Below are 230,686 nucleotides of genomic sequence, written 5' to 3' on the forward strand. Positions count from 1 at the left end.
TGAACCAACTGGTCAACAGCAGTTTCCTTTACCAATTCCCGCGTCATAACTATTTCCTATTTGTGTTCGTCAATGGCGGTCTGGAACATTTTCTTCTCATTCTCCGGCACATTCGCACCAAATTTCTCCAGGTAAGTGGTCGCTGCCGGAACATAGTTTTTCCAGTCCTGTGAATTGTAAAAACCAACCGTCTTGGCACGAAGCAGGATCTCCTCGCCAGGAGCACCGTATGGTTTTACCGCAGCCTCAACTGCTGCCCAATCGACCGGATCAGCATTCATCAATGGTTCCATTTCCCCTTTTAAGATCATGTTCATCATGGCCACCGTATACTTACGTTCCCCCATTACCTTTTTGAATATCTCCGCATCCTTGTTCATCAAAGCAAAACCAGCATCCTTAGTACTTTTGGTAAAAGAAACCACCGCATCAATGTCCTCTTCAGAAAGTGGCTTTTTTAGCCCAAAAATGAAATCATGCCCCGCTAGCCCTGCGCCCAGCTTATCGCCAACCTGCCCAGCAGTCATGGACATTTTTTTTAAAAAGGCCTCATCTCGCTTACCATCTATGTACTGCTGCAGCATTCCACTGTACAAAAGACCTGGCTCCGTCAGGTCTGCACCCTGTGCAGTAACAACGGGGACATTCTTTTCAGCATCCGGGTTCAGCTGACTGTGAATCTTTCTCAGCTCCGCAAAAGGAATTTTGACCACTTCCCGGTCATAAGTCATCAGCCCGTTCTGTTCCCCTTCCACATCAAAAGGCTGGGTATAAATTGAACCGGAAAGTCCCTGTTTTTCCATCAGCTTTAAATGCTGGTTCATGATGGTATATTTTGCACGCAATCCTGAAGGTTTCTCGGTAATGTATCCCCAGGCAGAGCTCGTGTTCCACTGGTGATCTGGTATAAAGACCCCGATCCCTCCAAACTCCCCGCAAACCTGCGCCTTACCCGGCAACTTAATACTCATCATCGGATCAGGATAACTGTGCACATCGGTCACATCAGCCGATACGTAGGCATTGGGAGAAGGTGATCGCAGTACTTCATTCACATAAAGAATCTCCCCGGAGTGCCCGTTCAATATCCTGGAAGGATCTGTCTTTTTAATCCATTCACTCAGTCTTTGCTGGTCATATTGCCCCCATTTCTCATTGAACAGCACCCAGCAAACTATAGAGGGATAATTGTGCAATTGGGCAAGTGTTTCTGAACATTGTGCTTCAAAAGCAGCTTTGCTTCCTTCAGGTAGTCCCTGGTTCGGATTCACCATATCCTGCCATACCAGCATCCCCAGTTTATCTGCATGGTAATACCAGCGGGCCGGTTCTACTTTAATGTGTTTACGGATGGCATTGAATCCCATCGCTTTAATGGCCTTTATGTCATAAGCAAGGGCTTCGTCTGTTGGGGCCGTATACAGCCCATCCGGCCAGAAGCCCTGGTCAAGCGTTCCCAAATTAAAATAAGGCTTGTTGTTTAAAAAGATCCGGTCCACACCCGCAACATCCCTGGCAATACCAATCTTGCGCATCCCGAAGTAAGAAGTTACTTTATCTACCACCTTCCCGTCTTTCAGTAATTTCACTTCCAAGTCATAGAGGAAAGGTGAAGCGGGTGACCAGAGTTTCGCATTCTTAACAAGAAGCTGAAGATCAGTTCCTGCCTCTCCGAATACGGCGTTTACTTTGGCTTTTCCGTCAAATGCTGTGGCTTCGATTTTATAGCCTGCAGGTGCTTTTATGGTAAGGATCAAAACGCCTTTATCAATATCCGGTGTCATTTGCAGTTCACTGATATAGGCTGCAGGAACAACCTCCATCCATACCGTTTGCCAGATTCCCGATGTTGGTGTATAATAGATATTGGCAGGATTCAACACTTGTTTACCATGAGGACCAACACCTTCACCAGTCGGGTCATATACTTTTACCATCAGCTCATTTGAGCCTGAAGCAAGTGCCTCAGTTATATCCATATCGAACGCGGTATAGCCTCCGGTATGTGATCCAACTTCTTTCTCGTTGATGTACACCCAGCACTGGTAATCCACTGCTCCAAAATGCAACAACACACGTTCACCGGCTTTCAGCGCCGGTCTAACAATACTTCTTTTATAGACCAGGTGCTGGTCGGGAAGTAATGCCTTTTTCACGCCGGATAAAGCAGATTCAATCGGGTAAGGCACCAATATCTTTCCTTCATTCAGCACTTTCATGTTGTTGGTTTTAGCTGTTATGGTATAGTCCCATAGCCCGTTCAGGTTTATCCAGTTTGGACGTACCATTTGAGGCCTGGGGTATTCTTTCAAGGCGTTTTCCGGGGAAACCAGTTTAGCCCATCGGCTTTGAACAGGCACTTCCCGCATTTGATATTTTTGTTGCGCCTGTACTGCGATATTCATAAAATTGAACAAGGCAGTGGCCAGGAACAAGCATTTTTTTGCTTGATTTAACATCTTTTGATATGTTTTTTAGTTATTTCTTTTTTTAGAAGTTTAGTTTGTATTTGTATAAGTAATGATCATACAAGGCATACAATGACTGTCCGTAGACCTTAAAATCCGTTAATTTTTTCTTATTAAAATCTGGTAAATAAAAGCTAAACTGATATTTGCTGTCGTTCACGGAATAAACATCGATTATTGAAACATTTTTTAAAGATTCAGGAACCTCGTTATCTGCAATCAACCCCGACTGAATGAATAGGAAATGTTCATTAATTGCAACCCTTTTATTTACTTCAACAGGTGGAATAGCAAGCGTCGTCTGATTTTGCGATTTTATTGAAGCAATTTTTAGTTTAGCAGTTGAATTTGTATCAATGGTTTTTCCTTGATATAATAAATTAAGATTACTGTCCGCACAAATAAATTGATTCCGATAATAATAGACATAAAACACATTCCCAGATTTTGGCGCTACTGCTAGATTCCCATCGGTACTAAAAACACCGTCTATTTGCTTATGAAGAAGATTAGCGGAAGATCTAAAACCATCAGAATCTGGCCTATATCTTACCAATCTATTTTGCCCATTTTGAACGACTCTTAAAATAAATGATTTTCCTAAGGAATGAGCTGCTTGAGTAAAAAATGGAGGTTTTGTTGCTGGTTTTAATATTTTGGAACTAAGTTTTCCTAAAAAAAGAGCAGGTTGGTTGCCATCAAGTGTATATATGGATCCATGCTGAACTAAGTTAAAATATCCCCTGGTCAACTTAGCTCCTTCGGGAAGACTAAAATGACATCCAACAGTGTCTTTTACGGAGGAATCTACTCGCAATAATTTTTGGGGAGTGTATAGGTTACCAATGTAAATAGAATCATTACCTATCCCAGCTAAGTACCACCGACCCTCCCCTAAATCAATAATATTATCAGGAACAAGTCTGTGTGTTGGGAGGGCACGTATAAAGTTATTTTTATTCTGTTTCGCTTTAGCCGATACAAAATACAGAATAACAACCAGCACCACGCTAAAAATTAAGCAAATTGTAATTAACAAAATACGTTTGAAAATCATAAGGATAAAGTTAAGTAAGCCTGGGTTAATATAACCCAGGCTAAATTCATCTACAAGCGCCTTAGCGGGACACTACAAGTCGGAGGAACTGGACCACCGAGAACATCATATTTATAAATCGGAATACCTGAAAAAGTACATTGAGCTCCGGTATAATAATCTTGACAATATTGTTGGTCAGTGCTACCAGCTTGAACGTAACATGTTCCATCTAGAATCCATGAGAAATACATAAACCCTTTGGTTTGAGGTTTAAAGGCAAACGTTGAAGCTACAGCTAATAGGAATGCCCCCGTCATTAATAATTTTCTAAATTTCATTTTTTTACTTTTTAATTGATTGGCCCGAAATTTCAAGGGTACGGACGTCCCTTCTTATCGCGAATAAGATCTTAACCATCTTTTGGATATATTAAAATTGAAAGTGCTCCCAGAATTACAAAGCCTATATTAAAAAACAGATGCTGGCTCCAAGTCAAGTTTTGCAATATTCCTCCACAAGAGCAAGGAATGTAGGTTCCGAATTTTAAGATGACAATAATGTAAACAGAGAATACAACCATTAAACTAAAGGATAGGTATAATGCATAATATTGCATTTTTTTGAGTGCTAATAATGCGGCAATTACAAGCTCAATTAACGGAATTCCAACAGCGACATACTTAGCAAAAAGACTGAGTATCGGTGATTTACCTAATTCAATTCTGAATTTTTCAAAATCTTCAATTTTAGTCAAAGCAGCATATGCAAAAAGTATAATAAAAAGAGCGCTTATTATCTCTACTAGTGTTTCCCTTACTTTACTTTTCATAAAATCAATAGGTTTAGTTTAGCTTGTAAAACCCCTCTCTTTTCAAAAATTTTAATATCGGCTCCATCCATTCATTAACTGGCAAACGCTGGGTAAATCCGTGATTACCTTTAGGAAACAAATGCAGTTCCGCATCTACTCCATTCTTTTGCAGAGCCTGGTAAAACACAATACTATTGTTCACGTCAACTATACTATCATCGCCAGCGTGTGTCAAATATGTAGGCGGAGTTCCTTTACTAACCTGAAGGTCATTCGAGAACAATTGTACTTTATCATTAGTTGGTTCCATACCCAACAATGAAATCTTAGATCCAATATGTGTTAGTGTATCATTCATACTGATTACCGGATAGAGCAAGATCATAAAGTCCGGTCGCAGATTGATGTTCATTTGATTTGGAACATAGCTTTTAGAAAAATGCGTCCCTAAAGTGGAAGCCAGATGCCCTCCCGCACTGTATCCAACGACCCCAATCTTCCCCGGATCAATGCCCCAGGAAATAGCTTCTGATCTGATCACTTTAACGGCCTGCTGTGCATCCATCAATGGCCCAAAACTTTTGTCTTTCATAGTGTCACTCTTAGGCAAACGATATTTGACCACAAAAGCAGTGATTCCCTTTTCAGCAAAAGCCTGTGCAATCAGTATGCCTTCTTCCTTGTAAGCCAGAAAAGTATAAGCGCCACCAGGAAAAATAACAACCGCAGTACCGCTTGCTTTTTCTTTTACAGGAAGATAAACTTCCACTGAAGGTAGTTCCCGAGCGGGGATCTTTTTTAAGCTGTTTGGAATACTATCTGTATAAAGTTCAAAGACTTTTTGTGCTTTACCCGTAGGCCCAATAAAAAATAACAGCAGCATTAATATCGTTTTATTTAACATCGGTTTTTATTATATATATCTGAATTAGTTACTTGTAGTATTCCAGGTGGGAATATTCTTCCTCATTTTCTCCAATGTTTCGACGAAAACATTCTCATTATTGGATGCTCTAACTGCTTTTTGCTCCCAGTGAATCGCTGCATCTCTTTTGCCTATTTTATAGAGTAGATTTGCGTAAGTATCCCATGCTGCAAAATCAACTTGATACCATTGTTCAATTGCATATTTCATAACAATGTCACATGCAAACTCTAAAATATTTGGATCATTTACATTTTCAAAAAGCGGCCAGGAAACAGCGTTAATGTTGAATTGAGGTCTTTTTAGTGCTTTCTCAAAGTATAACTTATAATATTTACCGTACGCTGGCCAATCCTTTTGTTCGTAAGCTTGGAGCATACGCTTACCATAAAACTCCTCTAGCCCAATTGGTCCAAATTTATTCGCGAGTTTGGCTTCTAAGGCATCCCATTCTGAATTAGAGATCGCTGATGGGTTTTTAAAATAAGCGTTTGAAATGGCACTCCTTAGTGAATATTGCGCTTTATCGGCGCCCAGAATAGAATTTACTCTGTTTGTTTCACTAATAAACAGCTTAAACGCTGCTCCATCTACGTCCTTCAAATGTTCGTTAATGAATGTTAAATTTCTTTCTGTAAAAAGCTCATTCTCATCTAATTTGAGCAAATAATCTTTAATGTAAACTTGCGCAAGGCTATCTGCAATCTTATTGTTTCCCTTTTTCTTTTCTTGTTGCACAAGCGCGGGCATCTCAGAATAATTTTTAAATTTCTGCGCATAAGAGTTTCCGCATAAAAAAATCAGCAAGGCAGTGGCCATTAACAAGTAACTTCTTGTCTTCAATTGTTTCATAATATGTTTTTGTTTATTCTTATTTGTGATTCTTAAAAAATTTTGTGTAAAGGTTATTCGAAACCCATTAGGATATTAACCTTATCACTTGTTAAGCCAGTACCAGGAGTCCTACCTGTACTATCAAGTTCAAACCCCTCATCAGTCCATCGTCTGGTCGTGGGAACTCCTTCTAACATCCACATGGGAGCTGATTTTCCTCTTAGATAATGATCAAAAAACTGAGCCATCCTTACACTGTAATCTGCTGCATTGACCTTGTTAAATAGCCCGTGATTTTCATCTGGATAAACGATCATCCATGATTTCTTTCCCATCCGCCGAAGTCCCATAAAGAATTCAAGAGCATTCGCATATAAATATACCCCATCATTTTTTGTGTGCATCATCAACAGTGGCGTTGATACTTTATCAATTTGAAAAACAGGTGAATTCTTAATATAGGCTTGAGGATTTTGCCAAAGTGTTCCGCCAATTCTGCCTTGGGATCCTTGATCCTCAAAATAGCCTTGCATGCTTCCCTGATTACTGAATAACCCTCCATACGAGCTTATTATATTTGAAAGACTACTGGAACTAACAGCTGCAGCAAACAATTTTGTATGAGTTACAAGATAATTCGTTTGCAACCCCCCAAAACTGCATCCCTGAAGTCCCATTTTTGTCTCGTCTACAAAAGGCAAGCCCGCAACATATTTAGCCGCAGAAACCACAGCATCATAGGTGCCCTGCATAGGGTCTCCAACTTTATAAAAGATATCAGGGCAAAAAACCAAATAACCATTACTCACATAGGTTGGTATGTTAATTTCACATCCCGAACATAACGCCATAGGAGTTAAGAAAGCATTCAATCCATTGGATTTTCTTTCATAATATTGGAATACAACAGGATATCGCTTATTTGGATCAAAATTCTCTGGCTTATATAAAATTCCTTGTAAAATCCTTCCATCTAAAGATGTCCATCTATGCAACTCTGACGTATACCAATTATAGTTCTTTTGTGGCTGAATATTACTTAAGCGATTAAGTGTTTTAAAATCTCTAGTACTAAAATAATTAGGCGCATCAGTAGCACTCATACGTCTTATAATATACATTTCAGAATTTTTAGCTTTAATCGGCAAAAAATCTGCCCCCTCAGGTACATACCCACTATTAGTGCAGAAGATGTAGGGGCCCATTATTAACCGTTCAGGATCCCCTAACCTGTCTAATCGTTTTCTAAAGAAACCATTGTCTTTATTTGTCTCGTTAAAGGCGCTTAGATATACATTGGGATAGTCGATGTTTTTTTTATTTGAATATGTTTGAGTAACAAGGTCGAAGACAACGTGATGTTTTCTGCCATAGCCATTTGTCATTTGATTTGGTTTTTTGTTATTAAGAGGATCCAGCTTCCATATGTCATACGTGTCATAAACTAGAACAGATTGATCTTCATTTAACCATAGCAAATTGTTATAGTTTCTTGGATAAACATCTGAATCAGATCTATATAAATCGTCACGAAAGGAATCCTTCCAAGAAATGAAGATATCTTTCGTTAAATTTCGCGTTATACCGCTGATTAATTCATAACTGAAATAAGCTCGGTCTTTAAAATCATAGTAGATTAAATATTTGCCAGTTGGCGAGATTGTAACCGTTTTATTTCCATCTAAAAACTCCAAAGCTATTCTTTTCCCACTTTTGACTGAGATAATAGACCACTTAAGACGACTTGCTGGACTCCATGGAATTCCCGGGAATTCAATACTCCGTACAAGGGCTATTTTTTCTTGAGAAGTGGAGGACGTTGGGAAGCTGAAAGACTCGCCTGCCTTTATTTGTAAACGAGTAAGGTTATACTTGTTCAGATCGAGTATCGATAAATATGTTTTAAGTTCAGGGTCTGTCGCTTTCTCCGTTTGCAAAATTGTATCCTGGTAGCTCCACACTTCTACGTTTATTAACCTTTCTTTTTTCTGCTTTTTTTCTGCTAACGTTAAAAAAACGCCTTCTCCATTTTCGTTAAAACGATCCAGACTAAAAAGAGTAAATCGCTTTTCTATTGGACTAGTTTTGGTATCAAATATGCACATTGCTTTTTTGAAGCCAGTTTTATAATACCAAATATTTCCACCCCTGCGAAATACTAACTGTTGATGTTTAGAATCTATAAGTAGGTTTTCCGGATTGATGCCATGCCATATTTCACGGTCTTTACCACTTTCAAGATAAATCCAATGTAGAGATCGAAAATCATTCTGGTCTTCATCATTCTTCCAGAGCAGTAATATACTTCCATCTTCACTAAACTGATAGCTGTCTACACCCAAATACCTCAACTCCCGACCCGTGTCAATGTTTTTTAAAAAAAGATTTTTAGATTCACCAGCCTTGGAATAACATAACCATTCATTACCATTACACGTCTGAAGTTCAAATGAAGAAATGCCATAGTAATGTTTCGTTTTATCAGTACCTAGCGTCAATCGTGTCAAAACATCTTTTCCAGTAGCAAAGAACAAATATTTACTATCACCAGTTATAGTGTATCTTCGAACATCATTGAATTGCCTCTTCCACAATCTATCTGTGGATTGCACAACTAATTGGCCATCTTTATTCAGTGCATTGTTAATGCCGTATATTGCATACTTACCGTCATTACTTAGAATTGGGGTAGATAAAGATGGCCATCGACTATAAGTGTTAGAGTCCACAACTATTTTCTGTCCAAATAGCGAGTCAAAATGGAACAATAGTAGCATTATTAAAATAAGTTTCATAATTTGGTAGTTAATATCCCGGAACCTGCACCAGATTCGGGTCTGCTTTGAGCTCATTTAATGAAATCGGATAATATTGCTGGAAGGTTTTCCATGAAGAACCATTGCTTTTTTTGGGAGTGACAATATTCATGATTTCACCGACTTTTTCAGTTCGCTTTAAATCCAACCATCTATGTCCCCATTCTGCAAAAAATTCGACTCTCCTTTCGTTTAGGATAATAGTTGCAAGGTCTTCTACGGTAACATTTGAATTTGTCGTTTTTATGGAGGATAATCCTGCCCTTTCCCTTATGATATCTACATCAGCAATTGCCCCATCTTTATTCCCAATATGCGTTCTAGCCTCTGCCCTGATTAACAGTTGTTCAGCTAAACGAAATACCACGCTGAATTCGATAACAGGATAGTTGACTTCAGTTGAATAAGCAACCTTATATTTATAGGGGTAGTTATATAATATACCATTAGTATTTACATGGCCTGTCCACTCAGTTTTTCTTCTGTCGTTTAAAGCAAAAGCGTCCATCACTCTTTCACTAAGGTAAACAGGGTTTAAAAACGACGGTCCTGATGGCGGGAGTACAAAAGTAATAGCCTCCGCAGTATTGGCTCCCCTTGTAACTGGCTGTAGTTGCCATATAGCTTCTTTGTTATTCTTTAAAAACACCTCATCAATAGAAACAATATGAAATTGCTCGGTATTTAATAAAATTTTCGAGGATTCGATCTCTGCATTTGACCAGTCTTTAAGGTACAAATATGTTCTTGCTAGTAAAGCCGTGGCAGCCCATTTAGTAGGCCGTACCCTTTCCTCCAAGCCATTGGGATATGGTGTCATCCCATCACCTCTTAAATATTGAGAACTTAGCAGATTTTGGGCATCCTTGAGATCGGAAAGAACCTGTTGGTAAACTTGAAGCTTGGCAGTTTTTTTAGCAACTGAATTTACGGTATAATCAGTGGTTAAAATAAGGGGTACATCTCCGTAGAGATTGACCAAATAAAAATAATAAAACCCACGCATAAACTTTACCTCACCAAGTAGTTGCTTCTTTAAGGATTCACTCGTTTCCGTTGAAGCAGTAAGTCCTTCTATGGCAGCATTTATAACAAAAAGCCGTTGGTAAGAAATGTTCCAGTAGTCGATTCCTACATTTTTATCGTTTAATTGATTTTGATAATAAGCATTCAATGTTGGACTTCCTGCAAGTGAAAAATAGTCTAATTCATCTGATGACAAACCGGCAATATTGGATAAACTTGTTAATTCGCCGGGCCCTCCCAGTTGCCCCTGGCTTAATTTAGCATACAATGATGTTACTGCTCCTAATGCAGTTTCATCATTATTATAAATATCTCTTGAGGTAAGGCTGGTTTCAGGACCATCCACATCAATCAGTTTTTTACAGCTAGCGTTGATGAGGCTTAGTGATAACAAAAGCAGCATTAAACAGTCTTTACTTTTCATATTTAAAAAAATTAAGCCCATCGTCATAAACCACATTTAAAGCCAAACGTGATCACTCTTAAAGGCGGTAATGTATTCGAACTTTTAGTTTCTGGATCTAATCCCGTATATCCAGTGATAGTCCATAGATTTTGGCCTTGGATAAATAAACTGAGACTTTGTAAATGCATTTTCTTTGACCAATTTTCAGGTAGAACATAAGAAAATGATACATTTTTCAGGCGTACATAAGATGCGTCTTTCCAAGAAGCATCACTTTGATAAACATCGTTTAGGGATTGATCAAGTTCATAGCCGGTCGTAAACCTCTGTACAGAGGTCACATCACCTGGCTTTTGCCATCGGCTCAAAACTGAGACTGGCTGATTTCCAAGCCCAGAATAAAAGGTGCCCGGAACAGGAGGTCCGAGTCTGCCAAAAGAATAACTTTGAGCAATTTGTTTAACGAAAGAGAATAAGATATCAATCTGAAAGTTTTTGTAACTTAAAGTATTTTGAAATCCTCCGTAATATTTGGGAGCTAGATCCATAATCTTGGTGTTATCAATTCCGGAGGTTGGAGTGCTTGTAGGATTTCCGTTTTTGTCCGCAAATTGATAAACTCCAGTTGCCGGATTTACACCTAAAAAGCGATAAACATATATCGATGTTAAAGGTTGGCCGATAATTGCTGTAAAAGCCGCAGAGGATTTCATTATATCCGGATAATCTACAAGTAGTGTTTTTGGCACAGTTATGTTGATATTACCCGACCACTTAAAGCTACCTGATAACATATTGGTACTCGACAACATTAATTCCCATCCGGAATTTCTGATTTTGTATGCTTGGTTTTTCGTTATAAAACTAAACCCAGTAATTAACGGAAGGGAATACGTACTTAATTGATTTGATGAATGATTTCTGTAATAATTTGCATTAACCAACACTCTATCTTTAAAAAAACCTAAGTCCACTCCAATCTGAAGTTTTTTAGTTTCCTCCCATTGCAAATTTGGATTAGTTAAGCCGTTGGGTAAGTAAGCTGGGATTCCTTGATAAGGGATCTCCTGCGGCAATGGATTATACAAGCTTAAAAACTGATAATCTGCAATCTGATCACTACCTGTTGTGCCGTAGCTTCCTCTCAGTTTCCCGAAACTGAGAGGACCGGCATTGTTACGAATGAAATCCTCGTTTGAAAAAACCCATGCTGCTCCTACAGCGCCAAAATTATGAAATTGACTCTCTGGCCCAAAACGCGAACTGCCATCTCTCCGTGCTGTTAGATTCAAGATATATATGTCCCGCCAATTGTAATTAACTCTGCTAAACAATGCATTGTACCTGTATTTGGAATCTAATGAAGCTAATGGTCGCACTAAAGGTGCAGAAAGTAAATCATCCATGACCAGGTCATTGCTGAAATTACCTCCAAGTAGCTGAGTCGCTTTTGACTTGTTTTGCATCAAGGTAGTACCTAATAGTATTTCCAATTTCCCCTGACCTACTTCCCTATTATAAATTAACTGTGGCTCAACGGTCCAGGAATTGTTACTTGTATTTCCAAAAACTGTTGAACGTGAACTGTATTGGACAAATTCAGGAGCAGATGATTCTAAAAAATACTTATTCGTGGAAACAGAAGAAAGGTTAGTATACCCCAAGCTTCCTTTAAACTCCAAGCCCCGCAATAATTTATAGCTCAAGATCATATTGGTTGTCAGATTGGTTGTTTTGTCCAGAAATTTGTTAATTGCATATCCGATAGGATTTGAAAAAAAAGTACTGTTCCCCGAAGCATCAGGCTCCCAATTAATACTGCCAGTCTTGTTATATAGGGTTGGAGCTATGGGAGCGAGTTTTAGCGCATCACCAGTCAGATCATAGTTTGGCATTTGATTATGATCAAACAAATAACTTCCAGAAAACTGAATTTTAAATTTTTGATTTGGTGTAGCATTCCCAAGATTAAAATGGAGAGAACCTTTCTGATCAGCAAACTCACCTGGGAAAACATTTGTTTCTCTGTGATAACCAGCGCCGATCAAGAATGTTGTCAAGTTACTACCCCCTGAAACTGAGGCATTCATATCCTGATATCCGGCAGTACCCCCAAGGAGCTCTTTTTGCCAATCAGTATAACGAGTACTATTCCAGTTTCCATTTAGATCATTGTCACCAAAATTTCCTAGCGCGGGATCAGTAATTCCGTCATTTTTAAAAGCCTCTTTTCTCATTTCCAAATATTGAAAAGAATTCATTAACTCCACTCGACGCGAAACCTTACCCGCTCCAAACTGGAAGTTTAGATTTACTTTTGTGTCACCAACTGTACCTTTTTTTGTTGTTATAAGTATGGCACCATTTGCAGCCCTAGATCCATAAATTGCCGTCGCATCCGCATCTTTTAAAACATCAATACTTTCAATATCAGAAGGATTAATAAAATTTAATGGGTTTCCAGTCAGAACTGGTCCCGAAGAGTTTCCAACCGGCCCACCGGAGTTCCCTAAAATTAGATTTGCTCCTGGCAATAATTGAGAACTGTAAGGCACCCCATCAATTACGTAAAACGGGTCGCTACCGTTTAAATAGCTATTCTGCCCCTGTATCCTCACCTTCACACCCGTTCCAGCAAACCCAGTCGCCTGCTCAATAAACAATCCCGGAACCCTCCCCTGCAAAGCAAGCAAAGGATTATTTACCGGCTGCTTCTCGATCACATCTGCCTTTATCGTCGTCACATTACCAGTCGACAACCTTTGCGTAGTCGTACCATAAGCAATCACCTGAACCTCATCCAGCTTAGAAGTACTCAATTCCAACACCACATCCCCCAGCTCCTTCGCAGCCTTAATTTCTTTGGTAACGTACCCGATAAAAGAAACCACTAAAACCGCATCTTCCTCCACACCTTTTAAATAAAAGCTCCCGTTAGCACCAGTACTTACCGCCTTGCCCCCTTTATCCTTAACCGAGACAGAAGCACCAGGCAGACCACGCCCATCAGCATCCACCACCCGTCCTGAGACATTAATCTCTGCAAGGGTGGCAGCCACCCTTTCCAGAAAAGAAGGCTTCTCTTTCGCCTTAATCGTTACAATCTTGCCATCAATTTTATAGACAAGATCAAGCCCTTTCAATACATCTGAAAGCGTCTCTTCTATTGTTGCATTAGACACAGCTATGCTGACCTTCTGGTTTTGAGGAATAGTTGCAGGATCGTAATAAAAACCATAACCGGTCTGCTTCCTGATGTCCTTTAGCACAGAGAACAAGGAAGCATTGGCTTTATTTAAGGTCACACGCTGCCCGAAGGTTGCCGCACTAACCTGCATTAGGGATGCTATCAATATCACGGTGGTTAGTCGCATCATTAGCATAATTTTTTGGTACAGCCGAAGCCTTCCAAATGGTGATATAATATCGTACATTTGCTTAGTTTGGTTCTGTGCAGCTACCTCCTGTCGTCGAAAACTATAGGTAGTCTGCAGTTAACATTTGTTTCTTAATAAATTGTTCCAAACGCAAACCAGGGGTAAATACTTCTGGTTTGCTTTTTTGTCAATCCTGCTGTCGTAAAAATCGATTCATCTTTTCTGTTCTGTGGTTCATAATTCAGTTAGTTATACGCTAGGGATGAATATTTTATTTAGTTACATATATTTTCTTTCCTTCAATTTTAAAATGCACCTGGCCTGAATTCTCTATAGATTTCAGCACAGCCGATAATTTATTGTTTCGGGGAATGACACCATTGGAAGTGATCGTTTCCGGCACGGAAGGATCATATATAATTTCTACATCATACCATCTGCTGATTTTTCTCATTACCGAGCGGAAATCGGCATTCTCAAAATAAAAGTCGCCCTCCTTCCAATCAACAGCGGTCTCCACATCGGCCTCTTTAATTTTAATGGACCCCTTGTTATTGATTGCCTGGAAACCAGGTTTCAAAATTTGCTTGTTTTCACCAGCTGTCACCTGAACCGAACCTTCCAGCAGCGTGGTTGCAACCGCCGGCTCATCATCATAAGCATTTACGTTGAAATGCGTTCCTAACACCTCAATTTCCTGCCCCTTACTGATGACCACAAAAGGACGCGTCTTGTCTTTAGCCACCTCAAAATAGGCCTCCCCCTCCAGCGAGACCACCCGCTCCTCGCTGATGTTCATGTTGGTGTTGTAGATCAGGCTTGATGCGGCGTTAAGCCAGACTTTCGATTTATCCGGCAAGACTACCATATACGTTTCCCCTCTTGCCGTACTCAGCACATTCCGGATCTTATGTACATTTTCACCACTGGTTGCCGGATCAACAGCAGCATCGTCCTGTACCGTATAAACCAATTGCCCATCGGCGGATTTGGTCACCACTACACCAGCCTCTTTGGCCAGCTCCCCATTGGTCGCCTCACTTAAACGGATCTTTTTACCACCAGCAAGCGTAAGCGTTGCACCTGCAGTACCTGGCGCCACATCTTTAGCATAAGTTGCCGTCTGAACAGCATCCTTTTTAAGCTGATTGGTATACAAGAAAATACCCGCACCAATCGCAAGTACAATAGAAGCAGCCGCAGCGATCCGCGGCCACAGGCGAACACGTTTCACCTGGATCTGATCCTGTATCGCATTCCATATTTTTAGCTGATGCTCATCCTCAGAGGCGGCAACAGCTTCAGGCACCTTTAAAGGTTCATCCTGATGCTCACGGTACCAGTTATCCAGTTCAAGCTGTTCGGCCTGGGAAATCGTTCCGGCCTCCCATTTGGCTGCAAGCTTAACAATATGTTCATTTTTAATAGTCATTCTTTTTACACTGCTTTCTTATAGGTTCCTTTTTCTTGACACAGGACCTAGTCGGGTTGTAAAAAAAATTATTTTTTTTGCTTATATTTTTGGTGGTGGCTTTTTATATCGTTAATAGCGGACCTCCCGGGTGAATTCAGGCGTGTGCAATGCATGGGCTTTAATCGCCAGTAAGCCTTAATGAACACTTAATTCATTGATTTTACATTACGCACTTCATTTTGAAAAACCACCAAAACTGGGGAAGAACCGCTATCTGCTAAATACACTTTCACTTATGAAGCCAGAAAATCTATTAAAAATAAAACTTCAAAATGTTAATAAAGTAATGAGTTTAATCAAAGAAGCTGTTGTTGAAATGGAGCGCCAACATATTTATTAGTGGGACAGGTTTTATCCCGATTTTAATACAACAATCAGCAGAGGTCATTATTAACATCCGGTAAGGTGAGTTCCCAGCCCGGATGTTAATTCTATAATGCAAACTTTTTGAACTACTTACCGTATATGCCTCTTAAAAAATCTGTTAAAGAAACAGGACTTCTGCCTAGTAATTGTCTGACATCACTTCTATTGGTGTCGAACTCTCCTCCAGCTATTGCTCCAGCGAACCTTGACAGATACGCTGCATCATCATCAGGAACCCCTTGCTGTACAAGCTGCGCAATATATGACGGTATGTCTGTCTGGTTATAAGCTACCGTTATCGCTGTGATTTCTGATATCAGGTCAGCAATCTCCGCAAAGGAGACGGCAGTCTCTGCAGCAATGACATATTCTTTGGCTTCATGCCCAGTAGTAGTCAGTACCACTGCTATTGCTTCAGCCATTTCTGTTATCGGTAAAAAAGGTGTTTTACCCTTTCCGGCAGGAATGGAAATACCTTCAGTCAATATATTATTTCCGGAAATAATGGGAATCAGGTCAGCATACAGCGTGTTATCCATTAAAGTATAAGGTAAAGCTATCTGTTTTAGGTAATCACTTGTATCTGCATGGTACTGAACATCTCCGGCCATTATACTTCGACGCAGATCTTTCATATCAAAACTGGTATAAATGAGATGATTGACACCAGATTCCCTGGCAGCATCAATTACGTTTTTATGTTGCCCGAACCTTTGAGCTATTTCCGCTGAAGAAGATATCAACAGCAGCTTGTCCACATCTTCGAACGCACGCTTTAAAGACTCAAAATTCTGATAGTCGCCAATCCTCACCTGGATGCCTTTTGATTTAAATTCTGCCGATTTGGATTCATCTCTTACCAATGCTGCAATATTGTTTGCAGATATGCCTTTATTCAATAAAGAATTAATGGTGGCCTTGCCTAAATTACCGGTCGCACCTGTTACTAAAATCATCGTTTTTGTTTTAAGATAAATAATCAATTACTTTTGTTTTGTTAGGCAAAGGAACTGAAATCGATGCCATAAAATACCCTATCTCGTTGTTTACAAAATAAAAAGTGGTAACCTTAAAGTAACAAATGAAAAATAACTTAAATCATGCCTACTGTCCTGCTATAGAAACGATGGCGCTGATCGGAGGACGTTGGAAAGTGATTATTTTGCATGTGCTTTCCAAGCAGGCCAGGCGTTTTGGGGAAATTAATGTTCGGGTACCTTCTATATCAAGAAAAGTATTAACCGAACAACTAAGAGAACTTGAAGCCGATGGCTTAATTAGCAGGAAACAGTACAAAGAGCTTCCACCCAGGGTAGAGTATGCACTCACAGAATATGGACAAAGTCTTTGCCCATTGTTAGCGTATATGGCAGCATGGCACAAAGAAAAAGTTTAGTTGATCACTCAACCTACTATCACAAAGCGATATAGTTAACAGGTATATGGACTTACCTCGCTTATGGTAGGGTTCTTAAATTTGCAGTCCTGGTAAATATATGGAGATTTCGCCGACACTAATCAAGCGATTACCTCGCGGGTTGGCCATTCAAAAAACTGGACTTCGCAGTCAATCTATTATTTGGTCAGTTTGAACGAAGCACATGGGCTCCTAATTTGGATGATTAACACGTTGCGAAATCTCCGGTTTATTTACCATTCTTATTTTAGTTAGCATCTTTCAACAGATTTACCATTCCCTTACCGTAGCAAAGCTTTAGTGGCCGCATGAGGCGCAATAGTCACTTTCAGTTTCCTTTAACGATTCATTTGTCAAGGTTTCTTTTCTATGACAAAAGCTTTCAATTCTGCAATTTTTCCATTTTCGAAGCGCCAGACATCGCAATAATCATAGTGGTTATTGGTTCCATTTGCAGCCTTCAACGTAATTTCACCTGTCACGGTTACATAGCTACCATCCTCAATGGTATTTTCGACGGTAAATACAGGCGGTTCTAAATAGAATTCTTTCATATAGTCTCGTACTTTATCTCTACCATCAAGGATACGTTCGCCTACAAAAACCCATTTGGTATCCTGTGTACAATAGGCTAGAAAACTTTCATAGTCTCCCTTTTTAACGAATTCGTTGGCTTTGTGTAATATTGTTGCGTTTTTCATTTTTGTTTGTTTTTGGATGTGAATCGATTTATTAATGCCTGGATCCGGCATGCTTTCATCTAATTTTATTGCTAAGCCCTCTCCGTAATAAATTACCTTCCCGGCATTGGAATTATAAAGATCAATGGTCCGTATTTCCTCATCCCAGTTCCTCATCTTTTGGGGGTTTCTAACAGACTGAAATGTGTCTTGATTAGGAAGGGAATTTACCGGTTGCGCTATCGTTTCGATACCGGCTGACAGTAAGATGGATATTGTTAATGTTAGTTTATTCACGTTATTATTTTAATTATATGCCAATTAATGATTACTTCTTTTCTTTCCATCTAACTCTGAATGTCTAATCTTTATACTCTTTTTATATGACCATTAGTCCTCTTGATAGTCATGCTGAATTTTGTGACTTTGTTAAAGTGTGCTCAGCATATCCGGATTAGGTGCTACAAACTTTCCAAAGTTTCTTCAACTATTTCGATTCCAAATTCTTTTAACCGGTTGCTGATAGGATGAGTGGAGATAATCGTTTCCGGAAGATACAAACCCCCGATCTTTTGTTCAGATTCTCCATTCAGGCCTAATATCTTTTCTGTGATTAAATATACGCCCACAGCTGTGAGATGGGAATTTCCTTTTGGCCCGGATACGATCGTACTGAGTTTTCTTTTTTCGCCGGATACCAGGGTTCCATCAATCGTAATGTATAATTCATGGGAAGCTTCCAGGCCTTTACTAGTCCCTATGGATTCCCCTATAATAAAGTCGAACCGAATATTTTTCGCGCCCGTAAAAGCGGCTATACTCGGAACATCCAGCGTACTGAGTGGGTAACCTGTTGCTGATGAATGATTGTGCAGATCAATAGTTCTCGGGTTTTCTTTTGCTTGTAATGATAGCCAATTTCCCCCCTTGCGAATCAGCGCCTCACCAACAAAACCACTAACTTCGTTTGCAACCAGCGGCCCTACGCGGTCCTTTGGATCATATAATCCTGCAAGTTCGATAGTTTCTATTTGACTAAATTTATTGGCGTGTTGCCTGACCATAAGGGTTAATAATCCCGCCTGCCAATGACCTGCGTATACAACAGGCGCAACAATTGTTTTGTGAATGCCCAAAAATGCTGTGGGAGAAATTTGATCCGCTAATTCGCTTACAGCAATGCATGCAATGCCATTTAAGATAGCAGTTTCTCTTAATATATTACTGTGATCATCCACCACTGATATAATCAGGTCAATTTTCTTAAATTCACTTAAATCGAAGCCTTCTTCCAGATTGATATAGGCTGTTTCTGAATGATTTAATTCCTTCGCTAAAGACATTCCGTTTTGCGGATTTCTACCTGCAAGAATAAGTTCGATACGCTGATCAGCTTGTCTGATTAGTCTTGCGATGTTACTTCCAACCATTCCATAACCACCTACAATTAAGATTCGTCTTTTCTGTGATTCCATATTAAATTTTTTAAATTATATAACTTTACATTGCGCAATTCATTTTAAGTGTGAACCCGGTCACAACTCATCCAGAAATGCCAAATATGATCCTACACCAAGAGCGATATTCGTGTATTCAAGACAAAGTTAAGGTTGCACATAAACTTTTGTATATTGCCCGCTAATTGTTAGGTACTATAAATAATGTAAGTAATGAGCGAGATCAAGCAAACCTCAACTAACTACTCAAATAAGCTTGCGCTGAGTGATGAATGTTCGGAAGCATATGCCTCAAATATCATCGGCGGACAATGGACATTGGTAATATGTTCGTGGTTATTAAGTGGTAAACTTAGATTTGGAGAACTAAAGAAGAAATTACCCGGTATTACTGAAAGGATGCTGACCTTGCAACTGCGTAAGCTTGAAGAGCATAAAATAATCAGCCGGACTGTTTATGCAGAAGTACCGCCACGTGTAGAATATGAGCTGACAGAAATTGGATACGCACTGAAGTCAGTTATCACGGAATTAGAAGTTTGGGGCACAAGCCATAAAAAATTGATCGGTGAGTAACCTTGCATTCCTGTCTGAAACTTTCCGCTATACTTAAAATCATTCAATTATTGCTATTGTTTGTTCGTTCGGTCAATCCTAAAATCAAATGAAGTTAAGCGCTTAAAATGACTGGCTAAAGGAAGCCTTCGTCTCCAAATAAGCAATATGCTATCCGCTGGCGAGTTTAGTTTGAATCCAAAACAGCCTGACCGGAATGTAACAAACTGGCTTTTACAGACTCAAACTATATATACGGGATGAGAACCTTAGAAATATGTATGCTTAAATCCACGGTCTTCAGGCTTAGTCTTTGCCTCACTTTGTTCAGCTTTAGTTTCGCCTCTGCCCAGCAGAGCCAGGCATCCTACGACCACATCGTCGCGCAAATACAGTCCAGCTTCAACCACCACCAACCGGAAAAAATTTACGCCTTAACCTCAGCCATATTTCAGAAAAAAATGACGGAAGAACAATTTGCCTCCGGCATGAGCAAATTCCATGCAAAAGTGGGAGACTGGAAAAGCAGCATCTTTAAAGAAAAAAATGAAAAAGGACTGGATTACCTTGCCGAGTTCGAAAACTCCCGGCAAGTATTTTCCATCCGGATCGACAGCCTGGATAAAATCGACAGACTCAATTTCGCAGCTGTCCCGGTAGTCATCCCCGCAAAAACAGCGCAGGTATCTGACAACAATCCCCTGAAGGATTCAATTGACCTTCTGGTGGAACAGCTGGTAAGACCCTACATTCAAAAGGGAAATACCTGTGGCCTGGTCCTGGCAGTCATCAATAAAGGCCAGGTGCGTAAATACGCTTACGGTTCAGTGAATAAAAAAACAACGCAATTGCCGGATACGGAACACACCATTTTTGAAATCGGATCGGTAACCAAAACTTTCAATTCGTTATTACTAGCTGAAGAAGTGGTAGCCGGCAGGATGAAACTCAACGATCCGATAAACCTTTACCTGCCCGATTCCATACCCCCACTCCGTTTCCAGGCTAAAGCCATTACCCTGCAGGATCTGGCCAATCATACCTCGGGCTTTCCAAGACTACCTGCCAATATTTTCAACGCCAAAGTAGACCCCAAAGATCCTTACAAACATTACCTGGCAGATTCCCTTTACTGTTTTCTGAAGTCCTATCATCCCACTGTGATGCCGGGAACGGTATTCTCCTACTCCAATTTTGGTGCGGGTGTACTGGGCACAATACTGGAACGTAAACTGGATAGCGGTTTTGAACAGCTGATCATCAGCAGGATCTGCAAGCCTTTAGCGATGAACCACACCAGCGTTACGCTGAATCATTTAGCCCAAAAGAACTTTGCACAAGGTTACAATGAAACCGGTGAAGCAACTGCTCCCTGGGACCTTGCATCCCTAAAAGGCTCGGGAGCGATCCGCTCGACCCTGAACGACATGGTTAAATATGCCCTAGCTCAGCTGGCAAACAGCGGCCCTTTACATCAAGCGATCACCCTTAGCCATCAGCCAACATTTACCGGCAAAGACCAGGCGATGGGCCTGGGCTGGAGAATCAACCAAAGCGGTCAGCATACCTACCTGCACCATTCAGGCGGAACAGGCGGCTTCAGGTCTTTCATCGGATTTGATCCGGAAAGACAGACTGCGGTCGTCATTCTCTCCAATGCAGCAGAGGATGTGACCAATATAGGTGAGAAGTTCCTAAAATAACATCGCTCCAAACAGGTCGGCTACCGGTTCTGCCATAAACCGGTGAGGATTTTTAGTTATTGTTTCAATAACTAAAAATCAAAAAGATCTCCCAAGAAAGAACCTTTTTTCTTTTGATAAGGTTTCGAGTGATATTCCTGATTACGCTGATCATAGCGCAGCTGGTCTTTTTCGTAATTGTCTTTATTTGAATAATGTGTTGTCGATCTTTCAATGATTTTATCAAGTTCACCACGATCTAACCATATCCCACGGCAATTGGGGCAGTAATCAATTTCAATTCCATTTTTATCGGTCATTAGCAGGATTTCGTTGCAACTTGGGCATTTCATATTATATGTGTTTAGTGTCAATTGTCTCCATATAACGTTTCCCAAGTGCTTATGTTTTTGACCTAATTGTAACTTTCCTGAAGCGTTCAAAATATGAATTAAAATATAGCCCTTTTAGCGGCGAGTCCGATGCCACACTAGATTTTTAACGACTTTTCCACAACGTTTAAGCTTGAAGTATTGATCTATCGGTCCAAACCTAGATTGACTTAGATTGTTTTCACCACTTCCTATCACCTCAAAATATACAGCAACGACAGTAAATGGACTTATTTATAATAACCTCGGGGAGAATTATATTCAGGTTTACCATCTACATATTCAATGACGATATATTCCCCCGGCAAATACTTCTCATCATGAGTATTTCCTTCATATTTTTTCCCATCCACATAGAATTCATAACCATAAGTAAAGGGAAAGGTCACCTTACTATTTGGCAGAATATGCTCTTTAGAAGTTACAATGGCTTTAACTGTCTTTGTTCTGCTATTACTTAACGAATCACGTCGATTACATTCTTTTAAAAGCATGTAGAAACAACCAATGAATAACGTAAAGCCCAAAATGGACTTTATTTTTTTAAAACTGGCAACCATGAAAAATTTCTAATTTGTTAAAGATATAAGGATTAGGCTTGTTCCCGGTATCCTATTTTGTGGCACCTTGCATTTTCTCTCCAAAACACTGAGGACCAACGGCACCACCTCCATATTCCAAAGCCAGTTTCGGTCCGACATACATATAGGCACAACTTTCGTCGTAGTAACGTTTCAAACTATCCGGCATGGGATTATCAAAGACATTGAATAGATACATCCCCATTCCACTTCTTTTGAAGCCGATTTTAGTCGGTTCACCACTCTCAATCTTAATACAGTCGGCATTGTCCAGTTTTTCTTTTAGTTCAGCCAGAGTTGCTCTGCTCCAGCCCATAGGGCGTATTAAACTATCCATTTTTGCCGTCTCAGTTGATAAGTTCCATTCCAAAAACATGGGCCCGGTAACATCTCCTGCCGTAGAGTCAAGCGCCTTAATGCCAAAACGACCTAGCTCATGATCACTGGAAAATTCAATTTCTACAAAGCGATTCTTAGGGACAATTCTATTAAAATAGCGCTTTAATTCATAAATTTCGATCTTCTTATCTTCGAAGCTGGCTTTCAGATCATCAGTTGAATATACTTTATCAAAAACTCCGAAGGCCGACATAAGCGATACAAACCACGCGATACCAATAACGATAAAGATGCCAAAAACAATTAATATAGATTTGAGTATTTTGTTCATTATTGAGATGCAGGTATTTAATAGTACTAAACTGCAAAAAAATCTTAGTTAAAGCATAGAGAAAGTAAACGAATTTTCAGCATCCACCGAACTAACTTTTCAAATGAACTGATAGATAATCAAACCGATTAGAATAACAAAAATGAATCTCATTTAAATTTTCCTAAATATCCACCCAGAGGTATCGCCACTATTAAACTCAAAACCTTTGATCCTGCCTTTTGCATCCCGCTTAATAAGCACATGATTCAACAGACCACCTTCCATAAACAAGTGATCTGGTCCGGCCGGTGTGATCCTGACGGGATCATTGCCCTTATTACTCATCCAAAGGCTATTTTCTTTTTCTTCAATCTTAAAAGCACATTCCAGTTCATCTGATAAATAAGTCCCCACATACCCCTGCAGCATAGCTTTGGAAAGCAAAGCATCCGGAATGCGCAACATGCCGATATTTTTCGCCAGTACCGGACTGCTAAGACTGGCCTGTGCCTGACTTGTTTTAGGATCAATACTGAACTTATACTTTACAGATGAACGAGCCCTCATGTGAAATAAGCCGGCTGCTTCAGGAGCAAGTTCTGAATTGTTATTGGCATATAACTTTCCTGACTTATAGGAAATGCTCACCTTATAGCCATTGACTGCAATATAATTGCCCACCCACTTTTTCATCTCCATGGAGTCCTTTAAGACAATTACCGGATCATTCAGGATCGCACTCTGGTTGTCCTTAATTGATTTATCCGGGATGAAAAGTTCAGCAAGCTGGTTGATTTTATTATAAACCTCTCCATCACCGGCATTTCCAAAAACCAGAAAACCGGTTTTTAGTTCAGGATAAATTGCAATGACCGTACGGTAACCTGCAAGACCACCATTGTGAATAAATCGTTTATGCCCACGGTGCACATTCACGTCAATCCCCATCGCATAAGTGATGGATTTACCGTCACTTAATTTACCCGGCGTGGTCATTAGCGTGATATCATTGGCGGTCCCGGCTTTCGGCTGATAAAAGTTACTAACCCATTTTGCCATGTCTTCAATATTGGTAAACAGGCCGCCGTCGCCAAGCGTGTATACATTTTGGACTGCATTGCGGTAAACATCCTGATCCATCTGGTAAGAAGCAGCCCTGTTTTTGATGACTTCGCTATGGTCGTCGATAAAAGCACTCGCAGTCATGCCCAAAGGCTTAAAAATGGCAGAATCGACAAATGACCGAAAACTTTTCCCGCTCACCTTTTTCACGATCTCTGCAAGCAGCACATAATTTGAGTTGGAGTAAGAAAACTTCTCTCCCGGACTAAAATTTAGGGTACGCTGTTTTTTAAGGATCCTGAGTGCCAAATCCTGCGTGAGCATACCGTCTGTACCAAGGCCAAAGAATGGAGAAAGTCCGATGTCATCCCGGATTCCGCTGGTATGGTTTAATAAATTTCTAACCGTAATTTTCTTTCCGGAAAAATCGGACATCCAGGGTAAGTAAGTGCGCATGTCCTCATCCAGATTCATCTTCCCCTGATTTGCCAGCAGTGCAATCGCATAGCCTGCAAACTGCTTCGAAACCGAACACATATAATAAATACTGGACGGGCTATTGATGGTGCTGTCTTCCAGATTCGCCAGTCCAAATCCCCTGGCATATACCAGCTGATCACCCTGAATAACTCCGGCCACGCAGCCCGGTGTAGTTTTATTGTTCCACTTTGAAAACAGCTGATCTACTTTTGCCGCAGTACTGTCCGGCAGCGCCTGTGCTTTGACTGTAATTGCTGTGCAAATCAATAGCAAGAATAAAAGTTTGGAGACTAATGATAATTTAACTTTAATTTTCATCGTAATAAGATTGCTGACGCTAACCTACGATAAAAATCCTAGGTTTCAAATATCTGCCCTCAAAAAGTCACCAAAAGGTATCAATCACAACCTAGTAAAATACTCCCGGTCTTGTTTTCAGCATTTTATAAGCGGATTAATGTGCTTTTTAGTCGCCTTCCAAGCCATCCGGTTCTTCAGCAACCTGCTTTTGGGTAATCCTCTTCACGATTGATAAATCAAAGCGCCTTCCCAAAGCACCCATGACTCATGAAACCCAATCCCGGAATTTTCAACCGAATAGTTCAACCTCAATGCAAACTGATTACCCGTGCGATCTGCCAATGACCATCTTTGAGCCGCCACAGCGTAACAAACTTACTGGGATGGCTTTCCCCTGGCTCATTGACATTGCGGAAACTATGATAGCCAAACTGCACTGCACCATAACCCGGTATTTCATAAACTTCTATGCTGCCCGGGGTAAGGATGCGGGTCACCTTACCGCAGATATTTTTCTGTATGGACGCCAACAGGTCCTTTTTTGAATGTGAAAAGCCACCACGGTCATGATAAAATTCAATATCATCTGCAGTAAGTGAATCCATTTTAGCAATGTTACAGCGGTTATAGGTATCAAAATAAATACTATCCATTTTAACGATAGTACGATACAATTCCGCTGATGCGGGCACATAAGCACCAGGCAGATACCGTTTACCGGCATCGGCACCAGGCTGATTGTTGACCAGGTAGTCGGTTTCATCGGCCATTTTCCAAATCCCCTGCTCTTTGCGCCAGTGACGTGTAAATTTCGATTCTTCGACCGGTTTGTCATCTACATAAAAACGCTGCAGTCCGGTTTGAATGGCTACAGCATCATTTAAGCGAAAACTTTGCAGGTCAGCTACCTCACGGCGCAGCTTTACTTTCCCGCAGGTAGCAGCTATTCGTTTAAAAAAATCTGCTCCCGACTGCGCAAAAGTTTCCTTATGCAGTCCCTGATCATGCAGGAAAACGAAATCAGCGGTAAACAGATCAGGCAGGAGCTGTACTTTGCAGCTGTTCAATGCAATATCGAAAAAAAGGCTGTCCTTACTTGCCAGTTCGCGGTTCAAAGACAGGTCTCCTGTACTTGCAATGTTTTGCGCAAAGGCACCGGTAATAAAGATGACCAGCAATGTAGCTGTTGTTAATATTTTTCTCATCTGAAGTCACATATCTATTGTGACGCCAGATTGCTGACTATGTTACAGATGTAACGCATTCTTAGCACTTTCAAATACCCCTCCGGGGCGATTGCCCTATCCGTTTGATCCCTTCGATTTTAATCTGCCTTAATTCAGCACAATGTCACAGGGAAATGAAAAAGCTTCTCAAACCTGTTTTAAGCGTCTTGTATGCCCGGTTCATGTGGTTCTTCACCGTCTTCTCAGAAATATCCAGTTCCTCAGCCACCTGTTTCTGACTCAAGCCCTGCTCCCGGCTCAGCTGATAAACCAAGCGGCATTTTTCCGGCAGACTGTCCACCAGCATGCTCAGTCTCTGCTTCACCTCATTGAATTCCAGCCATTGCTGGGTGGAGTCATCCAGTACATCCAGCGCAGCTTCATTTGCCTGATCATCCCCATAGTGCATGGTTTTACTAATCCTGGCCAGCGCCTTATATACCCGGTATTTCACCGCGACCGCCAGATAAGAACTTAACGTACTGAGCACTTCCAGCTCCTCCTTCCTTTCCCAAATGGTGATGAACAGCTGCTGTACGATGTCCTCCGCCTCAGAGAAGTCGTCCAGTTTATTGGCAGCAAGGGTATATAATTTTTTCCAGTAACGGTTATAAATCTCCGCAAAAGCCGCATGCTTCCCCTCCCTTAACAGGGCTAACAATTCCACATCCGAAAGCGCACTATAGGTTTGCATGGCTTTAAAGAAGCAACATTACCTCGGGGTAATGTCCCAGTTTTTAAATGATATAAGTTTTGAGTTGATTAAACCAAATTTAATCAATATCCGCCTCAATATTAACTATTTATTTTAAAAAGTAGTTCACATTTTTGTAAGCTGTATGAAAGCAAAACTTATGGATCCATGCCGGTTTATGGATTTAGCAGGTGTTTAAAAAGGCTTCTTCAGCCTAAAAATTAATCTCTGCAAATTATTTATTTACCCAAATCAGTACCGGTCCGACCAGCATACTGATCCGCTATCATTTCCAGAACTCCCCGACAAGCTGCTCTAACTGGATTTCATCAAGGATTTGGAGCGTTTAGCCAACATTGCGGGTGATTCTGTTTCAGATCCCATTCGTATAACCAGGTCATTCTCGCTCATTGTTTCATAGAGATCAGTTTAGCATTACGGTTTAATTATCTGGCCCGTGTTTGCCCCAAATACACTTTTTCGGAAACCGTATTCGAGTGCTTTCATCGTTACCGGGATTTCTCCGGGGAAATAAGGAAAATACTGAGGGGAATCTTCAATAACAGTTGGACTGACAGCGTTGATGCGGATACCATTTTCCAATTCAATTGCTGCAGCCCGAACAAAGCCTTCAACTGCGCCATTTGCCGCAGACGCATTCGCAAAGTTTAGCTGAGGTTCATACGTTAAACCGCCGGTAATTAAAGTAAATGAACCTTTTGGATTGATATAGTGCTGCCCAATGAGCACCAAATTGATTTGTCCCATCATTTTACCCTCCACACCCTTCCTGAACTCCTTGTCGGACATCTTTTTCCATGGCCCGACATGCGTTGGTCCGGCAGTTGATATCAGTGCATCAAATGAACCTGTCTGCCTGAATAGATTTTCAATTGACTCAACAGCGGTAATATCGACTTGAAAGTCGCCGCTGCCTGACCCAACCCTTATGATCTCGTGTTCTTTTTCAAATGCAGTTGACAAGTATTTTCCCATAGTGCCTGTTGCACCTACGATGATAATTTTCATTTTTTTTATGTTTAAAGGTTAATAATATCTTATGGCGTTAGGAATTGATCAGCCTCAGCGCTTTCGTAATCATTTTAAAATTCTTCAAAAATCAGTCTCTTACTTACTGTCATCCCTGTTGCGGTACCCATGGCAACCGCATTTGCAATTGTTCGCATGCGAGATACATTGTCCCCGCAGGCATACACGCCATGAATATTTGTTTCCTGAAAAACATCAACTTTAACATAGCCCTCTTCGCTTATTTCGCAACCCAGGAGTTCCAAAAGCTGACAATGTTGTACAAACAGGCTTCGTGTATATATTGCCTTTAAAGGGCATTTTGTACCGTCTTTAAAAACGATATTTTGAATATATCCATCGAGATGTTCCATCTTCCTGACTTCTTCTTCTACTATTTTAACGCCATGTTTCCTGAGTTTCTGCGCCTGTTCGCTTGTCAATGTTGAAGCTCCATTGGTAAATAGGGTCAGCTCACCGGTCCAGTTTGAAATGAGCCTGGTTAATTCATAACCATGCTCCCCGTTGCCCAGAATACCTGTTTTCTGGTTCCTTACCTCATAACCATGGCAATACGGACAATGAAGAACCGAAATGCCCCAACAGGACGCAAGTCCTTCAATTCCCTCCGGGATATCCCTGATTCCTGTTGCGAAAATCAATTTCTTTGCTTTCAGCGTTTCACCTGATGCCACCTGAACTTCAAACCCGATTTCTGTCTTTCGCGCATCAGTTGCCAGGCCCTTAAAAAAGGTTACGCTATCGTACTTTTCCAGTTGCAGCTTTCCAACAGCGGCAATTTCCGCCGGAGGTCTTCCATCCTGGGTCAGGAAGTTACCTGAAACAGGAGTTTGTGCATTACAAGGCTTTCCGTTATCAATAATTAAAACTTCTTTTAACGCCCTGCCCAAAGCCATAGCTGCTGCAAGTCCTGAATAGCTTCCACCGATAATGATTGCATCAAATTGTTTATTCTTTATCATTCTATTATGTTTTGAGATTATTGTTGAGCAAAATGGTAAAGCCAGTGCTGTGAAAGCAAAGCTACTGTGCTTAATGAAGCTGCGTCTTGTCTTCAAACGGCTCTTCACAGCTGGTTACTTATTCTCTTTTGTGCTAACCCGACGGATAATAAAATCTACAAAAGGGATCCCTGCAAAAATTATCCATGGAACCAGGGTAAAAGAAAGCAGTAATGTTTTCAGGTACAAAGGCAATACCAGGGAGCTTTCCCCCAATAAATATAGAAGCAACGTGATAGACGGATAGACCACAACCCATGTCTTTAACGCTGCAATTAGTTTCATTTTTGTTTTCATACAAATTACTTTTTTGAATACTTATCAAAGGTAATTTCGATTGTAGCCTGCGGGATAGGACAAAAATGAAGTTGAACAGGACTTATTTAAAATTTTTTCTGAATGCCTCGGGCGAAGCGCCGGTATGCTTTTTGAAAAATCTGATAAAATAGGAAATATCTTCATAACCCAGGTAATAGGCGATCTGGCTGACCTGACTAGATGTGGCAAGCAGTTGTCTTTTAGCTTCCAGGATAATGTATTCGTTAATGAGCTCAGAAGGCGTTTTATTCAGCAGATTCTTAGTGATGGCCGCCAATTGATAAGTAGAAAGATTCATTAACCCTGCATATTGGTCAACCCGTTTATCAGTAGTAAATTTGCGCTCTAAAAGTTCCACAAATTGTTCAAGTTTTTCTTGTGTATATAGGCTAGCCCCCTTGATAGGCCTTTGTTTATTCTGGCGGTGCCTTAGCAGTTCAATAAAGAAAACATGCATACCCGCTTTGATCACCTCCAGGTAGCCTTCTTGCCGGTCAGTGAACTCCTTAAAGATATAGGTCAGAATCTTGTCAAGCTTATCAAATTGATTGGCGTCGGTCTTACAAAAATTCTGACGGCTCGCCTGACGTAAAAGTTGTACTGCCGAATGGTCTTGCACATCAAAAAGATCCGGTTTAAACTGAAGCAGATAGCCTGTACTCCCTGGCTTTAAGTTTAGCTGATGTACCTGTCCGGGGCGCATAAAGAACAACATGCTATCTCCCACTTCATACCTGGTAAAATCTATTTCATGTTTCCCTATACCCTTTTTTAAAACCAATAGATAAAAGAAATCGTGCCCATGTAGTTCCTGTACCATTTCGCCTCCATTTAGCAAGGCTTCAATGGCTTTGATGTTAAAATGATCAGCTAAACTGGGTTCCTGAATTTGCCTGACTGGAATTTTTCTCACTTTAAGTAGATAATGTTATTTATGCTAAAGTTAGAATACTTATTTCGTGTTATCTAAATATCCGTCTATTTACTGCCGGTTGTATCGTCCGGTTATCTGTGATTGTGTTAACAAGGCATAAACCGGACCCGGTGAGCTATGTTTCCGGCATTAAAAAACATTTCCGGATTCTAACTGACAGTGAAGTGCAGATGACCGGAGACATCTGCTTTGAACTGTTGTTTGTAAAAAAATTGCGGCATAAAATCCTGCCGGGCTTCCCGTTGCTAGGGTGCCGCTGAGGCCTGAAAAATGCTGAACCCCGATTATGCCCTCACTTCAGTGAAGGACTTCGGCAGGGTATTCAGCCAGTAATTAAATCTCAGATTGGCCTTGCAGCGATCATTACTTTTCCATCCCAAGCTTTTTCTTTTGTCAAACGCCTCGATCTAAGTTTAGAATATACTTCTACTCCATCTGGAGTATTAAGGTCGTTCACGTTTTGACAACTCTGTTTCATAGCTGTCGTCAAAACTTTCTATTCTCCACCTTACAAATCTTCCATCAGAATTTAATAAGGTTGTATATAGTCATCTTTTTTCTTTTCTAATTTCAGATATGCATCTTCCTGAGATTTAGCTCTAATAACGATAAATCGATCCTCAATTTGTTGAAGACCATCTTCGAAACCTTCAATTTCAATGACAATGGTCATCTTTACACAATAGAAAGCCAGTTCTTTTTTTTCTTCTTTTTCTGGCACCATCAATTTTATTTATAAAAATACTTGCCACAAAATCTAGGGTTTCAATATCACTTAAAGTTGAGAAGGCAATCCGAGTTCTAATTCCCCTGGGATTTTTAGAAGTTCCAATAATTTCATAATTATCGAATTACATCTAATAGTTCATGTTAAACCCTTCATCTTCTTTCTTGTTCAGTATCCTCTCCAGTCTTTCTTTATTCACTGGCCATATATCCCTGGTAATTTGATAGTTGCCTTCAGATCCCCCAAATCGTACTTCAAGATATTTTCTCTTTCAAAGCAACTTTGGAAACACAAAAAAAGTGACGAAATCAGTAAGCATTTCTAATATTTTATAGTCAAAGATTTCAATTCCCAAGAAAGCGAAAGCCTGCAAAAAGCCCATATATGAGCAACACGATTACCAGCGGAAGCCATACACTTCTAACCTTAAAGTCCAAATCTCCAAAATGATGTTTCCAGAAAAGAATGGAGAGTACCAGGCCACCTAATATGTTTGGAACAATAAATGTGAGAACGAAATTGTCAGTAAACCTATGAGCTAATTTGAAAAGTATTATATTCCAGATTATACAGAAGACTAATACAGGGGCTATTTGTTTTCGATTATCTATTTCCGAAAGGTTTTGGGAATAAATAATGCCACCAAAAAAAGTTGACAGTAAAATGGAAAAAATTACAATAGTCGCCTTGTTATAAAGTTTTGGCCTTTCTTCGTCATTGTCTTCAGTCATGATAAGCGCATTAATAAATGTAATTAAAATACCTTGTGCAACTTACAAAATTTTCTGACTGTCCAAAAATGTTACCTTAGGCAGTTTCTAAAAGTTTAAGCTGACATTGCCATTCTCAAAGTAAATCTGTGATGGTTCAAACCACTAAGCGTACATTTCGGCAAAAGTGGTTCTTCCCTAATTTTACCGAAAGATACAAATGGCAAATTTTTGAGTTAGAATATCTTGGGTATTTCACTAAAACTTGTTCTTCCCCCACTTGGCTTGTAAAGTTTTTGAACTGGCAATTCTCTTTCAAAAAGACATATGAATAGAGGTTAGACTCTTGTCTTTGTTTGCGGAACGAGCGGCCACTTTCACTGAAATACTCAACATAGAGGCCGGATATTATAATCACACTGAAGAAACGATCACCATGCTACAAGAATGGCTTTAAACTCTTCTAGAGGGATAGTTTGTAACAGCGTCTCCGTACTGCCAGTGCTTAGATAAATGTCAGCTGTCTTATTGTCTAACCACGCGGTAAAGATGGGTGTGGAAATGGTGTTATGGTTATAGTCGGAAATACCACCATCTATAGTATAATTTGTAAAACTTCCTTCTCATAGGCGATCTCGTCATTTCGAGTTCAGATTAGTTCGAGGAGATTAACCAGTATGCTTAATTTTAAAGGAACTCAGCGTCGTCATAATTAAAATTGCATAGGACAGGAATACCATGATATTTCGAGAGAATCCATGCTGACTCAATAGAATATTCGCTTGTAAGGAATATAAAAGCATCGTTGAAAGGCAGCATAACAAAGCGATGATGATCAACAGTGTTCTGATTGCCTTATCAGGCAGGTTACTTGCGATCATGTTATGATAACAAACTGCCAGTAAAAAGTAGGCAGGTAGGGATAACACGCTGCCGAAAAGTATTCCAAAGCCAATGAAGAAAAGATAAAGTCTGTAATCTTCCTGACCTCGGAAATAAATTGCGAAAAGAAGCGCTGTTAACACTGGTCCTGCGAGTACAACCACAAACCAGGAATTGACCAGATACTTATATTTCTTGAACATGAAACTAAGATACTTATTCCATGGCAAACTTGAATATCCAACTCACCTATTTAGCGTTCAAAAGAAAACAGGAAAGTCAACCCCCAGACGCTTATCTTGATCATAAGTAAAATTCTATAACATTTATTAGATAAGCCTGATTATCCACTGAAATAACCTTAAATACATTACCAGAAGATAAAACTAGATCTGCGAGGTTCTTTAATCTCTAACGACAGCAGAAGATTATATCATGCTGACCGCAAAAGTGAGGAAGAACCTAAAATTGGCCAGTCCATTTCGGAGCAAAGTGGCCGGAAAATAGGCTGACGAGTAAGTCACGAAACTACTAAATGATTATAGCCACATATAAATTGCTGTAATATCCAAACTACTCATAGTCGAATTTAAAAACTAAGAACTATTCAATTTCTACCGTTTAGAATCTGCTAATAAATTAAACCGGTTTGTATATTTAAAACAAAATTTGAAATTCAAACGAAACGCAAAAAACCATGTCACTAATTAACGATCTATCCAATGCAGGAATTATTGACCAGCAAGAAGCTATCGAATTGAATAAGAAAATCGAAAAAAGCCAGTCAGCATCAAAAGATATTTTAGAAATCCTGTACCGCTTTTTTATGCAAAAAATAACCGGGAGTTCTGAAGCTGGAAGTTTTTTTGTGTCGGTAGGGTCACCAGAAACCCAAGACGATGCGAACCATCACAATGAGAAAGAACAATCAAAATTTCTTGAGATCCTGTATAAGGAAGGCATAGTCCCACAGAGCATATACCAAAAGATAAAAACGATTCCACATACAGCAGATGAGTCTGGTTATTTCGCCATGCTCCATTTATCTAGAGAGTTGATGTCATTTTACAGGTCCTTCACAATTGAAAATCAACTAGCATTCGCCTCTTTACTTGAAGGGAAAAGTCCTCATGGCTCTGATTCCTTGCTCGAGGATCAAAAGAAAAACAAACTTATTCAGGATATAAAGGCCGAAAAACTGGAGACTTATCTCGATTTTTTCAGGTATTGCCATGAATGCAGATTTGTTAATGTTGTGAGCTGTCGGGGCAAAGAACATATTCTTTTAAAAGAGGTGGTTAAAATATTGAATCAATTATGCTATAATGCATTTACCATCACTGAAATTACCAGTTACGATGAGGATTTTATTGGAGAACCTTCCTATGACAATAAGCAAACTACAATTGTGATTAGTACAGGTGCCAGAGAACATCGTTATACATATACATTTCGGCAAAACGAGACTGAAAACCAAGGCGAATATAAACTCAAGTCATTGTTGGAAAATCTTTTGCTCATGGCAAATCAGCTATTAGGCGATTTTAACGCCACTTATAGATTAACTGGAATTACCAATCATTTAAGTGAAGCTTTATTCCCAGGCAATAGAGCGCAATATGCCATTTGCCGTTTTCAACAGGAAAACCGCAATATCCTGGATTTTTATGATATGCAAAAAAGATTTTTGTTTAATAGTCCTTCTCCCTTGTTCATTAGATTTCCACTTTCATATCTGCATATAGAATATGGTATTTACCACATTAAAAAATGTGGGCTACTAGCGCACATAAATAATGAGCAATATGATGATATTCTAACCAGCGTTTACAAAAGCACGTATGGTCACGTGGCGGATTTACTCGCTATCTTTCCAGATACGGTTGCCGCTATTAATCGAACAGTGAGTTCCGGGCACAAACCGTATTATGAGTTCTTTTTGGCATTAAATCAAATTTCGCATGGCGTCCTCAATTTTACTGAAATTTATGACGGGATTCCGGAAGATTTCACATTTGAAAGTGAATTGACTTTTAAGGTTTCCTTCAAATGTAATGGCGAATATCATGAGGTAGATTGCAACCTAATAGGCCAACAATTTAGTGATAACATAGTTTATTATATCATAAACGAAATCATCCGGAAGAAATATACTGAATACCGACTCACACAACTAATTAATAGTACACATACACACGACAACTATCTTTTTGTTACAAATCAACAAAGTGAATACTTGCAAAGCATGAAGCTTTGGGAATCAATAGATCGTTTTTAGTTCTTTTTTGGATAAACTAAATCTAAATAAAACTATAATTAAATCAACTATGATTTCCCAGGCATTAACGTTGGTCGCTATTTTAAAAAATGCTCTTGAATTTGTGAGCAAAAATGTTAATTTTAAGTGCGCTTATCCATTGGGATCGGGTTAAAAATTAATTGATGATGAGACGAATAATCGTTTTTGTGTTATTGATGCATTTCTTTTGCCGGGCTCAGGTTTCGGCTCAAAAAGATGTCCAGCCTAAAAAACCTTCAATCCTGGCTAAGAATGAATTTGTCATCACAGGAAAAATTATAGGAAGGGACACGGGAAACCTGGTTCTGCTCTACTACGATAAAACCGGGAAATTTGTTAAAGATACCACCGTTTTAAATCAGGGCGCTTTTATCTTTAAAGGACTCATCTCAGAACCGACCCGCGCGCAGCTCATCGGAGATTTAAAAGCAACGCGTATGAATGATCCCAACAAGACCGACGTATTTCTGGAGCCAGCTAGCATGCAACTGGAACTGATTGAAGGCTCCTTTCTTAAGGCAAAGTTAAGTGGGTCTAAAACACAGACCGAATTTGATGCGTTTCATCAAACGGAAGAACGGTGCCGGTTCATCAGTGATTCGCTGAAAGTGGAACGGGCAGAAATTTTAGAGACGATTAAGAACCAGGGAAAATCAGCTGAAACAGATAAAAGATTCAGCAATCTGAATGCTAAATATGCAGCACTCAATAATAAAAAAAATAAGGTCGCCATTGACTTTTTTACTACTCACCCAGACTCCTATGTAAGCCCGCTTTTGATGTGGGATGCTGATGACAAAGATCAGCTCACTTATGAACTTATAAAATCATCCTACAACAAGCTGTCTGATGGTCCGAAAAACAGCCTATACGGTAAATTAATTGATAAGAAGATTAAAGCAAAAGAAGGAGTTGTCGTTGGGAATGCCTTGCCAGGCCTGGTGGCTAGAGACATGAATGGGAAAGTTTTTAGTCTGGAACAATTTAAAGATAAAAATTACGTCCTGCTGGATTTTTGGCATGAGGCCTGTGGCCCTTGCCGGGTGCAGTCAAAACAGTTGAAAAAACTTTACGGGTTATATCAGGCCAAAGGGCTGGAGATAATCAGTATTTCCTGGGATAGTGATGAGACCATTTGGAAGAAAGCCGTAAAAGAAGATGGAATTGGTGCCTGGTACAACATGATGATGAAGGACGCCGAGGTTAGTAACGGTGAAACAAGTGTTACCACCCGATTCAACATACAGGCGTTTCCAACAATAATTCTCGTTGATAAGAAGGGCATAATTTTATATAGAAACGATGGGATTGACGAAAAGGGTTTGGATGCTGCCTTGGCATCTTTAAGACTATAATCACTATGCTATTCTTTGAATCTGCTACAAAGAGAGGCTCTTTTTTTCTCCATTAACTTTCTTTCTCCGGCTAGATTTTGCTTTCAGCGTTTTTTCCTGAGGCCGGTTTCCTACAGCTAGCTTTTCTACATTATCCTCCTCCGTTGGCATTAGCTTTGCCATTTCTGTACTGATCAGCTCCTGTATATCCGCCCTGATCTGTTTATAATTTTCCCGGATCTCCTCATCGCTTACCTTCCTGATTTCAGGCAATGGCCGATAAGCTTTCTCTTCTAATCTAATCGCCTCATGATCGTTTACAATCTCCGCATGAAACATCTTCAGTTCAATCTTCTGATCAGGGTTATCTGCCACCATCCCCACAAATTCACCGGATGACAGCGAAGCAATTTTACTGGCCGGAATGGCAGCATCCAGCTGCACAGACCGGCTGACCGAAGTATCGGAACTGTTAATACTTATGCTTTCCCTTTGCTGCATGATCTTTCCAAAAGTTTCAGACAGCTTTTTGGCACTGTCACCCGTTACCTGCCCACTAATGATATTGCCCGAGATCCCGGCAATAATATTGGCCTGCTCTGAACCGTATTCCTTTTTAACCTGCTCTATCGACTGAATCCCAATCGTACAGCTCACCAGATTGCTTCTGGCGGTGGTAATCGTAGGTACCAAATCTGCTACTAAAGTTGGGTACTCATCAAAAATAAGACTGCATTTTAGTTTGTCCTTTTGATTCACCAGCTTTAAAATCCGGTTGACATAAAGTGACAATACCGCGCCATAAGTCTGTAGTTTTTGCGGATTATTCCCCAGGCACACAATCTTAGGGGCCTGAGGGTTATTAATGTCCAGCGTAAAATCATTCCCGCTCAGCACATAATAAAGCTTGGGAGAAACCAGCCTAGCCATACTGATCTTGGCACTTCCGATCTGGCCTTCCAGCTGACCCCATTCTTCTTTTTCCCAGGCCGAAACAAAGGGATTGATCAGCGCTTCAATTTCCCCCTGCTGAGTAAGGACGGCAAACAAACGCCTGTAATCAACCATCATCAGCTCAATCGTATGGGGCAGTGTACAATATTTGCCATTTTCGTATCTCCGCAAATACCAGATCAGCGCAGTCACAAAACTGATGGCCGATTCCACGAAAAAATCACCCTGCTTTTTGATCCACTCCCGGTTTAACCCCAGCATAATCGTCCGTGAGGCTTCTGTCGCATCGGTAATATCGGTCATCCCTTGTGGCTCCAGCGGGTTACAGCGGTGCATGATCTCATCAAAGCTGATCACATACAGGCATGGTTTAACTTTATAGTTTTTCGCATATTTCAGCAACTTATTATAAGCCATGGTACTCAAATCGCTGTATTTAAAATCATAGACCAGCATCGAAAAACCTTTCTTCAGGTGCTGATCGATCACATGGCGAATGTAAAAATAAGTCTTGCCCGCGCCAGCGCTGCCCGAAAGCAGGGTACTTCTGAACGGATTGATAATGTTTAACCAGCCGTTTCTGGTCTTTCCATTCAAAATATACCTGGTTGGCAGGTTGATGCTGTACTGATTCTCCAGCAGCCTTTCTTCCTGGGGAAAGGTTTCATTATCCTTGTTGAATATATCCTTGATCATCTTAATCTGCAGCAATCTGGACAGCAGGTTCCCTCCCGCAAGCATTAACAGAAAACCCAAACCAGTACTGCTCATATAAAGCAAAGAACTGGTTTGGATGTCTGCCTGGACCATTAAAAAGAAATGACTTATGGTATACAGGATCAGGCCGGTAATCAGATAGGTAATGATCGTTTGCTTTCTGATCTTTTCATCCTTTTTACCTTTGGCACCAATCAGCGAAAGGACCAGCAACAACAATGCAGCTCCTTTAGCCCCTAATTCAGTCTGAAAAACCAGATGACCGCTAAAAGTCTCAAGTAATCTGTCTGTAATTTCAGCCGTCAATTGCCAATACCGGAAAGCGGGATAACACATGATGTAAAAGTGTATCGCAAGTATGGCAAGGCTTAATAGTCTGGTAAAATCCATGATCTTGCGTAAGGCTTGTATATTTTCTCCTGTTTGCATGTGTTAAATCTTTAGGGTTCTTTTTTTCTTTCTTTTCTTCCTTGGCATCCAACCAGCATATTCCTGTGTACCTTTCAGCAAGGTTTCAAGTACTTTCGGATGCGTTTCGGAATGCAAATCATCGTGTTGCTTTGACATCCTTTCCTCCTTTGTCCCCGCTAGAAGTGGTTTGTTTTGGATGGACATTTGTAACGGATTGAGCGCTTTTTGTGTAGACACCCCTTTACCTAATTGACTCAAGACTGCTTTGGCCGTATAGGCTTTCCCAAGGCTGCTCCCATTAAATACTGTTTTATGAATATGGTCGATGAAGGTGATTCCATAGGTTTCATTTTGTTCATTGTTCCTGAAAAGTACGGCCACACCCTGCGCTTTCAGGGCATTCACAAATTCAGATTTATTACCAGGATTCGCTGCTATGACCTTATCAATGGTTGCTTTCAGGGCAGGGTTGTGCGCTATTTTATTTACCTGATGTTTCGGGAACTGTTCCTCCAGCCATTGCAACGTTGGCTTGGTGTATAAGGAGCTGGATTTAATGGGTACACCGACCTTGTTCCCTTTTTCGTCCAATAAACAATAAACCAGTCCCCTTTTCCGGAACATTTGAGCATCCTCCGGCCCCCTGTCCGCAATCACATTAAACTGTTTTAAAATGGCGTTTAATTCCGGCAAGGAGCCAAACTGATAAGCATTAATTACGGCATTAACCGTATTGCTGATTGCTCTCTTCGTAGGTAAACGTCCATATAGTACTTTTGACAAATCAACCGGCTTAATGGCGGGTTCCGCTTTGTACTGCTTGCTTTGTGCCTTAACCAGTTTAAATTCTGATTCAATTTCTTTTCTTGCATTTTCTGACCTGATGCAGCCTATATTATGCAGATCAATCGGCTTGCCATCCCTTTGCATATTGGTCGTGACCAAATGCAGATGATCATGGGCCGCATCATAGTGACGATAGGCAATAAAAGGCTGATCCCCAAAACCTATTTTATCCATGTAGGCGATGGCTATTTGTTGCAGGGTCTGATCACTCAGTTTTTCAGCTGCATCGAAATTCAGGGAAATGTGCAGCGTATTGGTCTTTACTTTAGGATTCAGCATCAGCAGGTTTTCAAATCGCTGCAATTTCTGATTGAAATTCATCTGCTCAATATTCCCGGCAAAGCCACTGGCAAGAATCAGCTCTGCAGTTCCTTCCAGGACTTTATTCTCGTTGTAATGCAGTGCCCCTCTCAATTTCTTTCCCGTTACGATCTTGGCAACCATTTTTCTGCTAACTGATTGATCATGGACAACAGGACAGCTGTTTTAGCCTCAACAGTCTTGTACAATTCCGCTAATTTTTTAACATGGATTATTTGATAGGACGCTCTTTTGTCACTATGAAAGGCTTTGGTGACCTGGTTGATATTGATACCTATTGATCTCAGTTCTTTACGGATTAGTGCCAGCTCCTCCATTGCAGCATTCAAGGTCATGTCCTTATAAAAGACGGTGATTTTTTCTTTGCTTAATAACTTTCTTGCCACTTCCCCCACAGTATGACAATCACCGCTTTTCTGAATTTTTTCCAGCCTGCAATAAACCGCATGGGTTACCCTGGTTCTTACGAAATGGGTTAATAGCTCTTGGGGATTTGCAGATTTTTTCCTGGGCATCTCTGATATCTTTTATGGATTCTTAAAGGGCAAGTTCCGCAGCCCTTTGTTTATTGGTGGTAACCAGCAAAGCGATTTTCGTGGACGAAAATACATCTTTGCTGGGCTCACGAGAGACCGAATTGACCAGGGAAATTCCTGGGGGAACTTCGTTAGTACTATTTAGCTGCTTCGAATTTGTAGTAGTTTTTTCGCTGCTTTATTTCAGCAGGTTTCGCTATTCTTCCTTTTCTCTATTCTCCGCTCCCACTGGCAGCATCGCACGTAACAGCCTTTTGATTTTCTTCCTTGGAGACACGGATTTCCTAATTGGAAGTTGCAGTTTATAGGTGGAAACTCCAGCAATGCTTTCTCTTCGATTGGTTAATGTTCTTTTCATGTTGATTTCTTCTTCTTAACCAAAGTTTCCATGAAAAAATCCAAGTCCTTCCCAAGAAGGTGAAATCTGGGGAATGGAACTTCGGTTAGACAGCCTGTTCAATTATCTCGATAATGCTACCCAGTTTAAGATCCTAGGAAGAAGAATGGTCAATAGCTGTCAACCACTAAGGTAGAAAAACTGATATTCAAACTATAATAGACTAGATAGTGAAGTTAAAGACAGATCTAAAAATTCAACTCGATTAATCAACCGCTAAACTACCACGATTATTATCCATCCAGTATCTTCAATGAGAGATCTTCTTTTTACCGGCCCACCTGATTTTATTAAGATCGTATGAGTTTTTTAAGTCTTCGCTCAAATCGCTCAAACTTTTTAAATTGGAACTCCAAGCTTTTTAATTTTTCGCGCATTTCCTTATTGCCTACCGCTAGGGATTTGTCTAATTTTGGGACTAAAAGCTCTTCTTCCGATTCTCCCAAATCGAACCTGAATTTTTTATACTCTGCGCTAACTTCTGATGGATTGAATGGAACTTGAGAATTCAATACGTTCAACAATGGAAAAAGATATAGTAAAAAGCGGATCTTATAATAATCCAAATATTTATAATCAAATGAGATAAGGATTATATCTTTGAAGCTCTCCAGTGAAGCTTTTCCAAAACCCATCTTACCGAATCCTTTTTTTCGGCTGAAAAAATCGAATTCAAAAGATGGATGTTTTTCGAGGAATTCTGGAAGGTAATTTTTATAGATCATTTCCCGAAGAAAAAGGCGAACATTATCCATGCCGTCAAAATTGAATTCTCTTAGGAACGAAAAACTAACCAGAGCGTGCCTTGCTAAAAAATATTCGTGAATCGAACGATGAGAAAATTTCCATTTCGCCTCAGAATTTCGGTTTAGAAGGGATCTGCTCTTTAATTCCAAAAGACTCAATTCAAACTTGTTAGCAGAAGAAAATACTTGGATTGATTCTGAATCTATAAAATATCCTCTCCTTTCTTCACGGTTTTCATACATGTTTACGGCAATCTCTTGAGAGAATCGATATAGTTCCTTTGCAAAGCTCTGCCTGTGGTTTCTGGAAGATTCTCTATTTATCCACTTTTCTATAAGCAAGCCATAAATTTCGTGGGTAAACTTAAAACTACCCTCAGCGTCCACGGATGCGGTATTAAGTTTAAAAGAATCAGGATTTGTTCTCCCATAAAACAATGAGTCATCCATAATATCCTCGATATAATTTAGTAACATCGGTCTTACCATAAGACTAGGAGATTTCTCAACAACCCTTTTTGCTGCCTTTCGTCTGCTAATTCTATAAAATGGATATCTCTTTTTTAAGTAAATATTAATGTCTCTTGTATCAAAAGGTGAAACATACAGCTTTACGAACTCGAATTGCCCTTTTTGTCCCCCATGCTTAAATAATCGAATTTTGTTAGGCTCATCTTCCTCTGTAGCAAAAAATTGCGTTCTGCATGTAATTAGAACTGCGTGAAAACGTTTGGTCAGATTAATAATTTTATCTAATTGGGTCTCGTGATTAATCACAGCTTCACTGTCTTCATCAAAAGCGTCCAAGAGCAAAATCGTATTCTCGGGGTCCTTAACTTTTTGAATTTCTAGGATAGCGTCCGGTTCTCCCAATGGCAGTAAAAGCTGAAGAAATTTTTTTTTTAAAAAAACTTTCTTTTTGGAGTAGCTGTAAAAAAGATTGATAATAAAAGTTGTTTTGCCCATACCGCTATCCGCAAGAACAAGATAGTGTTTCTGTTCAAGGTATTGGGTTGAATACACCTTGTTCAAAAGAAAAGGTATGAGAGGATTTCTTGACACCCACGCATCGGTATTACCAGGTTCATAAGAAACTGCAGGTGATATATTTTGGAACTTGGTTGGAACATAATTTTTTAAGCTATCACGAATATCCTTTTTTGAAAAAAAAATAGCGTTGTGTTCTGCCCTATTTATCTCAATTTTGGTAAAGATATATGAGCCTGCCTTATAAAAAAAGGTAACACCCGTTACAAACAGAGTAAACGCAGCCAAATAAAAACTGATAGTTGGTTCAAAAACACCCAGATCATTCCTTTCCAACCAGTGTTTTATAATTGTCTTAAGATCTTCCATATTTTATCCCTTTAGCAAGGTAGAGAATAATAATCAAACAGCAGAATTCTAAAAGAGTGCATAACTATAAAAAATGATAGAAAATTGGACATATTTAGATAAATAAAAATCCATCTTTCTTATTTTGTGAAGGCTGAAAATGAGAGAAACTCAATAATCTTAGAAGATCATTGTGAAAGAATATCTGAGAAAATGGGCTATACTATACTTCCTTCAATGACAGATATTAGTGGCTTGGCATGGCTAAGCAGGGTTTTGGATAAAAGTTTCAAACGTGCTAAAATATTTCTGGAAATGTACATTCGCTTATACCCCAACGATGCGAACGGCTATATTGAAATGGCAAGATATTATGAAGAGTTAAACGATGAGAAAAATGCAACTAAGTACCTGGAACTTGCAAAGAAGAGAACTTAGTCGTCCCCAGTTTTCTGATGCTTAGGTTTTGGTGCGAGGGCCTATACTACAGGCTAACTGAAAAAGACAATTGCTATAATACTGAGTAGAAAGAAAATATACCAAATTGTGCGTAAGTCTTACTTTTAAAAAAGTTGTACCACTTCATTTTTTCCATAACCCTAAGTTATCAAAAATATCGATAATTAGCAAAGTGCCTGCGTGTTAGACAAAGCCGTTTGAGCGCATTTTATTTAGCTTTTATCTGCAATAGATTTTTAAATACAAATTCTAGAACTGCATCCCTGTTTTCCAACATGTCCTGGACAGAATTTGACACGTCATAATCAGGAATAGCCCCTCTTTTCTGTATTGCCGGATTTATTGCATATATAGCATGTAAAAGCGGTATAGTTAGAGCAGTTTCAGTATAGTCGCCCTTTACAGATATCTTTTGCACCCCATTGCTAATGCCGGCATATCCTGACGTCTCACTTCCAACCAAAATAGCGTTCGTATATTCTTTCAGAAGTCCTGCAGCTGTACCTGCTGCCGAAAACATACCGCCGTTAATCAGCACCACCAGTTTCCCTTTAAAGGGATATTCTTCAATCGGATTGAAGGGTGCCAATTCACGCAGGATATCAAATTTTGTCACCTTAAAAGTTCGATTATCTTTCATGACCAAGCCGTATTTCTCATCTAATTCCAGCTGATCACCGGTTGTTTTAAAAAAGTATTCATTATTACCCAATGTTGTTATTTCTTTAGCAAAGGTACCAGGTCTGTCTATGAAATATTGAAGTAGATAACCGGCATTTTTGGCATCACCACCACCATTGTCCCTTAAGTCAATGATCAGGTTTTTAATTTTGTTAGCAGAAATTTCTTTGAAACATTTTTTATAGTAATCGGGATAAGTGTTTTCAGGGTCCTGAAAACTATCCTTAAAAAAACGATTGATCTTTAAAATAGCATAGTTTTCGGCCTTATTCAGTTCAAAATTAAACGCATCTTCTGTAGGTCTTTTTTCATCTGGATATTTTTTAGCTCTGTTAGCTATATTTATTTCATTTGAAACTGGTTCTACCTGAACAGTTACAATTTGTTTTGACTTATAATCCCGATAAGAAACGCTATATGACGGCTTTTCTCCAATTATCTGTGAATAGAAATGACTAAACCTTCCAGGTAGCCCTAGCATATACTGCAAACCAGCATGACTTTTTCCATCGGTGGAATAATATTTAAAGATTTCGAGTATAATATCATTGCTTAAGCGACTGTCTATCGCCAGGATCTCAGATCCATCGGGAATTGGAAGGTTGCTCATGTTTTTCACAATAAAGATGCGCTCATCTTTGATGTATACGTCGAACGGAAGCAATTTTTTATTTGACAGGATACTAGCGAGCTCGTTAAGAGGATAAAAACCTGCGTGATCGTCATAAATATGCATTTTTTGTAGCACTTTGTAAAAAGCCGTTGCTTCCATGGGTTTGGAAATTTCTAACATCAGATTGTCCGTCATTTTCTCAAATTCTTCAGGAGATTGATTGGTGTAAAGTCCTGGAAATGTTTTGATGAGTGCATTTTTAAATTTTTTGAAATCTGCCTGCATTGCTTCAGGTTGATAAATTATAGGTTGTTGTGCAATACCCGAATTATCTTTGGTAAACCAAAACGTTTCACCGCCCTGGTTCAGCGTCATTTTGTTTCTGGAAGTATCAAATAGCAACTCAATACCGGACTGATGGCGCACAAACCGATCTTTGGTACGGATTTCTAGCGGAAATGCGTCCTGCCCCGTTGCCTGAGCCATCAGTGTCGTGTTATTTTTGCTGATGGTTATTTTAAGGGGTAGTTGTGTACTGCTGTAAATGCCCAGATATTTATTCAGGTCTTCACTTTTTACACCATCAGCAGGCTTACCCGAGCTTGGTTTGTTGACCGTTTGCGCCGGCAAGTTGCATGCAAATGCTGCAAAGATTGATAATAGGATTAGCTTAATTTTCATATTGGGAGCTTTGTTATAGACGAAATATACAGAAATCTTTACACCAAATTCTTATTTTGACTAGAGATCGCGCGTAGAACTAAGTTTGTAATTTGATGAAGGAAATTGACAGACCATTACATTTAAACCTTCGTTTTTGTGTAATGGCAAACGGATGTTAGGTGTTGGCATGTGAACTTTAATAATAAATTGCAGGAAGTCTTAAACGGTATACTGCGGCATACCATTGTATTCTCGAAAAACCACCGTTTTTTGATAATTATCCGTTTATAATAGAGATACACTTTAATCCAACCTCAAATCATTTTGGCGCACTTGGGAAACAGTTGCTTCAGTTAAATTTATAGGATTATTTAAGATTTCATTTACTGAAAGGATCTAAGCTTATCAGACCTATACAAGTTGGCCGTCACAACAGCATGGTTTTTCTGTATATTTAAGTCGACTATCGACTAAAATTCGAAGCTGTTTTATTCGAAGGAATTTGTTTCGGCTATTTGCTTAAAGTGCTATAGGTTAGTAGATTAAAAAAAATATCCGAAAGTAAAAAACTGAATATAGTTTAGCATATTTGAGACTTATAGGCAAGCGTGTGACAATGTATAAACCGACTTTATGCAATATATCTACTTTTAATGAATATTAGACATGAGTATTTTTAAGAATCTATTTAGACGCTCAACAAATGCAGGCCCTAAATACTCAGAAGGGCCTAGACCTAGGCATGAACTAAATGTACAAGGCGACTTTTATGTTGAAAAGGATTCTTGTACCTTATGTGGTGCACCTGAATTAGAGGCAGTGGGCTTAATGGCACATTCTGGCGGAGGTTGTTATTTTATTAGACAGCCTGAGACTGAAGAAGAAATTGAACAAGCAATAAATGCTATTGCTGTCTCCTGTGTCTCCGCCGTTAGGTATGGCGGGACAGACCAAAAAATAATTAAAAGACTTTATTCCCTAAATTTAGAATCGGAATGTGATTACAAATTGAAAGTATAATTCAAAGTGCATAATACGCTAACCTATAACACAACTTTAAGTTATGCCCTATCGAAGTGCTTTCACTTCCATTTCTGCAAATTAATTATGTTTGTACTTGGGCGGAAAGAAATGTAATAATTCGGTCACAGCTTAAAGTTGCAAAATGTTAGTCTCACATCAATAAAAAATTCTCACTATTCCCTCGTTTATTGATTACAAGGAGAGCTAATAAAATTGAGGAATGCTCATATTTATTTACGAATTTTCGTTTTTTTAAAATGCTAGTTTTTCATATGAAAAGAATCAATATGCTATCTTTAATATTGTCTACAGGCATTATCGCTTGTAGCTATATCCATATATATTATTCACATAAGCTTTCAAAGCTCCATGGACTTGACCAGTTAGCTATTGCATTATCTATTTATTTTTTAATTCAACTATGGTTTTCTGGGAACTACCTAGTCAAAGGCTTATCTTTCGTCTTTTTAGCAGGATCTACACTTTTATTGCTCAATATTCTTCACAATAACTATGCTGATAATCAGCTTAAGATGTATGGTACAAAAACTAATGCCATAGTTACATCAGTTAAATACATGAGCGGTAACAAAAGTTACCCAGGAATAATAATTAAGTTTACTTATACTTCAAGGGGCAAGATATATAATCATTCCATTATGGATGATGTTGAAGTTGAGAGGCGATTTTTTGTTGGAGATACATTACCCATAAAATATTCATCCATGGACCCGGACTTATTCGAAGAAGTAGAGAATTGAATATTATGTGTTGTATGAGTACACGTAAAATAGTAAGGGATACCTTTATTTTTCGAGAAGCAGAAAGATAGCGGCAAAATACTGTTGAAGAATTCTTCCAATTTATTATTAAAGTTCACAATAAATAGCATAAGTATTTTTGAAACGGCAAAATAGCGATAAAGAATAGTGGCAGTTTATCAGTGAAGTTCACACTCTTGCGTAGCCTATTTTCATGTTATTTTTATTATCAAAAACTCATTATCAAAAATAGGAAAAACAGTTTGATTAATGGAATGGGTTTATGATAATCGGCAAAAAGAAAAAAGATATTTCAGGTTTAAATGCGATAGGTTTGATTTGTTTAAGATTCGGGGTTTATGTTAGGATAAATTATCAATAAACGAGGGAATAATAATTTGTAAGCTGGCGCTTCGGAGATTTCTTTAATTTACCTATAGAATGCATTATTAAAAAGAGTATCAGAACCACTATAATAATTAGTGATATCGGTTTAATTCATCGGCTAGGTCCCTAGTAAATTCATTTACGTCAACTACGAAGCCTGTTTTAATGCCTACGGGGAAAACATTTAGTAGTAGGTTTTCCTTCTCAATAAAGTCTATTAATACTTCTTGAAAGGTTTCTAAAGTAATTTCTTTATACTCAAACCCGGCCCAAGCATCCAAGGCACAGAGATTTGCAAATACATTTGCAGACCAGATAGGAAATAGTTTGTTATCCTCCAGCTCCGATATTGCCCAACTTCCTTTTTGGTTTATTAATGAATAAAGCACTTCGTTATCAGCTATCCTTTTTATTACATATTGGTAGCGATTTAAAGGCTCCAAAGCTGATACGGCCTCAATTTCTTGATCTGTAATTTTGATCATATTTTATTTTTCCTCTTATTTGGCTTCATAGACCTATTATTAATTTGGTACCTAGATCTAAGTTAATACAAACTGCCTTTATTATTAATAAGCGGTCATTTTTAATGTAGATTTATACAGATGAACAAAGGAGGAAGATACGAAGATTATCGAGCAACGAATGGTTGATCTTATTAAGTTAATTATAATCAATATCTTGTACGCGATAATTAACGATCTACAAAAAAACGCTAGAATACTAATAATGGGAATTGGCTTCAACCTATTAATCATTTTAATTCTTCTTCCCCTTACAATAATTCTCTTAACTGGATGGTTGATAACAAGAAAAGTTATCTATGGTAAAACGCTCGGACTAATTTGGTTAGCCATTTTTGGACTATATATTCTTACGTTGGTAATGCATACTTTAACAAAAAAAAAGTTGCTCAAAAAAGATGACTTTTATGGGCATTATATTATAAATAAAAGCTTTTTTCCTGGAAAAGATGCCGACTGGCAATACGATAGCTTCCAATTCGAAATCAAGGAAAATGATTCGCTCTATTTCTATATTATGGATGCCGGAAAAATTGTAAATACAATTAGCGGCACTATAAAGACAGTCAAGCCATACCAATCTCAAAGACTTATCTTAAATGTACGCCAACCTAGATCCCATCTAATCGACAGCATTCCAACAATCTATAGGGATAGTTGGAATTTTTACCTTGTCTTTCATTCTCCTAAATTTGGTAATATGTACTATAAAAAAGGGAAATGGAAGCCAAGATGACCCAATTTTCTGTAGTAGATCTTTAATATCTGTTTTAACCAACGATCATCTGTGCGATGCCGTCAATGGACTGGTTATGGTAAGTGGCAATAAGGTACTAATCTCCTTTGTTTGTTCTGAGCATTGCCCGAAAAGCCAACAACCAAGAATAGGAGCGTTGAACAGAAGCCTGTCAATCGGCATTAATCATTTTCAGGATTAAATTTCCCAACAAGGTACATAGATTGTGTAATATAAAACAAGGCTGTAGTTAGATCGCTCAATTCCTTATTGTTTTCAACGATACGTGTGACGAAAGAAGTACCACTTGAGTGGAATACAAGATTAGATCAATTTTTCATTTTTTGCAATCTTCCCAATAAATACCGCTCTTGGGATGTTGCGCATATACTTCCAAGAACTTTGCCCATTAGCATAAGTTAGCTCACATATGGACGACGAGAATTTGAATCATTTGATAGCTAAAATTGAGGAGGGCAAATTCCCCTTCATTTACTTTTAAGCCGAATATCTGCGTTGGTAATAGCACTGAACAACAAAATAGATCAATTAGATAAAAAATTAGAACCATTTTCCCAACTTGCACGTCTAAGTATTCAATCCCGTCTGAGAAACATTGGCTAGTGATAGTTTACGAATATCAGAACGAATCACCCGGAGCTTCTGCGGAAACCCTGAGTTTCCTCAGTGAGTTCTGCTTTTAGGTCTCATCCAGGATGATCGTCATCGTACTCGCCTTGATCGGATCAAATGAAGGCTGATAAGTAACATAGCCATAACCTACCAGTTCACGGAGGCACTTGTGATAGGTGCCTTTGGATTTAATCCGTGAATACAACATTAGCTTTCGACGCGTGATCCTGAAAGGTCTTGAAGAAAAACCCCCATTACTATGATATAAGATCGCCATAAACAGACTCATGTGCGTTGGTAACAAGCGATCGTCCTTGCCCGCCCGGGCTAAAAACAAATCTAAAGGTTCGGCAAGTTTCATCATGCTTTGCTTAAACCTTGCAGAAGCATTTTTTCAATATCTTCCCTTTTGTAATACATACTTGTCCCAACCCTGCTGAATCGCAGCTGCCCGTTAATTCTAAGGTTCTGCAAGGTACCAGGAGATATACCCAACATCTTGCGTACATCGGCACTTTTCAGCCATTGTTTATGTTGGACAGTTTGGGCGTTGCCCAATTGCATACTTTTGAGTTCGGTTAACAGCTCTTGTTTGAACTGCTGAAAGTCTTCGCGTGTCATGAGATCGATTGTCACAGGCATAGTCTTCTTAAATTGATTATTCAAAGATTGCCATTCATTTGGTCTGCAGTTCCCATGAGGGTTGCGTATGGGGAACGGATTGGGCAGAAGAAATTCACAACCAAGAACCAGAGGAGGTTACTTTTCCTCACTGCTTTTCAATTTCCAGATAAAACCATCGAGCACGTAATGTGTGCTTTGCGGCAATGCCAGTAAAGGGACTAGTAAAGTCAGCATACTCACGTCAATTACTTTTGGTAAAGAAGAGAAAATGGAAAATACATCAGCATGCTCCTTCCATATAAAACCATCCCACAAACCTTCCTCAATATAAGCCAATAAAACAAGTATCAGGATAAATAGCAAAACACCATACTTACCAAAAGTAGCCCGTATCAGCATACTTTTTCGGGGAGCGTTTTGGGCATAACTTTTTCTTTCAAAAAACCAGATCAATGCCATATACGGAATTCCATGAGAGATCACATTTAAGGTCGTAAAAGCCATGTCACCATTAAAATAAACGATACCAAAGTACCAGGATAAAAAAGTTCCCAGAATTAACATGTTCCTTGGAATATTAAAACCCTGTCTCTTGATCAACAGCCAGATTTCCTTTGCGACATAAACCAATATCACCACAAAATATAAAGCGCCGCAAAGTGCAGCTAAATTTTTAGAAGGAAAATAGAGGAAATCATCGGCAACAAACCAATTAAAATTTCTGGACTCACCAAAATGCCAGTATAGCATCGGAAATAATGTTGCCGCATAAATAGAAACAACATCAATAAATCTGGCAATCTTAGTGACATTTTCCGTCCTTGAATATAAACGCATGAAACCATATTGCTGTCTGATAAAATGAAATACAGCCAGATAGGCCAATACCCTCCAAAACAAGAGCCCATCCACATGGTATAACATGACACCGGAAACATAACACAGCAATGGAACTACTGTCAATAAAGTATGCTGTTTCCTTAACCTACCTGCATTAAAATAAGTTCTGTATAGCGTTGAATAGACATGCGCAACATCGATAAATACCACCAACAAAACCCAATACTCAACAGGCATTGTCGTAGTTACCTTAAATTGTTCTGGAAAAATGAATACCAGTAACAATGATAAAAAAGGTGGTGATAAAATGAATACACTGTCTGATAAGGCCGTATTTATCCAGGGCTGTTTCAATTTAATTTCCGCTCTGCTCATCTGTTCACCTCCAACAAAGATTTAGCTGCATTAATTCCCTGATGAAACCCTTCTTCAAACAAAGAAATGCCGCTCAAATCTGTATGTGCAAAGAAAATCTGACCAGCAACAGAAGACCGGGCCTTTTTTCTATCCTCGCCCCAAATGTAGTTCACCGACGGGCTGATCATTCCATGCCCCCATACCCAAACATCTACCGACTCAATCAGCGGGGTGATTTCCGGATGCATATACTCCAATTCAGGAATAATCATATCCAGCCATTGATCATAACTCCTGGAATAAGCAGCTAACCTGGAAACCCTGGGTTCACGATCACATAAGGGCAAATAAAAGGTAATCACTTTAGCCTGCTTACCATGATCAACTTGCTGATGGCCCGAATAGACATAGCCTACCGATGGTGCTCCATAAGGAACATTATCCCAGGATAAAGTTTGCAGACCTGAAGCAGGAAAATCAGTTAATGTTATGTTTGCAACCATCCAGGGCGCATAATTTAGCTGATCATAATCGAACAGATTCCTATCTGTATTTTTCAAAATCCGTTTATTGACAAATTGCGGACAAGCTATAATTACCTGCTCAGCCAGGATTGTATAGGTCTGGTTTTTAAGCATGTCAAAAACATCAACCTCAACATGATCTTTATTACTTACCACCGAAGTGGCCATTACAGAAGTTCTGATATGCGGTTTTAAATAGCTTTTCAATTTATTCACCAAAAAGCCATTCCCTTCCGGCCAGGTAAGTACCGCTCCAGATTCCGCATTTGCAGCTGTACCCTTGTGTCCGGCAAAATAATTCAAACCAGCCCACGCCGAAACATCTTTAATCTGCTGTCCATAATCATCTTTACAGCAATAATTTAAATACCATAACAGGTAAGCAGAATTATAACCTGCTTTTACCAGATAATCCTTAAAAGACATTTGATCAAGATCCCTGTAGCGCTTATCTTCAGACGAAGCATCAAGGGGAATATTAAATGCATATTTGCCATCTTCTCCCTTAGCATACTTTAACTGATTACACAAGGCGAAGAATTTATCTATTTGTTCCTGATCCTGTTGTGAGATACCAAATTTAGGAATCAATCCTTCCTGCCATTGCCCTTTGATAAGCAAACGCTCTTCAGGATCAAAACACAGGTAAAATTCATTGTAAAATGGCAATCCGTTTTCAAAATGGGTAATGACCCCATTTTCTTTAAGAAAATCGATTAGTAACTCATCATCGTTGTTTGCAATAGTAATATAGTGTGCCCCCCAGGGATAGGACGACACCGTATTTCCCTCACTATGCGCATTTCCACCTGCATGATCTTCAAGTTCTAGTATTTCAAAATCTGCCATACCTTGTTTTTTTAACCATCTGCCTGCAGAAAGTCCCGAAATCCCAGCGCCTATAATCAGCGTTTTCACTTTTTTGGAATAGCTGGGCTCCGCAATAACAATTTTATCTCTCAACATATGTCCGGCCTTTTCATCAGGTCCTTTAAGATGACCTTTGATGTGCCTGTACTTTTCATTTCTGCCACTTAGTTTTCGAACACATCCATTTAAAAAGATCCCACCCATAACCAGTGCAGAACGCAGTAAAAAGCCTTTCCTGTTAAACCCCATATTATTGATAGGAAACCGATCCCCACTCCTGTTCGAAATACTTAACCAATACCTGATTATTCAGTTTATTAACTTCTGCATCCTGCTTCTGCATATCCTTAGGAAAATACAGCATCTGAGCTATTCCTTCTTTAGTAAGAAACTTTACCTCTTCAGGAAAATGTTCAGGAACTTTATATCCAGGCTTGGTTGCCGCCATAATGTAGCCCCAGTCACCAAAAGAAGGCACATAATTGTGATATGGTGTGGTAAAGAAACCAACAGACTCCAGTGTTTTATTCACGCTCCAAAAGGATTTAGGTGCCACAAAAGGTGATGTCGACTGCACCACGATCATACCGTCCTCTGAAAGAATGGATCTAACCAGGCGGTAAAAAGAGTTGCTGTATAACTTCCCAACAGAGTAATTAGAAGGATCCGGAAAATCTATAATTATAAAATCATACTTTTCATTTTGAGACCTGATCCAGGAAAAAGCATCTGCATTGATGACTTTAACTTTGGGCGACAGCAACGAAGATTTATTCAATTCGGTCAACATTGGGTTAGACTTAAACAAATTTGTCATACCCGGATCAAGGTCAACTAGCGAGATTTGGTTAACTCCCGGATACTTAAGAATTTCTCTTACTGCCAAGCCATCACCTCCTCCCATAACCAATACTTTTTTAGCACCTGGTATTGCCGAAAGACCAGGATGTACCAGTGCTTCATGATACCTGTACTCATCATCGGAGCTGAACTGCAAATTGCTGTTTAAATATAGGCGCAACACCTTACCTTTTTTAGTCAACACAATACGCTGGTAATTAGTACTTTTAGAATAGATGACCGTATCGTTATATCCCAAACTTTCTGAGTACTTAGTTATAACATCAGCCAACACAAATCCGGCGAGTAATACCAGTAAAGAAACTATAGAAGCTATTTTAAGATAACTTGCCCGTTTAATCTCCTTATGAAAATTTAAACATACGATTAAGGCAACAGCGACATTAAGAATACCAAAAAGGTAAGAAGTCTTTATCAGTCCGAGATAGGGAATTAGCAATAAAGGAAAAACAATAGAAGCCAGTAGCGCTCCTATATAATCGAAGGTAAATACTTTTGAAACCAAATCCTTAAACTCATAACGATCTTTCAAAATACGCATGAGTAAGGGAATTTCCAATCCAACGAGGATTCCAGTAATACCGACCAGACTATATAAAATAATGCGAAAAGAAGCAGCGCTTTCAAAAACCAGGTACAAAATGCTGGAGCTGGTTCCTCCAACAAGACCAACCAGAATTTCAATCTGGATAAACCAGAATAAAATGTCCTTTTCGAAGTACTTCGATATCCAGGAGCCAATCCCCATGGAGAAAAGATACAAGCCAATGATCGTTGAAAACTGGGTAACAGAGTCTCCAAGTAAATAACTGGCAAGTGTCCCCGCGATCAGTTCATAGATTAAGCCGCAGGTAGCAACAACAAAAACAGAAGTTAGTAATAAAACAGGCAGCTTTTTATGCATTGCTATCCATGGATTGAAGAGCTTATAATAATTGCAATGGCAATAATAAAGGCCGCAAAAACAATAGCTAATGCCATATTCTGTTTCTCCAAGATCTCTTTCCAAAGATTTTCAGGAGTAATCTTTTCAACAATCCAGAAGGCTAAAAATAAGATTAGAATGCCCAATACAGAGAAAACCACCGAGGCCACTATGTATTTGTAATTAATAAGTTCGCTTAGGTTCATATCGTTTTAATTATTTATGATTTAATCTGTTTCCGTAACCGCCATAGAATCTTCTACCCGTATACTCTGTATTCTTCTGCACTGTACTGCTTTCCCAGAAAGCTTTGCCATAATACAAGGAATAGCCAAAATAACCCGTGATACCAAGGGTTAAGGCAAGATAAATAGTTCTAAAAGCTTTATTCATAATATCATTCTTCAAAAGGTGAATAATTAGAGTTCGACCAACGTCTTTTTTCAAAATTGCGCATTCTTAAATACGTATAGGCGGGAAGAAGACACAATACAAGGAGACAAACCAGTAAATTTCTCCATAAAGTCACATTACTCACCACCTTGACGGCTAAAGCATTCCTGGCCGGATCACCCGAGGCAGGATAAATATTAAGATGATACTTTCCTTTGGGAATCTCAGAAAGCAGGACTTTAGCATTGGTCTCTCCCTCAGTCCATCTTTCACCTTGTTCCACGCCTTCATAATATTCAAATCCTTTGGTGACCTCCCAGGTTTGATTACTTGCTTCATTAACCAGTACTATAGTTGTTTCCAGCCAATTGTTATTTACGCCCGAACTAATCTCTATTTCCAGCGGCGATGAGTTGTCGTTAACATTAAATACAGACGTTACAAATGGTTTAAACTCATTAATTCCTTTCTCAGGATCGTAAGTAAGATTATACACACTATCTACCAAAACCTGCTCGGGTTTTGCCCAAACCACAAATAATTCAATTAGTAATAGGGCAAGAATAAGATAAAGCGTGGTGTACAATGACCATTTCCAATCGCTATAAGCTTTTGAAGGTTGATTTGATATGAGGTCGACTTTAGCCGGAAATGAAGCAAAGTCCAGGTTAAATGCATTGGCTATTACCGCTGGCTCGAGGTATTCTCCACGATAATAATTGATATTCTTGGCTTTTACTCCAAAGCCAGCTTCACGGGCAATAACATAAGGTGGGGCAATATATTCAGCAGTATTCACCCTTTCTTTAAGCACGTCCCAATCAAACTCACCGGCTAAAGAAAGTACTCTTGGCTTATACTTATGGAACAATTTATACTCAACATCATCATACAACACATAATCATTCCCATACAATATCTTTTCTAGTTTTGGTAAAAATGCTTTATCAAAAATGATATTCCAATGCCCGTTATATTCCGAGAGTATGACATACCCTTTCTCATAATTGTATAACACATATTCTCTCCACCCCGGGTAAGCACTGTTTCCCTCATCTTTTTCCATATACCCGATTACCTTAAATGAAAGGTCCTGCAGTATACCCTCAGTTCCCAATGGAATAGCCGGCTTCAATTGTGGCGGGCCTAAAGTTTTTACTTCTTTCGGAGCCTCATCTACGAACTGAATATAAGTATGGCAAAATCCGCAAACGCAAAATTCACTTCCTTCAGGATCATACAAAGTGAATGCTGAATTACAATTTGGGCAGCTAATTTTTTCTGATTCGGGAAAGGAAGTTATAGAAATTGTGGCCATACCCTTATCTGATCAATTCTGTTTTCTGACGCTCCACCCCCTCAAAAAAGCCCAATACCTCAGCATAGAGCCCTTTTACCTTTTCCTGATTATTTTTCTGATAATTAGACAAAAAGATATCAAATGTGGCTAAACCGAATTCAGGCCATGTATGAATAGATAAATGAGATTCTGTAAGACATATCACCGCGGTAAAGCCCCCGTTTTCAAAATCATGATACACCTCGCCCACCTTGGTGAGTTCGTATTTATCTATCAGATCATTAAATAAAACTTCACAGGCCGCGTATGAAAAAAGATAATCCCTCTGAACTGAATTAAATTCAGAAAGGATGTGAAGACCAGGCTTATAGTGCATTAATAAGAAGCGTTAAATAACATTGTTTCATCAAAAATAACAAAGTATTTCAACTTTTCAAGAAGAATGCTATACCATCGTCATACGCTATTTTTTGAAGTTAGGTATTCGGCTGGGTATTTCATCGAAAATGGCCGCTCGTTCCGCGTTTAAACTGACACCTCATTTCGCTGCAAACTGGTTCTTCCCCACTTTTACCGAAATATACATATTATTTCATTTCTGCGCGCCTCAAATAGAATTTTCAAGTTGAGTGAGTCACAGCAAAACACAAACCAGCAAAAACCTCACAATCAAGCAGTTAAAAACAAAGACGCAATCCTTTTGACTCCCGAACCCAAAAAGAGGCTCCCGAACCTAAAAAAAATGACCTCAACTATTTGATATACTGATAATTATGATTAATTTTACAGAATAGCATTTGCAGTTATAAAAAACAGAGATTGCGGTGAGTAATTCGGTGAGTCGAATTTTCAAAGTCCGCTCAGACACGAAATAAGACGGTTTTTGGCTAGGGTACAAATCCCTCGCTCTCCGCCTGTTGTCGCTGTAGCGACCTTCGCCCGCCGAGATCCAAGTGGATTTTTCTAAAGCGAATAAGACTGAAAGCCAGATAGATTTTATATTTATCTGGCTTTTCTTATTTTGTAAACAAATCGACTTTTACTGATGTGGTACTATGTTTACATCCTATTTTAACATGACATCTATTGGATCATAAATTTCACAATCAAGCTCCCTGTCTTGCCCATACTTGACGGCTCATACATACGGCGACCATAGTTGACGGCGGCGCTGATGTACATATTTCCGGATGGGTCGAAAGTTATGCCGGTATAGCTCATAGTGAGAAATGAAAACGTACCTGTAAGATCGTAAAACTCTGAGGAATTTAATGCTTTGTTTACCATGAATACCGGGCCAAATGTACAGCAGCCGCCTGATGCGACCGTGCCGTTATTATAGGACGATCCGGGTAAAAATAAATTGCCGGCTACATCTACCGCAAGCATAGATGTAAATCGTAAAGTTACAGACCCTTTGCCCCCCGTCCAACTAGCCATTTGCTTTGGTATCGGCCCAATAGTGCTTACAATGCCGGCGGGTGTTATTTTACGAATGTAATAAGCGCTACTCTCGACACCCCTGATATCATAATCACCATCGCTTACATAAACATTACCAGAGGCATCAGTGGCAATATGATTCAGGTTGCCATAGCTTCCAAAAGCGGCTGAGGTACCCTGGCCATCCACTTTTCCGGGAGTTGCCTTACCCGCAAAGGTACTTACCTGCCCTGCCGGGGTAATTTTACGAACGCGATAAACATCCGTAACAAACAAATTTCCAGAAACGTCAATAGTCATACCTGCCGGAGCGGTAAACTGGGCTGCAGTACCAAGCGCATCAGCATACCCTGAAACGCCGCTGCCCGCAAAAACGCTTACTGCTCCAGCAGATGTAACTTTATATATTTTAAAATCATTAGTTCCCACCGCATAAACGTTGCCTGCTCCGTCTACAGCTATGCCACCCAACTTAGTGCTGCTGTTGCCCACTTTGGTCAGCATACTTTTAACTCCCGCCGGGGATATTTTAAAAACGGTGTCCGTATTGGTATTCACATAGACATTTCCGGTGACGTCGGCAGCCATGTTTACAATAGAGGCACCATCAAACGCATTATCGGCCGGAATTTTAGTGATAACAAAGGATCTAACCGTAAAATTTGCAGGAAATAGGATGACCGTATCCTTATTAGTTACCGTAATCTGACCGGTGGTAGCTTCTTCAGGTACTACAACGATCATTTGGGTAGCTGTTATTGACTTTATGGTGGCAGATTTACTATTAAATTTTACACTGGTCGTACGCAGAACGGTGTCAAAGCCAGCACCTGTAATCGTTACAATCGTTCCCTTCATCCCCTGTAAAGGACTAATATTAGTAATAACAGTCTTTATCGGAGTGGTATTTATGGGCGCGTTTTTTTTGCATTGCACTGTAAAAATGGCCGTAACAATTATACCGATTATAGCCAGGTAATTTTGTGATTTTTTCTTCATAGTTTTCAAAGTTTATTCTCATTGAGTCACGAGTACAAGTAAACTATCAGCCCAGCTTTTGATCCTCCTTCTTGCATTTATAACATCATTTAAAGCAGTATGTTCGCATCACAATAAGAGGGGGATAAAATTGCTTTATCGAGATTGATCTTATACGAAACTACGACTTTAGTAAATAGGCTACAATACCCATATTTGGGTATTGTAATCATAGCAGCGACTCAGATAGTGCTGCTTCCTGATCACAATAGGTTGTTCCATTGAAATACTTTTCTTTTGTAGTACTACTCACACAAGTCGTTAAAGGCTTCGTTTATTACTTTCAATAGCTATGAATTCCGGCAAATAATTTGGAGTACATCCATCTTTTATAAAGGACGATGAATCCAGCGTTGGTAAGTCGTTTCAAATTTAGTTTCGCCATTGGTGAAATAGCTGCAGCAAGATGACCCGTATCCTCACAACAGACGGCATGGAAATTTAACCTCGCTTTTCCCAGCAACCTTTTTCGTCAAGAATTTTTAAATACCTGTTATATTCCTCCTTAGCATGATAAAGTAGATATAGATGATTGGTTAGCGCTGTGAGAAAATTAAAGAAAATTGAAAACTCTTCTTTCGAATTATAAAGCCCACCCCACTCATTTAATATCCATTTTAATGTTTTTCCATTCCGAGTGGTGACCGAAAATTCCAGGTAAGGCATATCAGCTTCAGTTTTTTTGTAATAGTCGAGCTGTAGCCCCCCCAATAGTCCTATTTCCCTTACAGGAACCCGAATGGAGTGTATTTCTAAAAACAAAACAGAGCCGAAACAGGAGCTGGTAAAGCCTTCTTCACTTAGTGAAACGATGTCTGTCGACTTCCTTTCAGATACCACTTTAAACAGTCTGTAAATAGCTATTAACATTAACGGCAAGGAGATCAGTAATAGCCAGGTCGGGAAAAGTGGGTTCGGATGCGACGGTAAAACGATGGTTAGGACTGTTAGTGAAACGGTCAGCAACGTGGAAAAAAACCAAAACAGAATAGTTGAACTTTTTTGGCTATTATTAAAATGGAAGCGATAGGTTTTCATAAATGACTATTTTGAAGTAAACTTGTCCGCTATAAGCTCGGATCAAATTCCACGATCCATTCAATACCATATTTGTCTCTAAACATTCCGGCGTATGTATTCCAAGGGCTGTCACCCATAGGCCCTTCAACCTCGCCCCCTACAGATAGGCCGCTAAATATCTGGTCTGCCTCTTCTCTACTTTCAGCACTGACCACTATTTTAGATCTGTTTTCGTTCTCGTTTACCTGTCCCATAAATTCGGGAACGTCATTGGCTATTAATACATTCTTTTTGCCAATAGGCAAAGCAATATGCATGATTTTGTTAGCCTCATGTTCTGCTATCGAAAATTCAGCACTTGCTAAATCTTTAAAACGAATGATCTTTGCGAACTCTCCGCCAAAAACTGATTTGTAAAAAGTGAATGCTTCTTCGGCATTGCCATTGAAGTTTATCCACGGATTAATTGCTCTCATAGTTATTCTATTTAAATGGTTAAATTTTATACTAGTATTCTCCGGTTTTAAGCATTCACGTTGCGAATGTGCCCCACCATTTTCTCCCTATATCTATTTCGATAAGGAGACCAGCAGTTCTTCGAGGTTTTTCAAAGTCATAATGAAGCCTATTTTGAAGCCCTCTAATAATTTCTCCAGTCGTTCAAACGATTCATTAAAGATGGTAATATTCACTTTAGTGATGCCGTTTTTTTCGCTGAAACTGTAATCCCATTCAGAACCCGGCAATTCACGGTTTTCGTCTTTATCAGCAAACGTGTTGTACATCTTAAAATTGATTTTCGGGGTAATAGAAGTAAATTCCTGCACCGCCCAACGCTCCTGCCCATCGGGGCTGATCATGGCATAAAACCGGCGTCCACCTTCTTTAAAATCCATGTACTTGGTTTTGGCACGCATCGGCGCAGGCGCCCCCCATTGGTCCAGCAGCTCAGCCTTAGTAAAGGCATCCCATACTAAAGACTGTGCGGCATTAAATTCTCTGGTGATGTATACTGTTTTCGCCGTTTTATCAACGTTAAAATCAAATAGCAAATCGTTGTTCATTATTCCTTTGTTTTAATTATTGTTAATAATTGGTCCAATTGGTTAAATTGAGTTTCCCAGTTTTGTCTGAATTGGGCTAACCAATTATCAAATTCCTGCATTTTTTTCGCGTTAAAGTGATAGTAAATTTCCCGGCCAGTCTGCTCAGGTTTTATCAATTCACATTCGTATAACACTTTAATATGTTTTGATACCGCCTGCCGGGTCATATCAAATTTTTCTGCCATTACATTCGGCGTCAAAGCCTGAATGGCAAGTAAAGTCAAAATAGCCCTGCGTGTAGGGTCGGCTATAGCTTGGAATATGTCTTGTTTCATTTTGCAAATATTTAATCAGCAACCTTCAGGTTGCAAATATATGCGCAACTTTTGGGTTGCGCAAATTTATTTAAGTTTTTTTGGAAGAGGAATCGAAGTTTTAAAAGAGCATGTTGAGAAAGACCAAATGAGTTTTATAATAGTTTGCTTCCGTTCCTTCATATTCGTTTAAGCCATCTGCTGTTCAAAACTGAACAACGCATGTCCACTATCGGACAAAGATTCACAAGAAAGACCCAAATATTGTATTTACACCCCATATTATACGTTGTGGCATAAAAATGGAAACCACAATCACGAAATCAAACCATGCAACGATGTTTCTACTTAATTTCAAACTATCCCTGCGCGGCCTTTTGGAAAACCAATATTCCTCGCTCATCAACATCATCGGTCTCCATGTAGAGTTGGCGGGCCGTCTGCTACCAATCACCATCCAACCCAAAACTATTAAAGCAATTAAAATATGAACAAGTTTACCTGCTATCTCTTTGCCTTGACCCTCAACTGCCTATGTACTAAGGTAGTGGCGCAAAATAAGCCAGTATTTGACGGCCCTTCCTGGAAGCCACCCTATCAGCTTGAGCTGGACGGCTGGGGAATCGAACGTTTTCCCATCCCAATAGACTTCGCACCATCCATTACATACACTGGTGTGGAAGATATCCGGTTTACCAAAGGCTGGAGCAACCAGAAAAGCCCTGAATATTGGTCGTATGCGTTCCTATGGCTGCTGGACAATGCTCCTGTTCAAACTACAGTGATCCTCCAAAAAAACCTGAATGCCTATTATGACGGCCTTGTAGACAGGAACATCACCAAGCGAAACATTCCCAAAGCCCTAATCATCAAGACTGAGACCAAACTCCGGGCGATAAAAACAGAAAAAGGAGACATGCATACTTTCCAGGGAACTATCCGTATGCTCGATTATATGGCACAGAAACCAATACTACTTAATGCAAAAATCCATATCAAAAAATGCCCGGGAAGCATGCAAATAATTGTTTTTTACCAGCTATCTCCCAAACCGCTTACTAAACCGATATGGACGAAGCTAAATGCGCTATGGAGCCGTTTTAAATGCGGAGGATAAAAACGCGGTTGATCTCATACCTTTTACAAAAAATTAATAAAATATTGAAATCTCTGCTCCAATTCGGCCACCTTGCATCCCATAGGCAAAACACTACCCCTTGAAGAGGTCAATTCTATGGTAAATTCCTACGGGGCCTTTATACCGATCTCGATGCCGAATACACAACCTTATTTGATGGTGTAATAACTCTATTGTCGAGCCTTAAAGAGCAAGACAAAATTGTGATCGTGCTGAGCAACAAAGACTTAAGATTTCAGCAAGGTATTCGGTTCATAGTTCGCTAAAAGACACATAATTTATCGTTCGTTTGGATACACAGGACTTCATGAAACAGCACAAGACCAAATCTTTGGAATTGTGTGTGAATAAAGCCAGCATGTATATAATTTGTCTCCTAGCTTACTTTCACCATTGGGTGCTGGAGGTAAATAATAACTAAGGACAGCAGGAAGAAAGGTACTTCAATCATCACCCCTTTAAGATCTCTGCCCAGTAAATGAAAACAGATAATTAACAGGATACCTGCTGCCATCAGGAAATTCCCCCAGACGAAAGTTTTAGGAATGAGCATCAGGACAACACTCAACAGCGTAAAGAAACCTAAAGCCATCACCCCCTGCTTGCCGATGCTCCATTTGCCAAACAGTTCCAGCATTTCGGTTTTACCCGAAAACATCGCCCAGCCTTGTTTGGTTCCCATGTAAGCAGCAAAAAGCATGAGTATGGTGTTTATAATTTTGATTATCATGATTTTAAGTTATGGATTTATCCAGGCAAATAAAAATGCAAGAGCAAAAATCCTATATCACTTAGGACTTTTGCTTGAAACCTCTATCTTGTAGTGTACCCTCCGTTCGCAAAAATGGTCTGCCCTGTAATCCACCAGCCATCTGTTACTAAAAATTCCACCAGCGGGGCAATGTCCTCAATCCGGGTAAGCCCCCCTAAAGCTGATGCCGATTTATGATAGGCAACAGCATCCTCCGACTCCTGTCCATAAAAAAATGGCGTATCCATTGGACCAGGAGCAACCGCAGTAACTGAAATCCCCCTATCTCCAAACTCTTTTGCTGCCGCACGGGTAAAATCCTCAACAGGTGCCTTTGCACCAGCATATGTCGAGTAATAACCCGTAAATGCAGCCAGTAATGAAGTCACTATAGTACAGATCTTACCATTATTGTTCAATTGTTTTCCAGCTTCCTGTAAAAAGAAATAAGCCTGTTTTGAATTGATGTCGAACATGCTATCGTACTCTGCTTCGGTTGTGTCTAAAAATGGTTTTTTCAGCACTTTACCCACCGTATTGATCGCAATATCAATACCACTAAATTTGGCTTTTGCTTCCGCAAACAGCTTTACCACATTTTCCACCCTGGTTAAATCGGCCTGGGTAAGGTAAGCCTCGCCACCAGCTGAGATAATATCGGCCAAGGTCTTCTCTGCATCAACTCTTGTTGACTCACTATTGTAATGGATCACTACCTTCGCTCCTTTTGCCGCTACATTTCTGCTAATTAAGCCACCCAGGTTTTTTGCACCTCCTGCGATCAGCACTACTTTACCTTTTAAATCGTTCCTGCTCATAATAAATTTTTTAAGATTATTGATAGTATAAAATTCAGCTATCGCCCTTTAAATAACATGGTGAACTTTTCGGAGCTTTCAGGTATTCGCTATTTTTTATGCAGTTTTCTAAACGCCCCAGGTGTTTGTCCGGTAAATTTTCTGAAGAATTTTGAAAAATTGGAGGGATCATACGTCAATCTCTTCGCAATGTCTGCAATAGAACGGTCCGTATGGAGCATCATTTCTTTTGCCTGTTCTACGATTTTCAAATCATAGAAATAACAGGGATGGTGACCCATTGTTTGCTGAATGGTATCGGTCAGGTGGGTATGAGAAACACATAAGGCGCTTGCGATTTCGTTCAAGGTCAACATTTCAGTGGCCTCACCGCTGACAATTTCAGCTAGATGAAGGTCTAAAAAATCAAAATAGGTCCTGGTAATTTCATCCCCACGTTTCATTGGCTTATTTGCGTTTAACATAAATAGGAAATTGCAAAGATTATCATAATTTAAGGTTTTCGCATGGTGAACTTTTCGGTATCGCTTTTTACTCAATTTACAAATCAGGTGGCATTAAAAAAGACAGCTATCTAAATTGGGATGTTCAACAGTCTTAATTTCCCCCTTGTCGTTTCTGCATTAATTTCCTGTAGAAATTTCAGGAGGCTACCTTAGGGTTGTCAGTGGGCATGGTTTATTTTGAATAAAAAAAATCATGAAAAAACTTGACCTGGCAAAAAAATACAAGCCCTACTATACAGCAAAGTTATCCAATCGGTATTTTAAGCAGTATACTTCAAGGTATACTGTTTTACCGGAGAGAACTATCAAAAACCGGCCAAAGTATGCCCGAAGTATACTTCCATCCCCCGTTTGCAATGCAATAAGAGGGGTTCAACCAGACCTTGTAAACAAAATGGGTTCTGCTTATTGGTTTATCCATGCCTTTCTCAACGAAAGTTGACTACTGGAGGGGTTATTCATTTCAAAAACAGTTTTTGCGGCTTCATCATAATCGAGTCCTACCTTCATCAAAATCTCTTTTAAAGAAATTGTTTGTCCCTCTTCGACATAATCTTTAAAAAACTGACGAATCTCGGGGAATGTAAATGCAGTAATTACATTAAACAAGTCTTCGTCTTTAAAAGCTTTTTCAGGACCATATTTTTTAACCAGCTTTTGCATTAATTCCTGTGTACCAAGCTTTCCATTGGAAAGTTCTCTTAAGCGAATGTCAAGGCATAAACCTATCAAGGCACCTTTTTGGTAAAAATTCATATACTGATCCTGCCTTTTGATCGCATTAGTGCTCATCACAGTCATAGACAAGTTATTATCGAATCCTTCCATACCCTTGATTTTGGCTTCGATCTTTTTAGCAAACTGCTGAAGGCTGATCATCCGTTGTTTTATGGGCATATGCATGGTCGCATATTCAGTCATACCTTCATAAAGCCAGAGGTGCCTTGACAATACAGGGTTAAGAAAATTAAAATCCTGTACTTCCTTAGAATGGATATTGAGTGGCGTCAGAATATGAAAAAACTCATGAGAAGCAACATCAATTAATGCCTCGGGAAGCTGGTCTAAAGTTCCCGAACCGTACAGGCATACAGTAGAATTGCTGTGTTCAAGGCCATCAGCCATCAGTCCCCTTGGGATTTTTTCATGATAGATCAGAAATGCATACTCATTAACAGGCAATCTCCCGCCAAGGTATGCCTGCTGACTCCTTAAAATCGTGTCCAATCTGGAGGCTAAGGTTTTTGAATAAGATTGATGCGACTGCGAATAAAAGGAAACCAGGACTTTCGCATTCCCCACTGTGATCCAGGTGGTGTCTGGTACGCAATACATGACAGGTGCATCGACCAGATGACGGTAATCTTTTGCTGAAACCACATCTATAGTATCGTTCTGATGGGTGTATTCCAAGGCAGATGAGGGATAGAATTCCCGGTTTTTCTTTACCGTCACCTTGTAGCCTTTATTTCTAACTTTTTCAAAGTAACCGACGAGCGCATTATAGTTTAGGATAAAAAGTTTGTCTTTTTTAAAGGTACTTTCGGCAGATTTTGCTCCCGGAGTATTTTGCGGCAGATCCTCCCAACCGCTGGATACTTCATAGGTTATTCTAGCAGTATTCTTCAAGTCAGGCACGATCCAGGTATTCGTATCTAATCTTTTAACGGTGATTGGCTCTCCCTTCTTATTAAATGCCTTAAATGCGGAAACGTATTGACCAAAGTTCATCGCGTCATAGTAGCCAGGAATTAGCTTAGGCATTACAAATTTAGCTTCTCGCTGATTGGTTTTGGGTGGTACAAGGGAAACCTGCACCCTATTATCTCGCATATTCAACAAATCGATTTTATATTGATACTTATTGGTTTGAGACTGCGCCGATAATCTTGTTGAACAGATGAGTATTGCTACTATCAATAGAAACTTATTCATAGACATAATTTCTATAATATTTGACAATATATTCACTTTCTGTGTTATCCAATTAAAATTAATTACTATAAAGGCCATAAATACGAAATAAAGCTGCATTTAGAGCTGGGTTCGAAACCTCCACTCTTTGCCAAAGTGGTATCATAACCAAGAAAAAGCCTGCAAAATCATACGATCTTTGCAGGCTTTTTTTGTTTCTCTTCGAATGAGGGAACTATACGCCCCATACAAAATCTTATATAATTAACACCCCAGACAATTAGCGGGGAAACAACTGGACAAGATCATAGAACTCCAGAAAGAATTTTTTTTCTGTACCACTCGGTATCTTGTTCAGATATAGACTCTGCACCTTACCCGGAGAAACCCCGTCGTAAGGAATTTCCATATTAATTGTACTTTGGTCCCTATTCTTATTGACATAATAGTCTTTGGTCTTTGCATCCCTGACCACTACAATCGGGTAAAGTTCAGTGCCACTTTGTTGCGGGGTGGCTATTGGTACTTGAACTTTCAGGTAGGGCGTCCATGCTCCTGCCTTAACATTTTCTGCAATGGGAATGGTCGTGGTATTTACCACGATAATAGGATCTGGCTTGGTACCGTCAAAATAGTACTCAAGTACCTCAATATTAATATCTACCGGGGGAAAACCGCCAGCGGGATCCACATAAAAATTCGCTGTATATTCATCTCCCTGCGGATCCGGGTAAGTATATCCCTTGTTGAATTTCAAGCCGTCGAAATAAAAACGAGGAACAACATTTTGCTTGTCATTGATGTTAAATGTTTGACGATAAATGGTCTCTCCGTTACTTTTTCTTCTCAATTCCATGTTAATCTCGTCCTTTTCAAAGGCAAGCTGGTTCTGAAAAGAGACAGTCCTAACCTGTCCGTAATAATCCCGCATTTTAACACCGTCAAAATATTGTTCAACAGTATCGCCTACAACAAAACCGCTTATGCTAAATTCTTTGTTGATGGCTTTTATCTTGGGCATCATATGGATACCATCTTTTTCACAGGCACTGAACAGCAATATAGGCAAAATAGCTGCCAGGTAAATTATTCTAAATGTTTTGATCATGATCATTTAAATTAAAAATTATAAGAAATAGAGAGACTGAAAGTACGGCCAGTATAATGGGTAGAAGTTTGTCTGTCACCGACCAGCCTGTTTGTAGCCGGATCCATATATCCCTCTTCAAATTTCTCCGAGAAACCAAATTTATATTTGTATTTGTCGCTCCATTCCAGGTCTAACTTGCCCTCATTTCCGGGTTTTAATTCATAGGTCGTTGGATCATTAATAAAATAACGAAAAGGTGCGTCAAGCAGGTTGCTCATGTTTAATTTGGTTTCTAGTTTTCCTTGAAGAAATCTATAGCTGATCTGTGCATCCATTTGTGTTCGCGGCCTTTCATATTCAACATAAGAGGGCTCTATCCCCGTGATAAAAGTCTTATAACCGGAATGGTTCAAGCTAATGTTTAAACCTAGTTTTTTACCAGCGTATTGTACTCCTGCATTATACAATACTGGAACTTGCCCATATAAGGCACGGGGATATTTCATGTATTTATAATACATCGTATCGATTCCAGCAGCCGTTTTTTCATATTGCACCTCCCGTGCCCTTACTTTTGATTTTTGAAGCGTAAGGTTGCCGCTAACGTATACGCTCTTTAGAAAAGCAAGTCCATCGTACACAAAACCTAAACTTTTACGAAGTTCAAATTCCCATCCGCTTACCTTTGCCCAGTCAGAGTTTGAAATGGTAATGTAACCCCTGCCATTGTTTTCATTGTCTATCCTATAATATTCTGCAGGCTTATCAAAATATTTATAAAAATAGGCTGCCGACAAGAGTTCTCCTGCGCCGGGAAACAGTTCGATCTTGGCATCGTAATTATCGATAAGCGTACTGCTAACCCCATTGCTCCTCACAACCGATCCATAATTGGGGTTATAACGAGAGAACCTTGAATTTTCCATCAATCCTGGACGAACAGCTGACTTTGCATAGGAGGCACGTAGGTTCAGATCTTTTAAAGGGGAATAAGTAATGTTCGCCGAAGGCAGAAAATACCAGTCTTTCTTTTCTTCAAAGAAGATCTTACTATTTTTGTCCCTGAGCAAACTGGCAGAGTTTGTTATGGTATCCAACTTAAAATATTCAGCCCTGCCTCCCCAAACCACCCTAAGGCCTGGTAACAATTTGTGATCTAACATTACAAAGCCGCCCTTATTTATGCTTTTAGCTTCAAATTTATTTGAAGTGTAATCTTGCTTGAAATAGAACAAACTGTTTCCCGCGTTTTCCATGCTCATATAATTGCCCCAGTCCTGAATGGGAATCAGTTCTACTGGAACAGTTGAATTTGTCCCTTTTACGATAGGAAGCACCTCCCAATCGTAAAACGCATGCTTTTTTAAATAATTCACTCCAGTTTTAAAGACATGTCTGGTTTTGCCAAGCCTAAAATCGTATGCAGCACTAATCACACCATCAAAATTATTTTCTTTGTAGATATATTCATCACGGTGCAGTGGGCCTGAACCAGGATCGCTTACGGTGCCTGGCTGATAAATGTAAAGTACCCTATTTCCAATTTCCCTGGGGCTCTGCGAGGCGGATATCGCATCCTGCTCAAGCGATTTTAAAGATGTCCTCGCTAAACTCCAGTCAATTGTGAGCGATTTAAAGTGATGCGTGCCACTTACTTTGTTTTGCAACAAATCTGTAAATTTAGGTCGGTCATCTTCTAAAATACCGCCATATTTCGTGTCCGTATCATTTTTCGGAGTTTCAAAACTCCAGCCGGTATAGCGGCTAAACCTATTGTCAAATATCCTTGTATATAAATTGTAGGTATTGATCTGGTGATTTTCTGTTTTCAAGCCCCCGTTTAGCAGTAATCCCAAGGTTGTATTAAAACCATATATATTCCCGGTATTTACATCAGTAGGGTCATCTTGGCGAGCAGGTTCATGGGCCCAGTCTCCGCGGCGCATGGTAGAAACATAATCATTGGTTTGCGTGTTCCGGTAACTTACCGAACCCACAAAACCGAGTTTGCGTACTTTAGCTTCACTAAGCGAATATGCCCTACCCAAACTCAGCTGGTAATTTTGGGAGGGCATAGACTGAAAACTGCGTGTACCTAAACGCCCTGTCCCTCCTATACGCTTGTTCTGCTCACCAACCTGTGGAGCTTTGATTTCGTTCTGACTCTCATCCTTTGTTGGATCAAATTTACCCACAAGGTTCAGCAGCTCAGCCGGAAAATGATCTCTGTTTCCATCATCAAAACCCAGGTAATCATATTTGCCACGACCATAACCCAGAAAATCTTTTCCAATGGTGCGGGTGTTAAAAGAGGTTCCGGCACTTATAGAAAGAAAATTGCTTTCCGGTACAGATTTAGTAGTGATCTGAACCAACCCCCCGGCGAATCCATAAGGCATATCTGCAGTGATCGACTTGGACACCACAATGTTTTCGACCAGGTTGGTGGGGATCAGGTTGAACTCAAAATCGCGTTCCTGAACATCTGTACTTGGTAAAGTGCTCCCGTTGAGCAGAGATACATTGTAACGCTCTGCAATACCACGGATTACTACTTTTTTATTTTCATTGGTGGATACCCCGGTAATGCGTTTCAGCGTTTCACCTACATGTTTATCCGGTGTTGCAGCAATTTGCTCTGCAGAAATCCCATCTGAAAGATTGGACAGATTTTTCTGCTGCGCATATAGCCCCGCTACCGATGCTTTTTTATAGCTTGAAGTTATCATTACCTCTGTTAAGCCTTTCGAATCAGGTTTCATGGATATATCCAGTGCGGTGTTGCTCCCTGCTTTAACCACTACATCTGTAATACGCTGCTTTTGATAGGAAATGTAGCTGATTTCCAGGGTATACGTTCCCGGCTTAAGACTAATGCTATACTTCCCATCTACTGAAGTTTGTACCGTCTGATCGGTTTCTACAATTTTAATCGTTGTGCTGGGCATCGCTTCACCCCTGTCGTCAGTGATTTTACCAGTAATACGCCCAGGCTGTTGCGGAACAGGTTTAGCATCAATAACAATGTAATTTTTAAAAAGTCGATACGTAAGATTGGTTTTCTCCAGGATGCTTCGTAAAACAGCTCCTGCCGTAATTTCATTACGGTTTAACGTGATCTTTTTACTTTCTTTCCGGAGCATATCATCAGCATAGGAAATCCTTATGCCACTTTTTTTAGAAAGCGCAATGAGGCCTTCTTCTATAGAAGCATTGTTAAGTTTAATCTCGATCTTTAGCTTGTCGAGATTTTGACCCCATACATCACTGGCAAGCAGGACTCCTACAAAGGTGAGCTGGAAGACGGCAATAATCAGGGATAATTTCATTATAAATCGAATTGTTGGACGTAGTTTTACTACATTATGCATATTTTTGAATGTTAATGTTGTTTGATAAAAGCACTTTAATTTAATCCAGGCCTGGCCTGGAACATTTCACCTGCAGTACAGCGTCTTGGTAAACATGTTACTGCGTGTGATCACATTTTCCGTTTCCGGTTTACCGGGAACGGATTTTTTGTTTAGTAAAGATTAACCCTTCATTTTTCTCCTTTCCATTTTATTCGTTGCCGGATATAATAATTTCCTGTCTTCCGTTAAAGCGGTATTTCAGGTCAGCTGTATTGCAGATGATATCCAGCGCATCCGAAAGTGAGGCTTTCCCGTCAACACTCAAGGAGAGGCGCTTACGAACCGACGCAGACCCTGCAAATCTGATTTCAATATTGTACCAGTTTTCCAGTTCATCCGCAATTTGTGCCAGAGAACGATTTTTAAAGGTAATTTCCCCTGATGACCATCCTTGAATTGCCGAGACGTCAACAGGTATTATTGATGCCTTTCCTAGCTGATGATCCCATGATATTCCTTCTCCTGGGACAAGCACCGCAAGTTCTGCCACTTTTGTATTTTCCTTCCTGGATACCCTTACTTTACCGGTTGCCACTTCAACAAACAACGGATCATCTTTAAAGGCCGTGATTTTAAAGGAGGTGCCCAGCACAGTGGTCTGTATCTCGCCAGTATGGATCACGAAGGGCCGCTTGGGATTTTTTGAGATTTCAAAAAAAGCTTCCCCTGTAAGTGTTAAGTTTCGTTCGTTCGCGGCAAATTGCTGAGGATACCTGATACTACTTCCCGCGCCCAGGTAAACCACAGAGCTGTCCGGTAGCGTCACCTTGGAGCGGATACCCCTTGGATTGGTTTTCTCTATCATCACCTTAGCTGTTGTAAAGGCCGGTTTGGTCTTTACCAAATGTTCGCCCAGCAAATATCCTCCAATACCCAGAACAAGGAGGCAAGCGGCAGCATAACCTATCCATTTTGTGTACCACAATTTCATCGGCATTTTTTTGAAATACTTATCTCGAAACTCCTGGTTCCACTCTTCCAAAGTCGTCTCATCAGCCTGCGGCGCAGGCTCAATTGTAGAAAAGTCGGCTTCCAGTATTGCTTTTAGTGCATGCTGCCATCCGGGATCCTGAAGAAAATGCTTTACATGAAGTAGTTCATCAGCAGTACACTTGCCATTGATATATCGGACTAAAAGTTCTCTGTCTATTTCTGTTTTCATGCCTTCGGTATTAGAGCAAGTGCGCTATCTATACATACCGTAAGAAACAGAACTTATACCCAATGCAAAATGCGGGTATTCGTCAAAAACAACATAAATCACTGATAATGAGAAGGAAATATTTAACAAAAAATAAAGATTGCGATGGCAGGCAAAAACAAAAGAGTGATATCCCCCTTTTTCCGCACTAAACTTCTAACCGTATGCACTGCATCTGTAAGGTGTCGGTTTACCGTTTTAGGAGAAATGTCAAGTTCATCCGCTATTTCCTTGTAACTCATTCCCTGTTGCTGGCGCATTTCCAGTACCAGCCTTCTTTGGGGACTGAGACAGTTCAGGCTTTCCTGATACAATGAACTAAGTTGGCTGTAATTGATTGGATCATCAGCCCTTTCTCTGGACTCCGGCTCGGCAAGCATCTGATCAACTGGTAAGAAGAGAATACTTTTCCTACGGAATTGATCCACCATAGCTCCTTTAAGCAGGTGAAAAAGAAATGGCTCCAAACTCTGGCTTATGAGTTCTTCTTTCTTTTGCCATGCTTTGAACATGACGTCCATTGTTATTTCCTTTGCCAGCTCACTATCGTGAATATACCGGGAAGCAAATCTGAGTAATTTATGGAAATGAAGTTTAAATAATTTGTCGAATGCGCCTTCATCCCCGTTTTTCCAAAGATTGATTAGTTCATGTTCGTTCAGACTTGGGGACATTTGACCAATATTTATTTGCTCTCAAAAGTACATTAGAGAGATACAATAGCGCATTAAATGTATGTTAACTATTTGTTATATCTAATCTTACCAGCATGTACCTCGACTACTTGGAGAAGAATTACAAATGAGTTTTAATTTTGAAGAGTGATTTGGTTTTTGCTAACAAATGGCATAAAATTGGCTCTAGGCTCAGCATCATTTGTAAGCCATTTAATATAGACTGAATGTCACACCGCGCCTATTTATACAATATCAATACCCCATCAGTTGCCGAAAATACCGATAAGATGATGATGGAATGGGGTTACGAAATGCCACTTATGCTTCATCCATTATTAGTAGAGGGAGGTTTCATTTCAGGTAATAATTATAACAATCATGTGGAATCTAATGATTCCGGATTATATTTTGATTCCGAACCTGGAATTGAAAATCTGAAGCGGTTTTATAAATTTCTAGAAGACCAACCTGGTCTGATCACAGATATAGAAAAGTTTAATGAAGCCCGCGACAAGCTGTTCAATTACCTGGATAAGCTTACAGGGCGCTATTTTCACCTGGACATCTGGGACATATTGAATATGGAGGATACGCCTCATGCGGAACAGGCCCAGCTTTGGCTGGCTAACATTGCCCATAACAATCAGATAATTACCAGAGCGATGGACGCTGGGGATATCAGCCTGCTGAATTATAAAGATCTTAATGATGTCAGTCCTGGTTTTAACGCTTTCCCTGAACTGTTAAATTATGAAGGCTACGATTACGGCTGGTCCTGTATCTGGGTGGCTGATGAAGAGAACCTTCCCTATGAAATATTTGAAGAAAATAACCTTTGGGGACTAAAGGATAGCGATGGCCGGGTTTTACTAAACGCTCAATTTGATGAATTTTACAGCTTTGGATCGCAGGGCTTGGCAGTAGTGTCAAAAAATGGCAAATACGGATATGTAAATACCGCCGGAAGAATTGCAATTCCGCTAATCTGGGATGATGCCTTTGATTTCGAATATTCAGGTGTTGCAGTAGCTACACTCCAAAAAAAATCAGGATTGATTAACACAAAAGGCAATCAGATCACTCAGTTTGTTTATGATGAAATAGAAACGATTGGAAATGGGAATTGTTTTAGTGCAAAAAAAGAAACTTTCTGGGGTGTCATTGATGCTTCAGGACGTATTGTAATTGATTTTGAACACACAGAGGTAATTGATTCCGGATATGGTTTTTATTACACCAAGATTAGTGGACAGAAAAACCAAAAGATTTACAATGAGTTTTTTAAATACCTTGGCGAATTTCCAATCGATTCTATAGAAAACCTGGATAAGGGACTGTTATTGATTAAGCCTCATAAAGGTCTTAATTCTAGTTTATTGTACAAAAAAGACGGAAACCTGCTGGATAGCGGATTTGAAAAAATAAACAGACAAACAAATTTCAACGACTTGCTGGTAATCCGAAAAGATAAGAAACACGGCCTCATCAGCAGGAAAAATGAAAGCTATGTGCTGCCCTGCCTGTATGATGCAATTTTGGATATCCGTGCCAGAGTTAATGATGGGATAAGTGACATCGCACTAATCCATCAGGCAGAGAAAAAAGGCATTTATGACGGCAATCCGAAGCAACCATCCTGGTTAATCCCACTTGATGACTATCAACAAATTCTTTGGCTTCATGAAACCGTTTTCACGTTGCAAAAAAAACAGATGTGGAGCATCGCTAATACGGCAACCAGTGAGTTTAGCGATTTTGAATTTGACCTGGTTGTTCAGAAACCTAATGAAGATGGTTTTGCTTACGCATTTAAAGCAGACAACGTTTATTCCGTTAGCGAGACTGGCATCACTCCTACCCCCAAATCAGTTGCGCTGGAACATGCCGGCGAGGATTACGCTTACTATTTTGAGTTTGAAAGCAGGAAAAGACTTTTAGCCTACGCAAAAGGGCTGAGCCGAAATGATGAACAGACAACCGATGAACTGACCTCTGTTCATGATCTGTGCGTAAAGGCCATAGCGGCTTACAACGCCAGGGATTATGCAAAATCAATATACTACGACACCATTGCATCCGAAAAAGGATATGCACTTTCCATGAATAATCTTGCGCACCTTTACTATAATATTGAAGGATTCCTTGACGACGATAAAGCTTTCTATTGGTACCATAAAAGTGCCCTGTCTGGCAATGAAAATGCGATGAATGGACTGGGAATGTGCTATAAGCATGGAGTGGGTACCCCTGTAGATATAGAGAAGGCGCTGTTCTGGCTAAATAAAGCCGCTGAAATGTCACTGGCAATAGCAAATAACAATCTTGGTGATTTGTATTCCGAAGATTTGCTGCTTCCCTCCGATAACGATAAGGCCCTTCAATACTACCAGGCTGCTGCAGATCTGGGTGAACCCATGAATAACTGGTTAGGTTATCTTTATGATTTAAAAGGCGATTATGAAAAGGCGCTGCATTATTATCAGCTTGGCGCTGATGAGGGGATTGATGTTTCTGCCTACAATCTGGGTATTTTTTATTTAAATGGGTTAGGAACCGACAAAAACGTGATCATGGCAATCGATAGCTTTAAAAGCGCATTAGACCGTGGGTATCCGCAGGCACATATCGATCTTGCCTTAATTTATCAGAATGAAACAGGCTTTAAGGATAAAAACAAAGTACAGCAGCATATCGATGCGGCCAAAGCAGCAGGTTTGGAAATACCAGAAGACCTTGTGGCCAAAAAGAAAGGCTGGTTTGGTTTTTAGGACCATAGATTTTTCCTGTTTCTCAGTAAGAATCAATGATTTTAAGGGCCTTTTTGCTAAATTTCAGATAAGTAACAACAACTTTAGATCCTGCTTTGTAACGATTGTAATCCTCTTGCTTAACCTCAATCCTTATTTTTTCATTTTTAAATGGTCCGGCAAAGGTTAGGTATTCTGCATGTTCTGTTTTATCACGGTTAATCACTACACTCGTTAATTTATTTTTTCCGTTTAGTTTATCCTTCTTCCAATTGTACTTGTTATACCTATCGGCCAGCATGGCAATAAAATAGCAAAAACTAAAAAATAATAATGCTATGCAGGAGAAAGCGATATAATCATAATACTTCAGGTTGTCTAAGGTTTCCTTTTCTACAGATAAAACAGCAATTATCCCCAAAAACAATATGCCAACAATGATCGTAATTGTAACAATTCTCATGGTTGCTTTTTGTCCTATCTCCATTTCTTTTATTTCCTCCTCAGTCAGTGGAATATTTTCTTGCAATCGTATTTGCGAATTTTCAATTTGACGACTCTCCATTTACTCCTTAAAAATTGTTAAACAATCACTCTCAACTTACGACATTATTTTATGGAGCTGTAGCCACACTGACAATACAACTCATTCGACTTTTAAACTTATCCTTATCAGCTGGTGGTATTTCGACTTTAATGGTAACAGGAAATTTTTCAACCATTTTCACATAATTCCCACTCTGGTTGCTAGGTGAACTAAAAGGAGATTCATTTTTTAGTTTGCCGATCTCTGATACTTTTCCCGAAAGACGAATTTCAGGTAAATCATCCATAATAATTTTCGCAGCTTGCCCCTTAAGCAAATGCTGCATCTGGTTTAATTTGAAATTGGCTGTAATATAAAACTCATCAATCCCATTAATTTCCTGAACATCAAGATAGGCATCATCAGTGAGTTCAAAATTTCCATCTTTTGATGGGATGATCCGGCTACTTAACAAAATTTCAGACCATTGAGTTAAAAAATCGGCTGGAAATTTGTCTGTTTTCATTGAAACAAGAACCGTATGCCTGCAGGTTTTGCCATCTATAATGTAAATAAGCGTAGAAATGGGAGTTTGCTCAGATTTAATCGTTCGGTTTTCCAGACTGATCAGCCGATATGGAAGAGGGTTATTTTTATTTTCCGCCAGGAGCGTAAAACGAATGCCTTTGTCTTCTGATAAGTCATGTGATATATTAATACTATCCAGTGGCTTAGTATTTTTTGTGATATCATCATTTAATATCATCAGCATTTTTTGCCAGCTTTCCTTCTTGTCGTCTTTAACATCCCACTTCTCATGACGACGAGAAAAATCAGTTTGGATAGATAATTTCTTGTCAAGTTCCCATCGCTCGGCTTTTGGCCAGCGGATCTCTATATCTTCCCGATTAGACTGCGCTTTTGCCAGCCCGAACATTAACACCAGAGCGCTTAAAGCAACTATGTTTTTCATTTGTATTTTTCAGTCATGCAGATGCATTAAAGTTAGCACATTATTTTAAATCAACGTCCAGATAAACCGAATGTCTCCCATAGGTATCATAAAATGGTTTAAAAACAACATCGTCAATTCTGAATTCTAAACGGTTAGGATCACCTTTAATCGTCTTGCTAATATCGACAGCGTTCAAGGTAATTTTGCGCCAATCCTTTCTTGCTTCCGGTTCCTGTGCGGCGAGCAAAATAGGCCCATAAAACAGACTGGCTATGTTCTGCTGATCCATTACCGGATCAAGATGAAACTGAAAAGGCATTCGAAGCTCAATGATATCCCCGTCCTTCCAGCTCCGGCTCAACCTGAGATAAGTTCCGGGATGCGCCTCCAATTTTTGAGCCTGCCCATTAATCACGACAAAGAATCCCCTGGTAGCCCAACCAGGAACTCGAACATTGATATCAAATTTCCCACTTCCTTTAACTGTCAGTTTGGTATGATCTGCTCTGGGAAAATTTGTAGATTGTATAATGCTTACCTTACGTTCTGTCCATCTCAATATTGAAGGTATATAGAGATTCACGTACAAGGATTGATCATCAGTGCTTTTAAAATAAATTGAATTCTGCAACTTAGTGCTGCTTTCTATTGCGGTACCATTACAGCAAGTAAAGCCGGTCATCTTCGCATTCCCAAATTGCTTTACGGATCCAGGTCTGAGTGGCACATGATAAGTATTTGCAGGAGAGTGTTCATCAACAGACGCCAGAATATGGTTATACAATCCGCGCTCATAATAATCCATAAACGCTGTACTTTGATCAAAAAGAAAAAGTTCAGTGCTTAATTTTAGCATATTGTAGGTTGCACACGTTTCATTCTGACCGCCCTCCGAGAAACCATTCTCATAAAGCGTTCCGGGTTGAGCAATGAAACATTCGGCATTGGCAGGATTCCGTGCACCAGCAACTCCGCCTATGCTATACATATAACCATTAACCACGTTATACCAAAAGTTGTCAGCAATTCTATAATAGTCTGGATTATTCGACACCCTGTACATTTCGATACTTCCAACAACCTGAGGAATATGCTGATTGGCATGCAATCCACGAAATACATCCACATTATTTACCAATCCGCCAGTGTGATTTTTATCCCCGTAAAACACTCTGATGTTATCAAACTTTATCGCGGTTTGAAGATAATCTTGATTACCTGTGATCCTGTACAATCTTGCCATGGCCTCATTCATGCCTCCAAACTCGCCGGCAATATAAGTGTTCCACATCTTGATAAGGGTATCTGTAGGCAATACATTTAAGCGCTTATGAACCCAGTCGCCCATTCCCTTGGCTAAATTCAAAGCCTTTTTATTGCCGCTAACCTCATAAACATCCATCAGACCTGCTAAAATCTTATGTAATGTGTAATAAGGTGCCCAAACCTGATTGTTTTGCCCACCATATTTAGCGCCTTTCTCCAACATAATAAACTGATCTGGCGGATAAGCACTGATGAATCCTGTACCCCAGTTCCAATAATCTTTGCGAATTCCCAGATCACTAAGATCAGAATCAAAACCTGTTTTACCAGGGCCAAAGGGTATTGCAGCAGGATCCGATACAAATGCACCTCCAGCTACCTTAGGTCTGCCCGAAAGTTGTGACAATTCATATAAGGTATTAACCATATACTTCATTTTATTGGAAAAATTTTCATGAAGTGTCTTATCATAGCTGGTGCTGGCATAAGCCTGGGCAATTGCGGTAAGATAGTGTCCTGTAGCATGTCCTCTGAGTTTGGTGTCCTGGGAATCCCATACGCCAAGTGGCACAGCCCCAACTGGTTGTTTCTGGTCGAAGACATGTCGGAACATGTAGAGAAAGGAATTCGGATCAGTTTTGGCCAGGGTAGAGATGAACTTGTCTCTGTTTTCGGTAAATTTAGTTTGGTGACCCAAAAGATCATTTCCTAAAGACACCCGATCGAGACCAAAAGTCTCCAGTTTTAAAACCGGAGCTGTTGATTTTTTTTCTGCACCTACCGTAACAATCGCTTTGGCTCGAATTTGGGTACCAGGAATTTGCCCGTAAACAATATACTGCCTTTGGCTAAGCACCGAACTGTTGTCATTAGGCAAAGGCCATAAAACCCTCACACCTGGCCCATTTTTTAATTGTCTGTATGTCCCCTGAATATAACTGGGAAAGCGGGGTAAAACTCCCACCTCGGTGGCAACTTCTATATCAGCTACCTTTTCCAGATAGGTATTATATAGCTGTGCTTCTGTTTTGGGAAACTGCTGAATATCCTCTTTAAAATTACTTACATTTACCCCATTGTCGTTCGCAATTCCCGCAGGATTCACTGAATTCTTGTAAATAGTCAATACCTGTGTTTTACTTAAGGCAACCCGATAAATACGAAAATCATGAAGCAATGCATTCAGATTAGACTTTCCGGACTTCAAAGATTTTCCGATAAAAAGCGTATTCCGGTCATCCGGAAGTTGATTAAAAACCATCTTCAACTCAGAGGGAATCTCCTTGCTATTTCCCACGAGTTTACCATCAATATAGGTCATGATAGATTTAGATGAAACATCAATAATTATTGCAACATGAAGCCACTTATTGAGCTCTGGAGAGGGGCTAACACCCCCATTTCCCCCACTCTTCTCTGAACGTATCATGGTCTGAAAACCTTTTTCATCATCTATGCCAAACGGAGCAGCGAAAAAATGGTTTGTTACACTCTTTCCAAAATCAAACAAATATTGCCCAGGTTGATCGGAACGCAGTTTTACCCACGTGGATAAACTAAGTGACTCTATATCCGCCAAAGACGCAGCAGGCAAACTAATAAAGTCATCACTATCACCAGACAATGATAAAACCTTACCAAATTGTATATCATTTGCAAAATGAGACTGCACACCTTCAGCTTTGGCATGAAGGTTATTTCGAGACCAGTCTTTAAGATCACCGTTAAAAATATAACGCGCAATCATACCGGTTTCGCCTATACCATCCAGTATCTGATCACCACTTTGTGCTTTAACGTTGTAGATGGACTGGCTAAAAAAAGTGATGCATAGCGCAGCGTAAAAAAGTAGAGAATGGACTTTCCTTCTTAAATTATATTTTTTAACAATACACTTATCAATATAACAGTAGCAATTCATGACGTAAAACTATCAAGAATTAATCGTCGATAGTTAGTGGATTTTAACTTATGAAACCATAATATTAACACCCTACCAATTTTTAAAGTGCAATCATCTCTTTAGCCCGGCTTTAATACTGGAAATATTTGGTTTTCAAATAATGGGGAAATACACGTGACTGGCTTGTTCTTGCTATTGAATAAATGATACAATTAGACAAATTTTTGATCAGAATTGAATGTATGGAAGCAGTAAATTAGATTAAACCAATTATAAAAATCGTATGAAAATCATCTCAACGGGCCGTTTGCGAATAGCAAACAATTTATTCACCTATGCAATAATTATTGCTTCAATTTTTTCAGGATGTGCAAAAAAAGATCCTGAGTCTGTTTCCAAAGCCACGCTCAAAAGTAATGAGGCAACACAGAAATTACTATCTGTGGATTTAATGAGTGGTAATCCTATTTTACCTGTCGCGACGGCAGATCCCGATATCATTTATGCAAATGGAAAATATTACATTTACCCAACTGCTACCGGACCAAATGCCAGCCAATTTCATGCTTATTCATCAACAGATTTACTAAACTGGACCGACGAGGGCATTGTATTAGATTTAGTAAACGTTAGCTGGGCGCATACAGATGGTTGGGCACCATCTGTAGTTGCACGAAATGGGAACTACTATTTTTATTATACTGCTGCAAAAAAAATCGGTGTGGCTGTGAGCAGCAGCCCAACAGGTCCATTTGTTGATAAAGGGAGTGCTCTTGCAACTGGTGATGGAACTGACCCAATAGATCCGATGGTGTTTGTAGACACCGATGGGCAAGCCTATATGTACTGGGGAAATACCACGATAAACATTCAGCAGCTTAATAATGATATGATATCGCTAACAGGCACGAGAGGACATAATAAGCCGTCCAATTATTTTGAAGCACCGTATATCATTAAAAGAAATAGTATTTATTATCTGATGTACTCCATTAATGATTTCAGCAGTGATGATTATCATGTAGAATATGCGACTTCATCTAACCCAATGGGTCCATGGACAACTAAAGGGCGTATCACATCACCACTTGGAGCGATAAAAGGACCAGGACATAATGCCGTATTAAGAAAACCGGGCTGCAGTGATGAGTATTTCTTTGTTTACCACAGGCGTACGAGTACGAATATACATGAGCGTCAAGTGGCTATTGACAGGATGTTTTTTGATGGGGCAGGTAATATTATGCCAATAAACATTACCGTTTCAGGTGTAACACAATCATTGGGTTCAACACCTTGCCTGATACCTAACCCAATACCTAATGGGCAGTATGCAATCAGGTCAAAGGTTAATACAGTTTCTGGTGCTGGCTTATATCTGGATATTGCAGGGTGTGCTGTTGGCAATGCCGATGTAAGGACCTGGACTCGTACTACCTGTAATGGACAGAAATGGAACCTTACTTATTTGAACAATGGGTTTTATAAGATTATCTCAGAACTTCCTAATCATAAATCATTAGATCTGGATGCTTGTGCAATTGAACGCGGGGCAAATGTTCAGGTTTGGGACGTTTTTCCTAATGATTGCCAGCAGTGGCGCATTGAATCTGTGGGAGGAGGCTGGTACCGTATTATGGCAAAGGCGGGAAATAATGTGCTTGATATTGTAAATGGAGACCCGGCACCGGGGGCAGATGTAAGGTCATGGACCTGGAATGGGGCAGATCCTCAGCTTTGGAAGTTTGAAAATCCTTAATATCTTACCTTTTATAGTTAGAAAAGCAGTAGCTGTTTTTCTAACTATCGAATTCAAATAATGATTCGTCATCAATATGTGAGCTTTTGGCCTTGCCAACCCGTAGTCCGTAGAAACTCTTCCCAACTAAGGGTATCGAGGTCTATTTGACGGCTCCATAGCAAATCGCGATCTTTGCCGAAATAGCCATATTCAACTGCATACTCAGCCATTCCCAAAATCTCACGTACCAAAAGCTCGTTTGACCGAAATTCCGGGAATTGATGAAGGAAATCCTCCCGTGTGAATGCTGAGCCATACCTGGCTTTCTTACCTGTGACCCGAACAAAAGTATCTACCATTTCCTGTGGTGAAATAATATCGCCAATTACTGGCAGGGACTTACCGGCATATCGACTGGGGTTCGAAAGAATTTCCAAAACGGCGGGGCCAGTAGCTGTAAGGGGATCAACAAATGGTGCGCGAAAATCTTTTGGTAAATAAATCGGAAATACAAGTGTATCACCCACTAAAACAGGAGTATAAAACTCCATAAAATTAGTGTAAAAAAAAGCCATGTAGATAAACGAGCTTGTGATGGGAAGTGTGCGGATATATGCTTCAATCATAGCCTTGTCTGTAAAATGTGGAGCAAACTTTTTCCCTCCTGTAATTTTATCTACATTTTCCAAACTGCTAAAGATAATATGCTGAACCCCTGCTTCAACTGCTGCGTCCGCTAACTCCTTACCCAACTCCAGCTCGTGGGTTTGCGGAGGGGCAATACTTGGCGTCATCATGAAAATACCACTCGAGCCCCGAAACGCTTCCACGAAATCTTTTTTATAACCCAGACAAAGTGGTAAACTCACAAGTTCAGCTCCTTGCTCGACCAAATCAAGGGCTTCTGGTGAATCTGTACGTCGAGTAATTCCACGTACACGATAACGCCCGCTCTGTAACAATGTACGTGCAGTACTGCGCCCCTGCTTGCCCAAAATACCAACTATTGTGATAAGCGGTTTGTCCTGTTGTTTCATTGCTTCATTTACTTTTAAATTCGATACCATTCTTTTATTATTTAAGTGAAATGTTATACTATAAAAATTATAGTTGCAAAATTATTTTTAGCATACTACATTTACAATAACTATCCAAACAGATAGGTTAAAACAAAATGCCGGATGAAAACAGAATGTATAGGTGATTACGTAAAACTAAAGGGAAGAGTTTATCCCTGCACAATAAGTCTAGCGATGGATTTAATAGGTGGTAAATGGAAAGCGGTAATTCTGTATCATTTAAAAGATGCTGAAAAACGCTACAACGAGCTTCGGAAAGAAGTACCGAATATTACCGAAATGACATTGAGTTTACAGTTGAAACAATTAGAAAAGGACGGCTTAATATTAAGGAAAGTATATGGTAAAAAACCGCCTATTAAGGTTATATACAGCCTAACGGATTTTGGAAAAACATTTATACCAGTTTTAGAAACAATTACGAACTGGGGAAATCAGATCGTTTCAGAAAAGGGTGAATTTGTTAACAACACCATTTAAAATATAAATGCGGCAATAAAAATCTCTTTTCACCAGCTATTGGTGACTATTATTGATCAATTCAATCAGTCTGTTTAACCTCCATCGCACCGGTTCTTTAACCCGCTCGTTATTACCGAATTTTAATATAGCCAATTCTTTAGCCACAAATAAAGGAACATCCGTAACTATTGCCCCCTGCCCTATTTCAATTGGCCCTTCCGGAAGCGCAATCCCATGGAATGCCGCTTCGTAATCTTCTGCTGTCATGGCGCGAAGATATCACATTGACTGGAAAAAGCGTTACGTTTATTTTAAGCCTACAGGAAATCAACTGACAGTCAACCTTAAGAAAAGCAAAAGATGCTTGAGGAAACCAAAAGTTATACAGAAATTACACTACCTGGACCGAAGGATACCTAAGGTCTGATACTGGTTTTTCGGTGAAATGTAGGGTAATCAGTATTAGTACAATTAATATGCACCAATTGTTTTTGTTTTTTAAATTTTAAAAACTACCCTGCTGTGGAACATCAATTCTAGGGGGATCTGCGGACATCTTTCGTCTTATCAAAAGTTGCCAGACAGCTATCCAGTGGTTGACCTTGCTTATAAATGCAGTCGCAGAAAATTTCGCAAGCCGCGGGGTTTTTGCTGGAAGCGCATTGATTTCTGCATTCAGCTTCAGAATTGCCCGGTATGATCTCATATAAATAGAAAGTACCTACAATAATAAAGGCCACAACTGCGAAAGAACCACCAAAAAATATGACCCGAAGACGTACACCCAGGGGCTTTTTTAACACATAAGGATCTGTGTTGGGCTGCTTAAATGGCAAAATGTATTTTAAACGGTCATAGTCCCAAATTAGTAAAAACAAACTTGCCAATAGCATGATAGTAACGATCCGGGTACCGTCAAAGCGGGTAGCATAAGTGAGTACACAAATGTTCACGATGAGGGAAAAATACATCAGGGCACCAAGAAGGGATGTTCTCGGGATCAATAATAATATTGCTGTTACGATTTGAGCAACTCCAATAAAGGTGTAGTAATACCCTGTGAGATGTAATGCATCGAAATAATGTCCTAAAGGATTATTTGATGGCAGGCCCGCAGCGAATCGTTCACCTATGATTTTAATATAACCTGCGGGAATAAAACTGGCTGCCAGAGCGAGACGGCAAAAAATAGCAAACCGCTGAAACCAATTGTCAGACTTTGCTTCATAGTATATTTCTTCAAATCTATTCATGTTTCTTGCGAGAGATAATTTTACTTAGGATAAAATGAAGAACGATAGCTATAACAGTCCAATATAGCGCACAAGCAAGTGCCCGAACTGGTGGTGCAGGATCCGGATCGTTGAGTATAGGGGCCAAGGGCCCTACTAAAACAACTTTGACAGGATATATGATTGTGGCTACGGTGCGTTTCCATGCTATTGGTGACCCAGTTCCAGGGAACCAATCTCCGTTTACAGGCTGCAACAGTAAATTAAAGATAATCTGAAAGGCAAACGCCGAAACAAGAAAGATGATAACAAATTTTGTTCTTGAGATCTTCATACTATTGAGTTTTCACAAATAAAAAAGTACTTTGCAATACAAAGTTAACTAACTCACTTTGTATTGCAAAGTATTTTAAGAAAATTATTACCTGCTCCTACCATTCAAGTTACCTTGTTTATCTGTTGGTCGTTCAATTGCCCCTAAGAAAAGCGGGTTTTGCGTTTTTGTAATTAAGTGCAGCTGTTGTTCCTGCGGTAACATCTATAGTAACACCAGTTATTTTCCCTGCCAAATCTGATCCTAAAAAAACGGCGGTATTTGCAATATCCTCCATCAATGGCAACTGATTGAGCATTGTATCATCCACAATTTTTTGCAAGAAAGATTCAGCCTCATCACTTCCAGTAGCAATAAATTCTTTAAATGGACGTGAATCTGGTGAACCCGCCGACCTGATATTAACAACTCTTACCCCATATGGGCCAAGTTCTGCTGCCAGATCCCTGGAAAGACTCTCTATTGCGCAGCATACCGGACCAAAACCACCAACCATTGCATATCCAATACCGCCTGGAGTTGCTGTTAAAGAAAGTATTACTCCCGATTTTTGATTTTTCATAATTCTACCAGCCGCTGTCATTGTCAGAAATTGAGTATGCATTGCATCATGAACAGGTGAAATAAAATCTTTGAGTGACATCTCGATTAGTGGAATATTCTGAACATTTTTAATTCCTATTAAATTGAAAGATATATCAACACTACCAGCCATATTATGAACGAATTCAATATGTGTTCTGATGGAATCCTCCTGCATTGCGTCAACCATACCGGCATAGGCTTTACCACCGGCCGCAATAATTTTATCAGCAACCTGCTGCGCAACCAATAAGTTTTTATTGGTTACAAAAACATTGGCACCAGCTGTGGCCAGTGATTGAGCAACAGTTCCTCCCAGGGAGGAACTTGCTCCATAAACAATCGCATTTTTATTTTGAAGTATCATAATTCCAGTTTATACATATTGTTCAATACAAAGCTATTGTTTGGCTCATTCTAATTACGGGTGTAAAACGGACAATATTAGGTGGAGAATGCGACAAAATCGGTGATACAATCCTTTATGGCTAAATCTTACTGTTTTGTTCCCCTGAAATTGTAGGTAACATCACTTGAGGAACTGGAAAGTGTAACAATAGATATGTTTTTTACCGAGTGTTGATATACCAGTGTACCTTCAGGTGTTCCAATAGCCTCAGCATCATCAGAATTCTGTATTGCTTTTACGGTGATAATTTTTGGCGTTACATTGGAATATGGTTCGCCTTGTTTTGGTGTAATCTTTACTTTGTTACCATTTTCTTTGGTAATAACAATAATTGCGTTAAAATATTCCTGGGTAGCATCAAGTGTTCCCTTATATGTTCCCACAACTCTTTTTGCAGCTTCCTCATCTGAATTTACAGGTGAACCTCCTTCTTTTTTCTTACAGGAAAACAATACAGTTAACGCTAATACTGATAATACTAATGATAAGTTTTTACTTGCTGATTTCATAGATTGATTTTTTAATACCTTATTAAATAATGTCGATTTAAACTGATCAAAATTACCCGGTCGGTTTTACTAAACATGTGCAAGAATGCTCAATTCCAGAAATGCGCTTTTCAAACAGTAATAGTTATTGTATTTTTAAAGAAGACCATTTTTTTGCATCCAATTCAGACAACTCGGAAACCAGTTATTTTTGTTTTCCGAATCAGAAATCCCAAATCCATGTCCACCTGATTGCAGGATATGCAACTCACCCGGAACACCAGCTTTAAGCATTGCTTCATAGAAACTCAGACTATTTTTTACTGGAATAACGTCATCATCAGCAGCATGAACCAAATATGTAGGCGGTGTTTTGGCACTTAGGTGCCTATTGGTACTGTATAAATTTAATGCCTGTCGGGAAGGTGTCTTTCCGATTAAATTTTCCCTGGTCCTGAATATATAGGGGTCATAAATAATGACCGGATAGAGCAAGATCATAAAATCTGGCCTAAGCGATATGTTTTCATTGTTTTCAATCACTACCCTATTTAACTGAGTACCGGCTGTAGAAACCAGATGCCCCCCTGCCGATAATCCCATCATGCCGATTTTGAGTGGATTTATGTTCCATTCGCCAGCTCTTTTGCGTACGATCTTAATAGCGGTTTGCGCGTCTTGCAGGGGACCTATTGTTTTATCTTTCATGATTTTGTCACTGGGCAAACGATATTTCACAACAAAGGCCGCAACTCCAAGTGCATTAAATGCATTTGCAAGCTCAACGCATTTTTTTGGCGCCAGAACAAAATAGCCGCCACCTGCAAAAATAATTACAGCAGTGCCATTGGCCTTATCTTTCTCCGGAAAGTAGGCCTGCATAGTCGGAACACTAACGTTGCTAATCAGGCCAGAACTATCAGTCTGCTCTATATAATCTGGAGGTACTTTTTTTGAATTTGGGATACCATACGGATAAAGTGGTATCACCTGATCCTGAGCTTGGCAAAGGGATATCAATAAAATACAAAAGATTAAGGTTATTGCTCGTTTCAATGTTACTGGAGTTAGCGTGATCAGATTTAAAAATTGATCTAAATTATTCCGTCATTTGTACTAAACGTATGCAAGAATGCTCAATTTAAGCGTAAGCTTTTCTAAATATTAAAGGCTGGGTGCCGTAAGCAGATTTAAAGGCCCTACAAAAAGCACTGACATTTTCAAAACCACATTGCCAGGTGATCTCATGTACAGGTTTATTGCTGTTTTTAAGGAGTTCAACAGCCCGATCAAGCCTGATCTGGATCAGGTACTGATACGGAGTGGTTTTAAAAACAGACTTGAATTGCCTTACGAGCTGAGGAACAGATAAACAGGCGTTACTGCTAAGTGTATCTAAATCATGCTTTTCCATAAACGTGGAATGAAGGAAATCTTTGGCAATACACAGACGTCTGTATATCTCCATTTTGGAGCTTAGCTTTACCGCGGAAACCTCGGCCGCCTGTCGTGATTCTGATTTGAGCGTGCTTATAAGATAATGAAGAAAAAAAACAAGATGTTCTTCGGCACCTCCATTATAACCATGGGTTTCAAGATCTGAAATCAGCCTTGCAAGTTGAAACTGTACTTCAGGTTCAATAGCATTAAGCGTCTGGAAAAACTCAGGTTGTGCATTGTGAATGAGAAAAGGATTGTCTAATAACTCATTATCTTTTTTTAATGTGTCGTTGAAGACTGAAGATGCAAATTCCTTTTTAAAGAAAACCGATATCCCTCTAACCCTTTCATGGGTATCAATATTGCACGAATAATTCTGTTCATTGTTAAGGATCAGGAATTGTCCGGGCCTTATTGCCAGCCGGCGATTATTAATGCCATACCACTCTTCACCTTCCAATATCGTCTTGAAAGACAAACATCCTACATGGTCATCACAAAAACTAAAACTGCTTGTAGTATTGAAAATAACATTGTGTTCTTTAAACCTGCTAAAGTGTAGCTCTTCGTTAAAATCTGGGCTGGAGTGATCAGGAAGCGAAGTTAAATACATAGGTATGATGATTATCTTAATCTGTAAAGACGTACACAATATAGCAATTGCCCCATAAAAACAAGGGAATTGTTAATAAGATAATATTGTGGAAATCTTGTGAATAATTTATTGAATACCAATCCGATTTACCTCGTAAATTAGTATAGTATTTAACAATTGTCAGTCATGAAAACGGTCTTCTTTCTTTTGTTAAGCTTAGGGATTTCTGCCAGCGCATTATACACTGCAGCCAATATGTCCAATCCCTTTCCTGTATATGGTTTAGTTCTGAGTATCTGGGTTTTGTTTTACTGGAGTTATACCCGCAGATCACGCCGTATAGCCAACAGACGATTCCGGGAAAACATGTTTCAGGAATACATGCGCAGCACCATGCACAACCAACGTCCATAGCCAAGCCATAAAATCTGTTATTTTTGCCAAAAAGAAACCGGCTATATTCATGGATGAAACACAATCTTTTACCTTTAATCTGATTAATTCACTGAAGATTTCGGAAGTTAAAAAGACCTTTTCCAAAGGAGAATTTATTTTAAAGAAAGGAGAAATAGAAAGGAACATATACTTTGTTGAATCAGGTGCAGTTCGGGTTTTTCTTTTATCAGAATATGAAGAACAAAGCATCCGCTTTGGTTTTGAGGGTTCCATAATCAATTCTTTAGCCTCCTATTTTAGCGAAAGTCCATCAGAATTTTATATTGAAGCCATCAGGAAAACAACTTTGCGAGTGCTCCCTAAAGAAAAGGTATCAGCCTTAGTAAATGGAGATCTTGATAGTTTAGCCGGCTATAAATCTTTATTAGAAACAGTAATTATCGAACAAATCGAGAGGGAAGTTGATCTGCTCACAGTTTCTCCCACAGAACGTTTAAAACGGGTCTTACAAAGAAGTCCCCACCTATTTCAGCATGTTCCATTAAAATATATAGCATCCTATCTTAGGATGACTCCTGAAACTTTGAGTCGCATTCGAAATTCTTGATTTCAATCAACAGCCAATAAATTGTTTCTTTTCATTTTTGTATAAATTAATAGCAACGATGAAGATAATAAGTAGTCAACTGATAGAGAATCTTTTAATTATAACCGCAAATTCTACCGAAAAAGTTAAGCAGCTCAGAGAATTGAATATTGATGAGTTGAATAAAAAATCTGCACCAAATAAATGGAGTATTTTAGAATGCATCGAACATTTAAACCTGTATGGCGACTTCTATCTTCCGGTCATTGAAAGCGCGATTCGTTCCCAAAAGGTGACACGCAATTCAGGGATTTTTAAGAGCGGTATCATTGGAGATTATTTTGTGAACCTGGTAAAGATAAAACCAGACGGGATCAAAAAAATGTCTACAACAAAGGAAATGAACCCCTTTGGAAGGCGCCTGACAGTGACAACTATTGATCGTTTTTTAATGCAGCAAGCACATTTAAAGTCATTATTAACTCAGGCAGAACAGGTGAACATGACCAAAACTAAAACACCGATCTCGCTAACCAAACTCATCAAATTAAGGCTTGGAGATACCCTAAGGTTTACAGTACACCATATTGAAAGACATGTTGCTCAGGCAGATAACAATAGATATTAGATGAACATCTCCCCCGGATGATTTATTTTATTTTGCCCGATGATAGGCTACCAGCTCCTCAATTAAAGAGGGAATAATTAGCCCGGGCTTCATATTGAATTCAGTTAAAACCTCCAGCAGTGCATTCTTGAAATGATAGGCAATTGAGCCTACGCAATTGAATGAATAAGCTGTATATCCGGGATAACAGCTAACCAGATTTTCGAAGAATTGCTGAAAAGATGTTTTTACTATCCGATAACTGTAATCTGCATCCACTTCCGGATGATTAAGGAATTTAGCAAATTGGGCACAAAACCGATTTGGCATTGGTTCGATATACACTTGATGGATAATCTCTTCAGCTGAAAAACGGTATAGCTTTTCGAATTGGATACGAACAGACGATGGCATTTTATTCCTTAAGTAATCACTAAGAATCCTTTTTCCAATAGCACCTCCACTTCCTTCATCCCCCAGTATAAACCCCAGTGAATCAATATTTTTAACAATATTTACTCCATCATAAATGCAGGTATTTGTTCCTGTTCCGAGTATCGCCGCAAAACCGGATTTCTGTCCGAGCAGCCCCCTTGCAGCTGCAAGCAAATCGACATCTGCATATAACTGTTTGCAATTACTAAAAACTGAACTCAATACCTCAATCATCAACCCGGTTTTGTCGGCCTCACAGCCTGCACCATAGAAATAAAGCGTAGCAACTTCCATTGGATCAATATGCACAGAAATGCTACTGCGAATGGATTCAATCATAGCTGATTTGGCAAAGAAATAAGGATTATACCCTTCGCTTTTAAAGTAAAGGCTCTTGCCCGAGTTCTTGATCAGGCACCAGTCTGTTTTAGTTGAGCCACTGTCGGCTATTAAAATCATGCTTCCGTTGTTTAAATAAATCAGCTATTCTTCTTTCCCACTTTATGACCGGCGATTGCATAGTAACCCACTGCCAGATAGCATGGGATCACCATCAAATAGGCCTGCTGGGGGTTCATATGGTCTGCTAAGTACCCATACAAAAGTGGCAGTACTGCCGCGCCGGAAATTGCCATCACCAACAGTGAAGACCCCGCTTTGGTAAATTTACCCAGGCCTGAAATGGCTAATGGCCATATGGACGGCCACATCAATGAATTTGCCAGCCCTAGCAGGGCCACAAAAACGACTGAGGTTAAACCCGTGCTGAACATAGCCAGTACTGTGAATACAATACCTAATACTGCAGAACTCTTAAGTGCTGTTTCCTGACTAAAATACCTGGGAATGCATATAATCCCTATCAGGTATCCGGCAAGCATGCTAATCAGTGTAAAAGAAGTAAAAAATTTAGCCATTGTCAGTGGAATACCCTGATAGGCCCCATAGCCAATAATGCTATTCCCTGCGATTACTTCTACACCAGTATACCCAAACAACACTAAAACCCCAATGATCAGGTGCGGAAATTGAAAAACGGAAGTCTTTGTACTTTTTTCCAGATCATTCTCAGCTGCATCCAGTTCTTCCTCGTCAATTTCGGGTAAAGTAGAAAAGTAGATCACCGCCGACAATACGATAAGCACCAATGTAATAATTGCATATGGCAGAATTACCTTAGCCGCCAGCCCATTTAATTCGACAAGCTTTTGGGCACCATTTAAGGAACCCAGTTTACTTTTCAATGCGTCTGCATCATTTAGGATTACTGCACCCAGGATTACAGGGGCCATTGCTCCGGCAATACCATTACATATCCCCATAAAACTGATCCTTCTTGCTGCGCTCTCCCTGGGACCCAGAATGGTCACATACGGATTTGAAGCCGTTTGCAATACAGTAAGTCCCGCACCTTGTACAAAAAGCCCGAGCAAAAAAATAGCGTACTGCCTGTTCAAAGCAGCGGGGATGAAAAGCAAGGAGCCTGCTGCCACAAGCAGCAATCCGAGCGACATTCCTTTTTTAAATCCGGTAGCTTTTAAAAGCCATCCGGATGGAACACCCATCACAAAATAGGAAATGTAAAAAGCAAAAGCTACCAGGTAGGATTGGAAATTATTGAGCTCACAAGCAATCTGCAAGTAAGGGATCAGTACTGCACTTAGCCAGGTCACAAAACCAAAAATAAAGAACAATACACCAATGATGATCAATGGGTTAAGCAGGTTATTTTCTACCTTGATGGCAGGAATTTCTTTAGTCATGACGTCCATACCCTAACGATTTTCATTCTTTACTTTATCGATTACAGTTTCATAAACTGATTCCGGAAATATAGCGGGTTGAGCATACCAGAAAAATGAGCCGAAACCTTCATAAGTACCGGCTTTGATATGCCGGGAGGTAGGCAAATAGCTAGACACGTCATTACAATAACCAGCTACACTTACCAGTTTGCCTGGCCAAAGGTTCTTAATACCCAGGCTGTAATCAGTAACTACCTCACGTGACAATCCAATCAATTTCCAGCTACCGATATTGAACGTCTGAATATAGACAGGCATGGACGCCGGTATTTTCCCAGCCTTATTCAGATCAAGCATGCGGTCGGCCCATCGAACATTCTTTTCTTCTTCTACATTTTCGTTATGCTTATCATTCTCTTCCCTGAAAGCCAACATTTCCTGCTCTGTCCATTTTTTTACAGGAAAATTGATAGAGTCCATGTAAAAGCTAATCTCACCATCCAGTTTTTGCAGTGGGCGATTTAAGACAGATAGTACATCAGCGGCGAGTGATGCTCCTGTTCTCTGATGATTTTCATCAACCGGGTTAATGTCGCCCCCACAACCCTGAATAAACATGGCATTGGAAATACTGTTCTTATCGGTAAGTAACTTTCTGGTCACCCCCGGAAAATTAGGACTAATGGTAAACATCTCGGCGCCCTCGTTCTTGAAAACCGCATGACAGCCCGTTAAAAATAACAGCGTTCTCTGTTGGTTCTTTTTATTAACCACACTCAATACATCTACATCATTATCATAAGGCACCTGTGCTCCGGTAAGTGCTCTATTTGCACCTATCGCAGTTTTTCCCCTGCCAAAATATAGGTCGGCCGGTTGCATAGCTTTGATTGCTGCTCCTATCGCTTTCACAATGGCAGGTCTCAATGTTCCATTCATGTATAAACTATCTGGTTGCTGAACAAACTCAGGCCAAGCTGGCCAGTGCTGTGCTACGGGGCCAAAATGTGTGTGCGAGGAATTTACCATGACTGCTGCTGCCGGGATGCGGTATTTTCTATAAACCTCCTGCTTAACTGAAGTTACAAAGTCATAACCAAGGCCACAGAGATCTGCGCCCACCACAACCACCGTTTGCTTGCCTGATGATACTGCCAGTGCAGTAACTGAAAGATCACCTGTTGTTAGGTGTTTACCGGCAAACACAGAATTATCCTTAGTTAGGCCATACAAAGTATGGTTCGCTACTGCTATGGATTTTAGGTGTACATCGTAAGATACACCGTTGTATCTCGCAATTTTCGTCCAGGCTGCATTTCTATGTTTAAGATCCAATTTCATCAGATCGTCGCTTGCAGTTAATCCATACAAAGCCCCATCATAAGAAACCATGCTGACAAGGCTACTTAAACTGCTCAGCTTTGTCCAGTTTAGTGTTTTACTTTTTAAATTCGAAAAGCTGATTACCCCATTTTGATCAGCCACATAGAGAATGTCATTAAAAACCGTAATACTTACTACCCCCTGGAGGGCAGCTAACTTTTTCCAGCTTAACACACCGGAAAAACCGGACTGTAAAATCTCTCCCTTATCATTTACCGCATAAAGTAGTTTTTTTCCGGCAGCAAGCGCGGTTATGCCATCGCTCTTCCCAATGCCTTTCCAATTCAGGGTCTCTGCCGCCTTTGTCATCAGCAACTGGTTATTGCTTATTACAAATAACGCCTCATTATTTCCGGTAAAAGCCGTGCAGTTCTGCAATGCTGTTTTTTTTATCCAGTCGAGGCTAAAACGTCCTTCCCTGGGGTAGCCGTAACCAGCCAAAGTCAGGGAAAACGGATACGTTGAGGGCTCAATGCTGGTTTTGGCAAAGCCCGATTTGTACAGCACCTGGGCATTGCCAGTAAAACTGATGCAACACAAGCTGCAAATGAGCAGACGGGTTATTTTATTTAGGATTTTCAAATACATTGGAAGAATATGGCTAAGGGTTTTTGAAAATAGTTGTCGTATTTACACTTCGTTTCCCAGATGGGGTGATCACAATAGACTTTAAAGCCCTGCGCTCGCCCTTATTTAGTATAATCCGTATTGGTTTTTCATATACAAAATCAGTTTCCCTGGCATCCTGACCTTCAAAATTATAATAGATTCTGGCGCCCTCAACAGGGACCTTAAGTTCCAGGTTAAAATCCGCTCCAATCAGAGTGGTATCCGAAAGGCCTATTGGACCCGGCACCCGGTATATTTTATCTGTTTTATCCAGAACGGCAAGGTGCTTCGGGAGCCTTTTCTCAAAAAAACTAACCGAATCCTTCTTTTCAAGAGGTGTCCAGGCAATCTCAGCCAACGCCATTAAGCGAGGATAGAGCATGTATTCTACCTTGCGGTGTGTATCCATGTGTTCTGTCCATATGGCTGCCTCAACCCCGATGATGTGTTCTTTCTCTTTATCAGAGAGCACTGCAGGTGTAGGATCATAGTTATAAACCCGCGGCAAAGAATTGTAGCCCCAACCGATGGCCAGGGGTTCCAGCTCCCGTCTGCCCTGTATAAAATCGAAATAAACATGTGAAAGGGGTGACATTACAACATCATGTCCCTGTTTTGCAGCTTTGATCCCTTCTTCTATGTTACGCCAGCTCATTACTGTTGCATTTGGTGCAAGACCACCCTCGAGGATCTCATCCCAGCCAATAATCTTTCTCCCCCTGGAGTTCACAAATTTCTCGATCCTTTTTACAAAATAACTCTGCAGCTCAAATTCATTTTTCAGGTGATTGTCTTTAATCCGTTTCTGGCAAAATTTACAGACCTTCCAGCGTTCTTTAGGGCATTCATCACCTCCGATATGAATATAAGGAGAAGGGAATAACGCCATAACCTCTGTGAGCACGTCTTCCAGGAATTTAAAGGTATTTTCTTTGCCTGCACAATACACATCTTCAAATATGCCCCAGTGCTCAGCGACTTTAAATGGCCCGGGATTGTCACCACAAGCCAATTCCGGGTAAGCCGCCAGCGCTGCCAGGGAGTGTCCTGGCAGTTCAATTTCTGGGATAACTGTGACATGTCTTTCTGCTGCATAGGCAACCACCTCCCTGATCTCGTCCTGTGTATAAAAACCACCATAAGGCAGGTGGTCATTACCATTAAGCGAATCTGTGTAATTACTGATTTGCGTACCGGCACGGAAAGCACCTACAGAGGTAAGTTTGGGATATTTTTTAATCTCAATTCGCCAGCCGTGGTCTTCGGTAAGGTGCCAGTGATATACATTCATCTTGTATTTTGCCAGCATCTCAATCTGGCTTTTAATAAAGGAAACCGGATAGATATGGTAGCCTACATCCTGCATTATTCCTCTGTAAGCATAGCGAGGGCTATCGCTAATCTCCAAACAGGGAACTTCAGGTTTCTGGTCCTTTACGCTGATCAACTGAAATAGCGTCTGTAAGCCATAGAACATACCTGCATCGTCGCCCGTAATTTCAATTACTGCCGCACCTACCCTAAGTGTATACGACTCCTTGACCCTTGCCTTTGCAGATACAAAAGAAATTACCTGGTTCGATTTTTCAGGCTTTCCGGAAAGAAGGCTCAGGTTAATGCCATAGTTTTCGTACAAGTATTCATGAAGCTGAACGGCGCTCTTCTTTGAGGTAGCATCTGAATAATGAATTACAGTATTACTACCGACAATAAAGCTCCCGCTTTTCAGGTTCAACTGTGCAGGCGCTGGAATCAACTGCACTTTAGGCGCACCAGACTGCGCATAACCAGATATGACCAGGAGCGCCCACAAACAACAAATAAAAATGTATTTCAAAGTTTTATATTTAGCGTTCTAAAATAATCAGTCGTGATTTTTAACCAGTTTTTCCATCGCATTTTTTACAGTACCATACTGTAAAAGCAATGACTTAGCCTCATTATAGTTGTCAATTTCGGCTTTTTTCATCAGCATTTTAACGCCCCTGTCCATGATCTTATCGTTAATGAGCTTTACATTGATCATGTTATTGCCTTCTATCCTTCCCAGTTGAATCATCACTGTGGTTGATATCATATCCAGCAACATCTTCTGTGCAGTACCGCACTTCATTCGGGTACTTCCTGTCACAAATTCGGGACCGGTAAGTACTTCAACAGGATAATCAGCCTGTTCTGCAATAATCGAGTCCGGATTGCTCACAATGCAGCCTGTTGCAATGTGATGTGCACGACACTGTTTTAGGCCCTCCAGAACGAAAGGCGTACTTCCACTTGCGGAAATACCCACCACAATATCTTTTTCTGAGATGTTTGCTGCATTGAGCCTGTCCCAGGCTTCATTCAGGTCATCCTCCATTTCTTCCAGTGCATCTATGAGCCGGTCCTCTCCTCCGGCAAGCACAGCATTGTAAATTCCTTTGGGTAGGCCGTAGGTGGTAGGTAGCTCGATCACATCGAGTACAGAGAGTCTGCCGCCGCTGCCGGCTCCGATGTAGAACATCCGGCCGCCGTTCTTTAGTTTATTCACGATAGCGGTAATCAGGCAGTTTACCTGCGGTAAAACCTCCTGAATTGCTTTTGCCACTTTATGGTCTTCTTGATTAATAGCACTGGTCAATTCCTCAACTGATTTGGTTTCCAGGTTATCATAAAGGGATGATTGTTCTGTAATAGGTATCATATGTTATTCGTAATTTATTTTTTGTTCTTCGTTAATTTAAGTTTCTTGTATGCGGCAGTGATCTGCTTGCCATATTTAGCATACATTTTTTTTGATATTTCTGTAGGATCTCCTGTTGGTTGATCCGGATATTGCTCTGTACCATTTACCCAGTTCCATTCCCAGGTTTTTACTTTTTCAGTAAAGCCCTTTTGGTCAAATACTTTTTTCGTTTTTAAAGCATCACTGGCCTCGGAGATAAACATCTTCCATCTTTTTCCGTAAAAGCCATTAAACAGACCCGACCATTGCTTGTTTGCATATTCGTGAAGTACAGCATCTTTCCCTCCCCAAAGGGTGATCAGATCTCTTGCGTTTTTTTCATATAATCGAGACTCAGCGGTATTGGTACCCCATTTTTTTGCATCGTTGAGCCACTTCCCAAGCAACAATTCTCTTCGGGTACCCATCAGCTGGTCCATATCGGCAATCAGTTCCATGAATTCTGCAGTATGTTGTTTAAAGCCGGTAATGTTTTTTTGTTTGAAGTCTCTGGCAAACTGTTGTTGAACAACTGAGGCATAATTGGCCAGCACCTGCGTGCCAATGCTTACCAGATCAAACTGGTAGCAATCATTACGCTTAAATTGCTGAGCCGCAGCCAGCATATTCTCCCATGCCGGCACCAACGCAAGTGGATCATACGGCAAATCTGTAGCGGCCCAATCATTGTCTTTTTCAAAGGTTGGTCTTGCTACCACAATGGTCTCATAGCTGCCTTCTTTAGCATACACTGTTTTATGTAAAATATCCCAGGCTTTTTCTGTGTACGGGTTCTTTTTTCCGTAACGACTGTGGGCATATCCTTTTAACCACTCGTTCACGTTTACGGGCTGATCGCTCCATACGTGATTGAGCATAAGCGAATAGACAACTGGATTTTGCTCTATCCCTTCAGGCACCAATCCGATTCCAGACAGGTTACCTTTATTAGGATCATGAACCATTTCTGCAGGCTCTTTAGCGATATAATCAAGGTTGCCGAACAGTGGATTCCTGCCGCCAAAATTGTGAAGCATGCACCATATCCATGGTTTCCCGAAAAAGGATTTGGTTTTGGTCCATATAGGCTGTTCATCGGCAAAAAGATCCAGGATGATTAATTTATCATCCGGTACTCCGCTCAAATAATTGTTGATGCGCTCAGGCTGCCAGAAATCCCTTCGGTCCCAGAACAACCATCCCTGCATCACCCATATTGCTTTTGGGTCGGTTTTGGCCATACCATCATATACTGCCTTGCCGATTTTACGTACGTAGGCAGAATCCTGGTGTGGAAGATCCATTTCATTGAAGGTATCGGCCCCGTATAAATGATTTTCCAATCCAAAGGTCTTTTGTTGTTCCTGCATAAACCTGTCGGCTATCTGCTGAAACATAGGATCTTCCGGGTCAAGTACATAAGCATCTGCAAAACGGCCTTCCCAGTTCACCTTGTCAACTTTAGCGTTAGGGAATCTTTTTTTGAATGTTGGGGGCACATGACCGCTAAAGGCAGGAAGGATTGGTTTCATACCCAACTCCCGTTCGCGAAGCAGGATCTTTTTCTGTAGTTCCTCGTGACTTTTCATCCAGCTTTTTGGCAAAGGACCATTCAACCCATCAATATTACCTGCCCAGAACCACATGAAATATGCCGGCCCGGTAAAAAAAGCATCCATGTCTGCGTCATCAAAACCAAAGCTTCTGTAAACCCGGTCCCACAGCGCATTCTGTCCAGTCATAGCAAGCGGCATATTGATCCCATTCAATGCCATAAAATCAATTTCCCATTGCCAGCGCTCCCAGTCCCACCAGGACGCAGTATAATTGAAGGTACAGTAATTGAAATAATGACGGTAATCATGCGGTGTAACCTTATGAATTTTTTCCTTCACCATAGGAAATGGTGTTGGAATCTCCAGATTGGTACCATTCCAGCTGATATCGCAATGCGCGTAATTTTTAAGCCAGTAGTTAAAGGCACTGGCAACCGATATCCCATTATTGCCTTTTAAAAGAATCTGTTCCCCACTGGCTTCCAGTTCAAAAACATCTTTGTTGTCTTCCATGGGAATATAGGCCACCTTAAAACGACTGGCATATTTTGGCAGAACCCGTTTAATCAGTGCATAGGCTGCCTGTTCATTCAATGAAGAGGTATCTTTGTCTTTAGCCCAGACCATTTGAATGGCAAAGGTTAAACAAAACAAGAGTATAGCAGTTTTTCGGCACATTAGCGGTATTTTATTCATTATTATATCTTTTTGAATCAGTTATTATTTTCTACTTTTTTAAAGGCCACAGGCCTTCCGGATTGAATTTATATCGCCACAAATCTCCATTGGCATCCAAAGCCAACAGATCATTGCCGGCAGTAATTACCTTAATATACATATCCCAGCCTGTACCTATCTTCTTCCGTGTACCAAAAACTCCATCCTCTGTTAGTGGATACTGCCACATATCTCCACTGTTTTCAATGGTAATCAGTGAGTTTTGGTAAGCAAAGATTTGTGCCAAACCAGCCCATCCGCTACCAATTTGTTTGATGTTTCCATAATCAAAGTCGCCATCCCCGTTTAAAGGAAATTTAGTCATGTCACCATTTGCTGCAATACCTAATAGCAACCCTTTGAATGGAACAATTGCAGAGAGTGCGCCCCAGCCCTGACCAACCCCTCTCTGGGCCCCGAATGCCCCGTCCTGGCTAAGAAAATACTGGTTAAGATCGCCTGCCCCACTTCCAAATCTTGCGATCAAGCGGTTACCGCCAAAGGAGATAATTTTATCCATTACATTCCAGCCGAAACCGATCGTTTTAGGTGGGAGAGTAAACTGTCCGGTAGCTACATCAGCCTTGTACAACAGAAGATCTCCGGTTACCGGCGCTTTACGTATAAAATCGCCGTTAAAATCTATTAAAAAAGCACCTGCATCAGCACCCATAGACAGCACTTTCTCACGCGGAACTTCACCTGGGGCATATGAGCCTGTAATCAGGAAATAAGTGGTACTGAGTTCCTTATTTAAAGTCACATTTCCAGGTGCAGAAATGCTTATCGGAAGCAGATAAGACTCAAATGCGTTTAGAAAGCCTTTGGTTTTGATGACCAGATTCTGAACTGCAGTTCCCTGTGCACCTTTGGGAATTATTGCTGTTGCCTGCTGAAGGGCATAACTTCCTTCGGGCAGCAACTGATAGGTGGTATTATTTTTCTGATTATAGTCGGCAACCCTTTCGGCCGAAACCTTAAAATTTACTGGTATATCGGTTTGGGCCGCTAACGGGCCACCCAGATGGGCCGCATAAGGCACTTGATAGTCCTGATCGGTTATACTAATCCCCATTGCAATTGGATTACTTACTGCCTGTGGCATGTACAGGCGTGCATAGGTATCGGCCTGCGGAATATCCAAATCCACTAAAACATCCTTATTGCAAGCAGTCAGGAATATAAAAGCACTTAAAAGTATTGAGGTTAAATTTATCTTATTCATGGTTTTAAGTTTATGGATCATTACCAGCCTGGGTTTTGAATAATATTAGGGGTCTTGTCAATTTCGCTTTGCGGAATTGGGAATAAATAATGCTTAGGCCCCTGAAACACCCTTCTTTCTACCACTGTTCTCTTATAGTAAGCATCATCCTGCAAATTGGTTCCGGCACTGATGTTCATTCCGTAAATAGGCCCATTATCGGTCTGTGCAGCGATCTTCCAACGGTGACAATCGAAGTAGCGATGGGTTTCGTAACTCAACTCCACACGACGTTCGTTCCTGATCCTTTCTCTCATTTGCTGAGCATTAAGACCTGTTGGAAGTGCTGGCATTCCGGCACGTTCCCTGATCAGGTTCATGTATTTATACACATCGGCAACTGGCCCGTCTGATTCATTTAGTGCTTCTGCATAGTCCAGATAAAATTCACCAAGCCTGAAAAATATCCATGTTTTAAGTGAAAACCTGCCCTGGGCAATATTCGCCGTAGGATCTACAGATTTTTTAAGCAAATATCCTGTCGTATTATAATCTCTTCCGGCATTTCCTCTACCATCTGCTCCACTGGACCAGAACTGCAAGCGGCGGTCAATGAAGTAGGCTCCGTTAAAGTTAATAGAAGCATAAAATCTGGGATCCCGGTGCACATACATATTGCTTACCCCTTCCATCCAGCGTCCGGTCATGGCTGTAGCTGTATAACCTGCTTCAGTATATCCGGAGGATTGATTGACCACTGGTGACCCATCACTATTATAACCTAGTATTGGTGCTTTTCCATTGTCCATTTCATAAGCATCTACTTGCTGCTGAGTTGGGTTATACCCATTCCACCCGCCCAGGCTTCCAGGGAAAGCACATTTCTCGGTCATTCCCGGATAATAACCGCCAATATCAGGTGTAGTACAATTACGTGCAAGGATCACTTCAACGTTGTTGTTTTCCAGAAACAATTGCTGGTAATTCTGCACAGGATCTGGATATTTTCTATAAAGCTGATAACCGGCAGCCTCACATTTATCGATACACTCTTTGGCGGCAAGAGCTGCAGCTTTCCATTTTTCGGCCTGATACTGACCAGGGAAAAGTTTTATACCTTCTTTATCTGTGAAGCCTGCATAGTCAGGATTGCCGTTCCATAAAGGGCTTGCCACATACAATAACATTCTTGCCTTTAGCGCCATCGCAGCCGCAGCAGTAACCCGTCCAATATTCCTATCGGAAGTAACTCTCATTGGCAACAAACTGATCGCCCTGTCACATTCTTTAGAAACAAAATCAACACCCTGATCAAGTGGTTGGCGTTTTATTTTAGTGAAATCATCGGCTACTCCTGCATCATAATCCATAATGGGAATCGGGCCATAGATTCGCATTAGCCAAAAGTGGTAAAAAGCACGCAGGTATACGGCTTCACCTATCCAACGGTCTTTATCCTGCTGGGTAAAGTCTTTGCCAAGGGGAGTTCTGTCGATGTATTTCAGAAAAATATTCGCTTTGCGAATACCCTCATACATGTTACGCCACTGCTGACTTGCCACATTATAGGCGTTCCAGGAACCCTTGTTCATCAGTTTTGCAAATTTCTCCGGCCAGGGTACATTCATCTCATCAGAGGCAACTACAAACGGATTAGGATCGACCATGTCGGTAAACCAGTTCTCAAGTGGGAGATCGGCATAAACATCCGATAAAAATGCTTCAGCATACCTGCGTTGAAGAAAAGCTTCTTCAATGGTAATGTCTTCTTCAGGGCTTTTATCCAGAAAATCTTTTTTACAAGAGGAGAACATCAAAAGCTGCACGAACAATAATCCACAGATTAAATATTTCATATCAAATTCTTTTATAATGGTTATTGGTTATATTATTTAAAATCAATCTGCAAACCTGCATTGAATGACCGCTGCAAAGGATACCCACCGGTTCCGTCATTAGATTCCGGATCGATGATCTTAATATGATCCCAGGTATACAAGTTCATACCGTTGACAAAAAACCTGAGGGAGCTTACCCCTATCCTGCCAGACACGCGCTGAGGTAAAGTGTACCCCACTTCAAGGTTACGCAACCTGAGGTAATTCCCATTTTTCATCCAGGTGGTAGAATTCAGGAAATTATTTGGATTGTTACCGACATCTATTGCAGGATACTTCGCACCCCGGTTCTCTGGTGTCCAACGATTGTTGTAATATTCGGTGAGTACATTATTTACCCCCAGACCATCGTAGAAAGGCCACATTGAAGTTCCACTCAAGAAAATACTCGATTTGGCTGCCCCTGTAAAATACAGGCTAAAATCAAAGCTTTTATAAGATATGGTGCCGCCAAAACCAAATGTCATTTGAGGAAGACGCGGATAACCTACGGGGATCTGGTCATAAGAATCAATTATACCATCACCGTTAATATCCTTGTATTTAACATCTCCCGGTCTTGGGATAGAAAAGCTTTGTTTTGGACTGGTAGCAATATCTTCCTCGCTTTGGAATAAACCTTCAGAAATGAATGCAAAACTCTGATTTAACGGCAATCCTTTACCGGATAAATAGGAATATCGGCGTGTGGGCTCATCGTTTTCTACAATTGTATTCTTAGCAAAGGTGAAATTACCACGCAAGGAATAGAAAAATCCGCCAGATGTAGTATTTCGCATTTCTATTAATCCATCTATCCCCTTGTTTTTGATTGCACCAATATTTCCATAAGGAATAGACCAGGGATAGAATCCGGTTACAAAGGGCACCGTTTGGCGCTGCAAGAGAATGCCCGTACGATCTTCATCAAAAGCATCCACCTGCAAGGTTATTTTATCATCCAGGAAGCCAAGGTCCAGACCGATGTTTCTTTTTGTTGCACGTTCCCAGGTGACGTTTTGATTACCGATCTGGTTCTCCTCCATCCCATAGAAAAGCTGCTGATCCGGGCCAAACGGATAAGATTGTCCAACTGTTTTTACAGTGCTTAGAAACAAGAAGCGCTGGTTGATCTGATCATTTCCCACCTTTCCATAAGAGGCTCTTATTTTCAGGTTGCTGATTGCGGATGCATTCCAGAATTTTTCATTTGAAATTACCCACCCGGCTGAGAAGGCTGGAAAGAAACCAAATCTTTTTCCTTTCGGAAAATTTTCAGATCCATTGTAACCAAAGTTAACCTCTGCAAGATATCGGTTATCGTAGTTGTAGGTGACCCTACCGGCTAAGCCCATTCGGCGAAAAGGGAGATTCGACACGGAGCTGCCCGCAGAAAGATCCACATAATCACGCTGATTATATAATAGCATGGAAGTCAGTCCGTGTTTATCAAATGAGCGCTCATAATTCAATTGGGTTTCCATATAAATAGCCCTGTTGCTCCCATTTTCGATGTAATATCCGAGTGGCTTTTCTTCTCTAAACGGTTCACTATACAAATCTTCTCCGGTTTCAGGATCTGTTCCCAGATACCGCTTCACTTCAAATTCCTTGGCCCTTACATTATTGGTCTGACCGTAACGATCATACGAAAACAAACCCCTTAATGATAAACCTTTGGTCACCAGTTCAGACATGTCCCATCTGGCTGCGAAAGTACCCTGCAAGGTACTACGATCTTGTGTACTATAGCCCGATTGCGAGACCCTTCCCCAAGGATTCCATCCCACAAAGGTTTGGGCACCTCCAGGTGTTCCATCTGGATTCTTAACTGGAAATGCAATTGGCGATATTGTTTTTAAAGATTGAAAGATATCTGGTGCTGAGAATCCGGGATAGTTCCCATTCTGAATAATTCCACCTAGGCCAAGTTGCATGGTCAGACTTTTTGATAAGTTCAGATCAATATTGCTCCTGAAATTGTATCGTTTGATATTGGCATTCGTATTGAATTTATTGGACATATCCTGTTTATAAATTCCATTCTGAAGGGTATAACCAACATTGGTATAATACTTAATGATTTCATTACCACCGGTAACACTTAAATTATTGATGGTTTGCCAGGTATCACGCTTCAATACCGCATCTGTCCAGTTCGAGTTGGGATACAGGTAGGGATCTGAGCCATTACCAAATTTTTCGAGTTCTTCAGCTGACCACCTAGGCTGTTCACCAGAAAACATCCTTGCCTCATTCATCAGGGAGGCATATTGTTGTCCGTTAATATATTCCGGCAGCCTTAAGGCATGTAAAGCCGCCGCTTCTGTACGGAATGTTACAGCTGGCTTGCCGCTAACTCCGCGCTTCGTTGTAATGAGAATAACTCCATTGGCACCTCGTACGCCATAAACAGCGGTAGCAGATGCATCTTTTAGTATCGTAAAGCTCTCTATCTCCTGAGCATTAATGTTATTCATATCACGCTCCACTCCGTCTATCAATATTAGCGGTGCGTTGTTTCCAAAAGTTGAAAGTCCTCGTATATACACCTGCGCAGCATCATATCCGGGCTCGCCGCTCGCCTGACGGGTAATGATGCCAGGCAGTTTACCTGCAATTGCATTGGATAATGCCGGGGTGGAAACCCGTTGAATCTCTTTGACAGAAATGGTAGACAATGAACCGGTAACGGAAATTTTCTTTTGCGTACCATAACCAACGACGGTTACTTCATTTAATTTATTCTCCTCATCGGGTTCAAGCTTAATTTTGAACTCTTGTGATGAACCAACTCTGATGGTTTTATTCTTATAACCGATAAAAGAAAATTGCAGGGAATCATTGTCTGAATTAACCGACAAAGAGAACTTACCCTTCTGGTCAGTCACCGTTCCCTGCGCGCTTCCTTTTAGTCTTACAGAAACCCCGGGTATGGCTTCATCTTTTTCATCAACCACTTCGCCGCGGATAACTCGGTCGGCGACTTGAAAAGGCCAGCTTTTGGCTTTTACTTCTGTTACCAGGAACAGAATGATCAGAAATGCTAAAATTTTATTCATATAAGTTGTTTGGTTTAGTGGTTCAAAACCGCAAAAAAGTAGCACGAAAAACAATAAACTTCATCAAAAATCCCTCACAGATAGACAAAATTATTCTTTTTGCGTTTTTTATGCGTTTTATAATACAAGTATAACCGCAAAATTCATAACTTCCAAATGTTTTAACAGAAAAAAATTTTACTTTTGTTAAATCTGTTATAAACTGCTTATGCGTAAAGAAGAAAGACACAAACTGATTATGAGGGAAATCAACCTCCACAATAAGGTCCTATCAGCCGATCTGAGTACTTTATTAAACATTTCTGACGATACAGTCAGGCGTGATCTGAAGGAGCTGGCCGAATCAGGTAAAGTCCTGAAAGTTCATGGAGGTGCTGCGAGCAAATCTTTTATTGCCCCCTTTAATTTGCAAAATGAAGTATATGCGCTTGCAGAAAAGAAAAAAATTGCAGAAAAAGCCCTCAAACTGATTAAAAATGACATGGTTATTCTTACAGAGGGTGGAACTACCATTCTGGAACTGGCCAAAATGATTCCCAAAAACCTAAAGGCAACATTCTTTACTGTTAGCCCGCAGGCAGCCATTACCCTATCAGAACACAGCAATTTGGAGGTGATTACTATAGGGGGAAAGCTAAGCAAAAACGCAAACCTGCATACCGGAACAAGTGTAATTAACGAGCTATCCGACCTTAAAGTAGACCTTTGCTTACTTGGCGCCAACGCATTTTCTGTAGAAGAAGGCCTTACTGATATGGACTGGGAGATTGTACAGGTAAACAAAGCCATTGTGAATGCTTCCAGAAAAGTTGCGGTTTTGGCGATCGCAGAAAAGTTAAATACATCGCAAAGAATCAGAATATGCCCAATCAATAAAATAAACTACCTGATCACAGAATTACCACCAGAAAGCCCCTACCTGGCCAACTTCAGAAATGATGATTTGAAACTTCTTTAGCATAGAACACGCTCCGCCAAGCTATCAAAATAATTCTTTGAATGGATCTACCTCCATTCCAGCGGAGCGAGAAACAAACCTTTTTTATCCCAGCCTGTATTGGAGATAAACCATCCTTCTTTTTTATCATAAATAATTTCAGCAGCATGGATAGGAAGCGAACAAACCAGGTTCTTTTCAGGAAAATTTTCGGGGTCCTTAGACCAGTATACATCTGTTTGATTGTATTGGGTCATTGCCCTGCATATAAAAAGGTAGAAAATTCCATTTCTATGCACAACAAAAGGACTCTCAGCATCCCCTCCCCAATCTACCACATAAGGTTGGATATGCACAATTTTCGGACCGCCCCAGTGCAACAGATCGGGCCCTGTTCTTACTGCAACTACTGATCGATGGTCGACCTCATTGTAGGTTCTGGTATAGTAATAATAATATTTACTTTTATATTTCATGATATACGAATCACGTGCATGGCCAGGGTCGCTAAAGAGCGGATTAAGTTGATAACGCTCCCAATCTACCAGATTATCGCTTTTTGCCATGCATAACTGACCCCATGAGGCGTAGTTAGGGGCATCTTTTTGCATATTGCCAATATTATAAAACATATAAAAGGCATTCTTATCTTTTATAACGTGAGGTGCCCACAATACGCGCTCCTTACCTTCCTTCACGGACATGGCATCCCCTTTATCCTTCCATTTCCGCTGCATCAGAGAACCAGAAGTAATGTGGAAGAATCTAGTTTCTCCACCCCATGGCCTGATTGGATGGTGCCCAATGATGCCATACGCATGCCAGGTACCATCAACACCTCTTACGAAGGAATGATCATTTGTATACCAGGTAGTGTCTTCTTTTGACCGGGTATCATTTGGATTAAAAATGTGAACAAAGCTCCCTTTTATATACGGGGTTTCAAAAGACTTTTCCTGCTGCGCCATGGCATGCTGACAAAATGTAAAAGCGATTGTCAGCATCGTAATGCTCATTTTTTTCATATCCGTATTAAAACAGACCAATGATTATTTTATAGGTTTTACTTGTGGCAGCACATAACTATACACCTGATATCTCAGTTCACTCCAAACACTCTGCTCCGGAAAATCCTTTCCCGGATAAAGCTGCTGAATTGTAGGAATAAATTTAATCCTTACTCTTAGTTTAGATAAACCTCTTGTTAATTTAGCCGGAATCAGGAATTCATCATCTCTGAAACGTCTGTTTGATGTTTCGATCTGATACACTCTTTTCGCCAATTCACCGGCTGGTCTTGAAAACATACAAGTACTAGATCCTGCCAAATACCATATACCCGCTTTTTTCCAATCTTTTTCTTTAATTTTTCTTCCTGATACGTTCCCGGCAATATAAACTTCCGCAGTTTGATTCGGATAGCGATAATCCAGCGTCCGTCGTAATAGCGCACCCAGGTTATCAGGACTCATACTCACCGTAAACTCAGAAATACCTGATGTATGTCGACCATCTTCTTCATGGGCAGGATAAATCTCTTTGCCGATCAATTCTTTATACCCAGGAATCCTTTTAGGTAAATCCAAGCCCCATGCCCCGGCGGGAAACTTATCCGGCCCCCATTCATATCTCGATAGAATGGTTTCCACTTTGGAAGCCTCAGGTGAATAATAAGCGTGGCGCAGTTCATCATCTTGCTTACCAATATCAATCGAATCTGTTTTAATCAGTGACGCTGATGGCATCCCATACCAATAAGATACAGCTTCATAATGCTCTTGAGAAACGTTTTCGCTATGCTCAAAATTTATAACAGCCCGGTTCCCAAAGGGCATCAGATCAGCAATAAGAAACCGATATGCTGACTGAATAAGATCCTTATCATTTACTGCTGTTTTTTTCTCAGTAGACCCGCAGGGATGACCTGCAAGTGGAAGTGTCATGTTTTCCCCGCCCCAATAATCACCTCCTCCTGCCCACTCCTCTGTTCCTGTACCATAGGCCTGGGGGCTCTTGCTGTCATCGAAAAAGAATCTTGGATCACCTTCCAGCGTATTAAGATTGGCATTGTGAGAAAATATAAATGATGTTCCAAGGAAACTTCCTGACCACTGCTGATGTCCTTCTATACCCCGAGTATCTAACCAGGTCATATCCTGACCCAAATCCGGTTTAGGTATATCCTTATAGGTAGCATGAAAATACGCATTTCTGTTGCTGGCTGTTTTCAGCTTTTCGTAACGTATTTCATAATTTATCTCTGCGTTGTCAGGTGCTATGCCGGTAAGTTCAAATTTTGCTGTTTTAAAGAATGGCATAGGATAATAGCAAGCAAGCTCAACTTTGTTGTTTATATAATCATAGCGAATATTTATGGGAAGCCCCTTGACCAAAAACTCCTTTTTCTCGCGATTAAAGAAGGTACCCGCTCCAAAAAAAAGACATAGCGGTGCATCTACAGATGGATATGCTGCATCGTCCCATGTTATTTTTAAGTGAATACGCTCCAAATCCATCGCTTTACTAAGCGGAAAACTTAGCTTAACGGCCCGAACCAGAGATAAGGGATTTTTAAGTGTGGCCAAAGTAATAGTCTTCTGATTCAATTTTAACTGACCTTGCTGTGCATTGATATTTTTGGGGGCAATATCCTTACCTGAAAGGTTAACCAGATCAACAATATCCTGATCTGGCGTTTTATTTACATTCCATGATCTGATGGGCTGAGAAAGGTTTTGCTCATTAGCATAAAGATGATAAATATAATAACCGGTACCATAAAAGGTACGGGAATAAGCAATACTCATCGAATCCTGAAAAGCCATTGGCACCCAGATCAGATCTGCACCTTTTGTAGCGCCCCATGTCCACCCCAATGGCTTAGGAAATGCCGCATTCGGAATAAAGGCGGTTTCTTTCAGCGTTTTAATTGCGTTGACAGGATCGGATGTTGCCGTTTCTTTTACAACATTGTCAATGCCGTCTATCTTAAAATGCCATGGACTGCCATGCCAGTGATTAGTGCGAAAGAAATAGAGGATGCCTTTCCCTTTTACGCTGAGGGTTACGTTCTCATCTTCTTTATTCATAAACAAAAAATGCGAGGCATCACTACCTCCGCCGGTGCGATCATAGGTACTTCGCATATAGGCCCTTACGCCTATGCGTTGAAGCGGAAGCTGGTCCCATTTGCGATAGGCATCAAATCCTACTGGTACTGAAAGTACGTTTTGTGCATTTGCGCTTATGGACATTACAGCTAAACTTGCAAGAAGGCATTTTGAGATGATTTTTTTCATATGAGCATCAGTTTTATGGTGTGACTATAGGCCAGTTATCGGTTCTGAATGGAATCAATGGCAATCCATCTTTATTAAAAACATTGCCAATCGAAGTGTCATGAAAAGCATAACGCAGTGCTACAGGATGTTTAACAGAATCACTCCAGGCGATTATTTTATTATCCTTTAAAGTTGCCATGGCTGCGTAAAATATGCTGTCTTTACCTGCAATTTCTATATCGTTAACTTTCTCTCCTTTAATAACCATTCCTGCTGATGCATTGGCAATGGTTATTAAAGCCTTGTTCTTTTCAAAACTGACGTGCGTATAAACGGGACTTTTATATGCATGTATTTTGTGTCCGTAGGTTTCGGCCAATGCCCAATTGGCAAGTCTCCAACCTACATCATGCTTATTTTCAGGATGCACGTTATTGACATCTGTAACCAGATCAGTTGTAGCTACCATACCAGTATTGGGATGAGACATACTTTGCAATTGTGCTTCACGCAAAAGTGCGCCACTATTTACCTTTTTGTAGCTGAAAGGAGCGATCTGAACATAATAAAATGGGAAGTCCTTTTGCCATGCCTTCCGCCAAGCATCTATCAGCGTAATAAATAACTTGCTGTAGGTATTGGCAGTTTCCGTATTATTTTCTCCCTGATACCAAATTGCACCGGCAATTGAATAATTCGTTATCGGTGCAATCATCGCGTTATAAGCATAACCCGGATGATATGGAACCATCCCACTTGGCTGTATCCGGGAGGCAGCTGACTTTAAAGCAGTATCTGCATTTACTAGGCTATCCGGCGTCCATACTTCCGCAGCAGATCCTCCCCAGCTTGCCCCGATCAACCCAATTGGGGTACCAAGCTTTTCATTTAATTTTTTACCAAAGAAATATCCAACAGCACTAAATGTCTTCAAAGCGCTACTGTCGCATACTTCCCAGCTTCCTTCTACATCATCCTGAGGATATCTTGCCGATTTTTTAGGTATACAAAAGAACCGTATATTCTTATTATAGGCCTGTGGTAGTTCTTCTTTGATATCTTTTAATCCCCAGTTGCCACACATTTCCATATTGCTCTGACCGGAACAAACCCATACCTCACCTATTAGTATGTTAGTAAGTGTAATCAGGTTCTTTCCTTTAAAAACAATCGTGTAAGGCCCCCCAGCACCTGAACCAGGCACAGTAATTTGCCACTTTGCGTCCCTGTCCCCAACAACCTGATAAGATTTTTGATTCCATGATGTGGTGATCGAAATTTTTTCATTAGGATCTGCCCAGCCCCACAGTTTAACATCCATTTTTTGCTGCAACAACATATTATTACCTATAATTGCCGGCAAACGGATATTACCAAAAGAGGAAAAACCAGAGAAGATCATTACACAGGCTAATAATGACAGGATCTTTGTTCGTTTTGAGGTAAATTTATTTTTCATTGAGAATCTTATGATAACGATTAACCCTAAGTTCAGCCTGGGCTTTATGTCCGGCAAACCCCTCCAGTTCGCATAATCTCATGGCATACTCACCTATTAACACACTTGCCTGTGGCGTACATCGTTGATAGGTGCAGTTTTTTAAGAACTTACCAACCCATAATCCTCCGGTATATCTGGCTGCCCTTCCGGTGGGGAGTGTATGATTTGTTCCAATCACCTTGTCGCCATAAGCAACATTGGTTTCCGGCCCTAGAAATAGTGCTCCGTAATTGGTCATATGATCAAGAAAATATTGTGGATTATGGGTAAGTACCTCCACGTGTTCATAGGCCAAAGCATCCGCTTCAAGAACAGCCTCTTGCTCATCCGAAACCAAAATAATAGTTCCATAGTCTTTCCATGCGGCACCTGCAATATCTGCAGTAGGTAGAATAGTGAGCTGGCGTTCTATTTCAACTAATGTTTCTTTAGCCAGTTTTTCGGAAGTTGTAATTAATGCCGCTGGCGAGGTCGGGCCATGCTCTGCCTGCCCCAAGAGATCACAAGCCACCATTTCTGCATCCGCTGTTTCATCAGCAATCACTAGTATTTCGGTAGGACCAGCAAACAAGTCTATTCCTACACGACCAAACAGTTGTTTTTTAGCTTCGGCAACATAAGCATTTCCAGGCCCCACAATAAGATCAACTGGCTTTATAGAATTTGTTCCAATTGCCATCGCGCATAAGGCCTGTACACCACCCAGAATATAAATTTCATCCGCACCCGCTAAATGCATGGCACATACTGTGGCTTCGGGTATTTTGTTATTAATCGGTGGCGTAAAAGCAATGATACGTTGCACCCCTGCAACCTTGGCCGTAATAATGCTCATATGCGCTGAAGCTACCATTGGATACCGCCCTCCCGGAATATAGCAGCCAACGCTATTTACAGGAATATTCTTATGCCCTAAAAAAACACCCGGCAATGTCTCCACTTCGATATCCGTAATTGACGCCCTTTGTTGTTCTGCAAAAAACCTTATTTGTTTTTGTGCAAAAAGAATATCCTCAATAACATGATCAGGAGTATGATCAAGAATTTCCTGAATTTGATTGGTGGTAAGCCTAAAAGATTCAGGCACCCAGTTGTCAAATGACGCAGAATATTCCCTAACAGCCTTATCTCCATTTAGCAAAACGTCCTTAATTATTCTTTCTACTGTTTTTCTAACTCGTGAATCTGCTTCATTAATTTCATCTTCACTCTTTCCCTTTTTTATGTACCTGGCCATTTATTATGATTATAATTTTTTATTGATTTCTAATTTCCCCAAAGCTTGGGGTCGTTTCCCTTGTTTTTACGCCATTCGTTGCGCCACTTGTGAATTTCTGCCGGTCCTATCATTGGCATAGGTTTTCTGGCCGCTGCATCAGGTATTTCTGGAACTGCAACTGCCTTATCCTGGTACCAATAAGCCACACTAGCAAGATCAAGGGTAAGCACATTCATGCTACCGTGTTCTATGGTGAACTTCATTGATTTATCAAAGTAGATCGGATCAACAATGTTAAATCGGTATATATGAGTTTTTCCAAGAAAACCGATATCATCATTAACCTTTGGATAACCAAAATAAGGAGTTGAATAAGGCACCTTTGGAGCACCCCAGGAAGTATTGAAGTAATCTTCCGTACCGGTGCCAATTAAAGAAGGATGTTCATCGCCATCAATAAATATCATATCATCACCCTCTCCGTACCAATATGGCGTAGGTGAGTGAACATAGTAGTTCACACCCACAAAATGCCCTTTACCTTTTATATCGGCAATAACGTAATTATCCTTACCGGTTTTATTTGGAATTCCCGGTCCGAACATCCAGTGTTCATTTTCTACGCTATCGGCAGGACCAGTGAGTTCAGTATTGTAGCAGGCATGAAATCTTCCGGCATTAGAGGGAAGGCTTTTCATTTCCACATAGTCTACATAGAAGTACAGCGATCTGATGTCTTTCCCCGACTGATTCTCGATCTCAATTCTTGCACCTTTTGAAAAAGGCATGGCAAAATAACTAACCAAACCATTCCCATTTGTTGGCGTTGCTGCCAATACTGCGGAGGTGAAAAGGTAAGATTCATTCCATCCCTGCCCGAAAAAAGGGCCTATCGGAGATTCGACAGAGGGACGATCATTTCCATCCCAATACATTTTTATAATCACATCATTACGGCTTAACACGTTCGGTTCAGGGCCCATAGTGATCCAGATATGGTTGATCATTCCAGTTCCTTTAACATCAAAAATAATACGCTTTTCCCCGCTTTTTATGTTTTGCAGATTATCGTGATTGTCGCCACTCGAGTCATAACTACTCACCCGTTTGGTTTTTATACCCTGCTGAATAAGCGATAATGCAGACAAGTCATTATTGAAAGTCTGCGCCATGGTGTTGGCAGAAAACAGAAGAAATACTTGCAGGAAATACATTTTAAATTTCATCTCAGAATAGCTTTAAGTATTATTTATCTGCTTCTTTCATCATTTTTTGTATGGTTGGTTTTGCAACGTCATTGATTTTCGAAGTTGCAGTTACCTCCCAGAAACTTTCCTTTTGCTCAATCTGGGCTTGAGTGGTAACAATCCAACTTTGGATCCAGCCGGTTAAAGTGCACCAGGCTCCCCAGCCCGCGTCCGAATTAGATGCCCAATAATCCCAGCGCCCATAGTCAAAACCTCTTAGCCAAGCACCATCCAGGTCAGGATGTACTTTACTTTGTACCTGAATACGGGTTAAAAAGTCTGAAAGCTTTTCGGTAGCAGCCTTATATTTGGTATTGCCAGTAGCAGCCGCAGCCTCATTAAGGCTAAAAAGCGCAAAATTACAGGTATACAACATACAAGATACCTTTTCACCATTCCTGAATATGAGTGAGCCTTCATCAGTCCCATAATCTTCATTTTTATTTAAGGCCTTAAACATCCCTTTTCCCTTTCCAAGTTCTTCGCTGATCGCCCCGCTTTCATCCTGATATTTCAGAATTTCGTTTATCATTTTATCCAGCCATTGCCTGTGCTCCTCTGTATTTTCTATTCTTACAAGCCAGGCAAGCGGAAGTATCATTCTGGCTCTCTGAGTTTGCATACTACTCCCCCAAAGCCATTTTTCAGGATAGGCATCCATCGTAATTTTGATGGCTTTTTTAGTCCGCTCAAGTAATGGTGCGTAAGCAGTTTTGTTATATAACCATAAGTAACAGGCCCACATCCATGATTCAAAATGTGGCGATATGTTGACCACATCCCTATTCCAGTAATATGGCCATCCATTTTTGATAATATCAGCTTCCTCAAGGCGATCAACTCTAAACCCCTTTATACCTGTAGTTCTGAAATTACCCATAATGGCCTCCGTCAACTCTTTATCCCATTTATCTGTTTTTAAGTAAGATGAGGCAGCAATCATTCCCAGAATTGCACGGGAATTGTCGTCACCATAAAAAGTACCGGCATTGGTAGTCGCCCAGCCAATCAATCCATAGGCAGCGCTTGCAGGATCATTTTTTGGTCCCTGACGCAGGTTTGAATTTTTAAAAACATATTCCATCAGATTTGCCGACTTATCCTTGTAATCCTGATTATTGAAAAGCTTCCCTGCAGCAGCTAAAGTCATCGCGACCTCTCCCTGTACATCTGCCCGCATCCAATAACGATATCCCTGATCCCCCTTATAAGAAATCGTCGAGATGTGTCCCTCCAAAACACCCAATTTCCCATCACCATTAATTCTCGACTGACTTATGGGAGGACCTGTAGGCTTTGTACCGTCACTTCCATATTTTGACACATCTGACGACCAACTTTTATCCGGAAAAAATCTTCCCTTGTAGAACCAGTCTGCACCTTTTTTAACGCTGTTTAACCGTGCCCCCGCAGATAAAATCTCCCTTCTTTCAAACATTGGTTTAACATCCTGATGCCAATATTTTATAGTGACGTCCGAATGGGAAGTTAAATGTGAAATAATGAATTTCAACACACTCTGTATTGCATCCGTGGGACCATAGCGCCCCCTTTCAAAATTACTCAGCCCAGTCATACTTATCATGATATTGTTATTATGTTTAAAAAGCAGTGGATATGCTTTTGTATTTTCCAGACCATATTCAGCTTTATCAAAACCAACCACCTTTGCCAATACAATTAAGGGATCCTTAGCCTGCACTGGTAATACGTGGCAATTATGAATACCCACTAAACTCATATTTTTTAGAGGAGCAGCAAACACATCTTTGGTAATAACGCCCCTTTCCAGGTTAGTTTCCAATGCTTCAGAAGGAATATTTAGTCCGGGGAAAGAGGTCGGATACTCTACATAGAGTTTTAGTCCTTTTTGCATTGCTTCACTTAAAATTTTAGCGGTAATGCGGTTGGCGGGATCTATCTGCGGGTAGTTATCTGCGACAATAAGCACCCCTGACCCTCTGGAAGCCGCTTTGACAGCAGCACCAGGTGTACTAAATCTTTTAAGGATATACCCCTCTCTTTTCAGCAGCAGATATAGATCGTTCTTTATATTCCCGTAAAAGAAGAGGTTGCTGCTTTTCGTTAAGCCTTTACTTTGGAAATTGATGATCAGCATCACTGTCAGAAATAAACAGGCGGGTTTAAAAATTTTCTTTAGTTTCATTTGAGTGGTTTTTTATTTTGGGATGAAAGAAAATGCATGCTCAATTAGTATAAAGTTCTTTTAGCAGCTGCAGCGCTTCTGCTATTAATATATTCTCTGCACCGGGTTCTAAAAATGACCATTTACCTGGCCCAACTTCATATCCACCTTGCTGTAAGGCCAACGCAGTAGGAATATAGCCTATGTTATTTTCTGCGTACGCCACTATTATAGTCTGGTTAAAAGGTGAATTTTGTTCGATTTCGTAGGCGATTTGGGTAAAAGGCTCTCCTGGCAAGAATAAAATGGCCACTAAGCCGAGCCTTATAGCGCTTAATCTTGCCATTGCATCATTTCCGTTGGTCATGTTACTTCCGGGTCTAATAGAGAATTTCCTGGCACGATTAAAAAAAGCGAAAGGCAGGCTAGCTATCATTTCGGGATCACTATTTTCTACAACTTTAGCAATTGCTCTTCCATGTTTCACAGCATAATCCGGACCACAGGAAACTGTAGGCGGATTGATATCTCCGGCAGCGCCATTTAAAAATAGCGCAATACCATTCTCCTCTGATTCTTCCAAGGCAAAGCATAATTCTCCTGGAAACTCGGCTGATAGATGTGGCATACACATTTCATGGACAGGATGACAAACCGCATGTACTAGTGTGGCAATTACATTGTTCAATTCATCTTTGAAACGGATACTGTGAATTCTTCTGTCTACGGGTTCTCTTTCTAATAATTCAGGAGCAATAGGCTGGATAGAATCTGACATGATAACGCCACCCGGGGTAGGAATGCGTCGCTGCATACTATATCCAGCCAGGGTATCTAAGCCAATAAATACCCTGCATGGCTTTAGCAATGATATAGCCTTATCTATTGCTCCTTTAATTTTGTGTTGTACATTCCTTAACCAATCCTTGTAAATATCCGTTAGGTACAAATCAGACAAGGCAACAGATTCCGGCGCATTATGGGTGTGGGTACAAGTCAGGATCACCCTGTCCGCAGAAATAGCACTGGCTATTTCACTTTTAAAATTATCCCATCCGCCAACGGAAGTATCATTTAGCGCAAGAAGATCAAGGCAAACTACAGCAATCATTTCTCCGCTATTTTTCACGACCAGTACTCTTGCATATAAAGGTGTTCTTATTGATGCAAAAGGCTCGTAAGTTCCATTTACGGAAGAAGTAAGTAATCCTACCTCAAGTGGTGGAGTAATATCAGCAACGGTAGCGCCCGCAAATAACAGCTCTTTACTCATCATACTTATTTTTGCTTTTTTACCCAGTTCAAAGCCTGCTGCCAGAAGGCATCGTAACCTTCCCATAATTCGAAATTAATGCCCCAGTGAGGAGCTGGATCTGACATATAAGTAAATAGGCGGCCTTTTCCATATTCTCCTGCCACTACCAGAGGGTGACCGGTTTCCTTAACCCTTACCAATATCTCTGCATCTGGTTTGGCAGACACCTCATTGTATCCAAAAATCGGAGGAAATTTATCCCACGGCAAACCTTTTACGGCGGGATGCTCAGGATTAACAACTTCAGCGGTAAACCCGGCAGAGGATTCTACCAGATCTTCAACCAACAGACAGTCGACTGGCAAAACACTATTAAGTAAGCTCCTTCCCCATCCTGATTTGGCCTGTACACCGCTAAAGGATAGCCATCCTCCCAGCATCATCAAGCCACCGCCATTATACACCCATTCTTTGATGATGTTTAAGCGATCGGGAAAGGTTACAATTTTATTTTCACGGCGGGAACGATCAAAAAAGCTCGGATAAAGGTGAAAACATTTGGCTTCCACATCACTGATAACCAGACATTCAGAGTGTTTTAAATATTCCTCTAATTTTCCGGGTTCTAAACGATATAATTCCCAATTGGCTAAACTTGTAACTTCTGTTATATGTTCAAGTGCCTCTACCATACGTTCACCATAGAAATGCAGGTCGGCATCTTTTGTTTCGGTACCAAAAGGTGTTTCAATAAACATCGGTCCGACGTGAAAAACCCAGTCACCAAGGTATAATACGTGTTTCCCGTCTGCGGGAAATGCTGTCTTTACTTTCATAGCATTATTTTATTTATGTGTTTTGATTAATATGTTGAGGATCATCTTCCAAACGTGCCGAAAGAAAATCCAGGTAAGCCGATGATGTTTTTTTGAAGGCAATAAATAGAATAACAGCGCCGATCAGCTCAGCCATTGCCCAGTTATAGCGACCAAACCAAGCTTCGGTAAGACCTGAAATCAGCAGGCAGGTTGCTGCAAATCCAATAACAGCGATACCTATCCCTCTGAATATTGGCTGTAATTCCGGCTTCTTCAATAATACATTTTTGTTCAGTTTCCGGAAAGGCTTCCAAAAACCAAGCGGTTTAGCTCTTTGGTAAAAATTATTTAGTAATTGATCCGGATCAGGTTTAGTTAACAGTGCAACGGTGATCCATAATAGGATTGTTAGCCCCATCACCAATATGGTTTGCCAGTACCATGGCAGGATCAATTTCTGTGCTGAAGAAAAGCCTGACCACAACAATAATTTTGGCCCAAGCACAACAATGCAAAAGATACCTGCTCCGCCAAAAGATGCAGCAACGCGCGCAGGACCATTAAACCGCCACCACCACCATTGCGCCCAGTTTGCCGGTAGTTCAGCGGCACTCAACTGCAGCATAACTATAGCCACATCGGTAATAATGGTAACATTAAATACAACTGCCATTGCGAGAGAAAGGATGATCAACATACCAATTTTACCAATTAACAGGTAGTGCTTTTCGCTGGCCGAACGCACAAACCACCGTCTATAGATATCACTCACTAATACCTGACTACCGAAATTCAAATTATCGCCAACTGTAGACATTGTTGCAGCCATCATAGCTGCAACCAACAAACCCATGGCGCCTACAGGTAACATATCCTTCATTAACCGACCATACACAAGTTCTCTGTCTGCCCCCGATGCTCTTAACTCAGGATACAGAACCGCTGCTGAAATACTTGGTAAGGTAACGAGCAGCAACAGTACAAACATGCTAATTGCAGTGACCACATACATTGTTAGGGCTTCTGCTGGAGTTCTCGTTGAAAGAATACGCTGTCCTTCCATTGCTCCACCCATTGGTGCAGCATCCCCGCCATAGCCAATGCTCTGACCAAATAACCAGGCCATGCCTGCAGCAATTGGAAACACATCATGATTTAATGGGGGCACCATCTGTAATATTTCGGGATGTGTGGTACCAAAAGCTTGGTTCAATGTAGCCGTCATTGCCTGAGGGCCACCAAAATGGTTTAAAGTAAGCCACGCAAGCGTAATTGTACCGACAAAGAAGATCACCATTTGAATCAGATTGGACATGACTACCCCTTTGTACCCTGAAAAGAAAACAAAAAGAAAGGAGATCGGTACAACCAGATACATGGTTTCCTCTTTGGTTATACCGAATGCTGGCCCCATGATCTTATAAGCGGCCAACAAGGTGATGCCGGTCCACGCCGGCATAGCAATTAACGAGGTTCTTATTGCGATCCACAAACGCATAGCAGCGGCAGGTTTTGCAGGAAACCGCAGGTCATAAAACTCTAATGAAGTAAAGAGGTTTAATCTTCTCCAGAATACGGCAAAAAGCACCCCCCCAAGGAACAAGGCTAAACCAAAACGGCTCAAATACCACCAGGAAATAAACGAACCAGTTACAATTGCCAATCCACCATATCCAGTGGCTGCATCAGGGCTGACTAATGCGGCAGTATAAGATATTCCATTTAACCATCCTGGTATTTTGCGACCGCCAAGGAAAAAATTCTCCAGATTAGCAGAGGAAAACCGTCTGTGCCAAAGAGAAAGCGCAAACATTAAAATTAAGTAACTAATAACGATCCAGATATCCGGTTGGTTCCAATTCATACTATTTATTGTTTTTAATTCCTTTCAATCGTTGTTCAAGGGGTGCAAGCGCAGGTAAATTGCTCTGAGGGCTATCAAGATAAAAATACGCAGTGGCGGAGTAATTATCTACCCTATAAAAATTAACCCATTCATCGGCAGGAAACTTATCATCATTGATATCTGGAAATCCCGCTTCTTCCATCAGTTTGACCATTCCTTTCTGGGTCATTACCGATATTGGTTTTACTTTACCGCCTGCTTTTGCAATACCCCTGATGAGGTCCCGGCCACCCCCGCCCATTTGCTGAATGGTAACCTTGCAATCAGCATTGAAATAAACAGGATCAGGAATGTGATATCGATAAAATGCATATTGTTGTTTTTCCTTATCCACTATGGGTGCACCTTGATACAGCTGTGAAAAAGGACCAAGGTTCCAGGCAGACCCTATGTAATCTTCTGTGCCGGTACCAACAAGAGTAGGATGCTGATTGTCTCCGTCCAGATATGCTTTTACCTCTCCTTCTCCAAACCAGGTAGTTCCGTAAACATTATCGGTAATCACACTGATATTGGTTCCCAAAAAACGTCCCTCACCTTTGACACGTGGTAATATTTCAAAATCTTCAGCCAATCCTGCCGCAGCGCTGTTGCTCCAGTAAGCATGGAAATAAGCAATTTTTTTAGCGTGCTTTTTAAGTTTGGTAAAATTCACATCATAAAACAAAAGTTGCTTTTGTCTGCCCTCATTAACCAGTACGATTCGGGCATGTTTGGTAAACGGCATTGGCACATAACTGTTAAAAGACCTACCTTCCGGGCTGCTGAATAAAGCGCTTTGAAAAGTAGTCATCCTTCCTAAACCAATACCAAAGAAGTCTCCCAGGGGTACAGAAACGGCAGGCTTATCGGCATTATCCCAATACATTTCAAGTTTTATCGACCTGAGGGCTTCCGGATTTCTATCTATAATGGTCATCCAGATCCGGTTTATGATACCACATCCGTTATAATCCATTAGCATGATCTTTTCACCCGGGCCTACCCAGACACTGGCACGCCCTTTTGCACCTTTATTTTCCAAAGCGCCTCTACCCTTTTCGGCAGATGGATTTTCCAGGCTAACCCAACGGGTTTCTTTACCCTCAGGTAAATCGTACAATTCCTGAGCACCTAAATCTGCTGAAACAAAGCAGCATCCGATAAGTATAAGTCCTTTGAAAATTAATCTGTTCATAAACAATTTTTAAGAAAATTAACTGGGTTTTACCAACCCGGATTTTGAGTCAGTTTTATATTTTTTTGAATTTCGTATTGAGGTATTGGCCACAAATAATGTCTATCTGTAAACACCCTAGCTTCGACAACAGTTCTTTTATAAAATGCATCGCTTGACATGTTATAATCCAATCCATTCACATCTATGCCGTATACATTTTTGCTATCGATGGCTTCAGCAGTCTTCCATCTATGGGTATCAAAATATCGATTTGTTTCAAAAGCCAGCTCTATACGCCGTTCGTGCCATATTTTTTCCCTCATTTCATCCTTTGATAATCCTGATGGTAAATTTGGGAGACCAGAACGGTTTCTAATCAGATTAACATATTTGTATACATCAGCTATCGGGCCATCAGATTCATTAAGTGCTTCGGCATAATTTAAATATTGCTCTCCTAACCGAAATAATATCCAGGTTTTTCTAGGACCGGTATTCCCGTTCCTTTTGTAGCTCGGATGACCAAACTTTTTCATCAGGTATCCAGTTTCACTGTAATTACCTGCATTATTAGTAGCCCTTCCGTCCGGAGCACCTTTCCAAAACTTTAACGGATCGTTTAGTGGACTCCTTTGATCCGGTTTATATTTTTGGCCGGTAAACATGATACTGGCGTAAAACCGGGGCTCCCTGTTTACATACATATTGCGGGTACCTACAACATAATTTGGATTATCGGTAGCTGTATTACCTGTTTCTACATAACCTGATGCAGGATTGATTATCGGGGTCATATCAGCATTGTATCCCAGGATAGGACGCTCACCATTGGCCATCTCATAATCGTCAACAATATTTTGTGTTGGCGCGTTCAATGTAAAACCTGTTCCCGGCATTCCTCTGGGCTCACTATAAACATCCAGATCCAGGTATCCCCCCATCGTTCTTACCCAAATGACCTCGTCATTCCAATTGACATAAAACAACTCCTGATAATTAAGAATAGGATCGTTTGTAGCAGATTTGTACAGTTTATGACCTGCAGCTTCTGCCTGATCTATGCAGGCCTTAGCTGCAGTCGCAGCAGTTTTCCATCTCTCAGCAGCGAAATCCGGAAACAATCTGACACCATCTTGTTTCAAATCAGCATAATCTGCGTTCCCATTCCATAATGGACTAGCCATGAATAGTAAAGCACGTGCTTTTAATGCCAATGCAGTAATTTTAGTGGGTCTGCCAAACTGACTATCGTCACTTGCTGGGACACGAACATTTAACATTTCTGCTGCCTTATTACACTCGTTTACAATAAAATCAACACATTTATATATAGGTTGTCTTGTTTCCGCTAAAAAGTCGCCATTTATAGGAATTGATTTATCAATAATAGGTATAGGTCCATACATCCTGATCAATAGAAAATGATAATAGGCCCTTAAAAAGATAGCTTCCCCTTTCCATTTGTTGATTTTATCTTGGGTCACCAGTTCTGTTAATGGAAGCTTATCGATATTTTCAATAAAGATATTTGCCTTTCTGATGCCTTGATAACTGTTTGACCAACCATCCTGAACATTGGTAGCATTGTCTATGCTCCATGTCCCATCATTCATTCTGTTACAATAAGAAGGCTCGTGCCCTTGCTCCATCTCATCGGCAGCACCGGTAAAGGTGTTGGTCATCGAAACTCCATTTCCATTATCAGGAAATACAAATTCTCTTGGTAAATGGGAATATGTATTTGTTAAAAATTGTTCAGCGAAAACAGGATTGGAAAAAACCTGGTCAATATTGATGTCCCCATCCGGAGTCTTATTCAAAAAGTCTTTCTTACATGAAGGAGCTGTAAGAAGCAGGACGGTGATAAAAAATAATATTATAGTTGCTTTCATGATATCTAACTTTAGTTTAATAAAAATTAAAAAGTAACCTCTAAGCCGAAATTGTAGGTCTTATTTATGGGATGTCTGCCAGAACCAAAATCAGATTCAGGATCAATAACTTTCAGGTTATCCCAGGTAGCCAGATTGGTTCCGTTTATAAATATTCGAGCGTTACTTAGGGAGATTTTCTTTGTAAACTTGCTTGATAGTGTATAACCAATTTCTGCATTTTTGATCCGCAGGTAGTTACCACTCTCTTTCCATAAAGTAGAACCGATATAGTTGTTTGTACTATTTGCTCTGATACCGGGATATTTTGCATTTGTATTATCACCTCCCGGAATCCAGCGCTGATCAAAATAGTTTTGCTGTACATTATACAGCCCTTCTGCACCTTGAAATGCCCAGGTAGTATATCCCTGACCGTAAAAGAAATCCCTGTTGGCGGCTCCGGTAAAAAAGATACTGATATCAAAGCCTTTGTAGCCCAGCGTGCTGCCAAAACCGTACATGATCTGAGGAAACGATCCGCTAAATTCACCAATAACAGTTCTGTCGGCAATATCTATTATTCCGTCGTTGTTTAAATCTTTATATTTAATATCACCGGGTCCATAATTGGTAACACCTCCGGCCAAATTTGCCTGACTTGGGCTGTTTGCAACATCTGCCGCGTCTTTAAACAATCCAAGCGCAACATAACCCAAATTAGCACCTATTGAATGTCCTCTTAGCTCTTGCCACGGATACAACTGCTGAGGCTGGTCATTTTCAATTATCTTACTTTTCGCAAAAGAGAAATTAGCTAAAAAAGAATAGTAGAACCCTCCCTTAGTCGTATTTCTTAACTGTAAATTACCTTCCACTCCTTTATTTGTGGAAACCCCTAAATTTGCATAAGGAACCGTACCACCCGGATAACCAGTGTAAGTAGGTATTGTTGCCCTTAACAATAACTGATCTTCTCTTCGTTCATGAAATACATCGGCAGTTAAGGTGAATTTCCCATTAAATAGCTCCAGGTCAAATCCTGCATTTGTTTTATAAGCATTTTCCCAGGTCACATCCTCATTCCCTATACGCAGCTCACTGAGACCACCAGGGTTGTAAGTCTGCCCATTACCAAATTCGTATCCTGTTGCCCCTTTGTTAAATGTAGATAGAAAAATAAAGCGCTGCAGCGGGTTTCCAATTCGATCATTTCCGACCTTTCCATAACTACCCCTTATTTTAAGACTGTTGATTACATCTTTATTCCAGAACTTCTCGTTAGAGACAATCCATCCTGCTCCTACAGACGGGAACAAGCCAAATTGCTTTCCTTTCTTAAAGTTTTCCGAACCGGTATAACCGGCATTGAGTTCAATTAAATAGCGGGTATCATAATTATAAGTTACCCGACTGATAAGCCCTAACCGTCGTTCAGGTAAATTGTCGATGGAATTTGAAGTAGCGACGTTTTGTGCATCCTTCTTATTTCCTAACAGCAATCCGGAGATGCTGTGTTTTCCAAACGTGCGGTCATAGTTTAAAGAAACTTCCCCATACATTGTCCTATAGGTTTCGTATCGGTTACTAAGTGCCAAAGCACTTTCGGTACTGGTACGGGTATATTTTTCAAGACCATTTATAATCTCGTAGCGAAATGCATCAGGGCTTTGGGTCCGCACATTCTGCGTAATATCAACTACATCGAATGAAGCCAATCCCCTTACAGAGAGACCGGGAGTTATTGATGATAAGTCCCACTTAAGTCCAAGATTGCTAATTGTTGTATTGTAACTCTGCCGGGTGTATCCTGATTTGGTAATCCTTGTCCATGGATTGATGATCAAATCACCCGTTGCCCCGGAATTAGAGCCGTCAGGATTTTTAAAAGGCATGATCATTGGATTGGTGAGCTTCAGATAAAACAGGACGCCGTCGGCGTCATATGCAGGATAATTTGTACCTGAAATAATTGCCGACAGACCCAAACTCATATCAATATTCTTTGCAACTTTAATATCAACATTGGATCTGAAGCTATATCTGTTCAGTGCCGCATTTGTTTTATAAACATTTCCTGCCTCTTCATTATAACTTCCCTGCTGAGAGGTATATCCTAAATTAACATAGTATTTAACTGCTTCACTTCCACCGGAAACACCCAAATTATTAATGGTTTGGCTGGTGTGCTTTCTAAATATTACATCATACCAGTCTACATTAGGGTAAAGGTAAGGATCAGAGCCGTCCTTAAATTTTTGCAGCTGCACATCAGAATAAGCAAGTGCCTGCCCTGTTCGTATCCTATTTTCATTTATTAATGTGGCGTAGTCAAAACTATTTATATTGTCCTCCACCCGCAAAGGAGTTACAATTGCGGATTCTGATCTAAAGTTCACTCTTGGTTTACTTACAGTTCCCTTTTTAGTATTGATCAGAATGACACCGTTTGCTCCCCTGCTACCATAAACAGCAGTGGCAGACGCATCCTTTAAAACTGAAAAACTCTCTATCTCCTGAACGTTCAATGTGGTCCAGTAATCCTGCAGATCCCGTTCTATACCATCTATAACCACAAGCGGTTTGTTCGATCCACTCTGCGAGATCTGACCACGAATAAATATACTGGCGGCATCATATCCGGGCTGTCCAGACGACTGACGGGTCATCACTCCGGCCAACTTGCCACCAATTGCATTGGTTAAAGATGGAGTGGCAAACTTCTGGATATCCTTAACTGAAACGGTAGATATGGAACCAACCAGATTGACTTTCTTTTGGGATCCATATCCCACAACTTGCACCTCATCCAATTTTTGTCGGCTCTCATCCGGTTCCAATTTAACAGTAATCGTTCTGTTACTGCCCACCCGCAGGGTCTTGCTCTTGTATCCAACAAAGCTCACAATTATAGAGTCTTGTTCACTCCCTATCTCGAGCAGGAATTTTCCATTTATATCTGTGACTACACCGCTGGCCGTCCCTTTAACACGAACTGTGGCTCCGGGCAAAGTCTCTTCATTTTCATCAACAACTATCCCTTTAAGCACAAAAGAGTCTTCAGGTAATGGCAATCTGGGGCCACTGGCTTTAGCGATCAGTGAAAATGAAATAATAAATAGAAACAACAACAATGTGAATCCCTGTCGCAATACAACAAGGTCATCTGTTGATTTTACAAGCACACAGCAAGCGCTGCATGGCGGTAATTTTGGTTTGGTAAAAAGTTGCATGGTTTAGTGGGTTTGGTTGAAAAGTTGATATTTATTTAGGTTTTTTTCATCGGTCTATTTGTGTATTTATTTTTTGAATACGTATTCATAATATATCAAAAAAATAGCCAGGCTATTTCTTTTTAACTGAATTTCTAACCACCATATGTCCTTTAAACATCAATGTTTTAGGTTTAGCGGTATTGTCTTTTATCTCGTTTAACAAAATCTCTATTGTGCCGTCTATCATCTCTTCTACAGGCTGCTCCCAGGTCGTCAACGAATATGAAGGCCAGGCGCCCATCCTGATGTTATCAAATCCAAATACCGAAACATCTTCCGGTATCCTCAACCCTATTACCCTAATGGCATCCATTGCCCCCAGGGCAATAATATCATTGCCACAAAAGACACAATCGATGTGTTTATTCTTTGTCATTAGTTCCTGTGCAGATTTGAAGCCACTCTCATAGGTGTAATTACCAGACTCAATCATAAACTCATCAATGTTTCTTTCCTTCAATACTTCCTCAAAACCTTTAAGCCTATCTAAAGTCGTAGAGGTATCAGAAGGACCAGATATAAAAGCAAAAGACTTATGTCCCAACTCTACCAAATAGGCAGCTATCTGCTTAGTAGCCAAGTAATTGTCGCAAAATACAGAACTACTTCCAGCTTGCTCCGTATAACGGTTAAACAAAACAACAGCTATTTCACTTCGCTTAAATTTTAAGGCAGCCGATGATGACAGCAACGCATCTGTTATAATTACACCTTCAACATTATATTCAAGCAGTTGGCTGATCTCTTTTTCCTGGATCTCTTCATTTGTTGAATTGATAAATATGAGATGATATCCTAAGGCCGACAAGCGGTTATGAAATATTTCAAGCACTGCGGAATAAAAAGGATTTCGGATATTACGCATCACCACCCCTATCATGCGGGTCCTTTTGGTAATCAGACTTCTCGCATGGGCATTAGGTTGATAGCCCAGCGCTTCAGCAGCTTCCAGTATCTTCTTTTTCTTTTTCTCCGAAACAATTGCTCCGCCCGCAAAAACCCTTGATACTGTCGCTTGTGAAACTCCCGCCAATTCGGCTACGTCTTGTGATGTACTATGCTTTTTACTCAATTCAATCTGTCTATGTAAATGTATAAATTTATGAATACGTATTCATATAATATCAAATATAATTAGATATTCTTAAAATGCAAATAAAATAGCATAAAATTTAACACCCGGTTTTTACCGTAACTATCTGTAACAGTGTCTCTCAAATTAATAATGAAAAAAGCGTACTGCTGTCAGGTTACAATTTCAGAAAGAAATTAATTAGCATTACTGTTAAAATGCTCAACCGATTGTTACCAGTCGATTTTGCTTAAACTTACTGTTCCACTCATATTAACATTTGTTAAATAAGTGTAAGAACAGTCTAACAACTTAAGCTTTCTCAGGCCGGAAACATAAAGAGAAACTAAGGGATTATCTCTCAAAGACAACTCCTCAAGTTCTTTAAACTGACTAAAGTCTAGTTTCGATAACTGATTCTCGCTCAGTCTGATTAATTTCACAGCAGCACATCCAGACACTTTAAACTCATTTAATGTATTTTTCTGAAACTCGATGTGCACCAGCTTTGGAAGGTTAGGAATATCGACTTTATACAGTGCATTGTCGTGCATTTTTATCTCTTCAAGCTTCAGCAGTCCGGTTAAGTCTAGTGTACTGATTTTGTTCTGATGAACATATAAAGTCCTTAGGTTGGTTAATCCTCTCAGGTTCATGTTCTGGATCTGATTGTTATAACCAAAGATCTCTTCCAGATTTTTCATACCTTCAAGATCCAACACTTTTACCTGATTATTCCAAAAGCTAAGCTCTTTTAAATTTGCGAAACTTTTAATACCTATCAATGAACTTATACCAGCCTGATCTACATTTAGCTTTGTTACTTTTTGTGCTTCAGACAGCTGAATTTCTCCATCTCCATTAAGATCTACCCCAAGAATAACAAGTTGCTTTTTAAAATTCGGATCGGGTATTTTTATAGTTTGAGCAATAGCACTGAATGATACCATGCCCCACAAAAGCATTATGCATAAAAATAAATGTTCTTTTTTCATCGGTTTTCCTCCTGATTTAATTATGAACAACCACATTCATTACTGCACCTGCATCCTTTACGTCCACAAACCCACTGATTTCGTTTTCAATAAAGACATCATACTGGTAGTCCTCATAAATTGGTGATGAGCCTAAAACATATCCATAAACATTATATGAGGTACTGGTACCGGTTTGAACAGCAACTGTTTTTTGTCTCGCAAAGGCAATCCAGCTGATAATGTAATATTTTCCCGGTTTCAGGTCAGTAAACCGAAAGGTCCCCTTGTCATCGACAAATCTACCCTCCACCCGGTAAGTAAATGCAACACTACTCATGGTAGCCTGCTTTTTGCGGCTATTAAATTTTTTCTTCAGCTCCAGAAACTCCATAAAATATGGCGTTACCGGAAACAACAGGATCTGACTTCCTTTAACACCAAAATTATCCTTGCCTTTTTTCTTCAATGTAGCAGTTCCCTGTATGGTAGCTGTTCCCTTTTCCATCAACCTTGCAGTTTCAGCTTCATTAAAAGGAGTAGCAGGAAGAACCCATTCCGGCGCCTTCTGTGCGTAAGCCATATGGCTGAACAACAAGAGCAGTAATTTTACCGATAGTACTTTTAGTATTCTTTTATTCATGACTTGGTTGTTGAAAACCATCGGATGTATCCAGGCAGTCGAAATTACGGTCAGAAAATGTTTACTGCAATAGCTGTAAAAAGTCATTTGCAACTAGCTGTTTTCAGCTAGTTGCAAGATAAGAATTCTACTACGAGAACATTACTTTAGAATGTTATGTCATCCGCTACATTTCCACCCTGGGCTGATGCAAACATTTGTCTGTACTTTGCATTATAAGCATCCTGTTTCTGGGTATATTCCTGAAAATCTGCCTGGATCTCAGCATGGATCTGCGTGTTCCATTTGGAAGCAGCTATCTGGAAATCTCCAAGAGTAATACCGTATTTATCAGCAATCCACTGGGCACCGTCCAGTCCATACTCATATGCCACATTTCGGGCTACTTCCAGTTCCTGGTAGAAATCTTTATCTGCTTTTATTTGTGCTGTATATCCTGCATCTTCAGCACCGCCGTTTACTGCGTTGCTAAACTTCGGATGTTGCCCTGCTTGAGCAAAATACTGGCCAAACAGCGTCATGATCTCATAAGTCTGATCCTGCTTCATTCTTTCTGGCCAGAGCAGGTTGGCTTCCTGCCATACCGGTAATTCTACCCCGAGCACTTTTGCGATTGCTTCTTCGCTCAAACCGCTTCCCAGTTTGGCGCATGCGGCACTGTAATCTTCGAGGCTAATCCCATGAATGGGTTCTAATAATGGATTGTTCGACATAATAATATTTATAAATGATTAATGCTATTATCTTTTAGCAGGCGGAGATAGAACTTTTCATTTTCTTCTTCCATATCTGGGGTAATTTGGTTCCATTGGTCAAACATTGCACGAAGATATTGCTGGTATAATGCAGGATCTTTAGGCTGCCGTTCCTCATAGATTTTTAACAAATGTGCAGTACGCTGTTCGGCAAGGCTGCGTGCATTATGCAAAACCATCTGCGCACCGCTGGACGGCATAAAGGTATTCTGTGTCTGGCAATACAAGCAAGTCACATACGTTGCGATGAAGAACATTTTGGAGATCGCTATTTTTCCTCCGCATTGCTTACAGGTGAACTGGTCTTTTATTAACGCAAATGAAGCTAGTTGCTCCTGGTAAAATGCCTCCAGATCCTGTTGACCGGCAGCTTCGCGTAACAATGAAGTATAATCGTGACATCGCTTTTCAAAAGCATAATGGCGGTTGAAACAGGCCTCTCTGAAATCGTTCGATGTAAACACCCCTGATGAATATATCAGACCAAGAATCTTATCCTCTTTTACTTCATTTGCTTGGTCCTGCATCCGGCGTAACTGGCCCAGCAACCCTGCCAGCATGCGGCCGTGTGCTCTTTTATACGGGTCCTGATCCTCTTTGAAAATCGCTTTCAGCTCCGGAATGGCAGCGTTACACATCTCTCCCATCCTTACTTCCAGCTTTTCCAGAAAAACAAACCATCGTTCTTGTGTTTGCCTTAACAGTTCTTCCATTATGAATTATTGTCTTTCTTTATATGAATACCGTCTGTCAATTTACTATCCATGAAGCGGAACCCACAATACGCACAATTCGTCAAACCATCGCGGTAGGCCCTGCCGGCACTGCAATTAGGGCAATCACGTATTTCCATCCGCGCTGCTTTGTCCGGTATCTCTCCTCCATAATTCGTTTGGGAAAGGGCTTGTTGCTTCAGCTTTTCCACGTAGGTCAGCGTCTTTTTCTTTTCTTCCTCTGCCATATCTACAGGAGTTTTAGCAGCTCTTCTTTCTTAGTAGCATATTCTGCTTCATCAATCAGTTTTTCATCAAAAAGCAGCTTCAGCTTCTTCAAGCGGGTAGTGATATCATCCGTAGGCTGGGGCTGGCTAGCAGGCTGCTGCTGGTGATTCAAAATCATTGAAAGTGCAGCTGCCTGTTTAGCTGCGTCGTTCAAAGCAGTATGGTCTTTTCCGATAGCATTAGCCGTGTTGAATTGAGAGAATTTGTTCATATCATCTACCATATTCATGCCGGTAACAGTATCATAATGTTTTAGCACCTCCTCTGGCAGCGTAGCACTGGCGATCAGAAAGTTGGTTACCTCCAGTCCGAGTTGGCTAAAATAAGGCTGAATAAGCGGCTGCACCTTTTCGTTCAAAGCGGAGAGATTTCCCGCCACATCTATCACTGCAATGCCTGCCTGTGCCAGCACTTCCGCAAATTTTGCTGCAATGAAGTCCCGAATTCCCCATTCCAGTTCGGCAATGGTTAGCCGAGGATAGGTACCTGCGTATTCTTTAAAGAATTTTCCTACTTCTTTTATACGGAGATTGAACGAGCCGAAAGCACGGACACGCACTTGTCCAAATTGTTTATCTCTCATTAGCACTGGCGCTGGTGTTCCCCATTTGAGGTTGATGAACTGGTGCGTATTAAAAAAATAAACATCAGCCTTGAAAGGACTTTGGAAACCGTATTTCCAACCTTTCAAACGTGTCAGCACCGGAATGTTTTCTGTTTCCAGTTTATATTTTCCAGCGGAAAATACATCTGCCAGCTGGCCTTCATTCAGAAATAATGCAGACTGGCTTTCCCGAACGGTTAATATTGCACCATTCTTTATTTCTTTGTCCCCATCTGCAAACTTCCACATCAACATGTTCGGATCGGGGGTTACAGATTCTATGATCTCAATAAACGGTAATTGCATACTCGGATTAGCTAATAATAGAAGAATGAATAGAATTTGATAAGTACAAAATTCTGAACATTGGAATTGATTTCCAAGGTTTAGCTGTCTACAAAACACCTACACAAATCACTAAAAGCATCTACATACCGTCTACGCCCCATAGAAATCTGTAATACATAAAAGCGAAAGTTAGGGTTCCCTTACCTCTGTTAAATCTGCATAACCCCTCATTATAGAAACATCTTCTGAGTGTACCAGAAATTGACGTCTTTGAGCAGAAAATGTATATGTTATGTGAAAAATCCCTCTCACTTGCAATTCGCTATTGCCGTTATATCGAAAATAAGTAGGTTTTTGATCTGTTGTAGTGAGGTTATTTTCTGTTTCTGATTTATAAGCAGAAGTATCAATGGCAGAATTAAATTGTAGACCTTGTCTTTTTTGTCCGCAGCAGTTCATAGTTTTAGTTTTTAAGGGTAATTAGATTTTTTCATAATTATTTGTTCTAAAAATATTGCCGCTGCCGAAAACGACAGGACCAACAATATGCTCTCGATCCAATTGTTACCGAAATAAATTCCTATTGGTAGTGCTACCCAAATAGACAAACAGAAGAAACAGTCCATTAATGAGCCAAAAAAGCTTTTACCTGCAAGTTTTCTTAGTTTATAAATTACATCAAAAGGGCCATCTTCGGCTTGTATTAAATGGGTAACACGCCAAACGGAAAGGACAGAAATTAGAAACAAATAAGCTGTCATTGCTTTGTGTTTATGGTAAACGTTCTATGGCTACCCCAGCACTTACAATGTAGTTGCCGGCATTTGCACCTGCCCCATAACCATTGGTTGTTCTTTTTGACGCCGTTAAACCAATAGAAACGGTTGCATAACTTTCAGTAGGTTCAAGCCATTTTCCTGTTGGAACAGGTAAGGGAACAAAAGTAATTTGGTGCGAATTTGAGTCTCCAAACTTGCTTGCATCTGCCGTACCGCGATAGCCCGGACAATTATGAGCCTCGTTGTTAGTAGGGTTATCACCATGTAAAATACTTGGTTCGGGCAATGAACTTCCTAATCGTTTTACTTCAAAACCCGCAGAGGTTCCGCATTTTCCGATAGATAGATCATAATGATCCTGAAATACAGAATTGGGATGGGTTTCACAAGCTTTAAATGTAACGTTTAGCGGGGTGTTTAAGTAGGCCTCTTTAATGCGATACAAATTACATTCTGCTTTTACAATGTTTACACCATCGGCATCAAACCAAACATTGTCCAGGCTAAAGCCAAGAGAATTATTATCAATATACATGGCAATCATATCTGTAGCGCCAGATATATGGTTTCCTGCAGCATCATAACCGTCCATACGGAAATAAACCGTTCCGGGTGCAGTACTCTGATAAATTGCCGTATTTAATTGGATTAAACGGTTTTTATCATAGGGTATCCAGGGTATACCTGCTTCAATTTGAGCTTCTACGTTTAAGTAATAAGGCACTTTAATTGCCGGTCCGCCATCAACTTTTAGCGGTATAGTATCGTATGAACCTATTAATTTTGGCAATAAATCTAACCCAAAGCCCTGAAATAAATAGCCCATATAACCTTCCGTTACGTAATTCCAGGAACTGAAAGGTTCCGACATGTTTTTGCTATATCTAATGGTATAAAAGGCAATTATCGGATCATTAGCTTTCCTTTGTGTATTATACAAACAACCTTTTACATCTACTGTACCCGCCCAGGCTGCACAATCTATGTTCAAACCTGCCAAAACATTGTGGCTGCTAATGCGGCCATCGGCATGTAAGTGGTTATCTAAGGCCGCAGAATTTCTATCCATAGCAGCAAAGGCAAAACTGGCAGTACTATTTTGGTTGCCACCTATAATTACATTGCCTAGTGAACCAATCATATTGCCGTTAAAACAATTAAAAGGTTTAGGTATAACCGATGCAGGGATACAAATATCAATACGCTTAATTCGGCTTACATTAAAGTAGCAGGCACTTTCGTACAAAACAGGTGCTCCAACAGTAGATCCGGGGATACTTACAATCAGATCTGGCATCACTTGCGCTGCAAGATCTTCGCCACTGGCATAATCAAACAGTTCGTCAAATATATCTGTAAGCGTATGTTTATAATGAAAAATGTAGTTACCATTCATATCGGTAATGGCAAAGCCTAAATTTCTACGCTCTCCGCTACCAGTGTAGGGGTTTCCTGCTTTTTCGGCAGCGGTACGGTCGTATTCTTCAAAATTTAAGCTGATATTTTTACCATCAGCAACGCTACATCCAAAACGGGCATTATCAAAAACACCAACAATGTCACGTCGGGCCGAACTTAGCGTATTACTTACATTGGTATCTAATTGTATGGTCTTGGTATATTTCAGGGTGCTTTCTAATGAAATATTTTCAGTGCCTTTTAAACTGGCGGCCCTTGTATCAATCGCCCTTTCCTGGTTTTCGATGCTAAATAAATCAGCTACACGACTCGGGGTTTGTCTGTCGTCCGTTAAATTAATCATAAGGGGTTTAAACGGACCCGGATCTGGTGGATTTGGATTTACAATAACCGATGGAATACGTTCAGGATAATATTTCTCTATCACTTCGCGTATTCCAGGATTTTTTAACGCTTTTTCGAAAGCAAAAATATTATCGATAACAAAGTGACTGCGATAACATGGATTATAAAGACAAAGGCCGCTGTAGGTACTCACATGGCCATAGGCTAAATAATCCTGATAACCGGCTGGGGTAAAACAGGTAAGCACCAGATCATCAAAATCCTGATCACCTCCGCCGTCATTAGACTGAATTTGAAACTGGTAATTCCCGCCCACTTTGGTTGGAAATTTAATTCGGGCATCAGAATTCTGAAAACCAGTACCCGGATTATGTTGGATGTTAAGCGTCCACATGGCACCGGTTACTACTACATCGGCTGCGCCGACTGTACCCTGATAAGTGCCGTTTCCACTTGTAGCACCTTGTACTACAAACTGCTGTTTAAAGGTTGCATTTTTGGCCGTAACACGTACGGTCCAATTGCCTTGCATGGAAATATACATAGTTTTGATTATTTTAATAGCCTACTCTTTTATCGGATTTTCGGCTTACTCCGCTATTTGATTATAGATACACCCAGACTTACAGCCGTTACCCTATTTAGCATGCTGAGTGTAGTTTGGAGAGCACGTCTTAAATATCTTTCTCTGTATCACAATCATTAGGGCAACAACGATATTCTTGTGATTTTTCAAGTAGTTCTATTTGCCTTCTTAAAAGTTCATTTTGTAAATGGATGCGTTCTCTTGCAGCAGGCTCGCAGGTATTACATTCGTCCAAACAGCCCTTTACAATAACGCCGGCCGTAGGCAATGAGAATTCCATTGAAAACTCAAATTTCTTGCGGTAAGCGGCTGATACTTCACCTTTATCATCTAAAATACCTGTCGCAATTAGCTCTTTGTTTAGTTCTTTTAAAGCCTCTTCGCGCATAGCAGGTGTTATGGTCGGGTTTACAAAAGCGAAATTTGTAATTCCAGAAACACTAATCAGTTTCTCTATGCTTACCAATTCAAATTTCACCACTTGTTTTTTATTCATCCGATAGAAAAAGTACGAGATGGCATGGCAACCGTTAGGATTCGAAAACTCCCTGGAAGAAGATTCGAAATGATCTTCTGATTGACCTTCGGCATGCACTTTAGTGGCTACCTCGCCAATCGAAATAGAGTGCGCTTTCTGCGTAGCATTTACAGCCTGAGTTGCCGAAGCTCGCATATTGCTGCTCTGACTGTTTAAATAATCGAGCGTTGACGAACTGTTGTGGTTTTTGGTAGAGTTGCTATTAGAATCTACTCCAGGGCTAAACGGATTAATATCTATGCTACTGCTAGAGCCACCACTAAAATCCCAATGGTCTTTATTTTCGCTGTTTTGATTTCCCGATTGATTGTTTTCCATATCAGAAAAATAGCTTTGCGATGCTTTCATAAAGTATTGTTCTTCGGATATCTGTTCAGAACGATAACTTAGCTGAGTACTGGCATCGTAAGTAAATTTGCTTCTTCTATCGGTTGTAACCAGGCGCACTTTTTCGCCAGGCAACAAGGTGGTTGTATAAACCGGATCACCCAGCACATTACCTATAGTGCATCGGCTTAATTTAAAGCTGATTAATAGTTGGGCTACTAAGGCCGTTTGCCTCTCCTGCCCTTTTATAGACAATGGATAATTTAATGTGCGTGTAAAAACCAATACATCACAATTGCTGTCTTTTAACAATTCCGGACAGCAGGGAATTTCTGAGGATTCATGTTTATTTTCCATTTTTTTATTTTTTTAGTCAAAATCTATTTGGCAATTAAATGATCCTAAGAGCGCCTTTAGATTTGTTTTTTTGATAGACTAAAGTTCTGATGAATACCAGCAATGGACAAGGTAGCTTGCACGGATTTTTGCATGCGTGTTAATACGCATACGCCATGTGGCTTTTACGCAATTATTAAAAAAAGGGCCTTAATCGTTACTAAACACTTGAAATACAGTTAATAATATTTAATTTTAGTAAACCATACTAAACGAATCTTATAAAATGGAAACTCAAAACAGACAACACCCGATTGATGGTACCGAAGGCGATCCTATCGATATAAAGATTGCTGCCGCCTGGACAAAGAATTATCGTATCATGAACCCAAATGAAACGATTTCACATTTTTTTGGGAATCAGATTTTACAACAGATCCTTGAACAGCCCGAATGCTTAGGTATCCGCATCTACTATGCCAATGAAGTGAGGCTAAACTGGATTCAGCGTATTTTTGTTGCGATAAGCAATTTTTTACGTTGGATTGTTGGTGCATATGGTGTAAAGCACCTGATTTTGGTAGGTAGTGATAAAGATGGTATAGATCAAATACCTGAGCAAGTGCCAACTATAACTCCATCAGATCCAGAAAAACCAATGATGGCCATGTCTTTTAAAGCAGCAGCTCCCACTATAGCCGAACAAGCGTCGCCATGCCCAGGAGGTGCGGGTTGTCCTGAAAATGCACTAACCAAATAAAGTTAAAGAATTAACGATGTCACCGCAGCTCCTTTTGCAAAACTTATCAAGCTTGTCAGCGCTTTTGCCCATAGCAGCGGCAATACTTAACTATAAGCACTTAAATAAAGTGCAAAAAATTGCCGGCGTATTTTTTATAGTTTCAGGCTTGTTCGATCTGAGTTTGCTTTTGGTGAGGCACTTCAATATAACTTTAATTACCAGCGGAGGGCGCGCCAACAACGCGCCCTTAATTCATTTATTTATATTGGTAAGTGTTCTATTTTATGCGTTAATATATTTCCATGCATTTAATAAATTGGCGTTAAAAAAACTCTCACTAGCGCTTTCTGTAATAACCGGGGTGCTAATTTTTATCAACGCATTTTTTATAGAAGGATTATTAAAATTTCCTTCTATCGGAAATACCATTTTAAGCGTAACCTTAATCTTATTATCCTTACTCTATTTTTGGCAATTACTTGATCAGGCCGAGATTGTTCGCCTGGAAAAGCAACCCATGTTTTGGATAAGTGCCGGCGTTTTATCTTATTGCAGCATCAATATTTTTCTATTTATGCTCATGAGGTCTTTAGGATCTTTATCTTCAAATTTCTGGACCATTCACTCCATAATTAATATAATAGCTAACCTTTTATTCGCAATTGCCTTATTTTGCAAACCACAGAAAACGATATAGCCGAAGTACTTATTATTGGTACACTAGTGGTAGTTTTACTGCTGGTATTTTTGTTTTTGTTTGTAATTCTTTACCAGCGCAAAATGCTAAAATACCAGGAAGAAAAACGTAAAATGCAAGCCGAAGCACAAAACAGCTTCCTGCAGGCAGTTTTTGAAACGCAGGAAAGCGAGCGTAAACGCTTATCTGTTGATTTACACGATAGCGTTGGACAGGTGTTATCGGCCATCAAATTAAACTTGCATCGCATCGCCAAATTATCGGGCAATGCCGAAAATGCATCAACCTTGCTGGCCAGTACCCGTAAATTAACCGACGAATGTATACAGGAAATACGCAACATTATTCATAATGTTTTACCCACAGTTTTAATCGACTTTGGACTAACCGATGGACTGAAAGATTTGTCTAATTATGTGCAGCAAAATACTGGCGTAGAGGTAAACTATAGCCAAAATTTAAATGGAGAACGTTTTAAACCCGAAATAGAAATTACACTTTACCGCATGATGCAGGAGTTGTTTGGCAATGCCATAAAACATGCACAAGCTTCGGAAATCGACATCTCTTTAAGTAAAGAAGCAGGATTGATCCGCCTGGACTTTAAGGATAATGGCATCGGCTTTAATAAAGACACCATTGTACATGGCTTTGGCTTAAAAAATTTGCAAAGCCGGGCCCAATTAATAAAAGCCGACATTAGAACTCATTCAGTAATTGGAAAAGGTACACAAACCACTATTACTTTAAACATTAATAAACTTGATAATTGACCTATGGCCTTAATAAATTTAGCAATCGCTGATGATCATAAAATTTTCCGTGAAGGTCTAAAATTCACTTTAGAAGATTATACTGAACTAAATTTAATTATAGAAGCAATAAACGGCAAAGATCTAATTGATCAAATTACCAAGAATAAACCCGACGTAATTCTAATGGATATTAAAATGCCTGAAATGGATGGCATGCAGGCAACAGCTTATATTCACCAGCATTTTCCGGAAATTAAAATATTAGTTCTTTCTATGCACAACGAGGATAAGTATATTTTAGACGCCATGCGCCTGGGCGCTTCGGGCTATCTTTTAAAAAATGCCGAACCCGAAGAAATATTGGATGCTATTGTAACCGTACATGCAAAGGGCTTTTATTTTAACGACAACCTGTCGATAACCATGGCAAAAGAGCTGTTGGGCATAAATTTCATGCATCGTTTGCATCAAAAAGAGGCCAAGCTAAACGAACGTGAGATCGAAGTACTTAAACTCATTTGCGAGGAATGCAGTAATTCCGAGATTGCCGATAAATTGTTTCTAAGTGTGCGTACAGTTGAGGGTTATCGCACCAGATTGTTCGAGAAAATAGGTTCTAAAAACATTGCAGGTTTGGTTATTTATGCTGTAAAGAATGGAATAATAACAATATAAAACCTATAGATAATGCATTTTATTTACCCATTCTTTCCATAAATATTGTGCCTTTTGTTGCAAGTGTTCTGATGCCATTTCAAATTCTGTTCGTGTATCAGATGCATTTGATTCGTACGCTGTATAGAACCCTACATAAAAGGCATTGCGCTGTACTATTTTTTTTGATAAACCTAAAAACCCACTTTCTATATCCTGCCACTCTACGAGCTCGTACCTTATCCCTAAATCCTCAGATTTCAAATGGATATAAAAAAACGAATCGTATATCTCTTCAATTTCAGTTCGCTTTTTTCTAAGCTCAAAACCAATATACATGTCTTTCTCTACCCAAGCAGATGAAGAAGGCATTTTATTATTGGTAACCAAATTCAACATCTGCTTTAAATATTTGACATTTTCTTCTTTTGCCTTTAAAGGATAGTCAAAAATTCTTTTAGGTTGAGTTTTATAGAGCGCAACAACTACCTCATCAAAGTTCTGCCCCGCGTTTATAATATTCAAATTACTCTTAGCATCGTTCACTACGTCGCGTATATAGGCTAATTGAGTATTTGCAAATTTCTCCGTAATCAGTTTAAAATACTTTTGAGCTTCGTTTTTGTCGTTTAAACCCAGATAGGCATGCGCCATAAAATAATATTTAAAACTCTCCGCTTTTTCGCTTTGCATTTTTTGATAAGCCGGATTGCTAAATAAATCACTTACATAGCTAAGACTTTGATTATGCAAACCTTTAGCCATTAAAAAGTTGAAATACACAATAGCCGTATCCAAAACAATACTTACAATAGTTTTATGCTCATCTCCGCTTTCTTCAAATTTTCGGATGGTTTGCTCGTAAATTTGTTTTGCTTCTTCGTATTTTTCCGATTGTCGGTAAGCAGTTATGAGGTAGAACATCACTTGATACCATTTTTCTGCTTCCAGAATATTTTTGTAATAATCGAAATTAGAAAGCACTTCCAGACAGAATTTTTCAAGGTTCAGGTCATTTTCATTTCTCCATGAAATTTCCATTCCATTATCTAAGTTTTCCCAGAATGGCGAAACCTGGTAACCCTGCCAATGTATGTCTGAAGCAAATTTACACTCGTCGTTAAGGTAGCTTTTATGCTGATACCAGGATACTTGTTTAATTACAATACCCAGATTATTGCAAAGCATTGCAAAAGTGTGTGGCTCATTGTTAATAGACAAACCCTTATCACTATTAAAGTAATTGTTAAATGCTTGGTAGCCGGCCAGACCATATTTTTTTGCCGTTTCATAATACATCTGGGCCGAAAAATGATCATTTTTATCCTGTGCCTCGTTGCCTTTTTCCAGATAGGTAGTTAGTATGTTATAGCAAATTGCACCATCGGGATAAATTGGAAAATCGATACTTCGTAAATCGATATTTAAATCTTCGGCTGTATCATAATATCTTTCGATGGCTAAATCTTTTACCTCCTTAACTATCTCATAATATTTGGTCAGATTATCGAAGCCTTTTTTTGCATTCTTATCATTAAAGTAATAGTTGTTGCTCAACATCCTCCAGGCTATGGCATTTGTTGGATTTTTTTCGGTTTCATTAATAATAACGGGCAGATACTTCGCCACAAATTCCTGACGGTTTTTGTACCCAAATTCTGTTGGCATCTCATATGCAGTAGGGTAAAATAAATTAAATAAATTCCAATGCTTATTTAATTTACCCCTGTTAAACAACTCCTCTATCTTTTCTGTATAGCCTACACACTCCAGAGGCTCTGCAAAATCAAAATGTTTAGACAATAACTGTTCTGCCTCATCAAACCTTTCCAGTTCCAGTAAAAGTAATCCACCCTCATAATTTCTGGATACCATTTTTGGCGCATGTTTAAACGATTTCAGGTAATAATCAATCGCTTCGGTCTCATCTCCTTTTTCTTGATGGAGATAAGCCAATTTATGATAAGTATCGCCAAAAGCCTGGTCTTGTAAAGCACGATTGTCTTTTATGCCACCAACATCAATTAGTTTATCTTCTAACGTTTCAATAGCAATATCATTTAATGATAGTTTTTCCAGGTAAATATAAATTAACCAATCATACGCCTGAAGTCTGCTAGTTATATCACTACTCGTATTTAGTATAAGGTTACAGTCTTCTTGTATGGCAGATGTATTGCTAAAAACAGGGCTGTTATTTATTCTTATTCGCCATAATAATGCTTCAAAATGACTTGGCTCTTTGCTTAGTATGGTTTGAACTATTGCCAAAATATTTTCGCACGTATTTTTGTTTTCAATATCTGATAATAAATCGTCTTCTTTTGAAAAATCAAGTGTGTTGTATAGTGCTATGATGTGGTTGAGTTCGTCTGAGAATTTATTCATTGATGTGCATTATAGGTATCGGAAGTACAAAGAAATAAGTAAAAAGATAAAAACAAAATTTTGATTAAAATAAAATGCTCAGACAGTAAATATAACCACTAATCAGGTTTGGCCAGTTTAGCCATTGCCCTTACTGGAAAGGTTCCAACGCCTTTGAATTTCGGAGGAATTGCACTAAAAGTAAAACCTTCGGCAGGTAACAGGTACAAATTGCAAAGATGTTCCACAATTAATATTTCGGCGCCTAAAAGTGTAGTATGAACAGGTCTTGTTTTTCCTTTAGTGTTATCTATGTTATGAGAATCTATACCCACTAATTTAACACTGCAATCTTTTAAATATTTGGCAGCCCCTTCTGTTAAATAAGGATGATGCTCGTAATATTTTTCCGTATTCCAACGGCTATCCCAACCGGTATGAATCAGAACTGCTCTGTTTCTGATTTCGTAATTTTTTAAGTGTTCTTCAGTTATTTCCAGCGTGTCAGAAAAGGGCACTCGTATTACAATTGCATCGAGGTCTGTAAAACATTCTAACCCAACTTCCGAGAGGTCTTTCCCATCTTCAAATCTATGAAAAGGGCAATCTATATAAGTACCCGTGTTGCTTACCATTTCAATTTTCCCAATTTGAAACGTGGTTCCCTCTGCATAAAGCGCTTTTGAGTTTTCCCGGCTCAAATAGTCACAAATAATGGGCGCTGGCAATCCTTTGTAAGTTACAAGCCCATCTTCAATAGTATGACTCAAATCAATGAATAAATCTGATTCTGCCTTTTCATTAACGGGTTTGCGCTTGTGTACTTCGTTAAAAATTTCTTTATTCAGAATTTTGGTTTGCCCAACCATCAGCAGTCTTAGATCGGCAACAATATAATCAGCAAGTTCTTTATCAGAAATGTGATCACCAGCTATGTCTAATCTAAAATCTTCACCTTTTATGCTTCCTCCGTTGGTAAAGTATATTTCAAAATCAAATTTTACTCTTTTGTCCATTATCTTTTAATTTTTGTTTGTTCCTGTATAGCAAATTTAGATTTTTACTACTTATAGTTGTCAATAACAACTAGAAGTAGCATAAATACAACTATAAGTTTATGTATTTTGTTGATTCGGGAAATGCATCCAAATACCTTTGTAGTGTCCAAAAAATAATAAAAAGATAGTACCTATGTTAAGCACAAAAATGATCGGTAATAAAATCGCCGAAGCACGAAAGAAAATAAATACTTCTCAAGTCCAGTTAGCTCAACTTCTGTTCATCAGCCCCCAGGCAGTGGGAAAGTGGGAGCGCGGAGAATCAATGCCAGACATCACTACTTTTAATCGTCTGGCTGAAATTCTTGGTGTTGACCTTAACTATTTTTCAGAAAACTTTCAGTCTGGAGCTATTGAAGTGCGACAGGCTGGAACGCCATCCGAAAAGCAAGAGAGAAAACTTAGCTGGGATATGTCGCAAGGAAATTGGGTTGATGCTGACTTTTCAGGGTTGAAAAATCTACATGAAAAATTCAGTTCATCTAACATGCAGCGTTGCAAATTTATCGGTTCGGATTTATCAGAACTTCTTCTGAAAAGCAACAATCTTGACAGCTGTGATTTTTCAGACTCCGACATCAGCAATAGTCAAATTCGGGCCTCCAATTTAGACAACAACCTATTTAAGAATAGTTTTCTGAAGGAGGCTAAAATTTTGAAAAGCTATATCAGATACTGTGATTTCTCAGGTTCCGATATCAGCAGCAGCCAAATCCAGAGCTCCCACTTAAGTAACAATTTATTTAAAGGGTGTGCTTTTAAAGAAGCTGAATTTTTAAAAAGTCATTTAGAGGGCTGCGATTTCTCGGGTGCTGATTTTACGGGCGTGAGTTTCAAATCGGGAGGCTTCGAGAATAATAAAGTTTCAGATACAGTGTGGAATCGTACCTCTTTTATTGATACACATATAGCTGATATTGTTTTTGATGGCACACTGGAGGATTGTTATTTTGAAAACTGTGTTTTTGACTGGGTAAAGTTCCAGAACGCGACACTTACCAACACTTTCTTTAAAAACAATACATTTAAACGGAACCGGATTCAGTTTACAGACTGTAAAGCAGATCGAATAACCTACGAATTCCTGAAACCCGGAAAAGCAGATTTATCCGGTATTACTGTGTTATCATCATAAAAGGGATCGTCATCTCGACGATAAACTACCTGTCCTTCAGCTTTGCCTCAGGAGAACTAAAGCAATGCTGGCAATCCAAAAAAATTAATATTTTAAACTTTTGCATTTAGTTAATGGTTAAGCTTAAATAAACTTGATATGAAAATTGCTACTTACAACGTAAATGGTATTAATGGTCGGTTACCCGTACTACTTCGCTGGCTCGAAGAAGCGCAACCAGATATAGTATGCCTGCAGGAGTTAAAAGCGCCACAGGAAAAGTTCCCCGAACAAGCCATAACAGACGCCGGCTACAATGCCATATGGCATGGCCAGAAAAGCTGGAACGGGGTTGCAATCCTTGCACGGAATCTGGAAATTAAAGAAACCAGACGAGGGCTTGCAGGCGACCCAGAGGATTTAAACAGCAGGTACATTGAGGCCTTTATAGCTGGGATAGTTATTGGCTGTCTTTATTTACCAAATGGAAACCCTGCTCCGGGACTAAAATTCGATTATAAACTGGCTTGGTTTGAGCGCTTAAAACTCCATGCCAAAGCCCTTCTGGATTTTGATATACCTACAATACTTTTAGGAGATTATAATGTGATGCCCACAGAACTTGATGTGTATAAGCCAGAACGTTGGGTTGATGATGCGTTGTTCAGACCCGAAGTTCGCGATGCCTTTAAAACCCTGGTTGAACAAGGATGGACCGATGCATTAAGGACATTACATCCAAATGAGAAGATTTATACGTTTTGGGATTATTTCCGCAACGCCTACAGCCGTGATGCAGGTTTACGGATAGATCACTTCCTTTTAAGCCCTCACTTAACCAGTCGACTCAAAGCTGCAGCGGTCGACCGTCATGTTCGTGGATGGGAAAAAACAAGTGATCATGCTCCCGTATGGATTCAATTAGAAAATCATCTTACTTAATGTGTACCACATCCAAATTTAGTATGTCACCGAGCTTTTTAATTTTTGAGGCAATGTGTCCCTTTCCTATCGCGCAATGGTGGGCAGGGCCTTCCTGATTCCAGGCCTCTACAAAGTGCCTCGCACCCGAAGAAAATTTATACCTGCTATTGGTATTTCCGATCTCCAGAATCGGACCTGCAACTGATTCTGCTTCGGCAACCAGTAATTTCAGTGTGCCCTTGCCGGTTTCTACTACTGATAATAGTGTAACCGGGCCATGGCTAACAGACATTTCTACCGATAAGCCATGCCCCACCTTACCGTGATAAACTTTTAGCGGTTTAACTTTTATTTTCCCTTCTGCTATTTTAGGATGGCAGGGCCCATCATGCCCCATCATCACTACATCATCGTTAAAATCCATTGCGTAATACTCAGTAAAAGACCCCCCCGCACCAAAACTGTCCATGATCTTCATGGCCTGCACATTTTTAATTTCATATTCGCCGGCTACCGGAACGTGTTTACCAGTAAGCAGTGAATTGCCCAGTATCACAGAGGTAACCGTATTTTCATTTTCGGCGTTACCAGTGCCTTTGTGGTAATAAGCAAATGAGCCCAGATCATACTTATCAACCAGTTTATCCAACGCCACAGCAGTTTTAGCTGCCCGATGCAGTTCTTCTGCTAAACAATCGTCCTGAACATCAAATTCAGTTTTAATTTCAGTTAGTTTTTCTTCGATTTCTGTGTCGGTTACGCTGGTTCTTAAAGCCGACAATTCATCAACTTCCAGAATTTCTATGTGCCCGCCAAATGTTGCACACTGAAGGGTAAGATCGGTATAGATGTCGAGCATCCCTCCGTAATAATTACCCATCACACCAAGCCGGTTGTACTGCATAGTTCTGGCTACTTGCGCTGCCTGTATCCATTCTTGTATTTGCGTCCAAACATGTGCATCATCATAAAGCAGCCCCGTAACCTGAAAAAAGGGGATATTACTACGACGGAATACATTTGCAATTTCGGGCACTGAGCACGAAGAACAATAAGCCAGCCACTCCCCTGTCATAGCAGTCCTGCTTTCCATGCTGTTAAAGCTTTCATAATCAATACTAGCCTGTGGGGCTAGATTAAGAACAATTACCGGCACACCCGCCTTTCTTACTACTGGCAGCACAGTTGATGACAGTGCGTAGGTAGTTGCATATAGAAATATCAGATCAACATCCTCTTGCTTAAATTTTAAGCCAGCATCAAAAGCTTTTTCCGGTGTGTCTATCAGGCCAAGGTTAACAATTTCGGCATCAAAAGTTTCCATGCTTTTTGCAACCACCTCAATGTATTCAGTTAGCCGTTGTTTAAGTCCCGTAAATTGATCCCAATATGCTTGCAGACCTATACCAAATAATCCTATCCTGACCTTAGATTGTTTATACATTATAATATTTTATTTTTTTATAGTTTCCTGAATGATGGTTACCGGGCCCATAAGTCCTGATTCTTGTAAAGGAGAGTCGGCATTGTACTGTTTGGAAGTGGTAAAAGTATATCTTCCGCTTGTACGAGGCTTGTTATTCAATAGCCAATCTGGCCATTTATCATCCTTAATTCCATCATCAGGTTTTTTTTCATCACCAATTAGCCTGTTGCCCCAAAGGTTCACCACTTCAATTTTGAGCTGGTTGTTTTTTGCCTGCAAATGGTTAGAGATGTCAATTTTCCATGGAGCAGTCCATACTATACCAATTTCTTTTCCATTTAAGGTAACACGGGCCATATTCTTCACCTTTCCAAGCTCCAGATATATCGGTTGTTTTAGGTTTGCCTGCGGAAAATGGAAGGTTTTATGATAGGCAGCCGTACCAGAATAGTATTTAATTCCCTCCTCTTTATTGGTAGTCCAATCAGATAGTTTATCAAATGTAGTGCTTGCAGGCCCTCCCCATTTAGGGTCAAATTTAACCTCCCAAGGCCCATCGAGCGTCACAAGTGTTTTTGTTAAAGTTTCCTTTTTTGTTTTTGATGCCAGCCATTTGTTCTCTTTAGAGAACATAATAAAACAGCTTTCATAGGCATCCAATTGCAAAGGAATAATAGTAACCTGGTGATCTGTTTTGAAGTCATTTAGCTGAATCCGTTTCCCGGTAATGGCATTCCATAATTCAGGGGATCCTTGCACACTGCGGAACCTGCCATCTACTTTTATTGGTTTGTTTTGTGTGTTCGACAAGAAATAAAGGTCCCAGTTGCTTCCTGTACGGTGGGTATACCTGATGTCATCGGCAACGAAATCTTCAACTAAGTTTTCTGATTTTAAAATATCAGCAGTAAGCTCATACCGCGGGTATAAATTATCAATCCGGCTGGCTAATTCGCCACCCCAGATCAGGGTACCTTTGCCATAAGTTCTTTTTGTTTGCGCTGCAGGTTTGGTTACAGAACCCCATATGGTTTCACTTAATGCCAATACTTTTTTGTCGCAATCAGGAAAGCCACTCAGACTTGGAGATCTTAATGGTGGGCCACCTACTACGGTTGCTCCTTGCTTTACCAGTTCCCCAATTTTGGTAAGCAGTTCAGGCGTCATTGACTCGTAAGCCGGCAGCACAAGTAAGCGGTAAGATGCTCCGCTTGGGAACACTACATTTTTGCCTTTTACAGAAGCTTTCATGAGCTGTAATGGCGAACAACCATCGAAATTGTATTCTTTTCTGTTACCAATCGTATCGCCCTGAATTGCTGACGCTGGCGGCAAGAAAACATGCGGAGCGCCTTCTGGGGTCATGTATAAAATATCGGCCACTGTACGCCCCTGCTGTAACAGGTATTGGCAACGTGTAATGTATTGGTGATAAGCCGTTGCCATTGACCACCAGGTTTGTCCGCGATCCCAATGCACACCATAAGGCCCCATTGTTGCGCCCGGTTTTAAGGAATCAGGTAAGAACTGATTTTGGAAAGTATGGTAAACAAAACGGTTTATGCCGGCGGCAAAAGCCCAATCGCCCTGGTTTTTTACTGACCCCGGGTGTTGCTTCCATCCTTCATTATTCTGTGCTGTAAAGGCTTCGGCCGGCACAAGCGATCTGCCTTCTACATGAGCAATAGATGTTGCTTCAATTACGCTGTAAGTAGAATTAAAGCCAAAACCTTTGCTCCAAAACTCGGCCATAGGTACATCTGCAACGCTGCCAAGATCTAGATCTGCAGTCGGGTTCATGTCATAGGGTTCTATAGATAAGGAAAGTCCATGACGCTTGCCATATTGTTTTACATGGTTCGCATGGTTTTGTAACACAAGCTCCTGCGCCGTTAATCTTAGGTCCCACAAAAATCGTTCGCTTTCTTCTCTTGAACCCACAACGTTTCCTGAGTAAACCGGGTAATAGGTTATCGGATCGTAGCCTCTTCTTTTTAGGAACTCTTGTCTAAAATTCGCTGTCCAGTTTTGGGCACCCATTTCCCAACTGTCCATATGCAGCCTTTTTAACCCGCCATTACTCTTGCTGTCGGGTTTAGCTATTTTTTTGAAGATTTTACCAAGGTAGGCATCCAGGTGGGCATTAAGTGCGGCAGTATCCAGTTTATCGGCTTCAAAACCTAATCCCGGGACAGGCGCTGGTCGGGTAATTGCGCCGTTATTACGGCTGCCAAAACGCATAATTATCCATTTACCTGCTGGCGGAGTCCAGTTCAGGGTTCCATCGGCATCCATCTTACCGGTAAGATCTATTATTTTACCTTTTTCAATGCCTTTTCCCTGATCCGACTTAACATCAGGTTCTGCTAAATAGGGTTTTACTGTAGCGGAGCTATATGGAGCACGATAATACAGTGCCTTTTCTTCGTAATCGCTAATTGCTTTGACTGAAGAGATATCAGGAAATCCCAGTACAGCCACATCTTTATAGTATGCTCTCCATTGTTTCTTAAAGTCTTCCGGCAGGTTGCCTTCGCCAAAGAAAGGTTTTTTGGGTGCAGGCAAGGGTAGTACAATCTTTTTGTGATCGTCTGAAGAGACAGTTACCTGGCTCGAGACCAGGTGCTGCATAGATTGTTCTGCTTTAACCCATGGGCCACCGCTGCCTGTCCATCCGGGACCTATCCCCAATGTGATTTCTATCCCCAGGCGTCGCGCTTCCTTTTCTGCATGGGCAAACAAAGATGTCCACTGTTCACTAAGAAAATCAACAGTTCCTCTAGGCACGCCAACGTTTACTTCCAGAAAGATCAAATTACCGATACCAGCCTTTTTCATAGACTCCAGATCTTTGGTTATCGTTTTGGCGTTCATATTTCCATCCATGAAATACCAGTAGACGCCGGGTTTATATTTATCCGATGGATTGGCAAAACCTGCTTTCATCTGTGCTAACTGCGCTGTGGCAGAAACAATTGAGAAACAAGTAAGAACAAAAATTAAAAAAAAGTGATTTAAGTATTTCATGCGGCTGTTTTTTTTCGCCAGCTAACTAAATTCGGCATTAATTATCTAACGGTTTATATTGGTACCCAAAACTATCTTTATTGGGTAGTAAAATAAATAGAGGTTTTGATAAATGACCTGCATTTTTTGATATTTAAAGAACATTTTATGATTTTTCTTAGTAGTTTTAACCTTACAATTGCCCCATCAGAGCAACTATTTTAAAAGTCATTCTTAGCAGTTTATGCTATGAAATCTAGCCAAATGATTGACGAGTATGATTAATTTCTATAAGTATCTCCCTGTCAGCAAAGAAGATGAAAGTTGGGGCCTCATTGTGTTAAACACTGGATGTACGCATATTGGACCTACTAGCATATATCCCTTCAAAAATCATCCGGCACACCACAATTTTAACTGGAAGAGCTGGCGTACCTTGCAGGAATATCAGGTTATTTACATCACTCGTGGAAGCGGGATCTTTGAATCAGAAAATTATAAACAGACCAAAATCAATGCAGGAACAGTCATTGTACTGTTCCCAAATGAGCGCCACCGTTATAAACCCGACCCAGAAACAGGTTGGGATGAATATTGGGTAGGCGTAAAAGGCAAAATAATAGACAATCTGGTAACATCAGGCTATTTAAAGCCTGAAGCACCCACCCAGTATATTGGTTTTAATGAAAGCATACTGGAAGTGTATAATGGCATTATTGAAAAAACGAAACAAGAGCGTCCTGGTTATCAGCCTCTGGTTTCCGGAGCAGTGTTTTATCTGCTTGGTGCCTGTCATTCGCTTGCCAAACAACACACCCTTGGTAACCAGGAAGAAGATAATGTTATAAACCGGGCAATGCTCCTGTTTCGTTCAAATATAAACAATCCTTACTCGGCCGAACAGGCCGCTCAGGATCTGTGTGTAGGGTACTCCTCGTTTCGGAAGTTCTTCAAAAATTACACAGGTTTATCTCCAGGTCAGTATTACCTTCAACTTAAAATAGAAAAGGCAAAGGATTTGTTGTGCAGCAGCAATATACCGATCAAGGAGATTTCTATTGATCTTAATTTTGAATCCAGCTTCTACTTTTCAAAGCTTTTTAAAGAGAAAACCGGATTAAAACCCACCGACTATAGAAAACGCTGCAGGGACACTGTAAACGAAGGGTAATTGGGCTCTGCTATCCGTTGTAGGCAATGGCAAACTGTTTTGCAAAATCTTCAAGTTTGATCTTACCAATTGGAACAGTGTTTTTAGAATCGAAATCCTCCCAAAGTACACCACTTCTAATAGCGGTGCCCATTTCTACATAATTCTTTGCAATTTCCTCTGGAAGTCCGGCGCCTACCATTCCATCAAAGGCCTGCACATCATCAAATGCTACCCATGGCAATTCAGGCTTACCAATTGCTTTTCCTAGCTCCTCTGCAACTTCTTTAAGCAGGCGTTTATCACTCGCAATATAAAAAATGTTCTTTCCTGTAAAGCCTTCTTTGATTTTATTTGCAGCGGCCGCAGCTATATCTTTTGGATCGACCATAATGATTGGCTGATCTGCACCGTAGTTAGACCCGATGATTCCCATGTGTCTGATCAAATCCTGATTTGCATAGAAATTGTTATAGAAAAATGCAGGACGAAGGATTAGTACATCGATATTTTCAAGTTTACTAAAGATCTGTTCAACGGCATAAAGCCCGGCAATTGGTCCGGTTCCTTTTTCAATATGAGCACCTATACTGCTCAATAAAACTACTTTTTTAACACCAGAGGCTTTTATTGCGTTGGCATAGTGCTCGCCAACTTCTTTAATGTGTCCTCTAAGGTCATTGGCAGCGAAATCGTTAGGTACCATCAGATATACTAGATCTGCACCTATAAAGGTATCTGTAAGAAAACGTTCGTCGTTTACTGATCCAATTGCCGGGATTGCGCCAAGGCTTATAATTTCATCTGATTTTTCTTTGTTACTGGATACGATGGTTACCTGATGTCCTTCAGAAACCAGGTTAATTGAAAGTGGTCTACTGATATTCCCCAGTGACCCAGTTATAATTATTTTCATGATAGTTCTGTTTTTATTTAAAGACAAAGTTATATTTGTACTTACTTTTATACAAGTACTTACCCCAAAGTATGTAAGATGACAGCGATCAAAGAAAATTCAACTTTAAATGCCAACAGAGAAAATAACAAGGCAACCTGCCCGGTCAGCTACGTGATGAGTAAGATTGGAGGTCATTGGAAACCAGTAATACTTTACCACCTCATGAGCGGACCAAAAAGGTATAGCGAGCTGAAGAAATTGATTCCGGCCATAACTGAAAAAATGCTTATACAGCACCTAAAACAGATGCAACAGGATGTGCTGGTTATCAGAAAAGCTGAGAATATTGTTCCTCCTTTTGTAACCTATAGTTTAAGTTTTGAAGGTGAAGAATTAAAGCCAATTCTCGATGCAATGGTTGAATGGGCATTTGCACGAGATTTTAAGGCATAATCAAGGCCTTGTTTTAGTCTAATGTTCTTGAATTCAACGCGCATTTCAGTGGTTACGTGTGCCTGAAGGCCTAATAACCCTGTCATTTTACGATTGGCAGGATCATTATCGGTGGCATCACTCATTAATACACCATTGATATAATATTGCATATGATTGCCTTTAACAACCAGGTGATATTCATTCCAATCATCCTTCCTGATATTCTTTGCCAGCTCCTCTGATGTACCTAACGTTGAAAGGAGATCAGGTTTCCCTAATGAATCTACAACTACTTTCTCGCCCCGTTTTGCGATAAAGCCACGGCCTCTTTCTTCATAGTTTAAGCCTGTATATTCATTGTTCCCATCTATGTCGGCCTGATAACCTTTTAGTCCAAAGGGAACACCGGGTACTTCTTCACTCCTGTACTGGATACCACTATTGCCTCCTTTTGAAATTTTATACTGTAATTTCAGTTCAAAATCACCCACTTTCCCTCCTGCCCATATTAAAAAAGTATTATTCTTTAATTGATTTTGAGGAGTGACCTCACCTATTATAGTTCCGTTTTCAACTTTCCAGTGGATTAAATCTCCTTTCCAGCCTTGTAGTGTTTTACCATCAAAAATTTTAACAAAATCCTTTTCCTGACTCATTGCCGAAAAAGTTAGCATTAACAAAAACACACTTCCAATAAAGCTTATTGAATTTCTATTTATTTGACGCATCTTCTTACTTCTATTTACTTGCCGGCTGAAACACTTTATTATCTTTATTTCCACCTGAAATCAAATAAGCCATTAAATCTTTTAATTCCTCACTATTTAAGCTGTTGATCATGCCAGGCATCATAATGGATAATTTAGATACAGAAGTGATTGCTATATCCTTTTTCTTAATTTCCCGAAGTGTTTGAGGAGAAAAAGGATTTTGAGAAATATAAATCTTGTCTTTGGTCTCTCTCTTAAATCTTCCATAGATAGAGCTTCCGTCTTTTAAATAATAAACTTTTGCGGCATACTGATCGGAGATCACTTTGCTAGGTGTTATGATAGATTCAAGGATGTCTTTCTCAGAGAATCTGGTTCCCAGATGTGTAAGGTCGGGACCTGCAGAACCACCCTCGCCACCTGTAGTATGGCAAGAAATACACATTGTGGCGGCAAACATCATTTTACCATTCTTATAGTTTCTGCCTACCAAACTGTCTTTTACTACTGCAAGTGCTTCGTCCAGTTTCCAGTCTCTTCCCGGACCTTTTGGTTGTGTAACATCGCCAAGTTTAAGCTGTTTATTGTCTACCAGGCCGTCTCCGGAGATCTTGTTAAAATGAGCAAATTGTTCTTTTGGCACATTGGTTAGGGCTATTTTACGTGCTTCATCAATAAAACCGATATAACTGTTACCACCCTTAAACCCGAATGCTTTATAGAACCATTTAAAATATTTGTTACGAAGTGCAGGTGTCCATCCTTTTTTGGCTTCACTTAAAGCTACAGCATAATAAATCTGTTGCGAAGGTGGCGTTTTAGACAGCGTTTTTGCAATATCCAATCCATATTGAGGATTTTTCAAGATCAAATCTGACGAACTGGTTATTCCCTTCTGGTAGTCCTCATCGTCTTTGGCCAGATCTATTAAGGCCAAAGTTTTAGGTACTACCTGCTCATCGCCGATGTAAACAAGGATCTTTGTCATGAACCGATTGATTTCATTACTCTTGGCCGGAAAATGAGCATTTAGATATTTGCTTAATTTCAGCCTATCTACCGGTTGGGGTTTACCGGCGCGCAGTAACGTTAGCTCAAACGTTCTTAACAAGTCCATCTTCTGCGGTTCTGATAGTGACATATAATTGATGTGCATCAGCGCATTCAACATTTTACTGTTTAATTCCTTACTTCCATTTCTGGCCAGTGCGGTCATGGCGTGCATCAATATAATCGGGTCCTTTTCATTCAGGGCTCTGTCTTGCCATTCTGCAACGGGCTGGTGCTCAACAGCAATCCTTGCTGCATAACGAATATAGCGATCTTTGTTTTTCAGGTTTGGCCAGGCTATGTTAATTGCCTCTGGATTGGGTGTAGTATGAAACTCTTCCAATTGCTTCCTCAGGTTGCGTGCTTCGAGCACACTTGCTGTTGCATTGGTTGGCAATTCTTGGTTTGGCAAGGAATTATCACCATAATAAACTCTGTATAAATCAGATTCAAGCTCACGTCCTCCGGTTAAAAAGTATAGTGCGCCATCAGGTCCAATCAAACCGTCGGTAAGCGGTAAAGGCTGACCAGATAAAAATTCCTCTGCTGTTGTTTTATAAGAGGATCCATCGGGAATAAGCTGTACGGAATAAATGATGCCAAAAGTCCAGTCGAAGGCTAATAAACCACGACGATATTTCTCTGGAAAACGAGCGTTATAACTGCTAACCAGGTTGGTAGGTGAGCCCTGACCAACGTTTAATATAGCAGGAAGATTATCAATATAACTTGGTGCCCAATTGGTATTTCCGGAGCGCCAGCCAAATTCACTTCCGCTGGGAGAATGAGAAATTCTGGTAGGTTTATACCATGGCATCCCCATATCCCATTCCATGTCGCCATCGTAAACAAACATTTCTCCATCTTCATTAAAGGCAAAATCATATGGATTTCTATATCCTGCACTTACCAATTCCCACTTTACTCCTTCCGGGTCGGTTTTCATTACAAAGGCTCCTGGCGCAAAACGGTCTGTAGCATGTCCATTAGGGTCTTTTATGGTTGCCAATGCGTTGTCTTCTTTCCAGGTTTTAGGTAGGCGGTAACTGTCCATTTCCGGCATATCTGTATAATTACCTGCAATCATGTAAATTGACTTTTTATCAGGAGAAAGCACAATACTGTGGGGGCCATGTTCGCCTTCACCGATTAATGCTTTCATCAATGTTACTTTATCGAATTGATCATCACCATCGGTATCCTGTAACCGGTAAAGTCCACTTCCGCTTTTAAACTTATCGTCGCTATTGTGATTAACCATTACGTATAAGCTATTGAAGGCGTAAAGCAAACCATGGGCATACCCCATCCCTACTTTAGCGTTTGTTGAATCGCCAACAATTAGTTTTTCTACCTTTACTTTAACCTTGGTGGTATCTGCACCTATTGGGGGTATTTCCAGCCTGTATAAAAAGCCATACTGATCTGAAGTAATTATCCGCCCTTTATTATCAAAGGTCATGGCTACCCATGATCCGGTTTTACTTTCAGACGGGCTGTATAAATGTTCTGCTTTAAAATTTGGTAAAAGTTTTAGTTTTTCAACTTTTGGTCCTGGATTATCTTTCTGGAAAGTGGTGAAGGAAACACCGATAAGAATGAGTAATAAAAATACTACAGATAATTTAACAGACCTAGTTCTGTTTGATTTCATGTGGGTTGGTTTATTTGTGTGTTTGGTATAACAAGAATATCGTAAATAGATGAAATACGCAACCTGTGCTGTCCTGTACTGACATGCTCTGGCTATCTTTTATCTTTTCTGATATGCCACTTTAAACAAAACAACACATTGAATGTATTAATAAGACAAAACAGCACTTAATCTTAAATATCGTTTGTACTTTTTGATAAAATAATTAGCTTTATAAAAGAAGCCAAATATTAAAATGAAGAATTACCAGAAATATCTTAACATTAGTGAATTCGAAAAAAATTGGGGATTTTACATCAATACGGTTGGTTCGGCAAAGGTAGAGCCTAACAAAAATTACCCAAACAATCGTGAGCATCCAATAGATCACTCCTTTACCTGGGATAAGGGCAGAATACTAGACGGCTATTACCTGGTTTTCATAACAAAAGGCGAAGGTTTACTGGAATCTGCAAAAACCAAAGCCTATAACATTAAAGCTGGAACCTGTTTCTTTTTATTCCCAGGTGTATGGCACAGATACAAACCACACCCTCAACATGGTTGGGAAGAATATTGGGTAGGATTTAATGGGAGTTACCCTAATGAATTGATGAAAAAGGGAATATTTACCGCTGAGAATCCTTTTATTGATGTTGGCCTGAACGAAGATTTACTGCAGCTTTTTCATACACTTATCAAAACAGTTGCTGCTGCTGAAATTGGGTATCGTCAGATCGTTTCAGGGCTTACTCTTCAAATTTTAGGCTTGGTAAATGCCGTATCGAAATACAAAACACCTGATATCGGAAATCAATCTAAACTCATTTCGAAGGCCAAATTTCTTTTACAGGAATCTATTGAGAACCCAGTGAATTTAGAAGAAATGGTAAAGGATTTGCCTATGGGTTATTCGAGATTCAGGAAGATTTTTAAAGAAACGACAGGCTTATCACCAAATCAATATCACCTTAATCTGAGATTAGACAAAGCGAAGGATTTACTTACATCCACCAATTTAACCATTAATGAAGTGGCTTACCAAACAGGTTTTGATTCTATTTTCTATTTTTCGCGTTTGTTTAAGAAAAAGAACGGATTGCCACCTAAAGAATACAGGCTTCGTAAAGTATAAATTGATATTTAAGTTATTGATCTCAACAAATCCTTCATGTAGCTGTTGATTTCAAACTGATCTGCAACAGGCATCCCGTTTGAGGGTAATGTAACCATATACGGAGGCGGACCGAATTCTGGAGTAATGGTTAATAGCTCATCACCGGCTTCTTTTTTATAGTCAATGATTTTACCCCACCACTCAAGAAATATCTGTGTAGCAGTTTGCCATTCTTTTACACGCGGGTCTGTTACTTGTGGTCCTTCAGGATAACCAACTCTTGCATGAATGTGTTCAGTTCTTTTTATGGCCTCTTCTAAAATATTAGGGCAATTCTCCAGATAGCTTTCGGTTACACAAACCCAATGAGAAAGATCGGCTGTGATTTTCATATCAGGCCTTAGCGCAAAAAGTTCCATTGCATTGTAAGGACTAAAACCTATCCTACCCCGATGGGTTTCGTGGGCAACCCTGATGTTCCTTTTTACGGAGAATTCCTGCGCTGTATCAATTACCCTTAATTGTTCATCTTTTGAGAAATAGTCTTTACCGCTATGCGAATTAATTAGTATCGGGTTACACTCCATAGAGAGATTCAAATAATACTCAAAAGACTTACAAAAAGACTTAATATCGGTTCCTGTGGCTTGATGCTGATGACATACAATTGGAAATTGATATTCATCCAGAAGTCGGATAAACTTTTTACGTTCTGCAGCATCTTCCGGAATCCATGCATCAACGCCATCATAGCCTGCCTGTTTTACTTTTAGAAAAGAATCTTCAAGAGGAAGATGTTCCAGCCCCCAGAGTGTGCACAAAATTTGTGTTTTCATTTGTTTTGGATGCTTATTGATGTCTGTCGAAAAATATACCACTTACTGCAGCGTTCTCCCCACGTACATGGTTGATCCGAATTCGTATGCTTCCGGTATAATTAAAGATCAGATATTTTCCATTTTGATAATCCTTAATTAACTGAACAGGTGAGATGAGTTTAAGTGTATTGGCATCAAATACTTCTACGGCAGAGCGCCTTTCTTTGTTATCCCAATCTAAAAAATACAAAGCAATTTGATGGGACTGAGTTCCGGCAACCTGAACATCCATCGTTATGGTTTGCAAAGTGGGCGCAGGATCTTTAGTTACAACTGCACCAAAGGTACGGTTAGTACCTGTTGTGTTGCGGAGCACCCTATTGTCTGCCGGCAATTCCGAATGAACATTTGCCTCATTTCTTAACTTTACTGATGATACATAGACAGGCAATTTCTGTAAATGTTTATTATTTTGAAGGTAATTAAACAACACAAATCCTTCTTTGCCATAGCTACCCTTCCAATTTCCAGAAGTTAAACTATCTTGCCGGAAGATATTAATAGGGTAATTCCAGGGGATATCTTTTACTTGCGCCGCTTTATTTAATGTTTTATAAGTTATCTTATACTCGTATTTCCCTGGCGTTAGGTTATTTACATTTATGTAGCCATCTTTAATTTGAAATCCCTCTCCATTCAAAATTGATTTTCCATTTAAAGAAAGTGACTTTACAGTATTACCACCTAATGGAATTGCAACCCGTTTTGCTAAGGTGCCCTTTGGTATTTCGAGTATAGTTATCCCAGATTTTACATTAAAGCTGGCAGAGATCAATCCATTTAATGTTGGTGTGCTTCCATTAACATAAGATATGGTATCTCCTAAATGAGGCATGATTTCAAAGACTTTGAAGCCCGGTTCCATTGGCTTTATGCCTAAAACCTCTTCCGACAGCCATTTAACTACTCCTGCGCTCCATGGATGTGTTAAGCTGGTATATCCGCATTGGTTATTCGGCGGAGCATCATTTTTATCGAGTATTGCGTTCCAGCTTGGTCGGTATACTTCAAAAAATGTTGTTCCTCCGTATTTGATTTGTCCAGCCCAGCAATCTTTAACTGCACTTATCGCTTCTTTATGCTTTTGCATTTTGGCCATCGCCCCTATGATAAAGTATTCGTTAAAAGGGGAGTAAGACAAGCGGTTTACCCGATCAGTATAGTTCCGCTGATAAAACAGTGCATCTTCCTTAGGTGTTGTAAGGCCAGTATTAATGGCGTCTGCCGATGCATGAAGTCCAAATTCATTTGGCCAGTTCTTTTTCTTTCTTTCTTCAGCAATTTTCTGCTGGGCATAATTGGTATATTTCTGTGCCAGGTCAGCCCTTCCAATTTGCTTCATTAAGCGACCAAATTCGGCCCATGAACGTATGGTGAGCATTGAATAAGCACGCTGAGATTCATGGATATCCGGATTTTCAAAACCTGCTCCGAGACGTTCGTCCCAACCGTAAAAACCTAACTTAGGCGATTTACCAAAATGCTGGTATGCGAGATCTAGTTTTTTACAGGCATTATCGATATATCTTTTGGCAAATTCAACATCTCCTGTATAATTTACATAGTCAATAAGACTTAAAACCCAATAGAGAGAATAGCTTAGAATGCCATTATTCAGATCTGCCGTATTAATGGTATTGGCTTTCACAAAATCATAATTACCAAAGGCAACCATTGAGGCTGCCTGCGATGGATAAGCATCTCCGGTCCACGAATGGCGGTCGCTCCGTTCCATTAATATTGCTCCAAAATAGTCTTTTTGGAGATTTAACTTAACAGTATAGGCACCGGTATACCATATTCTGGTCAGTTCCGAATCACTACAGGAAAAGCTACCTTGATAATTTACAGGTTTAACCTGACAAACCAAACGAAGACTCTTAATGTGCCAGTTTTGTTGATGAGAAAGCACATTTATCCAGCCAAACCTTACTCCTTCATAAAATTCAGGATTTAATTCTAACCGGTAAGTTTGCCCATGTTTAACAGGAGTCATAGTTTTAAGCGGATGTAATGCACCACTATTTACAATTGCGGGCTCATTATATTCGCTGATACCTATGGTTACACTATCGATTAAATCGTCAGATTCAAATTCAAGCCAGCCAGCATTTGTTTGTCCAAAATCAAAACAAATTGAACCTTTTCCATTTACAGCAATTACGCCGGTCTTCTTAAATTCATTTGTATTAAAACTATCCGGAGTTGAAGTTGTCCAGCTAACTGGTTGCAAGCTATAGCTTTCCAGACCATCTGATGCTCTAGGATCATCCCAACTATAATTAATAAGGGGATCGGGCGAAAACGGGTTTTCAGTCAGTTTCTTTTTTGCAGAAATCAGAGGATAGATACTGCTTTGCGCGTGTACGCTTTGAATGCAACTTGAATAGAATACAAAAAAAGTAATTGCAAAAAATACACGCGCTAAATGAATCATAAAAAGCTACTCCTAAATACAGTAAAATCTAATTTGGTTTAAAGCGAAGTTACACGCTACCCTTAAAATTTCATTGCTATAAAATGGCTTTTCTTTACACTTTTTGACACTAATTTACATCACCATCCCTTAATTGCACCACCTTTGAATTCTATTTCGGCTGCCTGTGCTACTTCCGCAGATTGATATGCCTTTACAAAGTTTTTGATTTCTGCTCTGTCCTGATCCCCTTCCCTGGTGACAATGATATTTACGTAAGGTGACTTTTTATCTTCTACAAAGATTCCGTCACGCTCTGCAACTAAACCTACAGGTGTAGCAAAAGTATTGTTAATGATAGCTACAGTTACATTTTGATCGTCTAAAGCCCTTGGCAACTGAGGAGCTTCAAGTTCAACTATTTTAAGTTGTTTTGGATTTCCTACAATATCATTTACAGTAGGTAATAAGCCCACTCCATCTTTCAGCTTCAATAGGCTCGCTTTTTGCAACAACAACAATGCCCTGCCGCCGTTGGTAGGATCATTGGGTATAATAATGGTGCTACCGTCTTTAAGCTCTTCAATTTTTTTAATCTTTTTCGAATAACCCGCTAATGGATAAACAAATGTATTACCAACAATTGCAAAGTTATAACCCCGCTGCTTGGCCTGTACATCTAAATAAGGTTTATTTTGAAATGCATTCGCATCAATATCTCCCTGATGAAGCGCTTCGTTGGGCATCACATAATCATTAAATTGTACCAGCTCTACGTCTAATCCGTATTTTTCTTTAGCTACCTTTTGAGCAACCTGAGCTATTGTATATTCCGGGCCCGATTCAACTCCAACTTTAATGTGATTGGGAGTGTTCTTTTTAGAATTGCCTCCGCAGCCGAATAAACCAACAGAAGCTATAATTGTAACTATTGCAAGGGCTTTAATTTCTATTTTCATACGCATTTTTAATAAGTTATTTTCTATGATCTACTTTTTTGGCTATAAAATCGCCAGTAAACTGTATAAAGAATACAAGGGCTACAAGTGAAACGAGTACCGTATTCATTACAGTTACATCGTATCCTACATATCCATACTGATACCCTATCTGGCCTAGTCCACCTGCACCTACAGCTCCTCCCATTGCAGAATAACCGACAAGAGTGATTAAAGTAATTGAAGCGGTATTGATTAAAGATGGAAGCGCTTCTGGAAGCAGGACCTTGTAAACAATTTGAAATGGTGTTGCTCCCATTGCCCTTGCGGCCTCTACCAAACCATGAGGAACCTCGATCAGGCTATTTTCTACCATGCGGGCAATAAATGGTGCCGCACCAATACTCAAGGGAACCAATGCAGCTTCCACGCCAATAGAGGTACCAACAAGCATCCTTGTAAAGGGTATCATCCAAACAATTAGTATAATGAAAGGAATAGATCTAAAGATGTTAACAATAACCGACACCGTATTATTAAGTCCTCTGTTCTCTAACACTTGTCCCTTGCGGGTCATAAACAACAGTACACCTGTTGGCAAGCCAATAACAAATCCAAAAAAACCGGACACAAAAGTCATGATGATTGTTTCCCAGGCTCCTTTAAAAAGAAGTAAAATCATTGACTCAGACATATCCCAATACCTCCACTCTTATCTGTTTTTGATTATAAAATTCTATTGCCTTTTGGTGGTTCTCTTCAGTACCCGAAACCTCAATTACCATTGCACCAAATTTAACCCCACCGGCATATTCAATTTGCGCATAAATAATGTTATTGTCTAGCTGAAATAAGCGACTTACTTCAGACAATACAGGATCATCGGCAGATTGCCCTGTAAATTCCAATTTTAACAGTGGTTTTTTCTCTGCTTCTTTATTACTGCTTAACCTTTCCAAATATTCTAACGGGATATTGATTTTTAAAGAAGAGGCTATAAACTCCTTAGTAACATCCATTTGGGGATGCGCAAAAATCTCACTGACAGACCCTTGCTCAATAAGTTCTCCCCCGCTAATTACAGCAACCTGATCACAGATGTTTTTTACAACATCCATTTCATGTGTGATCAGTAAAATGGTAATATTCAGGCGTTTGTTAATATCTTTTAATAAGTTGAGGATAGATTTTGTTGTGGCGGGATCAAGCGCACTGGTAGCCTCATCGCACAAAAGCACTTTAGGGTTACTGGCCAAAGTACGGGCAATTGCTACGCGTTGCTTTTGTCCACCGGAGAGATTTGCCGGGTAATCATTATGTTTCTCTTCCAGCCCAACCAGTGCAAGCAGCTCAGCTACTCTATTACTGATCTCCTGCTTAGGCATTTTATCCAACTCCAGCGGGAAAGCTATATTCTCTGAAACAGTTCTGGAAGACAAAAGATTAAAATGTTGAAAGATCATTCCAATTTGTCTTCTCTCTTTAGCCAGATCTGCTGGGGATAAGTCCATCAGATTTTGTCCATCAACAATTACTTCTCCTGAAGTTGGTCTCTCCAATAAATTAACGCAACGGATTAATGTACTCTTACCAGCTCCTGAAGCCCCAATTACACCGAATATCTTTCCCTTAGGAACTTTTAGTGACACCTTTGACAGGGCAATAATTTCCCTGTTTTTCTGATGAAACTTTTTAGTTATATTTTTTAATTCAATCATTAAACTTATTGCAGTTTTGGACTTAGCTATGTATATAAAACTAAGTTCGCTGCAAAAGTAAGAATAATCATTAATAGTCTAGTGTATTAATAGACTTTTACATCTAACACACATTTATTTAACTAAAAGCCTCTTCTATAAGTTCTTTATTTATCATTGCGCCTGCTTTTGTACCCGCTGCCGTTGCAGCAGATACTGCACGAAACATTGTGGTATTATCTCCTGCAGCATAAATTCCGGAGATTGTTGTTCTCTGAAAATCATCAACGCTAATAAAGCCTTGTTCATTGATGTTGCACCCAAGTTGCTCAGGCAATGTTGAGTGTTGGTTAAATCCCACTTTGGCAAAAACCGCTGATAACTTTTGTTTGCTTCCATCTTTAAAAACAACATTTGTAATATAGCCCTGATTGTGTTCAATTTCTACAATCTCTTTTTCTATAATTTCAATACCGTGATGTTTAATCCTCTCTGTTTGTTCCAGACTAAGAGTAGATTGTCCATTTGTAAGCAAAACCAGGTTTTTACTCCAATTATAAATTAGCCTGGAGAATTCAAAGCCCAAATCACCATTGGCAATAACACCCATTGGTTGATGTTTTACTTCATAACCATGACAATATGGACAATGCAGAACAGAAATACCCCAACATTCTGCAAATCCTTTTATATCAAGCATCTGATCACTAATACCGGTAGCAAAGAGTAATTTGCTTGCAGCAAATGATTCTCCGCTTTGTGTACTTATCATAAAATCATCTTCTGCTTTTGCGGCCCCAATTGCAAAATCTTCATGAATAGTTACTGTGCTATACTTTAAAACCTGATCTTTCGCTGCAGCGGCTATTTGTTCAGGAGGCAGTCCATCCTGAGTAATGAAATTATGTGAATGAGGGGTTTGCTTATTGCATGGTTTTCCGCTATCTATAATTAAAACCTTTTTTAGCGAACGTCCGAGTGCCATAGCAGCTGAAAGTCCGGCATAACTTCCCCCGATTATGATTACATCAAATCTTTTAGAGTCTTCCATCATTGTTTATTTATGTATAAAAAACTGTATTGCTTTTATAGCAACAAAACTAAATACAATAATCAACAATGCAACATAGTTGCAAATAAAGTCTGTTAACGGAATCTCATTTTTTGCAAACAGGTGTTAGTTTGATGAGCTTTTCCTCAAAGCCTTACTTCCGAAGATGTTATATCGGATAGCAAAAGCTTGCTGGCTATCAATTACCCCATCAAGGAAGTGAAAGGATAAAGTAAACTTACCTTCAATTCCTTTATATATTTTTGGTCGCCAGCTCAGATCCAACCTATTATATGTTTTGGCCGTATAGAATTGGTCTCCATCCATGATGTGATGGCCGTCGCCTTTATAGAATGAATTGGTAACACCAAATCTGTGGTACTCTGCAGCCATTTCCAATAACAATCCTTTTGGTGTTTTCCAGCCTCCCACACTACGCTCACGCTCAAATGACATCAAACCACCTGTATTAAAAGTTAATGAGTCTAAAAATGTCCTGCCACTAAGATCTAAACCCACTTTAACTGCGAGTGCTCCGTTGTCTTCGATATGGTCACCCGGAATATCTATCGCAGGGCCTGCGTTATGTAGCATCATCGCATAATGAGAAACAAAGAACATGTCTTTTTTATAACGACCTGATAATCCGAATATAAAATTCTCCCTGTCGGTTGCTGTCTGACGGCTTGTCCAATCGATAAATAATAACTGTTTCCAATTTTCATTTTCATATTTAAGTAACATACCTTCCACATTTGGTCGGTAATAACCTAGCGTATCATTTAAAACAGCTCTTGGGAAATCAGAAAGCAAATCTCGTCTTGGAAACATTCCCATATAAAAATTCCAGTTTTGTTGCGTAAACTGATAATAAACAACAGGATCTATTTTATTGGTAAATTTAGGCGAACCAAATTCATGCAATGCATTAAACCCAACTCTAATCCGGTGGGTACTATCAAGTAATAATCCCAGTTCAGGAGAAAATCTTAATCCGAATATAGTTTGAGAAAATCGATTAGATCTGGCATACTCCCTATTATCTGCAAAAGTGTGAATATTGAGGTTACCTTCGATTTCCTGAGAATAAATTTTTGTTACAGCAGAGGACAATAGAATAATAGTTAACAGAATTTTAATTCTCATATATTTAAGATGTGCTTTTAAGGTTTGATTTACCGTGTTATTATCAATAGTATGGTCTAATATCTTTGTTTCAATAACACAGGCAAATATTAGATAAAATAGTCTTATTTTAAAACTTAATAAATGTTAGTTTGTAAAATTTAATTGTTAAGTCCCATGACCATAAATCAATTGCGTTTAATCGTCTCTCTTTTGATGTTTATGATCTCAAATGTAGGTCTGTCACAAAACAAAATTGTTGTGTTTCAATCAGATTTTGGCTTAAAGGATGGCGCCGTTTCAGCTATGAAAGGAGTTGCAATGGGCGTATCTTCTGAACTTAAGCTTTACGACATCACACACGAAATTCCTGCATATAATATCTGGGAAGCTTCTTATAGGCTCATGCAAACTGTACCTTACTATCCCAAAGGAACAGTTTTTGTTTCTGTTGTAGACCCCGGAGTTGGTACTGAAAGAAAATCGGTAGTATTAAAAACCAATACCGGTCAGTTTATAGTTACCCCTGATAATGGAACTTTAACATTAACGGCAGAGCAACTAGGGATTGAAGAGATAAGGGAAATTGATGAAGCGGTTAACAGACGAAAAGATTCAGGCAAATCTTACACTTTTCATGGAAGAGATGTATATGCATATACTGCAGCCCGATTGGCATCAGGCTTGATCTCTTTTAATGAAGTCGGAAAAGTATTGCCCAAAGAGGTTCTAAGCATTCCTTATCAGAAAGCAATTATCATTGGCAAAACGCTTAAGGGCAACATTCCAATATTAGATGTACAATACGGCAATATATGGACCAACATAGATGCTGAACTTGTAAAAAAGTTCAATTTAAAATACGGTGACCTCTTAAAAATTTCAATTTTCCATAACGACAAAAAAGTGTATGAAACTGAGGCACCATATAGCGAGACCTTTGGTAATGTACCAAAGGGCAAACCATTATGCTACCTCAATAGTTTACTGCAACTTTCAATTGCCTTAAATCAAGATAGCTTTGCCACCGTACACAACATACAAAGTGGAAGCGATTGGAATGTAGAAGTAACTAAGTTAGACTTCTGACAATTGAAGTTCTTCTTTCGGGATATCCTGAATCACATCAGCCTGTTTCTTTTTTACCATAACACTTACCCTGTAAACGAAAATACAGCAAACAGCAATAATCACTGAAACAACGATGCCTAAGATGCCATAATTTTCAAGCGGGCTTGTACTACTTTTTTGGGTAACTATAAGCCCTGCACACAAAGCGGCGATACCTCCCGCCATTTGCTGAAGCGAAGCGTTAACACTCATAAAAGCCCCCCTATCTTTCATATCTGGGATACTCATTGTAAGGGTAGTTGCAGGAATCATCCTACTCATTATCCCCATAAACAGTACCATATTGACTAATACAACTTGCCAAAGTGGTATAGGTACCAGATTTGTATAAATTAGTATCATTATTACTGCCAGGGCGGAACCCGCGCTAAACAACATAAATTTATCAATTTTATCGCTTAACTTCCCTATTAATGGCATTATTATAATTGATGCAATACCGGTAAACATAAATACCATAGGCAATTGCTGAGGAGTTATATTTATGTTATTAATCAGATAAGCGCTACTAAAAGGCATAAGCATAAAACCTCCAACGCTTAAAAAGGCTGTAGCGATAAAACCTGTTTGATAAGATTTATTTGAAACTGCATGCCATAAATGCAAAAAGGCACTTTTATCTGATTGTAGAGCAAGGTGCTTATCTATAGGTTTAACCTTTATTACAATGGTTATAGCTATTAGTACTGCCAGACCAACGATCATTAAAAAGGAAGAATGCCAGCCCCATAAGTTCGCAAAATAAAGGCCGATTGGAATACCCAGTACCTGACTGGCAGCAAATGCCATTTGCACAAATCCCATCACCCTGCCACGCTGGTTTACCTCAAATAGATCGGTCATGATGGTCATTGAAATGGCGCCAATAACACCTCCAAATAATCCTGTTATTATTCTGGCACCTAACAACATCCAATATGTTGTTGCTAAGGCACAGCATAGGGTACCAACAATAAATCCTGCGTAGAAAAACAGTAGTATTTTTTTACGATCGAATTTATCTGCAAAACCAGCAGCAAGTATCCCTGATGCACCCGCACTAAATGCATAAGAAGATACCACAACTCCAAAACCTTTTGGAGTAATTGAAAGCGATTTCATTAAGTAATCGCCCAAAGGCGCGAGAACCATAAAATCAAGCACTATTGTAAATTGAAGTAAAGCCAACAAGGCTATTACCAACTTTTGATAGTTGCTAAACGGTAAAATTATATTAGTTGACGATTGTTTCATGAGTTTTCTTTTATTAGGTCAATTCTTCACACTGATATCCATTTTTTGAAACCAGTTGAATTACATCATCCAGCTTCAAAATTGGGGATACGATACGCAGCACACAATCAACATCTTGTTGATCTACGGTCCATTGTTCTATTTTATGTTTTTCCATTACTTTAGCTATGAGCATTTTGTCATCAGCAGTTTGAATGTTTGTTTTAAAAAGCAGAATATCTTTAAAATCTGGTTCCATATGTTTTATTTTTTTAGTGCCTTTAGCACTAATTCAAAAGTGCCCCAAAGGGCTTTATCTGTCAGAATGAATGGTTTACCCCCAATGCTTCTACCATCAAAATGAAATCTGACAAGGTTATACAGCGGGGCAAAAGCTACCGACCAGTAAACCTCCAGCTGCATTGGGTTAATTTCGCCTCTGTTGATTGCATTGGTCATAAATTTGCCAAGTGTTATCTTGAAATTATTCACGATAGTTCCATAAACCTGCTCCTGATAAGTTGAAGTCCTTAGTTGCTCAAGAAACTGTGCTGTTATAGGATTTTCAAGCATACACTTTGCTCTATTTTTCCATTGTTGTCTTAGTCCAACTTCAAAAGATACTTCAGGATCGAAATCTTCAAGCATTATATCACTCATCCGCTCTGCTTCTTCCATTGCTATCTGCAAGATCAAGTCGTCTTTATCTTTATAATAAATGTATAGAGTAGCTACAGATATCTTGCACTCTTTAGCTAACTTATTCATGGTAAAACCTTCAAAACCTATCTTTACAAGCAACTCCATTGCCTTCTGTTTCACCAACTCTACTTTATTCAGATCTCTTGCGCGCATAATACTTTTCAAATATCATCACAAATATAAATGAATATTCATTCATTTATATTATATATTAAAAAAATATTTTAGATCGTATTGAACAACTAGCTATAAGTCTTGGTTCTATATAAATCGAGAAAAAATTGAACTTATTGGATTTCTTATGTGTTATAGATTAAATCTTTAAATTCTAATACTATGAAAAGTCCAAAGAATAAAACCGTAAAAGCAGAGATAATAGATCAGAAAAAGCCCAAAGGCCCTGAACCAGAAAATTCAACTTCTGCAAAAGATGCCAAAAAGGTTAAAACTGAGAAGAAACCTTAAATATCTCTTACAATTCCCATTTCTTACAACCTTATTTGTAAGAAATTTAGTGCAAAGTATTTTAACAATTCGGAAACATTTTCAAGTTTTAACTGTAGGTATATTAACTAACCACTTAAATGCTAAAATCATGAAAACTAGAATTTTATTACCAGCTGTATTATGCTGCTTGCTTAGTTTAAATGCTTGCCGAAATACAGAAAATAGCACAAGCAGTACTTTGGCTGATTCTTCTCTAGAGCAAACAATGACTGATACCACGGCTGTAAACCGCGGTGAGGGAATGCAGTTCTTTTTAGAGAAAGCGGCTAATGCTGGTAATATGGAGGTAGAGCTTGGTAAAATGGCAACATCAAAAGCCAGTAATGTTAGGGTTAAAAAGTTTGCTGAAAAAATGGTTAAGGATCATACTAAAACCAACGATAATTTAAAAAAACTGGCCGATAAAAAGAAATTAACAATACCGACCTCTATTCCTGAGGCCGATCAGAATCATATAAATGAAATGGCAAAACTATCTGGTGCTCAATTTGATAAACACTATATGGATATGATGGTAAAAGATCATATAAAAGCCCTTGATTTATTCAAATCAGCAACAACTTCTGGAGATATAGATGTAAGAAGGTTTGCCGCCAAAACACTTCGTATGATTGAAGGGCATTATAAACTTGCCACAGATTTGAGTTTTGACTTAAAATAAAAAAGAGGGCTGAAAATTTCAGCCCTCTTTTTTATTTTTTCTCTGCCCTGATAGCCTTCACTTCTGAGGCTTTGATGGCACTAGCCTTATTCCCAAAACTGTTCCTTACAAAGGTTAACACATCAGCTATTTCCTGATCTTTTAAAAAGCCATGCGAAGGCATTACATTGGTATAAACTTCCCCGTCTATTTCAATTTCTTCTGCCAAACCATTAAGAGCTATCTTAATTAACCGGGTTTTATCGCCAAGAACATAAGTTGTTTTTATTAATGGAGGATTCATATTCTGAACCCCACCTCCATCTGCCATATGGCAACTTAAACAATATTGATTGTATACTTTTTGTCCGTTAGCCAAAACTGATGCAGAAACAACGTCAGTTTGGACTGTCTTTTTGGTTTTCCCTTTTGTTTGGGCATTTAATTTTATACCCCCTATTGTTAAGATCAAAATGATCGTTAAAACCTGCTTCATCAAACTTTTTATTTTTTATTATAGACGATACGATAAATTGCTCCTTTAACATCATCCGTTACATAAAGGGAACCATCAGATCCCTGGGCCAATCCACAAGGGCGATGGTCTGCCCTTCCGGCAGCGGCTTTTTCAGGTGTACCAGCAAAATTATCTGCAAAAACTTCCCAATCGCCAGAAGGCTTCCCATCCTTAAATGGTTGAAATACTACAAAATATCCTTTTTGAGGTTCAGGAGCACGATTCCAGGATCCGTGAAAAGCGATAAAAGCACCGTTTTTATATTTTTCCGGGAACATATTTCCGGTATAGAATAGCAAACCATTTGGTGCCATATGTCCTGGAAAGGCAACTGCGGGGTCTATGAATTTTGAATCAGCCTCTTTCTTTTTATCACCGCCGTATTCCGGAGCTACTATTTTTTTATGTTGGATCTGATCATAGTACATAAATGGCCAGCCTGCATTATCACCTTGCTTTAAAGCATATAAACATTCTGCAGGAACTTCAGCGGATTCCTTTTCATTATAAAGCTCTGGCCAGGAACTATTGAGGTTATCTCTGCCATGCTGCATAACAAAAAGCTGGTTATTTTGCTGATTCCAATCTAATCCAACAACATTTCTTAGTCCGGTAGCAAAACGAACACCCTGACCGTAGCTTTGATTGAGTTCTTTTGCTTTAAACTGCCATATTCCGGCCATAGAATCTAACAATGGGCACCCTTCTATTCCCGGAGAACGTAACCCCCGATCTTGTTCCTGACAAGAATTTGAATTTACGCCAATATTTACATAAACATTTCCATTATTATCTAAAACAAGTGATTTGGTTTCATGCTGGCGTCCGGCCTTTAAACCTGTAATGATCTTTTCGGGTTTATTCGGGTCAATTACTTTATTTTGTGCATCGAGCTTGTACCTAAATACTTCCTGATTTGATGATGCATATAAGTATCCATCTTTCAAGTAAATTCCGGTACCTCCATAGTTGCCAAAGCCACCTGTAACCTGAGCCTTACCATCGCTGCTTTCATGAAGTACAATAATCCCCTTTTCTTCTTTGGATCTGGCGAGTTTAACATAGATGTCTCCTTGCGGGGTAACAACCAGATGTCTGGCTTTTGCCCCTAGCTCTGCCACTTTTAACGCGCCAAAACCTTCTGGCAACTTCAATCCTGCGTTATCGGCATCAGGTATTGGCCCGTTGCCCTTTAAATGACTATTTGAAATATCTTTGAAAGAATATAATGCAATAAAAACCATTGCACTTAACAAAACCGGAATTAATACTGATTTTTTCATCTGGTAATTTATTTGAAGAACTTTTCGCTATTTAAAGTTATCGTTTTCCGCTGCATTTTTCATCTAAATTAGCGTAATAATGCAGTTGCACACCACAGTATTGGCGCTTGCCCATGTAGGTCGCCTATATTACGTTTGCGATCTAAATAATACTGGCGGTCGTTCTTTTTATTTGTACCCTCACAAACTTCTCTTACCTCATCATTCTCATTGATGTAAGTGACTAAGCCAAGCCAGCCCTTACGGGCAGCTTTCCCATAAACTTCCTTATCCAGCCAGCCATTTTTCACACCTGTAATCATTGCAAAAGTAAACATAGCCGTTGATGAAGTTTCTTCCCATGCCTCGGGGTCATCGATTAACTGACGCCACATTCCATTGTCGGCCTGATATTTAAGCAACGAAGCCATCATGTTTTTATAGCCTTTCATAATGCGTTCATAATTTGGATTGTTTTTAGGTATAGACCTAAGCAATTCAGCCATACCCACAGCCATCCAGCCATCTCCTCTACCCCAAAAAAAAGGAACATCGGGCGCGTGATAAAACAAGCCATTAGGCTCCTGAAGCTTATCTAAATAAAAAACCATCTCTTTAGCCGCCCTATCTATATACTTTACGTCTCCAGTGGCTCTATACGCTTGGGCTTGAACAGCGGTGATCATATACATATCATCTATCCATAAACGTGTTTGCCAGGTATAGCCCTGGTTGTAAAACTCATGCGATTCGGGTTTTACTCTTGGGCCTTCTGGCGGTGCCCATTGTTTATCAGCAATTGACAACCCGAGATCGAGATATTTTTTATCTTTTGTTTGTATGTAAAGCTCTAATGGAACAGATCCAAATACAGTATAATCTACATGATCAGGTACAGGAATCATTTTGGCTTCTTCGCCAAAAAGGGGTTCGAACCTATCCGCCAGCTTTTTAAGCATCTCTTTATTTCCACTTTGTTTTGCAAAAGTCAAAGCACCATACCAGGCACAGGTTTCCGGATAAGTAATCACCTTTGGAGGTCCTGGTCTATTAAAATTCGTATGCGGCGTTACTATGAAATGATTTGCTACCCTTGTTCCAATTTCCTTTGGTGATGTTCCTTTTGGCCAATTCTTTAAATTAGCTTCTTTTGATTGTGCCTTTACGTTAGGCTGTCCGACAATCATAAAACAGGACATAAAAGCTGCTATGCTTAGAATTTGGTTTTGATTCATGTTAGTCTATTTATTTTTTGATGATTTCTAATTCTTTTGATATTCCTGACGATTTATTTCCAATCACTTTTACATTAGTGCTTGCTGTTCCTTCAACACGAACAAGTGCTTTTGCGCTCCCTTTAACAGTAACATTTTTTACCAGTGCTGTTTTTACATTTTCTAAGCGGATAATCGACTCTCCTCCTTTAGTATCCGGAAGATTCCAATTGTTAACCTCCAAATCACTTCCATCCTCACAAACTAAGGCTGGTCTCAGGTCATTTCCAGAAAGATTAAACTTAACATTAATAAGCTTCAATCCCTTAACATGCCTTGCCCAAATACCGTATGCGGGAACCCGCGGACCAAATGTTTTAACTTCGGGATATTGATCAATTGCTTCGGGTACTGCTTGCCTGCCATGAGCTGCAGTTCCGCCTCCGGCCAAACTAATTTCTATATTCTCAAGCGTTAAACCAGTGATGTAATGTCCGGGAATGCCTGTGATCAAAATACCTGTTGGAGGCATTAATTGCGCATCGGCAGATGCTTTGACTTTAACATTTTTAATTACAACATTTTCAAAAGTACCTGTTTGCTGTTTTGTATCAGCATCTTTGCGGAACACACTTAATCGCGATCCAAGACGAAATAACATTGGGGTCCTAACTTCTTCCATGGTTATATCTGATATTTCAATATTTCGTAAATGCGCACCATCAACGGTAAGCAGCTTAATGCCTCCATTTCTAGTTTCATAGATATGACAATTTGAAATTTTAATATTCTCGAAAGCTGCCATGGATTCGGTTCCCATTTTAATTCCCGCCTGATTGCTTTTAAGTCTTAAACCTGTCACCACAATATTCTTACAGGCCATTTTACTTGATGTGGTTTTAAACACCAGTGCATCATCTCCACTTACTACATCACAATCTTTAATTACAACATCCTGACAGCCATCAATACCGACACCATCATTATGGGCAACACCCACACTTTGGATCTTTACATTTTCAATATTTATCTGTCTGCTCTGAAAGTAGTGAGAAGTCCATGCCCCTGCATATTTTAAAGTTACGCCTTTAACATTTACGCCAGTACAACGTACAATTCGTAAAAGAAAAGGCCTCATCCCCCATCGTTGTCCTTCGGGCCGGGTATCAGTAAGTATGTGTTTTGCTTTAATCGCAGACCCCTGACCATCAATTGTCCCTTCACCTATAACTCCAATGTTTTTGGCATCAACAGCTACAAGTAAAGCCCATCCAACATCAATACCCAGTCCCTCAGTAAAAGGGTCAATATTTTTATAATCTTTAAGATCTATACTCCCTAGCAAAACAGCGTTCTTTTGAAAACTGATTGTTACATTATCCTTAATAACGATAGTTCCTGATAAGAATTTGCCTTCAGGAAAGATTACACTTCCACCACCCGATTTATAGCATTCATCAATTGCTCGTTGAATAGCATTGGTATTTAAGGTTACCCCATCTCCAACAGCACCATATTTGATAATGTTAAAGTCGGCAGCCCTTACAAAACTTGTAAAAGCCGCCAACACACATAAACTAACCAATAATTTCACTTTAATCATTCTAATCATTATCTCTAATTAAATATAGCTATTAAGTATAATCTGCTAAAACCATCCCGGGTTTTGCGGATATTTTGGGCCTGTAGTTGTAGCATCAATCTGATCCTGAGGAATAGGTCTAAGCACATGGAAATCCATAATATTTGCTCCTGCTTCCGGATTATAATTTTTAGTTTTCACCCTATCAATTAATTTACCGGTTCTTACAAGATCCCACCACCTAACATTCTCTCCACATAATTCCCTCGAACGCTCATCTAAAATAAAATCAAGTGAAGGAATTGAAGCAACATCCATTACAGAAGGATTTGGATTTGGGAACGCAGCCCGCCTTCTGATAATATTGATATGATTAACCGCTTCTGAAGCCGCTGCACCGCCCATAAATGCTGCTTCTGCTGCAATCAAATGGGTTTCGGCTAAGCGATATACAATAACAGGTCTAATCGAGGGATAGTTTAAATCTGCGCGTTTAGTGTCATTATATTTTTTCATATAAGGCGATAAAGTATTATCATACTTACGTGGAGGTATCAGTAAATATCTGGATGCTGCTATTTTAGCATCACTAACATCATACCCAGGCATAAATATCGCAGTATCGCCTAAGGCAAACTTAGGTTGCCCTACTACAGCATTTGCAGGTGCTCCTGGCGGAAGCGGATTTTCCCACTTGGGAATGGACGCGGCATTATTACACAGCCAAACGGTTTGAAAAGTTTTTGCATATCGGGTGTCATTTACGCGCTCTGCAAAAGCTTCATTTGTTAACCATGCTGTAGGAACACAACGAATATATGGCCTTCCATAAAACACATCGCGTTTCATTCCCGGACGAAGCTCATATTGTGGTACCCACATATGGTTTAGTACGTTATCTGCCCCACCACTATTATTCGGCCCATTATATGCCAAATTTGAGGTATGCTGTACTGTCCACAATACTTCATTACTATTCTCATTTCCTTCTGCATAAACACTAGCAAAATCAGGGAGCAATGTGGCCCCACTTGTATTGATTACCTGCATTGCAGAGGTATAAGCATTTGTATAATCATCTGCTTTTTTAGCAGATGAGCCAGCTCTGGTTAAATATACTTTAGCCAATAAGTGCATAGCAGCAGCTTTATTAGCCTGTCCTGGCAAAGCCCCGCTTGACTTAGGACCGGCAAATAAAGTTGGCTCTGCAAGTACATCTTTAAGATCCTGAACAATAAAATCGTATACCTCAGCTAAAGGCTGACGGGATGCAGAAGTTGTAGGTGTACTTTGGAAATTTTTATTCAAAGTAACATCACCCCAAAATTGCACAAGGATAAAATAGTAATTTGCCCGTAAAAACTTAGCTTCTGCCACAATTCTATTTTTAAGATCATCTGCAACCCCAGTAACCTTAACTGCATTATCAATTACACCATTACAGGTATTAATATTAACATAACAGTCTTTCCAAATTGCGGAAACAGTTCCATTTTCAGTATTGTAATTACTATTGTATTTATTGATGTTGTTGTTTCCATCTTTACCTGTGTAAAACTCATCCGTACCAATCACCGTCATAGTGAATAGGTTTTGGTTCCCCCAGAAAGAGCGGGTACCTGCATAAGCCGCATCAAGTCCCTTCTGAAAACCCTGGGCCGTAGAGAAAAAATCTGGCGTTAGTGTTGAATGTGGCTCTTCTATTAAAGCTTTTTTACATCCGCCTGTAACTGCCAGGCAGAAACAAGCCAATATTATGTATATATTTTTCATTAGTATATAATTTATTGTAAAAATTATAAGGTCATGTTTAAACCAAACACAATTGAATAAGTTGCAGGTGTATCAACACCAACTGACCCCTTATTATTTCCTCCATTAAGAGCCTCCGGATCTATGCCTTTATAAACATTCCTGTACTTTGAAAAAAGAATAAAAGCATCATTGGCAGAAGCGTAAACCCTCAAAGTTTTACCTCCAATTTTAGCAGCAAGAGCTGTAGGCAGATTATATCCAAGCGTCATGCTTCTGATCTTAACAAACGTACCATCAAAGTACCCTAATACTCCTCTATTAGGTGTGTTTGTTGCGGCAGCATTAGGCTTGGGCCAGAAATTTTCATGGTTGGTTGGTGTCCAATAATTAACATCCAGGTTGTTATAATTTCCTTGAAAAGTATTGGCAAACCCACTATTATGAACACTGCTAATAATGGTACTTCCAAATCTTCCAAAAGCCACTACCGTAAAATCTAAGTTTTTATACGCAAATCTGTTTGTAATACCCCCAGACCAGTCGGGCTCACTAGACCCAATAAACGTCTTATCATCAGCATTGATTTTCCCATCACCGTTCACATCTGCAATTCTAATATTACCTATTACAGAGCTCGAACCTTGTTTGACAGTTAATCCGTAAGCCAATGCTAATGCACTATCAGCCGGTGTATTTTGCCATATTCCAACTCTTTTATCATCATAAATTACACCAATTGGCTGCCCTACAAAACGTCCATTAGCTATATCATTAATTACGCCGTCTTGTAACTGGGTAATTTTCCCTCTATTAACAAAAACATTAAAATCTGTGCTCCAGCTAAATTTATCTTTACCATCACCGTTAAAATTCACAGTGCTCACCTGAAATTCAAAGCCTTTGTTCTCGGATTTCCCTACATTGGTTACTATCGCATTTGGTATTCCGGAAGTAAATGGAAGATCCTGAGGCAGCAACAATTTATCGGTATAAACTTTATAAGCCTCAATTGATCCTGTAATCCGATTGTTTAAAATACCAAAATCTAAACCGATGTTAGCAGTAGCGGTATTTTCCCACGTTAAATTTGGATTAGGAACGTTAGAAAGGTATAAGCCAGTTGTAGTCTTATCACCAAAATTATAAACAGCTCCAGATAAACTACCCAGGGTTTCATAAGGATCTATGGATGTATTTCCAACAACACCGTAACTAGCTCTCAGTTTTAAATTTGTAAACACCTTTGAGTCCTTCATGAAATTTTCCTGAATGATATTCCATCCCGCAGCAGCAGATGGAAACACTTTATATTTACCTCCGGGAGCAAGTCTCGATGAACCATCCGAGCGCATAGTTAAGGTTAATAAGTATTTATCTTTAAATCCATAGTTAATCCTTCCCATATAAGAAATGATTGACCATTTGGAGTAACTACCGCTACCAACCAGATTCGAGCCCAAAGCCGGGTTGTAATACCAAAGGTTATCGGCCAGAAGGTCATTATTACTAAATGAATTTGATTGATTCTGTGATTGCTGATAACTAAACAATCCGGTAAAATTCAACTTATGATCTTCAGCAATCACCTTATCGTAAGTTAAAATATTCTCTAAGGTATAATTAGAACGGAAGCCTGTTTTATTATTTGACTTAGACAATCCGCCCAAATTATCAGAAGTAGCACTGGCAAAGAAGTTACCGTAAACATCAGATTTCACCTCAGCGCCTGCATTAAACCTGTACTTCAAACCATCAGCTATTGCTGCTTCTAAATAAAGTGTTGTAAAAGTTCCATATCTTTTTCTGTTTTCTACTTTGGCTCCTTCAACAAAGTCTCCAAGTGGATTCCATACCTGATTGGCACTTCCCGGCACAAATCCATATAACTTACCATCGGCATCATATGGCGTAGCCAATGGGCTTGCCCGCAGAACCTGTCCCATTGGGTTCGCTCCTTCTCCCTTGGTGGTATTAAATGAATTTAAGGAGTTTAATCCTACCTTAAAATATTTACCCAACTGCTGATCAACGCTCAATTTCACACTATATCGTTCATAAGCTTGTCCGGGATAAATGCCCGTTTCATTAAAATATCCCCCCGAAACGGAATACTGCGTTTTTTCTGTCCCGCCTGAAACACCTACCTGATGATTGGTCTTTATTCCATTTTTATATATCAGGTCCTGCCAGTCAGTGCTTCGTCCACTTGCAATGCCGTCTAGTTCCTCTGCAGAGAAAATACCACTAGTTAATATTTTTGGATCATCAATTCCGGTAAAAATAGGCTTGTTATTCTTGTCGAAATTACCGTTAACTACAGCCCATCTTTTTAGCATTTCAAACTGCTTACCATCCATCACGTCAATCTTGCCCAAATTCTTAGTTACTCCGGCGTAACCACTGTAAGTTACTACTGGCGCCCCTTCTTTTCCTCTTTTGGTAGTTACCAGAATTACTCCGTTAGCTCCTCTTGACCCATAAATAGCGGTAGATGATGCATCTTTCAACACTTCTACAGACACTACGTCGTCTGGATTTATATCATTAATATTTCCATTATAAGGTATACCATCAACTACAAAAAGCGGGTCATTATCAGCTCCGATTGACCTGGCACCTCTTATCCTGATAACAGGTGCAGTTCCAGGTTTACTATTACCACTTCCCTTCTGGATATCTATACCGGAACCCCTGCCTTGCAGCGCTTGAGATAAATTGGCAACAGGCACCTCTCTTAATGACTTTTCATTAATAGAAACAATGGATCCTGTTATATCCGATTTCTTTTGTGTTCCATAACCTACCACAACAATTTCGCTTAATGTTTTATCTTCGGTTACAAGAGTTACATTAATTGTTGACCGATCAGCAACAGGTATTTCCTGAACTGCAAAACCCACGGAAGAAAATACCAGGGTTCCTGAGCCATTAGGAATTGTGATGGAATAGTTTCCATTTACATCGGTACTGGTGGTTGTTGAAGTACCTTTTAATTTAACACTTACACTAGGTAAGCCGCCGCTGGCATCCGATACTTTTCCTTTAACAATAAATTGCTGGAAGGAGGAAAAGCCATCAAAACTACAGCAGCATAACAGAAGCACCAGAAGGCACCACTGAATAGAAAATGCTCTACTAATCATGGTTTAAGATTGTTTAGGTTTAAATATTTGATTAGTCTAATGAAGAGAAATTTGCCCGCATTTTTGTCTGTTGCGTTAGCATATTCTTCAACCAGATTGTCATTTAGATAAGCCCTGGAAGCTAGTTCATTGCTACAATTTCAAAAACAGAACTGCTTAATGGAGTGATCTTCCCTGGAGAAAGATTTAACCCAACCTTCATCAGATAGTCTCCACTATAAACTTTATCATTATCCGGATGTGTTGATTTTGTATCTGGCAACAGATTAATCTCCTTAATTTTATATTGTTTTAACGGATCAAGCCCTTCTAAAGTAACTCTTCCCATATACTCTTTACGTCTGAAATTGAGGAGGTAATTAAACAAAACTGCTTTATTTTTATCCTCACTCACATACATCATAACCGCTCTGTTTTCCTCATAAGGTGAAATCAGTCGATACAAATCTCCAAACCAAATTACATTGCTAATGCGTTTATAATTTTTAACCGCTTCATTGCTAAATATAATTTCTGCATCAGTCAAATTTTTCACCCGAATATCGTACCCAAGTTTGCCCATCATTGCAACATCCGTACGAAACTTAAGCGACTGTTTACCCATAGAAGTTACATGGCTTGAAACCGCTACAGATGGAAAAAAGTTAAGATAACCCCATTGAATAAAAATGCGTTCCAGCCCATCAGTATTATCGCTAGGCCAAAATTCTGTAAAATACTTTAATCCACCATAATCAACCCTACCACCTCCACCTGCACAAAGCATAATGGGCAAATGAGGATGTTTTCTTCTTATCCGCTCTAAAATATCATACAAACTTTTGGTATAATCAATAAATAAATTTCCCTGATTCTCTTTAAGATATGGCGAATATGTATTTGTCATCATTCTATTGCAATCCCATTTTATAAAAGCAATACCAGGATTCTTTGAAACCAGGTCATCAACCATATGGAATACAAAATCCTGCACTTTAGGGTTAATCAGATCCAATACCAATTGATTACGGGAATAAGCTTCCTCTCTGTTTGGTAATTTCAAAATCCAGTCAGGATGTTTTTCATACAACTCACTTTTCGGGCTCACCATTTCCGGTTCTATCCAAATTCCAAACTTTAGCCCTTTTGCAGTTGCTTCTTTTGTAAGAAAGCCTAAACCGCCAGGCAATTTTTTCTTATCTACCTGCCAGTCTCCTAATGCAGTTTTATCAGCATCGCGCGGATATTTATTGCCAAACCACCCATCATCCAGTAAAAACAGATCCACACCTAACTTATCTGCCCCATCAAATAACTCAACCAAAATATCCTGGTTAAAATCCATGTGAGTAGCTTCCCAATTATTCAATAATGTTAGTTTCGGCTTGTCTCCATCCAACACACCATACCTTCTTGCCCATCTATGTAAATTTCTGCTGGCCGTCCCCTTGCCTTTATTAGAATAGGTAAATATAAAAGCAGGAGTTTCGAACGTTTTACCAGGCAACAATTTATATTCTGACGCGTAAGGATTCATACCGGTAACCATACGTAATGAATTCTGCTGATCTATTTCAAAAGAGCATTGAAAATTACCCGACCATGCCAATGTCCCGGCAATCAATTCACCGCTGTTTTCGTCTGCAAGTTTATTCAATGAAAGAAAAAATGCCGGAGCACGATACATTTGAGCACGTGTCCCCAGTTTACTATCCAGAATTTTGATACCTGTTGTAAGCGGTGTTTCTTTCATTCTCATTTCGGTCATATAATCCCCATCAAATTGGCTAAGCCAATACTTAGAGGCATCAAAATGAAGCATTGAAGAAGCATAGTTTGTGAGTGTTATGGGTTTCTTCTCATTGTGTTTTATAGTTGTCCATTGCTTAATGATGTCTTCATTTTTATAAGCAGTAAAATGAAGCACTACTTCAATAGCATATTGCGGATCTTTAAGCGTAATTGTGGTAGCCGTTACATTATCATCCTTTTCTGTTTTATCGGTTACGTATTTTAAATCAAGTGATGGGTTTCCATCAGCATGGACAATTCTTATAGCCGGCTCAAACAAATCACCCATTCCAGCTCCTATATAAGCTTCCCTGCGCGTAGATCTTAGCAAACCCTCATCAACTGAACTATTTAGCTTCTGACCCAAATAACTCTGATAAAGTTTATTATTATTACCAACAGTAAAAACAAGCGACGCATTTTTAGTATCTACAATAATCTGTTTTTCGGATTGTCCGAAAGATATTAACCTAAAAGAGACAAGCAGAATACTAAAAAACAGAATGGATTTATTCATGACGGATTAAAAGTTTATAATTATAACTTGATCAATTGAGTTGCACCTACTTTTACTTGATATTTGTTTACCTTACCGGCTTTCTTGACCACAATTGCCAGTTTATCTTTTCCGGCTCTTGATATTTCCAGATCGAATACATTTCCAAAAGAGTGGATATTTCGCAACGCAAACTTGTTCCATGCCTTTGGCATTCTTGGTGTGCAATTAAAGCTATTAAATCCAATAGGTCGTATGCCAAAAAGTCCTTCAGTAAATATTCTACAATACAAACCACTTTCTGCAGACAAATGGCGTTGGTTGCCTTCAGGATATGCCTCCACGGGATATGGAACATGATTGCCAAGTAACCTCCTTCTCGAATAATATTTTATAAAATCCATCGCTTTTTCAGTGTCTCCGGCTTCAAGAACTCCTCTTAATGCGTAAAGTGTAGAACGATCCCAGAAGGTTTCTTTACCGGCCTGTGTGGCTAGTCCATCAGCAGTCCACAAACGTGGAGAAAACAGGGCATCGATCGTTCCCTTTTTTCTATCAAATATTCCTACGGTAAGCGGCAAACATATCCATGCACGTAGCACATCATTCCCTTCGTAATATTTATAGGTCTCGTAACCTTCAACATTCCCACCAAAATACTTTTCAATATTGATTTTCAATGCATCTGCCTGTTTACGATACCCGTCTATTTGTGTCTTCGGCTTGCTCAGTAGCTTCCCTAGTAGCGTTGCAGATCGCAACGCATCATAGTATAAGGTATTTGTGGCCAGATTTGCTTTCCCGGCAGGAAAACGCCCCTCAAGTTCATCTTTATCAGAATTCACCACCCCCTCATTATTCATTTTTCTTCTGCTAAATTCCAGGCACCATTCAATCAAGGGCCACAATACGCGTGCTGAGTCTATGTTTCCATTCGCCAAAGCATAGCGTGATGCGCCATAAGCTATCATTGCCTGATCCCCTCTATCTCCAGCGCCTTTCCATACCGCATCCCCTTCAGCAACAATAGAACTTGGAATTGGCTTATAATCCGGATTCATATATTTTGCAAACCAACGATAAGAATTCATTGCGGACTGATTGCCAACCCTGTCTCCCAAAAATGCAAAGAATGGGTTAACATATTCTGCCTGATCATTAGCCCATATTGCAGCATAATAAGCCAAACCACCCGGTCCATGCATATAGCCGCCCTTTGTTTTATAAATACTTTCCGTAGCTCTTAGTTTAGCAAACTCAAATGCTGTATTAAGTATATCATCAGGAGTTTCTAGTTTAAGTGGCGCCTGAATCTCAGCGATCCTTTCTACCCTTTTTTGTTCTTCCAGATCAGGATTAATGGCCTCTATATTTTGTGGTGTATCTGTTGCGAGATAATAAACGGCAAAGGTTATTGATTTACCAGCTTGCAAAAGGCGGCTGCCTTCTCCTATTGTACCCATTATTACCGAATGAGATTGTACTTTACTTTTAGAAGGATCTGTTCTTACTTCACGTCTTAAATACTCCATTGAAATGGTTTGGTCTTTATCCGATTTATTAGTAAAAACAAACTTCTCAATAGCCATAGGCCTATCCACAGAAGGAAAAAGCTCTCTTTCTATTTCCGTTAAAACAGGCATACCTGTTTCGGCAGAAACCTTCATAATCCCTTTATGATTTATCTTTTTAATACTATAACCTAATGTGCCAGATTTGCCACTTTTCTCAATATAAAAATCTAATAACCTGTTGTTTATATAAAACCTTGGCAGTTCATTATCCTGAAAAGAATAAGAAATATGTGTTCTTGTCCCATCAGGCAACATTCTAAAAGTTGGAAATACAACTGTTCTGCTAATCTTCGATTTTCTGTTGCTATCTAAACCATACTCAACCCATAGTGCTACCTTTTCTCCTGCCATCTCAATATGATCAGTATGCGGCAATTCATTTTTAATGGACCAGCTAATACTGCCATTGTCCTCAATGCTCCAACGATCTGTTTGTTTAGGCAACGCACCCTGTTGAGCATAACTAAATGATTGAATGATACCCATACAAGTTGTGAGCACCATGGTATGAATAAGATTTCTCTTCATGGTTCTTTATTTTCTTAATCCTATTGTAAATTATTCATTCTGGATTGCAAGTGCAATTTGAGTAATACTTAGAGCTAATCTATTGCCACTATTAGCTAAGTAATCAACCGTATTAGCATATTCAGGTACGCAGGGTTTTTCATCTTGAAAAATGTTTATCTTTCCGTGCACCGCATACACATATTCACTTCGCTGGCGAACACTTGCCTGAAAATTGGCAGGAATTTATGGAAGGTTCACCGGAAACCGGAAAAGGGACCGTGGATAAAATATAACAAGAACAAATAATATAAAAATGAGATTAAAGAATTTTGGTTTTAGTTTGATGATACTTTTCAGCTCCGTATCTATTTCAAATGCACAACGGGATAAGGTAGTTACGCTTGATAATTTTTTCAATCATGAAACAAAAAAGAACAAAGATGGAAATGAAATCAGGTTTCATTACACTTGGGAGGACCAAACACTAAATGGCTATTCTATACTTGGAGATATTTTTAAAAAGAATGGATTTCAGATCAAAAATCTTGACAACGGGCCAACCCTTAAATCCTTAAAGGGCAACGATGTATATATCATTGTAGATCCGGATAATACTAAGGAAAACCCTAACCCAAATTACATTAACAAAGATCATATAAAAGCAATTACCAAATGGGTAAAAGCCGGAGGAGTACTGGTCTTATTAGCCAACGATAGTGCCAACACTAACCTTACGCAGTTAAATATCCTCGCAGAAAATTTCGGCATTAACTTTTCCAATAAAAGCCGAAACATGGTGAAAGGAAAAAATTATGAAACAGGAACCGTAAATATTCCGTTCGGAAATGAGGTGTTTACTGCCTCCAAAAAATTCTACATAAAAGAACTTTCAATTCTTCAATTGAACCCACCTGCCCAGGCTTTAATAACAGAACAGAACGATGTTATCATGGCTACTGCAAAATACGGTAAGGGTACTGTTTTTGCCCTTGGCGACCCATGGATTTATAATGAATATGTTGATGGAACCCGCATTCCCTCAACATACGAAAACTACAATGGTGCAGTTGAACTGGTAAAATGGCTTAGTTCAAGAATACCTCATCAATAAATATCCATGCTGGCTCGCCCTTTCCTGGATGCCACTGAGGTAGTTTCTTAAAGTTTTTGCCCACTATCTTTAAACATGAGACACTTCGTGGTTCAAATTTTGCATCTAACTTTACAAGTGCATTCCCTTCATCTTTAAGCGGCATTTGATTTTTTATTACCTTTAATAAGCGAAGACTTTTCTTATCTGCACCACCCCAAATCTCAACCTCCTGTGGAAGTAAAATATATGCAGAGATTTGTCTCATTACATTTAGTGTTACCGATTTTAAAGAAATAGCCTGCTTAAAAAACATGATGGTCTCCATGTTATTTTCTCTAAAACCAATCCATTTACCTGTATTAATATCAAAATCACCCAGCTGATTGTCGACCAATATCTTTGTTCCATCAGACCTGTACTTTTCATTTGGCTGCATTAAAAAAGCAATACTATCAGGCTTATAATTGCTTTGGTAAAAGTTAAAAACTATTGCGTCGCTGCTATACCAACCAGCTTTATATGCTTTTGCTTTTAGCGTAGTGGTTTCCTTAATAACAATTTCTTTATCATATAAAGGTGACTTAAGACTATCAGGTTCCGAACCATCTGTGGTGTACCTGATTTGCACTCCGTTTACAGGGTGTTTTACCTGAAGGGTCAACGAATTTTTAAAAATAGAAATGTCTGTACTCAACCGGGGCTGATTTAATTTAACCGGACTCTTGCCATCATCTTTAAAACCGCCTATTATAGCCAGCTCCTTATTCATTTTTTGTAATTGGCCTATCTCGCCTTCATTTAAACCCGTGTTCCACAAGGTCAGCTCTTTAAGGCTTTTCATACTCACAAGCTGCTTAACAAAGTTAAAATTAACCTTTGTTCCTGATAAGGATAATGCATTTAAATGATTTAAGGATTTTAAGTACTTAAGCCCATCACCCTTAATATCCGTAAAATTTAAATTTATCTTCCGCAGATTTTCAAACGCCCCAATTGTCTTTAATTCCTCATCTTTAATGGGTAAATTATTCAAATTTAAGGATACAATCTGCTTTTTAACAGGCATCAGTTCTTTTATAGCTTCAGGCTTATAAATACTTCTATTATAAACATTTACTTCTAAGGCTGGCGATATTTTATCGAGCGCGTAAATCACTCTGTAATTGTTATTTAGCTTCTTTACCGTTGCCTCATCTGCTGCTCCAAAATCATAATTTTCTTCGACAGATGTTACAGGCCCCAACAATGACGCGGACAGTACTCTCAAAGAATCGTTTTTTGGCAGATCTAAAACTTTCTTCTTTAAATCAGCATTACCCTTTATCCATAAAGCTAAAATGGCAATTTCTTCACTCGTTAACTGAGATTTACTCTTAGGGGGCATGTGCTTTTTATCATCTACAGGCAGATGTATTCGTTCCAGCAGCAAACTTATTTCAGGTTTCCCAGGCACAAATAATTTACCGTTCTTTCCGCCCTTAAACATAGATTTAGCATCTGCCAAGATTAAACTGCCCTTTGCTTTTTCTAAATTATGGCAACTCAAACACTTTTCATTAAATATGGGCATGATCACATCATCAAATATGACTGCCTTATCTACTGGAACCTTTTCTTTTTCTGGCATTACGGCTGCCAGAACAAAATTATCTCCATGAGTTAATGTAGCTCCATAATGGCCGGTAACAATTAAACATAAAATGGTAATAACAGCACCTGCTTTTGCTACGGGTGCTTTATACCAGGAAGAGTTTCTGGACCAATATATAATTGAAGAAATAAAAACAATGCTTACTCCTGTCCACTTGTGCCATTGCAAAGTATCACCGCTATAGCCTTCTTCTTTTGACAGGAATAATCCCATAACAACAGTTACTGCAGACAATAAAACTCCGGTTAACAATAACCCGGTAGTGAAATTCTGATATAACTTTTCTCCGGTGTATGCCTCCTTAAAGCGAAAGAATTCCAGAAGCATCGCTAACAGCAAAAGTACTATAGGAAAATGCAGAATCATAGGATGCAGCCTACCTAATGGCTGTAACCAATACGGCACAGAAATCTTATCTCCAAATACCAGTAAAAAGACAATAAAGATGTTTAACGCAAATAATGCATTTTCAGTAAAACCTTTAAGCGTAATTCTCATAAAAAATTATGCACGGGTAAATTTATATGGATATACTTTGCCCGATGCCCACTGGGCTACATAAAGGTTGTCGTCGTCATCTACACATACATCATGTGGATTCAGAAAAATCTTCTCTGCCTGCGACATTGGTTGCAATATACCATCCGTATAAGTCGGTGCTGAACCACCAATATTTGACACTACCTTATTATCCTTATCCAAAATAGTAACAAAGCCACTATTCTCCTTATTCAGATCCGGTGATCTTAGCACCGCAGCATACAAATAATCATTTTTAATAACCGGCCTGCAAACACAAGCACCAGGAAGCGCAATTATCTCTTTTAAATTCCCTGCCATATCAAAGCGTTTAAAGCAATTGCGTGTACGATCTGTAACCAGCAATGATGCTTCACCCTGTCTTTTATCAATACAAACCCCATGCGCATTATCCAGATGTTTGGTTTCGGCACCTTTTCCGCCAAAATAACTCAACAATTTACCCTCAGCATTATAATGCAGAACATACTGCAATCCATAACCATCTGCAATAAAGAAATCACCATTGTCTGCAACTGCTACTTCGGTTGGTACATATTCTTCATTTTTTTTGTACAGCCCTGTTTCCATCGGACAATCAAGTGTCATCAGTATTTTTCCATCCAAGGTAGTCTTATATACCTGATGTCTGTTTGTATCGGTAATAAAAAGAAATTCTTTACTGCCCTCTCTGGTGAGTGTTAATCCATGTGCCCCAGGAAATTCATGACCCCAGGAATCTAACAGTTTGCCCGATTTATTATAGATCAGTACATTATTTTTGGTCTCATTTGTCAATAAAATAATCCGGCCTTTTTTATCCTGCACCATTTCATGACAATCATTTACCGGATTCTTTGCAGGGTTTAATTGCCCCCACTTTGCATCCATCGTATAGCGCATGTTGTTGTGACCATACACAGGTTCTTTTGATTTTGCTAATGTATCTTTCATAATAAAAAATCCGGCAGAAACTGCGGTTGTATGTTTTAAAAATTCTCTTCTTTTCATAAAATATTCTTTATACTATAATGTCATTAATTACTTTGCCGGCTACATCTGTTAATCTGTAGCGACGACCTAAATGTTTAAACGTAAGTTTTTCGTGGTTTAGCCCAAGCTGATGAAGAACTGTTGCATGAAAATCGTTCACATGAACAGGATCTTTTACAATGTTGTATCCAAACTCGTCAGATTCACCATATACTATACCCGGCTTAATTCCACCCCCAGCCATCCAAATGCTAAAACAGCGTGGATGATGATCGCGACCATAGTTATCCTTGGTCATTGCGCCCTGACTATAATTAGTGCGGCCAAATTCACCTCCCCATATCACCAATGTTTCATCAAGTAATCCTCTCTGTTTCAAATCAGTTATTAATGCTGCCGATGCCTGGTCTACGTCTTTAGCTTGCCCTGCCATCTCATTTGGCAGATTGCCATGCTGATCCCATCCCTGATGATACAATTGCACAAAACGCACCCCGTTTTCACTTAGCTTACGTGCCAGCAAACAATTCGCAGCAAAAGTTCCCGGAACCAAACAATCAGGTCCGTAAAGTTTTATAATATCGTCTGGTTCTTTAGAAAGATCGGTGATTTCAGGTACAGCAGTCTGCATTCGATAGGCCATTTCGTATTGTTGTACCTTGGCATTTATCTCCGGGTCACCAAATTCCTGGTACGACATCTCATTCAGCTCAGCCAATTTATCGAGCATCTTTCTTCTCTCAAATCTGTTCAATCCTTCCGGGTCTTTTAAATAAAGTACCGGATCTTCGCCACTGCTAAATTGAACACCCTGGTGCGTGGAATCCAGAAATCCATTAGTCCACAGTTTTGAGTATACCCCCTGCCCATTACCTTTACCCCGCGACAACAATACAGTAAATGCTGGCAGATTTTTATTTTCGCTACCTAAGCCATAACTAAGCCATGCACCCATACTTGGTCTGTTTCCCTGTTGCGCCCCGGTTTGAAAAAAAGTTAATGCCGGATCATGATTTATCGCTTCGGTAAACATAGATCTGATGATACAAATATCATCGACAACCTTTGCAGTATGAGGGAACAAGTCACTAATCCATGCTCTCGACTCACCGTATTGCTTAAAATCATAATATGAACCTACCAAAGGGAAAGAAGATTGATTAGCCGTCATACCTGTAAGGCGTTGACCTGCTCTAATGGATGCCGGAAGCTCCTGCCCCATCATTTCTCTAAGCTTAGGCTTATAATCAAAAGACTCCAATTGTGAAGGAGCACCGTTCTGAAACAGATAAATTACTCTTTTAGCTTTAGGAGCAAAATCAGGAATACCGGGAGGAAGTCCTGCCTCTTCAAAACTGCCGGTAAACAGATCCGGAATTAGTAACGATCCCAGTGCAACACTCCCTAAACCCAAACTTAATTTTGAAAGGAAACGACGTCTGTTAAAATTAAGTCCATGCTCCAAAATATTCTTTTCCATAAATCAGGATTTTGTAATGGTTTCTTCTAAATTATATATTGCTGCTATTACTTCCATCATTGCGGCAAGTTCAGTTTTATTGGTTTTCTGAGAGAGAGGGTACTCGCCTACTGCCAAAACTTTCTCCGCATTTGATTTTTGTTTAAATACCTTCAATTGATCGGCGTAATAGGAGGCCAACAGCTTTATTTCTTTATCCTTAGGTTTTCTACAAACTATCCTTCTAAATGCCTTGCTGATCCTTGCTTCTGATGTTCCTTTATCTTGTAATAACTTATCGGCCAAAACACGCGAAGCCTCTAATACTGTGGGGTCATTCATCATCGCCAATGCCTGAAGCGGGGTATTCGTTTTTAATCTTTTAACTTCACACTGGTCTCTGTTACTGGCATCAAAAATTCCCATTACAGGAGGTGGAACAGTTCTTTTAATGAAAGTATACATACCTCTCCGATACAAACTCTCGTTATGATCTTGTCTGTATGTAGCCAATAAACCTCTACCTGATGTAGCTCCTTCCCAAAGGCCTGGTGGCTGGTAAGGCTTAACACTTGGCCCTCCTATTGTATTCACTAACAACCCACTACTGGAAAGCACCACATCTCTGACAAGTTCAGCAGGGATACGATAACGCGGCGCTCTTGCCAAAAGAATGTTATCCGGATCGGTCTTCAGTTTTTCCGGAGAGACTACAGCAGATTGTCTATAGGTTGCAGACAATGCTATTTGCCTAACAAGGCGTTTGATGTTCCACCCATGGTTCATAAAATCAACCGCAAGCCAGTCGAGTAATTCGGGGTGCGAAGGTAACTCTCCCTGCATCCCAAAATCTCCCGAAGTTTTAACAATACCTCGTCCAAAAAACTCTTGCCATACCTGATTTACAAATACTCTTGAAGTAAGCGGATTTTTCTTATCGAATAACCATTGCGTTAACCCAAGTCTGTTTTTAGGGTATTTATCACTAAATGAAAGTAATGATTTAGGCGTTCCGGCTTCCACCACCTCACCATGCGCATCATATACACCCCTTTTTAGTAAATAGGTTTTTCTAACTGTATCCTGATCACCCATTACTGATACGATTAATTTATTCGTATCCTGCTTATTTACAAACTTCAATATTTCTTTAACATCAGCATTGCTAATTTCCATCAGCGGTTTTTTTGCATAAGTCTCCGGGCCGCCAACAACAGACTCAATTCCTACTTCTTTTACATTATTAAAAAAAGCAAATACCTGGTAGTATTCCTTTTGCGAAAATGGATCGTACTTATGATCATGACAATGAGCACATTCCAGCGTAACACCTATTATGGCTTTCCCAAAAGTATTGGTGCGGTCAGTAACATACTCAACCCTATATTCTTCATCAATTACACCACCTTCTTCTGTTATTTTATGATTCCTGTTAAAACCTGTTGCCAAAAGCTGTTCTTTCGAGGCATTTGGCATCAAATCTCCGGCAAGCTGCCAGGTCACAAATTGATTATAGGGCATATTTTCATTAAAAGCATGAATAACCCAATCTCTCCAAGGCCACTGACTACGGTAATTATCATCCTGATACCCGTGAGAATCAGCATATCTGGCAACATCTAACCAGTGCAATGCCATCCTTTCCCCATAAGCTGGACTTGATAGTAGCGACTCCACAACCTTCTCATATGCGTTACCACTGGAATCAGCAAGAAATTTATCCATCATCTCAATAGAGGGTGGCAAACCGGTAATGTCAAGACTAGCACGCTTTAATAACCTTTCCTTATCCGCTTCGGGGTTAGGTACTACTCCTTTATGTTCCAGTTTATCAAGCACAAAATAATCTATCTCATTTTTCACCCATTTAGCATCCTTAACCTTAGGCATTTGGGGAGCTTTAGGAGGAGTAAAAGCCCAATGCTTTTCGTATTTAGCTCCTTGCTTAATCCATTTCTCTATTATAGAAATCTCATTAGCAGTCAATTTTAGATTTGAGGACTTCGGAGGCATCATATATGCCGTATCCTTTGTGGAAATCCTTAAAAACACTTCAGATGCATTAGGTTTAAAAGGTACAAGGGCATGCGCTGATGGATTTTCTTTTAACGCCTTATAGGCTTCCTCAGCAATATCTAATCTTAAATCTGCTTGTCGTTTATTCGCATCGGGGCCGTGACAGATAAAGCACTTATCAGAAAGAATTGGCCTGACATTGAAATTGTAACTGATACTATCAGGCAACTGTTCTTCGGCTACCTGATTTGAAGATGAGCTGTTACATGCCTGTATAATATACACAATAGCAAAAAACGTCAGCAGTAAATAAAAAAGCCTACGGTACATACAATATCTATTTGGTTTCAATTGTACAGACAAGCTTTCACTTGTCTGCTTCTATAAATTTAGAATAAATACTTTAAATACCAATTATTATTTTCTTAAAAAGCAGAATATGAAATTTTTATTGATTAAATTGTTGTAGAATATATCACTCTAAATACAACAAAAAATGAATGCAGAATTTAACGATGTACCGCTGATAAAAAATTCAGAAAAAAATAGATTTGAGCTCAAAACAGATAATTATCTGACTTTTATAGATTACAAGGAGCATGGTAAAAAGATATGGCTGATCCATACTGAAGCACCCGAAGAACTTAAAGGAAGAGGAACTGCAACTGCAATAGTTGAGAAAACATTAGCTTACCTGGAAGACAACGACTATAAACTCATCCCTCTATGTCCATTTGTAGTAACATACCTAAAAAGACACACCGAATGGAACAGAATTTTAGATGAGGGTGTACCCCCTTTTTAAGCCTATTTTATAACGTATTTACTTCCTTTAACAGTGTTAAAGCTAACCAGATTATCCACTTTAGTATTTAATGCTATCTTTTTCCCTGCGCTACTGTAAACCGAAGTACCGGCAGGTAATTGAATATAACATTCAGCTCCGCTTAGGGAAAAGATTTCGGCTTTGGTGAGTTTGCTGCTCTTCCAGCTAAAACTAAGCTCGAAGCCATTCCTTGCACGCATTCCTTTTATATTACCACAGCTCCAATCAGTATCTGTTGGCAATGCAGGTAATAAGCGGATCACAGAGTTAATGCCATTACTTTGGAGCAACATTTCAGCAATGGCTGCCGTACCGCCAAAATTTCCATCAATCTGAAATGGCGGGTGCGCACAAAACAGATTTGCATAAGTTCCTGCTCCACTGGTCATCGAAATCTCACTTCCCGCAACAGCAGGCGCCAGCAGTGCTTTAAACACCTTCCAAGCATGGTCACCATCACCTAGTCTGGCCCAGAAATTCACCTTCCATGCTCTCGACCAACCTGTACCTCCATCCCCTCTTCTCTCCAAAGTTTTTCTTGCTGCAGTCATCAATAAGGGTGTTTCAAGTTGAGTAATTTCATCGTAGGGATACAAACCATACAAATGCGAAACATGGCGATGTGTTACCTCAGGATCTTCATAATCTCTGATCCACTCTTGTATCCCGCCTGTTTTTTTACTGATCTGATTAGGAGCTAACCGGCCTTTTAGCTGCTGCAAACTATCTGTCCAACTCTTATCTATACCTAATAACTTAGCCGCAGCAATAGTATTGTTCATCATTTCTCTCCCAATCTGCATATCCATAGTTGGACCCATCGTGGTTTGCCCTTCAAAACCTTCCTCGGTTTTATAAGAATTTTCTGGAGAGTTGGAAGGCGCTGTTACCAGCCACTTTGTTAGCGGATCTTCAATTAAAATATCGGTATAAAATTTTGTTGCCCCTTTTAGTACCGGATAAATCTCAGCTAAAGTCTTTTTGTTTGGGTTATATAAATAATGTTGCCACAAATGACTGCTTAACCATGCTCCACCCGAAAGTACCGAACCCCATGAGGCATGCTCGCCTGGAGCAGTAAAACCCCAGGGGTTTGCAATTACGTGTGCCACCCATCCCGTGCTGTTATAATATGCTTTTGCAGTTTTTTGTCCAGGCGCCACCAAAAATTTTGTAAACTCAATCAGGGGTTTATGTATATCTCCCAAATTAGTATTCTCCGCCAACCAGTAATTCATTTGCACATTGATATCCAGGTGATAATCTCCGTTCCACGGGGTTTGATACTCTTCAGCCCAAATCCCTTGCAGATTAGCTGGTAAGCCACCTGGGCGAGAACTTGAAATTAAAAGGTACCGTCCAAAATTAAAATACAGAGCTGGTAGCGTTACATCACTCCCTCCGTTAGCAAAACGCACCAGTCGTTCTGCTGTAGAAAGCGCTGCAATACCGGCATTCTCTTTTTCACCAAGTTGGATTTTACAGCGATTGTAGTAGGCTTGAAAATCTTCGCGCTGCTTTGTTTTCAATGTTAGCCACGGAAGTTTACCCGCAGCATCAACATGTTTTTTAGCTACCGGCAAAGGTATCGCACCGCGGTGTGTTACATCTGGCCAGTTCATATCTGTTGCAGCACTAATTACAATAAGGCATTCGGTTGCTCCATCAACCGTAAGTACACTATTTTTTGCCGTTATTTTTCCTGTGGATGAAATGGCTTTCGCAAAGGCTGCAAAAAGAATTCCTTTATCTCCATTACCACCTGGCAATTGTCCTGTCATGCTAAGCCCATTTCCCTCGGCTGAAAAAGATGCATGCTCTTTTCTACTTAGCGACAGATCAAAATTTAATGCTTTTGCTTTACTCGAAGTTAAACGAACAATAATGGCTTGTTGAGGGGTGCTTACAATCACCTCTTCTTTAAAGTTTACACCTGACCTGCTCCACTCAGTAACTGAAATGGCTTTATCTATACTTAAAATCCTTTTATAATCCGTTACTTTTGAGGTGGTGTCTCTCCAATTAATAAACATATCTGAAAGGATTTGATAGCATCCAAACTTTTCGTTTGCACCATTTCCAAAACCAGACCCAGCTCCGGCACTTGTAAAATATTTTTGTAATAGTTCTTGCGCCTCCTTATTTTTTCCATCCTTTAGCAATTGCTGAATAACAGGTAAATGAGCGGCAGCATCATTTCTATTGGGATTTTCTACACCACCAGACCACATAGAAATTTCGTTTAAAACAATCCTTTCTCTGTTTGGATTGCCAAATACCATTGCTCCTAATCGGCCGTTGCCAACAGGAACAGATTCAGTAAAATGGTTCGCCGGTGAATTAAATCTCACTTGCTGATCTGTCTGCGCAAATAATGACAAGCCACTTAAGGTAAAACAAAAAAAGAAAAGTATTTTTTTTTGTGCCAAATTCATCTTTAGTTATGTTTTATTTAATAATCAAAGAAAGGAAATTACAGCTTTAGAAATTAGCTGTTATTGTCAAACCATTAAGCGATATTGGCATGCTAAAGAGAAAACCTATTCATACCCGTTTTTCAACAACAACACAGCACCTGGTTTGGCCGTTAACTCCAAAAACCCGCTTTCAGCGGATTTTATTTTAAAACCTGCGTTTGAAGCAATAAAATGAGTTTTAAACGGCAGTTTTAATTTAGTTACTCCTCCTTTTTCTGAAACGATCTTGACTTCATCTACCTGTCCTCCAGCTTTTTTTGCACTTACAAGAAAAGCTCCTTCTGTACGCAAATTTTCAAATGAAGCGTCTTTCCATTCGGGTGGAACAGCAGGCATAATTTCAATAAACCCTGCATAACTCTGCAATAGCATTTCTTGCAAGCCCGCTGCAAATGCAAAGTTACCTTCCAGAGTAAAGGGTCTGTATTGAAATTTCGATAGTCCTGATTTTGTTTGATCTCCGTTTAAATGGAAGCTATTTATAGAGCAAAAAGCCCTGGCAAATGTCTGTAGATCTCTTGCTGCACCGGCTCCATCTTTTGCCCTTGCCTTAATGTTTGCAAGCCAGGAATAAGAGTACCCACACCAGTAATCTGGCCCTACCTTATCCAATAGCTGTATCGTATTCTTTATAATGGCTTGAGCTTTCGGTCCGTCCTCCCATTTTATTAGCCCTAATGGATGGATAGCCATCATATGAGAGAAATGTCTGTGCGATTCTTTATAATCCAGACCTGGGGCAAATCTAAGTTCATCCTTATCTGTTATCGCGAAATCATCAAACTCATTTAAGAGTTTATTCCACCGCAAGGCTTCGGCTTTCAATCCAAGTTCAGTAGCAAGTTCCTCCGCAGCTTTAAACGTGAATTTCATTAAAGCCAGATCATAGTTTGTATTTCCCAAAAACCAGGCACTAAGGTCATTGTCGTTTATCTCCGGACTTGAACTAATTTTCAATTTCCTGTGTCCGTTTCCGTCTTTAACCGTTATGTTTTCAAGAAACAGGGCTGCTCCTTTGATCCATGGATAAGCTTTATTTTTAAGAAAAACCTTATCCATACTGTAGCGCCATTGCAGGTAATAATGTTGTCCAAGCCATGAAGAAACTGTTGGTGATAAAGAGTATTGAATCCATCCGCCCATTTCTGTACCATCCAGGGTTGTTACTCCAGGCACAGCAATACCGTCTGCACCAAAATAAAGCTTAGTATAGCGCTTATAGTTTGCCTTATTTTGCTCGAGATGATTAATATAGCCCATTGCTTCACCAAGGTGATTGCCACTATATGCCGGCCAATAGCTAAGCTGAGTATTTAAGTCATGATGATAATCCCCTTTCCATGGTGGTATCCTTCCGTTATCGGCAGTCCACACCGCCTGCAACGAAATTGGAGGTGCATCTGATCTTGCTACAGAGCCGAATTTATATTGCTCTAAATACCATTGTTTCTCAATCAACGTATCGGGTACATGAATTGCCGACTTGCTCCAGAAATTACTCCACCACCCCACATGTGCAGTAAACTCTTTGTTAAAACTAGTGGAAATGGCATTTTGAGTAACAACAGCAGCTTTTCTATTAGCAATCTTATTCGGATACTGAGATGAAATACTCCAAACTCCTTCAACAGTTTTACTGTCAATTCTTTTCCATCTCACGTTGATATCGTAACTAAATCCACCCCAGCCTTCCTGATGATAAGTTATGCTATTTCCATTTTGCTGAATTGTTCCCTGTTTGTATCCCAATCTCGATAGGTCATCACCGCCTACCGGATCGCCAGAAACTTTAACCTCTCCCTGATATTTTGGTGCAATCAAATGTGGTTTAAAATCGTTGCTTATATTTTCAAATCTAAACCAACCCAATGGCTTTACGGCATCAACAAAAGTTTTTAGCACAATGCCATTTGTCCAGCGCACCTTACAAACTGCATCTTTTAAAGATAAATGAACATCTTCGGCCTGCCCCCAGTCCTTGGTTTCAAATTCAAGAGCGCCCCCAGGTATTTTCGAAGGTGCAGGTTCCCTATCATAAGGCGCATCAAAATAGTCTTGTACAGGCTTATAATCCTTTTTATTCACCTGATCTATTACCCATTTATAACTAAACTCTTTCCGATGCAAGCCCTTCATAGGTCGCATGTCCCAAACATCTACCCTATCCAGAGAGAACCTTAGCCGTTCTCCCTTTTGCCAAATCAAAGCACCTAAAGTCCCATTGCCCAGAGGTATAGCTTCGTCCCATTGGGATGCCAGCTTATTGAAATGCAGATCGTGTTTCGGAGACTGCGCTATTGCAGTAATCGATGTAAAAATAAAAAGGAGTAATGCAATTGTTCTGTTCATAAGATTTCCTAACCTGGTTTAAAAATAGGTTATTTTATTTTAAGTTTTGCATCTCCTCCTCCACATTCTCCTCTTCTCTGGCTTCTATAAATTCAGTTCCATGTTTGGTACGGATAACCGGCAATACAGGTGGTGTACCGCCCAATCCGATCCCAAAACAAGCTAATATTATCATTACAATGAGTCCAAAAAGACGCATTGTTTTCTTAAAGCGTTTCATAAAAAAAATTATAGGAAAAAGCCTTTCGGCCAATAAACCTCTCGTGAAAAAACAATAAATAGTCTTAGAAAATTAAACTACGCCGGGAGGCTTGTTTTTGGAGATGTGGGATAAAAAAGGAATCTCAAAGCACATAATGTGCCCATTAGAAAATTAATAAATAAAACTAGAACTGCATTAGCATTGAACTGAACATGAACAATGCTATTTTTCACCATCAGGAGATTCCTGAAAACATATTTGGAGGAAGAAATTTTGGAATAAATCCAATTGACCTTACCAACAAAACTCTTGTAGAATATTTTATGCCTCTTTGTTCCATTCTGACTAACGATCCTTTCCTCAGTTGGATACGCCGTCGAATTAACAGAGGAAATAACATTGGCTGCGCCGGATAATGTAAATAAGTTTAAGAACATAAAAAACCCAACTACCCAGCGGAGTAGCAGTTCTTTATAATTCACAGACTTCATTTTCATCATATTAAATCAAAGATAGTCAATTTCAAAAACTTAACGCTGGTGTTAATTCTTCGCAATGAAAGCCCTTATCTTTTAAGATATAATTAACCATAGGTGCACAAGGAACAGAGCTTACTACACTTAGTATTCTATCAATTCCCTCGGTCCTGAATGACCAATTGTTCTCTCCAAATATGATATCCAATATAGGTCTGATAGAAATCAACTCATATTTATCTTTTACCGAAGTTTTAAAACTAATTGTGTTCATCGCTTTATGATCTATCTAATGAATAACTTACCATAAAGATGAGGGTTATTACTAAATCATGCCAGTTCTATCCGGCTAAAGCAGACAAAAAACTCGACGAGTGGCCATAAAACATCGGTGAAAATTTCCAAACAGCAATGTGATTATTCAATTTGCACCCAGGTATAGCTCTCAGGCTTAAGCGTACAGGTATACGATATCTCATAATCTCTGTTTAATGTGTACTTTTTAGCCACTCCCTCCTTCTCTTTCAAAGTGGCAGTGCCGGTTAAACCTGTATAATATAATGGAACCTTTATGGTACGGGTAATTTCCTTTTTCGATGGATTGTACAACATCATTAAACCTTTGGTTTTTAGACTAGGGTTTACATGTAATATTCCATCCCAATCTCTCCCATCAGCTCTTCTCAAATGGATAATTTCCGAGTTCAATATATCTCTGTATTTCTTATACCAATCAATCACCTTAATTACAGTTTGCTTGGTAGCATCCGTATCATATAAGCGTGGGCCCCGATAACAAGCTTGCACACCTGCTCCATAATACTGCATCATTAACTGTTCATAGTCTTTTAGATGGTCATTCAAAGGTTCCAGAACTGCTTCGGCTCCTCCTCCCTGATAAACTGTTAAAGGAACAAATCCCCAACTCATAGACGAAGTTTTTTCCCATGTCCCATCAAATATATTCTGGCGGTTAAGGATCATCTGATTTGCTCTTGGCAATGAAAAATTCACCTCCCTGTATCCTATCGCTATTTTGTGTGTTCCATCCAGAAAATACCAATCGGGCGCATTTATATAAACGCCCTTTTCATTTAATGAACGATACAGGTCCTTCTGAATTTCCATTTGTCTCCATTGCGAATCCTCAAGACCTTTATGTCCGGGGTGTGCGGTTGAAGCACATACATCACCTGGATATGGGCCATCATTTTCCCAAATATCAAAGCCGGTATGAGCATAAAAATTCTTTATTTTATCACGATAGCTCAACCCCCATTTACTACCAAAGCATGGTGCATTCCCAAAGAAAGCACCACCTGGTTTACCGGTTTTAGGACTTATTACGTCGTCCTCGTCACTTATTTTTCTGGAGCTAAACAAAGAATAACTTCCAATAAATACTTTTTTACTATGTGCATAATCTGCCAGTTCCTTCCACTTTTTAATATTAGCTGCAGAGGTGTCTTCCATATTACAATGACTGCCGAAACTTAATATTAATGCTTCATAACCCGTTGCGGCACATTGATCTATCGCTGTGCGCACCTGTTCATCATTTTTGCTAACCAAATGCATAAAAATTGGATTAGCGGTAGTCCATGGTGCTATTGTATTGTACATTTTACGTATAGCCAAACCTCTTCTCTCCCTATCATAGCTATCCATTAATAATTCAAGTGTACGCACAGACTTAAAAACACCGCCTTTCTCCAGTTCAATGCCGGGAGCTTTATCGGGATATACTTCTAATAAACAAGGTGTTTGATAATCGTAATTAACCTGCGAGGTATATGTCGAGTCAACCTTCCAATGTGTGGTTTGATCGCTTAAATCATATCGCATTGCATTATTAAAGGCATAGTTTGTTTCCAGGTAAATACCTTGTGGTTTAGCCATTTTTTCTGGCGATCCAACTACAGCGCTTTGCTCTTCAACCATTCCCAAAACTTCGCTAACTACACGGTCAATCTTAGACACTTTATCCGATTGATTCTGAACTGTTAACGATTTTACAATTAAAGGCAAACCATCATACAATTCGTAGTTTACATTTACCGTTAAGCCCTTCAGTTCATCTGCTCCTGCCTTATAAAGAAAAGACACCATCTTACCGGTAGGCTGCTGATTATTGCTTGCCCAAAATTTACTTTTCCATTTAATATATGGTGAAATTGGTTTTATATCGAAAGAAACAAATTGGAAAGCATTCTTATCAGCAGTAAAACGGTCAAGCCATTCAGGCAAAAGGTAAGCATTTTCCTTTTGACCCTTTAAACCTCCAACTTCATAGTCTTTTCCGTTAATGGTCAAACGGGCTTCTGCCTTTACAGACCTTAATAACTGCCTGCCATTTATAAGGTTAACATAATCTACACAGGCCACATTAGGTGTGATCCTAAAAACCCTTTTGGTCAATCCGTTTTCAAGAATTACGTCCTTATCTGATTTGTAAATAGCAGCTTTATATGATGCCGAATTTAATAACCAATCTGGTTTCGATGTGTCTTTAACAGATTGATTGTTCTGTGCGTTGACATTACTTAATTGACCCGCTAAGATCAGTGATATGCACGCCAAAGCATACCTCAAATTCGGAATATTCAATCGTTTCATGCTATTTTGCTTGTTTAACAGGTTTAGGAAAATAGTCTGTAGAACTTTTACGTTGGTTGTTAAAAAACAATGCGTAGCGGATTACCTCTCCTTTTTTCAACACCACTGGTTGTTTATAAACAGACGATTGCTCATTAACATCAGATCCGTCGGTTGTATATCTGATAGTACTTGCTTTAGTGGGATCATTAAGCGTTACTTTAACCGTGCTATCCTTGTTCACAACTGTTTCTATTACAGCAACCGGAATTCTAAACTGAATTCCCTGTTTATCATATCGTTGATATTGAGTGCTCAACCTGCCCTTAAAATCCTCAAAATTCTTCAACGCTTTTGGTGTCCAGTCAATTTCTGCCAATGCCGCAATGCGAGGATAAACCATATATTCAAAATAATCTTCTGTTCCAATAAACTCAGTCCACAAGTTCCCTTGCGCACCTAAAATGTGCTTTGCTTCAGTTTCGGTTAACGCTGGGTGTACTGGTTCAAAAGCGTATACACTATCAATTGGCACCCAATAACCAATAGCCATAGGTTCGATTTTAGGATCAGCCTGATAGCCATCAATATACAAATGCGAGTATGGCGACATAATTACATCGTGGCCACTTTTAGCAGCTTTCAAACCACTTTCAACTCCTAACCACGAATGTACAGTCGCATTATCTGCAAGACCTCCCTGCATAATTTCTTCCCAGCCAATTATCTTTTTCCCTTTACTATTGATGAATTTTTCCATTCGCTGTATAAACCAGCTTTGTAATGCCGCCTCATCTTTCAAGCCTTCCTTTTTTATACGTGCCTGACATTTAGGGCAGGTATGCCATGCATCATGCGGAGCTTCATCGCCGCCTATATGAATATATTGAGATGGAAACAATGGCATCACTTCATTTAAAACATCCTCCAAAAATTTAAATACGGTATCATTACCTGCGCAGTAAAGATCTTTAGAAACTCCCCATACTTTTCTTACCTCAAATGGCTTTCCATTCTCAAAACTAACATCTCCACAAGCCAGATAAGGATAGGCTGTAATGGCCGCTACCGAGTGTCCTGGCATTTCAATTTCAGGAATCACTTCAACAAATCTCGATGTTGCATAAGCTACAACTTCCTTAATCTGTTCCTGAGTATAATAGCCGCCATATTTAATACTGTCAACATCTTTCTTCCTGTTCGGACCAATCTGTGTCCCATTTCTGTAAGCTGCAATTTCCTGCAGTTTCGGATATTTTTTTATTTCTATTCTCCAACCCTGATCTTCTGTTAAATGCCAATGAAACTTGTTTAATTTATGTTTAGCCAACTGATCTATAAATTTCTTTATATACTCTACAGAAAACATATGGCGACAATTGTCCATGAGCATTCCTCTCCAGCTAAAGCGGGGTTCATCTTCTATATAAACACAAGGCAACTTCTTAACTCCATTAACTGGCACCAGTTGTAATAATGTTTGTATACCATAAAAAAGACCATTTTCGGTTCCTGCTTTTATAGCAACGCCATTTGCATTTACCTCCAGCACATATCCCTCTTTTGAGGTAACTTTTGAATCAATATTAAGACTAATGGTTTTTGCTTTTCTCTGCATCCACATGCCTGTACGCAGCTCGGGTTTAATTCCAGCAGTTTCCTCTATTGAAGATTGGGCAAACATTGCCAGGTCTTTTAAATTAGCTGAAGGATAACTGATGTATACATTTTTGTCTAGCGTAAGACTTCCTTTTCGCTCTTCCAATTTCGCCGGTAAAGGAATTAAAGAAATTTTGGATTGTGCAGACAATTTGAGGGTGCAAATCATCAACAGAGCTATTGATAACAGTCGGTTCATGTGTGGGTGTTTGGTCATTTAAAATAAAACAGTTATTGTTTAGTCTTGTAAACTAATGCTAGTTAACTGTTTTATTTTAAAATATCAATCACATACGTTGCGCAAACCTTTGCGTAATTTTACTAAAACTCTATTCTGTAATTTATAGTTGGTATAATACCTCCGACACCCCTCTTCTATTTTGCTTCTACGCGGAAAAAAAAATAAAGCATTAGCGGTTTCCTATCTGGTACCAAAAACTTTATCCCAAATATCAGATGTCACCCCATATTTTGTTGTAGAGTCATCATAATGGTGCAACATGTGCTGTTGCTTAAGTTTTTTCCAGAAAGCATTTTTGAATTGTGCATGATGCAACATGTAATGCGTCATGTCGTAGCATAAGTAACCAAAAATAAATCCGGCAAAAAAGCCTTCAAGCATGGCCGGAGCAAGTAACCATTTAAAAAGAAAGAAAAATGCCAGTGCCAGTGGTATGCTTGCAGAAGGCGGCATCACCAGTCGCTGTGCGTCGTTTGGATAATCATGATGAACACCATGAAAAATAAAGTGAATTCTTTTACCCCATTCAGACTTTGGATAAAAATGAAAAACAAAGCGATGAAGCACATATTCAGTTAAGGTCCAGATAAATAATCCTAACAGAAAATATCCAAGAAAACCTAAGATTCCATTTGTGCTGAATGAGACCCAGGAGAAATACCCTACAACCGGAACATACACAATAAGCGGTACAAAATATGGGACTTTAGATAAACCCTCAAAAAGTGGGTTTTTAAACATTCTAATCGATTCTCTAGAATTAGATACAAAATTCTTCTTCATCACAACTAATTTTTGATGGTTTTCAAACGAGAGTTCTAAATTACGGCTTTTCTTACACTTCCCATTACCTAAAATAAGTAATTTACCAAATTTTGATACTTCTTAATATCTGAATTTCATGGCTACATAAGGATACCAACCCTCATTTGAATGGCCCATTACAAAACGAAACACGGTTAAGGATGCCGGAGCAAAATATAAACCCGCTCCGTACCCCTGATGCCACACATCAGAATTTTCTCCTTTTCTCCATACCCTGCCCACATCATGAAAACCCAATAGTCCAAATTGACCAGGTAGTATATAATTCATAAAATTCGCTACTTTTACACGCAATTCTAAATTATTATACAAGCTATGTTGGCCACCAAATCTAAATTCTCTATATCCAAGTAAATTACCCTGCCCTCCCAGAAAACTGGATTGATAAAATGCCTGTTTACCAACCGTAACACCACCCCCAATTCTATCCGTTAATACAAACCGGCTTCCTTTATCTATCTTTTGATAAACGGAGAATGAACCACTCAGCTGTGCCATAGAATTCGATTCGCCATTTATACCCTTATAAGCCTGTAATTTACTTTCTAAGAATGTGCCCGAAGTAGGTAAAATATCACTATTACGATTGTTGTTTGTAAAATTTGCCACTACTCCTGCATACAACTTATCTTTTGTTATGGTTGCACTATCCGGCGAATGCAACTCTGAGGTATTGTTAATGAAACGACCTTCATTATCATCTTTACTATATCGGTAATACTGCAGTGACGGGCCTATGCTAAAGGTAGATTTTGACAGTCTCCATCTTATGGATGGATCTATCTGAAACAGGCTAAATCTTGCACGATAATATCTTACAAAATCTCCGGTTTTATTAAAAGTTGTTTCGTTACCTAAGCCATAAAAATTCTGTGAATTCTCTGGAGCAAAGGCATCCGCTTGCAATACAATATCCGCATTACCTAAAACTTTAAACATTTCTCCTCTATAATTGAATCTAAAACCCGATGTTGCAAAAGAGTGCAAAAATGAAAATGAATGTGTACTTCCATAAGGCAGTTTCCTAAAACCGGGTTGGGTAATTTTATATGATAAACCAAGCAAAACCCTGTCATCTATATTGTAACTGGCATTTAAAAGCAGCATCTTTCTTTTATAAAGATCTGTGTACACGAAGTGTGTATTAGAGGTGTCGTTATCCAATCTCTTAAGAAACTTGCTTGCATTCCCCGTAAAAGCTATGTTGTCATCTTTACCATAAACACGGATTTTACGAGGTGAGTTTTCTACATGAAATATTTTCTTACCCTCAACACTAATTATCCTTAATTTAATAGTTGAGGTTTTATTATCTAGTATCAAACTGTCGTTACCATCTTTCACATATAACCTAATTTCCCTGGTTACTTTTGGATTAAAAGTTCTGTTAAAAATAACATCCTTAATGTGTCCTTCCTTAGATATTTTATGGATCGTTACATTTAAAGCCTTATCCGGCCCATCTGTTATATTGATCAGCTCATTCTTATTACTTGCCTGTATATCAACTATACTATTTATAAAATGATAGTATTTATTCATCAATTCAGGAAGGTTCTTTCTTCTCTCTTTAAGCTGGGCCAGTATGCGACCATGGCGAAGAGAATATCCGGGTTCAGGTAGTTTTTTAAGGGCCTTTTCAAACACCTCGTCGGTTAAAGAAGCACAAAAATCCTTTACTACCTCGTTCCATTCCTTTTCATCTATCCCAGAAAACCATCTTCCATAAATAGCTCTTCCTTCCCAAAAGAACCAGTTAATATCAGGCAGGCTTCTTTCGTACCCCTGTATCATTGGCAATAGCCACGATGACTGCGCATATCTTGGCACAAGGCCTTCCGACAAATAAAAGACCTGATCTCTGTCTCTCGGAATTGGAAGATATTTCATAGTTCCATCAACATTCTTCTCAGGCTTCCATCTCCATTGATCTTCATGTCTATCCCAATCTCCCAGCAAAGCATCCAATGCTTTTGCTCTTAGTAATGCCCGGCCATCATAAATGTTATCATTATCATCTGTTAACTTGCGCATCATCTTTTCCGAATTATCAGTATCCCCAACAGGTTCTCTTTCCTCCAGTAAACAAAGCGTATTCTGGAACACCTTGGCAAATTCACCTAATCCGGTATCCGGCAATACCCACCCAATCATGGGATCGCTGTGTGGCACATTTACAGCATCTGCAATATCAGGGACTGCTAAGGCCGAGAATGGGTTCTGGGCCGACATATTATCTTTTACTACCGTACCCGCAAATGTTTTTCTGAATATTTCGGGCAACAATATTTCCGGAAACTTTTCTACACTTCTAAGTACCCACTCTTTGCCCTGTTTATCTACCAATCTTAACGAATGCGATTGATTGCCTCCACCCTTTTTGACCGGCGTTAACCCACCTTTAATTTCCGAAATTTTAATAATGGGTACTTTGGTACTCATCGCATACTCCTTACGGTAATTTTCTCCAAACAAAAAGCGATGAAACTTACTTACACTATCGTACTTAGGGTAGATTTTAATACTTATGGAGTCTTGCGCACTTGATACCAAGCTAGCCGACAATAAAACAACGGAGAGGATGAATCTAATCATACTTAAATATCTAAATATAAAGCTACGCATTTCTTAATCTATGGTAAGATTTAAAATAAAAGTTCCCCCTAAATTTGTAGTGTTATTTAAGAATTAAGTAATTAAACCACTAAAATAGGTAGCCATGAACAACAGAATTTTAGGCCTGCACCACATTACTGCAATTGCAGGAAACGCAAAAAAGAACTATGATTTTTATACCCGCATACTAGGTTTACGATTGATTAAAAAAACAGTAAACTTTGATGACCCACATACCTATCACTTTTATTACGGTGATGAACAAGGAACACCAGGAAGTATTTTGACATTTTTTCCATGGGAAGGAATTATGACCGGTCGACGAGGTTCAAGACAGGTAACCGAAATTGGGTACAGTGTTCCGGCCGGGAGTTTAGAATTTTGGCAAAACAGGTTTGAAGAAAACAATGTAATCTACAACAAACCTGCTGAAAAATTTGGAGAACGGTATCTGACTTTTCTTGATCCTGATGGATTAAAATTTGAACTGACTGAAGTTAAAACTCCTGATGCAAGGGCACAGTGGACCACGCCTGAAATAGGCAAAGAAAATGCAACCCATGGCTTTCATCATGTAACCGTAACAACCAATAAAATGGATGGTACTGCTAAAGTTTTAACAGACATTTTTGGATATAAATTGGAAAAAACTGAAGTGAACCGGTCACGTTTTGTTACAGATGCAGTAACCTATGCAGCCATTGTTGACCTTGTAGAGGCCCCTGGTGAAGCTGTTGGTCATGTTGCAAGCGGATCTGTGCACCACGTTGCCTTCAGGGTTAAAGATGAGGCTACTTTAATGTACTTTAGAGATAAGGTTGTGGCAATGGGTTTGAACATTACAGAAAAGATTGACCGTAACTATTTCTATTCTTTGTATTTCCGCGAACCAGGTGGTGTACTTTTTGAAATTGCTACCGATAATCCTGGTTTTACCGTTGATGAATCTTTAGAAGAATTAGGATCAAACCTTAAACTTCCTGCTCAATATGAAAACATGAGGTCAGAAATTGAAGGCATTTTACCTAAAATAAACTAATATGTACACACACAATAAAAATATTATAACTGCAGGTGTTCCTGTTGCTGAGGCTAAAAGAGCTATTGTTTTTTTGCATGGCCGCGGATCTACAGCTGAGGATATCATTTCTTTAAACAATCATTTAAAGGTGGATGATGCAGCTTTATTTGCTCCGCAAGCTACCAATAACAGTTGGTATCCATATAGCTTTATTGCTCCTGTTGAACAAAACCAACCAGCTTTAGATTCCGCACTTACAGTGATTAAAGACCTTGTCGGCGAAATTATCTCTTCAGGAATTCCTCAGGACAAAATTTATTTTGTTGGATTTTCGCAGGGTGCATGTTTAACGCTTGAATATATTACCCGAAATGCTGCCAGATATGGTGGTGCGGTTGCCTTTACCGGTGGATTAATTGGTAAAGAAATAAACATGAGGAACTATAAAGGCGATTTTCAACAAACGCCAATATTGATAACAACAGGCGATCCTGATCCTCATGTTCCGGTAAGGAGAGTTGAGGTAAGCGAGGGTATCATTAAAAAAATGAATGCAAAAATTTCTATGAAGATTTATGCAGGAAGAGTTCACACAATTAGTCAGAAAGAAATCGAATTGGCCAGACAACTCATCTTTGACGAAGTCTGATCAGAATTTGCTTAATAAAATCAAAATGGCACAAACAATATTACATACCGCTGCAACGCGTACAATTGCAGATCATGGCTGGCTTAAAAGCTATCAGACTTTTAGTTTTGGCATGCAGTATAATCCTGAAAGAATCCAATTTGGCGCCTTAAGGGTACTTAACGACGACTGGGTTAATGGAGGAAAAGGATTTGGTGAACATCCTCATGACAATATGGAGATTATTTCCATTCCTCTTGAGGGGGCCTTACAACACGAAGACAGCCTTGAAAACATAGCGGTTATTGAAGCAGGAGAAATTCAGGTAATGAGTGCAGGCACCGGAATTTACCATAAGGAGTTTAATAAAAACAGAAATGAACCTGTAAAGTTTCTTCAGATCTGGTTGTTTCCAAATCAACGTAATGTAACACCAAGGTATCATCAGGAAAGATATGATACTTTGATGAAGCCAAATCAGCTCACCCAAATCTTATCACCAGATAAAGATGACCAAGGTGTTTGGATCTATCAGAATGCATGGTTTAATATTGGTAAATTTGATAAGGGGATCAAAACAGATTACCATTTTAAAAACAAAGACAATGGCTTATATGTATTTGTAATTAGGGGCGATGTAAAAATTAACGATCAAATCTTGAATGAACGAGACGGATTCGGCATCTGGGAAACTGAACATGTAACCATTGAAGCAATTAACAATATGGAAGTCCTTTTAATGGAGGTTCCAATGAATTATTAATTATGAAAAAGACCGAGGTTTTGGTGGTTTGTACCCATCAGGAAATTCTAAATACAGTTCTGAGGCTTGTAAATTCCAATACTGAAATGAGTGCAATAGGTGCAAATACACTGGAACAGGCAATTACAACATTTAGATCAGCAAACTTTGATCTGGTTTTGGTGGGGGCAGGATTAGAAAAGGCTGAAGAAACAGAGCTAGAGCATGTGATCAGAAAAGTAAATCGTAAAATCCCTATTGTATTTCATTACGGTGGCGGAAGCGGTTTGTTGTTTACCGAAATCTATGAGGCTTTAAAATAAAAAGAGCCGTTACAAAATATTGTAACAGCTCTTTGTTTAATTTGTGTATTTTATTTATCTAATTGGTAAAGCTTTATAGATCTGAGTCTGAAATACTGATCGTTATCTATAAATGTCGCTACGAAACCTACAGTAACAGGAGACTCAGTAGGTACAGCAAATGCTGTAGTGAACTTTCTTGGTGCTCCGGAATCTGGATTTCCGCTTGATTTTGTATAGCCCAAAACAATAGGATTATTTTCAACTTTATCAACATCAGGTATTTCTCCTCCCTTTGCAATTACAGTATAAAACAAATTCTTCCATTGGTATCCTACAAAATCCAGCGTATAATAATATTGGCCTGCCGGAAGTGGTTTTAGCGTTGTCTGCTGAATTTTTCCGTTAATGATATCTGGTTCACCACCCCATGACTCCATCGACATACTATTTCCATCCCATTCGTCCCAGCCACCCATACCACCATCGCGTTGTAATACCGCAGCATTCACTCTCCAATCCGCTACAATACCCCATCTACTTCCAAACCTGGCCGATGGAACAAATTTAGGACCAACATTCAGCAAATAATCTAAAGTGATATCTTTTACTGTTCCATTACCTGTTACCAATTTAGAAACAGTAAATACAGATCCTTTTTCAGTCGTCACCTTTAACTTGGCGGTATATAAATTACCGGCCCCATACTCTTTAATTGGAGTTGCCTCTTCAGAAACAGCTGATCCATCTCCGAAATCCCACGAGAAACTCTTCACGGTAACTTTCGAAGACTTAACACTAAATTTCACCTTGTTACTACCCTGACTTGCAGCAATAAAATTTACAGCACTGTCCGGTATAATTTTAATAAGGACCACTTTTTTTGCAGTAGACCCATCCTCAGCTATTGCTGTTAAGTTGACTTCAAAGGTACCAGCACTAGCAAATATATGTTTTGGAGTAGTTTCATAGGAAACACTATCGTCACCAAAACGCCATTCAAGTTTTTTATATTCCTTGGAATTATTCTTAAAGTCAAAGGTAAACGGATCATCTCCCGGAACAGCCTCAAAATCCACAAATGGTCTTTTCTGTTCAGCTGGTTCAACTTCAATGTCCTTACTTTTAGAACAGGAAGCGAAAATAACTATGCTTAATAGCAAAATAAAAAGTTTGTTCATACTATTTAAAGTTTGGTATATTTTTTAAACAACAGCGATGATTAAATTTTAGCCACCGCTGCTGTTGATTGGTTTATTTTTATGTATTTACAAAATAATTATTTCTTTCTGGTAAATATCCATCCCCTCACATCATAAGCACCCACATTCATATAGAATTTCATGATATGTCTTCCTTTCGTAAGCTGAACTGTTGTTCTATTTGGTTGCTGATCTCCGTAACTACCAGGTGTTTTGGCAGATGCTAGTATCCCTGTAATATTTACATCATCAAAGAATACACTGTACCTTCCATTATCTCCTGGCGCACCGATTAGGGAGTTCAACTCATACTCTCCGGTTTCCTCCACATTAACAGTATAGGTCAACCATTCACCATCAGAAGTCCATCCTACTACACTACGTGGAGTATAGTCACCCACATCAACATTATCATTTGGTCGGTAATCACCAACACCATCTTTACCGCCCGTATCGTGGAATGCAATTCCTTCACCGCCAAAATCGTACTGTGCAGCAGGAATCATATCAGAAACAGCACCAATAGCTCCTTTAATAAGGAAAGGGGTCCCATTATAAGGCCTAAAATGATCCGGATCAATAACTACCACTATGCTTTTTTTCGTTTCATCAAGTTGGAATTTAGATGGGTTTCTAAGTAATAGTCCTATTGCAACTTTTTTCTTGGTGTTCTTCAACAATTCTGAAATTCTGGCAGTGAGTTCAAGTTTTGCGCTGTTCTCATTAGGAGCAAACTTAACTTTTGGATTAGTAAGTGCATAGCTACCTGAACTTAATACAACTGTATTTTTAAGCGTTCCGTTATTTATGAGTGCAGTTACTAATGCATCATTAGGTACCACATCCACTGTAAAATCGGAACCTGCAAGTCCTGCAAGAGCAAGATTTAGAGGTATCGTCAAATCTTGTGTGCCAATTTCATAATTTGTTCCATTTGGCACCAGATAAGGAGAGCCAGCCGATGCAAATGAGATATAGTGTACATCTTCAGCGGCAATCGCTTCTGCAGCATTAATAACAACTATAACGGCATTCTTATTGGCCTCAATTGCATTTCCTTTAGATGGAGCTGAAATTTTTATCGCCAGAGCCAATAACTTGCTATGGTTTCTCTCAACAAAACTTCTGCTTACCGCCAGATTAAAAGTTGTACTCTTTATCCCATATGCAAAATCAATCACCGGAGGAAAATTAAACGTTTGTTCGGCCAACGCTATAGTTCCAGCAGGTAATGTCCCACTACCAACCAGTGTAGCAATAGTATCTAAATTAGATGTAACCTGCACATTGAAAGCCGTTCCAGATGCACCGGATAAATTGATCGTTACTGGAATAATTAATTCATCGTTGTTTAATGTAAAATTTTCGCCACTTCCAATATCAATTCTATTTTCCACACTAAGCTTGACATTAGCAACAGTCTCCTTAGCGAGCACTCCTGATAGCTTTTCCTTTTCACATGACATCATCAGCATAGCTGTAATTGCCAAAAGGCATAAATGTACAGTAGTAAATATTCTTTTCATATCCTTAAATATATAATCATCTTTAAATAGGTTTTCAGGACTTACGTTATAAAGTCCTGAAAACCTTAAATTAATTTGCAATCCAAACTCTACCGTCCAATGCCCAATTTTCTTGCCTTGGAATATTAAACCAACTTAATATTTGCGTCGGAATGTCAGAGTTTTTTGGAACTAATACACCTAAGTTTGTGTTACTCGGAGAACACATTAAATCTGTGAATTTTTCCCAGCTATAAGCCCCTTCTAATATAAAATTAGCCTGAAAGGGTCCAATATCTTTAAGTGTTCCTCCCGTTCCATCAACCATAGGCCAGTAACCCACTAAATAATCGTACGTGGGATGACTGTCATCCATAGTAGGGTCACAAGAATATTGCTTTATCACTGTTTCTGATAGTGCCGTCTTCCATATTTTCAATTCAGCCAACTGTACATTAATTACTCCTCTATCGCCATTAACATCTCCTCCAACATAACCAACTGTTAAAGGGTCATTGTTATTATAGTTTGGAAATCCGGATAATCTAAAGTCATTTAAAGTAGGTTTTGCGGCACTTGCACCATCTTTATTCGTAATACCTTTAACCCCATCGGTATACAATCTGATATATCTTCTGCCATCTGCTTTTTTCTCTATAACAAATGTCAAGTCGTGCCAGGTATCACCACTAAAGTCTAATCCGCCAACCTCATCACCATTTGAGTTGTCCTGACCACCAGCTCCAAAGAAGCGCCATCCATTGTAAAACAAACAAATATTCCAGCCTGCCTGTCCCCAACTGCTATTATTTCTTTTACCTAATACCGATGGCCACTCATACCAGTAGTCGCCTTTTGAAGTATTCTTGGTTTTGCCTTTTTTGATTTTCACAGAAACGGTAAAATCTGCATCAGCGCCAAAGTTAAACTCACTATTAGCAGATCCTTGAACTACCCCCTTAATCCTTTCTGGATCACCTTTAAATCTGATTGCTGAACCGGAATAGGTATTTCCCAAAAATGGTCTCGCAATGAAAGTAGGGTTATACTTATTGTTATAAATTATAGTAAAGGTGTTGATATTCGTGTTACTAAAAAGAGTTTTATCATCTTGTTCTACAGGGAGTGTAAATTGTCCCCCCTTATTAGAAGTTACAATAACTAACCAGTTCTCCTTGTAGTAAGTAGGTCTTGATTTTAATGAAGCTAAAATTTCACCAACCTGACTATCAAACTTATTAATAGCCGCTTTATATGGCGCAAAAGAATTGTCAAATCCAGAAGCTTTTCCTGCCTTCTCAACACCGCCAAACTGTCCAACAATCAGAGATGCCGTATCAGTTTTCACAAATTCTACCAATCTTGAAGTTACAGCATCGTCGTTTCCACCAAATGACTCTGTAACGTCTGCCCCTTCGGTTAACTTACCCTTAAACACATCAGATGAAGCAAAAGATGCTATACGAAAACCTGGCCTCAACGATTTAATACGTTCAAATATAACCGGATAATTTTCGAGTTTATTACCAGCAAAATCCTCCGATAAAACGTTGTGTTTCTCCTTTTTTACTCCCGTCAGCATATCTGTCCAATTTGTTGCGTCGGTATAATTAGTATTATCACTTAATCCGGTCCAGGTATAAACTGCACTATCAATAAGGGTTCTTAATGTTGGAGTTCCAGCATCTCTAACTGACGTACCGCGTGCACCATCTACAATAAGGTAAAGAACCTTAGGAACTTTATAGGTAACGCTGCCATCATTATCAGGCGCATCTGGTATTACTTTATCAAAATCCTTATTACAGGATGTTGCAAACACCAGCAAGCATAGTGTTAGACTAACAAAATATTTGAATTGATGTTTTTTCATATTCTTTAATTTATAATTCATTTGGTTCATGTCTGGATTATATGTATTAATATAATCAATTTTCTAGTGTTACCCTAATAATATTATTCGTCTCTATGTTATCAAAAACAAAGAATGAACCCCCAATTAATAACGCTCTCTTATTATCTGCAGATTTCGTTTCAAAGACATTATTTATCCTACCTAACAGGTTACCTACGTTATTATATCCTTCTGCAATTTCCCCCTTGTCAGTTGTAATAAGAAAGCCTTGTCTGTTCACCCCATCGTAAGTTTTAAAATACCCCCCTATTAAGCATAAACCATCACTAAGCTGTTTGGTGAAATTAGGATACCCCCCAACAAACTTTTTAGGAACAAACGATTGATCAACCGAACCGTCATAATTCAGCATAACCAAACTTTCTGATGCAACCCCATTAAATTTCTTAAATGTTCCGCATAACAGATACTTCTTGGTCGTCTCATTATAACTTGCATAGTTTACGATAAAATCCGCTCCTGCTCCTCCTGGATTGAATGTTGCATCTATTGTTCCGTCTGCGTTTAAACGGGTAACGTATCCAGCCGAAGCATCATCAAATTTGGTGAAATTGCCATAAACCAAAATCTTCCCGTCGGTGTGCATCAATGTACTGATATACCCATTAGATCCCGGTAAACTCTTACCTTTAGCACCCCCATAACCGGTCGCGTTAGGATCGAATCTCCATGTTTTATCTAAAGTTCCATTTGGGTTAAAACGTACCAGTTGGCGCACGTCAACTGTATCAATAACTGTACTATCTTTTAACTGTCTGCTTGGTTGATCATAGCGGCGAGACAGATAATACTTGAAGTTTCCCGATGCTATAATCTTATTATTAAATGCATATATTTCTGTAATAGCTGCGTCCGTTCCACCATTAAATGTTGGAACATATATCAGTTTTTTTGTATAAGTCTCAACCAACATGGTGTCAACAGTTCCCTGGTTACTTACCCTGGTTATATTATTAATGCCCCCTCTCTGTGCATAGCCGCTAAAAGCACCCCCAAGATACCATTGGCTATTTACAACGGCCATCCCGTAAAGGTCGCCATTTGCAGCGTCTCCGCTCAGCAATGAACGGTCCCAGGTTCCATCCGGAAAAGTCCTTACAATACGGTTAATTCGCTTCACTATCCCCTTATTATCATAGTTCGTAAAACCGCCCAATAACAATAAGTTACCTCCAGCTACCTGATAAAACTTACTAATAAAACCATTTGTACCGGCTACTACTTTAAAGGTAGGGTCCTTTTTAACAAATCCGGTAACTGTAAAGTTCGGTCCAAAAACCAGCTGTCCATCAATAACAAAAGACGTAACTCCCGAACTGGCTCTTCCTGGCACTTTCGCTTTGATTCCGGTTTCAGTAATCTCCGTAATCTCTGCCTTTTCACCATTAAACAGAAACTGAATCTTATCTTTATGAGGTACTAATCCTGTCGCTTTAAAGGTAATTACAGTTCCTGCCATTCCAACTGCGGGAACAGGTATTTGCTGGCGATCAATCTTAATTCCCAAAGGTGCTATACCACCCTGATATGGATCTTCAAATGAAGTTTCCTTTTCTTTACAGCCACTAAACAATGCTGTTACAAGGATCATTGACAGACTTATATATTTAAAAAATTTCATATGCTTATCTTAAATTATTTCTATTAATATTTTAACTATTATAAATCTATCTGCTAAACATTACGTCATTATAAAAGTCAGCATTAAACCCAAATACATTTGCAGAAAAGTCATTCGGAGCTTCTCCTATTGGAGTACCTACACTAACAGCCAGTACATGTACAACACCATTACTTGGTTGTATATCCGATGATGCAACCGCCGCAGTCGCAAAATTACTAGGGTTTGATGGATCCCATAAATAAGAAATAGTTAATTGGCGGTATCCAACATACTTAACTCCATTTACGGAATTATATACAACACCGATGTTTGCAATATCCCTATCGTATGTGTAATAGTATGATCCCGGAAACAATTCCCTCAAATTAAAATCAACCTGAGGATAATCTTTTAACCTATATGAACCTTTAAAAATGTATCTTCCTAAAAATTTCCTCCATATTTCAGGCTGTACATCCGAAAGGGTTTTCAAAGTATCTCTTCCCGTGTCGAACAACAATTGATTTAATCCACCCTGCAATTCGCGAATGGGGGTATTTACCAAACCAATAGTGCGTCTGATCACCTCATCTGTTGGAGCAAAGAAAGTGATGTTTTCATTTTTGAAAACATCTTCCATACCTGCCAGCTTAACAATTTGAGCAATAGTGTCAAATTTGCTATTCGACTCCAAATACTGCATTATATTCCCATTAAAAACCGGATTGGCTTTACCACCATCATTATAATAGTCGTCTTTTTTACAGGAACTTATTACCATTGCCAGCAAAATCAATAATATTGCCGTCGGTTTAAAGTATCGTTTAATAATATTTTTCATGTATTTATCTATTATTTAAAATTAAAGACCTGAACCAATCCAATAGTTATTTAAACTCATCTTAGGATTATTGAACAATGCGTTTGGATGAATTGGCCAGGTCCAACCACCCCTGTTAAACTTATCTGAAGTCAATGGATTATCTGTCCACTCTTTACTTAATACTCTTTTAGTTCTTACCAGGTCAAAATAACGACTTCCTTCTCCCATCAGTTCTTTAGATCTTTCCAGAAAAATTGCATCTTTCAAATTTGTATCTTTACTTCCGGTTGGGTACGACGGAGCCAAAGCCCTTCCCCTTACAATATTTAAACACTCTATTGCTATCGGATCTTCAGGATTAAGATTAGCCAATGCCTCTGCACGTAACAAAATAGCATCACTATAGCGCATAATTAAATATGTATTGTCTGGATTCAAATCCAAATTAGGATTGTTTGCATCTGCGAATGTATTTAATGCAAATTTCCTTAACTGAAAGGTTGACGCATTTTGATCAAATGGAGCAACAAACCAGATCGTTAATCTTAAATCTGATTCATCCGGATAAAGTTTTCTCATATATTCTGTTGAAAATACAGAGTAGCTATATCTGTGAGTATACTCAGGTTGCTTGTATGGGAAATGGATAAATGCATCTCCAAAGGGCGAATATGCATTAGCCTGCGCAAATGGGTCATTCAAATCCTGATTGTAATTCAGTGTTCTGAACAATTCAAAAAGACTTTCCTCAGAACGGCCCTTTACAACTTTAGCCCATTCACCTAGAGGAAGCAGACGAAAAGCTTTACTGTCCATAATCTCTTTTCCCAATGCAGCTGTTTCCTGATAATATGAAGTTTTATTAGCAATATCAAACCCTGCATTCCACATATTCATATTCATCAATAAACCTATTGCTGCACCTCTGCTGGCCCTCACACCCCTCAAAGATGGATCAGTAAAAGTTAACGGTAAATCATTTCTAAAATCTTTAAGATCAGCAATGCAATTATTTATAACAGTTACCATATTTTCTCTTGGCAGAGGATCTTTTTGAAAGGCATCAGTATAATAAACTACATCCCCAAATAAGCGAACCATCTGAAAATAACAAAAACAACGAATAAATTTGGCTTCAGCTTTATAGCGCTTAGACTCTTCAGGAGTAAGGGCCTCAATACCATCATCAATTTTGCTGATCATAAGGTTGGCGGATTGTATAACTTTATAATACTCGTCCCATCTGGTTAAATTGCCAAAGTTATAGCCAGACCAAGGCTGCCCATCGAGAATCGCGGCCAACAGGAGTCTGTCGTTAACAGTTGTTAAAGGAACATTCTGCTTATCGGTACTTCCCTGAGGGTTTGGCGTTTGCCTGGTATGGCCACCGATTAGTCCTGAGGCGGAACGACCGGCGCCACCTTCTGCCGCAGGGATTACCTCTCCCGAGCGAAATTCTCCTGTTGCTCCAGCAAAAGCTGTTCGTGTATATTTATCAAATAACTCACCATACATATCGGTGATATTTGCTTCCATATCCTCCCTGGTCTTGTAAAAATTATTTCCTGTAAGTTTATCTATGGGAGTAATATCCAAAAATTTCTTACAGCCATATTGTGAAGCGCTTACAACAATAAATAAGCAAATAATATATTTTTTCATGTCTTATTAGTTTTGTGACTTCAATTAAAATTCTACGTTAAAACCAAGATTATATACTCGGGGAACCGGGTAACCATTTGAACCATCTCTACCAATTGCAGTAACCCCCTCCGGATTTGGACCGGTGTAAGGAGAAAAAGTAACAATATTACTTGCCGAAAGGAAGGTACGTATATTGTTCAAACCTATACGTCTGGCCATTTTTTTAGCAAATGAATACGAAAGTGTGATCTGGTTAATTTTGAAGTAACTTCCGGTTTCCATCCAAAGCGTTTGTTCATATCTGTAATTATTCGCAAAAGCGTTGTGTGCATAGTCGTAAGCATTGGCAAATCTGGCGTTGGTAGAACCAGGGCCTGTCCACATATTTAAGTCATTAACAGGAACAACAGTAAGTGGATTTTTGCCATAAACACCATCTTTGATACCAAACGGATTGTTCAGCAACCTTAACCTGTCTGCAAGGGCATTATTCAAAATAGAACGTTTTGCAGTATAAGTAGCATAAATATTAAGGGAAAGGGTAGAACCCGATGGCATAGTATAACTCAAAGTATTAGACATACCACCTGTTAACACCGGCTGTGTATTACCAACAACTTGTAAATCTCTTGAATCCAATACATAATCACCATTGGCATCATAGAAACGTGCATCGCCACCCTGGAAGGAATTAAGAAAATCTCCGGAATCATTATTCCTGTATCTTAAACCTGTAACAGGATCAATTGGTACATCGTTTGTTGAATCGTATACACCTTGATTTACATATAAGTAGTTAGCCAATGAATTTCTTCCAATTCTTTTTGCTAAATGCTGTGAATAACCAGAATTAAAATCAAACTCAATAAACTGTCCGTTATACTCTTCAGGAAGTTTTGTTAAAACGTCATTATTCCAGGCTCCGTTTACGGATATAGTCCAGTTAAATTTGCTGTCTTTAGCTAAAGGCCTGCTTGTAAACGATAGCTCATATCCATAATTTGCAAGTGCTGCATCATTACTTGTATATTTACTAAAAGCAAGGGTATTAGATAATTGACTAACAAACAGTTCATTATCAACCTTTTTATAATAAGTATCAAAAATAACATCAAGTTTTCCGTTGAATAGACCTAAGTCAAAACCAAGGTTAAATTGGGTTACTTTTTTTGGCCTAAGCAAAGGGTTAGGTACATATTCATAATCTATTCCTACCCGTGGATTATTGTTATAGAAACCACGTGGGATGTACTTTCCATAAATATCGATCAAATTTCCAACCGGAAAAATGTTTCTACCCGCCGTTACCCGAATATCTCCATAATTTAGCCATTTAAGATCTTTAAGCCAATTTTCTTTATTAAAGTTCCATTTCAAACCCACTGAAGGATTCTTAGAATATGGTTCTTTATTTCCGTTATTGGAAGTACCGTCAATACGATAAGTTAAATCAAAAATGTATTTCTTCTCAAAATCATAAGTAAAAGCCGCCGCAAATGAAATTTGATTCTGATCATAAAAAGAAGTTAAAATACCACCGCCCCTAGAGTAATAACCATCATATCCTAATGGTCCTTGAAATTGATCATTTGGCGATCTTTCTAATCTTGTAATACTTGATTGTCCCTTTTTAATATACATCTCACTAAAAAGGTTAAGAAAAAAGTTATGCTTCTCATTTAAAGATCTGGTATAAGAAACGTTATTTCTATTATATAGCTGCGAGGTATATCCATAGAAAGAGTATATCTTAGCAAATTGATCGTTAGCAGCAGCAGGTGTAAAAGTATCTTCAGTATCTACATTATAATCATAACTAGCCGCAGAAGTTAAATTTAATCCCGGGATTAGCTCATAACGTCCCTCAATATAAGTATTTAGGTTCTTAGGTCCTGCATCTGTATTTGTTTGCAGGGCTGATAATACACTACTGGTTGCCTGAAAGAATGAAGGCCCGGGCAGTAATGACGATTTTTGTCCGTCGGCTGCAACACCCGTTTGTAATAACCCTACTCCATTTGCCTTTTTGATCTTACCTACGTTACCTCTTATTGATCCAAAAAAACTAATTCTTTCAGTAGGTTTATAGTCCATATTCATATTCAAACTGTACCTGTCAAAACCAGTATTTTTGATAATACCCTTATCAGAAAAGTAACTCAGGTTCGTCTTATAACTAAACTTGGTATCACCACCATCAAGCTGAACGTTATGTGTTTGATTATAGGTGTTTTGATAGAAAACGCCCTGCCAATCGGTTGAATTGTTGTAATAAGGATTCAAACTATCAGCTAAGAAAGGTGTATTTGAAACCATATACTGATCTCTGAATCTACCATAGGTATTGATCTGATATAATTTTAACTCACGTTCAGCATTCCCACCCAAAATACTGCGGAGTTTAGGAATTGCATTCATGTAAAAGTTGCCGGTATAACGGATACGCGGAACAGCCGAATTTCCTCGTACAGTTTGTATTAAAATTACACCATATGCACCCCTTGAACCGTACAATGCCGTAGCTGTTGCATCTTTCAATACCTCAATACTTGCAATATCTTCCTGAGGGATCAATGAGATTGGACTCACCCCAGGGCCTTGTTGTTGAAATCCATACTCAGAAGCTTTATCTGCATCCATAGGAACGCCGTCAATAACATATAGTGGCGAAGTAGGTTGAAGAAATGTTTCATTTCCCGATCCAGTTGTACTGATAGTTGATAAACCGCGAATGTTAATTGTACCACGTAAACCAGGAGCACCAGTATTTAACTGGATATTTAAACCCGCCACTTTACCTTGTAACAATTGCTCCACATTGGATACCGGAACATCCTGAACTTCTTTACCGGAAACGATAAAAGATGAACCGGTTGTTACCTCTCTTGTTCTTTTTTGGTAACCACGAATTACTACCTCCTCCATCGTTTTATTATCCTCTTTAAGAGTTACGTTCAATGTGGTTTGCCCGGCATTTAATTTTATAGTTTTTGTTCCATAACTTACATATGTAAATACTAAAGTTGCACCATCATCAACACTTACTGAATAATGGCCTTTGCTGTCAGTTTGAGTAAGTACTTTAAGTGGCTTACCGGTGGCAACACTAACACCTACCATTGTATCGTTAGATCCGCCATCTTTTACTGTACCACTAACAGTTACCTTCTTTGTTTGCGCCACCAAATCCTTGCATAGAAAAATGCAGCTGAAAAAAATCGATAGCAGAATTACTTGTTTTCTCATTGTATTAATTTTTATCATTAACATTTCTATTCGTCTTCAAATTTTGGATTCACAGTTTTAAAGTGAAATACAATTTCCCAATCACCTTTTTCATAAATGGCAAACTGCTGTGAAATCACACCTTGCTCTCTGGCACCGCCAAATCCTCTTCGCGAATAAACAAACTCAACATATGCTGTAGATCCGCCCAATGTGTTTGTTATGCCACCCGCTGTAAACCTTGTCGGAATTCTGGCAACAGGGATTGGGTATGCAACATCAAACTTTACGTATTCGCTTGTTCTTTCCATATTAAAACCATGCACCAGTTGATCCCATTTAGTTTCATTAAACTTGGCCGGATTTATCGCTACTGAATCTTTATTCAAAAACTTAAATCTTAATGAATTGCCAGTTCCACCGGGTACTTTTCTGATATATGTATATACAACTCCTTTTAACCCGCCTCCATTCGCAAACAAATCATCATTGGTTCCCTCACCTTTCATCCCGGAAATATTGGGATAATTGTGTTGTAAAGCAGTTCCATTTGGTGTGGTGGTATTAGGCTTACCGGTAAATTTGTTAATATCTTCTGCAGGGAAATATGGTATCTCTCTATATGGAATTACAGAAAGGTTTTTAATAATTCTCGTTCCCCCTGAATTCTTAACCTTCACATCGAAATATCTGATATCCTGAGGATAAGTTACAGAATCCCGGGGCTTAAAGACTTCACTTGTAGCAGAAGGCCAAAGAATAATATCACCAGAAGGTCTTACCTCAAGCATCGGGCGTTCTTCAATTTTCCTTTTTGCGTCAATTTCGGCTACACTCTTTTCATTTCCTGTATACTCCTGGGTCCACACCAATACCGGTTTTTTGGCCAGCATATCTTCCGCCGACCTTCCATCTCCAAACCTTGCATTTACAATTTCAAAGGTCATAGGGGCTGAGGAATTATCGGGATTAAAAATGCCCTGATATAAATTTAGCCTACCCAAAGTCGGAGAAAATTCTGTCATGGCATAAGTCATTTTAGTGCTTAAATAATCCTTTTCTTCAGGCAGATCAAAAATCTTCCTGCATCCCGAAAAAGCAATTATCATGGCCAAAAATAGAACTACTCTATATTTTAATATGTTGTACATAACATTTATTAATTTAAATTTATCTGTCCTCATCATTTGTAAATTGTCCTAAAGTTCATAGTCCATTCAGACAACTGGAATAAATCATCACCGGTATTGCTCAAGAATACAATACGGTAGTGTTGCCAGGCAATCTCATTATTAAAATCATAAACCTTATTCTGGAAGTTAGATTCAAATACCATATCCTGTCTGGTATCTAATACTGTCCAGTCTGTTCCATTTTGAGATCCTTCAACTCTCCAGCTCTTCGGATTACGAGAATATTCTTTCGAGTCATTTGCAGATGTCAATGTGTAAACATTGGATACTACAGGTAAACTAGGGTGCCAAATGAAGTAAACTGGTTTAACATTCTGAACATTAAAGTGACAGATGAACTTAGTTAACACATTATCATCAAACAACTTAATGAATTTCTCTCCCGGATTTACCGTTCCATCCTTGTAGTCAGGGTTATTAAATTTAACCTCCATTGTACCAGTAACCGTTTTAAATAAGTTTGTTGGCGGTGGAATAAACGTAAGTCGTCTTGCAAATTCATCGTATCCAAACACATGATCTGGCTGTATTAAATGTACAATTCCATTTTTCGCCTGAATGTTAACTGAACTTGTATAAGCAAATGCCCAGTTCGGAGTAAATACACTTCTTTTAGTATTGGCAAACTCAATCACTTCGGGACCGCCATTTTGCATACCTTGAGCATCAGCGTATTGGCGTTTTCCATGCATTGGATAATTTCCACGTACACTAAAAAGCTCACGGCCATCTCCCAAAGAAAAATCTGTCGATTTAAAAAGTCCCTTTACAATATATCTGGATACCATCGTATCCAAATGAGCACTATCATTTTTTGCTTTTTCCAGATCAGCCAAAGCAGGTGCAAACCCAGACGCTAATTCGGTTAAAAAGATAGCCCTTTTGCCGTTAGCCCTTCTTGCATCATTTAAATTTCTAATTGCCAGCTGAAAACTTGGGTTAGAAACCGCAAATACAGACACGCTACTATCGGTAAGAATACTTTTCATTTTAAGTTTATCAATTACCAGCAACAATGAATCATAAACTCCCGGTTTACTTTTCAGGTAATCATAAATATTTAAGGAAGTACCTGGATTGATATCCTGAGTAGAATAATAGCCTTTTTCTTTCTTACAGGCCACTTGAAATATTATGGCACTAAACAAGAATGCTATTAAATATCTACTATATAAATTTGATTTTTTCATATCTATTAATGTTTAGTTATTTCCAATAAGAGTTTTGTACCAACTCAGGATTTTGATCAATAAGAGATTGAGCAATAGGCCAGTAAATACCACCAGAATTAATTAAAGCAATAAACTTCGGATCTCTTTGCACAATTTTATGATACCTAACCAAATCGAACCATCTGTAACCTTCACCCATAAATTCCTTATTACGCTCATTAAAAATCGCATCAATAAGATTCCCACTGCGCTCGGGCGAGTACGGCACATAACTACTATTGGTAGCTCCCACATTATCAACGTTATACCTAAATGCTCTTACTATATTAAGCGCATCAATCGCCCCTTGTCTTTCCCCTAATACAGCCAAAGCCTCAGCTCTCAACAGTGTAACATCTTCCAGCCTTGTAAAGAGTATAGCACTTGAAAATATTCTGAAAGTTGGGTCTGATGATCCATCCTGCATACATTTTATCTTACTAAAAATTGGATACTTACCTAGGAAATTTGTAAAATAAAGCTGAGAGTGAGTAACACCATTACTATCGATATTAAACCTGCCATCATTAGCTTCTTTAAATATGGATAAGATTGAATCCTTTGGTACAAAAATATCCGGTAGATTTTTATTTACAATTGGCTCTGCAAGTGTAAGTGATTCAATATTACCTACGAATGTGGCATCCTGATGTCCAAAGATAAAACCAAATCCCAACAGCTGATTATTATTCTTATCAAAGAAAAGTCCTCTGCGACCTGTAAGATAATCGGTTGGATTATAAGCCATTGCCGCTTTACCAAAATTATCAAGCACAATTTTGGTATAAACAGTTACGTCAGCATATTTCCCTTGCCATGCAGCCGCCTGAGCAGCAACAGCATAGGCACTTAATTTTCTAACCAGGGTTCCATTCCATCTTCCTTCTCCTTCATTATAGTACATCCCCGGTTGCTGAATATCGTTTACACTGTATCTATATGGTAACTGTTCAGCAGCTGCCACCATTTCGGCCTGAACAAACTCCATAATCGCGTTACGATCTGATCTTTTAACATTTTCAAATTGTCCGTCACGAGATGAGGTAATAAAAGGTACATCACCCCATATTCTCACCATGTAGAAGTAAGCAAATGCGCGCAAAAATCTTATTTGCGCTATATCTACAGTCATATTGTTATCCGTATACCTGGCATCTTTCGCTTTAACTTCTTGGATACGCTCAAGGAAAATATTTGCAGCATTTACAATTGCATAAAATCTTCTCCAATTAGAAAGTTCTTGAACCACTGGATAAGCAGCCTTCAGGTCATTTCTTATAATGGCTTTCAGATCCTGACGTAAAGGGCTATCAAAATTTCCCATACGCACATCACCATAAATCCAATGGCCATTGTTATCTGCTAATGCTGCCCTGGTTAACCCATATACCCCAAGCAGTTTAGCTCTGGAATCTTCCATATTGTTCCAGGAGTTCTGTTCATTTACCACACGGGTTGAGTTTATATCTAATGCTTTTTTACAGCCACCTGCTACCAGAGCAAAAAAGATAAGACTCAGCAAAACTATTTTTTTCATTTCGTCTATTTTAAATGGTACTTAATGTTATTTGTCTATGTGTGATATTAATTAAAAATCCATTTTTACACCTAGCATATACGTTCTAGGAATTTGCATTCCGTAACCTGTATCGTAACCAGTATAGTTTACGAGCTCTGGATCTTGTCCTGTATATTTAGTAAGGGTGAAAATATTATGCACACTACCATAAACATAAAATCTTTCAAGTCTTGGCATTTTCTTTTTCATCAATTTCGTTAAATCATAACCTAACGACACAGTTCTCAATTTTAAGAATGAAGCATCTTCAAGGAATAAATCCTGATTGGCCTGATAAGGAGCCGACGAACTCCATGGGTTATACAAAGGGTATTTTGAATAATCTCCCCTTTTTTCCCAGTAGGTAACCTCTCTAACAGAGTTGATGTTATTTAACCCTTCGCGATTAACAAAATCAAAACGGTTTGCCATTTCCTGATTTATTAGATCTCGTCCTAAATTGAAATACATATTTACACTGAGGGTCCAGTTTTTATATCCGAAATCGTTATTAAAGCCTCCGGAAACAAGCGGAAGGGCATGTCCGGTCAAGGTTCTGTCGCTATTATTGATAGTATTATCTCCGTTAAGGTCTTTCCAAATCGGATCTCCTGCCTTTAATGTAATTGCATTATAGCTCATTTTTTGACCATTTGCTCCCACCGGAACTTCCGCATCGGTATTAAAAATACCTTCATTCTTTAATAACCAATAGCTGTCTACAGATTCGCCGACTTTTAAAAGTCTGTCACCAACAATCAATTCAGATAAACCACCCGGCAAAGCTTTCAATTTATTTTTATTGAAATTTAAGTTAAGTGAAGAAGTCCATGAAACCTTATTTGTTGACGGTAAGATATCAGCACTAATTGCAGCATCAATACCAGTATTTGCAATAGACATACCGTTTCTAATAACGGTAGTGTATCCGTATTCAGCAGCGCCAGGTACACCTAGCAATTGATTTTTATCTTCTTTAGTATATACATCAACTGAAGCTCTGATCCTGTTTTTTAAGAAAGCAACGTCAACTCCAACATTTAACTGATCCTGATAAGCCCATTCCAGGCCATAAGGAATAGCACCGGCATTATATGGTCTGGTTAGCGTTCCGAAACCGTTATATCCAGGTGCAATTAAATTACCGGTAAAACCAATAAAGGCGGTATACTGAGGGCCCTGAGCATAATTATCAAATAGCTCGGCCCTACCCATACGACCTACGCTGGCACGTAAATTCAAATCTGAAACAAAATCGTTCGTTCCAAGAAAATCTTTCTTCATATTCCAGCTTCCAGAAAAGATCGGTGAATAGAACCATCTATTAGTAGGTTGCTGATTCGAAGATGCATCAGCACGCAACATAGCAGAAAAAGTATAAATTTCTTTATAATTGTAGCTTGCTTTTCCAGTAAATGAAACCTGATTGTTTCTGGTTTTATCTAAAAATTTCCAAACAAGTTCTCTCCTGAATACAAATGGCTCTAAATAATCACCTCTATTCGGATCAGATTGCAACAAATTAAGTTTTACGAAATCGTTAGCTCCTTTATAAGCATATGCATAATTGTATTTATAAGTATCATACTGAAATGAAGAACCTACAACGAAGTTAAATGTATGTACATCATTAATCTTCAGATCATACGTTGCCGTATTATCAAAAAACACTCTTCTACTGTACCCATAATAATTTGAGGCATAGTTTGTTGTTTGCAGCAACGTTCTTGGATAGAATATATCTCTGTAGCCCTCATTATGATCCAATCCAAAAGTAGAATTGAATTTAAATCTGCCCAGATCTATACCCAGACTAACCAATCCTTCAACAATATTAGACCTGTTGTCATCAAATCCTTTGTCAAATTGATCCAGATATTCACCATATTTTAACTTATTAGGGGCAATTGGTGAACTTAAATCAGGTATGTAGTTCACTTGTGATAACCTATCTCTAACATTCTTATTTCGTTGACGGTCAACACGGTTCGCGTTAATAATCGCCGTAAACGCCATCCATTCGGTTGGCCTCATGTTAATCTGAAAGCGAGTATTATAGCGATCTGCACCAGTATTGTCTGCAACGCCACCGCTGGTAGTTGTACCCACCCCAAAACGGAAGTTAGCTCTATCACTACCACCCGAAATTCCCGCATTTACAGAATAAGCAAGTGCATTACCATAATACCTATCAGTCCAGTTAGATGGCCCATAAAAGTCATTGTTTAACGAGTCACTTAAATAAAGAGGATAAGAGTCGTTATCAGAGTAACTACCATTGGCAGTATACTTATTGTAAAATTGTCTTCTAAAGTCGTTCTCGAACTTACCATTTATAGTAGTTACCGCACTAGGCTGTGCTAAACCTATATATGACTCGAAGTTAATTTTTCTAATTGTCGAGTTCTTTTTGCTCGTAAGCAAAATTACTCCGTTAACTCCTTTTGGTCCGTAAACAGATGTAGCACCAAGATCCTTCAATATCTGCACAGATTCTATATTATCCATGTTGATATTGGCAAGTGTATTTGTTGCCGGACCTATTCTGTCAAATTTAAATTGTTGGATATCGTAAGCAAAAGGATGCTCACCAACTAACGGTATCCCATCAAGAACAACTAGCGGTTGTGTAGCAAATTGTTCACGTGGCGATACAAGCGGTTGTGATGTTCCGCGGATAAACATGTTCTGAACGGTACCTGGCTCACCAGATGATTCCTGAACATAAAGGCCAGCAGCCTCACCTTTTAAATACTGCTGTAATGTAATCGCAGGAAAAATAGCGAGCTTTTTAGGATCGACATCATTTCCTTTAGATTCTAAAGCCGAAAAAACGGTCCTCTTGGACTTAGGCTGGAAGCGTGTAGTGTCTACTTTAAGTTTGGCAGAATCCTCTTCAGCAGAATCAGTCTGTTGTTGGAAGCTCATCTTAAAAGAAGAAATATCCGACACACAGGCAGACCTAGCGGCATTGCCAAAAGAACATGTTGATGAACACAACAAACCCAGGAAAGTTATATTTGCAATAAAGCGCATAACAGATAATTAAGTATTAACTGATTGAAAACCTTTTTTAATTTGATTTTATAGAAACTAATAGATTAAATTTTAGATACACCTATGCCAGATCGCCTGCCAATCGAGCAGATTGAACAGCAACAAGTAAAAAAATTTAAAATATTTTTAAAACGATTTAGCTAGGTATCTCCGCAACCAACAGATTGCACAGCCTAGCTTCAGCATTTAAAATTGGCATGTTATGCCCAGGAAAAAATTTGTGATTATGTCGTGAGGATTCACTACATAGCTTTTTAGTAAAAGTTTGATTCATAGTTTGGCTTATTAGGTTAGTATTTGGTTTCCCGACAATGACTTATGGTGCTAAATCGATTATCTATAACAATAATACGAAAGAAAATTTAAATTCCAAATCTTTTACATCATTTTTTTTACACAAAATCACATAAGTGCATTCGATTGCCAAATAAGCCCTATTTAGCCCATACGCCCATACTATAACGTTATCGTAACAATCGTTTACGTAACAGCATATAGCCATCATCCTCAGGCATATGAAACCGCAAACTTTATACATATATATTACATGTATGCTGCAATTATCACGTTGTAGTAATTATTAAAATATAAATACATAAACATGTCCTTTTTAATGAATGAAAATTTGTTATTTTGAATTATATTAAAAACAGGCCCCTTACACAAAACAGATATGCCAGTTAAGCAAAAAAAAGAAAGCGGAAACAACATTTTATCGATAGATATAGGTGGCACCAGCATTAAAGCCTGTATATTAAGTTCAAAAGGAGATCTGCTCTCTGAATTTAAAAAACTTCCTACCCCAAAAAACTCAACACCGGAAGAAGTTATTAAAACCATTAAAGAATTGGTATCATCGCTCGAAGACACCTTCGACAGGATATCAATCGGCTTTCCCGGATATGTTAAATGCGGTAAAGTAGAAACAGCTCCAAACCTGGCCAAAAACAAATGGACCAATGTTAATCTTGCCCAACAGGTAAGTAATTTATTTAACAGACCTGTAAGGCTTATTAATGATGCCGACCAACAAGCACTTGGAATTGTAAGTGGCATAGGCTTCGAAATCGTATTTACAGTAGGTACCGGTTTTGGTACTGCGCTGGTATTTGACGGCGAACTACTCCCCCATTTTGAGCTTGCTCATTTACCGGTAACAAAAACAAAGGACTATGATGATTACATAGGAACCAAAGCTTTTGAAAAAATTGGAAAAAAAGACTGGAACGAACGTTTAGAACGTATCATACAGATCTATAAAACAGTATTCAATTACGACACATTATATATAGGTGGTGGAAATTCAAAGCACATTACCTTTGAGCTTGATCATAACATTCATCTGGTAACTAATAAAGATGGCATCAAAGGCGGTGCTAAACTTTGGGAAGTTGCCGAAAAATATCACGTATACACAACTCGTCCTAACGACAAATAAAATAATGAAGAATAAATACACTTTAGGAATGATCGGTCTTGGAACCATGGGCCGAAATTTATTGCTTAATATGGCCGATAATGGCTTTCAGGTTACAGGTTATGATAAGGATGCCCGCATGCTTAAAAAGCTTGAAGAAGATGGTAAAGCCCATAACTTAAAAGGATTTGAATCATTAGAGGATTTTATACAAAGCCTTGAACTTCCAAGAAGGATTATGCTTTTAGTACCTGCTGGTAAAATTGTTGACAGCGTAATTCAGGAACTTGTTCCTTTACTTGATAAAGGCGATATGATCATCGACAGTGGAAACTCTCACTTTACTGACACAAGCAGAAGAGCGATTGAGCTTTCAGACCAGGGCATCCACTTCTTTGGAATGGGTATATCTGGTGGCGAAGAAGGTGCCCGTTTCGGACCAAGTATGATGCCGGGCGGAGATAAAGCTGCTTACAACGCAGTAAAACCTATTCTAGAGGCCGTTTCTGCAAAAGTTAACGGCGATCCTTGCGTTGCATACATCGGCCCCGGTGCTTCTGGTCACTTTGTGAAAATGGTTCACAATGGTATTGAATATTCAATGATGCAAATTCTTGCCGAAACTTACGACCTTTTAAAGAACGTACTTGGCTATAACAATGAGCAGATATACAACACATTTGAAAAATGGAACAATGGCAGGTTAAAATCTTTCCTACTGGAAGTAACCCGCGATATTTTTAAAGTTAAAGATAAAAAAACCGGAGGCTACCTGATTGATGTCATCAAAGATCAGGCGAAATCTAAAGGCACAGGAAAATGGACTTCGCAAGTTTCTATGGACTTGCAATTACCTATTCCAACTATAAATGAATCGGTAAGCGCACGCGATCTGTCAAAATTCAAAGAACTCCGTGTTGCACTGTCACAAGCATTACCGCATCAGCAAATTAAAGTTGAAGATGCAGCAGCGTTTGAAGTACAGTTAGAGCAAGCGCTTTATTTTGCTATGATAACCTCTTATGCTCAGGGACTTCATTTATTGGAACAGGCCTCAGCAGAATTCAAATATGAGCTTAACCTGAAAGAAATTTCTCAAATCTGGCGTGGCGGATGTATTATCCGTGCGGTGCTACTTGAAGATATTTATCAGGCCTACAAAAAACAACCGGAGTTACCACATCTATATTCAGATGAGAGCATCCAAAATCAGTTAAAAGAAATTATTCCGGGCACAAGAAATGTTGTGATCACAGCATTAAAAAATGGCATTGCAATTCCTTGCTTCGCTTCTGCACTTACCTATTACGATTCCCTTAGAACTGATAAATCACCATTAAATCTAACCCAGGCACAGAGAGATTTCTTTGGCGCACACACTTTTGAGCGCATTGATGAAGAAGGTATTTTCCATGCCGATTGGAACGAGAACAATTAACTAAATCACAACCCACACTGCATATAATAACATTCTAATGAAAACTAGCCTCAACGTTAACCCAACCATAGTAGTAATTTTTGGCGGTACCGGTGACTTAAATTTGCGCAAACTTGCGCCCGCTCTTTACAACTTATACACAGACGGTTACATGCCTGAAAAGTATGCCATCATTGGAACTGCCCGCAGGCCGCTTACTGATGACAAATTCAGAGAGAACCTAATGGACGGGGTAAACAAATTCTCAAGATCAGGAAAAGTAAAGCAGGAAAAGTGGAACAAATTTGCAGAAAATGTTATTTATAATTCTGTTGATGTAGAGACTCCTGAAAGCTTTGGTTTACTTAAAAAGAGCATAGAGAAACTTCAGAAAGAATTTGGTCCTAAAACACAGGTTATCTATTACCTTGCTGTAGCACCAAACCTGTTCCCTCTTATCGCTAAGTGCCTGTCAGATTATGGATTAGCAGGAACTGAAGACAACTGCCGTATTGTAATCGAAAAACCTTTTGGAAGAGATCTTGAAACAGCTAAAGAACTAAATTGTATTCTTACCGGCATATTTACCGAGAAACAGATCTATCGTATAGATCACTATTTGGGTAAAGAAACCGTACAGAACATAATGGCTTTCCGTTTTGCAAACTCATTCTTGGAGCCGCTTTGGAACCGCACTTATATAGATCATATTCAAATCTCAGTAACAGAGCAACTTGGTGTTGGCGATAGAGGCGGTTATTACGAAGGTGCTGGTGCGTTAAGAGACATGATTCAGAACCACTTGCTTCAATTACTTTGTTTAATTGGTATGGAAACACCGGTAAACTTTGATGCAGATGAGATCAGAAACAAAAAGGTGGATGTATTAAAAGCAATGCGTCCGTTTAGTCCCGAAGACATTCGTTTCAGCACAGTTAGAGGTCAATATACCAAAGGTTGGGTAGAAGGTAAAGAAGTACCAGGATACAGACACGAAACTGGCGTAGATGCCAATTCAAATACTGAAACTTTTGCTGCAATTAAGTTTTTTGTAGACAACTGGAGATGGCAGGGCATTCCTTTTTACGTACGTACCGGAAAACGTCTATTCCAGACCTCTTCATTAATTACCATTCAGTTTAAAGATGTACCTCATCATATTTTCCCTTCCGGAGTAACCGAGCACTGGCAACAAAACAGGTTGATCATCAGTATTCAGCCTGAGATGAGTATCCGTTTACAGGTACAAGGTAAAAGACCAGGATTAGACATGGTATTGAATCCAGTTGACATGGTATTTGACTACAAAGGAACCTATAGCTCAGAAACACCCGAGGCTTATGAAACCCTTTTATTAGATGTTATGACAGGCGATCAGACCCAGTTTATGCGTGCCGATCAGGTAGAAGCTGCATGGGAGTTGTTAATGCCGGTTGTTAACGCATGGGAAAGCAAAAAATCTTTAAGCTTCCCTAATTACACTGCAGATTCATGGGGACCAGAAGACGCCGAAGCGCTGATTGCCAGAGACGGTTTCCACTGGTTTGCATTACCACTAAATAAAGAATAATGAATTTATTAATTTATAAAACTCAAAGCGAATTATTTGAGGATCTGATAGACTATATAGTAACTATTGCCAATCAGTCAATTGCAGAAAACGATTGCTTTAATTTTGTACTTACAGGTGGTAACTCACCTAAAGCCTTATATGAATTACTAGCTACCACATACCGCGATAAAATTGACTGGTCTAAAGTATATTTCTTCTTTGGCGATGAGCGCAATGTATTGCCAAATCACGAAAGTTATAACGGTTTAATGGCTAAAAGAGCAATACTAGATCCTTTAAATATTGCCGCTGATCATATATTTTATGTAGATACCACCCTTGCTCCCGAAAAGGCCGCAATTGAGTATAACAAAGCTATATCTGCACATTTTAATGGTGCTGACATTATTTTTGACCTGATCCTGCTAGGAATGGGCGATGATGCACATACTGCTTCGTTATTCCCTGGAACATCTATTCTTGATAACAAGGAAGTAGAGGTAGATTCAGTATTCGTAGAAAAACTTTCTACCTACAGAATCAGTTTTACTGCACCGCTAATTAACAAAGCTAAAAACATTGCTTTCCTTGTTTTTGGTGAGACCAAAGCACAAGCTGTAAAACACGTTATCGAAGCGCCAAAAAAGAATACAAAATTGTATCCTTCACAATTAGTCAATCCTGTTGATGGTAGTGTAACCTGGTTTCTTGATGATGCTGCAGCAAGCCTGTTAGATAGTTAATAAGATTCTAAGCAAAAAAAAGGTGTATCATGATTTATGATACACCTTTTTTTTGTAAAAAATACAAGTATGTTACAAAACAGAAATACTCCAATTTAGTATCTTGCCATCAAATACTCCCTATTTGTTATGGAAAAAGAAATCAATGCATTACCCCGTCGTCAGTTTCTGGGCAGTGTATCAAAAGCAGGAATACTAGGATCATTAGCTGCCTTTTTACCAGGCAGCAGTTCTGCCGAAGTACTTAAATCCTTTACCGCCATCCCAGAAGACGGGCATGTCTTTTTAACAAAACCCTATCTGCAATTACCTTCGGCAGACGGCATGACCATAAGGTGGGTTACCAATAAACTTTGCTACAGCTGGATTGAATATGGCGAAGGGAACAATCTAAACCTAAAAGCCCACAATGTAACCGACGGTCTGGTTGACGCCCACAACAGAATAAACTTTGTTAAATTAAAAGACCTTAAACCAGGCACAAAATACAGCTACCGTGTATTATCTAAAGAAATCACAGACTTTCAGCCCTATTCCTTAAAATATGGAGAAACCATCTCTAGTGAAACCTATTCCTTTAGCACACCAAAAGCAAATCCTGAGGCAGTTTCATGGCTTATACTAAACGATATTCATGATCGCCCGGCATCAATCCCGCATCTGCTAAAATTAAACAACGAGGATTACGATTACGTATTTTTCAACGGCGATATTTTTGATTTTCAGAAAGACGAACAGCAGATCATAGACCACATGCTTAATCCATCTACAGATGTATTTGCAAGCACAAAACCTTTTATGTTCGTCCGCGGCAATCACGAAACCAGAGGCAAGTTTTCTCGTGAACTGAAAGATTATTTTTCTACTAAAAACGACAAAGGATATTTCGCTTACCAATGGGGCCCGGTTTTCAATATCGTATTAGATACTGGCGAAGACAAGCCTGATGATCACCCCGTTTATGCCGGAATAGTAGACTTTGATGGCTACCGCAAAGAACAGGCGAAATGGCTGGAAGAAATCATGAAATCAAGCGCTTACAAGAAGGCAAAATTCCGTGTGGTTATGATGCATATTCCGCTATATCATTCCGGCGATTGGCATGGACCAATGCATTGCAGAGAACTCTTTGCGCCGCTGTTTAAAAAGTATAAGGCAGACATTGTAATTTCCGGACATACACATACCTACGGCGTTTGGCCACCATCTGCAGAACACCCCTACCCTGTTATCATAGGCGGCGGGCCACAGGAAGGAAAGCGTACGCTTATTAAAGTAAAAGCCGACAGTAAAACACTGGATTTAGTAATGCTTAAAGACGATGGATCGGAAGTAGGAAAGTACAGTTTAAAGAGCAGCTAAACTTTAATTC

At 39.4% G+C, this 230,686-nt stretch carries 186 protein-coding genes (2 of these 186 cut by a window edge); 40 read left to right on the plus strand and 146 right to left on the minus strand.

Features of this window, described 5'->3' with window-relative positions:
- The 12 genes from HQN86_RS24960 to HQN86_RS25015 form a co-directional block, all read right to left on the minus strand.
- A protein-coding gene (locus tag HQN86_RS24960; protein WP_172663559.1) for a helix-turn-helix transcriptional regulator crosses the window boundary here: on the minus strand, positions 1–47 show its start. It extends 334 nt beyond the left edge of the window; 47 of the gene's 381 nt are visible here — the first part of the coding sequence; it begins with the start codon at positions 45–47; its stop codon lies beyond the left edge, outside the window.
- A gap of 9 nt (positions 48–56) precedes the next feature.
- A complete protein-coding gene (locus tag HQN86_RS24965; RefSeq protein WP_172663560.1) occupies positions 57–2,459 on the minus strand; it encodes a glycoside hydrolase family 2 protein in 2,403 nt (800 codons plus the stop codon).
- A gap of 31 nt (positions 2,460–2,490) precedes the next feature.
- A complete protein-coding gene (locus HQN86_RS24970) occupies positions 2,491–3,525 on the minus strand; it encodes a hypothetical protein (RefSeq protein WP_172663561.1) in 1,035 nt (344 codons plus the stop codon).
- Between the two features lie 50 nt (positions 3,526–3,575).
- Entirely contained in the window at positions 3,576–3,845 is a 270-nt protein-coding gene (locus HQN86_RS24975; RefSeq protein WP_172663562.1) for a hypothetical protein, read from the minus strand.
- Between the two features lie 71 nt (positions 3,846–3,916).
- Entirely contained in the window at positions 3,917–4,336 is a 420-nt protein-coding gene (locus HQN86_RS24980; RefSeq protein ID WP_172663563.1) for a MauE/DoxX family redox-associated membrane protein, read from the minus strand.
- Between the two features lie 13 nt (positions 4,337–4,349).
- The gene (locus tag HQN86_RS24985) at positions 4,350–5,201 is read right to left on the minus strand and encodes an alpha/beta hydrolase (protein WP_172663564.1); all 852 of its coding nucleotides are present in this window, start codon (positions 5,199–5,201) and stop codon (positions 4,350–4,352) included.
- Between the two features lie 45 nt (positions 5,202–5,246).
- A complete protein-coding gene (locus HQN86_RS24990; protein WP_172663565.1) occupies positions 5,247–6,095 on the minus strand; it encodes a hypothetical protein in 849 nt (282 codons plus the stop codon).
- Positions 6,096–6,148: 53 nt separating this feature from the next.
- Entirely contained in the window at positions 6,149–8,872 is a 2,724-nt protein-coding gene (locus HQN86_RS24995) for an alpha/beta hydrolase family protein (protein ID WP_172663566.1), read from the minus strand.
- 10 nt (positions 8,873–8,882) lie between these two features.
- Entirely contained in the window at positions 8,883–10,343 is a 1,461-nt protein-coding gene (locus HQN86_RS25000; RefSeq protein ID WP_172663567.1) for a RagB/SusD family nutrient uptake outer membrane protein, read from the minus strand.
- Between the two features lie 23 nt (positions 10,344–10,366).
- Positions 10,367–13,702, minus strand: coding sequence for a SusC/RagA family TonB-linked outer membrane protein (locus tag HQN86_RS25005; RefSeq protein ID WP_172663568.1), 3,336 nt, complete (start codon positions 13,700–13,702; stop codon positions 10,367–10,369).
- 271 nt (positions 13,703–13,973) lie between these two features.
- Entirely contained in the window at positions 13,974–15,134 is a 1,161-nt protein-coding gene (locus tag HQN86_RS25010) for a FecR family protein (protein WP_172663569.1), read from the minus strand.
- 494 nt (positions 15,135–15,628) lie between these two features.
- Positions 15,629–16,498, minus strand: a complete 870-nt coding sequence (locus tag HQN86_RS25015) for an SDR family oxidoreductase (RefSeq protein WP_172663570.1) — start codon at positions 16,496–16,498, stop codon at positions 15,629–15,631.
- A 125-nt stretch (positions 16,499–16,623) separates the two neighbouring features.
- Here HQN86_RS25015 and HQN86_RS25020 point away from each other — a divergent pair, with 125 nt between their 5' ends.
- Entirely contained in the window at positions 16,624–16,938 is a 315-nt protein-coding gene (locus HQN86_RS25020; protein ID WP_172663571.1) for a winged helix-turn-helix transcriptional regulator, read from the plus strand.
- A gap of 374 nt (positions 16,939–17,312) precedes the next feature.
- Here HQN86_RS25020 and HQN86_RS27105 read toward each other — a convergent pair whose 3' ends face one another.
- The gene (locus HQN86_RS27105; RefSeq protein ID WP_317171743.1) at positions 17,313–17,936 is read right to left on the minus strand and encodes a nuclear transport factor 2 family protein; all 624 of its coding nucleotides are present in this window, start codon (positions 17,934–17,936) and stop codon (positions 17,313–17,315) included.
- A gap of 164 nt (positions 17,937–18,100) precedes the next feature.
- The gene (locus HQN86_RS25030; RefSeq protein ID WP_172663572.1) at positions 18,101–19,114 is read right to left on the minus strand and encodes a hypothetical protein; all 1,014 of its coding nucleotides are present in this window, start codon (positions 19,112–19,114) and stop codon (positions 18,101–18,103) included.
- Positions 19,115–19,309: 195 nt separating this feature from the next.
- Between HQN86_RS25030 and HQN86_RS25035 the strand changes: the two genes are divergently transcribed.
- Both HQN86_RS25035 and HQN86_RS25040 read left to right on the plus strand, forming a co-directional pair.
- Positions 19,310–19,672, plus strand: a complete 363-nt coding sequence (locus HQN86_RS25035) for a winged helix-turn-helix transcriptional regulator (protein ID WP_172663573.1) — start codon at positions 19,310–19,312, stop codon at positions 19,670–19,672.
- Positions 19,673–20,139: 467 nt separating this feature from the next.
- Entirely contained in the window at positions 20,140–21,354 is a 1,215-nt protein-coding gene (locus HQN86_RS25040) for a serine hydrolase domain-containing protein (protein WP_172663574.1), read from the plus strand.
- A gap of 71 nt (positions 21,355–21,425) precedes the next feature.
- Here the strand turns inward: HQN86_RS25040 and HQN86_RS25045 are convergent, their stop codons facing one another.
- From HQN86_RS25045 to HQN86_RS25105, 13 genes are all read right to left on the minus strand, one after another.
- The gene (locus tag HQN86_RS25045; RefSeq protein WP_172663575.1) at positions 21,426–21,686 is read right to left on the minus strand and encodes a TFIIB-type zinc ribbon-containing protein; all 261 of its coding nucleotides are present in this window, start codon (positions 21,684–21,686) and stop codon (positions 21,426–21,428) included.
- 269 nt (positions 21,687–21,955) lie between these two features.
- Positions 21,956–22,285 carry a hypothetical protein gene (locus tag HQN86_RS25050; RefSeq protein ID WP_172663576.1) on the minus strand — a complete coding sequence of 110 codons (330 nt, stop codon included), beginning with the start codon at positions 22,283–22,285 and terminating at the stop codon, positions 21,956–21,958.
- A gap of 52 nt (positions 22,286–22,337) precedes the next feature.
- The gene (locus tag HQN86_RS25055) at positions 22,338–22,976 is read right to left on the minus strand and encodes a hypothetical protein (protein WP_172663577.1); all 639 of its coding nucleotides are present in this window, start codon (positions 22,974–22,976) and stop codon (positions 22,338–22,340) included.
- Positions 22,977–23,129: 153 nt separating this feature from the next.
- On the minus strand, positions 23,130–24,818 hold the full coding sequence (locus tag HQN86_RS25060; RefSeq protein WP_172663578.1) for a serine hydrolase domain-containing protein: 1,689 nt from the start codon (positions 24,816–24,818) through the stop codon (positions 23,130–23,132).
- A gap of 290 nt (positions 24,819–25,108) precedes the next feature.
- Positions 25,109–26,005 carry a nuclear transport factor 2 family protein gene (locus tag HQN86_RS25065; RefSeq protein ID WP_172663579.1) on the minus strand — a complete coding sequence of 299 codons (897 nt, stop codon included), beginning with the start codon at positions 26,003–26,005 and terminating at the stop codon, positions 25,109–25,111.
- Between the two features lie 145 nt (positions 26,006–26,150).
- Positions 26,151–26,720 carry an RNA polymerase sigma-70 factor gene (locus HQN86_RS25070; protein ID WP_172663580.1) on the minus strand — a complete coding sequence of 190 codons (570 nt, stop codon included), beginning with the start codon at positions 26,718–26,720 and terminating at the stop codon, positions 26,151–26,153.
- A gap of 435 nt (positions 26,721–27,155) precedes the next feature.
- The gene (locus tag HQN86_RS25075) at positions 27,156–27,749 is read right to left on the minus strand and encodes a short chain dehydrogenase (RefSeq protein WP_172663581.1); all 594 of its coding nucleotides are present in this window, start codon (positions 27,747–27,749) and stop codon (positions 27,156–27,158) included.
- Between the two features lie 74 nt (positions 27,750–27,823).
- A complete protein-coding gene (locus HQN86_RS25080) occupies positions 27,824–28,732 on the minus strand; it encodes an NAD(P)/FAD-dependent oxidoreductase (RefSeq protein ID WP_172663582.1) in 909 nt (302 codons plus the stop codon).
- Between the two features lie 114 nt (positions 28,733–28,846).
- On the minus strand, positions 28,847–29,068 hold the full coding sequence (locus HQN86_RS25085) for a hypothetical protein (protein WP_172663583.1): 222 nt from the start codon (positions 29,066–29,068) through the stop codon (positions 28,847–28,849).
- An 82-nt stretch (positions 29,069–29,150) separates the two neighbouring features.
- Positions 29,151–30,002, minus strand: a complete 852-nt coding sequence (locus HQN86_RS25090; RefSeq protein WP_172663584.1) for an AraC family transcriptional regulator — start codon at positions 30,000–30,002, stop codon at positions 29,151–29,153.
- Positions 30,003–30,552: 550 nt separating this feature from the next.
- Positions 30,553–30,747, minus strand: a complete 195-nt coding sequence (locus HQN86_RS25095) for a DUF4288 domain-containing protein (RefSeq protein WP_172663585.1) — start codon at positions 30,745–30,747, stop codon at positions 30,553–30,555.
- A gap of 347 nt (positions 30,748–31,094) precedes the next feature.
- On the minus strand, positions 31,095–31,481 hold the full coding sequence (locus tag HQN86_RS25100) for a hypothetical protein (RefSeq protein WP_172663586.1): 387 nt from the start codon (positions 31,479–31,481) through the stop codon (positions 31,095–31,097).
- A 647-nt stretch (positions 31,482–32,128) separates the two neighbouring features.
- The gene (locus HQN86_RS25105) at positions 32,129–32,545 is read right to left on the minus strand and encodes a hypothetical protein (protein WP_172663587.1); all 417 of its coding nucleotides are present in this window, start codon (positions 32,543–32,545) and stop codon (positions 32,129–32,131) included.
- A gap of 494 nt (positions 32,546–33,039) precedes the next feature.
- Here HQN86_RS25105 and HQN86_RS25110 point away from each other — a divergent pair, with 494 nt between their 5' ends.
- Complete coding sequence (locus tag HQN86_RS25110; RefSeq protein ID WP_172663588.1) at positions 33,040–34,620, plus strand: hypothetical protein; 1,581 nt, start codon at positions 33,040–33,042, stop codon at positions 34,618–34,620.
- Between the two features lie 164 nt (positions 34,621–34,784).
- Positions 34,785–35,996, plus strand: coding sequence for a TlpA disulfide reductase family protein (locus HQN86_RS25115; RefSeq protein ID WP_172663589.1), 1,212 nt, complete (start codon positions 34,785–34,787; stop codon positions 35,994–35,996).
- 24 nt (positions 35,997–36,020) lie between these two features.
- On the opposite strand, the gene mobC is transcribed toward HQN86_RS25115, so the two are convergent.
- From mobC to HQN86_RS25135, 4 genes are all read right to left on the minus strand, one after another.
- Entirely contained in the window at positions 36,021–38,075 is a 2,055-nt protein-coding gene (gene mobC, locus HQN86_RS25120; protein ID WP_172663590.1) for a conjugal transfer protein MobC, read from the minus strand.
- Between the two features lie 3 nt (positions 38,076–38,078).
- A complete protein-coding gene (locus HQN86_RS25125) occupies positions 38,079–39,347 on the minus strand; it encodes a relaxase/mobilization nuclease domain-containing protein (protein WP_172663591.1) in 1,269 nt (422 codons plus the stop codon).
- Entirely contained in the window at positions 39,329–39,739 is a 411-nt protein-coding gene (locus HQN86_RS25130) for a mobilization protein (protein WP_172663592.1), read from the minus strand. Before HQN86_RS25130 ends, HQN86_RS25125 begins: the two co-directional genes overlap by 19 nt.
- A 708-nt stretch (positions 39,740–40,447) precedes the next feature.
- Positions 40,448–42,259: an NACHT domain-containing protein gene (locus tag HQN86_RS25135; RefSeq protein ID WP_172663593.1), complete on the minus strand. Its 1,812-nt coding sequence runs from the start codon at positions 42,257–42,259 to the stop codon at positions 40,448–40,450.
- 216 nt (positions 42,260–42,475) lie between these two features.
- On the opposite strand from HQN86_RS25135, the gene HQN86_RS25140 reads away from it, so the two are divergent.
- Positions 42,476–42,676 carry a hypothetical protein gene (locus tag HQN86_RS25140; RefSeq protein WP_172663594.1) on the plus strand — a complete coding sequence of 67 codons (201 nt, stop codon included), beginning with the start codon at positions 42,476–42,478 and terminating at the stop codon, positions 42,674–42,676.
- Positions 42,677–42,905: 229 nt separating this feature from the next.
- Here HQN86_RS25140 and HQN86_RS25145 read toward each other — a convergent pair whose 3' ends face one another.
- Positions 42,906–44,672, minus strand: a complete 1,767-nt coding sequence (locus tag HQN86_RS25145) for a S41 family peptidase (RefSeq protein ID WP_172663595.1) — start codon at positions 44,670–44,672, stop codon at positions 42,906–42,908.
- Between the two features lie 648 nt (positions 44,673–45,320).
- On the opposite strand from HQN86_RS25145, the gene HQN86_RS25150 reads away from it, so the two are divergent.
- Positions 45,321–45,674: a ferredoxin gene (locus HQN86_RS25150; RefSeq protein ID WP_172663596.1), complete on the plus strand. Its 354-nt coding sequence runs from the start codon at positions 45,321–45,323 to the stop codon at positions 45,672–45,674.
- 275 nt (positions 45,675–45,949) lie between these two features.
- Positions 45,950–46,438, plus strand: a complete 489-nt coding sequence (locus HQN86_RS25155; protein ID WP_172663597.1) for a hypothetical protein — start codon at positions 45,950–45,952, stop codon at positions 46,436–46,438.
- Positions 46,439–46,917: 479 nt separating this feature from the next.
- Here the strand turns inward: HQN86_RS25155 and HQN86_RS25160 are convergent, their stop codons facing one another.
- Complete coding sequence (locus HQN86_RS25160; RefSeq protein WP_216854510.1) at positions 46,918–47,310, minus strand: DUF2750 domain-containing protein; 393 nt, start codon at positions 47,308–47,310, stop codon at positions 46,918–46,920.
- 244 nt (positions 47,311–47,554) lie between these two features.
- On the opposite strand from HQN86_RS25160, the gene HQN86_RS25165 reads away from it, so the two are divergent.
- Complete coding sequence (locus HQN86_RS25165; protein WP_172663598.1) at positions 47,555–48,085, plus strand: hypothetical protein; 531 nt, start codon at positions 47,555–47,557, stop codon at positions 48,083–48,085.
- Positions 48,086–49,078: 993 nt separating this feature from the next.
- On the opposite strand, the gene HQN86_RS25175 is transcribed toward HQN86_RS25165, so the two are convergent.
- The 13 genes from HQN86_RS25175 to HQN86_RS25235 form a co-directional block, all read right to left on the minus strand.
- Complete coding sequence (locus HQN86_RS25175) at positions 49,079–49,360, minus strand: helix-turn-helix domain-containing protein (protein WP_216854511.1); 282 nt, start codon at positions 49,358–49,360, stop codon at positions 49,079–49,081.
- Positions 49,361–49,477: 117 nt separating this feature from the next.
- The gene (locus HQN86_RS25180; RefSeq protein ID WP_216854512.1) at positions 49,478–50,557 is read right to left on the minus strand and encodes a hypothetical protein; all 1,080 of its coding nucleotides are present in this window, start codon (positions 50,555–50,557) and stop codon (positions 49,478–49,480) included.
- Positions 50,554–52,182 (minus strand): NAD(P)-binding protein, encoded by a 1,629-nt coding sequence (locus tag HQN86_RS25185; protein ID WP_172663600.1) that lies wholly within the window; start codon positions 52,180–52,182, stop codon positions 50,554–50,556. The genes HQN86_RS25180 and HQN86_RS25185 overlap by 4 nt, the downstream gene beginning before the upstream one ends.
- Position 52,183: 1 nt before the next feature.
- The gene (locus HQN86_RS25190) at positions 52,184–53,698 is read right to left on the minus strand and encodes a polyamine aminopropyltransferase (protein ID WP_172663601.1); all 1,515 of its coding nucleotides are present in this window, start codon (positions 53,696–53,698) and stop codon (positions 52,184–52,186) included.
- Between the two features lie 2 nt (positions 53,699–53,700).
- Complete coding sequence (locus tag HQN86_RS25195) at positions 53,701–53,925, minus strand: DUF350 domain-containing protein (protein ID WP_172663602.1); 225 nt, start codon at positions 53,923–53,925, stop codon at positions 53,701–53,703.
- 10 nt (positions 53,926–53,935) lie between these two features.
- The gene (locus HQN86_RS25200; protein ID WP_172663603.1) at positions 53,936–54,112 is read right to left on the minus strand and encodes a hypothetical protein; all 177 of its coding nucleotides are present in this window, start codon (positions 54,110–54,112) and stop codon (positions 53,936–53,938) included.
- A gap of 4 nt (positions 54,113–54,116) precedes the next feature.
- On the minus strand, positions 54,117–55,430 hold the full coding sequence (locus HQN86_RS25205) for a DUF4178 domain-containing protein (protein WP_172663604.1): 1,314 nt from the start codon (positions 55,428–55,430) through the stop codon (positions 54,117–54,119).
- A gap of 4 nt (positions 55,431–55,434) precedes the next feature.
- The gene (locus tag HQN86_RS25210) at positions 55,435–55,788 is read right to left on the minus strand and encodes an S-adenosylmethionine decarboxylase family protein (protein WP_172663605.1); all 354 of its coding nucleotides are present in this window, start codon (positions 55,786–55,788) and stop codon (positions 55,435–55,437) included.
- A gap of 707 nt (positions 55,789–56,495) precedes the next feature.
- Complete coding sequence (locus HQN86_RS25215; RefSeq protein ID WP_172663606.1) at positions 56,496–57,854, minus strand: IPT/TIG domain-containing protein; 1,359 nt, start codon at positions 57,852–57,854, stop codon at positions 56,496–56,498.
- Between the two features lie 480 nt (positions 57,855–58,334).
- Positions 58,335–58,931 carry a hypothetical protein gene (locus HQN86_RS25220; RefSeq protein WP_172663607.1) on the minus strand — a complete coding sequence of 199 codons (597 nt, stop codon included), beginning with the start codon at positions 58,929–58,931 and terminating at the stop codon, positions 58,335–58,337.
- A 29-nt stretch (positions 58,932–58,960) separates the two neighbouring features.
- Positions 58,961–59,389 carry a VOC family protein gene (locus HQN86_RS25225; RefSeq protein WP_172663608.1) on the minus strand — a complete coding sequence of 143 codons (429 nt, stop codon included), beginning with the start codon at positions 59,387–59,389 and terminating at the stop codon, positions 58,961–58,963.
- A gap of 93 nt (positions 59,390–59,482) precedes the next feature.
- A complete protein-coding gene (locus tag HQN86_RS25230; protein WP_172663609.1) occupies positions 59,483–59,977 on the minus strand; it encodes an SRPBCC family protein in 495 nt (164 codons plus the stop codon).
- On the minus strand, positions 59,977–60,294 hold the full coding sequence (locus HQN86_RS25235) for an ArsR/SmtB family transcription factor (protein ID WP_172663610.1): 318 nt from the start codon (positions 60,292–60,294) through the stop codon (positions 59,977–59,979). The genes HQN86_RS25230 and HQN86_RS25235 overlap by 1 nt, the downstream gene beginning before the upstream one ends.
- 466 nt (positions 60,295–60,760) lie before the next feature.
- Between HQN86_RS25235 and HQN86_RS25240 the strand changes: the two genes are divergently transcribed.
- Entirely contained in the window at positions 60,761–61,390 is a 630-nt protein-coding gene (locus HQN86_RS25240) for a hypothetical protein (RefSeq protein WP_172663611.1), read from the plus strand.
- Between the two features lie 397 nt (positions 61,391–61,787).
- Here HQN86_RS25240 and HQN86_RS25245 read toward each other — a convergent pair whose 3' ends face one another.
- The 8 genes from HQN86_RS25245 to HQN86_RS25280 form a co-directional block, all read right to left on the minus strand.
- The gene (locus tag HQN86_RS25245; protein ID WP_172663612.1) at positions 61,788–62,141 is read right to left on the minus strand and encodes a hypothetical protein; all 354 of its coding nucleotides are present in this window, start codon (positions 62,139–62,141) and stop codon (positions 61,788–61,790) included.
- Between the two features lie 83 nt (positions 62,142–62,224).
- Positions 62,225–62,980, minus strand: a complete 756-nt coding sequence (locus HQN86_RS25250) for an SDR family oxidoreductase (RefSeq protein WP_172663613.1) — start codon at positions 62,978–62,980, stop codon at positions 62,225–62,227.
- Positions 62,981–63,069: 89 nt separating this feature from the next.
- On the minus strand, positions 63,070–63,423 hold the full coding sequence (locus HQN86_RS25255) for a helix-turn-helix domain-containing protein (RefSeq protein ID WP_246269735.1): 354 nt from the start codon (positions 63,421–63,423) through the stop codon (positions 63,070–63,072).
- A gap of 468 nt (positions 63,424–63,891) precedes the next feature.
- The gene (locus tag HQN86_RS25260) at positions 63,892–65,421 is read right to left on the minus strand and encodes a M61 family metallopeptidase (protein WP_172663615.1); all 1,530 of its coding nucleotides are present in this window, start codon (positions 65,419–65,421) and stop codon (positions 63,892–63,894) included.
- Between the two features lie 259 nt (positions 65,422–65,680).
- Positions 65,681–66,508, minus strand: coding sequence for a hypothetical protein (locus tag HQN86_RS25265; protein WP_172663616.1), 828 nt, complete (start codon positions 66,506–66,508; stop codon positions 65,681–65,683).
- A gap of 11 nt (positions 66,509–66,519) precedes the next feature.
- Positions 66,520–69,819: a TonB-dependent receptor gene (locus HQN86_RS25270; protein ID WP_172663617.1), complete on the minus strand. Its 3,300-nt coding sequence runs from the start codon at positions 69,817–69,819 to the stop codon at positions 66,520–66,522.
- A gap of 232 nt (positions 69,820–70,051) precedes the next feature.
- Positions 70,052–71,065: a FecR domain-containing protein gene (locus tag HQN86_RS25275; protein ID WP_172663618.1), complete on the minus strand. Its 1,014-nt coding sequence runs from the start codon at positions 71,063–71,065 to the stop codon at positions 70,052–70,054.
- 122 nt (positions 71,066–71,187) lie between these two features.
- A complete protein-coding gene (locus HQN86_RS25280; protein WP_172663619.1) occupies positions 71,188–71,778 on the minus strand; it encodes a sigma-70 family RNA polymerase sigma factor in 591 nt (196 codons plus the stop codon).
- Positions 71,779–72,005: 227 nt separating this feature from the next.
- On the opposite strand from HQN86_RS25280, the gene HQN86_RS25285 reads away from it, so the two are divergent.
- Positions 72,006–74,549 carry an SEL1-like repeat protein gene (locus HQN86_RS25285; RefSeq protein ID WP_172663620.1) on the plus strand — a complete coding sequence of 848 codons (2,544 nt, stop codon included), beginning with the start codon at positions 72,006–72,008 and terminating at the stop codon, positions 74,547–74,549.
- 22 nt (positions 74,550–74,571) lie between these two features.
- Here HQN86_RS25285 and HQN86_RS25290 read toward each other — a convergent pair whose 3' ends face one another.
- From HQN86_RS25290 to HQN86_RS25300, 3 genes are read right to left on the minus strand one after another with little or no spacing between them, the layout of a single operon-like run.
- Positions 74,572–75,093, minus strand: coding sequence for a hypothetical protein (locus HQN86_RS25290; protein WP_172663621.1), 522 nt, complete (start codon positions 75,091–75,093; stop codon positions 74,572–74,574).
- 49 nt (positions 75,094–75,142) lie between these two features.
- Complete coding sequence (locus HQN86_RS25295) at positions 75,143–76,027, minus strand: HlyD family secretion protein (RefSeq protein WP_172663622.1); 885 nt, start codon at positions 76,025–76,027, stop codon at positions 75,143–75,145.
- A gap of 40 nt (positions 76,028–76,067) precedes the next feature.
- Complete coding sequence (locus HQN86_RS25300; protein ID WP_172663623.1) at positions 76,068–79,196, minus strand: beta-L-arabinofuranosidase domain-containing protein; 3,129 nt, start codon at positions 79,194–79,196, stop codon at positions 76,068–76,070.
- A 265-nt stretch (positions 79,197–79,461) separates the two neighbouring features.
- Between HQN86_RS25300 and HQN86_RS25305 the strand changes: the two genes are divergently transcribed.
- Positions 79,462–80,937, plus strand: coding sequence for a family 43 glycosylhydrolase (locus HQN86_RS25305; protein ID WP_172663624.1), 1,476 nt, complete (start codon positions 79,462–79,464; stop codon positions 80,935–80,937).
- Positions 80,938–81,008: 71 nt separating this feature from the next.
- On the opposite strand, the gene HQN86_RS25310 is transcribed toward HQN86_RS25305, so the two are convergent.
- The gene (locus HQN86_RS25310) at positions 81,009–81,986 is read right to left on the minus strand and encodes an NmrA/HSCARG family protein (RefSeq protein ID WP_216854513.1); all 978 of its coding nucleotides are present in this window, start codon (positions 81,984–81,986) and stop codon (positions 81,009–81,011) included.
- 114 nt (positions 81,987–82,100) lie between these two features.
- On the opposite strand from HQN86_RS25310, the gene HQN86_RS25315 reads away from it, so the two are divergent.
- A complete protein-coding gene (locus HQN86_RS25315) occupies positions 82,101–82,478 on the plus strand; it encodes a winged helix-turn-helix transcriptional regulator (protein WP_172663625.1) in 378 nt (125 codons plus the stop codon).
- Positions 82,479–82,514: 36 nt separating this feature from the next.
- Here HQN86_RS25315 and HQN86_RS25320 read toward each other — a convergent pair whose 3' ends face one another.
- The 7 genes from HQN86_RS25320 to HQN86_RS25350 all read right to left on the minus strand — a co-directional run bounded on the left by HQN86_RS25320 (position 82,515) and on the right by HQN86_RS25350 (position 87,558).
- Positions 82,515–82,727: a DUF6965 family protein gene (locus HQN86_RS25320; protein WP_172663626.1), complete on the minus strand. Its 213-nt coding sequence runs from the start codon at positions 82,725–82,727 to the stop codon at positions 82,515–82,517.
- Positions 82,728–82,996: 269 nt separating this feature from the next.
- The gene (locus tag HQN86_RS25325) at positions 82,997–83,713 is read right to left on the minus strand and encodes a DoxX family protein (protein ID WP_172663627.1); all 717 of its coding nucleotides are present in this window, start codon (positions 83,711–83,713) and stop codon (positions 82,997–82,999) included.
- Entirely contained in the window at positions 83,706–84,026 is a 321-nt protein-coding gene (locus HQN86_RS25330; protein ID WP_172663628.1) for a hypothetical protein, read from the minus strand. Before HQN86_RS25330 ends, HQN86_RS25325 begins: the two co-directional genes overlap by 8 nt.
- Positions 84,027–84,159: 133 nt before the next feature.
- The gene (locus HQN86_RS25335) at positions 84,160–84,975 is read right to left on the minus strand and encodes an SDR family NAD(P)-dependent oxidoreductase (RefSeq protein WP_172663629.1); all 816 of its coding nucleotides are present in this window, start codon (positions 84,973–84,975) and stop codon (positions 84,160–84,162) included.
- Between the two features lie 128 nt (positions 84,976–85,103).
- Positions 85,104–85,526 (minus strand): hypothetical protein, encoded by a 423-nt coding sequence (locus HQN86_RS25340; protein ID WP_172663630.1) that lies wholly within the window; start codon positions 85,524–85,526, stop codon positions 85,104–85,106.
- A gap of 135 nt (positions 85,527–85,661) precedes the next feature.
- Positions 85,662–86,561, minus strand: a complete 900-nt coding sequence (locus HQN86_RS25345) for an alpha/beta hydrolase (protein ID WP_216854514.1) — start codon at positions 86,559–86,561, stop codon at positions 85,662–85,664.
- An 85-nt stretch (positions 86,562–86,646) separates the two neighbouring features.
- Positions 86,647–87,558, minus strand: coding sequence for a helix-turn-helix domain-containing protein (locus tag HQN86_RS25350; RefSeq protein ID WP_172663631.1), 912 nt, complete (start codon positions 87,556–87,558; stop codon positions 86,647–86,649).
- 168 nt (positions 87,559–87,726) lie between these two features.
- On the opposite strand from HQN86_RS25350, the gene HQN86_RS25355 reads away from it, so the two are divergent.
- The 3 genes from HQN86_RS25355 to HQN86_RS25365 are packed head-to-tail and all read left to right on the plus strand — an operon-like array spanning position 87,727 to position 89,150.
- A complete protein-coding gene (locus HQN86_RS25355; RefSeq protein ID WP_172663632.1) occupies positions 87,727–87,954 on the plus strand; it encodes a hypothetical protein in 228 nt (75 codons plus the stop codon).
- A 49-nt stretch (positions 87,955–88,003) separates the two neighbouring features.
- Positions 88,004–88,543 (plus strand): Crp/Fnr family transcriptional regulator, encoded by a 540-nt coding sequence (locus tag HQN86_RS25360; protein ID WP_172663633.1) that lies wholly within the window; start codon positions 88,004–88,006, stop codon positions 88,541–88,543.
- 58 nt (positions 88,544–88,601) lie between these two features.
- A complete protein-coding gene (locus HQN86_RS25365) occupies positions 88,602–89,150 on the plus strand; it encodes a DinB family protein (protein ID WP_172663634.1) in 549 nt (182 codons plus the stop codon).
- A gap of 27 nt (positions 89,151–89,177) precedes the next feature.
- Here the strand turns inward: HQN86_RS25365 and HQN86_RS25370 are convergent, their stop codons facing one another.
- From HQN86_RS25370 to HQN86_RS25410, 9 genes are read right to left on the minus strand one after another with little or no spacing between them, the layout of a single operon-like run.
- Positions 89,178–90,023, minus strand: coding sequence for an N-acetylglucosamine kinase (locus HQN86_RS25370; RefSeq protein WP_172663635.1), 846 nt, complete (start codon positions 90,021–90,023; stop codon positions 89,178–89,180).
- Between the two features lie 20 nt (positions 90,024–90,043).
- On the minus strand, positions 90,044–91,336 hold the full coding sequence (locus HQN86_RS25375; protein ID WP_246269736.1) for a sugar MFS transporter: 1,293 nt from the start codon (positions 91,334–91,336) through the stop codon (positions 90,044–90,046).
- Positions 91,337–91,339: 3 nt separating this feature from the next.
- Positions 91,340–93,280 carry a hypothetical protein gene (locus tag HQN86_RS25380; RefSeq protein WP_172663636.1) on the minus strand — a complete coding sequence of 647 codons (1,941 nt, stop codon included), beginning with the start codon at positions 93,278–93,280 and terminating at the stop codon, positions 91,340–91,342.
- A gap of 13 nt (positions 93,281–93,293) precedes the next feature.
- Positions 93,294–95,138 carry a beta-N-acetylhexosaminidase gene (locus HQN86_RS25385; RefSeq protein ID WP_172663637.1) on the minus strand — a complete coding sequence of 615 codons (1,845 nt, stop codon included), beginning with the start codon at positions 95,136–95,138 and terminating at the stop codon, positions 93,294–93,296.
- 27 nt (positions 95,139–95,165) lie between these two features.
- On the minus strand, positions 95,166–95,984 hold the full coding sequence (locus HQN86_RS25390; protein WP_172663638.1) for an N-acetylmuramic acid 6-phosphate etherase: 819 nt from the start codon (positions 95,982–95,984) through the stop codon (positions 95,166–95,168).
- Positions 95,985–95,998: 14 nt separating this feature from the next.
- Entirely contained in the window at positions 95,999–98,257 is a 2,259-nt protein-coding gene (locus HQN86_RS25395) for an alpha-N-acetylglucosaminidase (RefSeq protein ID WP_246269737.1), read from the minus strand.
- A gap of 31 nt (positions 98,258–98,288) precedes the next feature.
- Positions 98,289–99,503 carry a BT_3987 domain-containing protein gene (locus HQN86_RS25400; protein ID WP_172663640.1) on the minus strand — a complete coding sequence of 405 codons (1,215 nt, stop codon included), beginning with the start codon at positions 99,501–99,503 and terminating at the stop codon, positions 98,289–98,291.
- A gap of 20 nt (positions 99,504–99,523) precedes the next feature.
- Positions 99,524–101,338, minus strand: a complete 1,815-nt coding sequence (locus tag HQN86_RS25405; protein WP_172663641.1) for a RagB/SusD family nutrient uptake outer membrane protein — start codon at positions 101,336–101,338, stop codon at positions 99,524–99,526.
- Between the two features lie 32 nt (positions 101,339–101,370).
- Positions 101,371–104,421 carry a SusC/RagA family TonB-linked outer membrane protein gene (locus tag HQN86_RS25410; RefSeq protein ID WP_246269738.1) on the minus strand — a complete coding sequence of 1,017 codons (3,051 nt, stop codon included), beginning with the start codon at positions 104,419–104,421 and terminating at the stop codon, positions 101,371–101,373.
- Positions 104,422–104,629: 208 nt separating this feature from the next.
- On the opposite strand from HQN86_RS25410, the gene HQN86_RS25415 reads away from it, so the two are divergent.
- Positions 104,630–105,379 (plus strand): DeoR/GlpR family DNA-binding transcription regulator, encoded by a 750-nt coding sequence (locus HQN86_RS25415; RefSeq protein ID WP_172663642.1) that lies wholly within the window; start codon positions 104,630–104,632, stop codon positions 105,377–105,379.
- Positions 105,380–105,426: 47 nt separating this feature from the next.
- Here HQN86_RS25415 and HQN86_RS25420 read toward each other — a convergent pair whose 3' ends face one another.
- The 23 genes from HQN86_RS25420 to HQN86_RS25530 form a co-directional block, all read right to left on the minus strand.
- Positions 105,427–106,383 carry a family 43 glycosylhydrolase gene (locus tag HQN86_RS25420; RefSeq protein ID WP_172663643.1) on the minus strand — a complete coding sequence of 319 codons (957 nt, stop codon included), beginning with the start codon at positions 106,381–106,383 and terminating at the stop codon, positions 105,427–105,429.
- Between the two features lie 24 nt (positions 106,384–106,407).
- On the minus strand, positions 106,408–108,657 hold the full coding sequence (locus HQN86_RS25425) for a DUF2961 domain-containing protein (RefSeq protein ID WP_172663644.1): 2,250 nt from the start codon (positions 108,655–108,657) through the stop codon (positions 106,408–106,410).
- Between the two features lie 13 nt (positions 108,658–108,670).
- Complete coding sequence (locus HQN86_RS25430; RefSeq protein ID WP_172663645.1) at positions 108,671–110,098, minus strand: sialate O-acetylesterase; 1,428 nt, start codon at positions 110,096–110,098, stop codon at positions 108,671–108,673.
- The gene (gene hisD / locus HQN86_RS25435; protein ID WP_172663646.1) at positions 110,088–111,377 is read right to left on the minus strand and encodes a histidinol dehydrogenase; all 1,290 of its coding nucleotides are present in this window, start codon (positions 111,375–111,377) and stop codon (positions 110,088–110,090) included. The genes HQN86_RS25430 and hisD overlap by 11 nt, the downstream gene beginning before the upstream one ends.
- Before the next feature lie 29 nt (positions 111,378–111,406).
- On the minus strand, positions 111,407–112,585 hold the full coding sequence (locus HQN86_RS25440; RefSeq protein WP_172663647.1) for a glycoside hydrolase family 172 protein: 1,179 nt from the start codon (positions 112,583–112,585) through the stop codon (positions 111,407–111,409).
- A gap of 19 nt (positions 112,586–112,604) precedes the next feature.
- A complete protein-coding gene (locus tag HQN86_RS25445) occupies positions 112,605–114,773 on the minus strand; it encodes a hypothetical protein (protein WP_216854515.1) in 2,169 nt (722 codons plus the stop codon).
- A 40-nt stretch (positions 114,774–114,813) separates the two neighbouring features.
- On the minus strand, positions 114,814–116,091 hold the full coding sequence (locus HQN86_RS25450) for a hypothetical protein (protein ID WP_172663648.1): 1,278 nt from the start codon (positions 116,089–116,091) through the stop codon (positions 114,814–114,816).
- Positions 116,031–116,843 (minus strand): glutamine amidotransferase, encoded by an 813-nt coding sequence (locus tag HQN86_RS25455; RefSeq protein WP_172663649.1) that lies wholly within the window; start codon positions 116,841–116,843, stop codon positions 116,031–116,033. The genes HQN86_RS25450 and HQN86_RS25455 overlap by 61 nt, the downstream gene beginning before the upstream one ends.
- A gap of 13 nt (positions 116,844–116,856) precedes the next feature.
- A complete protein-coding gene (locus HQN86_RS25460; protein ID WP_172663650.1) occupies positions 116,857–118,689 on the minus strand; it encodes a sodium:solute symporter family transporter in 1,833 nt (610 codons plus the stop codon).
- Between the two features lies 1 nt (position 118,690).
- Positions 118,691–119,908 (minus strand): glycoside hydrolase family 172 protein, encoded by a 1,218-nt coding sequence (locus HQN86_RS25465; protein WP_172663651.1) that lies wholly within the window; start codon positions 119,906–119,908, stop codon positions 118,691–118,693.
- Between the two features lie 29 nt (positions 119,909–119,937).
- Complete coding sequence (locus HQN86_RS25470) at positions 119,938–121,782, minus strand: RagB/SusD family nutrient uptake outer membrane protein (RefSeq protein ID WP_172663652.1); 1,845 nt, start codon at positions 121,780–121,782, stop codon at positions 119,938–119,940.
- A gap of 26 nt (positions 121,783–121,808) precedes the next feature.
- Positions 121,809–124,994, minus strand: coding sequence for a SusC/RagA family TonB-linked outer membrane protein (locus tag HQN86_RS25475; RefSeq protein WP_172663653.1), 3,186 nt, complete (start codon positions 124,992–124,994; stop codon positions 121,809–121,811).
- A 112-nt stretch (positions 124,995–125,106) separates the two neighbouring features.
- Complete coding sequence (locus HQN86_RS25480; protein ID WP_172663654.1) at positions 125,107–126,108, minus strand: LacI family DNA-binding transcriptional regulator; 1,002 nt, start codon at positions 126,106–126,108, stop codon at positions 125,107–125,109.
- Positions 126,109–126,341: 233 nt separating this feature from the next.
- Positions 126,342–127,103 (minus strand): leucine-rich repeat domain-containing protein, encoded by a 762-nt coding sequence (locus HQN86_RS25485; RefSeq protein WP_172663655.1) that lies wholly within the window; start codon positions 127,101–127,103, stop codon positions 126,342–126,344.
- 16 nt (positions 127,104–127,119) lie between these two features.
- Entirely contained in the window at positions 127,120–127,725 is a 606-nt protein-coding gene (locus HQN86_RS25490; RefSeq protein ID WP_172663656.1) for a hypothetical protein, read from the minus strand.
- A gap of 146 nt (positions 127,726–127,871) precedes the next feature.
- Positions 127,872–128,438: a DUF6620 family protein gene (locus tag HQN86_RS25495; protein ID WP_172663657.1), complete on the minus strand. Its 567-nt coding sequence runs from the start codon at positions 128,436–128,438 to the stop codon at positions 127,872–127,874.
- 8 nt (positions 128,439–128,446) lie between these two features.
- Positions 128,447–129,193 carry a hypothetical protein gene (locus tag HQN86_RS25500; protein WP_172663658.1) on the minus strand — a complete coding sequence of 249 codons (747 nt, stop codon included), beginning with the start codon at positions 129,191–129,193 and terminating at the stop codon, positions 128,447–128,449.
- Positions 129,193–129,441, minus strand: coding sequence for a hypothetical protein (locus HQN86_RS25505; protein ID WP_172663659.1), 249 nt, complete (start codon positions 129,439–129,441; stop codon positions 129,193–129,195). Before HQN86_RS25505 ends, HQN86_RS25500 begins: the two co-directional genes overlap by 1 nt.
- 2 nt (positions 129,442–129,443) lie before the next feature.
- Complete coding sequence (locus HQN86_RS25510) at positions 129,444–130,391, minus strand: SPFH domain-containing protein (protein ID WP_172663660.1); 948 nt, start codon at positions 130,389–130,391, stop codon at positions 129,444–129,446.
- Positions 130,392–130,562: 171 nt separating this feature from the next.
- A complete protein-coding gene (locus HQN86_RS25515) occupies positions 130,563–130,832 on the minus strand; it encodes a hypothetical protein (protein WP_172663661.1) in 270 nt (89 codons plus the stop codon).
- Between the two features lie 11 nt (positions 130,833–130,843).
- Positions 130,844–131,134 (minus strand): DUF1360 domain-containing protein, encoded by a 291-nt coding sequence (locus tag HQN86_RS27210; RefSeq protein ID WP_172663662.1) that lies wholly within the window; start codon positions 131,132–131,134, stop codon positions 130,844–130,846.
- 10 nt (positions 131,135–131,144) lie between these two features.
- A complete protein-coding gene (locus HQN86_RS25525) occupies positions 131,145–133,460 on the minus strand; it encodes a hypothetical protein (protein WP_172663663.1) in 2,316 nt (771 codons plus the stop codon).
- A gap of 130 nt (positions 133,461–133,590) precedes the next feature.
- Positions 133,591–134,724 carry a hypothetical protein gene (locus HQN86_RS25530; protein ID WP_172663664.1) on the minus strand — a complete coding sequence of 378 codons (1,134 nt, stop codon included), beginning with the start codon at positions 134,722–134,724 and terminating at the stop codon, positions 133,591–133,593.
- Positions 134,725–134,989: 265 nt separating this feature from the next.
- On the opposite strand from HQN86_RS25530, the gene HQN86_RS25535 reads away from it, so the two are divergent.
- Genes HQN86_RS25535 through HQN86_RS25550 form a run of 4 tightly spaced genes read left to right on the plus strand, consistent with a single transcriptional unit; the run spans position 134,990 to position 137,572 of the window.
- Positions 134,990–135,463, plus strand: coding sequence for a hypothetical protein (locus HQN86_RS25535; RefSeq protein ID WP_172663665.1), 474 nt, complete (start codon positions 134,990–134,992; stop codon positions 135,461–135,463).
- Between the two features lie 16 nt (positions 135,464–135,479).
- Complete coding sequence (locus HQN86_RS25540) at positions 135,480–136,142, plus strand: hypothetical protein (RefSeq protein ID WP_172663666.1); 663 nt, start codon at positions 135,480–135,482, stop codon at positions 136,140–136,142.
- The gene (locus tag HQN86_RS25545) at positions 136,118–136,915 is read left to right on the plus strand and encodes a sensor histidine kinase (RefSeq protein ID WP_172663667.1); all 798 of its coding nucleotides are present in this window, start codon (positions 136,118–136,120) and stop codon (positions 136,913–136,915) included. The genes HQN86_RS25540 and HQN86_RS25545 overlap by 25 nt, the downstream gene beginning before the upstream one ends.
- A gap of 3 nt (positions 136,916–136,918) precedes the next feature.
- Positions 136,919–137,572 carry a response regulator transcription factor gene (locus HQN86_RS25550; RefSeq protein ID WP_172663668.1) on the plus strand — a complete coding sequence of 218 codons (654 nt, stop codon included), beginning with the start codon at positions 136,919–136,921 and terminating at the stop codon, positions 137,570–137,572.
- 3 nt (positions 137,573–137,575) lie between these two features.
- On the opposite strand, the gene HQN86_RS25555 is transcribed toward HQN86_RS25550, so the two are convergent.
- Both HQN86_RS25555 and HQN86_RS25560 read right to left on the minus strand, forming a co-directional pair.
- Complete coding sequence (locus tag HQN86_RS25555; RefSeq protein ID WP_172663669.1) at positions 137,576–139,939, minus strand: tetratricopeptide repeat protein; 2,364 nt, start codon at positions 139,937–139,939, stop codon at positions 137,576–137,578.
- Between the two features lie 98 nt (positions 139,940–140,037).
- A complete protein-coding gene (locus HQN86_RS25560; protein WP_172663670.1) occupies positions 140,038–140,934 on the minus strand; it encodes a cyclase family protein in 897 nt (298 codons plus the stop codon).
- Positions 140,935–141,109: 175 nt separating this feature from the next.
- On the opposite strand from HQN86_RS25560, the gene HQN86_RS25565 reads away from it, so the two are divergent.
- Entirely contained in the window at positions 141,110–142,111 is a 1,002-nt protein-coding gene (locus tag HQN86_RS25565; protein ID WP_172663671.1) for a pentapeptide repeat-containing protein, read from the plus strand.
- A 138-nt stretch (positions 142,112–142,249) separates the two neighbouring features.
- Positions 142,250–143,032: an exodeoxyribonuclease III gene (gene xth / locus HQN86_RS25570; RefSeq protein WP_172663672.1), complete on the plus strand. Its 783-nt coding sequence runs from the start codon at positions 142,250–142,252 to the stop codon at positions 143,030–143,032.
- Here xth and HQN86_RS25575 read toward each other — a convergent pair.
- Both HQN86_RS25575 and HQN86_RS25580 read right to left on the minus strand, forming a co-directional pair.
- Positions 143,025–144,458 (minus strand): arabinose isomerase, encoded by a 1,434-nt coding sequence (locus HQN86_RS25575; RefSeq protein WP_172663673.1) that lies wholly within the window; start codon positions 144,456–144,458, stop codon positions 143,025–143,027. The two genes, xth and HQN86_RS25575, sit on opposite strands and share 8 nt — an antisense overlap.
- 9 nt (positions 144,459–144,467) lie before the next feature.
- Positions 144,468–147,467, minus strand: a complete 3,000-nt coding sequence (locus HQN86_RS25580; RefSeq protein WP_172663674.1) for a glycosyl hydrolase — start codon at positions 147,465–147,467, stop codon at positions 144,468–144,470.
- A gap of 256 nt (positions 147,468–147,723) precedes the next feature.
- Between HQN86_RS25580 and HQN86_RS25585 the strand changes: the two genes are divergently transcribed.
- Complete coding sequence (locus tag HQN86_RS25585) at positions 147,724–148,617, plus strand: AraC family transcriptional regulator (RefSeq protein WP_172663675.1); 894 nt, start codon at positions 147,724–147,726, stop codon at positions 148,615–148,617.
- A 10-nt stretch (positions 148,618–148,627) separates the two neighbouring features.
- Here the strand turns inward: HQN86_RS25585 and HQN86_RS25590 are convergent, their stop codons facing one another.
- Positions 148,628–149,512, minus strand: coding sequence for an NAD(P)H-binding protein (locus tag HQN86_RS25590; RefSeq protein WP_172663676.1), 885 nt, complete (start codon positions 149,510–149,512; stop codon positions 148,628–148,630).
- Positions 149,513–149,590: 78 nt separating this feature from the next.
- On the opposite strand from HQN86_RS25590, the gene HQN86_RS25595 reads away from it, so the two are divergent.
- The gene (locus tag HQN86_RS25595; protein ID WP_172663677.1) at positions 149,591–149,947 is read left to right on the plus strand and encodes a winged helix-turn-helix transcriptional regulator; all 357 of its coding nucleotides are present in this window, start codon (positions 149,591–149,593) and stop codon (positions 149,945–149,947) included.
- Here HQN86_RS25595 and HQN86_RS25600 read toward each other — a convergent pair.
- Both HQN86_RS25600 and HQN86_RS25605 read right to left on the minus strand, forming a co-directional pair.
- Positions 149,860–150,657, minus strand: a complete 798-nt coding sequence (locus HQN86_RS25600; protein ID WP_172663678.1) for a 3-keto-disaccharide hydrolase — start codon at positions 150,655–150,657, stop codon at positions 149,860–149,862. The genes HQN86_RS25595 and HQN86_RS25600 overlap by 88 nt on opposite strands.
- Before the next feature lie 10 nt (positions 150,658–150,667).
- On the minus strand, positions 150,668–153,343 hold the full coding sequence (locus HQN86_RS25605; RefSeq protein ID WP_172663679.1) for a c-type cytochrome: 2,676 nt from the start codon (positions 153,341–153,343) through the stop codon (positions 150,668–150,670).
- A gap of 235 nt (positions 153,344–153,578) precedes the next feature.
- Here HQN86_RS25605 and HQN86_RS25610 point away from each other — a divergent pair, with 235 nt between their 5' ends.
- Positions 153,579–154,457 carry an AraC family transcriptional regulator gene (locus tag HQN86_RS25610; protein ID WP_172663680.1) on the plus strand — a complete coding sequence of 293 codons (879 nt, stop codon included), beginning with the start codon at positions 153,579–153,581 and terminating at the stop codon, positions 154,455–154,457.
- 8 nt (positions 154,458–154,465) lie between these two features.
- On the opposite strand, the gene HQN86_RS25615 is transcribed toward HQN86_RS25610, so the two are convergent.
- From HQN86_RS25615 to HQN86_RS25645, 7 genes are all read right to left on the minus strand, one after another.
- Positions 154,466–155,275 carry a sugar phosphate isomerase/epimerase family protein gene (locus HQN86_RS25615; protein WP_172663681.1) on the minus strand — a complete coding sequence of 270 codons (810 nt, stop codon included), beginning with the start codon at positions 155,273–155,275 and terminating at the stop codon, positions 154,466–154,468.
- Between the two features lie 13 nt (positions 155,276–155,288).
- On the minus strand, positions 155,289–157,754 hold the full coding sequence (locus HQN86_RS25620; RefSeq protein ID WP_172663682.1) for an alpha-L-rhamnosidase C-terminal domain-containing protein: 2,466 nt from the start codon (positions 157,752–157,754) through the stop codon (positions 155,289–155,291).
- A 119-nt stretch (positions 157,755–157,873) separates the two neighbouring features.
- On the minus strand, positions 157,874–158,692 hold the full coding sequence (gene metQ, locus HQN86_RS25625) for a methionine ABC transporter substrate-binding lipoprotein MetQ (RefSeq protein WP_172663683.1): 819 nt from the start codon (positions 158,690–158,692) through the stop codon (positions 157,874–157,876).
- A 16-nt stretch (positions 158,693–158,708) separates the two neighbouring features.
- Positions 158,709–159,365 (minus strand): methionine ABC transporter permease MetI, encoded by a 657-nt coding sequence (locus HQN86_RS25630; protein ID WP_172663684.1) that lies wholly within the window; start codon positions 159,363–159,365, stop codon positions 158,709–158,711.
- A complete protein-coding gene (metN, locus tag HQN86_RS25635; RefSeq protein ID WP_172663685.1) occupies positions 159,358–160,389 on the minus strand; it encodes a methionine ABC transporter ATP-binding protein MetN in 1,032 nt (343 codons plus the stop codon). Before metN ends, HQN86_RS25630 begins: the two co-directional genes overlap by 8 nt.
- A gap of 118 nt (positions 160,390–160,507) precedes the next feature.
- Positions 160,508–161,422: an NAD(P)/FAD-dependent oxidoreductase gene (locus HQN86_RS25640; RefSeq protein WP_246269739.1), complete on the minus strand. Its 915-nt coding sequence runs from the start codon at positions 161,420–161,422 to the stop codon at positions 160,508–160,510.
- A gap of 123 nt (positions 161,423–161,545) precedes the next feature.
- The gene (locus HQN86_RS25645; protein WP_172663686.1) at positions 161,546–162,565 is read right to left on the minus strand and encodes a hypothetical protein; all 1,020 of its coding nucleotides are present in this window, start codon (positions 162,563–162,565) and stop codon (positions 161,546–161,548) included.
- Between the two features lie 156 nt (positions 162,566–162,721).
- On the opposite strand from HQN86_RS25645, the gene HQN86_RS25650 reads away from it, so the two are divergent.
- Entirely contained in the window at positions 162,722–163,633 is a 912-nt protein-coding gene (locus HQN86_RS25650; RefSeq protein ID WP_216854516.1) for an SAM hydrolase/SAM-dependent halogenase family protein, read from the plus strand.
- Here HQN86_RS25650 and HQN86_RS25655 read toward each other — a convergent pair.
- The 3 genes from HQN86_RS25655 to HQN86_RS25665 are packed head-to-tail and all read right to left on the minus strand — an operon-like array spanning position 163,622 to position 165,742.
- A complete protein-coding gene (locus tag HQN86_RS25655; RefSeq protein ID WP_172663687.1) occupies positions 163,622–164,908 on the minus strand; it encodes an MFS transporter in 1,287 nt (428 codons plus the stop codon). The two genes, HQN86_RS25650 and HQN86_RS25655, sit on opposite strands and share 12 nt — an antisense overlap.
- A 13-nt stretch (positions 164,909–164,921) precedes the next feature.
- On the minus strand, positions 164,922–165,146 hold the full coding sequence (locus HQN86_RS25660; RefSeq protein WP_172663688.1) for a hypothetical protein: 225 nt from the start codon (positions 165,144–165,146) through the stop codon (positions 164,922–164,924).
- A gap of 5 nt (positions 165,147–165,151) precedes the next feature.
- Positions 165,152–165,742: a TetR/AcrR family transcriptional regulator gene (locus HQN86_RS25665; RefSeq protein WP_172663689.1), complete on the minus strand. Its 591-nt coding sequence runs from the start codon at positions 165,740–165,742 to the stop codon at positions 165,152–165,154.
- A 183-nt stretch (positions 165,743–165,925) separates the two neighbouring features.
- On the opposite strand from HQN86_RS25665, the gene HQN86_RS27020 reads away from it, so the two are divergent.
- Together HQN86_RS27020 and HQN86_RS25670 are read left to right on the plus strand one after the other, a co-directional pair.
- Positions 165,926–166,054, plus strand: coding sequence for a hypothetical protein (locus HQN86_RS27020; RefSeq protein WP_262889312.1), 129 nt, complete (start codon positions 165,926–165,928; stop codon positions 166,052–166,054).
- Complete coding sequence (locus HQN86_RS25670; RefSeq protein ID WP_172663690.1) at positions 166,020–166,757, plus strand: DUF4142 domain-containing protein; 738 nt, start codon at positions 166,020–166,022, stop codon at positions 166,755–166,757. The genes HQN86_RS27020 and HQN86_RS25670 overlap by 35 nt, the downstream gene beginning before the upstream one ends.
- Positions 166,758–166,788: 31 nt before the next feature.
- Here HQN86_RS25670 and HQN86_RS25675 read toward each other — a convergent pair whose 3' ends face one another.
- From HQN86_RS25675 to HQN86_RS25710, 8 genes are all read right to left on the minus strand, one after another.
- Entirely contained in the window at positions 166,789–167,232 is a 444-nt protein-coding gene (locus HQN86_RS25675) for a c-type cytochrome (RefSeq protein ID WP_172663691.1), read from the minus strand.
- Positions 167,233–167,240: 8 nt separating this feature from the next.
- Positions 167,241–168,536, minus strand: coding sequence for a PQQ-dependent sugar dehydrogenase (locus HQN86_RS25680; protein WP_172663692.1), 1,296 nt, complete (start codon positions 168,534–168,536; stop codon positions 167,241–167,243).
- Between the two features lie 68 nt (positions 168,537–168,604).
- Positions 168,605–169,750 (minus strand): glycoside hydrolase family 88/105 protein, encoded by a 1,146-nt coding sequence (locus HQN86_RS25685; protein WP_172663693.1) that lies wholly within the window; start codon positions 169,748–169,750, stop codon positions 168,605–168,607.
- A gap of 10 nt (positions 169,751–169,760) precedes the next feature.
- On the minus strand, positions 169,761–171,341 hold the full coding sequence (locus HQN86_RS25690) for a glycoside hydrolase family 28 protein (protein WP_172663694.1): 1,581 nt from the start codon (positions 171,339–171,341) through the stop codon (positions 169,761–169,763).
- A 36-nt stretch (positions 171,342–171,377) separates the two neighbouring features.
- Entirely contained in the window at positions 171,378–173,084 is a 1,707-nt protein-coding gene (locus tag HQN86_RS25695; RefSeq protein ID WP_172663695.1) for a RagB/SusD family nutrient uptake outer membrane protein, read from the minus strand.
- A gap of 23 nt (positions 173,085–173,107) precedes the next feature.
- On the minus strand, positions 173,108–176,209 hold the full coding sequence (locus HQN86_RS25700) for a SusC/RagA family TonB-linked outer membrane protein (protein WP_172663696.1): 3,102 nt from the start codon (positions 176,207–176,209) through the stop codon (positions 173,108–173,110).
- 121 nt (positions 176,210–176,330) lie between these two features.
- Complete coding sequence (locus HQN86_RS25705; RefSeq protein ID WP_172663697.1) at positions 176,331–178,496, minus strand: alpha-galactosidase; 2,166 nt, start codon at positions 178,494–178,496, stop codon at positions 176,331–176,333.
- A 20-nt stretch (positions 178,497–178,516) separates the two neighbouring features.
- Positions 178,517–180,577 (minus strand): glucosidase family protein, encoded by a 2,061-nt coding sequence (locus tag HQN86_RS25710; protein ID WP_172663698.1) that lies wholly within the window; start codon positions 180,575–180,577, stop codon positions 178,517–178,519.
- A 295-nt stretch (positions 180,578–180,872) separates the two neighbouring features.
- On the opposite strand from HQN86_RS25710, the gene HQN86_RS25715 reads away from it, so the two are divergent.
- Positions 180,873–181,670 (plus strand): DUF4350 domain-containing protein, encoded by a 798-nt coding sequence (locus HQN86_RS25715; protein ID WP_172663699.1) that lies wholly within the window; start codon positions 180,873–180,875, stop codon positions 181,668–181,670.
- Here the strand turns inward: HQN86_RS25715 and HQN86_RS25720 are convergent.
- Genes HQN86_RS25720 through HQN86_RS25735 form a run of 4 tightly spaced genes read right to left on the minus strand, consistent with a single transcriptional unit; the run spans position 181,645 to position 188,620 of the window.
- Positions 181,645–183,801, minus strand: coding sequence for a chitobiase/beta-hexosaminidase C-terminal domain-containing protein (locus HQN86_RS25720; protein WP_172663700.1), 2,157 nt, complete (start codon positions 183,799–183,801; stop codon positions 181,645–181,647). The genes HQN86_RS25715 and HQN86_RS25720 overlap by 26 nt on opposite strands.
- A 6-nt stretch (positions 183,802–183,807) precedes the next feature.
- Entirely contained in the window at positions 183,808–184,833 is a 1,026-nt protein-coding gene (locus tag HQN86_RS25725) for an NHL repeat-containing protein (protein ID WP_172663701.1), read from the minus strand.
- Positions 184,834–184,843: 10 nt separating this feature from the next.
- Positions 184,844–186,295 carry a DUF1501 domain-containing protein gene (locus HQN86_RS25730; protein WP_048904630.1) on the minus strand — a complete coding sequence of 484 codons (1,452 nt, stop codon included), beginning with the start codon at positions 186,293–186,295 and terminating at the stop codon, positions 184,844–184,846.
- 3 nt (positions 186,296–186,298) lie between these two features.
- Positions 186,299–188,620 carry a PSD1 and planctomycete cytochrome C domain-containing protein gene (locus HQN86_RS25735; protein WP_172663702.1) on the minus strand — a complete coding sequence of 774 codons (2,322 nt, stop codon included), beginning with the start codon at positions 188,618–188,620 and terminating at the stop codon, positions 186,299–186,301.
- 166 nt (positions 188,621–188,786) lie between these two features.
- Between HQN86_RS25735 and HQN86_RS25740 the strand changes: the two genes are divergently transcribed.
- Entirely contained in the window at positions 188,787–189,095 is a 309-nt protein-coding gene (locus HQN86_RS25740; protein ID WP_172663703.1) for a GNAT family N-acetyltransferase, read from the plus strand.
- Positions 189,096–189,097: 2 nt separating this feature from the next.
- On the opposite strand, the gene HQN86_RS25745 is transcribed toward HQN86_RS25740, so the two are convergent.
- The 8 genes from HQN86_RS25745 to HQN86_RS25780 form a co-directional block, all read right to left on the minus strand.
- Positions 189,098–191,551 (minus strand): glycoside hydrolase family 95 protein, encoded by a 2,454-nt coding sequence (locus HQN86_RS25745; RefSeq protein ID WP_172663704.1) that lies wholly within the window; start codon positions 191,549–191,551, stop codon positions 189,098–189,100.
- Positions 191,552–191,656: 105 nt separating this feature from the next.
- Complete coding sequence (locus HQN86_RS25750; RefSeq protein WP_172663705.1) at positions 191,657–193,942, minus strand: glycosyl hydrolase family 95 catalytic domain-containing protein; 2,286 nt, start codon at positions 193,940–193,942, stop codon at positions 191,657–191,659.
- A 34-nt stretch (positions 193,943–193,976) separates the two neighbouring features.
- Positions 193,977–194,162 (minus strand): hypothetical protein, encoded by a 186-nt coding sequence (locus HQN86_RS25755; RefSeq protein WP_172663706.1) that lies wholly within the window; start codon positions 194,160–194,162, stop codon positions 193,977–193,979.
- Between the two features lie 504 nt (positions 194,163–194,666).
- Positions 194,667–194,894 carry a hypothetical protein gene (locus HQN86_RS25760; RefSeq protein WP_172663707.1) on the minus strand — a complete coding sequence of 76 codons (228 nt, stop codon included), beginning with the start codon at positions 194,892–194,894 and terminating at the stop codon, positions 194,667–194,669.
- 143 nt (positions 194,895–195,037) lie between these two features.
- The gene (locus HQN86_RS25765) at positions 195,038–197,236 is read right to left on the minus strand and encodes an alpha-galactosidase (protein ID WP_172663708.1); all 2,199 of its coding nucleotides are present in this window, start codon (positions 197,234–197,236) and stop codon (positions 195,038–195,040) included.
- A gap of 1 nt (position 197,237) precedes the next feature.
- Complete coding sequence (locus HQN86_RS25770) at positions 197,238–199,073, minus strand: beta-N-acetylhexosaminidase (protein ID WP_172663709.1); 1,836 nt, start codon at positions 199,071–199,073, stop codon at positions 197,238–197,240.
- 222 nt (positions 199,074–199,295) lie between these two features.
- Positions 199,296–199,898: a sterol desaturase family protein gene (locus tag HQN86_RS25775; protein WP_172663710.1), complete on the minus strand. Its 603-nt coding sequence runs from the start codon at positions 199,896–199,898 to the stop codon at positions 199,296–199,298.
- Between the two features lie 102 nt (positions 199,899–200,000).
- Positions 200,001–202,535, minus strand: coding sequence for a BamA/TamA family outer membrane protein (locus HQN86_RS25780; protein WP_172663711.1), 2,535 nt, complete (start codon positions 202,533–202,535; stop codon positions 200,001–200,003).
- Between the two features lie 124 nt (positions 202,536–202,659).
- On the opposite strand from HQN86_RS25780, the gene HQN86_RS25785 reads away from it, so the two are divergent.
- The 4 genes from HQN86_RS25785 to HQN86_RS25800 are packed head-to-tail and all read left to right on the plus strand — an operon-like array spanning position 202,660 to position 205,270.
- Positions 202,660–203,595 (plus strand): ring-cleaving dioxygenase, encoded by a 936-nt coding sequence (locus HQN86_RS25785; protein WP_172663712.1) that lies wholly within the window; start codon positions 202,660–202,662, stop codon positions 203,593–203,595.
- A gap of 1 nt (position 203,596) precedes the next feature.
- Positions 203,597–204,226: an alpha/beta hydrolase gene (locus HQN86_RS25790; protein ID WP_172663713.1), complete on the plus strand. Its 630-nt coding sequence runs from the start codon at positions 203,597–203,599 to the stop codon at positions 204,224–204,226.
- Between the two features lie 25 nt (positions 204,227–204,251).
- Positions 204,252–204,968 (plus strand): pirin family protein, encoded by a 717-nt coding sequence (locus HQN86_RS25795; RefSeq protein WP_172663714.1) that lies wholly within the window; start codon positions 204,252–204,254, stop codon positions 204,966–204,968.
- 2 nt (positions 204,969–204,970) lie between these two features.
- Positions 204,971–205,270: a response regulator gene (locus tag HQN86_RS25800; RefSeq protein ID WP_172663715.1), complete on the plus strand. Its 300-nt coding sequence runs from the start codon at positions 204,971–204,973 to the stop codon at positions 205,268–205,270.
- 50 nt (positions 205,271–205,320) lie between these two features.
- Here HQN86_RS25800 and HQN86_RS25805 read toward each other — a convergent pair whose 3' ends face one another.
- The 11 genes from HQN86_RS25805 to HQN86_RS25855 all read right to left on the minus strand — a co-directional run bounded on the left by HQN86_RS25805 (position 205,321) and on the right by HQN86_RS25855 (position 224,056).
- Complete coding sequence (locus HQN86_RS25805; protein ID WP_172663716.1) at positions 205,321–206,430, minus strand: DUF5013 domain-containing protein; 1,110 nt, start codon at positions 206,428–206,430, stop codon at positions 205,321–205,323.
- Positions 206,431–206,528: 98 nt separating this feature from the next.
- Positions 206,529–207,977, minus strand: a complete 1,449-nt coding sequence (locus HQN86_RS25810; protein WP_172663717.1) for a DUF1735 domain-containing protein — start codon at positions 207,975–207,977, stop codon at positions 206,529–206,531.
- A gap of 70 nt (positions 207,978–208,047) precedes the next feature.
- Positions 208,048–209,829 carry a DUF4983 domain-containing protein gene (locus HQN86_RS25815; protein WP_172663718.1) on the minus strand — a complete coding sequence of 594 codons (1,782 nt, stop codon included), beginning with the start codon at positions 209,827–209,829 and terminating at the stop codon, positions 208,048–208,050.
- Positions 209,830–209,884: 55 nt separating this feature from the next.
- Complete coding sequence (locus HQN86_RS25820) at positions 209,885–211,492, minus strand: DUF5008 domain-containing protein (protein WP_172663719.1); 1,608 nt, start codon at positions 211,490–211,492, stop codon at positions 209,885–209,887.
- Positions 211,493–211,538: 46 nt separating this feature from the next.
- Complete coding sequence (locus HQN86_RS25825; RefSeq protein ID WP_172663720.1) at positions 211,539–212,315, minus strand: fasciclin domain-containing protein; 777 nt, start codon at positions 212,313–212,315, stop codon at positions 211,539–211,541.
- Between the two features lie 21 nt (positions 212,316–212,336).
- Positions 212,337–213,959 (minus strand): RagB/SusD family nutrient uptake outer membrane protein, encoded by a 1,623-nt coding sequence (locus tag HQN86_RS25830; protein WP_172663721.1) that lies wholly within the window; start codon positions 213,957–213,959, stop codon positions 212,337–212,339.
- A 24-nt stretch (positions 213,960–213,983) separates the two neighbouring features.
- A complete protein-coding gene (locus HQN86_RS25835) occupies positions 213,984–217,187 on the minus strand; it encodes a SusC/RagA family TonB-linked outer membrane protein (protein ID WP_172663722.1) in 3,204 nt (1,067 codons plus the stop codon).
- A 26-nt stretch (positions 217,188–217,213) separates the two neighbouring features.
- The gene (locus tag HQN86_RS25840; RefSeq protein ID WP_172663723.1) at positions 217,214–218,317 is read right to left on the minus strand and encodes a DUF5007 domain-containing protein; all 1,104 of its coding nucleotides are present in this window, start codon (positions 218,315–218,317) and stop codon (positions 217,214–217,216) included.
- A 32-nt stretch (positions 218,318–218,349) separates the two neighbouring features.
- Positions 218,350–219,549 (minus strand): discoidin/SUN/FTP domain-containing protein, encoded by a 1,200-nt coding sequence (locus HQN86_RS25845; protein WP_172663724.1) that lies wholly within the window; start codon positions 219,547–219,549, stop codon positions 218,350–218,352.
- Positions 219,550–219,565: 16 nt separating this feature from the next.
- Entirely contained in the window at positions 219,566–221,107 is a 1,542-nt protein-coding gene (locus HQN86_RS25850) for a RagB/SusD family nutrient uptake outer membrane protein (protein ID WP_172663725.1), read from the minus strand.
- 51 nt (positions 221,108–221,158) lie between these two features.
- Entirely contained in the window at positions 221,159–224,056 is a 2,898-nt protein-coding gene (locus tag HQN86_RS25855) for a SusC/RagA family TonB-linked outer membrane protein (RefSeq protein ID WP_172663726.1), read from the minus strand.
- An 802-nt stretch (positions 224,057–224,858) separates the two neighbouring features.
- Between HQN86_RS25855 and HQN86_RS25860 the strand changes: the two genes are divergently transcribed.
- The 5 genes from HQN86_RS25860 to HQN86_RS25880 all read left to right on the plus strand — a co-directional run bounded on the left by HQN86_RS25860 (position 224,859) and on the right by HQN86_RS25880 (position 230,676).
- The gene (locus tag HQN86_RS25860) at positions 224,859–225,623 is read left to right on the plus strand and encodes an ROK family protein (protein WP_172663727.1); all 765 of its coding nucleotides are present in this window, start codon (positions 224,859–224,861) and stop codon (positions 225,621–225,623) included.
- Positions 225,624–225,627: 4 nt separating this feature from the next.
- The gene (gndA, locus tag HQN86_RS25865; RefSeq protein WP_048904608.1) at positions 225,628–227,040 is read left to right on the plus strand and encodes an NADP-dependent phosphogluconate dehydrogenase; all 1,413 of its coding nucleotides are present in this window, start codon (positions 225,628–225,630) and stop codon (positions 227,038–227,040) included.
- Between the two features lie 37 nt (positions 227,041–227,077).
- Complete coding sequence (gene zwf / locus HQN86_RS25870; protein ID WP_172663728.1) at positions 227,078–228,589, plus strand: glucose-6-phosphate dehydrogenase; 1,512 nt, start codon at positions 227,078–227,080, stop codon at positions 228,587–228,589.
- A complete protein-coding gene (gene pgl / locus HQN86_RS25875; protein ID WP_172663729.1) occupies positions 228,589–229,314 on the plus strand; it encodes a 6-phosphogluconolactonase in 726 nt (241 codons plus the stop codon). The genes zwf and pgl overlap by 1 nt, the downstream gene beginning before the upstream one ends.
- 129 nt (positions 229,315–229,443) lie before the next feature.
- Positions 229,444–230,676 (plus strand): purple acid phosphatase family protein, encoded by a 1,233-nt coding sequence (locus HQN86_RS25880; RefSeq protein WP_172663730.1) that lies wholly within the window; start codon positions 229,444–229,446, stop codon positions 230,674–230,676.
- Here the strand turns inward: HQN86_RS25880 and HQN86_RS25885 are convergent.
- Positions 230,673–230,686: the end of a DUF4833 domain-containing protein gene (locus HQN86_RS25885; protein ID WP_172663731.1), read on the minus strand. The gene runs 574 nt beyond the window's last position; only the last 14 of its 588 coding nucleotides appear in the window; the start codon falls outside the window, past its right edge; it ends in the stop codon at positions 230,673–230,675. The two genes, HQN86_RS25880 and HQN86_RS25885, sit on opposite strands and share 4 nt — an antisense overlap.

It is taken from the genome of Pedobacter panaciterrae, from assembly GCF_013204795.1.
In the GTDB taxonomy this organism is placed as follows: domain Bacteria; phylum Bacteroidota; class Bacteroidia; order Sphingobacteriales; family Sphingobacteriaceae; genus Pedobacter; species Pedobacter panaciterrae.

Coding starts and splice junctions, on each gene's coding strand:
- HQN86_RS25375 (WP_246269736.1), bottom strand. CDS start 91,336: ATGGACGTCATGACTAAAGAAATTCCTGCCATCAAGGTAGAAAATAAC.
- HQN86_RS25145 (WP_172663595.1), bottom strand. CDS start 44,672: ATGAAAATTAAGCTAATCCTATTATCAATCTTTGCAGCATTTGCATGC.
- HQN86_RS24985 (WP_172663564.1), bottom strand. CDS start 5,201: ATGCTGCTGTTATTTTTTATTGGGCCTACGGGTAAAGCACAAAAAGTC.
- HQN86_RS25565 (WP_172663671.1), top strand. CDS start 141,110: ATGTTAAGCACAAAAATGATCGGTAATAAAATCGCCGAAGCACGAAAG.
- HQN86_RS25525 (WP_172663663.1), bottom strand. CDS start 133,460: ATGTATATTTCCATGCAAGGCAATTGGACCGTACGTGTTACGGCCAAA.
- HQN86_RS25185 (WP_172663600.1), bottom strand. CDS start 52,182: ATGGGGTTTAACAGGAAAGGCTTTTTACTGCGTTCTGCACTGGTTATG.
- HQN86_RS25425 (WP_172663644.1), bottom strand. CDS start 108,657: ATGAAAAAAATCATCTCAAAATGCCTTCTTGCAAGTTTAGCTGTAATG.
- HQN86_RS25460 (WP_172663650.1), bottom strand. CDS start 118,689: ATGAATTGGAACCAACCGGATATCTGGATCGTTATTAGTTACTTAATT.
- HQN86_RS25440 (WP_172663647.1), bottom strand. CDS start 112,585: ATGAAATTTAAAATGTATTTCCTGCAAGTATTTCTTCTGTTTTCTGCC.
- HQN86_RS25450 (WP_172663648.1), bottom strand. CDS start 116,091: ATGGGAAGGTTACGATGCCTTCTGGCAGCAGGCTTTGAACTGGGTAAA.
- HQN86_RS25110 (WP_172663588.1), top strand. CDS start 33,040: ATGTCACTAATTAACGATCTATCCAATGCAGGAATTATTGACCAGCAA.
- metQ (WP_172663683.1), bottom strand. CDS start 158,692: ATGAAAATAGAAATTAAAGCCCTTGCAATAGTTACAATTATAGCTTCT.
- HQN86_RS25015 (WP_172663570.1), bottom strand. CDS start 16,498: ATGATTTTAGTAACAGGTGCGACCGGTAATTTAGGCAAGGCCACCATT.
- HQN86_RS25815 (WP_172663718.1), bottom strand. CDS start 209,829: ATGAAAAAACATCAATTCAAATATTTTGTTAGTCTAACACTATGCTTG.
- HQN86_RS25010 (WP_172663569.1), bottom strand. CDS start 15,134: ATGACTATTAAAAATGAACATATTGTTAAGCTTGCAGCCAAATGGGAG.
- HQN86_RS25040 (WP_172663574.1), top strand. CDS start 20,140: ATGAGCAAATTCCATGCAAAAGTGGGAGACTGGAAAAGCAGCATCTTT.
- HQN86_RS25705 (WP_172663697.1), bottom strand. CDS start 178,496: ATGAATAAATCCATTCTGTTTTTTAGTATTCTGCTTGTCTCTTTTAGG.
- HQN86_RS25585 (WP_172663675.1), top strand. CDS start 147,724: ATGATTAATTTCTATAAGTATCTCCCTGTCAGCAAAGAAGATGAAAGT.
- HQN86_RS25250 (WP_172663613.1), bottom strand. CDS start 62,980: ATGAGCAGGAACGATTTAAAAGGTAAAGTAGTGCTGATCGCAGGAGGT.
- HQN86_RS25360 (WP_172663633.1), top strand. CDS start 88,004: ATGGATGAAACACAATCTTTTACCTTTAATCTGATTAATTCACTGAAG.
- HQN86_RS25080 (WP_172663582.1), bottom strand. CDS start 28,732: ATGATAAAGAATAAACAATTTGATGCAATCATTATCGGTGGAAGCTAT.
- HQN86_RS25465 (WP_172663651.1), bottom strand. CDS start 119,908: ATGAACAGATTAATTTTCAAAGGACTTATACTTATCGGATGCTGCTTT.
- HQN86_RS25325 (WP_172663627.1), bottom strand. CDS start 83,713: ATGAATAGATTTGAAGAAATATACTATGAAGCAAAGTCTGACAATTGG.
- HQN86_RS25685 (WP_172663693.1), bottom strand. CDS start 169,750: ATGAATCAAAACCAAATTCTAAGCATAGCAGCTTTTATGTCCTGTTTT.
- HQN86_RS25510 (WP_172663660.1), bottom strand. CDS start 130,391: ATGCAATTACCGTTTATTGAGATCATAGAATCTGTAACCCCCGATCCG.
- HQN86_RS25775 (WP_172663710.1), bottom strand. CDS start 199,898: ATGAAGAAGAATTTTGTATCTAATTCTAGAGAATCGATTAGAATGTTT.
- HQN86_RS25165 (WP_172663598.1), top strand. CDS start 47,555: ATGGGAATTGGCTTCAACCTATTAATCATTTTAATTCTTCTTCCCCTT.
- HQN86_RS25840 (WP_172663723.1), bottom strand. CDS start 218,317: ATGTACAACATATTAAAATATAGAGTAGTTCTATTTTTGGCCATGATA.
- HQN86_RS25620 (WP_172663682.1), bottom strand. CDS start 157,754: ATGATTCATTTAGCGCGTGTATTTTTTGCAATTACTTTTTTTGTATTC.
- HQN86_RS25770 (WP_172663709.1), bottom strand. CDS start 199,073: ATGAACCGACTGTTATCAATAGCTCTGTTGATGATTTGCACCCTCAAA.
- HQN86_RS25765 (WP_172663708.1), bottom strand. CDS start 197,236: ATGAAACGATTGAATATTCCGAATTTGAGGTATGCTTTGGCGTGCATA.
- HQN86_RS25850 (WP_172663725.1), bottom strand. CDS start 221,107: ATGAAAAAAATAGTTTTGCTGAGTCTTATCTTTTTTGCTCTGGTAGCA.
- HQN86_RS25695 (WP_172663695.1), bottom strand. CDS start 173,084: ATGAAAAATATATACATAATATTGGCTTGTTTCTGCCTGGCAGTTACA.
- HQN86_RS25075 (WP_172663581.1), bottom strand. CDS start 27,749: ATGAAAATTATCATCGTAGGTGCAACAGGCACTATGGGAAAATACTTG.
- HQN86_RS25820 (WP_172663719.1), bottom strand. CDS start 211,492: ATGAAATTTTTTAAATATATAAGTCTGTCAATGATCCTTGTAACAGCA.
- HQN86_RS25310 (WP_216854513.1), bottom strand. CDS start 81,986: ATGGTATCGAATTTAAAAGTAAATGAAGCAATGAAACAACAGGACAAA.
- pgl (WP_172663729.1), top strand. CDS start 228,589: ATGAATTTATTAATTTATAAAACTCAAAGCGAATTATTTGAGGATCTG.
- HQN86_RS25000 (WP_172663567.1), bottom strand. CDS start 10,343: ATGAAAAGTAAAGACTGTTTAATGCTGCTTTTGTTATCACTAAGCCTC.
- HQN86_RS25745 (WP_172663704.1), bottom strand. CDS start 191,551: ATGAATTTGGCACAAAAAAAAATACTTTTCTTTTTTTGTTTTACCTTA.
- HQN86_RS25190 (WP_172663601.1), bottom strand. CDS start 53,698: ATGCATAAAAAGCTGCCTGTTTTATTACTAACTTCTGTTTTTGTTGTT.
- HQN86_RS25355 (WP_172663632.1), top strand. CDS start 87,727: ATGAAAACGGTCTTCTTTCTTTTGTTAAGCTTAGGGATTTCTGCCAGC.
- HQN86_RS25235 (WP_172663610.1), bottom strand. CDS start 60,294: ATGAAACAAGACATATTCCAAGCTATAGCCGACCCTACACGCAGGGCT.
- HQN86_RS25245 (WP_172663612.1), bottom strand. CDS start 62,141: ATGATAATCAAAATTATAAACACCATACTCATGCTTTTTGCTGCTTAC.
- zwf (WP_172663728.1), top strand. CDS start 227,078: ATGAAAACTAGCCTCAACGTTAACCCAACCATAGTAGTAATTTTTGGC.
- HQN86_RS25475 (WP_172663653.1), bottom strand. CDS start 124,994: ATGCAACTTTTTACCAAACCAAAATTACCGCCATGCAGCGCTTGCTGT.
- HQN86_RS25335 (WP_172663629.1), bottom strand. CDS start 84,975: ATGATACTTCAAAATAAAAATGCGATTGTTTATGGAGCAAGTTCCTCC.
- HQN86_RS24990 (WP_172663565.1), bottom strand. CDS start 6,095: ATGAAACAATTGAAGACAAGAAGTTACTTGTTAATGGCCACTGCCTTG.
- HQN86_RS25195 (WP_172663602.1), bottom strand. CDS start 53,925: ATGAACCTAAGCGAACTTATTAATTACAAATACATAGTGGCCTCGGTG.
- HQN86_RS25105 (WP_172663587.1), bottom strand. CDS start 32,545: ATGTTCAAGAAATATAAGTATCTGGTCAATTCCTGGTTTGTGGTTGTA.
- HQN86_RS25690 (WP_172663694.1), bottom strand. CDS start 171,341: ATGATTAGAATGATTAAAGTGAAATTATTGGTTAGTTTATGTGTGTTG.
- HQN86_RS25255 (WP_246269735.1), bottom strand. CDS start 63,423: ATGAAACGTGGGGATGAAATTACCAGGACCTATTTTGATTTTTTAGAC.
- HQN86_RS25150 (WP_172663596.1), top strand. CDS start 45,321: ATGAGTATTTTTAAGAATCTATTTAGACGCTCAACAAATGCAGGCCCT.
- HQN86_RS24965 (WP_172663560.1), bottom strand. CDS start 2,459: ATGTTAAATCAAGCAAAAAAATGCTTGTTCCTGGCCACTGCCTTGTTC.
- HQN86_RS25670 (WP_172663690.1), top strand. CDS start 166,020: ATGCCAAAAAGGTTAAAACTGAGAAGAAACCTTAAATATCTCTTACAA.
- HQN86_RS25680 (WP_172663692.1), bottom strand. CDS start 168,536: ATGAAAAAATCAGTATTAATTCCGGTTTTGTTAAGTGCAATGGTTTTT.
- HQN86_RS25650 (WP_216854516.1), top strand. CDS start 162,722: ATGACCATAAATCAATTGCGTTTAATCGTCTCTCTTTTGATGTTTATG.
- HQN86_RS25800 (WP_172663715.1), top strand. CDS start 204,971: ATGAAAAAGACCGAGGTTTTGGTGGTTTGTACCCATCAGGAAATTCTA.
- HQN86_RS25115 (WP_172663589.1), top strand. CDS start 34,785: ATGATGAGACGAATAATCGTTTTTGTGTTATTGATGCATTTCTTTTGC.
- HQN86_RS25880 (WP_172663730.1), top strand. CDS start 229,444: ATGGAAAAAGAAATCAATGCATTACCCCGTCGTCAGTTTCTGGGCAGT.
- HQN86_RS25805 (WP_172663716.1), bottom strand. CDS start 206,430: ATGAACAAACTTTTTATTTTGCTATTAAGCATAGTTATTTTCGCTTCC.
- HQN86_RS25780 (WP_172663711.1), bottom strand. CDS start 202,535: ATGATTAGATTCATCCTCTCCGTTGTTTTATTGTCGGCTAGCTTGGTA.
- HQN86_RS25405 (WP_172663641.1), bottom strand. CDS start 101,338: ATGAAATATTTAATCTGTGGATTATTGTTCGTGCAGCTTTTGATGTTC.
- HQN86_RS25645 (WP_172663686.1), bottom strand. CDS start 162,565: ATGAGAATTAAAATTCTGTTAACTATTATTCTATTGTCCTCTGCTGTA.
- HQN86_RS25610 (WP_172663680.1), top strand. CDS start 153,579: ATGAAGAATTACCAGAAATATCTTAACATTAGTGAATTCGAAAAAAAT.
- HQN86_RS25595 (WP_172663677.1), top strand. CDS start 149,591: ATGACAGCGATCAAAGAAAATTCAACTTTAAATGCCAACAGAGAAAAT.
- HQN86_RS25700 (WP_172663696.1), bottom strand. CDS start 176,209: ATGATTAGTAGAGCATTTTCTATTCAGTGGTGCCTTCTGGTGCTTCTG.
- HQN86_RS25790 (WP_172663713.1), top strand. CDS start 203,597: ATGTACACACACAATAAAAATATTATAACTGCAGGTGTTCCTGTTGCT.
- HQN86_RS25575 (WP_172663673.1), bottom strand. CDS start 144,458: ATGTATAAACAATCTAAGGTCAGGATAGGATTATTTGGTATAGGTCTG.
- HQN86_RS25535 (WP_172663665.1), top strand. CDS start 134,990: ATGGAAACTCAAAACAGACAACACCCGATTGATGGTACCGAAGGCGAT.
- HQN86_RS25835 (WP_172663722.1), bottom strand. CDS start 217,187: ATGAGAAAACAAGTAATTCTGCTATCGATTTTTTTCAGCTGCATTTTT.
- HQN86_RS25490 (WP_172663656.1), bottom strand. CDS start 127,725: ATGAATAAAAGAATACTAAAAGTACTATCGGTAAAATTACTGCTCTTG.
- HQN86_RS25265 (WP_172663616.1), bottom strand. CDS start 66,508: ATGATCAAAACATTTAGAATAATTTACCTGGCAGCTATTTTGCCTATA.
- HQN86_RS25760 (WP_172663707.1), bottom strand. CDS start 194,894: ATGAACACAATTAGTTTTAAAACTTCGGTAAAAGATAAATATGAGTTG.
- HQN86_RS25495 (WP_172663657.1), bottom strand. CDS start 128,438: ATGTCGAACAATCCATTATTAGAACCCATTCATGGGATTAGCCTCGAA.
- mobC (WP_172663590.1), bottom strand. CDS start 38,075: ATGCAAACAGGAGAAAATATACAAGCCTTACGCAAGATCATGGATTTT.
- HQN86_RS25470 (WP_172663652.1), bottom strand. CDS start 121,782: ATGAAAGCAACTATAATATTATTTTTTATCACCGTCCTGCTTCTTACA.
- HQN86_RS25005 (WP_172663568.1), bottom strand. CDS start 13,702: ATGATGCGACTAACCACCGTGATATTGATAGCATCCCTAATGCAGGTT.
- HQN86_RS25555 (WP_172663669.1), bottom strand. CDS start 139,939: ATGAATAAATTCTCAGACGAACTCAACCACATCATAGCACTATACAAC.
- HQN86_RS25665 (WP_172663689.1), bottom strand. CDS start 165,742: ATGCGCGCAAGAGATCTGAATAAAGTAGAGTTGGTGAAACAGAAGGCA.
- HQN86_RS25505 (WP_172663659.1), bottom strand. CDS start 129,441: ATGGCAGAGGAAGAAAAGAAAAAGACGCTGACCTACGTGGAAAAGCTG.
- HQN86_RS25755 (WP_172663706.1), bottom strand. CDS start 194,162: ATGAAACGCTTTAAGAAAACAATGCGTCTTTTTGGACTCATTGTAATG.
- HQN86_RS25485 (WP_172663655.1), bottom strand. CDS start 127,103: ATGAAAAAAGAACATTTATTTTTATGCATAATGCTTTTGTGGGGCATG.
- HQN86_RS25060 (WP_172663578.1), bottom strand. CDS start 24,818: ATGAAAATTAAAGTTAAATTATCATTAGTCTCCAAACTTTTATTCTTG.
- HQN86_RS25065 (WP_172663579.1), bottom strand. CDS start 26,005: ATGAGAAAAATATTAACAACAGCTACATTGCTGGTCATCTTTATTACC.
- HQN86_RS24975 (WP_172663562.1), bottom strand. CDS start 3,845: ATGAAATTTAGAAAATTATTAATGACGGGGGCATTCCTATTAGCTGTA.
- HQN86_RS25280 (WP_172663619.1), bottom strand. CDS start 71,778: ATGTCCCCAAGTCTGAACGAACATGAACTAATCAATCTTTGGAAAAAC.
- HQN86_RS25740 (WP_172663703.1), top strand. CDS start 188,787: ATGAATGCAGAATTTAACGATGTACCGCTGATAAAAAATTCAGAAAAA.
- HQN86_RS25640 (WP_246269739.1), bottom strand. CDS start 161,422: ATGATGGAAGACTCTAAAAGATTTGATGTAATCATAATCGGGGGAAGT.
- gndA (WP_048904608.1), top strand. CDS start 225,628: ATGAAGAATAAATACACTTTAGGAATGATCGGTCTTGGAACCATGGGC.
- HQN86_RS25135 (WP_172663593.1), bottom strand. CDS start 42,259: ATGGAAGATCTTAAGACAATTATAAAACACTGGTTGGAAAGGAATGAT.
- HQN86_RS25260 (WP_172663615.1), bottom strand. CDS start 65,421: ATGAATAAGTTTCTATTGATAGTAGCAATACTCATCTGTTCAACAAGA.
- HQN86_RS24995 (WP_172663566.1), bottom strand. CDS start 8,872: ATGAAACTTATTTTAATAATGCTACTATTGTTCCATTTTGACTCGCTA.
- HQN86_RS25055 (WP_172663577.1), bottom strand. CDS start 22,976: ATGAACAAAATACTCAAATCTATATTAATTGTTTTTGGCATCTTTATC.
- HQN86_RS25370 (WP_172663635.1), bottom strand. CDS start 90,023: ATGATTTTAATAGCCGACAGTGGCTCAACTAAAACAGACTGGTGCCTG.
- HQN86_RS25420 (WP_172663643.1), bottom strand. CDS start 106,383: ATGAAAAAAATGAGCATTACGATGCTGACAATCGCTTTTACATTTTGT.
- HQN86_RS25330 (WP_172663628.1), bottom strand. CDS start 84,026: ATGAAGATCTCAAGAACAAAATTTGTTATCATCTTTCTTGTTTCGGCG.
- HQN86_RS25220 (WP_172663607.1), bottom strand. CDS start 58,931: ATGAAAACCTATCGCTTCCATTTTAATAATAGCCAAAAAAGTTCAACT.
- HQN86_RS25795 (WP_172663714.1), top strand. CDS start 204,252: ATGGCACAAACAATATTACATACCGCTGCAACGCGTACAATTGCAGAT.
- HQN86_RS25305 (WP_172663624.1), top strand. CDS start 79,462: ATGAAAATCATCTCAACGGGCCGTTTGCGAATAGCAAACAATTTATTC.
- HQN86_RS25830 (WP_172663721.1), bottom strand. CDS start 213,959: ATGAAAAAATATATTATTTGCTTATTTATTGTTGTAAGCGCTTCACAA.
- HQN86_RS25720 (WP_172663700.1), bottom strand. CDS start 183,801: ATGAGAATTACGCTTAAAGGTTTTACTGAAAATGCATTATTTGCGTTA.
- HQN86_RS25125 (WP_172663591.1), bottom strand. CDS start 39,347: ATGGTTGCCAAGATCGTAACGGGAAAGAAATTGAGAGGGGCACTGCAT.
- HQN86_RS25050 (WP_172663576.1), bottom strand. CDS start 22,285: ATGGTTGCCAGTTTTAAAAAAATAAAGTCCATTTTGGGCTTTACGTTA.
- HQN86_RS25270 (WP_172663617.1), bottom strand. CDS start 69,819: ATGAAATTATCCCTGATTATTGCCGTCTTCCAGCTCACCTTTGTAGGA.
- HQN86_RS25205 (WP_172663604.1), bottom strand. CDS start 55,430: ATGGCCACAATTTCTATAACTTCCTTTCCCGAATCAGAAAAAATTAGC.
- HQN86_RS25140 (WP_172663594.1), top strand. CDS start 42,476: ATGACAGATATTAGTGGCTTGGCATGGCTAAGCAGGGTTTTGGATAAA.
- HQN86_RS25225 (WP_172663608.1), bottom strand. CDS start 59,389: ATGAGAGCAATTAATCCGTGGATAAACTTCAATGGCAATGCCGAAGAA.
- HQN86_RS25655 (WP_172663687.1), bottom strand. CDS start 164,908: ATGAAACAATCGTCAACTAATATAATTTTACCGTTTAGCAACTATCAA.
- HQN86_RS25395 (WP_246269737.1), bottom strand. CDS start 98,257: ATGAATAAAATACCGCTAATGTGCCGAAAAACTGCTATACTCTTGTTT.
- HQN86_RS25715 (WP_172663699.1), top strand. CDS start 180,873: ATGAGATTAAAGAATTTTGGTTTTAGTTTGATGATACTTTTCAGCTCC.
- xth (WP_172663672.1), top strand. CDS start 142,250: ATGAAAATTGCTACTTACAACGTAAATGGTATTAATGGTCGGTTACCC.
- HQN86_RS25400 (WP_172663640.1), bottom strand. CDS start 99,503: ATGAATAAGATAAATTTAACCTCAATACTTTTAAGTGCTTTTATATTC.
- HQN86_RS25030 (WP_172663572.1), bottom strand. CDS start 19,114: ATGGAATCACAGAAAAGACGAATCTTAATTGTAGGTGGTTATGGAATG.
- HQN86_RS25500 (WP_172663658.1), bottom strand. CDS start 129,193: ATGGAAGAACTGTTAAGGCAAACACAAGAACGATGGTTTGTTTTTCTG.
- HQN86_RS25175 (WP_216854511.1), bottom strand. CDS start 49,360: ATGCCTGTGACAATCGATCTCATGACACGCGAAGACTTTCAGCAGTTC.
- HQN86_RS25315 (WP_172663625.1), top strand. CDS start 82,101: ATGAAAACAGAATGTATAGGTGATTACGTAAAACTAAAGGGAAGAGTT.
- HQN86_RS25725 (WP_172663701.1), bottom strand. CDS start 184,833: ATGAAAAGAAGAGAATTTTTAAAACATACAACCGCAGTTTCTGCCGGA.
- HQN86_RS25580 (WP_172663674.1), bottom strand. CDS start 147,467: ATGAAATACTTAAATCACTTTTTTTTAATTTTTGTTCTTACTTGTTTC.
- HQN86_RS25430 (WP_172663645.1), bottom strand. CDS start 110,098: ATGAAAAATAAATTTACCTCAAAACGAACAAAGATCCTGTCATTATTA.
- HQN86_RS25180 (WP_216854512.1), bottom strand. CDS start 50,557: ATGAGCAGAGCGGAAATTAAATTGAAACAGCCCTGGATAAATACGGCC.
- HQN86_RS25340 (WP_172663630.1), bottom strand. CDS start 85,526: ATGAAATCAGCAAGTAAAAACTTATCATTAGTATTATCAGTATTAGCG.
- HQN86_RS25530 (WP_172663664.1), bottom strand. CDS start 134,724: ATGGAAAATAAACATGAATCCTCAGAAATTCCCTGCTGTCCGGAATTG.
- HQN86_RS25085 (WP_172663583.1), bottom strand. CDS start 29,068: ATGAAAACAAAAATGAAACTAATTGCAGCGTTAAAGACATGGGTTGTG.
- HQN86_RS25230 (WP_172663609.1), bottom strand. CDS start 59,977: ATGAACAACGATTTGCTATTTGATTTTAACGTTGATAAAACGGCGAAA.
- HQN86_RS25035 (WP_172663573.1), top strand. CDS start 19,310: ATGAGCGAGATCAAGCAAACCTCAACTAACTACTCAAATAAGCTTGCG.
- HQN86_RS25215 (WP_172663606.1), bottom strand. CDS start 57,854: ATGAAGAAAAAATCACAAAATTACCTGGCTATAATCGGTATAATTGTT.
- HQN86_RS25860 (WP_172663727.1), top strand. CDS start 224,859: ATGCCAGTTAAGCAAAAAAAAGAAAGCGGAAACAACATTTTATCGATA.
- HQN86_RS25785 (WP_172663712.1), top strand. CDS start 202,660: ATGAACAACAGAATTTTAGGCCTGCACCACATTACTGCAATTGCAGGA.
- HQN86_RS27020 (WP_262889312.1), top strand. CDS start 165,926: ATGAAAAGTCCAAAGAATAAAACCGTAAAAGCAGAGATAATAGATCAG.
- HQN86_RS25415 (WP_172663642.1), top strand. CDS start 104,630: ATGCGTAAAGAAGAAAGACACAAACTGATTATGAGGGAAATCAACCTC.
- HQN86_RS25845 (WP_172663724.1), bottom strand. CDS start 219,549: ATGAAAAAATCAAATTTATATAGTAGATATTTAATAGCATTCTTGTTT.
- HQN86_RS25210 (WP_172663605.1), bottom strand. CDS start 55,788: ATGCACTATAAGCCTGGTCTTCACATCCTTTCTGAATTTAATTCAGTT.
- HQN86_RS25590 (WP_172663676.1), bottom strand. CDS start 149,512: ATGAAAATAATTATAACTGGGTCACTGGGGAATATCAGTAGACCACTT.
- HQN86_RS25730 (WP_048904630.1), bottom strand. CDS start 186,295: ATGGAAAAGAATATTTTGGAGCATGGACTTAATTTTAACAGACGTCGT.
- HQN86_RS25855 (WP_172663726.1), bottom strand. CDS start 224,056: ATGAGCTTCCAACAACAGACTGATTCTGCTGAAGAGGATTCTGCCAAA.
- HQN86_RS25750 (WP_172663705.1), bottom strand. CDS start 193,942: ATGAACAGAACAATTGCATTACTCCTTTTTATTTTTACATCGATTACT.
- HQN86_RS25445 (WP_216854515.1), bottom strand. CDS start 114,773: ATGAAACTAAAGAAAATTTTTAAACCCGCCTGTTTATTTCTGACAGTG.
- HQN86_RS25045 (WP_172663575.1), bottom strand. CDS start 21,686: ATGAAATGCCCAAGTTGCAACGAAATCCTGCTAATGACCGATAAAAAT.
- HQN86_RS27210 (WP_172663662.1), bottom strand. CDS start 131,134: ATGACAGCTTATTTGTTTCTAATTTCTGTCCTTTCCGTTTGGCGTGTT.
- HQN86_RS25240 (WP_172663611.1), top strand. CDS start 60,761: ATGAACAAGTTTACCTGCTATCTCTTTGCCTTGACCCTCAACTGCCTA.
- HQN86_RS25455 (WP_172663649.1), bottom strand. CDS start 116,843: ATGAAAGTAAAGACAGCATTTCCCGCAGACGGGAAACACGTATTATAC.
- HQN86_RS25320 (WP_172663626.1), bottom strand. CDS start 82,727: ATGACAGCAGAAGATTACGAAGCGGCATTCCATGGGATTGCGCTTCCG.
- hisD (WP_172663646.1), bottom strand. CDS start 111,377: ATGGCCAGGTACATAAAAAAGGGAAAGAGTGAAGATGAAATTAATGAA.
- HQN86_RS25540 (WP_172663666.1), top strand. CDS start 135,480: ATGTCACCGCAGCTCCTTTTGCAAAACTTATCAAGCTTGTCAGCGCTT.
- metN (WP_172663685.1), bottom strand. CDS start 160,389: ATGATTGAATTAAAAAATATAACTAAAAAGTTTCATCAGAAAAACAGG.
- HQN86_RS25660 (WP_172663688.1), bottom strand. CDS start 165,146: ATGGAACCAGATTTTAAAGATATTCTGCTTTTTAAAACAAACATTCAA.
- HQN86_RS25810 (WP_172663717.1), bottom strand. CDS start 207,977: ATGAAAAGAATATTTACTACTGTACATTTATGCCTTTTGGCAATTACA.
- HQN86_RS25550 (WP_172663668.1), top strand. CDS start 136,919: ATGGCCTTAATAAATTTAGCAATCGCTGATGATCATAAAATTTTCCGT.
- HQN86_RS25285 (WP_172663620.1), top strand. CDS start 72,006: ATGTCACACCGCGCCTATTTATACAATATCAATACCCCATCAGTTGCC.
- HQN86_RS25600 (WP_172663678.1), bottom strand. CDS start 150,657: ATGCGTCAAATAAATAGAAATTCAATAAGCTTTATTGGAAGTGTGTTT.
- HQN86_RS25100 (WP_172663586.1), bottom strand. CDS start 31,481: ATGACTGAAGACAATGACGAAGAAAGGCCAAAACTTTATAACAAGGCG.
- HQN86_RS25095 (WP_172663585.1), bottom strand. CDS start 30,747: ATGGTGCCAGAAAAAGAAGAAAAAAAAGAACTGGCTTTCTATTGTGTA.
- HQN86_RS25350 (WP_172663631.1), bottom strand. CDS start 87,558: ATGTATTTAACTTCGCTTCCTGATCACTCCAGCCCAGATTTTAACGAA.
- HQN86_RS25020 (WP_172663571.1), top strand. CDS start 16,624: ATGAAAAATAACTTAAATCATGCCTACTGTCCTGCTATAGAAACGATG.
- HQN86_RS25605 (WP_172663679.1), bottom strand. CDS start 153,343: ATGAAATCAAACAGAACTAGGTCTGTTAAATTATCTGTAGTATTTTTA.
- HQN86_RS25290 (WP_172663621.1), bottom strand. CDS start 75,093: ATGGAGAGTCGTCAAATTGAAAATTCGCAAATACGATTGCAAGAAAAT.
- HQN86_RS25735 (WP_172663702.1), bottom strand. CDS start 188,620: ATGTACCGTAGGCTTTTTTATTTACTGCTGACGTTTTTTGCTATTGTG.
- HQN86_RS25300 (WP_172663623.1), bottom strand. CDS start 79,196: ATGAATTGCTACTGTTATATTGATAAGTGTATTGTTAAAAAATATAAT.
- HQN86_RS25675 (WP_172663691.1), bottom strand. CDS start 167,232: ATGAAGCAGGTTTTAACGATCATTTTGATCTTAACAATAGGGGGTATA.
- HQN86_RS25825 (WP_172663720.1), bottom strand. CDS start 212,315: ATGAAAAATATTATTAAACGATACTTTAAACCGACGGCAATATTATTG.
- HQN86_RS25630 (WP_172663684.1), bottom strand. CDS start 159,365: ATGTCTGAGTCAATGATTTTACTTCTTTTTAAAGGAGCCTGGGAAACA.
- HQN86_RS24970 (WP_172663561.1), bottom strand. CDS start 3,525: ATGATTTTCAAACGTATTTTGTTAATTACAATTTGCTTAATTTTTAGC.
- HQN86_RS25295 (WP_172663622.1), bottom strand. CDS start 76,027: ATGAAAAACATAGTTGCTTTAAGCGCTCTGGTGTTAATGTTCGGGCTG.
- HQN86_RS25410 (WP_246269738.1), bottom strand. CDS start 104,421: ATGAATAAAATTTTAGCATTTCTGATCATTCTGTTCCTGGTAACAGAA.
- HQN86_RS25615 (WP_172663681.1), bottom strand. CDS start 155,275: ATGAAAACACAAATTTTGTGCACACTCTGGGGGCTGGAACATCTTCCT.
- HQN86_RS25515 (WP_172663661.1), bottom strand. CDS start 130,832: ATGAACTGCTGCGGACAAAAAAGACAAGGTCTACAATTTAATTCTGCC.
- HQN86_RS25155 (WP_172663597.1), top strand. CDS start 45,950: ATGAAAAGAATCAATATGCTATCTTTAATATTGTCTACAGGCATTATC.
- HQN86_RS25130 (WP_172663592.1), bottom strand. CDS start 39,739: ATGCCCAGGAAAAAATCTGCAAATCCCCAAGAGCTATTAACCCATTTC.
- HQN86_RS25390 (WP_172663638.1), bottom strand. CDS start 95,984: ATGATACCTATTACAGAACAATCATCCCTTTATGATAACCTGGAAACC.
- HQN86_RS25160 (WP_216854510.1), bottom strand. CDS start 47,310: ATGATCAAAATTACAGATCAAGAAATTGAGGCCGTATCAGCTTTGGAG.
- HQN86_RS25365 (WP_172663634.1), top strand. CDS start 88,602: ATGAAGATAATAAGTAGTCAACTGATAGAGAATCTTTTAATTATAACC.
- HQN86_RS25710 (WP_172663698.1), bottom strand. CDS start 180,577: ATGAAGAGAAATCTTATTCATACCATGGTGCTCACAACTTGTATGGGT.
- HQN86_RS25200 (WP_172663603.1), bottom strand. CDS start 54,112: ATGAATAAAGCTTTTAGAACTATTTATCTTGCCTTAACCCTTGGTATC.
- HQN86_RS25070 (WP_172663580.1), bottom strand. CDS start 26,720: ATGCAAACCTATAGTGCGCTTTCGGATGTGGAATTGTTAGCCCTGTTA.
- HQN86_RS25275 (WP_172663618.1), bottom strand. CDS start 71,065: ATGAAAACAGAAATAGACAGAGAACTTTTAGTCCGATATATCAATGGC.
- HQN86_RS24980 (WP_172663563.1), bottom strand. CDS start 4,336: ATGAAAAGTAAAGTAAGGGAAACACTAGTAGAGATAATAAGCGCTCTT.
- HQN86_RS25560 (WP_172663670.1), bottom strand. CDS start 140,934: ATGGACAAAAGAGTAAAATTTGATTTTGAAATATACTTTACCAACGGA.
- HQN86_RS25380 (WP_172663636.1), bottom strand. CDS start 93,280: ATGTATTTGAAAATCCTAAATAAAATAACCCGTCTGCTCATTTGCAGC.